This is a genomic window from Lactococcus sp. AK05, from assembly GCF_041026685.1.
GTDB classification, from domain to species: domain Bacteria; phylum Bacillota; class Bacilli; order Lactobacillales; family Streptococcaceae; genus Lactococcus; species Lactococcus lactis.
Window position 1 is genome coordinate 230,400 of record NZ_JBFTEI010000002.1, and the last position, 230,686, is coordinate 461,085.

The following is a 230,686-nucleotide window of genomic DNA, read 5'->3' on the forward strand; positions in this document are numbered from 1 at the left end:
ACTAAAAATGACATGTTGACCATTAGTAAAAAGCATTTGGAAAATAACTGTGAATAGAATTAAACCAATCATTGGCCGTAGGCCTTTTAAAAAATAGGAAACTGAAATCTTGGATAATAAAACACCCGCTAAAGTGTAAAGTACTAAAAGAAGATAACCTAACCAATCATGAGCCAAAAAGATAATGACAACAAAAGCAATCATCACCAAAAGTTTTGAACGCGGGTCCATGCGGTGAATGATACTATCACCTGGAATATAACGTCCCATCAGCATATTTTGCATCAGTTTTCACCTCCTGATTTTACTGACAGACTTGTTAGTAAATTAACAAGTTCAGCTCGTGTGATTGGCAATTTTTCAAAAGTATAGGCCCCTGTTTTTTGAAGTTGGTCAGCAAAATGAGTCGCTTTTGGCACTCCCAATTCATGTGCTTTCAAAAAATCAACTTCTTGAAAAACATCTGACGGAGTACCACAGCTAATAATACGTCCTTTTTCAAGAAGATAAACATAGTCAGCATAATCGGCCACGTCATCCATTAAATGAGTGACTAAAACAACGGTTTGACCCGTCTGATGAATACTCTCAAAAAGTTTCATCATCTCAATTCTAGCTTTTGGGTCAAGGCCTGCTGTTGGTTCATCAAGTACCAAAACTTCTGGTTCCATCGCGAGAATCCCAGCAATGGCCACACGACGCATTTGTCCTCCTGAAAGTTCAAAAGGAGATTTTTCCCAAAATTCTTTTGAAAGACCGACCATTTCCAGTTTCTCAGCAGCAATTTTCTCAGCTTCTTCTTTTGAAATTCCAAAGTTTTGTGGTCCAAAAGCGACATCTTTTAAAACCGTTTCTTCAAAAAGTTGGCTTTCAGGAAATTGAAAGACTACACCCACTTTTTTGCGGACAGGTTTAATCTCTTTTTGTTTACTTGTTGAAGTGACAACAATATCACCTACTCTAACCGTCCCTTGTGTAGGCTGCAACAATCCATTCAGATGTTGCAAAAGTGTCGATTTACCAGAACCAGTATGCCCAATCAAAGCCGTGTAACTTCCTTTTTTGACTTCTAAATCAATGTCAAAAAGGGCACGACTGGCAAAGGGACTGTTGGGCTGATAAGTATAATTTACTTTTTCAAATTTAATCATTTTTCTTTTTTCTCAAATCCAATAATATCCATTTTAATGACAGAAATTCTAGCATACTAGAATTTTATTAAGTCACCGATTCAAGGACTCTCATTAATCGCCTTGAACTGACAGAAACTTCATTTATCCGCCAATTTCACACTCACGTTAATCGCCTTGAACTGACAGAAATTCTGTCAGTAAATTTAGCGCAACTTATCAGCTAAAAGCTCTACCAATTCGTCTTCTGACAGATACTTTTCTGGTAAATCAAAGCCATTTTTTCGCAGGTCTTTCATTAAATTTGAAGAGAAGGGAACATCTAGTCCAATTTCAACCATATCCTCGCTCGTTGCAAAGAGTTCAGACGGTGCCGCTTCCTTAATTATTTCTCCTGCTTTCATCACTAAAATTCGGTCAGAGCTTGCTGCTTCATCAAGGTCATGAGTAATAGATAAAACGGTCAGTTGATATTTCTCTTTAATTTCATGAATCACGCGCATAATTTCTTGACGCCCGGTCGGGTCAAGCATTGAGGTTGATTCATCAAGAATAATGATTTCAGGTCGCAAAGCAATAATTCCAGCCACAGCTACCCTTTGCTTTTGTCCACCAGAAAGTCTCGCGGGTTCGCGGGTTTTGAAATCAAGCATATTGACAGCAAGCAAAGCTTCGTCAACCCGTTTAATCATCTCTTCCCGTGGAATTCCTTGATTTTCCATACCAAAAGCGACATCATCTTCAACCGTTGCCCCAACAAATTGGTTATCCGGATTTTGAAAAACCATCCCAATCTTTCGACGAAGATTCCAGACATTTTCAGCAGTCAAAAGTTCTCCATCAATTTTGACTTTTCCTTCAAATTCTTCAAAAAGACCATCAATCAGTCGAGCAGTCGTCGATTTACCAGAACCATTTTGGCCAATAATCGAAACCCATTCCCCTTTTGTAATCGAAAAGGAAACCCCATTAAGCTGATTTACATCGCTTTCTTTTTCATATTTAAAAACTAAATTTTCTACTTCGAGAATTTTATTCATAGCCCTTATTATACCAAATTTTAGACACTTTTAAGCATTTAGTTTTATATTTCTACTAAAAATGACATTCTTTATCGCCAAAACAAAACATTCAAAAGTCGTTGCTAAACGAGAAGGGTTTTTGTTATAATATTAAAGTAACCGGAGAAGTGTCCGAGTGGCCGAAGGAGCACGCCTGGAAAGTGTGTATACGTCACAAGCGTATCGGGGGTTCGAATCCCCTCTTCTCCTTTATAAAATTCATATTCTTAAAAATAAAAAAACATTAATTATAAAAATTAATGTTTTTTTATTTTTATCTATCCTGGAAATTTAGCAAGAGCTACATCTTTTCCTAATTCTTCTTCAATTCGCAAGAACTGATTATATTTTTCAACCCGTTCACTTCGAGCCATTGAACCTGTTTTTATTTGGCCAGCATGCATGGCTACGGCAAAATCGGCAATGTAGCTATCAACTGTTTCACCTGAACGGTGAGAAATCATTGTCTTATAGCCTGCTTTTCTCGCTAAACTAATGGCTTCAATCGCTTCAGTTACTGTTCCGATTTGATTAAGTTTAATCAAAATAGCATTTGCTACGCCTTTTTTAATTCCTTCTTTGAAAATTTCAGGATTTGTCACAAAAATATCATCACCTACTAATTGAATTTTTTGACCTTGAGCTTTCGTTTGAGCTGCAAAGCCCTCCCAGTCATGTTCAGAAAATCCATCTTCAATGGAAATAAGTGCTGGATATTTTTCAACTAAATTTTCATAGTAAGTCAATAGTTCTTTAGAAGTCAATTTTTGCCCTTCAAAACGATAAACTTTTTCTTTATCATCATAAAATTCGCTTGAAGCTGGGTCAATGGCAATCGCAATTTCTTCACCAGGAACATATCCTGCACTTTCAATTGCTTGATAAAGTGTAGCAATTGCATTTTCAGTAGAACCAAGTTTAGGGGCAAAGCCACCTTCATCACCTACGGCTGTTTCTAGCCCTTTGTCAGCTAAAATTTTCTTCAGAGTATGGTAGATATTTGCAATTTTTTCTAAACCATCGCGAAAGCTTTCCCGTTTGACTGGTGTAATCAAAAATTCTTGAACGTCAATTCCTGAATCGGCATGTACTCCACCATTAATGACATTGAAAAATGGTTGTGGAAGTTCCAAATCAACTCCACCAAGATAGCGATAGAGTGGAATTTTTTCACTATTCGCTGCCGCACGAGAAATGGCCATTGAAACCCCTAAAATTGCATTAGCCCCTAAACGAGATTTATTTTTTGTCCCGTCAAGTTCAATCATCAGATGATCTAATTTTGCTTGATTAAATGGTGATTGTCCTTTCAAGGCTTCATAAATTTCGCCATTGACATTTGCGACGGCTTTAGAAACGCCTTTCCCTTGAAGACGGTCTCCACCATCTCTTAATTCAACTGCTTCACGGTCTCCAGTTGATGCTCCTGAGGGTACTGCTGCGCGTCCTAGTGTCCCATCTGTTAATCTAACATCTACCTCAACGGTTGGATTTCCTCTAGAATCAAAAATTTCTCTTGCGTGGATGTTTTCGATTGTGACTGTCATAATAAATCTCCTTTTCTTTGCCTTTATTGCCTTGTAAGTCAAAGAAAAAATGGCAGACTACAAGGCAAAAAAAGGCTTTGCTTTGTAGGCGCCATTAGATTCAAGCTATTTCTTGAAACGGTTTCGGGTGTGCACCATACCCATCTACTATTAATTTACCACTTTATTTTTATGAGGTCAAATTTTTGAAACTTATATTTAAAAAAATACATTTATCATTAAGCAAAATTGTGTTATAATCACTATAATTCGCTCCTGTCAGTAAAGACAGAGCCATCAGTAAGGAATGACATGAAAACACTACTTGTTCTATGTGAAGTTAAATATTGGCATGATTTTAGAGAGGGCTTGGCAAAAGTTGGCGTTTCTTTTCTTGGTTTTGATAAGAAAAAACCTAATCGATTTGAGATTGACCAACTTGTTGCCAAAGCTGATTTGGTCATTATGAGAAACCGAAATGTGGCTCATCATTCAGTTCAATTTGCTAAAGAAGCTTGTAAAGCAACCGATACACCTTTTTGGATTAGTAGTAATTTTGGTTTAGAAACCATTATCAAGCAACTTTCTCAAACTTTTCCAGATGAATCTTTTGAAAGCACCGACCAAAATAAGAAAAGCAAAAGAAAAATTGAAAATAGAGTCCTGCAAAAGCAAAATCCTTTAGCCGAAAGTGCCCAAAGCAAAGAAAGTCAAAATTATTTAAAAGGAAAAAAGAAGCATCTCCCTCTCAAATCGGCGCTAAAAGATTTCAAAATTACTGACGACGAACCAGATTTTACAAAATTATTTAAAAAATAAGCGCTGACGCATTTGTCAGTGCTTATTTTTAGTGACAGAATTTCTGTCAGAAGATAGCCGTTGGCACTTTAGTGCTTACGGATATACTCAAATGTCCATCAGTAACTTTTAAATTAATTTTTCTTTATGAATTTGTTCAAAAGTTTTTTCACCATCATTGAGTTTTTCCCAAATGACAACTTGTCCTTGTTTTCGAGATTTTGGTACATCGATAATCCGCTGATTTGATGACCCACGGAATTGGAGCATTAAGTTTTTCTTTGATAATTCAAAACGACCGTCAACTAAAATATCTAACAAATCAAGCATTTCTAATTTGTCATCTGTTTCAAGTAGCATCTCTTCCCATGTATAACCTGTCCATGACCAAATATCTTTATCCGGTAACTCACGACGAATCCGTTTGAGCAAAGGAATCAAAAATGTCGTATTCAAGAAAGGTTCCCCACCAAGAAGCGTCAGACCTTGGACATAAGGCTGAGCAAGGTCAGCCATAATTTTATCTTCAAGCTCTTTAGTATAAGGCGTTCCATAACGAAATGACCAAGTGGCTTGATTATAGCAGCCCTCGCAATGAAACATACAGCCACTCACATAAAGTGAGCAGCGCACCCCTTCCCCATCAACGAAATTGAAGGGTTTATAATCTGCAATATAATTTTGTGAGAGTTCATCAGCTCTCCATTCTCCTGGTTTTGGATTGTTCATACTTATTTCTCCGCAAAATATTTTGATTTCGCTTCGTCAACTTCGACTGAATCAATCAAATTTCCATCGTTCAAAGCTCCGACAGAACCATTCATATGTTTTACACGTGATGAAATTTCTTTGTGACGACCATGAACCATTGGACGTGCTTGCGGATTTCCAAGATATCCACAAGTTCTTTTGACAACGTCACAGGTTTTAGGATCATCATTGCCACATTGTGGACATTTAAATCCACGTTCCGTTGCCGCAAAATCTCCTTCAAAGCCACAAGCATAGCAGTGGTCAATTGGTGCATTTGTTCCAAGATATCCAATACGATCGTAGGCAAAGTCCCAGACTGCTTCAAGAGCTTTCGGATTTTGTTGAAGAACAGGATATTCACAGTAATGAATGAATCCACCATTGGCATAAACAGGATAGTCTTTTTCAAACTCTAATTTTTCAAATGGAGTTGGATTTTTACGCACATCATAGTGGAAAGAATTAGTATAGTAATCTTTGTCAGTAATATCTGCAACTGAACCGAATTTTTCTTTATCCATTCGGCAGAAACGGTCAGTTAAACTTTCTGACGGTGTTGAGTAAACAGAATAATGATAACCAGAGGCTTTAGACCAATCTTCACAATCTTCATGCATTCGTTTCACAATTTCAATTGTAAAAGCTTTAGCTTCAGGATTATTTTCCCAAGTTGGGCCATAAAAAGTAGTCGCCACTTCATAAAGTCCAATGTAACCTAAACTTACAGTTGCACGTTCTTTATTGTACAATTCATCAACTGAACCTTCGGCATCAAGACGTCCCAATGCACCATTCATAAAGAGAATAGGTGCATTTTTAGGTTGTGCTTCTTTAGCACGTTCAACACGAAAGGCAAGCGCATCATGAGCAATTTCAATTCTTTCATTGAAGATTTCCCAGAATTTTTCTTTATTTCCAGCGGCTTCAAGAGCAATACGTGGAAGGTTAACTGTAACAACTCCAAGATTATTACGTCCAGCAGTCACGTCATTCCCATTTTCATCTTTCCAGCCTTGTAAAAATGAACGACAACCCATTGAAGCTTTAAATGAACCTGTTAATTCAACAATTTTATCATAGCTCAAAATATCAGGGTACATCCGTTTTGTTGAACATTCAAGCGCAAGTTCTTTGATGTCATAGTTTGGTGTCCCTACTTCGAGGTTAAGTCCACGTTTGAGTGTGAAAATTAATTTAGGGAAAATGGCAGTACGGTGTTCTGAACCTAAGCCACCAATCCGTACTTTCAAAATTGCTTTTTGAATTTCACGCGCATACCAATCGTCTCCAAGACCAAAACCAACCGTTACAAAAGGCGTTTGACCATTTGAAGTAAACAAAGTATTAATTTCATATTCTAAAGATTGCATTGCATCATAGATATCTTTGGCTGTTTTTTCACGAGCATAAGCTTCTTGTTTTTCAGCACCATCAATCCATTTTTGTGCATCTTTTAAATGTTTTTTATAATTTAATTTCGCGTAAGGCGCCAATACTTCATCGGCACGGTCAAATGAACAACCACCATATTGTGAACTAGCCACATTAGCGATGATTTGACTGGCTTGCGCAGTTGCTGTTTGAATTGATTTTGGCGAATCTACTTGTGCATTTCCAAGTTTAAAACCATTTTCAAACATATTTTTAAAGTCAATCAAACAACAGTTAGCCATTGTAGTAAATGGACTATAATCAAGGTCATGATAATGAATATCACCCTTTTGGTGAGCGTTTGCCACATGTGGCGGAAGAAGTTTCAATCCAATTGCTTTGGAAACCGCACCAGCTGTCAAATCACGTTGAGTATTGAAAACGTTAGAATCTTTATTGGCATTTTCATTAACGACAGTTTGGTCGCGATTAATTAATTTTTCAATCGTAAAATTGATATCCGTTGCTTTGGTACGGGCCAAATCACGGTTAGCACGATAAGAGATATATTCTTCAGCCAATTGAGTTTCACCAGACTCAAGGAGTTCTTGCTCAACAATTGATTGAATTTCATAAATTTTGACATTTTCAGAAAAACGAGTAAAGATTTCACTGACTACTCTGTCAGTAAGTTCTGAAAGAACCGACATATCTGTCAGTTCGACTTTTTTAGCCGCTTTAGTCAAAGCATCAAAAATTTTCTCACTGTTAAATTTCACTGAGCGTCCGTCACGCTTTATCACATTAATTTCTTCTAGTGTTACATCTTGATATTTTACTTCACTTTTCATATTAACCATCCTCTTCAATTACATCATCTATTTTATCAAATTCTCGGAAATGACACAATATATAGGTTAAATTATGTAAACACACACAATATCTTGTGTTGCTTGTTTTCATTCCCTTTTCTCAATTTCGCAAAGCAAAATATAATCTCTTTGTATTCAAAACGTAATTAATGCGTCTTAAATCAGACTTTTTCTCTAAATTCTCACATTTTCTAGCCAATATAAAACATTAAATAAAAAACGTTTACAAACCGCCACATAATTGTCATCTTTTTCTTCCATTAACCGTGGTAAAATAGGGTAGTACTTATTTTATTCTGTATTTTCAGGAAAGGAATTATTTATGCCAGTTTCTCGTATTAAAGTTAAAAATAGACATTTAAAAAAGAAAGCTAAAAAACCACTGGCTTTTTATAAACCAGCGACCAAATTTGCTGGCGCTGTTCTCATTGCGGGAACTTTGACGACCACTCATGAGCTTTTGCTCCAACAAACAAGCCCAGTGGTTCAAGCCGCAACAAATTCGACAGAAGCTTTTATTGAAAGTATTGCTGCATCAGCAAAACCAGTTGCCGATAGTAATGGTCTTTATCCTTCAGTTATGATTGCCCAAGCTATTTTGGAAAGTAACTGGGGTTCAAGCCAACTTTCTCGTGCCCCCTATTATAATTTATTCGGTATTCAAGGAACTTATCAAGGAAAAAGCGTTGTTTTTAAAACTCAAGAATATCTCAATGGTAAATGGGTCACAAAAGATATGCCATTTAGGGTTTATCCTTCCTTTAATCAAAGTTTCCAAGACAATGCTTATGTTTTAAAAACTACAAACTTTGGAAATGGTCCTTATTACGCTAAAGCTTGGCGAGCAAACGCGGCAACTTATCAAGATGCAACCGCAGCTTTAACAGGAAAATATGCAACTGACCCTAATTATGGTGCTTCCCTGAATCGAATTATCTCTCAATATAATTTGACTCGTTTTGACGGCGCTTCTTCTGCTGGTAATTCTAACACCGGTGGTTCGACAGTTACAAATACCAATAACAATTCAAATACAAGTACAAGCTCAACCACTTATACGGTTAAATCTGGCGATACACTTTGGGGAATTTCGCAAAAATATGGAATTAGTGTTGCTCAAATCCAAAGCGCAAACAATCTTAAAAGTACAGTCATCTATATTGGGCAAAAGCTTGTATTGACAACTTCAAGTTCTTCGTCTAATACAAATAGTTCAACTTCTTCAGGAAATTCTGCCGCAACTACAACGCCTACTACTTCGGTCACTCCTGCCAAACCAGCTTCACAGACGACGATTAAGGTTAAATCTGGTGATACACTTTGGGGACTCTCTGTCAAATATAAAACGACGATTGCTCAACTCAAGAGTTGGAATCATTTAAATTCTGATACAATTTATATTGGACAAAACTTGATCGTTTCACAATCTGCTGGTTCCTCAAGTTCTTCAACAGGTTCAAGCTCAGCCTCTACGAGCTCAACTTCTAACTCTTCTGCAGCTTCCTCTATCCATAAGGTTGTTAAAGGAGATACACTTTGGGGACTTTCACAAAAATCTGGTAGCCCAATTGCTTCAATTAAGGCTTGGAATCATTTATCAAGTGATACCATTTTAATTGGTCAATATCTTCGTATTAAATAAATTGTAATTTATAAAACATAAAAAGAATGAAAGTTAATTCATTCTTTTTTTAATTCTTTTAAAACAGACTGAAGATGAATCGATTGAGTCGGTTCAGACATGCCAACAGTCATTTCCCAAGGTGTTGTCTCTTTTTCAAGCGCGAGTTCAAGAAAAACGCGTTGAAATGAAGTTAATTCTTCAGAACTCATTAAATAATCAATATCTGTTTTTGAAAGTAAAATTTTGTCCCGTTGAATCACTTTATTTAAATAACGGACCCAAAGTTCTAAATTCCATTTAGACTTTTGAGCAGCATTCAGGAGATATTCAATCCACGTCATTGCAATAACCTCAGTATTTTTGGATTTTTTCGTAAATAATTTTTTAAGGCTTCTTCGCCATAAGCTAAACTAAAAGCCTCTAAAATGACCGCTGGGTCTGCTGAACCATCTGTATGTTTAAATCGTTCTAGGAGAGGATCTGGGCTTTCAATTTTTAATTTTTTCATTATTTTTGCGATGTCTGGAACATCTTTGGTTCGGCCAGCCTGTATTTTATCGATAAGAATAGATTCGAGTGATGACAGACCAACAGTCAAATGACTTTCCACAAAAATAATTGTTTCATCTGTTTTTGAATGAGACATGACTTCACCGACTGCTTGACTCAACCAAGGTTCATTAGAGGTTCCGACATGAAATTCTTCACCAATTTCTTGAATGATTTTTTCAACTTTTTCGGTACTTTCATAAAAGGCATCTATATCCTCTGTTGCCTTCATTCCATAATATTCAAGCACGAAACCACCAACACAATGTAAGTGAAGTTGCAAATTTTCTTCTGAAAGTTTTTCGTTCAAGCGGGAAAATAATTGATGATAATCCAAATTTATACCTCGCACTCACCTTCAAAATTTTTCTTATTTCTCACTCCATTATCAATTATCATAAGGATTTTGTCAAGTTGAAATTACTGACAGACCTGCCAGTAACTTTTTACCAAAATTAGGCATTCGTGATTTCTATTTGACAAGAACGCATTGTTTCAAGTGCTGCCAAATGTTTTTCAGGTGAAACTCCAGCACAGCAAGAAGCATCAACACTTATTTTTACTTCTGGCGCATAGGCTTTGATTAACAAGGCATTGGAAACAACACAAATATCCGTACAAATTCCGACAAGTTCAACTTCATCATAATTTTCATCTCGAATAAATTCTGCCAATGTTCTGGAACCAAAAGTTGTTTTTTCAAAAATTTTAGCAAAGCCAACTTGAGCTTCTTTACGAATTTCCCAACCAAAAGTACCATTTTGACAATGAATAACTGGCAGATTTTTGCCTTCTTGTGTCGTTAAATAATCTTCAAAATGGGTGTCTTGGGTTGCTAGACGATTTTCTTTAGAATATTGAGAGAGTTTTTCAATAACATTTGGGACAATGGCTTGTGCTTCTTTCGTGCCCAAACTTCCATCAATAAAATCATTTTGAAAATCAACTAAAACAAGTGCTTTTTTCATCATTTCTCCTTGATATTTGATCATTTTTTTTATTATAGCAAAAATCTAAAAAGCCTGTCAGCAAAATTTTACTGACAGACCTTTTTTAAATTACTGACCAAATTCTCTGCTGTCTTTTAAGAGATGTAAACAATCTTTCAGTAAAATATGTTCATAATTATTCTTTAGAAATCAACTTCATCAGGGTTTTTAGCCAAACCAGCTTTTCCATGAAGGCTGTCAATAAAAGCAATATCTTCAATACTTAAATCAAAATCAAAGATTTCTGCATTTTCTTTAATTCTTGCAGGGGTTACTGATTTAGGAAGTGGTAAATATCCTTTGTGAAGAGACCAACGCAATACCACTTGAGCAATACTCTTGTTGTATTTACTTGCCAAATCTGCAAGTTCTGGAACTTCAAAGATTTTACCTGTTCCAAGCGGGCTGTAAGCCTCAGTCAAGATATTGTTGTCAACATTAAAACTTACAATTTCTTCTTGTTGATCACTTGGGTTGACCATAATTTGGTTAACTGCTGGTTTAATTTCAGCAAATTTCAACAATGGTTTTAGGTGACGTGGGTGGAAGTTTGAAACACCAATCGCACGGATTTTACCAGCTTTTACGCCTGCTTCCATGGCTTTCCAAACTGCAAGATTACGTGTTTCAAAATCAGGGCGGAATGCTTTAGGATTTGGCCAATGAATGAGGTACAAATCAACATAATCAAGTCCCAATTTTTTCAAGGATTCATCCAAGGCTTTCGCAGCGTCCTCTGTTGTTCCTACACCCCAAAGTTTTGTTGTAACGAAAAGTTCCTCACGGGGAATTCCTGAATCAGCAATTGCTTGACCGACTGATTCTTCATTTTTATAAACTGCCGCTGTATCAATATGACGATATCCTGCTTCAAGTGCTGCTTTTACCGCATTATAAGCTTCTTCTCCGCTCGCAGATTGCCAAGTTCCAAAGCCAACTTTTGGAATTTTAATGCCATTGTTTAGTGTGTAAGTGTCTGTTAATGTCATGATTTTTTCTCCTTAGTAATTTTTAAAATACAACAACTCGTCATCAATGAAACTATTTGGACTTTTATATTCTTTCAATTGGAAACCATAGTTCTAACTCTTCAGGATTTTCTGCCGAAATTGATTGATGTTCTTGTACTGCTCCAACAATTTCTAAATCATTTTGAGTTAAATAATTCCACATGTTTGAATAAGTCTTGTTCATTTCATAAGTTGTTGTTTCAACAACGAAATAACGAAAACCTGGAAGTGTCCATTTAGTCCAATTTTCAGGCTTTTCCGCTGAATTTTCAACTTCAACACCTGCCAGATAGAGTCCACCATTATTCCATGGTTTAAATTGCCCTGATTCATCGGACATGGCCCCCCAAATTGTGAGTGGCTGCTTAATCAAATGAATAATTTCCTCAAAAGCGTTGGTTGCTTCTTGCCAGAGTGGTGGAATCCAAATGTCAGCTTCTTGTGCTTTACCTAAGCCTTCTTTTCCAATGACGGAGAAAGATGACTTTTCAACTTCTCTGATGTTCACTTCCCCTCCTCACTCTTTTTGACAATGATGTTTCTTGCTTTTTTAAGCAATAAGGCTTCTTTTGAAACCGTTATAAAGTCATTTTACCACTTTATAATTAAAATGAAAAAATATTTCGCTCAAAAAATGATAGAATAGAATTAGAATTTAAAATAAAGGAGGAGATACTAACAAGGCTGACTTTTATCAGCTAAGTTTTGTATCCTATATCTTATGGCTGAAGTAGAATCTTTTCAATTAGACCACACAAAAGTACTTGCCCCTTATGTCCGCTTAATCGGTAGCGAAACTGGGCCTAAAGGCGATGTTATCACTAATTTTGACGTTCGTTTTGTTCAACCTAATGCGAATGCCATTGGAATGGCCGCTTTACATACTATTGAGCATAGCATGGCTAGTTTAATTCGCGATAGAATTGATGGCATGATTGACTTTTCGCCTTTTGGATGTCAAACTGGTTTCCACATGATTATGTGGGGTGAACATCGTTCAGAAGAAATTGCTAAAGTAATTAAGTCTTCTCTAGAAGAGCTTGCAAGTGACGAATTTGGTTGGGATAATGTCCCTGGTGTTGCTGAAAAAGAATGCGGAAATTACCGTAATCACTCACTTTTCGGTGCTAAAGAATGGTCTAAGAAAATTCTTTCTGAAGGAATTTCTACTGACCCTTACGAACGTAAAGTAATTTAAAGTTTACTCTAAAAGTTCAGCATTTTTAAATTACAAGTGCAACTTCATTTCCTTTAGTAAGGAATTTAATCGGTCAAATTTTTACTGACAGCTCTGTCAGTAACTTTTTGACTTTTATCAGTCAAATCCACTTAGAAAGGAACTGAATTCAGTAGGCACTTTGCTTACTGAAACCTAATTTATCTTATGGGAAAATATCAACTTGATAATAAAGGACAGAAATCTGTCGGAAAATTTCACGAAAAAAACTCAACGGTAGGCGGAAAAGGCATCAATACAAAGAATGCCACTCAAGCTAAAATTGAAGCCCTCCGTGCCAAAATGGAGAATAAAAAGAATGACAAAAAAGCTTAATATTGCCTATGTTGGTTTTGGTAAATCAACAAATCGCTATCATATTCCTTACGTGAAAGAACGTGAGAATATTGTGATTAAACGAATTGTCAACCGGACTTTGGGAAAACGTCCTGAACAAGCAGAATTAGAAGCAAATGGAACTTTGTTCTCCACTGACATCGCTGATATTATTAACGATGATTCAATTGATTTAGTAGTCATTGTAACTCCAGCTTTTGCTCACTATGACTATGCTAAGGAACTCCTTTCAGCTGGAAAAAATGTACTCTGTGATAAACCATTAGTCGAAACTTTGGAACAAGCTAAAGAATTGGTAGCTCTTGCCAAAGAAAAAAATCTTTTCTTCATGCCTTTCCAAAATCGACGCTTTGACAGCGACTTTTTAACCGTCAAAAAAGTGATTGAGCAAGGTTATTTGGGTGATTTGGTAGATATCACTGTCAATATGGACCACTTTAGACCTAATGATGCCAGTCAAGGTGGAAATTTTGATGGCGCTTGGTATGGTCACGGTGTTCATTTAGTGGACCAAATGGTTTCACTTTTTGGCGCTCCCAAAGAAGTTCAATATGATATTCGAGCAACAAGAGATTATGACAGTGTCGATGACTATTTTTCTGTCAATCTTCTTTATCCAAACTTGCGAGCAACTGTTGCTGCTACTGAAGTCGCTGCTCTACCACATCCAAAATGGCTTGTTTATGGTACGAAAGGAACTTTCATCAAAATGGATGTTGACCAACAAGAAAATGATTTAAAAGTTGGCATGTTCCCAGGTGATGAAGGTTTTGGGCAAGACAGTCCAGCTGATTTTGGGCAACTTACCTATTTCAATCAAAATGGTGACCGCATTGTGAAGCATATTCCAACGGTTGCTGGTGATTATGGTAGAGTTTATGATTCAGCTTATGAATCAATTATTAATGGAGCTGACAAGTTGGTTTCCGATGAACAAATTTTGGCTGTCATTAAAACTTTGGAAAATGGTTTTTCTAAATAATAATAAAAAGACTTATCAACTGATAAGTCTTTTTTTACTGACAGCCTATTTTTTCTTATTGGCTTTTTGTAATTTACTGACCAAACCTTTGAATTGACCTTCAAAAGTCAGGACATTATTGAAAATATCTTCGCCATCATTAAGCATTTTGACAGTTACCCAGCCTAAGGCTTCTGTAATTGTTGTCGCCACTGTGGCATTAATTGCTCCACCTGCAATTGTTCCAACCGCAGGAACAAATTTTAAAACATTTCCTACAAGGCTTCGACCTAAACCAACAACAACTAATTCCTTAGTGATTCCTTTTGCCAATGCTTCTGACCAAGAAGCCCCAAATATCTTATAAAGTCGCATCATCATTGTCAATTGAATCGGAACAAGCAAGACGGCATCTGAAAAGGGAATTGGTGAAAAGCCAACAATTGCCGCCGTCAAGGTAGCGAAATGAATGGTTTCATGGCATTTCCTTCGCGTTTGACTGTCGACTCCAACCAAAAATTCATCAAAGAGGTGGTCAAATTTCTGAGAATTGCTAGCTAAAAACTGCTCTGCTTTCGCTTTTGAAACAGTTAAAGAAGAACTGATTATTTTTGCGGAACGAGCAGGCATTTTTTTGAGCACTTGATTAAAAAACTCCTCAAAAGCTGCATTGCTTTCTTGATCATTTTCTTTTATTTTCTTGTCTGATTTTTTAAACATTATCGCTCCTTCTCGCCTATTTTTAACTCATTATAACAAAATAGACGCTTAATAAACAAAAAAATCAATCAAAAAGAGACTGATTTTTTTGATATCTTATTTTGCAAATTGTGAATTATAAAGGCTGGCATATAATCCATTTTCTTTAAGGAGACTTTCATGGTTCCCCATTTCCACAATATTTCCATTTTCCATAACCAAAATCTGATTGGCATCACGAATAGTTGATAAACGGTGAGCAACGACAAAGCTTGTCCGTCCTTTTAATAAACGATTCATCGCTGATTGAATCAGGCGCTCCGTTCTTGTATCTACACTGGATGTGGCTTCATCCAAAATCAATATTTCTGGATTTGCTAAAAAGGCACGGGCGATGGTTAATAACTGCCTTTGACCCTGAGAAATATTGCTTGCGGCTTCATTCAAAAGTGTTTGATAACCTTGAGGTAAAGTGGTGATAAATTCATCAGCATGTGCCATTTTAGCTGCTTGAATCACTTCTTCTTGTGTTGCTTCAAGACGACCATACTGTAAATTATCCATAATTGTCCCTGAGAACAACCAGGTTTCTTGTAAAACCATTGCCATCCGTCCACGTAATTGTTCACGGTCAATTTCGCGAATGTCTTTTCCTTCAAGTAAAATTTTCCCCGAAGTGACATCGTAAAATCGTTCAAGCAAGTTAATCATTGTTGTTTTACCTGCTCCAGTTGGACCCACAATGGCAATCATTTGCCCAACTTCAACGGAAAAATTAACATCTGTCATTAAGGATTGATTTTCATTATAAGAAAATGCGACTTGGTCAAAATTGATGAAATCAGTCTTGTCAATCGCCCCTAAATTACTGACAGCATTTTTTGAACTTTCGTCAGCAACTTTTTCACTGACAGGAATTCCGTCAGTCATTTCTTTTTCATCTAATACTTCAAAAATTCGTTCGGCTGACGCAACTGTAGCCTGAATGGTATTGAGCATATTCGAGATATTTGTGATTGGCTGTGCAAATTGATTGGTATATTGCAACATGGCTTGAACATCTCCGAGATTAACCGTCCCTGAAATAACTTTAAGGCCACCAATTACGGCCATGGCTAAGTAATCTAAATTATTGATAAATCGCATGGTTGGATAAATCAAAGTCGATACAAATTGAGCTTTCCAAGCTGATTTATAAAAATTATCATTTCTTTTTGCGAATTCTTTTTCAGCTGAGGCTTCATGATTGAATGTTTTAATGACTGCATGCCCTGCATAATTTTCTTCAATTTGGTCATTCAATAATCCCAGATTTTTTTGTTGTTCAGCAAAGAATTTTTGCGATAAAGGTGCGACAATCCTTACCGTAATCATTGCCAAAGGAACTGTGATAAAGGCAACAAGTGCCAACTGCCAAGAAATGGTCAACATGAAATAAATAGTTCCAACAAATTGCAAGAGACTTGTGATAAGCTGAATCAAAGTTTGATTTAAAGTCCCTGAAATATTATCCATATCATTTATCATTCGACTCATGATATCCCCATGACTATGGCTATCATAATATGAAACTGGCAATTTTTTCATTTTGTTTTTAAATTCACGACGTAAAGTATAAACTGTTCGTTGCGAAATGCGTGTCATAATGCTTTGTTGCAAAATCCCAGAGATAAATGAAATCAGATAAATGACCATGACATAAAGCAAAATAGATTCGACCTTAGCCATGTCAATTTGAATTGCGGTATGATTTTTTAGACTTTGTGTTACGCCATCAAATATCACTGTGGTTGCATTTCCCAAAATTTTGGGTGCCTGAACCGACAAAATGACTGACAGCGAAGCAATTAAAATTGAAAAAAGAAGTCCCCATAAATCTCTGCGCATATATTTGAAAAGTCGAATAATCGTTGGAAAGAAATTTTGAGCTCGCCGACCTTTTTGAAAACGGTCAGCCCCTTTGCCACCTCGATTGAGATAATTTCCTCTCATCATTGGTCATCACCTCCTCTGGCGGTCAAATGTGCAATTGAAACACCCATCTTGACCAAATCATCATCCGAGAGTTGAGATTGCATTGTTTCTTGATATTGCGGACATGATTTTGCCAAACTTTCATGAGTACCAAGTCCTACGGCAATTCCATTTTCTAAAACTAAGATTTGGTCAGCTGACATGACAGTTGCGATTCTTTGAGCCACAATCACCTTGATTTTATTTTTATGTTTTTCCGAATGATTAATAGCTGTTCGTAATTGTCTGTCAGTAGCAAAGTCCAAGGCCGAAAATGAATCGTCAAATAGATAAATTTCTGCCTCTTTAATCAAGGTTCTAGCAATCGAAATTCTTTGTTTTTGACCACCAGAGAAATTTGCGCCATTTTGTTCGACCGCCAGCTCAAGTCCACCTTGTTCACGAACGAAATCAGCAGCTTGTGCAATTTCCAAAGCTTGCCACATTTCTTCATCTGTTGCATCACTTTTCCCAAATTGAAGATTCGAGCGGACAGTTCCCGAAAAAAGTTGAGCTTTTTGTTGCGTAAAAGAAACTTTTTCATGCAAGTCATACTGTGAAATTTGGCGAATATCAGTACCATCAATTGTGACACTTCCATTTGTCGGGTCAATTAATCTGGCAATCAAATTCAAAATCGTTGATTTACCAGAACCAGTCCCCCCAATAATTGCTAAGGTCTGACCAGCTGCTACATTTACTGACAAGTCACTTAGCGCTTGTCTTTTTGCTTCATCAAATTTGAAAGATACATGATTAAGAGCTAGAGCATTGCTGACAGAATTACTTTCAGACAACTTGTCGTTACCGTCAGAGGATAGCCGTTGGCGCTTTAGCGCCTCTACGGATATGCTCGAATTTTCATTAGTAATTTTATCTTTAGTGTCCAAAACTTCTCGAACCCGTACAGCCGAGACTTGAGCCCTTGGCAACATAACAGCAACTGCTGATAATTGCATAAATGACATCAAAATCTGTGTGGCATAGGTCAAAAAGGCAACTAATGAACCCATTTCCATCATATTTTTACTGATAAGATGAGCGCCAAACCAAACAATTCCAATTTTTGTAAAACTGAGAATAACTGTCATAATTGGCATTAACATCGCAATCGTCGTCAAAACCACTTGACTGGTATGTGTCAAATCACGGTTAGCCTCATCAAATTTATCAATTTCATATTGGTCTCGTCTAAAAGCACGAATCACCCGAACACCAGTCAAACCTTGTTGAAAAATCAGATTAATTTTATCAACTTTTGTTTGCATTGACCGAAACCGTGGCATGGAAATAGCAATATTAATAACGACAGCCAAAGTTAAAATAGGCAGGGCAATCAAAAAAACCAGCAGTAAATCATGTGATAATTTCCAAGCCATGAAAATAGAACCAATGAGCATCATTGGCGCCATGAGCATCATTCGTAACATCGTTTGAAAGACATTTTGCAATTGAGTCACATCATTTGTTGTACGTGTAATTAAAGTGGCATCACCAAATTCCTGAAAGTTGCGCTCGTCCATGAATAAAACTTTCTTAAATAAATCATGGCGTAATTTTAAGCCCAATCCTTGAGATTGTTTGGAAGCAAAATAAACATTTCCAATTGCCGAAAGCCAACTGGCCAGGGAAACGAAAAGCATGATTAGACCCATAAACCAGATATATTTCATATCAGATTGACCAATACCTTTATTGATAATATCCGCTGTAATCGTTGGAAGCCAAAGATTAGTCACAACTTGAATAACTAACAAAAAAAGTGCCCAAAATACAGGCCAAAAATTTAAATATCGCCTTCCAATCGTTAGCATAATTTCCCCTTTTCCCCAGAAACTACCCTTAGTAGTTTTTCTTTATTTTTCTTAGTTTTCATTCAAATATTATAGCACTTTTATCAGAAATTAACAGAAAAGTTACTGACAGAATGATTAATTTAGTAAATAATTTTACCAAATATTTTAATCATTCTGTCAGTAACTTTTTAATGAATTTCGACTGCTGGATAGGCCTCAACATAGCTTTCTCCTTGACTTCCTAGATAAGTGACTTTTCTTTCTGAAAAATCAGCTTCATAAGAAATCACACCAGCTTCCCAAGTGGCACTCAAGAATTCCGGAAAAGTCGTTTGTCCAGCTTGGTCAGCCCGCAAGGCCTTAATCAAAGCTTCTTGGTCAAAAACTGGCACCTCATGAAAACCACTCACCATTGGTGAATTGGTCACGCTAATTACGCCAGCGCTTGTCCAAAACGTGCTTTGTCCGGCAGGAAGGGTCCAAACATTTTTTAAAACTCCAGCTTCTCGCATACATTCAGCCAAGTATGGAAAACCACCTACTTTTGGACGAATTTTCTCTGCTTTTTTCATGGCGCCTTGCACAAGTTCAATTGCATTCATCTTTCGACCTCATCTTCATTTATTTTGATGATTAATTATAACAAAAATTCTAAGAAAAACATGCTGACGGAGGACTGAAATTTTCGTCAGTAATTTTTTTATTCCCAACTTCAATACTCCCCTTGTCGCATTGAACTGACAGAATTAATCAGCATTCATATTTTTTCATAAATAATGGAATTTCTTCAATCAATCGACTTGGCAAGACCACATATGATTTCCGAGCTAAGACACTTGCAATTAAACTATGCAAGTAAGTTGCAGCAGCAACGACTTCCTCTGCTTCTCCATGAAACTGAGCTAAAAAGCCACCAACCATCCCGGCTAAAGTGTCCCCCATTCCCCCAGTTGCCTGAGCTGGACTTCCTATTTTCAAGATAAATGATTCCCGATTTGGCGCAAAAATTCGTGTTTCTGAAGATTTAGCAACGACAATCGCTCCGAGTTGATTAACAAAATCTTGAACTTCTTCTTTGGTTTGTTGACCAATTTTCAAACCAGAAAGTCGTTCCAATTCCATTTCATGAGGTGTAAACACCGTATTTTCAGGAAATGGTAAGTCTAAATGCTCTCTGGCAAAAAGTGTCAGTGCCGAACCATCAATGACTAACTTTTGATTTTCTGTCAGTAAATTCAAAATTTCTGTCAGTAAATCTAGTCTTTCTAAGCCCAATCCTGGGCCAATAACAATAACGTCAGCAGCTTTTGCTACTTCTCTTAGCTTTATCAAATCATCAAAATCTAAAGTCATTGCTTCTGGAAGTCTTGCCTGTAAAGCACTATGATTTTCTTTAGCCAGTGCCACAGAAACTAAGCCCGCACCTGAATAAACTGCACTTGTCGTCGCCAAAATAGCCGCACCACCATATTGACGATTACCGCCAATCACTAATAAGCGACCATAAGTTCCTTTGTAAGAAGCTTTTTTACGTTTTTTAATTACTTTTGCTAGAATTTCATCAGTCAGTTCAATCATAATGCTATTTTACCGCATTTCATATCGATTTCCAATATCAAATATCAATATTTAAAATCCTTATCGCTCGCTGAATTTAAATTTACTATTTTTCAATACTCTTTCCCCTATTTCTGCTCACATCATGTTAAAATTAAAGCATGACAAAATCAGCTAAAACATTTGACGTTATCGTTGTTGGCGCAGGCCCTTCTGGAATGATGGCTGCCATCTCAGCCGCGCAAAACGGAGCAAAAGTTGCTCTTATTGATAAAAATAAAAAAGTCGGAAAAAAATTATTAATGACAGGTGGCGGACGCTGTAATGTGACAAATGCCCGCTCTGTTGACGAAATATTAACAAATGTTCCTGGAAATGGTCGTTTTCTTCATTCAGCCTTTTCTCAATTTTCTAACCTTGATATTATCGAATTTTTTGAAAGCAATGGTGTTAAATTAAAAGAAGAAGACCACGGGCGCATGTTCCCTATAACCGACAAATCAAAAACAATTGTTGATGCCCTCTTCAATAAAATTTTGAGCCTCCATGTTTCTTATTTTCCAAGCCAAGCAGTGGATAAGCTTCTCATTGAAAACGGAGCGGTAATTGGTCTTGAAACGGATAGCGAGAGCTTTTTAAGCCCTACAATTATCCTCTCAACAGGCGGACGCGCATATCCTTCCACAGGTTCAACTGGTGATGGCTATCGTTTAGCACGCTCAGCAGGGCATAGTATTTCACAACTCTATGCCACTGAATCTGCCCTGATTTCTGACGAACCATTCATTTTAGACAAAAGTCTTCAAGGCATTTCCCTACGCGAAATCAAACTCTCAGTACTCAATTCTAAGGGAAAAGCAATCATCTCTCATCAGCATGACTTATTATTTACACATTTCGGAATTTCTGGTCCAGCTGCTCTGCGTTGTTCAAGTTTCATTAACCAACTCCTTGCTAAAGGTGAAAAAATGGTCACAGTCAGCTTAGACCAATTCCCCGAAAAAAAGTTGGGCTCTTTGAAAAATGAACTGACTAGCCTTTCTAAAACAGATAAATCAATTAAAAATGCCTTCTCAGGATTGACCCAAGAACGTATGCTTCTATTTATCCTTGAAAAAGCTGGAATTGACCCTGGTCTTTCTGCCAAGACGCTATCTGAGCAGCAAATTGATAAAATCGCTAGTCTTTTCAAAAATTGGCAAATCACAGTTAGCAAAACTTTACCAATTGAGAAATCTTTTGTAACAGGTGGCGGTGTTTCTCTCAAAGAAATAAATCCTAAAAGTATGGAAAGTAAACAAACCCAAGGCTTATTCATGACCGGTGAACTTTTAGATATTAATGGATACACTGGCGGTTATAATATTACCTGCGCCTTTGTGACAGGTTTTGTTGCTGGAAAACACGCTGCCCAAATTGCTTCTTATTTCCAATAATAAGTCAGCCCTAGCTCAGGCTTGCACATTCTTTATAGAAATGGTACTATATTAAAGTACTGTTTTGCGGTGGTGGCGGAATTGGCAGACGCGCAGGATTAAGGATCCTGTCGGGAATTTTCTTGGTGCGGGTTCAAGTCCCGCCCACCGCACTAATATTAACTCGGCTAAGGCTGAGTTTTTTTATTGTCTTTTTTGGAAAACAAATAAAAAGTACCAACACTGGTACTTTTAAAATTCCTCATAATGTTCAAAAAGGACTTCTAAATCTGCTATTTCACTTAACAAAGTTTGGCCAACATTTGTATCCTTGACTCGTTTTCTTTGGTCAACTTCGGCTACCAAGCGTTTCAGGCTAATAATATCCGTCCCTTTTTCAACTGCTTCTTTAACGGTTGAAAAGGGTTGATGAGCAACCAGTTGAATGCCAAAACTATTATAAAGAAGAGTATATCCAGCAATTCCTGTTTCCTTTTGATAAGCTTTTGCAAAACCACCATCTATCACAATCAACTTTCCATCTGCTTTGATTGGATTTTCACCATTTTTTTCTTTGATAGGGGTGTGCCCATTCACCAAATGTCCCTCTTCATCTAAACCAAAGTTTTCTAAAATTTTCCTGATAATTTCAGCTTCCTCACGCAATTGATAATAAGGATTTTTCTTTTCCACATGCGTTTTCTTATCCTTGATATAATAGCGTTCAAAGGTTGTCATTGCCGTTTTACCAAATAATGAAGAGCATTCTCCCACCCAAAGATACCACATCAAATCTGTAGCTAAATCCGTCGAATTTTCTGGATGAGCGAGACATTTTCTAACCTCTTGGTCAAAGAAATCAAGCAAATCACGGCCAGCATGAGCCTCTTTGTTAACCGTAAATGATTTAAAATCACCATTTTCATGTAAGGGAAGACAGCCATGAATCAACAAGTTACCATTGTAAGAAAGATACATAGCTCCCTTTTCTTGTAAAAATTCAACATGACGTTTAAGTTTATCAGAACTTCTAAAATTATTTAATAAATGGCTGATTATTTTTTCTTCTTCAACAGTCAAACTTTCAGGCTGCTCAGGATTTACTGTAGGCGCTTGAAAATCAGTTAATTCATAAACTTCAGTTCCCAATTTTATTGTTTTTTCGGAAAAATCAATGAAATGAAGGACGTCACGATGTTCAAGTTGAAAATCAGGTCGGCGTTTTATCAACTGACTCTCTAACTTAAATTGTAAAATGGCTGTGGCTTCTTGTAATTTATTAAGGAGTGCCTTTTCATCATCTGACAAACGAACCCCTTCGACCAAACGTGGTTGAAAAGCCTCACTTGGCTCATAATAACGTTCAGCATACTCTAAAATCATCCGTAAATTAATCCCATAAGATTCTTCAAGAATATCGAGATTTCCATAGCGGGCACAGATTCTAATTACATTCATCATGGCTAAAGGTGAACCACTAAAAGCTGCCATCCATACAATATCATGATTTCCCCATTGAACATCAACTGAGGGCATTTTTATTAAGCGGTCAATGATTTTATCTGGATAAGGTCCTCGATCATAAATATCTCCCACCACATGAAGGTGGTCAACCGTCAATCTGCGAATCGTATCTGCAAGTGCAACAATTAAGCGAGTAAGTTCACCCAAATTTTGCAATTGCGAAAGGATTGAATCAAAATAATCTCTTTTATCAGTTGTCGAATCAACTTCATTGATTAACTCTTCTAAGATATATCGAAATTTTTCTGGAAAAGCTTTTCGGACTTTTGAACGAGTATATTTTTGACCGACAAATTTTACAGTCTTTAAAAGATAAACTAAATTGATTCGACAATAGTTCTCAAATTCTTCTGTCTCTTTTAGTTGACACTCAGAATCTAGTTTTTCTTGTGGATAATAAATCAAGGTTGCAAGTGATGATATTTCTGTCGCAGAAAATTCTGGAAAACAATCTCTAAGTTTTTCTTTGATACTGCCAGAACCATTTCTCAAAACATGATTAAAAGCATCATATTCACCATGCACATCACTCATAAAATGCTCTGTTGCTTTTGGTAGTTCACAAATAGCACTCAAATTAATAATTTCTGTCAGTACTGCTTCCTTTGACGAAAACTGTTTTTTTAGTAATTGATAATATTTTTTATCCATAATAAAAGTAAATGAGGTTTCGATCCCTCATTCACACTCTGCTTTCTATCTAAAAAAGTCGGGAATTATTAGACTTATTCTTGCATTTTATCATATAGAAAGCAGATAGTAAAGCGCTCACATTTGTAATTAATCATTATTTCTGTCAGTAAAATTTTTACTGACAAAAAAATCTGTCAGTAATTGACAGATTATTTTTTGATTTTAATAAATAACACTTTAAGATAATTTCCTTCTGGAAAGCTGTCAGCAATATGAAAATCAGCTGGTAATTTTTCTTCTTGGAAAACGGTAAATTTTACTCCCTTATTTTTGAGCGCTTCTTCAATCATTTGACGGAATTTTTTATCAGAAACATTTGCTGCATTTGTTGATGCAATTAATGTCCCATTATTTTCTAAAATTTCAACAGCTTCCTTAACAAGGTCGCCATAATTTTTAGCTACTGAGAATGTTTTTTTACCATTTCTGGCAAATGAAGGAGGGTCGAGGACAACCATGTCATAAGTCAATTCTTTTTTCTTAGCATAATTAAAATAACCAAAAACATCCATCACATAGATTTTTTGACTCTCTGGCTCAATTCCATTGACCAAAAATTGTTCTCTCGTTTTATCAAGCGAACGTTTTGCCAAATCAACTGACGTTGTTTGACTGCTCCCTCCAAAAGCTGCTGCAACTGAAAAAGCCCCTGTATAACTAAACATATTTAGTAAAGTTTTACCAGTTGAAAGACCGCCCGCAAGTGCCCCACGAACTTTTTTTTGGTCAAGAAAAATTCCTGTCATTAATCCTTCATTTAGATAAGTCGCATAAGTCACGCCATTTTCCATGACCAACAAAGGTTCAGCCGCTTCTTGGCCAAAAATATGTTGACTTTCTAAAGCAGCCTCAGAAAAACGAAGTTTTTCATAAGCCCCTTTAATATCTGGGAAAACGACTTGAAAAGCCTTAACAATCGCTTTTTTTTGACTATATATAAATTGATTGTACCAAGAAAAGACAGCAAAACCATTATAAAAATCAATGGTTAAGCCACCTAATCCATCTCCTTCACCATTAAAAAGACGAAAGGCGTTCGTTAATTCATCCTGATAGAAGTTCGCCCGTAAAGCGCGTGCATTGACAAATTTTTCCACATAAAAATGATGGTCAATTTTTACTGACGAAGAATCTAAAAGCCAACCCACTCCTTTATTTTGTTTTGAAAGATAACCTGTTCCAAGCGCTTGCCCTTTTTCATCAAAAAATTGTGCAAAATCATCCTCCAAGAAGGGTGAATTTAAATCTTCTGCCACCAAAAGTGGATAACCAGCCCGCAATTTCTTTGCTGCTTTTGTCCGTACTGTAATTTTTTTCATGCTTTAATTATAACAAAAAAGTACTTTCTTTTTCTTTTAAAAACCAAAATAACCACCAGATAGACTATCCAGTAGTTATGTAATCAAAAGCATATTTTTAAGTCCGACGAACATTTTTCAAAGCTAAAACATTCGCAAGATAGAGCAGCGCCGCAAAAAGGAGCATAATGAACAAATCAAACCAGATTCCAGAGAATCCTACTCCTCTTTTAACTACCTCTTGCATGGCAGAAATTCCATAATAAACCGGAATACAATGAGCGATTCCTTGAAGAATGACAGGCATCGTATCCACAGGAATCAAACCAGAAAATAAAAATTGGGGAACAATCGCTAAAGGAATCATCTGTACAAATTGAAATTCTGTTTTTGCTAATGTGGATAAGAGTAATCCAAACAATAAAGCGATGATGGCGATAAAGAAATTAATGACAAAGACCCAGCCAATATTTCCGTTATTATGAACCCCTAAAATCCAATAAGTAAAAACAACCATGAGTGCTGTTTGAATCATTGCAAGAATTCCATAACTCAAAGTATAGCCCGTCACGATTTCAGTTCGTTTCACAGGAGTGACTAACATTCTCCCCAGCGTCCCTGAGGTTCGCTCGTTCACTAATGAAATACCTGAAATTAGAAGCACCAAGAAGAAAGCAAAGGCTCCAACTAAAATCGGTGCTAAATCATCAAAAGTAGCATTTGTACTACTAGGATCTCCGTACAAATAGTGACTCGTTACTTTATACTGCTCTGTATCAACCCTGAAATTTGTTGAAAAACTTTGACCTGATGTTTGAGGTAACTTACTTATCAAATTTTGCAGAGCCTGCTTAGTCTCCTCTTTAGTTGCCTTAACTTGGCTTTCTTGAATGACTTGTGTTAAAAGTAGCTTAATCGCAGAACTTGTTCCATTTGACTGATTAGCATAACTAACATCAATATTTTTTCCCGAAATACTAACAATTGCACTCAAATCTTTCTCATTCATTGTTGAGCGATTATTTTCAGAAACACTAATCACTTTCAGATGTGCTTTATCATCTGGCATATCCTTCAAAGCTCTTGTTAATTCTGTATTATCAGACTTCAAACCCACTCTGTAAGCAGTATTTGACGGCACTTGAAAGAGAAAGTACATGAGCGTCAAAATAAATATTGGAGCTAAAAACATCATTGCTAACGTCCTAGGGTCACCACGCCGTTGAAGCATAATTCGTTTAAAGATAGCAAGTGTTCTCATTTCGCTGCCCCCTTATTTTCTAATTCTAAATTTTTTCCCGCAACAATAAAGGCTTCCTCAACCGAGGCAACTTGATACTTTTCCTTAATTTCCTTTGGCGAACCTTCTGCTATAAATTTACCATTTCTAAGCATCAGTACGACATCACAACGTTCAGCTTCATCCATAACATGCGTCGTAATTAATATTGTTTTCCCTTGATTTGCTTGATTTCGCAGCTCTTCCCAAATTTCTTGACGCAATTCTGGATCAATCCCAACAGTTGGTTCATCTAAAAGTAAAATCGGAGCATCCGTTTGCAGAGCAATAGCGAGTGATAAGCGCCTTTGCATTCCTCCTGAATAATTAGAAATTGATTGATTTAACTGCTTAGTCAGATTTACTGTAGCAGCTGCCTTATCAAGTTTTCCTTGTAAATCCTTTTTTTTGATTCCTTGCAAAGAACCAAAAAATTCTAAATTTTGTTTGCCGGTCAATTCCTTAAATAAGGCGTCTTCTTGCGCCATATAGCCTAATTTCCCAAATACTTCTCTGTCAGGAATTTTTCTTTCAAGAATCTCAACATTGCCAGAATCCAATTTTTGCATTCCAACAATGGCTTTGATAAAGGTTGACTTCCCAGCTCCAGAAGGTCCAATTAAACAAATAATTTTTCCACTTTCAAATTCATAGGATAAATGGTCTAATATTGCCTTATCGCCAAATTTCACACTAATATCATTAATAGCAATCGGTGATTTCATCTTATTCTCCTTTGATGGCATAAACTTTCTTTAGATTTAATGTTAAACTAATTGTAACACTTCATTTTTGAACCTCAAATCATTTTACCCTTTAGAAACTGCATATAAAAGTTATTTTGTAGTATAATGATAAGAACTTTAAGTTTTGAGGAACTTAGCACAAATCACTTATACCTTTATAAAGGAGTTCATATGGCCTGTACAACATTTCTCGTCGGTAAAAAAGCCTCATTAGATGGCACAACTTTAATTGCACGAAACGAAGATGGTGGAGATAAACCTAATCCCCAACGTTTTGTTGTCATCAATCCTGAAAATCAACCCAAGCACTATCGCTCTATCGCCACAGCTTGTGAATTTGACTTACCAGAAAATCCCCTATCATATACTTCTACACCTGATGCGGATTCAAGCTATGGTATTTGGGCAGCGGCTGGAATTAATAGTGAGAATGTTGCCATGACTGCGACAGAAACCTCAACAACAAATAGTCGTATTTTGGGATTGGACCCTTATGTTGAAAGTGGCCTTGGTGAAGAAGACTTCACAACAATTACCCTCCCTTATATCCAGAGTGCGCGTGAAGGTGTTGAACGGATGGGACAACTCTTAGAAAAATATGGAACCTATGAATCAAATGGGATGGCTTTTTCTGATAAAGATGAAATTTGGTGGTTAGAAACACTAGGTGGACATCAATGGGCAGCTATTCGTATCCCCGACGACGCTTATGTTATTGCTCCTAATCGTCTTAATATCGATTGGTATGATTTTGAAAGTTCTGACACGATTTATTCAACAGGTTTGAAAGAATTTATTGATAAGAACAAGCTTAATCCAGACTTTGATGGTTATAACCTTCGTCATATTTTTGGTTCAAGTACCATTAAAGACACGCGCTACAACAATCCACGCGCTTGGTATGTGCAAAACTATTTTTCTCCAGAAACCACAGGAAATGACGATCCATTTAACCAAGATTTACCTTTCATCAGCCATGCCAATCGCAAAATTTCCATTGAAGAAATTAAGTTTGTCATGTCAAGTCATTATGAAAATACAGCTTATGACCCATACAGCACAACATCAAGCGCCGCAGAACAAAAATTGATTCGACCAATTGGACTCAATCGTAATTTGGAACTCCATGTTTTACAAATTCGAGATAATGTAGACAAGAAGCTTGCTGGCATTCATTGGCTTGCTTTTGGTCCTAACAGTTTCAATAGCCTTGTTCCATTTTATGCTAGAGTAAGTGATACCCCTACTTGTTATCGCGATACAAAAGCCGACTTTGACCCAACTAAAATGTATTGGTTGACTACAATGACCGCTGTTCTAGGAGACAGTAATTTCCAAGGTTATGTCGATAAAAGAGACAATTTTGACCTAAACACAATGGCAAAATTAAGAGCCTTACAAAACGAAACCGACAAAGGAAGTGACCAATCACTTGAAGCAGTGAACGAAAAACTTGCACAGATTGCTCTGACTGCTCAAACTGAACTTCTTGGTAAAATGGTTATTTCTGGTTCCAATCACATGAAACTTCGCTTTGATTTTAATGATTAAAAAAATAGGCAGTTTAAACTGCCTATTTTTAATTATTATCATATATATCTAATATAGAACGACTTACTAGAAAAGTATTTATTTTGGGAGAGAAAACTCATAGTATTTTTATTTTTTATCCCCACTACTTAGAAATGGACTAAGTACCATAGACACTAATAATAGTATTCCTAAAATAGCAAAAGAGCTTGACAATGGAAAATATGAAGATATTCCTCCCACTACTAAAATAGATAGTGGGCTTATTGATAATGATATAAATTTAAACGTAGCGAAAACTCTTCCTAGAAATTCTTTCGGCGTGTTTAACTGAATCATTGCGGCATTTATAGTAGAAACTATCACATTTGATAGTCCCAAAAAAATTGCCGATAGGATTAATAAAAATAACTTTTTACCGAGTAAGCTATATATTCCAACAACTCCAAAGCCAAAGCCAATCATCATTAAAATACTATTTTTAAATTTTTTATTAAAGTGAGAAATAAATACTACCCCTAAAAATGAACTTAGTGTAGAGAACAGCATAAATAAAGAAAAATAATTAATATCTCCAAAATATTTCCCCAAATATGCGGTCATCATTGATTCTACCGGTGCAATCGCAAAATTTCCTATCAAAGACAGAAGGATTAATAAGATTAATATTCTTTTTTTATAAATAATATTAATTCCCTTTAGTGCTTCTCTCATAAATCTTCTATTTTTATTTTTTAAAGGGATGTTGTAACAATTTATTTTGCTTATAAATATTATCCCTATAATAAAACTTATTAAGTCAATCATTATACAAGTTTTATAACCCAAACTGGTAATAACTAATCCAGCTATGGTATAACCTATAATTTGTGATAGATTTTGCCCTCCAAATAATAAACTCCTTGCTTTTACAATTTCTACATCTTTTAATATATATCCGATTAGTCCACTTTTGGCTGGTGTAGAAAAGGCTCCGAATCCAGCATTAATAATAACTACTATAAAAATAAGCCAAACTGGAGGTATTATAAATAAATATATTATCAAGAATAGTAAAAGGGATGTGAACTCTCCTAATTCTGATAAAACAATAACTCTTTCTTTTCTCCAATAATCTGTCAAAGCTGCCGTAAATATCGAAATAAAACTAAAAAATATCCTAATCACAACTACTAATCCCGTCAAAAATGCAGATTTAGTAATTTGATAAATTAGCATTCCAAATGCAATGTCATCAATCGCATCTCCAATATAACTAGAATTTAAAGCTAGAAAGAAATTTCTAAAGTTTTTATTTTCTTTTAAAATTTCAAACATAACAAAGTTCCTTGGATTTTTTCATTATCCCATTGTAAATTGAATCGTTTAAGACTTTCTTCATTCTACAAAAGTCTTCCAACCTTTTTTCCGCTGTAACTTTATCCGAATCATGAAACCATAACCATTTAATTTTTCGACAATCATCATACCACGGACAACTCTTATCTTGACAAGGATTATTAACGTAACTTTTTCCTAGTTTTTGATATAATCTTTCCGCAATTTCATCAATATTCCCTTCACTTACATTTAAAGAATTTTCTAAATCTAATTCACTCAAAAAGTTCTTTTCTCCATTTGCAAAAAACTCTGGAGATACATAGGGAAATAAGCGTATGGGTGCCACTCCATAGTATTTATAGCAAAGCTCTTCCACATTCTTAGATAAATCTTTTAATTCCTGTTCCGTTGGGCTTTCGAAGGCCTGATAAGTCAATTCCGATATAGCCGGTAGTGTTCCTGTTTCTTCATAAATATAGTCTGCAATTTTCATTAGATGTTTAAATGAGTTATTTTTGACAATCATAATTGCTGGTGCAACTTTCACAATTTCTGAATTAAAATCTTTGATATTTTGTATGACTACTTTTGGAATAGGTGCCCCTGGGGCGGGGTCAAATGGATTTTCTATTGAAACATAAAATCCAGCCAAATGATTTTTTTCCGCATTTTCAATAACTTTTTTGTCTATACTTTTACCGTTTGATAGGGCAAATGGTTTAATCCCAGTTTCATTAAATAGATATTCTGAATATTTAAAAAGTGTATCTCTAGCCATAAGCGGCTCCCCACCAGAAAATCTTACTTGCAAGTTTTTATGATATTTTTTCTTTATTATTTTGATTAGCTGCACATACTTCTTAAAAATTTCCTCATCAAGATTGAAATTATATTCTTTTCTGTCTTTTCTAGCATAAAAATGACAATAATCACAGTATGCATTACATTTTCCTGTAATAGTAATACTTAGAGCCCAGATATCATTTTTATCAATAAATTTATTTTCCATAGTTTATTCTCTCCAATAAAAGAAAATACTTCTACAAATTCTGTAGAAGTACTTTTTAGTTTTATAAGTCAGTTGAATACATAATTACTTCAGCTTCTTTTTCTTGCTTTGCCAACAATTTTTTGAGTTGTTTTGCTTTTTGCATAATAAAGTCCTCCTATATTATTTACACTAAGCAGTTGGCCGAGCGGTTTAGTGTATCTTCAAAATTTTTTAGAAGATAGTTTTATTATATTCTTCAAAATTCGGAATGTCAACAACTTTTTCGAATTTTCATATAATTTAATCTAAAAATAAAAGTGCTCAGAAATTGTCCCAATAACAGAAATAAAAAGAGCTTGATTTAAAAAATCAAACTCTTTTTATTTATTAGCTTTTAGATTATTTTTCAGTCAAAGCTGCAAGTCCTGGAAGTACTTTACCTTCGAGGAGTTCCATTGAAGCTCCACCACCAGTTGAAATCCATGAGAATTTATCTGCATAACCAAGGTTGATTGCTGCTGCTGCTGAATCACCACCACCGATGATTGATTTAACACCTGGTTGTTTAACGATAGCTTCCATCAATCCAACAGTACCTGCTTGGAAGTCTGGGTTTTCAAATACACCAACTGGACCATTCCAAACAACTGTTTTAGCACCTTCAAGTTGTGTGTTGTAATCAGCAATTGTTTTGCTTGCTACGTCAAGTCCCATGAAGCCTGCAGGAATATTTTGGTCAGCAGTTTCTTTAACTTCTGTGTAACCAGCAAATGCATTAGCAACTTTGTGGTCAAGTGGCAAAATCAATTTTCCAGCTGCTTTTTCAAGCAATTCTTTAGCAAGATCAAGTTTGTCATCTTCAACGAGTGAAGTTCCGATTTCGTAACCTTGAGCTTTCAAGAATGTGTAAGCCATCCCACCACCGATGATAACTTTATCAGCTTTTGAAAGAAGGTTTTCGATAACACCGATTTTATCTGAAACTTTTGAACCACCAAGGATTGCTACGAATGGACGTTCTGGAGCTTCAACTGCTTCTTGGATATAAGCAATTTCGTTTTCAAGAAGGAAACCAGCAACGGCTTTATCAACGTTTGCTGAGATACCAACGTTTGATGCGTGAGCACGGTGAGCTGTACCAAATGCGTCATTAACGAAAATTCCGTCACCAAGTGAAGCCCAGTATTTACCAAGTTCTGGGTCGTTTTTAGATTCTTTTTTACCGTCGATGTCTTCAAAACGAGTGTTTTCAACGAGAAGGATTTCTCCATCTTTAAGTTCGTTGATTGCTGCTTCAAGTTCTGCTCCACGAGTAGTTCCTGGGAAAACAACATCTTGACCAAGTTTTTCAGAAAGAGCTTTAGCTACTGGTGCAAGTGATTTACCAGCTTTGTCAGCTTCTTCTTTAACACGTCCCAAGTGAGAGAAGAGGACTGCACGTCCACCTTGTTCAAGGATGTATTTAATTGTTGGAAGCGCAGCAGTGATACGGTTATCATTTGTGATTACGCCATCTTTAATTGGAACATTAAAGTCAACACGTACGAGGACTTTTTTGCCTTTAAGTTCAACGTCTTTTACAGTCAATTTTGCCATTTGGAAAAATTCTCCTTATAAGATATTTTTGTTGAGATTGAAAAAGCACCATGCTGATTCAATTCAAATCGATAGGTTAATTATATCACAAATTCGAATAATTTGGCTTTGAGAATTTTACTTTTAGCTTGTAAAGGGTTACTTTTAAAAGATTTTTACTGACAGATTTTTTTATTTTTAAAAATGAATTTAAAAAGGGCTGTCAGTAATATATTTTTGAATTCCATAAGCGACACCTTCTTCTGTATTGCTTTTCGTAATCACTTTTCCTATTTTTTTTAAGTCATCAGAAGCATTTGCCATGACAATTGGTAACCCAACAGCTTTTAACATACTTAAATCATTTTCATTATCGCCAAATGCTGCAAGTTCGCTTTGTTCTAACTGTTCTCTTTGGGCAATAAATTGAACTGCTTTAGCTTTTTGAGCTTCAAGATGTGTAATCTCAAGATACGTTTCCCAAGTTTTTTGAATGATTATATCAGGAAAATTCAGCTTTTCTAAATGTTTTTTAATTTCTTCTAACTTACTTTCATTTGGTGTAATCAAAAGAATTTTAAATATTTCTATTCTTGGTCGCTCAGTTATCAATGTTTCCAAATCTACTAACTTAGGAACCTGTGGAGTAAATTCCATTTCTTGTTTGATGTCTTTATCAATCTTTTCAACATACCAATCGCTTAAACTGTACAGGGATAGATTTATTTCAGAATAATCTTTTTTGATTGTCTTAATCAATTCTTGAGCGCTAGCATGAACCATTGGATTTGCTTTAATAACTTCATTTTTAGCAAAAATAAGCCCGCCATTAAAAGCAACTTGTGAGCTTTTTAAATTCAATTGATTAATTAGACTCTCCATCGCTTGAGGCGCTCTTGCTGAAACCAAAGAAAATGGAAGATTAGAGTTTTCAATCACTTCTTGAGTCTTTTTGGAAATTTTACCTTGGTCATCAAGTAAAGTCCCGTCTAGGTCAGAAAAAATATGTTTAATCTTAGTCATCTTATCCCCCTCTATCCTCTATTTTAACAAAATTTACTGACAGATAAAGTAACTTTTAAAAACGAAATTTATAAAGTGGGAAAAATTATTATATTTTCTTTCTTCTATTATCAAGAATATCAGGATAGAGTTTTCGCAATTTTCTTGCTGACAATAGTGCAAAAATAGCAGCTAAATCTTGTAAGATAAGCGTCACCAATCCCAATAAGACCCCCACCGCTAACTCCAAAAGATTATGCGCCTGATTTGCAAAAATAATCAAGACAGCACCAATCACGCTCAAAACATTAAGACTATATACTAAAATTGAAGCAATGCTTTTTATTCTTAATTTATGATTCTGAACATGAAGAGCGATAGCATAAATCAGGATAAGTAAACCAAATCCCCAAACTAGATATGAGTCTGTTATTATTTTTGTAACTTGTAGTAAAAAAATGGTGAATACAGCGATAATCCAGATTCCTAACAATCCATTGTATTTATAAGCTTTTTGAATCACTTCTTTTTCTTTATTTTCGTCAATCTCTTCTTTCATTTTTCAATTTCCTGTTCTTTTTTTAATTCCATGAGAGCTAAAGTTCTAAATTTTCTTGCCCTCTTGAAATAAAACAAGTAGGTATATACAAGCATATTGATAGCAATTAAAACAGTAATATAAATTAACCAAATTCCCATATCACCTGAGTCGATATAAAAACCAGCTAATGCTATCCCTACACTTTCACAAATTACAGCAAGAAAAATCAAAACGATTTCCCCCGCTTTAGTCGCCTGTATTTGATAGAGTTTTTCTATCTCTTTACTATCTTCTAATTTTTCAAAGTTTTTATAATTAGAAAAGTTTTCTGAAAGAAATAATAAAATTCTTGCTAAGACAAAAGATAAAAGTAAACAGACAACCGTTGTCAAAATCATCCATCTTACAGGAGAAATAGTGATAGAATGCTGCTCTGCAAAATTCATCGCAGATGCTGGAAATGCTACTGCTATTACCAGAACAGGGAGCATACCCATACCCGTTATTTTTTTATTGCTTTTTATAAATAGTTCTTTCGTTTTAGAATTATAGCCATATCTATCATCTGCATTTCCTCCGATATCTACTATAACTTTATCAGGGTGTATTGATTTCATCTTTTTTTCTTTCTATGGTCGTATAAGCAATCATACTACTATGCAAACTTAAGACTTTTCTTCTATTCTTAGTCGCTCTACGATTTATGTAAAGTAAAAGAAAACATATGGCTATACCAAAAATCAAAGTTTGTATTAGAGCAAAAATGAGCCCATCATTGTGAGTAAGATAGAAATTTCCCAATGGCAAAAGTATTGACATAAATAAAATAATCCCTCCCCAAATCATAGCTAATCTTAGACGATTTGAACTCTCATATTTTTCAATATCACTCCATCCTTTCTGGGATAAGACACAATTTTGTCCACTAGCTTTAAATAACTTTTCATTTTGCCGATCTGTTATTAAAATAAAAACATAAGATATTAAAAAGGCAATTAGGCAAAGCCCTAGGGAAGATAACAATAGCCACAATAAAACATTCATTTCATTTGAGAAATGATTCAAGTATAAGGAAAAATCTGTCAAAAATGGTGACAATAAGGAACCACCTCCAATTATTGACCACAGCATTTTTTGATTTCCTTCACTAGTGACTTCATTTTTTCTCACAAATACCATTTGTGTTTTATTTTCAAAACCGTAACAAGATTCTTCATTAGTATAAAAATTGATAATCATCTATCGACACCTCACTTCCGTTTTCTGCGGTGGTCATAAAGATAATCATATCCAATAGATATCCCATGCATTACAATGAAAGCAGCTACTCCGATAGCTATTGCAGGTGCAAGTGCAGTAGTACCAGCAATAGCTAGTGTAGCCATCCCACCTACAACTAAATTTATCCCCAATTCTGCAGAAGATTTAGCTGTCGCATCATCTATCCCTTTTCCTTTCGCAAGTTCAGTACCAAAAGTTATGGCAGGTCCAACAATAGGACTAACAGGACTTTCTTCTCCTATCATAAGTCCCCATTGAGCAAATTTTTCTGCTCCCAAACCAAAAACTTGGTCTCTTCCTTCATCTGCCCACCAATTTTCACCATTTCTACTACCTCCACCGTTATAATTATCTTCACTAACAAGCTGAGCTTCTTTTGTATAATAAGCAGATTGTGTCACATAATTTGGATAGTAAGCTCCACTAGAATTGCTATAACCACCTGACGAGTAAGCATAGCTACCAGAGTAAGAGTAGCCTCCACCATAACCATAACTATCATAAGTCGGTACATAATAAACCACAGGTGCAATGTAATTCGGCACATACTCATAGCCATTGGCATAATAAGTCGTCGCATAAGGATTGCTCGTGTTGTAATAAACAATCGGTGGAACATATTTGTAGTAAACGTTTAGCGTTTCATCAGTTTTCGGATAAAGTCCTGACCGTGTCGTGCTTCCTTCGATATAGTAATTGCCAAATCGATAAGGAACTTTCACCGAATAAACGTGTCCATAAAATCCCGTGGTGGATTCTTGACCGAGATAAACCCCGTCCGTACTATAATAATCATAAGTAACTGTACTTTGAATATGATAATAATCGCCGAATATTATTGTGTTTCCCGTAGTTTTTTAATTTTGCCAACTATATTGATAATGATTATTTTATTTATGAATTCTTCTTTATCTATACACTATAGTATTCAAATCTAAAAAATTCCTTCTTTCTTCATTTTTCTAAGAAGTTTGTATCTTTGTGGAATATTCAGAGCAAAAGGAACCGCCAATGAGCTGAGCATTGTTGCGAGTATCATACAGATGAAGAACAACATATTACCATTTTCTACAAAATAGAAAGAGCCTATAATCATTCCCATAGGGGCAAAAAAAGTAATCGATAATAGATAGCTCGCCTTATAACTTCTGTCTAATAGCCCCTTATCCTCTATATTTTTCTTTTTTAAAATTAACTTTTCGCCCATATTTATCTTTTTCTTCTCTCTTATCACTAAACTTGATAATAATATAGCCGAGGGTATTGCAATTCCCCACATAATAGCAAGGATTATTAGATTGTTTCTTGGATTTTCAAAAATATTATTTCCCTTAGATACAATCCCCAAAATTGTCGCAATACTTCCAGAAAATGAGGCAAGTTGTACCCCAGCGGCTGAGTTACTATTAGGTGAAGAACGGGTATATAACTGATAATTTTCTACATTGATATAGTAATTAACCATATTTTCAGTACGAAGATATATTATTTTAGTTTTTTCCATTACCATTTTCTCCGTTTAAACCAATCATAAGTTGCATCAAATATCATACTACCTAATACCCCAATGGCGATTCCTATTCCAACTCCTACAACAATACCCACAGGTCCACCTAATGTTCCAAGTTCTCCACCTATATCAGCCCCGGCTTCTGCCCCAGCTTCCATAGAAACATCACTAATTACTTTATGCGCAATCGTCTTTACACCTGCTTCTTCAATACTTTCCCCATTCATCAATTGACTTCCAAAATCAATACCTACACCTAAAGGAGTAACATCATAAACATTTTCAAGAGTTTTTCCTAGTCCATATTCCCAACCGCTTATAGCGTAATTCTCTACAAAGTCTTTACCTATATCTTCGTCACCATCCCCCATATCTGGCAATGCTCGTCCATAATTTCCTTTGTGATTTATATATGGTTGTGATGAGTTACCATTATTTGAAATTCCCCCATTTGTATTGCCTCCTCCTGATGAATAAGCATAGCCACTAGAGTAAGAGTAGCCTCCAACATAACCATAACCATCATAAGTGGGCGTATAATAAACCACAGGTGGAATATAATTTGGCACATACTCATAGCCATTGGCATAATAAGTCGTCGCATAGGGATTGCTCGTGTTGTAATAAACAATCGGTGGCACATATTTGTAGTAAACATTAAGCGTTTCATCTTGTTTTGGATAAAGTCCTGCTCTTATCTTATTTCCTTCGATATAGTAATCTCCAAAGTTATAAGGGACACTAACCGAATAAGGCTTGTTATAAAGTCCACTGGTTGATTCTTGACCGAGATAAGTGCCATCTGTGCCGTAATAAGCATAAGTGACTGTACTTTGAATATGGTAATAATCGCCGACATGAATAATATTTCTTGTAGTCTTTTGATTTTGCCAACCGTATTGATAATGAGGAAAAGTGCTTACTGGAACATTCCAAGAAACATTTGGAAACCAGATAAATTGGTGTTGAGGAACAATAAGCTGATTGTTTTCGTCCGCATCATAATAGTTAAGATAAACAATATCTCTGACTTGGGTCGTCAAATGTGCTTGAAGCGCTGAACCAAAGAGGTCATAGCGAACCCCTTGTGAATATTGATAGGAATCTCCACTACGTACTGGTGCTGGACTATAAAAATCATAGTTAAAGTTTGACAGAAAACCGACACCCAAATAACCGCCATAAGGGAGACTAGCTTGACCATTCAAGTCGGTATCAGGGCTTGTCGTATCATAAATAACACCACTTGAATCGGTCGCAAGATTAGTGGTCTTTGGAATGACCGTTAAAAGGTTGGCAAGATTGGTTTTGACTCCTTGGGCCATATCAATATCCGTTGTGATAAAAGAGGCAAGAACAGGGATTTGAAAATTCGTATTATGTACGACGATTTGATAATTGAGGTTGACATTATTTGCCCCGTAGTAGAGGGCGACAATCGAGTTTCCGTCTGAGTTAGCGATGTTTTGTTCGCCTGTAAAAGCCAATCCAATCGGACAGTCAGACGTACTTTCTGCGGGGGCTTGCCAGCTTGATTCATCTGTTGAAATGACTTTGTAGATCAAATCTAGATTCGTTCCGGCTAGGGTCCTTCCAACATTGGTAATTCGTCCAGAATCTCCTGCATTCATAGTATAAGTGATCGCAGGTATGGTCGGGCCGTCCGTTTGTCCAAAGTTTTCAGTACTGATTTGACCTGTTGTTTGACCTGTGATTGGAATAACCTCTGTATTTTCCGACCAATGAAGACCATCAGGCGTTAAAAAGTTATTGGGCACAAGGTTGTTAGCCTTGATTGTAATATTGATACCATCTAGCGTGGCTGGTCCTGTAATGTCATTGGCGACTGAACCTGTCGCAGAAATCGAGCTTATGACAGGGTCTTGACCATTGGCTTGGCTGGCAATTGAACCATTTGTGAGAGCAGGATTTATGATTGTTCCGCTCGCCGACAGGCTTGAAGCAATTGTGACGTTTGCTTTTGATGAATCAAGGGGAACACTTGGCGCTTTTGAAGTTGAGGCCTTTGAACTCAATGAAGCTGAAACCTCTGAAGAATTAGAGCCTGTTTCTTCACTTGAAGTCTGAGCCGAACTGGTTGAAGATGATGAAACTGAACTGGCATTTGGAGCGGTGCTTGCCTGTGAAGTGATTGAGCTTGCCGCTTTAGTTTGCATTTCTGCCTGTGAACCTCCTGTATTTCCTTCGGTTGTCGAATCAGACACGGCAAGAGAAGAATTTACAGTTGGATGGGTGACAGCTTCAGTTTGACTTGGTAGTGTAACAGCCAAATTTTCATCAGCCTTTACTGCTAAAGGCAGACTAGTCACTAACAAACTCAAAAGAATTCCAGTGCTAAGTAACCAAAATTTACTTGGTGACTTCATCTGAAAGTGCTTTTTCTGATTTTCCAATGTAAAACCTCCTTTTAGTGAATATTTTTTGTTTTCTGATTGTTTAATATTATACGCTTATTTAGAAACTTTGGTAAATATAAAGTAATTATTTTAACTTAATTTAAAAACAAGACTTTTAGAATACAAAAAGCCCACCAAAAGTGGCAGGCTGCTATTTTAAAACTAAAAAAATCACTGACAGAAGTCAGTGATTAAAAATTCTAATTAGTATTTTTTACGTTTACGTGCTGCTTCTGATTTACGTTTACGTTTTACAGAAGGTTTTTCGTAGTGTTCACGTTTGCGGAGCTCTTGAAGAGTTCCAGCTTTTGTTACTGAACGTTTGAAGCGACGGAGTGCGTCGTCAAGTGATTCATTTTTGCGTACAAGTGTTTTTGACATAGATTTTCACCCCATTTCCAGCTCGAGAGTTCGTGGTCTTTCACACGACTTTCCTATTATATCAAATGGAAAAGTCCTTGTCAAACTAGACTAGCTTTGTCGCCTCCTCATTTAAGCGTTCTTGATGAATATTAATTTTTTTATCCAAATAAGCCATCGATTTTTCAAGTTCGGCTAATTCTTTTTCCATTTCTTTTTTACGAGCTTTTAAAACTCCAATTATCATTTCATGCTTATCTGTATTGGCAAAAACTTCTTTAATTTGTGCTAGACTCAATCCGGCACAGCGATAATGGCGAATGGCATTAATTCTTGATTCTGTTGCTTCATCAAAATCACGAATTCCAGCTTTAGTGCGTGGAACTGAGATCAATCCTTCTTTTTCATAGAATCGTAGATTGTAGGCTGAAATTCCTGTTCTCCCTGCAACTGTAGCAATCGTGACCATTTTTTTCTCCTTTGAACTTATAAAAATCACTTTTTTATGGCAATTTTACTTTTTTATTTTATTAATTAATAAAGAGTCAATTTTTTCTCTTGACTTAGAGTAACTCTAACTTGCTATAATATAGCATGTTGATTTCAAAGTGTCAACCACCGCATTTTGAATCTTATTTTAAAATAGAAAAGAGTAAAAATTGAATAAAATACAAGAAAAACGTTCCATAAGAGCCTTTATGCTCTCCAATGTGATGGCAGGTTTAGAAGGGTCAATCGTAGCGACCGCTCTACCTGCAATGATGGCGGAATTACATGGAATTAAATTAATGAGTTGGGTTGTAACCATTTATATGCTCCTCATGGCGGTTTCTTCTCCCATTTGGACGAAATTAGCCGAACGCTTTGGATATAAACAAATGTTTGTGCTTGGCACACTCTTATTTACAATAGGTTCTCTCGGCGAAGGATTAGCCATTAATATGCTAATCGTTATTGTCGCACGCGCGCTCATGGGACTTGGTGCTGGTGTGATGATTCAACTTCCTTTTGTCATCTATGGAATGATGTATCAAGCCGATGAACGAAGACGAGTGATTGGAAATACTGTCGCTGCTTATTCATTTTCAACTATTGCAGGACCAATTGTCGGGGGGCTGATTGTCACTTTACTTGACTGGCGCTGGGTCTTTTTCATCAATATTCCAATTGGGATTTATATGGCTTTTATTGTTTGGAAAAATTTCGACTTGAAAACAGACCATACTAAAAAATCAATTGATTTTGCTGGCTCTACTTCTTTATCCATCGCTGTCATTGCAATAATGTTGCTTTTCCAAATGATGGGAAATGCAGTCATTAATCTTCCTCTCCTCCTTATCTTATTAGTTGTAAGTTTTCTCTTTTTCATCGGATTTTATTTTGCTGAAAAACGAGCAGTTGACCCAATTGTTCCACTTGAACTTTTCAAAAACCCTTCATTTATCGCTAAAAATATCATGTTTTTCATGCAATATGGCTTCTTTGGTTTTTACACAAATTATCTGCCTACTTGGGGACAAGGAGTCATGGGCGCAACGGCTTTAGTCGGCGGAATGGTTTTGATTCCATCAGCAATCATGCTGGTTATAGGCACTAGAAATGTTAATCATCTCATTCAAAAAGTGGGAGAAAAGAAAACAATCTATATTGGATTTTCCATTATGGTTTTAGGGGCATTTTTCTTATTTAGTTTGCCTGAACATGCCTCAATTGTGATGCTCTTTGTGGCAACAGCAATTCTTGGAACTGCCTTTGGAATTGTCAATATCACCTTGCAAGTTGCGGTTCAAGAAAGTGTTGCTAAGCATTTGATTGGTGCAGCCACCGCGGTTAATGCACTACTAAGAACAATGGGAACAACGCTTGTTTTATCTGGACTGTCCATTGCCATTAATCGTACATTTACTGAGGCAACAGCACATAATCCAAAACTTACAACAACACTTCTTAATCAAATTTCTGATGCAAAAGCTTTAAAAAATATTCCAGTAAATCTTATTCCCCCTTTGCGTCACACCTTATTTAACGGCATGCACTTGCTTGCTCTTATCTCAGGATTACTTCTTTTCATTGCTCTTTTTGTCAATTGGCTCGACCCTTGGAAAAAAGGACTAGAATAAAACAAAAAACTGCTGACAAGACTTCTGTCATAGGATAGTCGTTTGCGCTTTAGCGCATTTACGGATATGCTAGTATTTCCGTCAGTAATTTTTCAAATCATTATAAGAGCCAATAGCCTTTTCTAATAGTTGACGTAAACTTTCCGTCTCATTTTCTAACCATTCTTCCCATGCTACACTGTATATTGCACGAACCAAACGAACCGCAAGTCTTGCTGTTCTTTCCTCATAATCTGTCAGTAAGTATTCGACCAAGAGTCCTTCAATTTTACTTTGTTTAAGGAGTTCACGCTCTTCCAAATCAGGGTGGCTGGCAATTATTTTTTGTCTTTTGACTGTTCTTTCTCGATGTTCATCAAAGAAGTCTGCAGCATAGAAATAACCATCAAGTACGATAAATAAAGGATTTGTTTCTTTTGATTCTCGCATTTTATTCAGTAACATTTCGCTGTATTGCTCGCCTCCGGCAAAGAAAATATCCGCTTTATTTTTAAATTTGCGAAAGAAAGTTCGCTCAGTTAGGCCGGCTTTAGTTGCGATTTGTAAAACGGTGGTATTGTCATAGCCTTGTGCTGTAATCAGCTCAAGCGCTGCTTCATATAATTTTTCTTGACTTGATTTTTTCATTTTTTCTTCCTAAACATATCCAAAAACCCAAAATGTCAGTTTATGACATTTTTCTTGACAATCACTTTCCAAAGGATTATACTATTCTCAAATGTCAGTTACTGACATTATATAAAATTAAGACTGAACCTGTCAAGAGAAAGCTATAGCATACAATTTCATCAGTCAAGTCAGCCCTTAAAGAAAGTCGTCAGGTAATCAAATGAAAATCTTAATCACTGGTGCAACCGGAAAAGTTGGCAGTCGTCTGGCTCAATATTTTCTTAATCAAAAAGAAAATGTACGTCTTTTAGTACGTGATGAGAAGCGAGCCACTTCACTGAAAGAACAAGGTGCCGAAATCGTCGTTGGTGACTTAACAGATCTAAATGATTTAAAAAAAGTGGTAGCTGGCATTGATGTCATCATTCATACTGCAGCAGCTTTTCGTGGTGTTTCTGACCAAACACAAAAAGCAGTCAATCTTGATGCGACACTTAGTCTTGCCAAGGCAGCACTTGAAGCCAGTGTCCAACGTTTTATTTTTGCAAGTACAACTAATGTTTATCTCGGAAATACGCTTAATCGCCCAGCCACAGAAAACGATGAGCCAACAGGGACTGCGACTTATCCAGCAAGTAAAATTGCTGCCGAAAAAGGTCTTCACAGCTTATTTGATGGAACAGCTACCGAACTTGTCATTACTCGCTTTGGCTTAGTCTATGGGGATAAAGACCCTCATCTAAGCGAACTTGCCCCTTATCTGACAGAACGTCATCCTGATAAGCTAAATTCGCTGGTTCATCACACAGATATTGACCGCGCCCTCCTGCAAATCGTTCACACTAAAGATTTGAAGCATGACCTTTACAACATCGTTGACGATTCTGAAACTTCTATCGCTGACATTTTGTCTATTGAAAATATTGCTCAAGAACGTCCAACTGACAATGACCACAACAAATGGGAGTCGGTTTCTTCAAATCATCGTTTGAAAAAAGATTTTGGCTTCAACTTCCTTTATCCCTCTATCACTGACGCAAAAGACGCCAATACCCTTTAAAAAATAGAAAAGAGAACAAGTATGAAAATTACACTTTTAGGTTCATTAGGAAACATCAATCGACATTTTATCCCCAGATTAATCGCTGACGGACATGAAGTCACTGTCATTACTTCACGTTCCGAAGGTGCTGCGGCGATTGAAAAGCTCGGTGCAAAAGCCGCGGTCGGATTAAATACTGACCTCGACTTTCTCAGTCAAACTTTCGCTGGCTCTGATTTAGTTTATCTCATGATTACGGGTATCGCTTTTTCATCAGCAACATCAATGTCAGATTTGGCAAAAATTTATAGTCAGGCCATCAAAAAGGCTGACGTCAAAAGAGTCATTAACCTTAGCTCAGTCGGCGCCCAAAGTCCTGAAGCTGGTATTCTCTACGAATACCATACCATGGAAAATGCGCTCGATGAACTCACTGATGTTACCGTCAAACACATTCGCCCTGTTGGTTTTTATACCAATTTACTGACAGAAATTGCGCCACTTAAGGCACAAGGAAAAATTTTTGAAGCCATCAGTCCTGAAACAAAGAGAGCTTGGGTCCATCCAAGTGATATTGCTGATGCTGTTTATAATCGTATCAATGATTTACTGACGGACAAAGCTGTCAGTAAAATAAAATATGTCGTTTCTGATTGGGCGACAGGTACTGATTGGGTCAATGCCTTAGCGACTAATAAAATTACTGCCCAATATATCACTATTTCTGTGGAAGATTTGATAGAAAACCTTGTTAAAGCAGGTCTTCCCAAAGTTGTGGCAGATGGATTTGGGAAAATGAATCAATTTCAGCAAAGTCCTGACAAACTCTACCAAGAAATCAAACCCTCAAACTATCATCATGGCAAAGTCAAAATAAATGATTTTGCTAAAGAATTTGCGCAAGTTTACTATCAATAACCCATTCCAAAGGAGAAAATAAATGGTTAAAGCACTACAATACAAAACATTTGGTAAACCCGATGTTCTTCAACTCGTGGACCTTCCTCTCGTCCATCCAAAAGCTGACGAAGTTTCTATCAAAGTCAGTCATGTTGGACTCAATCCAATGGATTGGGCTATTATGGGAAATCCTGAAGTGGCTCCAAATTTTGGTGTCAAACTTCCCCAAACTTTTGCCTATGATTTTGCTGGAATAATCGATGAAATTGGTCCAGAAGTGACCGACTTTAAAGTTGGCGACCATGTTTTTGGAACAACAATGAGAGGTGCAGCAACCGAGCAACTCATTTTTTCAACGAAAGAACGCGGACTTTTTCATAAACCCAGTTTTGTAGAAGATGACGTCGCCTCTACTCTTGCCGTGGCTGGCCATACTGCGGCAGTTGCTCTGCGAAAAGCTCACGTAACAGCAGAGGATACTCTTTTAGTTGGTGGTGCAGCCGGTGGCGTAGGAATTTTTACGGTTCAACTTGCTCAAATTTTAGGCGCTAAAGTAATCGGTACTGCTTCTGACTCTACCGCTGACTTCCTACGAGATTTAGGTGCCGAACAAATAAGTTATGGCCCAGGTCTGGCTGACCGTTTGAAAAATAAAGAAATCACGGCGGCTATCGATCTATTCAGCCATGAAACGCTTAAAGCTGCTCTCGAATTAGGAGTCAAAGCTGATAAGATGTCGACTGTCATCATGTATCCAGAGCCTCCAGCTGGGATTCCAACGGCTACAGGTGGCGAAGCTCTTCCTTCTGATATGGAAATGATTTTAAATGCCATCTCTAATCATCAACTGACGGTTCCAATTGCAGCTAAGTACTCTATCGATGACTATTTAGAAGCAATCAACTTACAGATGAATCGTCACGCACATGGAAAAATCGTTCTTTATTTTTAAATAAATAAAAAAACAGTCAAATCAGACTGTTTTTATTTACTCCAATCAATCGGACTTTGACCAGATTCAACCAGAAATTCATTGGTTTTTGAGAAAGGATGCGAACCAAAAAATCCACGACTTGCTGACAAAGGTGACGGATGCGCCGCTTCTAGTATGAGATGCTTACTTCCATCAATTAGTTTGGCTTTCTTTCTAGCAAAACCACCCCAAAGAATGAAAACTTTTGGTCGCTCATCATCTGAGGCAATCTTGATAATTTCGTCTGTCAACGGTTCCCAAATTTTACCAGCATGGGCATTTGAAGCAAACTCAGGTACGGTCAGGACTGCGTTTAGAAGTAAAACGCCTTGTTCAGCCCAAGCCGTCAAATCACTGTCTTCTTTAGAAAAACCTTCCTCACGCAATTCTTTTTGGATATTAACAATCGAGTCTGGACGATTCACTTTGAAAGTAGCAGGATAAGAAAAAGCCAAGCCTTGAGCTTTCCCAGGCTGAGGGTAAGGGTCTTGCCCAACAATGATAACCTTTGTTTGCGCCAAAGGAGTCAATTCAATCGCCCGAAAAATTTGATTTTCTGGTGGATATACTTTGCCCTCTTGATAAGTCTGATTGATAAATTCAATCATTTTAGGAAAATAATCTTCTGCTAATCGGTTGCGTAAGGGGTGTGACCAATCTGTTTTCTTCATTTTTCTTGTCCTCTCTCCACAAAAATTCGGAGGGTTGTTTTCAATTTTTCTGTTGCTGTCTTTCTGAAATCACTGATATAAATTTCTCGATGATGAAATTCTTTGTGAACAGCTTTTAAATCATGTTCTTTAGCATACTCAAAGAGTTTTTCAAAGCTTTCCCCTTCGTCATCAAAAGAACCTAAATGAATGGTTTGGAGACATAATCCGTCTTGAATAGCTTCAAATTTAACTTTTGATAAATCAAATCCTTTTTTACTTTCAACTAACTTCTTAGCTTTTTCAACTATTTCAGAATCCACAAAATCGGGCATTCTAATCATCAATCGCCAAATAAAGTCATTTTTATCTAGTTTACCAGCTCTAGGTTCATTTTTACTGGTCCATAAACCTTCAAGAGGCGGAACCACAAAAGGTTGGAAATTTTCAATTGTAAAGTCTGGGTTTCGATAAGACATTGAAATCATATAGGCTGTCGCATACAAATATTGAATGGCTTCTTGAAAAGCTGGACTTGTTGGTGCTCCTTTGCCATCTATCATTAGATAATTAAGGGCAGGCAGCTCAATTAAAGAAATTCCTTTTGGTAAATAATAATTTTTATCAGATTTTTTATAATCAATTTTCGGGCTAGACATGCTTTTATTATATCAAATTTATAAATAGAAAAACCTGCCTTAATGACAGATTTTTTATTTTCAAATTAGAGATTTGCAACGTTATGATAAACTTTTTGGACGTCATCGTCATCTTCAAGAGCATCAATGAGTCCTTCAAAGATTTCTAAATCTTCAGGTGAAAGTTCAACTTCTGATTGAGGAATCATTTCTAATTCTGTTGTTGAGAACTCAGTAATTCCAGCTTCTTTAAGTGCTGCAATTCCTTTATGAAGGTCTGTTGGTTCTGTATAAACAACAATATTTCCTTCTTCTTCGGTCACATCACGAACATCAACTTCAGCATCAAGCAAAATTTCAAAGATATGGTCAGGGTCAGTTCCTTCAAAAACAATCACCCCTGTATTGTCAAACATATAGCTGACAGCACCGGCTGCTCCGATATTCCCACCATTTTTGTGGAAAGTAGTACGGACATTAGCGATTGTACGGTTAACATTTGAAGTCAAAGTTTCGGCGATAACCATTGAACCATTTGGTCCAAATCCTTCATAACGTCCTTGAACGAAAGTTTCATCACCACCACCTTTGGCTTTATCGATTGCTTTATCAATAACGTGTTTTGGAACTTGCGCTTGTTTGGCACGTTCAATAACGAATTTTAATGATGAATTTGATTCTGGATCTGGTTCACCTTGTTTAGCAGCGGCATAGATTTCAACACCGAATTTTGCATATACTTTAGAAGTTGCACCGTCTTTAGCGGTTTTTTTAGCAACAATATTGGCCCATTTACGTCCCATTGGAATAATCTCCTTGAAATTTTATTTAAATTATTGGCAGAGGATTAATCTGCATGATTTTTTCTATCATATTATATCACAATTTGTAAAGGCTCGTCTATGAGAAATCAAAAAAATCCCGATTTTACGGGATTTTACTTTAATTTCATCAGGGATTATTCTTGTGAGGAAATTTCATTAGAGTTTTCTTCACCTTCTTTTATTTTCATTCTTAATAAGAACACGGCAGCAATAATCCATAAAACAAGCGAAACAAATATAATAACCCAAGCAAAGATTCCTGCAATCAGTGTTAAAATTGCTGCTGCATTGCTCAAATTGAATCTTCTATTTTGGCGAAGTAAAATAATCGCAAGGACAAATGTTGCTATTCCTACAAACCCAATAATAATTTTGATAAACATAGCAGGGCCAGAATTTGCTGCATTAAATCCGGCTTCAAAGCTGTTTGAACCAGTTGCATTGAGTGCTTGCGATAGTGAAGCCATTGAAACGATGGTTGAAAGCACAACCAAGGCAGCACCAATGATGTTAAGAATCCCCGTCACTTTGACAAGATTCTTCATACTTTTTTCAGTCATAATAAAAATTCCTTTTCTTTTTATCATAACATATTTTTTACGTTATTTACAAACATTTATCGTAAATGTCTATCTGATTGATGAATGAATCGGTTTTCGACCAAAATTTTGTTCTTCAAATTGAACATTTCCTAATTGATAAATTTCATCAGCTTTTTGGGTCAAGTTGTCCCATGGATTTTGCCCAATTTTACTGATAATTTTTCCCCGATTTTGAGCTAAAATTTCTTGACCAGTTTTTGAAAAACCTAGCACATGAATTTGTTCTGGTAAATCAAACTGCTTTGGAATATTTAACAAAATATAAGTTAAAAGCCTACGAACACGTGCTTTCGTATAACGTTTGGTATAAACTTGTCCGACCAATTCATCAAGATTTTTAGCAGATTTGACCGCCTTTTTTAAGCGGACAGAAAGTTCTTGATTGACTTGAAAAATATTTTCCAAGTGCTCATCAACTCGAATTTTATATTGCAGAAGTGGAAAATAAGCTGCCCAATTAGTTTTTGGACTTGCATAAGCCGCTAAAATGGCTGACGGAACATGATTTTTTATTGCTGACAAGTCTGTCAGCATCGATTTATTACTGACAGATTGATTAGTTTGCTCTGTCAGTAAATTTTGCCTTTCTGTCAGTGAAAATAACTCCTGACGGAGTGCAGTTGCACTAGCAAAGCCTTCTGTCAGCTCTAGTGAATGAAATTTTCCGACGCGTTTAATCGCTTGTAAATTAATTTGTTTACCTGCCGCTGCTTTAGCATAGGCAAGAGCTAAGACGTGATTTGGTGTGTTCCCGTCAAATTCAATTCCCGTAAAATGCTGCCACATTTTTTGAGTTTTTTCAGGGTAGGAAAGCTGGTCAGCTAATGATTGAATGTAACTTTCCATTTCCTCCCCTCTTTTTTCATAAATATCAGCAATTTCATTATAATCAATTGCTGATTCTGAACCAAAAGCCAGGTCAGTAATTCCAAGATTTTTTAAAATATCCACAGCACCACTTGCAAAAAAATCGGCTGCCTGTACCGAAACAGTGACAGGTAATTCAACCACTAAATCAGCACCACAAGCTAAAGCCATTTGAGCTCTCGTCCATTTATCAAAAATAGCAGGCTCACCTCGCTGCATCCAATTCCCTGACATGGCTACTATTTTTATGCCCTCAATCTGGTTCAAAAGATATTCATGTCCCTTATGAAATGGATTAAATTCGGCAATAATTCCTGTAATCTTATTCATTTTCTACCTCTAAAAAAATCTGTCAGTAACTGACAGAAATATTTTTTCGATTATTTTTTACAGACAAAGAACCAACGCGCACTTTCTTCGCTCGGCGCCTCGTCAGTAAAATCTGCACAGACCATCGCTTCTTTAAAGCCAGCAGTTGCCAAGCGTGCGAGATAATCGTCGATTGGATAAGTCCGTTCTTCATGAACCTCGTCTTTTCGTGTAAATTTCCCATCAGAACCCTGAATGAAAAAACTTAATTCATGGACAATAGAATGTGGAACTTCTCCTCCAAATGAGTCCCATAAAAAAGCAAAATCTTCCGCATTTTCATGGTAAGAGTAATTGGGGAAAACTTCATCTACTTGATAAGTTGAATGCACATCAAAAATAAAAGTTCCACCTTCATTTAGTATTTCAAAAACTCCATCAAACGTAGCTTGTAATTCATCCAAATTTTCCAAATAGCAAAGTGAGTCAGAGTAGCAAGTTACCGCATCAAATTTTCCAAGTCCAGAAAGTTCGCGCATATCTCCAGCAGTAAAATCAAGTTGATAGCCAGCTTGTCGAGCTTTTTTACTCGCCAAAGTTAACATTTCTTCAGAAATATCAAGTCCGGTCACTTTGTAGCCTTCTTGGGCCAAACGAACTGATAAAGCACCAGAGCCACAAGCTAATTCAAAAACTGATTTTGTTTCTTTTGGTAGATGTCTTTTTGTAAAATCAAGCCATTGCTCATAAAGTTCTTGGTCCATGACCTGATCATAGACTCTTGAAAAATCTTCGTAAAATGCCATTTCAGCCCTTTCTAGAATTACTGACAGCTCTTTTAATAGGGCTGTCAGTAAATTTTAAAATAAATAAGAGCTCTGTCAGTAAAACCGACAAAGCTATTAATTATTCAGCCATAAATCCAGAAATATCTACCATTGGTGCATCAGACCAAAGTTTTTCTAAATTAAAGTGTCCACGTTCATCATGTCCAAAGACACTGACTACGATATCACCAAGGTCAATCAAAACCCAACCTGTTTTTGCATCTCCTTCAATATGACCGGCTGCTTTTGCTCCAGCAAGTTCAGCCGCTTCAGCAATATTATCAGCAATTGCATCTAACTGACGGCTATTCATTGCTTCCATAATCACAAAATAATCTGCAACAAATGTCACTTCAGACATATCTAAGGCCACAATATCAAGTGCTTTTTTATCATCGGCTGCTTTTACAACCACTTCAAGTAATTTTTTTGAATCCAATTCTTTCCTCCGAGACTTTTTGCCTCTTTTTATTCATTAAAAATCTTTTTAAGATTTATTATTCATTTTCTCTAGCTCCTTTACAATCAAATGTAAAAACTAGACCCACTTATTTTAACATAAAAAGTTACAGCAACCAAAAGTTGCCTGTTATATTCATTATTTTTAGAGAAATTTTAAAAAACGCTTCTGTGAATGATTACTGGTATAACCTTGATGTTCATAAAATTGATGCGCCTCATGCCTTTGCACTCCGGAGTTCAGTCTAATAACTTTAATCTCTCTCGCTTTAGCCTTTTCTTCTAAGGCATTAAGTAATTGAGCCCCAATTCCCTGTCCTTGATTTTTTTCATCCACAACTAAACCTAAGACATTTAGCATCACTTGTTCAGCATAAACCGGAGCATAAATTTCCGCTTCGATGAAAGCTGTCACTCTTTCTCCCAATTCAAAAATAAGAAATTCATGGTCAGCATCTTTTAAAATACGTGCAAGATTTTTCTTGACAGCCGCTTCAGAAATTGGATAACCAAGTACTCCAGAAAGACGAGCAATGTCAAGATAATCTTTCATTTCAGCTTTTCTAATCATTCATTTTCCTCTGTTCATAATAAGCAGTTTATCTCTAACGATATTTCAAGACAAATAACCAATAAAAGCATTATAGGCTTCAAAAGTTTGAGGGTAAATGGTCAAACGACGTTCTGCCAAATACTCAACCAAACGCATGGTTTCAAAAGCAACTGCTTGATTTAAATCTTGATTAGCAACGGCACGGGCTTCAATGACCCCAGGAAATGTTCGACCTTCCTCAATGTAATCTGCTACATACAACACCTTAGCCAAACCAGACATTTCTTTATCTCCGACCGTATGAATCTCAATCGCCCTTAAAATTTCTTCATCTTCAAGTCCGAAATCTTCACGCATTTTATAAATTCCAACTTTTCCATGCCAAATATTATTATCCCAATTTTTCAAATCAGAATCTAAGCCATATTTATCAATCAAAGAAAGAAAAGTTTCATCATCTACTTCTTTACAATAGTCATGTAAAAGTCCAGCTAAACTTGCTTTATGCGGGTCAACTTCATATTTTTGCGCTAACGCAATTGCTGCTTTTTCCACACCGAGCATATGTTCAAAACGTGATTTTTTGACCATGCTAGCAATTTTCGCTAACAAATCCTCTCTTGATAAATTCACTTCTGGATAAAAGTCAAACATATAAGCCTTCTTTCAAAATGTAATCTAAAACCTTCGGTGCCAAAAGAAAATGTGGTTTAATTCCACGGTGCAATTGTTCCCGAATCAAATTTCCAGAAATATCCATCATTGGAACATCCACCCACATAATCGGATAAGAAGTTCCTGCCCGATAACGAGGCCGACGAATCCCAACGAATTGAACTAATTCTAATAACTCATCAATATGTGTCCAATGAGCTAAACCAGAAATCATGTCACCACCGATAATAAAATAAAAATCACAATCTGGATTTTCTTCATGAAGCTCAAGCACCGTTTGATAAATATCAGCGCCATCTTTAGCTTTCAGGCGACAAGCGTCTACTTCTAAACCAGGACAATCTTCAATAGCTGCGGTCAGCATAGCTGCAACATGCCCGTCAGTATTATGTTCTGGTAAAAAGACAACTTTTTCCAAATTAAGTTCTTGGCGCACTTGGTCAGCAATTGTCAAATGGCCAACATGAACAGGATTAAAATTACCCCAAAAAAGTCCGATTGCCCGTCGTTTCTCGTCTTCTTTAGCTTTTAATTCTACCTTTGTAAAAGGAGTCAATAAATCTATTGCCATTTGTTCACCCATTATATCTTAGTCTTTGATTATTTTTTAGAACACTTTATTTCACAATATTTTTAACTTCAACCGAAATTTTGCGATTTTCTTTGCGGTCAGAAACTTTAAACACAATGAGATTTCGACCGATGATTTGAACAACATCAAGTCCCATTTCTTCAATTGCTTCTGCCACATCTGTTGCCACTTCATCTGAGTTTTGTAAAATATTAACTTTGATTAGTTCACGTGCATCAGCAGCATTACGAATACTTGTCAAAATTTCATTAGACAAACCACTTTTGCCAATTTGAACAATTGGTTTAATATTAACTGCCAAGCTACGCAAGTAGCGTTTTTGTTTTCCGTTCATTTCCATGATTTAATTTTTCCTATTTCTATTTTTAAAATTTCCGGCAACCTTTAGTTATTGGGTAATTTCCAACTCAATTCAGGCGCAATCAATCCTTTAATCAGATACCCTTCTTCACCCTCAACCACTGATTGCACCAAGGCACTTTTTCGTAATTCAGGTAACTGATAGGCTTTTTCGTAAGGTAACTCTAACTCAAAAGCATCAAACAGTTCATGTAATTTTTCCAAAATTGCTGTTTTCAGCCATTGCACGCCACTTTCAGATTTAATTGAGAGTTGCAAACTTGGCGATAAAGTTGGCAAGAAATCACTTGGTGCTATATCCATTTTATTATAAACATTCAGCACAGGAATATTGGTAAGCTTCAAATCTTCCATGATTTTCAAAACTGTTTGTTCATGAATTTCATGGTGAGGGTTGCTAGCATCCACAACATGAATCAGTAAATCAACATTAGCTGATTCTTCTAGTGTTGATTTGAATGCTTTAATCAGCTCTGTTGGCAGGTTTTGGATAAAACCGACAGTATCGGTCAGTGACACCGTAAAGTCTTCAACCAATTTAACTGCTTTTGTTGTGGCATCCAAAGTCGCAAAAAGTTCATTTTGCTCATATTGTTCTTTATCAAGCCCAACTAAAGCATTCATAATGCTGGATTTTCCGGCATTGGTGTAACCAATTAAACCAATCCGAAAAATTCCTGATTTCGAGCGTTTTTGGCGTATATTTTCCCTTGTTTTTTCAACTTTTTTGAGGGCTTTATCAATGTTTTCAATTCGAGTGCGAATATAACGTCGATCTGTTTCAAGCTTGGTTTCACCCGGCCCTTTAGAACCAATTCCCCCACCTTGACGGCTGAGCATAATCCCTTGTCCCACCAAACGAGGCAAAAGATAATTGAGCTGGGCTTCTTCAACTTGAAGCATTCCTTCATGCGAGCGCGCACGCATAGCAAAAATATCCAAAATCAATTGCATTCTATCGATGACTTTGACACCCAAAGCTTCTTCTAAATTGACATTTTGCCTTGGTGATAAGCGATCATTGAAAATAACCGTATCAATTTCACCCACTTCAATCGCCCAACGCATTTGTTCTAATTTTCCAGAACCAATCATTGTCCGACTATCTGGACGTTCTCTTTTTTGAGTGAATTGGTCAATAACCAAGCCGCCAGCTGTTTTTGTCAGTTCAGCAAGTTCAATCATTGATGACTCAAAAGCCTGAAAATTTTCAGCTGTTTCCACTCCAGCAAGGAGAACTCTTTCTTGTTTTTCTTCTAAATCTATCAAATTTTTAGTAAAATTTTCCTTTTTTATTTTTGTCAGCTGAGTTTAGACTAAAATTGTTATAGAGTCAAACTCTGCTCATTTATTTATTCAGTTGTCACAATTCTTTTGATTTGTGAATTTACTGACAGATTTTTCAGCTCGTCAGCAAAGAATGTCGGGAAAGCTTTGTAATTTTTATACTCAGCAATTGGAATCCATTTCAAAAATTCTTTGCTACCATCAGTCCCAAAACTCTCTGATTTTACTGACAGATTTTCTGTCAGTGGTTTCATCAGAAAATAAAAACTCAATTCATGACAATTGACCTTATTTAAAAAATCACTTTCCTGACCTGTAAAAAAATTTTCATGGATAAAAGCTAATCTTTCGATTTCAAGTTGTAAACCAGTTTCCTCATAAAGCTCACGCAGACAAGCCTCCTCGGCCGTTTCACCCAGTTGCACGGCACCACCAACCGAATAATAATAATCATTGTGGTCATTGCCAACCATTAAAACAGCATCATCTTTAATAATAATTCCAGCTGCCCGATATCGAAACCACTGATTATTACGCGTAAAACCAATATCCTGACTAGTCTCTTCCATTTTAATTCTCCAAGATTTTACTGACAGAAATTCTGTCAGTAATTTTACAAGACAAACTGTGAATATTTTTTACCCAATCAAAGCCTTACGAACAACTACATCCACACCTTCTGGCACCCAAGCTGCCACAACTGCTTTTTGTGGCACACGAACCCAGCCGAGACCAGAAAAGACAATATCCGATTTGTCAGTAATTTTAAACTCACGACGAACCAATTTAGCACCAACTAAAGCAGGAGCCAAGAGTTCTCCTTTATGCTTCTCATAAAATTCAGTTGCACCTTCAAGTTTCGTCCGATGAACATTGATTTCATTGTCAAAATAAGCCGTCATTCCTTGACGTTCGCCACTTATAAAATCAAAACGTGCCAAACCACCAAAGAACAATGTTTGTTCAGGATTGAGCTGATAAGTTTTCGGCTTAATTTCTTTACGCGGTGACACATATTTCAAATCTTCTGGTTCCAAATAATGAGCCATTTGCCCACGGTGAATAATCCCCGGTGTGTCAATCAATGCCGAATCTTCATCAAGCGGAATTTCAATCTTATCAAGAGTTGTCCCAGGGAAACGTGAAGTTGTAATCACATCCTCAGAACCTGAAGCTGATTTAATAATTGCATTAATCAAAGTTGATTTACCAACATTCGTTACCCCAACCACATAGACATCACGCCCACGGCGGTAGTATTCAATAGCTTCCATCAATTCAGCCACATCATCTTTATTTTGAGCCGAGGTCACTAAAATATCTTTAGGTTTAAGCGAACGTGAAGCCGCTTGTTCTCTTAACCAAGCAGTTAATTTCCCAACTTTTAGTGATTTTGGTAAAACATCACGTTTATTGGCAACCATGAGTAAATCATTTCCACCAGTCAATTTATGAAGGTTAGGAATCAAAGAGCCATTAAAGTCAAAAATATCAACCACATTGACAATCAAAGCATCATGTTGACCAATTTCTTTAAGTAAACGCAAAAAATCTGCATCCGTCAAACTTGTCGGTGCAATCTCATTATAATGGCGCAAGCGGAAACAACGCTGACAGTATAAATCCTCAGTTTTGATAGAAGCTTCGCTTCCCTCATCTCCAGCCTGAACAGCTTCCATTTGGTCGCGTTCAGCTATTTTTTTCTTCAAAGCACCCGCAGGCAAAAAGCCAAGTGCATTTTTATCCTCAGTTTGAATTTTTGCACCACAACCAATACAGTACAAATCTTCCATTGTATTTTCATTTTCAATCATATTGCTTATTATACCACATTTCAACAGCATTTTTAGCCTTTTTTCCTATAATAAAAGACCTATTTTTATCATCTTTTTACTGACAAATTTTTCTGTCAGTAAATTTCAAAATAAAAAAGAGAACGACAACTTGTCAATTCCCTTTTTTTACTGACAGAATTCTTGTCAGTAATTTTTATTGTACAGAATAGTTAGGTGCTTCTTTAGTAATTTGTACATCATGCGGATGTGATTCTTTCAAACCAGCACCAGACATTTCGATAAATTGTGCTGAATCATGCAAAGCAGTAATATCAGCCGCACCAGTATATCCCATTCCTGCTTTCAAACCACCAAGCATTTGGAAAACGATATCTGTCGCTGTTCCTTTATAAGCCACACGTCCTTCAATTCCCTCTGGAACAAGTTTGTTAGCTTCATTAACAGCCCCTTGGAAATAACGGTCTTTAGAACCTTTTTTCATGGCTGCTAGGCTTCCCATTCCACGGTAAGTTTTAAACTTACGACCTTGGAAGATTTCAAATTCCCCAGGAGATTCGTCAGTACCTGCAAGCATTGAACCAAGCATAACAGCGTCTCCACCAGCAGCAAGCGCCTTAACAATATCACCAGAATATTTAATCCCACCATCAGCGATGATTGTTTTACCAAATTCACGCGCCACATTTGCCGCATCATAAATGGCTGTAATTTGCGGAACACCTACACCAGCAACAACACGAGTCGTACAGATAGAACCAGGACCAATCCCAACTTTAACCACATCAACACCAGCTTCAAACAAAGCACGAGCACCCTCACCAGTAGCAATATTACCAGCAATCAAAGTACGGTCTGGGAAATGATTACGGATTTCACGGATTTTACGTAAAACACCAGCTGAATGTCCATGAGCCGTATCAATAACAATCGCATCAGCCCCTGCAGCGAACAAAGCTTCCGCACGCTCAAAAGTATCAGAAGATACACCAACTGCTCCAGCAACAAGCAAACGACCTTGCTCATCTTTAGCAGCATTTGGGAATTCAATCACACGTTCAATATCTTTAATTGTAATCAAACCAGCCAATTTACCAGCTTCATCAACCAAAGGTAATTTTTCAATTTTATGCTCTTGCAAAATACGAGCAGCTGTATCTAAAGTTGTTCCAACCGGAGCAGTAATCAGATTTTCAGAAGTCATCATATTTTTGATTTGTTGATTATAATCCGTAATAAAACGCAAATCACGGTTAGTAATAATCCCTACCAATTTACGATTTTCAAGCGTATCAACGATTGGTACACCAGAAATTCGGTAAGTTGCCATCAAGTTTTCAGCTTCTTCAATTTTATGATTTGGAGTCAAGAAAAATGGATCTGTAATAACACCAGATTCTGAACGTTTCACTTTATGAATTTCTTCAGCTTGTTCCTCAACAGACATATTTTTATGAACTACACCAAGTCCACCTTGACGCGCCATCGAAATAGCCATTTTTGAGTCAGTTACAGTATCCATGGCAGCAGAGATAATTGGAATATTCAAAGTCAAATTTTTAGCCAACTTTGTCTTCATACTCACCTCATTTGGTAAAACATGAGACTCTGCTGGAATCAGCAATACATCATCAAAAGTAAATCCCTTTTTCAAAAACTTAGTTTCCCAGTTTGACATCGAAAATATTCCTCCATTATCGTGCTATATATAAGCAATATAGCTATATTTCTATGGCATTCGCCAATTTTTTATTTTTACTATTCTACCACTATTCCCAAAGCATTTCAACAGTAGGAAACAGCAGGAATAAAAAAATGCATTATTTGAACTGATAATTACCTTATCATTTCATAAACTTACCTTAAATATGCTAACATATATACTACAGGATGAAAAAAACAATTCTAAATTACATTTTAACTTAAATAAAAACATTCTAGTTAAATTGTTAATTTATTTTTACTAAAATGCAACGTTTTTTTCTTCTTATTGTTGTAAAATAATAAGAACACTTATTTATCTGAAGCAAAAATTAAAAGAAAGCAAAAATTTTAGAAATGAAATTGAAAAAATCCCATATTATTCCCCTAATACTCTTTTCTGGGTTTCTATTGGCTAAGCCAGTACTAGCTGATGAGGTTAGTTCTGACAATACTCCAATGGGGCACTACATTGAGCAAATTCAAACTCAGGAAAATTCCAAGGACAGTAGCAGTGATACATCAGCTACAACTCCTAATATCAGAACTCGTTTGTTTGCTGCAGCTCCAGCTGCCAATGTTCCCTCTGATCTCAAGTCCGATGATAATACACTGCCAAGAAAAGATGCTGTAGATATTGCTAGCTATCAATCATGGATGACACAAGCAGACTTTAATTCTCTTAAGACATCTGGTGTCAAGTCAATCGTTGTTAAACTGACCGAAGGAACTAATTATACGAACCCATATGCTGCAAATCAAATTAAAATGGCACAGAATGCCGGCTTAAATGTTGCAGTTTATCACTACGCACGCTTAACAGGAGCCAATTCACAAAGTGCTGCAAATTCATTAGCCATACAGGAAGCCGCATACTTTGCAAAAGTAGCTAAATCTTTTGGATTGGCTAGCAACATTGTAATGATTATGGACTGCGAGCAACCTTATAGAGATGGCTCTGGAAATATTATCGGCCCCAACCCCATAACGGTTGACTGGGCAACAGCAGGTGTGCAATTTGCTAATACGCTCAAAACAAATGGTTATAGCAACACAAAGTTTTATACCTCTGCTTCGTGGATTGGAACAAATACAGCAACTTGTCAAATGAACTATAATACATTAGGTGGTCCCAAAAATCTTTGGGCTGCTCAATATCTATTTGGCAAACCATCTTCTAACGACCTCAAAAATCAACAATATGGTGCTTGGCAATATACAAGTCAGATGTATTATCAAGGAACAAAAAATCTTCAGACCTATCCTGTTGATACTTCAATTGATTATAGCGAGTTCTTTACCGATAACTCTTCTGCTCCAACATCTACACCAATATATCGCCTTTATAATTCCAACAATCTCGAACATCTATATACTTCAAACCTGAACGAAAAAAATACCCTTGTCAATATTGGTTGGGGTAAATATGAAGGAATAAGCTATTATGCACCAATATCTGGTGGAACTCCGGTTTATAGGCTTTACCACAAGGGACTAAAGATCCATATCTATACTACAGATACTAATGAGAAAAATGTTCTCTCTAAATCGGGATGGAATTATGAAGGTATAGTATTTTATGCCTCCACATCAAGTACAGGAAATATTCCTGTTTATCGACTATATAACTCTGGTATAAAACAACATTTATTTACAACTGATACCAACGAAAAAAATGTATTATCCAAATCAGGATGGAATTATGAAGGTATAGCTTGGTATGGTTTGAAATCATAATTATAACCCCAAAATAAAAAAATCAGACTTAGTTTTCTGATTTTTTTATAATATTTTTTTCTTGAACACTTTTTGATATTCATGTCAAAATTCAAGCATACACTCCAAAAAATCATATGAGGAAAATCAATCACTTTCATTTTTTTTTTGATACAATTTTCCTAATTCTTCCTTAACTTTACTTGAGGAAATCTTCCCACGCGGAAAATACATTATCTTAAGATGAGGAAATTCATCTTTCAAAAAATCGAACTTCCCGCGCCAGTCATCTCCCATAGCAAATATATCAACATCAAACATATCAATATAAAGTGCTTTATCATCCCATGATTGTTCCGGAATAACCAAATCAACATATCTTACAGATTCTAAGACATATTTTCTTGTATCATACTCTTGATATGCCTTCTTCCCTTTTGTAGCATTAAATTCATCTGTAGAAAGCATTACAATTAGTTTATCACCAAGATTACGCGCATTACGAAGCATATTGATATGACTTTCATGTAATATATCAAATGTTCCTGCTACAAGAACGATTTTCTCTTTTTCATTCTCTTTCATAAGTATCTCCTTAATAATTAGTAGTCAAAACATCAACGCCAATACTTTGCAAATATTTTAATGTATTAATATCTCCAACTGTCCATGCACCAACTTTTATACCTGATGCATGAACTGCCTCAACCACCTGTTGATTAACGTTAGTGTATCCCATATCTAGTCCGGATTTAATTCCTAGAGATACTGCAAAAGTAACATTTTCAGTAGAATATCCTTCCACAATATACATAATATTAACCGTTGGAATCAAGGACTCAATATTAGTTAGAGGCTCTTCATAACCAGAGATAATATACCCTGTTGAAGAAAAACCATATTGTTTAAATTTCGTAGCAATATCCATATATTGTTCAGGGGTAGCGGTTGCCTGTTTAATTTCTATTAATGGAATAACTCCCTTTTGCTTACAAGCTGCAAGGTATTGATCTAAAGTTGGAACTTTGTATTGTGTTATTTGACCAGAATTATTTTTTAGATATAAATTTTGAATTTGGGCAAGAGTAAGATCTGCTACAGCTCCATGTCCATTAGTTGTTCTATCAACAGTTGCATCATGCATATTAACCCATTGCCCATCAGAAGTTGTTTGAATATCCGTTTCTACCGCTGGATATTTTGCTGAAAGAACTGATTCAACAGAGTTCTCTGGAAACTCTGTGTGATTACCTCTATGGTTTACCAAAAGTATATCATCAGAGTCACTATTTGTAGCAGAAACACCGTACCAAGCAATACCTTCATATCTCCAAAAATTTCCAGCACTTAAAACTCTTTTCTCGTTCGCATCAGTAGTGAATAAATGCTGTTTAATCCTTGAACTATACAATCTATATACTGGAACGCTTCCCGCTACTGTCGCTCGAAAAACAATTCCTTCATTCTTCCAACCACTGCGGCTTAACACCCTTGCTTCATTAAGATCAGCAGTATACAGATGCTGTCTAATAGAAAAGTTATAAAGCCTATATATAGGTGTATCACCATTATTTTTTCCATAGAAAGTTACTCCCTCAAACCTTCCCCAACCAATACGTACCAACGTATTCTTTTCGTTAAGGCTAGAGGTATATAAATGTTCTAAATTTCTTGGATTATAAACCCGATAAACAGGGGTAGGAGAACTGGTATCATCAGCAAATCCTCTAAGTTCATAAGACATTCCAAATAATATCAGCGCAAACACAAAAATAATTTTTAAATCAATTTTTTTCATTTTTACCAAAGTCGTTTCTATCATAATTTATATTTTATTTTCCATATTATGTAAATCATCCAACCAAATAGCAGATTAACCCTGACCAATCTTCTTTGACCACTTTCAGTTATAATTTCCCTTACTTTCTTCTTTGCAAAAAATCCATAGGCAATATAAAGTAAGCTGTTTTGAATTCTCAATTTCATTTTGAATTCATTCGTCATTGCGAGTTTTGCATTTAACATTGCACCAAGAGGATTTTTAATCAATAAGAGTCTCCCTGAATGAGTAAGCCCATCTTCCAAATACTCTGTAATGTATACAATTTTATTTATAAATAATGAATCACCTTTGTGTGCTAACTGTTTCCAAGCGACTCCTTCACTCATAAATCTTTCTCCTGGAATTTCAGGAAAAGGAGTTTCTCTAAATATCTTAGTTGATACAACCTCAGCTTTATCACCTTTTATTCCCATATTATATCGAACTTGATTAAAATTCTTTATCATAAAATCTTCGGGATATTTTTCACCTATGACTTTATCAGGAGCATAGCCTCTTAACAAGGTCATCCCCATTAGGTTCTTTTCTTTCAAATAGTGAGAGTTTTCTAAAATTATGTCAATAGCATCGTTCGTCAAATAGTCATCGCTATCTACGATAAAAATATAATCAGAATTAATAGACTGAGCACCCGTGTTCAAGGCTCTGTGCTTACCACCATTTTTCTGCTTGATATAGACAATGTTTATCTTCCCATCGGCTATAAATTCTGATATTAATTGCTCAGTATTATCAGTGCTGCCATCATCAACAACCATCCAATCAAAGTGTTTGTTAGTTTGCTCAACTAAACTAGCATATAACTTGGGGAGAATATATGCTCTATTATATGTTGGGGTTAAAATTGTTAAAGTATTTGTCATATTATACTCCTTGCTTTCGGTATGTTAGCTCCATCATTACACTCAAAAGAAAGACAATCATTGAATAACCAAATAATTTATATAAGTGTTTTATAACTTTCAGCTTGGGGTTTAAATTATATTTCATAAGAAATGAGTATTGTTTTAAATCATTTAAGATAGTATTTTCTTTTATTGCCCCTCTGTTGATTGCCTCTTTTGTCTGTCCAATAAGAACAACGTAAGGATAAGCAAGGTAAGAATAATAAGCCTCTCGGTATCTACTATCTTTAATTAATTCGCCATTTATTACCGCTGTTTTAATAACAGAAAATGAATCATGGATGATTGATTCTGGGAGTCTTTTTGCAGTAACACTTTCATCGTGTTTTACATAAGCATAAAATTGTTTCTCATACCAATCAAAAGAATTCCCTAGTCTAACAAGCTCTGCAGTGAAACCTGTATCTTCTGTTTGTCTTACAGTAGGAAATAAAATATTATTTTTAGATATAAAACTTCTACTTATTACTTTCGTCCATGCCGAACGTGTTAATTTATCTTTTTTAATTAAATACTCTATAAACTCTATTTTCTCTAGCTTTAAAACTTCTTCTCTTAAAAGAGAAGAATGCAAATCATCAGGAGTTCCATTGCCTCTTTCAACAAAAGAGTCATGAATTAAAACGTCCGCTTTGGTTTCTTCTAATTGATTATTAATTTCTTCAAAACCGAGAGAAGAGGCATAATAGTCATCACTATCAGGAAATAGTAGATAATCACCTGTTGCTTTACGAATTCCATGATTTCTAGCGACAGCTGCACCTTGATTTTCTTGATGATAGACTTTCACTCGATTATCTTTTCTAGCGAGCCCCTCACAAATTTCTCCTGATTTATCTGTCGAACCATCATTTATAAGGATAACTTCTAAATCTGAATAAGATTGACTCAATACTGATTCAACACAATAATCAATAAACTTAGAAGCGTTGTATACTGGTATTATTACACTAAATTTCATTTTTTTCCTTCCAGTACCATTTATAATAATCGTGATTAACTCGTTCATTCTCTGGTGGGAGTTTCATGTAGTCGCCATATTGACGAGTTAAATATGCCTCATGATTTTTAAGTTTACGAGCGATTAACCCCTCAAACTTAACATCTTCGTATTCTTCCCAAATGTCTTTAGGGAAAATAGCTTTTTTATAGCCAGTGTAAAGATAACTAATTAATTGGTTATCGCTATTACTATATTTTTGCATGAATTTATCCAATTGTTCAGCCAAAATTCGATATTTTCCATAGAAACGAATGTGTTGAGGCATCCATAAAACAAGTTTACCCCAAAAATATATTTTTTTACTTGAACTTGCAAAATCTAAGCCATGAGGATTGGAAGCCGTTAGTTGAATTGCCTTTTTCAAAAACTCTTTTTTAAAGAGTTGTCTTTCTTCTTCATTGTCAGGTAAAATATCCATTGGAAAGATATCTAAAAAGACACCAGTCCCTCGATTTAAGTTGTCAATTTTACTTGTAAAACTTGTACGAGTATCATAAAGTTTAGCAAAGGGGAGATAAGTTTCCCTTACTTTATAATGTAAAAGTGCATATTTTTCATTTGGTAGTTGATTCATCAAAACACTAATTAAATGGTCATAATGTGGCCGGGTTAACTCTATATCAATATCGTCGTCCCAAGGGATATATCCCCCATGTCGAATCGCCCCAATTAGAGAACCACCTGCAAGCGTATATTCAATACCATTTTCTCGACAAATCTGATCGATATATTTTAGTTGTTCTAATTGTATTCCCCGAAGTTCTTCGTTAGTGAGTTCTTTCATTATTTTTCATCCAATTCGTTAAAAACTTTTATAAATTGTTTTGCAGATTGATCCCATGTGAAATTTTCCAACACATTTTTAGAAATTTTCTTCTGCATTAATCTCATATACTCTTTATTATCTAAAACTTTTGTTAATGTTTCAAATAATTCTGTTTCATTATTTTCAATAATATAGCCATAAGTTTCATCAGGCATGATGTCTCTAGCCCCTCCAACAGTGGGTGTTGTTATGATAATATTCTCTAACATCGCTGCTTCTAGCATCGCCGTTGCAAAACCTTCACTACGAGACATAAGCACAAACACATCTGATTTTGCATCAATTTCCAATACTTTCTCATAAGGAACATACCCCAAAAACTTGATATTGTCTTGTGAATAATTTCTTTGAACCTCTTTTAAAAGTGGACCATCCCCTGCAATAATTAATTCTAAATTTTTTCGTTCTTTTGAGAGTTTAGAAAAAGTAGATAGGAGTATTTCTACACCTTTCATTTGAGGAATCAGACGACCTGCATAGGATATAGTAATCTTATTTTCATCTTTTTCGATTTTTTGATTAAGATACTCATCAACAGCAACTGCATTAGATAAGACCCCTTTAGCTTTTATATTAAAAGTTTTTAACCACTCGGATGCTTCGTTTGAAACACCATAGAATAAACTTGTATCTTTTTTCACCCTTCCAATAAGCCATTGTTCTATTTTTCTCAACACAAAGTCTAGAACTGGGTTATTTAATGTCAAGTAAGAGGAACCATGTTCAATTACAATTGCTTCTTTTCCTTTTGCTTTTGCCATTTTAACTCCAAGCATAGCAGGAAGATGAAAACGAGTATTAGCAACATAATAATCAATTGGCTCTGTTTCAATTTTTTCTATTAATGAATGATAAATTCGATTTTTTTTCAAAAAAGGATATCTATTTTTCCAAAGATTTTTTATGGGTAAGCGATAAACTTTTATTCCTTCTTGAATTTCTTCATTGGCTAAGTTTTCATCATGTTGAGTTGTTATGATAATAACACGGTAACCCTTTTCAGTCAACTTCTTAGCGATGTTATAAGTATAACGTTCTACACCTCCAAGATGGGGAATATAATAACCATTAAAAATTGCAACTGTTTTTTCCTTCATTTTTTTACCATTTCCTTAATTTTCTTAAATTCTCCTGTAACGACTAAAAATAGTGCAACAATAATTAGCCAAATAATCCCTCTCAGTAACAGAGTGATAAACAGATTTGAAAAACTAATATATGGATTGGTTAAAATGACGATAACACTCAAAATGACTCCCAAAAATAGTGGTTTAATAATCACTTTAAAAAGTTGGAAAAAGTTACTATCTAAGGCACGTTTCATCAATAGACTTCCAGAAACAATAAAATTCAAGAAATATGCTCCTGATACGGCAATTGAAACACTAGTTAAGTTACCACCTAAAATCCCTATGAAAATACATAAGCTGATGATTCCAAGAGAAATAAAACCACTTACTGATTGAATTTTAGTAAGGTTACGAGATTGCCAAATTGCAGACATTGACTGTGACAACATTTGGGGACAAATACTTAAACTTAGTATAGAAAGTGGGAGAATTGCCATACTCCATTGCTTACCAAAAAGTAAATAAATAATAGGACCCGCATTTAATGAGAAGAAAATTGAAACTGGGATAGCAACAATTGCAAGCAGGCGACAAACTTTGAGGTAGGTATCTCTAATTAATACAACATTTTTTTCATGTTCAGCCAGAATAGGTTGCATCACTGGATTGATAACATTCAAAAAAATTGTAATCGGGAAAGATAAAAGTTGATAACTCTTTGAATAATTTCCTAGCAGTGTAGTGCCAAGAAATTTCCCAACTAATAAATTGTCCAAATTTCGATAAAAATAATTGATAACGGAGAATCCTGTCTGATGTTTAACAAAAGGTAAAATTTCTCTAACTGGTTTAAAATTTAGAGATCTAGTATAATCTATCTTAACAATTTTAAAGGTCAATAGAAAACTTGTTAAGTCAGTGACAACATAGACAAGAACCATTGCATAAACTCCAGCGTGTAGAAAAGCTGCTGTAATACCAAAAATCGCTCCCAAAATACCTGATAAAAGTAAACGAATACTTATTTCTTTGAATCGCTTTTCTTTACCAAGAATTCCATTAGGAACTTGTACCATAGAACTCATCATAATAATAGGCGTCATTGCCCAACATAGTGGGATATATATTGGATTACTATAAATAGTGCTAAGGATTATTCCTCCTCCAAAGCCAAAAGCTAGAACCAAAAATATACCAAAAATAGCAGAATAGTTAAAAATTATTCCGTAGTCTTTTTCATTCAAATTTTTGTTTTGGATGATAGCAGGTCCAATTGCTGATCCGGCTAAAAGTTGGAAGAAAAATATAATAACTTGCACGATGGTAACCGTTCCAATTTCTTCTGGGGTTAGTAATCGTGAGAGAATCATATTGATTATAAGCTGTACAACGACTGTGCTATACTGAGCAATTGCAGTAAAAAAAATGCCTGTTTTAAATTCGTTTTTCATTATTTAAATTCATAGTTGAGGTACTTTTTCATACCATTAGATAAATCAAATTTAGGTGAGTATCCTATGTCCTTAAGTTTTGAAATATCGGAAACTGAGTCTTTGATATCTCCTTGTCGCACATCATCAAATTTGATAGATAGCTCTTTATTTGTAAATTTTTGAGCAAATTTCGTTAAATCGTTTATTGAATTTTTGACCCCAGTCCCGACATTATAGACTTCTCCAAAGGATTGTTCAGAGGTCGCTATTAGTAATAAGGCTTGAATAACATCTTCTATATATACAAAATCTCGAGACTGTTCTCCATCTCCAAAAATAGTCAATTCTGTACTTTCTCGCAAACGGTCAACAAGAATGGAAATAAATCCTGAATAGGGTGAATTGGGATTTTGATTTGGTCCATAAACATTGAAAAAGCGTGTTGCACTGGTAGGAACATCATATAAATTATTATAAATCATTGCCATTTTTTCAGAAGCAAATTTATCAATTGCATAGGGAGTAAGAGGACGAATTGTACTTTCTTCAGTTTTAGGGAGCGTAGGTTCGTCACCATATACAGCAGCGCTTGAAGAGAAAACAAATCGTTTCAATGATTTTTTATTTTGACGTAAAATCTCGAGAAGTATCATCGTACTATCAAAATTAACTTGATGAGTTTCATACGGCCGTGCAACTGAATCGGCAACTGAAGCAATTGCTGCTAAATGAAAAATATAATCAAAATCATTTTCTTCCAAAACTTTTACCAGGAGATTTTTATCAGTGACATCACCTAAAATTTTTGTAAGATTACTTGATTCATGAAGATTATTAAAATCTCCCATCGAAAGATTATCAATAACAGTAATCTTATTTTGAGGTAGTAATTCGTTCGCTAAACTTGAGCCAATAAAACCTGCTCCACCTGTTATTAGTATATTACTCTTTGTTATCATTTTTTCTCTCCAGATCTTTGATTTTCTTATTTGCCAAGGAAACCTCTTGTATCAAATTTTTAATCTGTTTTTCTGCAGATATCAGGGACATCTGGTATTTCAAGGAAATTATTAGTAGGATACCTACCAGTATGAACAGAGCGAGTGAGGTTAGGGTTTGAATTCCAAAAAAGTGAGCAATTCTACTTCCCATTTCTGGAAATATTGCTCCAATCAAAATAATGAGGGCCAAAACAAGCCATTTTAACATGTGTCTTATTTCAGCCTTATCTTTTCTGACCAATCTTACCATATAAACAAAAAAGAGTACAGCAAGTATAATGGCCAATAGCCGAAGTTGTATAGGCATTATCATTTCTCCTTTCCTAATATAGAGCTTGCTAAAATTGCTAGAGAGACGCTAACCATATAGTTTACACCCTTAATTAAATTGATACTTGAAACTCCAGTTGTTCGTTCAAACATTCTTACTCCTACTTCTTTAACTCGAACATTTTTTGAAAAAAGGTGCATATAGCTCTCAGGTTCTGGATATTGTCTTGGGTATCTTTTAACAAATTGTTCAATAGCTTTACGATTTCCTGCCCGATACCCACTGGTAACATCTTTAATTTTTATTTTAGAAGACATATATATCAATGAAGACAAAATTTTTATTCCTAATTGGCGAGATTTTGACGATTTAAACTCTGAGTTACTTTCATCTAAAAACCTTGAACCAACCGTGAAATCAGCCTCATCATTTAATATAGGGTCAATTAGATTTGGTAGAGAGTGAATATCATGTTGACCATCTCCGTCAAATTGAACGGCAATATCATAGGAATTTTCCAGTGCATACATATATCCTGTTTGAACAGCACCACCTATTCCGAGATTTTGAATAAGCTCAATGTGAGTAATATTGTGTTCACGTAAAACCTCCTCCTCATTATCCGTTGAACCATCGTTGATAACTACATAATCAATTTCTAATTCAATTTTACTAATATACTGTTTTACGACTTCTACGACTTTGATGATTCCTTCAGATTCGTTATACGCTGGAATAATTAATAAAATTCGTTGTTTATTCATAAATCTCTTTTCCCTAATTAAACTTCAGATAAATTTTTTTACTCTGTTTCACAAAATACACCTCATTTTAAACTTTACTCAAACTTTTTTCAACTAACTAAAGTATACATCCCAAGTGATAAAATTAAAACGTTAATATAAATCATTGATATTTGAAGAAAATCAGTAATTCTGCTTTCGTCTTCCAATTCTTTAACCTCATTAATTGGAATAATTTTTTTCATCCAATCCCTCCATAATAATGGTAGACTTAGTAATATTGGATAAAAATATCTAAACTGAACTCCATTGATTGACAATTCTCCAATATTATAACCAACCCTATTATCGCCAGATAATGCATAAATAATAGCTAAACTAATTACTAAATATCCAATATAAATAAATATTTTAGCTGTTTTATCCAATTTAATTTTTATTCGAATTGTTACAAGTATGAATAAAAAAGTAAAGATAACTGGTAGAATTCCCGTGATAAAATTTGAAGTATGTTGAACATACTGAAGAGGGGCCGGAGGATTTGAAGTATTTGAACCAGAAAATCCGCTAAAAGAGCCTAAAACATCTCTTATAAAAGTTCTAACTATAGGTAGAGGATGTTTAATGAAATAGCTTATACCTGCTTTATTTGTTATATTAGTGCTCACTTCAGGAGAAGTTCCCTTAGAAATCATTTTCACGATCGTGGACTGCAGATACCATCCTACTGCAATTAAAACACTCCCAATTAGTGAAATTCCGTACCAAATTTTATCTTTTACATTAATATAGTAACGTTTGGAAATAAATAATGGAACAACCCCCATCAATATAAATGGGAACTTTGGAAACATCATTAATGTTGTCGTCACAAGATAAAGGATTAGATCTTTTTTTCTGATGCTCTCTTTTTCAGAGATAAACTTTGTGATAAATGCTAATATCATTAAAGATAAACTGTAAAAAAGCCAATCATACTGAAAACTTGATACAATCCATAAGGTTGTAGGAAAAGCAGCGAATAATAGCAAAACTTCTCTATATTTCTTTCCAATTTTCATTGCCAAGCATACCATAAGTGCATAAGCAATTACATTAAAGATTCTACCCAGATAATAAGCCACAGCAACCCTTGAAGTGGTGACCATACCAATTTTCCACCCCAATGCATTAGGAATTAGTGATATATTGTTAATCCCAATTTTTTTTCCAGAATAAGTTGATGCTTTATGTTCATCTGAGAAAAATTTATTAGGAAATCCATTTTTGGCATGTTCAGCCGCTGGATTTCGTAATGTATCGTATTTTTCAACTGTAGCCCAATCTGGCTGTTTTTCTTGTTCACGTGTGAATAATTGTCCATCAGCAAGTCTAATCGTCCATCTAAGATGGGTTTCCTCATCAATTCCAAATTGAACTGGTTTTATCAAAGAGATTCCTATTCCAAAAAATAAAATTATAAAAAAAGTATTCTTAGCTAATTTTTCACTATTACCAAGTTTTAAGCAAAATACAACACCCACAATAACGACTAATGAAATAAACAGTTTCGAAGTATTAGGCATTTGATTTGGAATTATGCTAACTGCCAATTGAGTTATAAATAATAAAATAACACTTATAACCAAGATAAATAATTTTTGATTCCTTTTCATACTCACTCTTTCACAAATAGCTTTGTTGTATCCAATTTAAATAATTTATAAAACCTATAAACAATTAATCTTTTTAATTTCTTTATTGAAAGAGCCAAAACATATCGTAATCTTATATCATCTGAATTTTCAGGGCTAATATAAAAACGTTGGTTTAAAGTTCGTGAGTCAATAAATGGAGTAAGATTCAATTTATTTGGGCTGATTTTGAAGTCCATTTCTTTGTCCCATGCAAGATAAATTAGCATCCGTTCAATCGCATGCAAAATTGTATTTTGGGGCAGGGGTTCATTTGGAATTTCTCGATCCATTATTTCTAAATTAAATAAAGGTTCAAGAACTTCTGTTTTAGCCCAAAAAAATGTCCCATAACTCATTGTAAATGTATTAAAATCATGAAAATTGACTTTCTTATTCATTTTCATTCTTTTCCAGATATCATTCATAATAGGAGCAATCTGTTTATTTTCATTGTCAGCATTGACAATTTTGTTAAACCTAAAGAAACTTGGAATATCAGCAATCACGATTCCTAATTTTTGTTTTTGCTCAAAATGTGCCATAATGTTATCAGCAGGTTCAATCAACATTGATATTAACTCAGTTCTCCAAGATTCCCCTGCAAAAAAGGCAGCCTCTAAGGAGCGCTTTGTATGAAAATGACCAACAATATCATATTTTTTTAATTCTTCTTTAAGTGCTAAAAACGGCACTATATCACGCCCATGATTAGGTGTCCTGACAAGCTTAGCCTTGGCATCCTTACACTTTAACATTTCTTTAATAATTTCTTCTTTTTCATCTGTATTAGTTGTTAGATACAAATCATAATCAAACGAAAAGTTTTTAAAGGCGTCTAAAAATTCTTCAAGTAATTCTGGATAATATACATGCAAATGTACTGCAACAGTTTGGTGAAGAACAGTTTTTGATAACGGTGTAATCATTTTACTTGGCAATAAAAAATTTAAATCTGGATAACCAACTGTACTGAGATGATCAACAACAAGTGATTTTGGATAGTCGGTGTTTCTATCAATATAGTCCAGCATATAATAAGCAATACCATTGCTTTGAACGCTTTGGAACGCTTTAACTTTAATAAAGGGTACTTTTTCTTTAAGGATTACATCTGGTGCATAATAAGAAAAATCTGGATGCAAAAGATTTTTTGCATCTAGAGGCCTTGTATCAAGGACAGATTCATATTTAAACCCAGCATCCATAAAAATTTTTGTAGATTGAATTTCGTAATGGTCAATAACATCTTGAACATTCGTATAATCAACAATACTTTTCCAAAAATCTTCAAAGATCTGTGAATTAATAACATTATTGTTGAATACTTTGTAATAAGACTGAATATGCTCATCGAAATAGTGACTTTTTGATTCATGATAGGCACGATGATTTGTTATCCCCCAAAAATCAATATTTTGTATTTCATACTTTTCATAAATAGGGGCCATTTCATAAAGAGGACCAAAACAAGTGTCATTCATCAGTGTAACCGAATCATACATCTTTAATTGGTCAAACCCTACTTGCTCCATCCCATCACGCCAAGCAGCGAAGTCAAAACCTTTATTTTCACGTTGAATGAACTCATCAACAAAGTCAACAAGTTGTTGTTGATATTGTTCTGATAACTCACTGTTTGAGATAAAAATTACTTTTTCAAATAAACTTCTCATATGTTTTAGTTGATAAATAACATGGTCACTTACTTTATTGTTTTTATTGAAATGGACGTATAATAAAAGGCGTTTCATTGATTCTCCCTAATTTCCTTTCAATTTTTGAAGGAATTTGTAACTTTTTGAATTTTTAATAATATCTATCTCTTGCTTTTTCTCTTCGAGTTCTGCCTTAGTTCTATCAATCTCATCTTCTTTAGCTGCTAAAAGACTTTTTAATAGATCAATTTCTCTTTGAAAGTTAGAAATATGTTTATCTTTTTCTTTAATTTTTGAAATATTTTCAGTTAATTGTTGGTCACTTTCTAAGTAACTTTTTAACCATATTTTTACATTTGCTTGACTTGCTTTTAACACTTCTTTTGGAAGTAACGTTTGATGCTTTTCCAAAAGATAAAAATATGAATCGTAATATTTATCCCAGTTTCCTCTTTCGGTACGAGAAGTATTAAGGACACGATAATTTAGTTTTATACCTTTAACAAAAATTGGCTTTGCATGATTAATTAAAATTAACGATAACCAAAAATCATAATCTTCAAGGGCTTTATGATTCAATTGTTCATCAAAACGTACGTTCAAAATTTTGGATACTCGAACAAGGGAGGACATATCAATCAAATTTCCCTCAAGTTCTTTATCAAGACTAAACTCCAAATCATCACGTAAAACTTGACGTGAATTAACAAAATCCCAGAGCTGACAATAGGCAATATCAACATTTTGTTCTTGTAATGACTGGTGTAAAATTTCAATATATTGATCGTCAAGATAGTTATCACTGTCAACAAAAAGAAGAAAGTCACCTTTTATTTTCGTCAGAGCATCATTTCGAATTGAAACAATCCCTCGATTTTCTTCAGAAAAATAGAAAGTTTCCGAAAATGGACTTTCTTTCAATATTTTTTCAATTACTTGACCCGACTGATCAGTGGAACCATCATTAAAGACCAACAATTCAATGTTGCGATAAGTTTGTGCAAAAACACTTCGTAAGCATTGTTCAATATAAGCTTCATGATTATGACAGGTTACAACAACAGAAATTTTATCTAGCATGATTTTCTCCTTCTATTATGCATTATTCGTCCAAGTTGGTGTGATTTTCAAAACATAACTCCTGTAGAAAGTAACAACCAAATATAAAACAGAAATAGTGATGATTGTCCACACTGACAGTCTTCTAACAGTCTTTTCAGACATAGTAAAGTTGAATTTTTGTCCTAAATTTTGAACAAATGGAACAAAGAAAAACAGAAACGGCGATAGGTAACGTCCTTGTAGATTAGCACTCGCAAGACTAGCAGAATCTATAAAAAAACCTGCAAAAATACCAAACCAATTGACTAAATAAGTTAAACTGAAAATAATAACCGTTCCCGTTGCCCAAGTTGCTTTAAGTTCTCCCATCATCACAATAAATAAAATTAGTATAAAAAGAATATTTACAAAAATAGGTAGTGTAGTTGGCACAACTTGCCAAAGTTGTTTTGCATTATTTCCCATTAATTCAACATTCATATAATTTTCAATAAATTTTTTTATTATTGTAAAAATAGATATTTTTTTATTAAGGAATAAGCATGCTACTGATATTATACCAAGAATAAGCATAGAAAGAAAAGTTTTTCCTAAACTACTTAATTTTCTTACTTTATTAATAACAGGACGATAAAGCATTGGAAGTCCTAATAATGCAAAAAAAGCAAAAATATAGTTTCTTTTTATAAAATAGAATGAACAAATAAGAAAAATAGTATAGATTACTTTTTTTAATCCTACATCACGTATTTTTTCAATTCGTACGAGATCCATTAAGTTCACAACAAAGGCAGAAAAAACAAGAAAGCTAACAACATCATAACTTGGACTAAATATTTTTTGTATACCACCAACCATAAAAATCAATGTCATTGACCACTTGGCATGCTCATTTTTTTTAATTAAAAAATAAAATATAAGCGAAAAACAAATTAAATTGGCAATGCGTCCACCATAGTCCATAACTCCTAAGCTAGGGTAAATTAGTCTTGCAATCAAAACACCAATTGCTCCCGGTAAATGCATGAAGTCCAAACTTCCGAAACTGTTTCCCCCTCTATTATAAATCGAAAATTTGACACCATCATCTTGCAAATTTATTTTTTTAATAATCAATTTTTTATAAAAGGTAGGGTTAACTTTGCTTTCCGTTCCAATTCCAATAGCTTTGAATTCTTTAGCTCTCACTTGGAGATTAGACATTGATTCTGGCGCTTTTGTTGAAAATAGATTATAGCTCTTGCTTAGATGATACCCTTCATCTCCCATTGTCATAGGCGGAGTAATGAAAATTGTAAAAAAACCGATAAGCAATATTAAAAATAGAAAAATATTTTCTGGCCTAGAATATTTGCTTTGCTTGTTAGCTCGATTTTGTATTTTATTCAAACTCCCATGACCCATTCCGCTGAATTAGCCCTGTAGCAGAATCCTGTGCGCTCTTATCATCATCTGAAATATCATTACGATTAATCAAAATTACTTTCTCATCTGCAAAAGCAATCATCTCGTCCCGCTTATTTCTAATTGATACTTGTAACTTGAGTTTTAAGTTGTTGACTTGATCTAATTTACAAGTGTAAATTGCTCTATTATGCCCCTTCCCTTTTGTGAGGTAATCAAGCGAATTGTCATTATAAATCCAAATATTACGGTCCACATCTGTTAATGAAAAAGCAATATATGTTTCTGTGTCCTTTTTAACATCATAACTTACTTCAAATTTAACCTCGTCATTTGGTGTAATTTTTTGCTGATTGATGAAATTAACTTCTAAATTTTCAACCCATTCCTCTTTGATATCAATCTCTAAATCTGAATTTGCTGTCACTTCTGTTTGAAGATTATCCAAACTATACTGATTAGCAACATCATTTACATCACCAGAAACTTTAATCAATCCATTTTCTATAAGAATTGCTTTATTGCAATATTTCTTTGCAGCTCCCATATCGTGCGTAACTAAAATCGTTGTTTTTCCTGATTTTTTACGCTCCAAAAAGTAATCGTTACATTTTCTTTGAAAAGATTCATCCCCAACGGCAAGCACTTCGTCAAGAACAAGTACATCTCCTCGAGCTTTAATAGCAACAGAAAAAGCTAAACGCACTTGCATTCCTGAAGAATAATTTTTTAGTTTTTGATTCATGAACTCTTCAAGTTCGGCAAAATCAACAATTTCATCATACATGTCTGAAATTTCTTCACGCGAAAATCCAAGCATTGCTCCATTCAGATAAACATTTTCTTTACCTGTTAATTCTGGGTTAAAACCAACACCAAGTTCAATAAATGAAACCAATTTACCATTAACAATCACATTGCCTTTTTCTGGTGTATAGATCTGTGAAATAATTTTCAGTAATGTTGATTTCCCTGAACCATTACGTCCTACAATGCCAAAAAAGTCACCTTTTTCAACAGTGAAATCAATGTCTTTTAATACATGCTGTTCTTTATATCCCTTAATTCCCCGAAGACGGTTAACTAAAGTTGTCCTAAGACTACTTGCCGCTTCAGTTGGAAGGTGAAAGAATTTACTTACATGGTCTATTTTTACTGCAATATTGTCATTCATTAGATAATCTCCGCAAATTTACTAGAATTTTTTGTAAAAATCCACAAGCCGATTCCAAAAATGATAAATGGAATGAGATATGGAATAATGATGAGATAAGGTTTATCTGTCATCTGCCACAAAGTCGGATTGGTATTATTACTAAATGTCAAGATATAACGCATATCTTGGACAATTTGAGCCATTGGATTCAGCATTAAAATTTTAGCGATTGTTGGGTGTGTTTGCGAAACCTGAATGATTGGATAAATAATTGGCGTTCCATATAACCCTGCTTGCATGCCTACCTCCCAAATGGGACCCAAGTCACGGAATTTCACAAAAATAGTTGCTAAAATGAAAGCAATTCCTGTTGCGAATAATACTAACTCAACCAAAAGTGGAAGGACAAAGATAACATTCCAGGACATATGAATTCCATTTAAAAATGAAAAAATTACAACAACAACCAAACTAATTAATAAATTAATTAGTGCATTTGCAACAACCGAAAATATTATGATTGGTTTTGAGAAGCTAATTTTCCTCAACAAATCACCTCTTGAGACAACTGAAAGCATCCCCATATTTGTGGTTTCAGCAAAGAAATTCCATAAGGTCAATGCTAACAAGAGCGCAACAGCAAAATGAGGAACTGCACTGCCGAAGCGCAAGAAACGAACAAAGACAAGATACATAATTACGAATAGCATGACTGGTTTTAAGATTGACCAAAGATACCCTATCAAGCTTCCCTGATACCTTAGTTTAAAATCAGTTTTAACAAGTTCTCTAAGTAGAATTTGATTTCTACGGCTGAAGAAGTTCATTTATTTTTTTCCTTTATATGCAAATTTTGTGATGATAAGTGTGCGAAAAATACTTGTATGATAATTTTTGTTTTTACGCAAATTATATCGGTCAAGAATTTGTCGACGCTCTGTTTTTGGTTGCTTTAAAATATTGACATAATCACTGACAAGTGATTTATCAGTTTCCGACATTAGTGACAAATTTTCTGTCAGTAATTTTTGAGCTTGTTTTTGACTGGCTGTAATGAGCCACCAATATTTTTCAAACCATAAGTTTGGGTGTATCCATTTTTTTATCCGTTTTGAGAGGGTTCTTGCTCCCAAAACATTAGAATCGTGCTGACGATAAAGATGAGTAGGTTGGTCAATATAAACCAACTCGCCGAGCGCAGCTGCTACAATTGCCAAATACCAATCATGCATAATAATATCATTTGTGCTTTGCCAAAGTTGTGCAAGCTCATGATTAATCATACTCGCTCCGCCTGTGACCGTATTCTCGGTCAATTCTTGAACAAGTTTTGTATTTGCATGGTCAGACTGACTGCGTATCATGGATTCCGAAGTCACATTAAGGTTTCTGTCAGTAACTTTCAAATCTGTATAATACATGACCGGTTTACTATTATCATGTTTCTTAGTTTCTTCTAGCATTACTGACAGCTTCTCTGGCAACCAATAATCATCTTGGTCAGCAAAAAAATAGAAGTCAGCATTGTTATTATCTGTTACAAGCTCATGAAAGGATTTGATCACCCCAACATTTTCAGCTCGAATTAATTTAATTCTGTTGTCTTTACTGACAAAATCATCAACAATTTCGCAGGTTCTATCACTTGAACCATCGTCACGAATGATTAAATTCCAGTCAGTATAAGTTTGTTTTTGAATACTCTCAATCTGATCAGCGACGAACTTCTCGCCGTTGTAGGTTGACATTAAAATATTAACTCTCATCTCCGCCTCTGGCTAGGTTCTCCATTTTTCTTAAAGGCTCAGACTCATCAGTAAACTTTGGAGCGAAAAGGTCCTCATATTGAGCACAAATATGCTCCCAAGTATATTTTTCTTCGATAATTGCCTGAGCTTTTTCGTGTAATCTTTGACCTTCATCTGGGGTCAAATTTTCAACTTCTGACAAAGTTGTCAGTAAATTTTCCTTGTCAAAATAAATGACGGAATCGCCTGCTGTCGTCCGGTTGAAATTGACTCCTAAAACAACATTGACCGCTGTTGACCACATGGCCTCAAGCAATCCAGGATTTGTCCCCCCAACCTCATGACCATGTAAATAGGCAAAGGCATGTTCACGAATATATCTTAATTCGTTTTGATTATAGACTGTTCCAACAAATTTAATTCGTGAATCCTTGTCGAATTGCGTTTTTTCGCGCAATTCTTTGAAGTAAGCATTGCCTTCGTGATTAGTAATAATCACAAGGTCTCGTTTTGTTGAACTTTTCATGAAGGCTCTAATTAGCGTTTCATAATTATTTTCAGGCACAAAACGTCCTACAATCAAATAATAATCATTAACTTTATATTTTACCAGAGTTTCTGATTCTGTCAAATCGGACTTGAACTTTTCTGTTCCATAAGCAATCACTTCTGATTTAACTTGTCCATATTCACTTGTTAAATATTCTTTAATTCCTGCGTTATCTGAAATAATCAAATCAGCATATCGCACCATTTTTTTCTCAGCAAATTTCAAATAAGAACGAATTGGTGCTGCCCACTTGGTTCTTTTCCATTCCAATCCATCAGGATTGACAAATAATTTTCCACCAAGTTTATGGATTTTATTAGCATAATGGCCAATAAATCCACCTGCTGTATTCCCAAGAATATAAAAAATAGGCGCTTTGATTTCTTCTTTTTTACAATATTTAAGTGCTGCATTAATGGCTAAAATATCATAAGCAATCACACGTGCTGAACCAATTTTGGGTAACTTAATTACAAAACAATCTGCTCCAAGATACTCAAAATGTTCTCCAGGTAGTGCCATGTCTGAATTCTCACTTTGACAAGCTACATGATATTTTATATTTTTATTATTTTGATGTTTGACGAGTTCTTCAACAAATGTTTCAAACCCTCCATATTTCGCTGGTAAGCCACGGCTACCAATGATAAAAACGTGTTTTTTCATGTTGTTCCTTTTACTCACTAAAATTTATTTAGTGATTATTTCAGCCTCTCAAAATGAGAATTCTGTCAGTACTGACGAGCTTTTGCAGGTCGCTGACAGAATTTTCAATTAGTTTATTTTAATGACAGAGTCATTATTTTTTGTTAATTTCGCCTTTTACGCCATCTTTATTTTCACGCAAATCGCCTTTTTCAAGCATACTTGCTAAAGCTTCTTGCCATGTTGGAATGACAAAACCTGTCGCTTTTGCTTTTTCAAGACTCATTGTTGAATTAAATGGACGTTTTGCTTTTGCTGGGAATTTGCTTGAATCCACAGGTTTAACAAGCACATCTGTGTCTTTCAAGATTTCTTTGGCAAAATCAAACCAAGTCACATCTTCACCAGGCGCAGCATCGTTTGTTAGATGATAAAAACCAAAATCAGCTTTTTCATTAACCAAATAAACCATAAATTCAGCAAGTGTACGTGTCCAAGTTGGTCTGCCGTGTTGATCATTAACAACGGTTAATTCTGGAAAACGTGTCGCCAAGTTTTGCATTGTGAAGACAAAGTTTGGGCCATAAGAACCAAAGACCCAAGCAGTACGGATGATGTAATGTTTTACACCAGAAGCCACAACTGCTTCTTCACCAAGATGTTTCGTCCGTCCATATTCAGATTCAGGAGCTTTTGGTGCATCAACCGGCCACTCTTGGCCAATTGGCAAAGTTCCGCCAAAAACATAGTCAGTTGAAATATAAACGAGTGTTGCCCCAACACGTGCTGCCGCTTCGGCTACATTTTTAGTTCCATCAACATTGATTTTTTCATCAAGTTCACGACCTTCGTCTTCAGCTTTATCAACAGCTGTATAAGCCGCACAATGATAGACAAGTTCAGGTTTATTTTCATCAAAGAATTTATCAACAGCGACGCCGTCAGTAATATCGAGTTCTTTAGCATCTGTTGCTGTATAAGCTATGCCACGTTCATCAAGTAAATGACGCAACTCTGTTCCAAGTTGTCCATTTCCACCTGTTATTAAAATCATTTGTTCTCCAATCTTTAATTTTTCTACTGACAGATTTTTTCATTATTACTGTCAGTAACTTTTAGATAATATAATTGGAATTTATTTTATTTATCCAAAACTTTTTGTGTTTCAGCATATTTTGCTTCAACAGCTTCTTTTTCAGCTTTCCACCAGTTTTCGTTTTCACGATACCAGTCGATGGTCGCTTGCAAACCAGATTCAAAGTCAGTATGTTTTGGAGCCCAACCAAGTTCTGTACGTAATTTACTATTATCAATCGCGTAACGAAGGTCATGGCCAGCACGGTCAGTTACACGGTCATAATCGTCTTTATCTTTGCCCATACGAGTCAAAATATCTTCAAGAACTTCTTTGTTATTTTTTTCACCGTCTGCACCGATAAGATAAGTTTCGCCCATACGACCTTTAGTCAAAATTGTCCAAACACCTGATGAATGGTCTTCTGTATGAATCCAGTCACGAACGTTTTTACCATCACCGTAAAGTTTTGGTTTGATTCCTGAAAGAATATTAGTAATTTGACGAGGAATAAATTTTTCGATGTGTTGGAAAGGTCCGTAGTTATTTGAACAGTTTGAAATTGTTGCTTTAAGCCCAAATGAACGGACCCAAGCACGAACAATCAAATCAGAAGCCGCTTTAGTTGAAGAGTAAGGGCTTGATGGATTGTAAGGTGTTTTGTCAGTAAATTTTTCACCTTCACCTTCGCCATGACCTGGCAAATCTTCGCGATAAGGCAAATCACCATAAACTTCATCAGTAGAAACATGGTGGAAACGTAAATCATATTTACGAGCCGCTTGAATCAAAGTATAAGTTCCGATAAAGTTTGTTTGGATAAATTCATCTTGAGATTTCAATGAATTATCATTATGGCTTTCAGCTGCATAGTGAACAATTGCGTCTGCTTTAGAAGCCACTTGATCAACAATTTCAGGGTCTGCAATGTCGCCAACAACAAGTTCGACACGTCCACTGTCAAATAACATGTTAATGTTATTAACATTTCCTGCATAAGTTAATTTATCCAAAACTGTGATATGCACGTCTGGATGATTGTTATAAACATAGTGTACAAAGTTTGAGCCGATAAATCCTGCTCCACCTGTCACAACGATATTTTTAAATTCAGTCATGTTTTTTCCTTTTTAAATTATTTATTAGTAAATCTTGAAAATTAATCCACTCGATATTCTCTGACAAATTTTGCTTTTGGCACAGCTTTTAAATATTTTCCATTGAAGACCAAATAATCGCCAATAGGAACTGTCATTTTGAGTAAACCACCGACATTTTTTACTGACAGTGATTTGTCATTCCAAGAAAAGCCCCCGTCAGTAAGTGCCTGATTGGCCCAGCTCGGTCTGTCAGTATTTTTTTCAACTTGCCAAAATTCTAAACGTTTTTTAGTTCGTAAATGTAAAGCAAACATTAGAGTTCATCAGCCTTCAAAGCTTTTACATCTTTTAATAATGGATGATTTTTATCAGCTTCAGAAACTTCAGCATTTTCAACATCTTCCCACTTAATTCCCAAAGTTGGGTCAGCATAATTCACAAAAGCGTATTTAGGTTTAAGTTCAAGTGCCCAGTAATCATTAACTAAATAGCTATAAGAAACTGTGTCAGACAAAACTTGGAATCCATTAGCCACACCACGTGGAACAAAAATTCCTTTACTTGCATCAATCACAGTTTGATAAACATGACCGAAATTTTCTCCTACACGTAAATCAACCCATGCGCCTAAAACACTTCCGCCATCAGCGACAGAAATATACTTATCCCAAGGTTCAGCGTGGAGACCACGCAAAACATTTTTACGAGAAAAACTTACATTGTTTTGTAATTTTTCTTCGGCAAAGAAGCTTTCTGGAAAGCCAAGTGGCATCATTTTTTCTTTTTGGAAATTTTCTTTAAACCATCCACGATTATCACCATGAACTGGGATATCAAATTCTAACATTCCAGGAATTTGGCTGATTTCTCGTGCAGCCAATGTTTTTTCAAAAAAATTATCAGTCATATTTTTCTTTCTAATCACTATTTTCAAAGTTTATTCAAGAACAACGCTAACTTCATTCAGTCACTTATCTTTTTTCGCTTTTGCATTGACGTGTGATTTTTGAATGTGTTCGAGCGTTAGGTTATTAGGTACATCTGGATGATGTTTTCGACAAAGAACATAAAGTCCATCAGCTGTGCGGTGAAGTCCAATTCGATGACAACCTGGTGCATGACATTTTAGTCTTCGCCAAACAACAGCAAAGACACCAAAAAGTGGCAAACAGCTGAAAAATCCGCCCCACCACGCTGACCAACCTGCGTCAGTCACACCAGTAAACCACAAAAACCATTCCCAAATATTTTTTAGCATTGATTGTCCTTCTTGTACTTTGACAACTTTACTTTAATAATGACTTTTTAGTCTTTTCCAATCAAACGAAGCAAGTATTGACCATACTCATTTTTCTTAAGTGGTTGGGCCAATTTAAGAACATCGTCAGCTGTAATATAACCCATACGGTAAGCAATTTCTTCCAAGTTTGCCACTTGCATATTTTGCATCCGTTGAACTGTTTCAATATATTGTGCAGCTTCAAGGAGAGATTCATGTGTTCCTGTATCTAACCAAGCAAAGCCACGGCCCATTAATTCAACTGACAAATCGCCACGTTCAAGATAAGCTTTATTTACGTCAGTAATTTCAAGCTCTCCACGAGGTGAAGGTTCAATGTTTTTGGCAATTTCAATAACATCATTATCGTAGAAGTATAAACCAGTTACTGCATAATTTGATTTAGGTTCTTCTGGTTTTTCTTCAATAGAAACAGCATTCATGTTTTCATCAAATTCAACGACACCAAAACGTTCTGGGTCAGGAACATGATAACCAAAAACAGTGGCTCCTTTTTCTTTTGCAGCTGCATTTTGGAGCATTTTAGACATTCCAGGTCCGTGATAAATGTTGTCACCCAAAATAAGCGCAACTGAATCATCGCCAATAAATTCTTCACCAATAATAAAGGCTTGAGCCAATCCATCTGGTGATGGTTGTACTGCATATTGCAGATTAATCCCAAACTCAGAACCGTCTTGAAGTAACTCTTTAAAACGTGGGGTATCTGTTGGTGTCGAGATAATCAAAATGTCTTTAATCCCAGCCAACATCAAAGTTGACAATGGGTAATAAATCATTGGTTTATCGTAAATAGGCATCAATTGTTTTGACGCAGCACGTGTCAGTGGGTAAAGTCGTGTTCCAGACCCTCCTGCTAAAATAATCCCTTTCATCAAAGGACCTCCATAATCATAATTAATCAATATACATTATAACACAAAATGTTTCTCAATACACAACCCTCTGTGGTCATTTTGGGGATAAAAGGTTGATAAATAGGCATTTCTGACACTATTTTAAAACACTAATGAAAAGATTCTACCTATATAAATAAAAAAATCTCTAAAATTAGAGACTTCCTTTTTTATCTTCTTGGTTGAGCAACCAAAGCAGATTGAATGTTAAATTGACGTTTCAAGAGCCAACGAACTCCAAAGGCTACAAGTCCAACAATAACTAAAGCAATTGCAGGAAGTTGCAAATTAACTGATGTTGGCAAAAGGCCAGAGAAGATAGTTACCGCAATCCAAAGGAGAACTGACAGAGTGGTTGCTGCAAAACCTTTCCAATTCCAAGTTCTACGACTGTTATCCGCTTTAGGACGATAAAAGTAACGATACATCATATACATTACCAAACCAGCAACTGCCGCTGACAAGATTGTTGTAATCAAGCCATAAACCGGAGCTTTAGAAGTGATAAGTGCGGTTACTCCATTTAAAAGAGAAATAAATCCTAAAAAAAGTAGGCTACTATCAAGCCACATCAAAACTGGATTTTCATTTTTTTCACTGACAGGTCTGTCAGCAATTTTTGGTTGATATTGAGCAACAAATTCAGTTGGCGCTCCCAATAATTTACGAGCAATAATTCCTGATTTTTGACCTTCAATAATTTGTGGAAGAATGTCATTCAAGATTTCTTTAACTTCTTCATCTGATTTCCCAACTAAAATCAGTTGTTTCGTTACCGAATGAATGTATTCTTTATTTTTTGCAGTAAGTTCTTCGATTAAATTTTCCATAATCTCATTTTATCAGAAAGCGTGAAAAAAAACAGCCAAAAATAGTCAAAAGCTTGATTTTTTTATTTGAAAAATGTTATAATCAACAAGTATGTTGTTTTTAAGCACATAAAAATCTAATGGGAGGTAAATATCATGTCTAAAGAATGTTATTTTACTGGTCGTAAGACTGTTTCAAGTAACAACCGTTCACACGCGATGAATCAAACTAAACGCGTAGTTAAACCAAATCTTCAAAAAGTTACAATTCTTGAAAACGGTGAACTCAAAACTGTATGGGCTTCAGCTAAAGCTTTGAAGAAATTGCCAGCAGGCGTAGAACGCGTATAATTTTTGTTTTTTGCAAAACACAAAAATATCCTGTCATCTGACGGGGTTTTTTTATTTACTGACAAGCTCTGTCAGTAAATAAAATTGTTACCAACAAACTCTGTCAGCGCTGACAAATGGTAAATTTCAAAAAGCAGTTCAAAAGAGCTGTTTTATTTTATAAAAGTATGATAAAATGAGTAATGATATTTAAATAATATGGAGGAAAGTGCCGTTTGTCAGTCAATTTTTCTTTATTTACAAAAATTTGTAAATTATTGACGACGGTACAGCTATGAAAATGAGTGTTACTATCAACAACCAACACGGGAATGTCGATATTGCTACCGAAGTCATTGCAACGGTTGTGGGTGCGTCTACAACTGAAATTTTCGGCGTAGTCGGCATGACCAGTAAATCCGCTGTTAAAGATAATGTTCGCAGTGTTTTGCGTCAAGAAAACTATTCTAAAGGAGTTGTCGTTACAACTGCTGACAACGAAACTTCTATCGATGTTTATGTTGTCATTTCTTATGGTGTAAAAATTAGCGAAGTTGCAAAAAATATTCAAGAACGTGTTCGTTTCAATCTCGAAAATCAACTTGGCATCACAGCCAGTAGCGTAAACGTATATGTACAAAATGTGAAGGTGGTTGAAGATTAGTGTCAAATATTAATGCAAGTAAATTTCAAGAAATGGTTCAAGCAGCGGCAAGCCGTTTGAACGAACAAGCCGAATATGTTAACTCGCTTAATGTTTTCCCTGTTCCCGATGGAGATACAGGAACAAACATGGGCATGACCATTACAAATGGGGCAAAAGATGTTGCTTCTAAACCAGCTGATACTGTTGGTCAAGTGGCTCAAATTCTTTCAAAAGGTCTTCTTATGGGAGCTCGCGGAAATTCTGGTGTTATTTTAAGCCAACTTTTCCGTGGTTTCGCTCAATATGTTAAAGATTACGAAGAAATTGATGGAATCCATCTTGCAGCTGCACTTCAAAATGGGGTTGAAGTAGCCTATAAGGCAGTTATGAAACCCGTTGAGGGAACAATTTTAACTGTTTCTCGTGGTGCTGCTGAGTTAGCAAAACGCAAAACTGACGAAACTGATGATGCTGTTAAAATTATGGAAGCAGCACTTGAAGGAGCTAAAAAAGCACTTGCCATGACTCCTGATATGCTCCCAGTTCTTAAAGAAGTTGGAGTTGTTGACTCTGGTGGTCAAGGTTTGGTTTATATCTATGAAGGCTTTTTAATGGCGCTTAATGGTGAATTCGTACCAGAAACACCTGTTGCCGAACTTGGCGCAATGGACCGTATGGTTAATGTTGAACACGAAAGTGTTGCCAATGCTTCAACAGCGGACATCAAATTTGGTTATTGTACAGAAATCATGGTTGAACTCGGTAAAGGTCCAACTTCTCGTGAAAGTTACGACCACGATAACTTCCAAGCTTATCTTGCAGGAATTGGGAATTCACTTCTTGTTGTTGATGATGAGGAAGTCGTTAAAGTCCATGTTCATACAGAAGATCCTGGTTTAGTTATGCAAGAAGGACTTAAATATGGACGTCTTGTAAAAGTTAAAGTTGACAATATGCGCCTGCAAAATGAAGGTGTCGCTGAAAAAGAAGCAAAATCAACAAATGTTTCAACTTCTACTTCTAAAAAAGACTGGGGCTTAATTGCTATTGCTGCTGGTGAAGGTTTAGCTGATATTTTCCGTGAAATGGGTGTTAATCATGTTGTTTCTGGTGGTCAAACAATGAATCCTTCGACAGAAGATATTTTGACTGCTATTGAAGCTGTTAACGCAGAAAAAGTAATTATCTTACCTAATAACAAGAATATCTTTATGGCCGCAAAATCTGCTGCTGAAGTTGCTGAAATTCCTGTTGAAGTGATTGAATCTGCCACTGTTCCTCAAGGATTTACAGCACTCTTGAGCTTTGACCCTACACGTTCAATTGAAGAAAACAAAGCCGCTATGACTGATGCACTTCTTGACGTTAAATCTGGTTCAGTAACAACAGCCATTCGTGATACAAATGTCGATGGTATCGAAATTCATAAAAAAGATACACTTGGAATGTTGAATAACAAAATTGTTGTTTCAACACGAAAAATGAATGATGCAATCTTTGCTGTCTTTGACCAAATGATTGATGAAGATAGTGAGATTGTAGCGATTTATATTGGTGAAGAAGGCAAAAAAGCCAACGCTGACAAAATTGCTAAAGAACTTGAGAAAAAATATCCTGAGATTGAAGTTGAAATCCACGAAGGAAAACAACCGGTTTATCCATATCTCTTCTCAGTTGAGTAAAATATAGAAATAAAAAATTCTGATGTTAAACATCAGAATTTTTCTTTTGTTTTATAAAAAGTTACTGACAGAAGCATTTTTCATCGATTAAAATTTCTGTCAGTAACTTTTTTATTGAGTATATAGAATTATGAAAAGTATTTGATGTACTCTCCATAACCTTCTGCTTCTAATTGGTCAAAAGGAACGAAACGCAAAGCGGCAGAATTAATACAATAACGCAAACCTCCCTTATCTAAGGGGCCGTCAGTAAAAACATGACCCAAATGACTGTCAGCATTACTAGAACGAACTTCTGTACGTTCCATAAATAGAGATTTATCTCGTTTTTCTTTGACAACCCCTTTTTCAATCGGTTGTGTAAAGGCTGGCCAACCGCAGCCTGATTGATATTTATCTAAACTTGTAAATAGCGGTTCGCCACTCACAACATCAACATACAATCCTTTTTCAAAAAAATCATCAAACTCATTAGCAAAAGGGGCCTCTGTCCCATTTTCTTGGGTAACACGATAAGCAAGTGGGCTTAATTTCTTCTTAAGTTCTTCTTTTTCCATCAACAATTTTCCTTCCCTATATGTGAGCATTGACTGTCAACCTTTTTGACACTAATGTAAACTTGGTTGACAAAGGGCTTGACACCTTTACATTAGGCTGTCAACGAACACTTTTTTTGTCAAAAACAAGTCCTCATCTGATATGATTCATCCTATCAAAAATCGCTATTGATTTCCATTGAAAGTACTTAAAGATTTTAGGAGATCCATTTCTTAAACATTAAAAGTTACTGTTATTTTTCAGAAAATTCTTGTATCGTACTTTAAATTTTGATATAATCATAAATGTAAAACTTACTTGACATTTTCTGTAATCATTTGATTCCGGGAGGTAAAATGAAAACTCTTAACAATACCCATATTGGGCAAATTTATTATATTCATAAAATTATTGGGAAAAACCAAGCTAAACTGCGTGATTTAGGCATGATTTCCGATAAAAAAATAACACTAATTTCTACTGACGGCGAGAATGCAATTGTCAAAATTGATGAAACTCGCCTTGCTTTAAGTTCTGAATTTTTGGAGCAAATTTTTGTAAAAGAAGAACGTTCTAGCGAGGATATCATTGGTTTAGCTCACTTGCAAGTTGGCCAAACTGGTGTCGTTCGCATGATTGATGCAACGTCTGATATCAGGCGCCGCTTGATGGACATGGGCATTACGCGAGGAACAAGTGTTCATCTGCAAAAATTAGCACCACTTGGCGACCCTCTTGAACTTAGGCTTCGAGGCTATTCTCTCTCTTTGAGAAAGACGGATGCTGAAAAAATTAAAGTCGTTCTTGAACGATAGTAAGCAAAATTGTTGACCTATTTTTATCGTTATTTTTGTAAAGAAATTGTCCTAGAATACTTAACAAAGTCTAACGAAATTTAAGAAGAAATTTTAATAATATGAAAATAATTGCACTACTCGGAAACCCCAATAGTGGAAAAACGAGTATTTTTAATCAACTAACCGGTTCAAATCAGCAAGTTGGTAATTGGCCAGGGGTCACTGTTGAAAAGAAATCCGGGTTTTATCGAAAAGATAAAAGTATTTGTATCCAAGATTTGCCTGGTCTTTACTCTCTTTCTCCTTATTCACTTGATGAGCAAGTTGCCAGAGATTTTTTGACAAAAACACCACCGGATGCCCTCATTAATATTGTGGATTCAACGAATTTAGAGCGTTCACTTTATTTGACTTTACAGCTGATGGAACTTGGAATCCCTATGGTTTTAGCGCTTAATATGAGCGACCTTTTGGCTGGTCAAGGAAAAAAAATCGACATTGAAAAACTTTCTTATAGCCTTGGAATTCCTGTTGTTACAACCTCGGCCATTAAAAATAAAGGTTTAGATGAGGTTGTTAAAGCAGCACTTAAAAGTCATGAAAGTCAGCCTTTAGATTATGACCATCGACTTGAAGGGGCGCTCTCGGAAATTGGTAAAGTAACTGGTTTTACCAATCGTTTTGAACAAATAAAAGTTTTCGAAGGCGACAAACTTTTATTAGCTGGAGAAACAGATAAAGCGCTAAGTCAGCAAGTTCCTACTGACAATTCTCAAGCTGGCTTATCAGCAAAACAACTGGCTGAAATTGAGGAAATTGTTTCTATCACCGAAAAATTAATGGCAGATGACCGTGAATCGATTATCGTTAATGAACGTTATGATTTAATTGGTCATATTGTTCAACTTTGCGTTACTCAGACTGAAACTGGTAAAATTAATCTGACAGATCGAATCGACCAGATTATTACCCATAAATGGTTGGGACTTCCTATTTTTGTTTTTATCATGTGGTTGGTCTATTTTATTTCTATTCAAACTGTCGGAACAGCAGCGACCGATTGGCTCAATGATGTCTTCTTTGGTCAATGGCTTCCTGATTTAATTGCCAATGGAATGAATGCTTTAGCGGTTACTCCTTGGGTTCAAGATTTAGTTTTAAATGGTGTCGTTGCCGGAATTGGGGCAATTTTAGGTTTTGTTCCCCAGATTTTTGTTCTCTTTTTACTTTTAGGAATTCTGGAGGATTCTGGATATATGGCTCGGGTAGCCTTTGTCATGGACCGAATTTTTAGACGATTTGGCCTTTCTGGTAAGTCTTTTATTCCCATGCTTATTGCTTCTGGCTGTGGCGTACCTGGAATTATGGCGACGAGAACGATTGAGCAAGAACGGGACCGAAAAATTACAATTATGGTCACAACTTTTATGCCTTGTTCTGCCAAACTTCCTATTATCGCATTAGTTTCTGGTGCCTTTTTCCCTCATGCTTCTTGGGTTGCTCCTAGTGCTTACTTTTTGGGAATGTCAATGATTATTCTCTCCGGTATTATTTTGAAAAAAACACGGATGTTTTCCGGCGATACTTCGGCTTTCATCATGGAGCTTCCTGCCTATCATTTACCATATGCGATGACTGTTTTAAAATATGCTTTCGACCGTGCGTTTTCTTTCGTCAAACGGGCTGGTACGATCATTTTCGCTATGAACGTTCTGATTTGGTTCACTTCAAATTATAATTGGACCTTGGCACATGTTGATGCGGGTCAATCCATTCTTGCTGATGTTGGTAAAGTTGTTGCTGTTATCTTTGCTCCTCTTGGTTTTGGGGAATGGCGGGCAACAGTCGCTACAATTACTGGACTAATTGCCAAAGAAACAATTGTCGGAACAATGGGTGTCCTTTTTGCTCATAATTCTTCTGACAGTCACCAACTCTGGTCCGCTGTTCAAGCCACCTATACTCCTCTTTCCGCTTATTCTCTCCTTGTTTTCAATCTGCTTTGCGCGCCATGTGTTGCTGCAATCTCAACAATTTATAAGGAAATGGGCGATGTTCGCTGGACTTTACGAGCGGTTGGTTTTCAAACTTTAGTTGCTTATAGCATGAGTTTCATTATTTATCAATTGGGTAGTTTGTTTAGCTCACAAAACTTTGATGTTTTTAGTTTATTAGCATTAATTGTATTGTCGGTTGGTTTATATTTCATTTTCAGAAAAGGGAAAGGTCTTACTTATGAACTTAGCTAGTATTGTCATTTTGGCTGTCATCCTCATTATTACTGGATTTGCCATTTTTAAAACTGTTCGTAGCAAAGGGGCTTGCGAAGACTGTAATGTTAACACTTGTCCGGTCAAGGGAGCGGCGGCTCTACACGTTTCAGCTGAATCTCATTCAACTAAAAAAACAGATGTTAAACATGATTGTTGTAATTAAAAAGTTACTGACAGACTTATTATGGTTAAATTTGCTACCATGGCAAGTCTGTCAGTATTTTTTTAATTTATTTTGAACGTTTTAAAATACCTATAATTTTGTCAGTACTTTTCACTTAATAATCTTGATTTGCCTGCTAATTACCCTTTGTTTATAATTGACAAGAAGAAAATTTATAACTATAATCAAAATATAACTGAAATATTATGCAAAATCTGTCAAAGTTTTTTCACAAAGGCTCACTGACAACTATTTTTGAACTCAAGAAAGGTCTTCTATGAAAAAATACATCAGCGTCTTTAGTGTTTTCTTGGTCTGGCTTGCCTACCTACTGGCACTCGATCCTATTCTCAAGGCTCTTGGTCTTATCAATTGGTTACGCAGCCTCGGACATTTTGCTTCGCTAACTTCTATTATTATTCAAGAAATTCCAATTATCATCATCTTACTGCTACTCAATCATTTTTTCTGGCATCAAAAATTGCTATTTAAAGGTTATAACTGGAAAAAAGCATTAGGAATGTTCATTCTTCCTTTAGTCATGTTTCTGGCAGGTTTAGTTCTTGCAATAGAAAAACATGCCCCCGCTTCATATATTTTTCTAGCTATTGGAGCCACTTTATTAATTGGTTTTGCTGAAGAACTCTCTTTTAGAGGTTTGATTTTTGGTATTTTAGTTAAAAATTCTAAAGATAAGATTATTGTTCCTTTATTTATTTCAAGTATACTATTTGGACTCATGCATTTGGTCAATATTCGTAATCAGCCTTTAGGAAATACTATCATCCAAGTTCTTGGAGTTATGGCTTTTGGACTTTTCGCAGCTGTGGTTTACATGAAAACAAGCAATTTGATTTTTGCGATTGTGGTACATGCCATGAATGATTTCATGGCAATCATGGCCAGTTCGGGTAGTTTATCTTCACAACAAACCAACCCTCTGACAATTCTCTACGAATGGTTTATTTTTGGAACACTCGCTTTCGCATTATTTTACACGGGTTGGACTCAAAGAGAAAAATTCATTGCCGCTATTCAAGAACGTAGTCCACAACTTACAGCCCGTAAGTTACCTACTCTTGCTCAAAGTTCAACTTTCCGTAGAATTTTTGCCCTAGTTTCAATGATTTATGGCATTTTGATTTTACCAACGATGCTCCTTTTTTCAAAAATATCTACTAGTGCTGGCAGTCGAGCAGAAATTGCAAATAAAGCATTACCTATTTATCTTTTATTCCTTCTAGGAATCGCCCTATATGTCTTTTTAATTGTTTTCTTTGATTTCCACTTAGGAAATCTTTGCTGGTTATTACTTCCATATATCGGTGGTCCAGTCTTTGCTTTAATCGCTCTGGTTAATGGTGCAAGACCACTAACTCAAAAAACAAATCAATCTAAAACAATCAATAATAAAACTCCAAATTAATTCATTTGGAGTTTTTCTTTTTTAAAATTTAATTAAACTAACAAAGAATAGTAGGACTTGTACAAGTTGAAAAACCATTAAGATTTTAACCGATGAAATAAATGTTTCTTTTTTTACTTGTTTTAGCAAATATGGTCGAGCAAATTTTATCATCAATGGTGCAATTAACAGAATCAAAAGCATAATTGGAGAAAGTAATCCTAAAATTACAGCAACAACAATGGTAACAAAAGCCAAAATTAAAGCTGTAGTCCACCAAATAAGTGCTGCCTTTTTTCCAATATAGTGCACGATTGTGTAGCGGTGATTGGCTTCATCTTCTTCTAAATCGCAGGTGTTATTGGCTAACATCAGATTTGCAATCAATAACGTATTAGGTAAAGCAATCAAGAAAGTGGTTGCCAGATTCGCAAATGACCAAACAAAGTTCTGAGAACTATTGATATAAAGACAAATCAGAAAAATGACATAACCCATTGTCAAACCTGATAAAAGTTCCCCAAGTGGAAGTGATGAGAGCGGTTTTGGCCCTCCAGCATAGAAAACTCCAACAGCATAACAGAGTAATCCCAACCAAAAGACTGCCCAACCAGTCATTAAAGCGACAATAATTCCTAAAATCAGACTACCAAAAAAGAAAAAGGCCAATAAACTTTTGATGAGTCCCATTGATAAGTTCTCGCGTCCGATAATATTTGTATTTTTTTGATAATCATCTGTATCTACTGCTTTATGATAATCATTATAGTTGTCCCAAATATCAACAAAACAGTTGAACATAAACATTGCCACAAAATAAATAGCGAGCGCTGACAAATTGACTGACTGATAATGATAAAGCGAGTAAGCAAGCCCTAGTAAAAATGGAAAAATTGAAGCAGTTTTAGCTTTCAATTCAATTAGTTCAGCAAATATTTTAAAATTCATTATTTCCTCTTTTTATTTATCAATTCGTCTATAAAAACTATTTCTTATTTTATCACATTTTAAATCAAAACTTTTAAAATCAAACTAGAGAAATACTAGCTTTGAAAGCTTTATCTCAAAAGTTACTGACAGAAATTTTGAGATAAAAAAGTTACTGACAGAAAAATTTCCGAATAGCTGTCAGTAAAATTTCCTATGAAAAAGCCTGTCAGTGACAGGTTTTCAATAATTTCTTTCCAATAAAATTTGTGTTGCTTCTTCTAAAATCTGCCGATTTGGCGACTCTGGTAATTTCCGAATTTCATTCAAAGCCAGTTCTGTTAATCCTCCAGCAACAAGGAGCGCTCCTGCTATCCCACCTGATTCTGTCACTAATTCTGCTAAATCTAAACATTCTTGTCTTGACAAATTTTCTGGCGCTTCTAAATAAGGAGCAATCGCTTCATCATTTACTTCACGAGCCAAGAGTAAAGGTAATGTATAAATCCCTTGACGGAAATCTGTCAAAATAGGTTTATCAGCTTCATCAAGTCCTACTGTAAAATTTAAAATGTCATCATAAACTTGAAAAGCAAGACCAATTGCTCGACCAATTTTACGGGCAGAATGTTGTAATTTTTTATCCCCGCCAGCAAAATAAACACCTTCTAAACAGCTAAGACTCAGTAATTCAGCTGTTTTTCCGCTAATTGCTTTCATATAGCGTCTCGCTGTATTATTTTTGTCAAAAGCAGATTGCATTTGAGTCAATTCACCCTGAAGAATTTTTTTCATTGATTGAGCATTTTTAGCGACAAAACTTGTCCCATTCATGGTTTCAATCAATAATTCAAAATAAACAGTATAAACAAAATCTCCAGCATAAACAGCTACATCTTTGCCAAATTGTGACTCTATTGACGGTAAACCACGTCTTAAAGGAGAGTCGTCGATAATATCATCGTGAATCAATGTTGCTGAATGAAGCATCTCTAATGATGCAGCGATTTTAATGAGCTTCTCTTCATCTTTAGAGCCATTAGGGACAATCCCAGCGAACAGCAAAAAAAGCGCAGGACGAACCATTTTCCCGCCACGTGATGCAAATTTCTCTAGTGCTGCTTCTATCTCTTGATTATTAATTTTTAAACGCTCAATCATGAGCGCTTGAACATCCTTTAATTTATTCTGAATTTCGGGATAATCCTGCCAAAATGTGAGCAATGTTTTTTCTCTTTCCTCTCGATAATTCATTCATTTCTTTTGATAATGACTTATCAAATATCTTACTCCATTTTAGCAAAATAGACCCAATGTTGCGAACATAATGGCTTTTTTTCATAAGTAAAAAGAAGTTCAGATGAACTCCTTTTTTTATCGAATTTCCATAATTTGACTTTGAGGTAGGCGGTAACTTGGTTTTCCTTTATCTTCTGAATTTCCAAGCGGAATAATTAGTTCTGGGCGATAACGTTTTTCAACTTCTAAAAGTTCATTCACTTTTTGAGTTCGATTAAAGCCCATGATGATGTTGCTTTCATAACCGTAATTTTTAATAGCCAAAACAAGATTCATTGTAACCAAACCAATATTGATAGAAAGATAATTACTTTCATGAAGTTCTTCAAATCCTTCATACATTTGTGGATAACGACTATTGAAGCGCAGAAGTTGTTCATCATCCAACTCTCCAGCCCCTAATCTAGCAATCTCACGAGAACGTTCAACTAAATCTGTATCGCTAAAGAGGACAATGACTGCACCAGCTTGTTTGATTTGTTCGTGATTGCCAGGATCAACTTCAGAAAGTAATGCTTCCCGTTTTTCTTCTGATTCTACAATGACAAAATGCCAACTTTGAATATTGTGGGCAGAAGGAGCTAAACTTGCTGCAGAAATAATTTGTTTAACATCCACTGTGGGAATTTTTTTACCGTCAAAGTTTTTTACTTTGTGTCGTGATTTATTGAGCTTTACGTAATCCATGATACTCCTCTATTCCTCTTATGAGATGTAGCTGAATAGTTTCTCTGAAATTGTTTGCATCAATTTCCAAGTCTAGTAGAGCAGACACCCGTTTTTTCTTTGTTTATATTTTAGCAAATTTTTTCCACTTTTGCATAGCATATTTATTCATTATATTTATTTTTTTATTAAATATAAGTTATTTCCGAAATATTTTACTGACAAAAGCGGAAATAAAAAAACTGCCTGGTCAGCAGTTTTTTATTAGGCTAATTTAGCCTTATTTTTCTTAATTTGTTTTGAACGTAATTGTCCACAAGCTGCATCAATATCTGTTCCATGTTCTTGACGAACGACACAGTTAATGCCATTTTTCTTCAAAACATCATAAAATTTTGCCGTATTATCTTTTGTTGAACGTTCATATTTAATATGTTCCGCAACTGGATTGTATGGAATCAAGTTAACATAAGACAATTTATTTCTAGGTTTTATCAAATCAGCCAACTGTTGAGCAATTTCTGGACTGTCATTTTCACCAGAAAGCATAATATATTCGTAAGTCACACGTCGATTGGTTGTTTCTGTATAATAGTCAATCGCATCAAAAAGTTTTTCAAGTGGTGCGTTACGAGTAATACGCATCAATGAAGTCCGCAACTCATTATTTGGAGCATGAAGTGAAATTGCTAAATTAATTTGTAGATTTTCATGCGCAAATTCTTTAATTTTTGCTGGCATAAATCCACAAGTCGAAACTGTGATGTGACGGGCCCCAATTGCCAGTCCATTATCATCATTAATAACACGCAAGAAGTTCATTAGATGTTCGTAATTATCAAAAGGTTCACCAATTCCCATAACTACCACGTGTGAAACACGTTCATCTAAACCACGTTCATCAAAGTATTTTTGAACGAGCATGATTTGGCTGACAATTTCCCCAGCAGTCACATCACGTTCTTTTTTCAAAATCCCAGAAGCACAGAAAGTACAACCCATATTACAACCTACTTGAGTTGTCACACAAACAGACAAACCATAAGATTGACGCATCAAAACTGTTTCAATCATCATCTTGTCAGGGAGCATAAATAGATATTTCACTGTTCCGTCAGCAGATTCTTGAACAACAACTTGTTCTAATGGATTCAAAATAAAATGCTCATTAAGTTTATCAATAAAAGCAGCTGATAAATTGCTCATTTCTTCAAAAGATTGAACACGTTTACGATAAAGCCAATCCCAAACCTGAGTTGCTCGGAATTTCTTTTCTCCATTTTCAATTGCCCATTCAATTAATTGGTCACGTGTCAATCCATAAATTGAAGGACGCGTTTCTGTTATTGTATTCTCTGTCATTATTTTCCTTAAGTATCTTAAATTTTAATCGTGCAATTTTTCATATCCCTTGAATACACTCATAAAATCAATTTAAATTATTATCATTTATTTATGAAAAACTAAATCACTTAGAAGTCCATAAATGTTAATTCTACGATAATTTTTAGTCTTTGACAAGTTGGCTGACCGTCAAATAACTTTTACAAAATCCTCAATCCTTTTTACGATTACGAATGACAAAGCCTTGATTCTCTTGCTTTTTAGTCTCTGTTTGCTCAACTTTTTTACGAGGATTCCGTTTTTTCATTGTAAATTTTTTATCAGAATCTTTAGCTGGATTTTGTTTTTTATTGTCTGTTTTTCTCTCTTGAGATTTTTTACTGACAGAAACTTTTTTATTTTTGTCAGTAACTTTTGGTTTTCTGTCAGTAGATTTTTCACGAATTTTAAAATCTTTACGAGCTTCTGATGAATTTTCTGAACGTTTGTCTTCTTTAGCATTAACTTTCTGCTCATCACGCGCCCGATTGCGATTACGATTTCTCTTACGACGTGGCTTATCAAATCCTTGCTTCAACTCTTTTTCGGTAAAAAGTTTCTCAGAAACAAAGGCTTCATCTTTTGTCCGAATCCGCCGTAAAACAAAATAAGCACAACCGTAATTACAATATTCATTGACATAATCTTCAAGATGATCAATCTTATTGTCTGCCAACATTTTTCTACGACTGGTTGAGAAAAAACCCTTCAAACGCAATTGCTCAAAGCCCCAATCTCCCACAATATAATCATACTTATCTAAAACATCAGAAAAGCGTTGTTCTAATTTTTCCGCATCAAAAGCCTCACGATAATTATGAACAATATGAAAAGTTCGTTGTCCAACTTGAACAACTTCCCCTACTGCCATAACATGTTCGCCAGGATATTTATTATAATTTAACTTACTTTCGTCTATTACTTTAGCCATTAATTTTTCTATTTCTATTTATTTTTAAAATGTTCTGCTACAATTTCTCGTAAGAAATAAGGGAATAAAATTTCTGATTTTCCCAATTTTTTCAATAAAGGGAAATACCAAGCAAACAAATATTGGTCAGGTAAAACAATTTGATAACTCTCTTCATCAGAAATTTTTTCAAGTGACTGATTTTCCGAATTTTTTATGTAAAAATTACCTTCGTGTGGCTCAATTCCATGAAATATAAGAGAACCAAATGTTTTTCCACGAAAACCCATTCCTTGAATTTTTTGGGTGGCAAGGAAATCCGAAACATCCATAATTTCAAGCAAAACTTGTCTAAGTTCTTCACCTGTAAATGTGAAACGAACTAAACGAATCGAATGGGGTAAAAATTCATGTAAATCATCTAAAGTTAAATGATTTGGTAATTCATCCGTCACCAACAAGCCGGAATTCATGAGACAAACTTTTGTATTTCCATAATCCGCAAAGATTTTTGCCAAATAATGACTTGCTTTGAAATCCGGTAAAACATTAGGTAAGGCTTCAGGTAAATCAGAAACGACTGTTCCTTCTAAGAGTTTATGCCCTCTCAGTTCCCAACCATTGGTTTCTACCAAATCCGATTTTCTTTGAGGAAGCGTATTGGTTGCTGTCGCTTCAATTTGTGCATCAACTAATTGATTATTTTCATTAAAAGTTAAATCAATTTGCCCCACATATTCGCCATAGCGTCCAGCAGCTGCAAGAAGGGTTTGATTAACTTGAGCACCATGTTCAAATAAATGATGTGTATGAGCTCCAATAATCAAGTCAACCTCATCATAATCCTTTGCAATTTGCTCATCAACATTCTTACCCAAATGAGAAAGTAAAATGGTAAAGTCACAATCCAGTTTTGGTAAAAGTTCATCTAAAACCACAAAAGGGTCTGACAATTCCCAGCCCGCCTGTGGATAAGCAAGAACATAAGGGGCTGTCAAACCAATTAATCCAATTCGTAAGCCAAATGAAGTCGTGACTATCAAAGGCTCAGATTGTGCAAAATTTGTCGCCAAATTTGACAAGAGAACAGGAAAATTAGCTTCATCATAGAGATGAGAAAGCATCTCATGTGTCAGTCCCAGTCCCTCATTATTACCTATTGTCGCCGCCGTCAAATCTAAACGATTCATCAATTCAACATTAAATTGTCCCTCTGTTGCCTCCGTCAAAGGATGAACCCGATCCACATTGTCACCCAAGTCGAAAGACAAACTTTCAACTTCTTCATGTGATTTTTCCGCAAAAAAACGCTCAATCACAGGGAAACGTTCCAAGTGAGAGTGTAAATCATTCAAATGGAGGATACGCAGTTTATTCATAATACTATTATAGCATAGCTACTAAGGCTAAACAATATTTCGTCTTACTAGCTTTCGCCTAATTTATAAGCAAGTGAAACTTAAGATAGCTATAGTTCTTCCTCAGAACAATAGAGCATCTCCAGATGTCCTAACATTTTGCTTGTGACAAACATAAGATTTAACACAGGTAATAAGAATAGGCTTTAAAACTTCTGTTCGCAAAAATAAAAAGCGCTATTGCGCTTCTTAAATTACTTTAATTTGGATTAGGCTCCTGTTGACCCAAAACCACCAGTCCGTTCTTCTTTTTCTTGATTTTCATCGCCATCAGCGACCAAGAAAGGCATGAAGACTCCCTGAACCACGCGCTCCCCTTTTTCAACTAGGACTTCTTCATCAGTGAAATTACGCATCTGCATAAACATATGCCCTTCATTATCAGGATTATTATAGTAATCCTTGTCAATAACACCTACTGAATTGATTAAAACCAAGCCTTTTTTACGAGGATTTGATGAACGGTCATACATATAAAGTACTTCATCTGACTGCATATAGGCCTTCAAGCCTGTTGGAATTAATTTAATTTCCCCTGGCGCAAAACTAACGGTTTCAGCTGCTTCAATGTCATAACCTGCTGAATGTTCAGTTGAACGTTTTGGTATATTAATTCCAGCATTTTTATATTTAGTTACCACTTCAAATCCACGAATTTTCATCTCTTACCTCATTTGTTTTTTTCTATTATATCATAAAAAAAGCACTCAGAGAGCGCTTTTCATTTAGACTTCTTCAGCATTTGTTTCGATGAGATGTTGATACCAGTAATAAGAATCCTTCGGTATCCGTTTCAATGAACCTTCCATTGTTTCATCTTGGTCAACATAGACAAAACCATAACGTTTTTGGTAGCCATTTAACCAAGAAAGAAGGTCAGTATAAGACCAAGTGTGATAACCAATGACTTTTGCTCCATCCGTCATCGCTTCTTTGATTGCTTTAACATGACTTTCTAGATATTTGATTCGATAATCATCATGAATTTTTCCATCTTCAACTTTATCATATTCGCCCAAGCCATTTTCTGTAATCATCACTGGAATACGATAACGAGAAGTGATACGACGAAGTGCAATTCTCAGGCCTTCAGGGTCAATTTCCCAATCCCAATTTGTTCGGTCAATAAAAGGATTTTGAATTTTTTTATGGAGGCCAGGAATTCCTGATTCTTTGGTTGTTCCTTTTTTACCACTTGTATTAAAGGAACCGACTCCAACTCCTCCGTCAACTGGATTCCATGCGTTAGTAGCTGTCTGGTAATAATTAATACCTAGAAAATCAGGTTTAGCTGATTTCAAAAGTTCAGCGTCCCCAGCTTCAAATTCAGGTGCTAGCCCATTTTCACGTAAATAAGCCATTGCCGCAATTGGGTATTCTCCGTAAAGATAAACATCCATCCAAAAGTGACTATAAAGCTCTTCTGCATTTTCAGCCGCTAAAACATTGAGTGGGTCAGAATCCTTAGCATATTGTGGCGTATAGGCAAACGAAGGGCCAATTTGTCCATCCATTTCAAGTTCATGAAATTTATTGATTACTGCAGCGTTTGCCAGATTAGCAATATGATTGACCTGATAAAAAAGTTTCATATCTCTTTTTCCAGGTGGGTGAGTCGCGAGTGACCAACCTTGACTTGTAAAAATATTTTGTTCATTAAGCGATACCCAATATTTTACTTTACCTTTGAAAGCATTAAACAAAACTTCAGCATAGTTAACAAAATCTGCGATAATTTCTCGTGATTCCCAACCACCATATAAATCTTCTAAGGCTTGGGGCAAATCCCAATGATAAATCGTGACAATTGGTTCAATCTCATTAGCAATCAACTCATCAATCAAATCTTCATAGAATTTCAAGCCTGCTTGATTGACTTCGCCACGTCCGTCAGGTAAAATCCGCGTCCAAGCAATTGAAAAACGGTAGGATTTAAGGCCCAACTCTTTCATTAAAGCCACATCTTCTTTATAGCGATGATAATGATCAACAGCGACATCCCCATTCGTTCCTTTAAAAGTCTTGCCTGGAATACGGACAAAATTATCCCAGACACTGGCTTTTTTGCCATCTTCAAAAGGTGCTCCCTCAACTTGATAGGCTGCCGAAGCTGAACCCCATAGAAAATCATTTGGAAATGCTTTTAATTTTTTGTGCTCCATTTTATTCCCCCATTACTTGTTTATAGTCTATATTATAACATTTGTAACCGTTTTATTTTGTTTTATCTTTTGGAATTTGTTTTTTTATTTTTACGTGATTGTCCTAAAAAAGTTGTCTTAAAAGACAACTTTATTTTCTTGATTTTATTTTTATATCTTTATGTGCTTGTTGATTTTCTGCTTCTATTTTGTTGGCTTTCTTTTTTTGGCTGCGTGCAATAAGAATCATTGCCAAGCCAATTAAAACGATTGCTAAACCAAGCCAGTTATGATAAGCCACAAGCAATAGACCTAAACTGATAAAAGCGATGCCCCAGGTACTCATACAACACTCACATTAAAGAAGACAGCTGCTCCAAATGAGCTTCCTTTAATTAGCTGTTTAGCCATTGCTGCGTCAGTCGTTGCATCATCTGTTGGTGTTTCAAAGAAAAGTTTTAATCCTTGTTTTTTTGTATGTTTAAAGCCATTTTCTTCTAAAAGTTGAATAATTTCTTTTTGCATCATTGCAGAATTTACGAGTATCATAGTATTTCCTCCTCTATGAGTGTTTTTTATCACATCTGATAAGGTTTATGTTATAAATCTTACCAGATTTAACAAAAAATGTGTAGAGCAAGTTTTCTTACTTGCTCTACCATTAATTTCAAATTTAGTCGAGTTCAGTTTCTTCCAACTTGTTAGCTGCGATAACGAATGGTACCCAGATAACAAAGGTAATGATCAAGTTGATAATTGTAAGGACAATTGCCCGCCAGTCAAAACCGGTTGCCATGAAGGCATTCATAATTGGTGGTGTTACCCATGGCACAGCATTGACAACTGGGTCAACCAAGTGAAGGGCTGTTGCAGTATAGGCAATGATTACAGAAATCAATGGAGCGACTGCAAATGGAATAAAGAAGATTGCATTCAAGACAACTGGCAGACCGAAGAGGACTGGTTCGTTGATGTTGAAGATACCAGGTGCAAGTCCGAGACGTCCAACAATCTTGTAGTCTTTACGTTTAGAGAAGAGGATGATTGCAATAACAAGTGTAATTGTACCACCTGATCCACCAAACCATGCAAAGGCATCCCATGAACCACGTACCCAAAGGTTAACGTAGTCACCATTAATGGCGTGTGCTTTATCAACCGCACCTTTAGCAATCAAGTCACGGATACCTTGTGAATGAACTTGGAAGTAGAGGGCTTGGTTATTAAGTCCAAGAGGTCCCCAGATACCATCGAGTACTGGTGCCAAAACGTTTGGTCCGTGAAGTCCGAAGAACCAGAAGACTGAAACAAAGAGTGTAACAATCAGTACTGAGAAGATATTTTGTGACAGAATTTGGAATGGCTCTGCGATATAGTGGGTAATCAGGTTAATGACAGAGTCATTTGTCAATTTACCAATGATGTAGTAGATTAGACCAACGATATAAAGTGCTGCAATTGTAGGAATGATTGCTAAGAAAGCTTTTGCTACTGCAGGTGGAACTGATTCTGGCATCTTAATTGTGATGTCAGCAAGCATGAGTTTTGCATAAATAATAACTGCAAGGGCACCCATAATAATAACTGTGAAGTAAGCTCCAGCATCGAGGTGAGCTGAGGCAAAGAGTGGTTTCCAAGCGGCAAGTCCTTGATCACCAAGAACGCCATTAAGCTTGTCAGTTGCTGCTACACCAGCTTTACCTGTACCGAGGGCTGCTGTAAATTTACCCATTTGGTTTGGCAAACCTGCAAATAAGGTTGCAACTGATACGATACCACCAGCGAGGTCATTGACTCCGTAAGCACGGGCCAAATTGTAACCCCAAGAAAAGGCAAAGATAAGACCAATAACTGTCAGTGTTCCTTGGTTAACAAGGGCTGAAATATTGTTCAAATCACCAATGATTGGTGTATTAGCAAGTGTCCAGACTTTCTCTGGTGCTAATTTTGAGAATGCTGTTGCTCCCAACATCATTTGTTGGATAGCTGACGGGAATGTTGTCACGATAGCTGAAATCATGGCAGCTAAGGCACCAGCAAGTGTTGCTGGCAACATACCGATAAATGAGTCACGCAGCGCAACTAGGTGTTTTTGAGACCCAATCTTTGCCGCAACAGGGACGAGATATTTCTCCATCCACGCAGTAATTCCGTTCATGGAATTCCTCCTTTATAATATAATAATAAATAACTTTCAAAAAAACTTTTTGAACATAATTAAGGTTCTGTCAGTACTGACAGGCATAGATTATCGATTATTTTTTGCTCTCGATAAGTTTAAATGAGCTCCATGGTTTTAGGAAATCGAGTAGGAATAATTCATCATCAGCGATACGTCCAACGACATTGACTCGACCATCATTTTCCATTTCACGTAAGGCGATTTGAGTTTCACCTTTATATTGACCATAGCCTTCGTTGTCAATAATGACATCGCCACGTTGAATTTTATCAGTATCGTGAGCGGGGAATTCAAGGTCTTTATAAGTGATTCTTGTCATTGTTGAACGGAGCATATAAGCTGATTTATCACCACGGTAGCTATGTGTCGCTTCAAAAAGACATTTGCGTTCATTTTCACTGATTGTTTCACGTGGAACGACTTTAATCTCAGGCATGCTTGCATTAAATGCTTGGCTCATCGCTTTAAGTTCTTCTTCGCTCGCATAAGCATTGGCAATAGTCACATCATCAATTCCACCGAGGAGTTTGTAATGTTTAACTTGTGTCGCAATTTCAAGGCTTCTATGGTCTTCAAGAGTACAAAGGCCATCTTGAGTTGGCCAAGGACCAAATGTTGCTGCTTGCGAATTGACAAAGGCCATGGTGTTTAAATTATAGCCCTTGAATTTTTCTGTACATTTAAGATAATGGTTAAATTCCAATCCTGTGTAACGATGTGGGTAGAAATTATGACTTCCCAACAGTTTTTCAGTATCAGGTGAGTAATCCATTATTGAAGCAACATAGGTTGTTCCCTGACTCATGTTGATTTCAATTTTGATTCCGTAAGGATTTCGGGTCATTCTGGCTTCTTCGGCTCCTGTGAATCCTATGTCAAGTCGAACTCCATCTGCACCCATTTCATGGAAAAAGCTGAGGTCATCATAACTAATGTTAAGTTGTGTAAAGAGACCTGGATTGATATCCACCATGACTTCCATTCCTAACTGATTGGCGTAATCAACAACTTTTTTGAAAGCTGCAAGAACCCCTTCTTTATCTCCATCAATTTCGAGTAAAGAAGTGAAGACACGCTTAAATCCATATTGATGCGCTAAATCAAGATAAGCTTTATCCGCCTCAAAGTTTGATCGTTCTGGATAGATAGATACCCCTAATTTTCCCATTTTTTTCTCCTTTTTCTTATTTGTTTATTTCCTTTTTTATTTCTGAAATAAACCTTAAGTCTATGATAAGGCTTTCATTTCGTTTTTGCAAGCGATATCATCTCAAAAAAAACATGTTTCTTAAATTGAAACATTAACGATAAATTCTCATTTTTAGATAGGTTTAACGCTTTCTTTCGTTAAAATCTTTAAAGTAAGGCGAATTGACCTATACCAATTTCGGCCAGTAACATTATCGTAACAAACAAATTCCACCTCCAACAATATTCTAATTTTTTAATTTTTATATTTCTTAAGCTTAACCAAAAAAGTTACTGACAAAACTGTCAGTAACTTTTTTAAAAATATTCACGAAGAATTGCCTGATTCTCTTTTAAAATTTTTGCCGTAAATTGGCCAATGGTCATTTTTTCTCTTTTTCCTTCTCCGAGACTAATATTGTTTTCAGGAATAGTTTCGTCAGTAATTTCAACTGAAAAATCGGGCTGACCGTGTACTTTTAAAAATTCCTGTAAATTAACAATCCGTGCCTGCATATAAGGAACAAGTTTAATTTCCGCTCGCTGTGGCTCTGTCAGTTCTTCTTCAAGGAGAATATCTGAGGGTGCTTGCCAACTAATTTCCGAAAATGAACCGGCATGGCTTGAAATAAAACGATAAAATGCTTGTTTTGCCTCGTCAGTCAAAGTTATCAGTTCTTTGATAACAAATGTCATTTCTGAAAATTCATAGAGAAGATAGCCCAAAGCCTTACCATTTTCGCGATAAATCGCACAGTGAGGTTGTGATTTAAAACTGAAAAAGTAAGACCAAAGTTCTGGAGAGCGAACAAGTGAGCCTTGATTATCAGCCTTTTGATGAACTTCTGTCAGTACTTTAAAAAGGGCTGTATTTTTACTGACAGAAAATTCACTAGCATTTTCATCATCAAACTCAAACTTTTCTCGACTAATTTCGCCCGCACTTCTCTTACCTTTAGGAAAATCTTGAGCTGCTAGTCGATAATGTTTTTGATTAAAAGCATAATGATAACCAAATTTTTCATAAAAAGCATATGAAAATGGTGCTAAATATGAAAAAATCACTCCTTTTTCATAATTATCTCGCAAACTTTTGGTCATTAATTGTCGAATGGCTCCATTGCCTCGAAACTCAGGATAACTGGCAACATAACCAATTCCAGAAGTTTTGACTTCTTGATTTTTCCAATAAACATTAAAGTGTGAGTCAATCACCATTGACGTGAGTTTTTGATTTTCGTAGTGGCCATAAGGAGTTGAAAATCCAAGTAATTTGTCAAAAGCTTTTGCCCGTTCCTTTGTTTTAGGCTTATGAAAGGCATAAGTTGCCAAATCTAAAAATTCTTTATTATTTTTTGTATTCGCATTCATAAATTCATTTTAACACAAATTTGTAGGAATAAGAAAACATTTTTGTTAACGTTTACTTTTTTGATTTTTCTAATCGTCCAATAGAAAAACAGCCAAAATTGGCTGTTTCAAATCAAAATTTTAATTTCATTTTATTCAAGACCAAATATTTAGCCCAAAATTACTGACAGCTTTCAGTATCATTTTCTTTAGAGCAATCAGTACTTTTTAATTCTTTCCAATTCAAAATCATCATTCAAGGCTGATTCTGTCAGTAAAGTCAAACATTAAAACTGAAAATTCAGTTTAGTATTATAATCTTTCCGACTAGCTTATCACTGAAAATAAAGCGCATGAAAACAACTTATTTCTTTGTAAATCTGGAAGTCTTAAAATTTTCATTGTCTGATACTTTACTTATCTTGCTCTACCACCATTGTAAGCTCGATTGACATTATCCAAAACAGCAACCATTTGGCGCTTTTTAAAACGTCCCAAGAAAAAACCAACGGCTTTGTCGTTAATCATTTGAATAAAACCATTTGATGTTTGGTTCTCTTCAATAACCACCTGAGTGCTTCGGTCATCAATTTTATGCAATTCCCAGCGAGTACTAAAAGTATTGCGATTTGTTTTAGTCGTAAAAGCGTAAATGCTTGGTTCTGTCAGTTCTGTAATTTTAATACTTCCTCTTTGGTTTTTCCCAAAACTCTTACTATATTCATAACCATTTAAGCTTCTAACTTTCGGACGTTTCCCTGTATTTTTTTCAATGTCAAATAGACACGAATCAATTATTTTTTCAAAGATAAATTCTCTCGGGGCATCCACTATTTTATCAATTCTCATCTTTTTTTCTCCCTCAGCAAGTTTTTTAACTAAGTTTATTCTAACAAGATTAAAGATTCTTTGCAAGCACTTTCATGTTTTCAAAAGCAAAATATATTTTTACTTGAAAAATGGTAAACCGATAAAGAGAACCAAGAGAATAACAAAGGCGCCTGTTGCAAAAACACGGTATTGTTTGGGAATAGATGGAATGAAAGCCTTAGGCGCAAAAATTGCTGACAAAAGCAGTCCACCAATTGCCCCGCCAATATGTGCCCAAATACTTACATTTCCTAAAGAAAAGAGATTCATAACCAAGTTAGCAACAATCAACACAGTAAACATTCGACCGATTTGTTGTAAAAATGGATGTTTTGTAAAAAATGCTAAACCAACAACTGCCGCAAAGAGGCCAAATATAGAAGTGGATGCCCCTGCCGAAACCACTCTAGGTGTCAGAAGAAAAACCATGGCATTACCAAAAATTCCTGACAAAAGATAAATCAGAGTAAAACGTAGCCAACCAAAAACATTTTCAATTTGCCGACCGATGAAAAAGAGCGTCGCCACATTTAATAAAACGTGTGCCCAACCAATATGGATAAAGAGTGCCGTAAACAAACGCCACATTTGGCTTGGGTCAAACAGCATAACTTGACCAAGTATGGCTCCACTATTGAACAAGTTAATTGCTGAAGTTGCCGATATTCCATAAGTAAAAAATTGCCATAACCAAACTAAGAGTGTGATAATTGATAAGATATAAGTTGCCTTGTAACGTGTAAAATCTCGTTTAATTTCATTAAAATTCATTATTTTTTCTCCCTATAAAAAGTTCTTGTACTGCGATGTCATGGCTTTCCGCCTCAAAATTCATTTTTTGGAAATCATAAAGCACAGAGGCCGTTGTTCCCTCAAAATTAGCCAAATACCGGTCATAATAACCACCACCAAAACCGATTCGATAACCCTCATCATTCCAAATTAAGCCTGGAACGAGGATAAAATCAGGCTCAACTGCAATTTCAGATTTTGGCTCAAGCAAGCCAAATTTTGAGCGAACAAGATTTTCTTTATCATACTTGGCAAAAATCATTTGACGCTCAGGTAAGCATTTAGGAATCAAAATTTCTTTGTCGTCAGATTGGTCGAAAAGTTCTGTCAAATTAAATTCAATTGGCATTGACATATAAAGCGCTATTTTTTTTGCAGATTTCCATTTTGAGGAAGCGGTTAACTGCTTTAAAACATCCTTATTCTGACGCCTTTTCTCGTAGTCTGAAAATTTTTTTAACATTTGTAATATTTTTTTACGATTTTCTGCTTTACTTTCCATATTAACTATGATAACATGAAAGTGTAAGTTTTTGTTTTACGATTAGTTCTGTGCTTTTGGGTTCATTCCTATTCAAGAAATTAGATTTACAAATTTATAAATAAGGAAGTACCAAAAATGGCACAAGGAACTGTTAAATGGTTTAACGCAACTAAAGGCTTCGGCTTTATCACTACTGAAGAAGGAAACGACGTTTTCGCTCACTTCTCAGCTATCCAAACTGATGGATTCAAAACACTTGACGAAGGTCAAAAAGTTACTTTTGACGTTGAAGATGGCCCTCGTGGACCTCAAGCTGTTAACATCCAAAAATAATTACAGCTTTAAATAAAAATCACTGACAGTTTTGTCAGTGATTTTTTATTGTCAATTTTACTGACAGACTATTTTTCGTAAGCCTTTACAAATAATTTATATTTTATCAAAAATACTATTGTAAAAACGACTAAAATGGGCTAAAATAAAGAAATCAACTTAGTTTGTTTAGGGAAAAAATGAAAGATTTAACTAAAGGAAATATTTTAACAGGACTTATTGCATTTACTTTGCCCTTACTTATGGGTAACTTTTTTCAGGTCCTCTATAACACGGCAGATACTCTGATTGTCGGTCAAACCTTGGGAAAAGATGCTTTGGCTTCCGTTGGAGCGACAGGCTCTATCAACTTTTTAATTGTCGGTTTTGCTCAAGGAATGACTGCTGGTTTGACAATTTTAACGGCCCAACGTTTCGGCGCAAAAGATGAGTTAGCCATAAAAAAATCCTATGTCACGGGCCTCTACTTTACAATTGCGATTTCTATTTTGCTCAGTATATTGTCCCTTATTTTTGTGGGACCTTTGCTTCAAGTTATGCAGACCCCAAGCCAAATTTTTGAAGGTGCCAAGACCTTTCTAAGCATTATGTTAGGCGGAATGATTGCCACTAATCTCTACGCTTATCTGTCTAATGCTCTAAGGGCTTTGGGCGATTCTAAAACGCCATTATATGCTTTGATTGCTGCCTCAATTTTAAATATTGCCTTTGAATATTTTGCTATTTTAGTCTTAAAATTAGGAATTGCTGGAGCAAGTGGAGCAACAATTTTAGCCCAAATGATTTCGGTATTATTTCTTTTTTGGCACATCAAACGAAAAGTTCCCGAATTTCAAATTTCAAAAAATTTATGGTGGCTAGATCGTGCCGAAATTGTCCACCATGCTAGACTTGGTATTCCAATGGGCTTTCAATCAAGTATCATAGCCATCGGCTCTATCACGCTCCAAGTCGCTTTGAATAAAATGGGAACAAATGCTGTCGCTACCCAAGCCATCGTTTCTAAAATTGACCAATTTGCGATGCTCCCGATGATTTCAATCGGCCTTGCCATGGCAACCTTTGGAGCACAAAATTATGGGGCTAAACAGTACAAACGAATTAATCAAGGTTTAACACGGGCTCTTACAATTGCTGTCGGTTGGTCAATTATCTTTGCCATTATCTTAAACCTTGCTCACTTCTATTTCACCACTGCTTTCATTTCAAGTAACCAAACAGCCGTTATTGAGATGTCGAGTCACTATTATCTTGTGAACGGAAGTTTCTACTGGTTGTTAGCTATTTTATTCGTTACCCGCTCAACAATTCAAGGCTTAGGTAATGCCAAGATTCCAACATTGTGTGGCTTTGCAGAGCTTTTCATGCGGGCAGGAGTCGCTATCATTGGTGTTCTTTTACTCAATTATACGGTAATTATCTCAAGTAATCCTGCCGCTTGGCTAGGTTCAACCTCTATTTTAATTCCAACAACCATCCGTATGATTAAACGTTTTAGACAAAATCAGGATTTAGCATAAAACCGCCACTTAGGGCGGTTTTTCTTTTAAATTTACTGACAGATTTGATTTAAAATTTCTGTCAGTAAAATATCATCAAACTCATTGATAAGCTTTGGGTAAAATAAATTGAGCCGCTTCTTCAAATTCTTTAGCAACTTTCAACAATTCAATTTCAGAATTTTTTGGTCCCCAAAGTTGAATTCCAAGTGGCAGATTCGTTTCTTCATTAACATAAACGGGCAGAGAAAGCGCAGGCTGACCCGTTAAATTACTGATGAAGTTATAAGGTGTAAAAGCTAATGAACGCTCAAATGCGGCTTCAATAATCTCTATTTGTTGTTCAAATTCATATTGGCTAATTTCTGACATTTCTTTTAATACTTCCGCTGTCATTAATTCCTGACCAATTTTAGGGGCTGTTTTAGCAGTTGTTGCCGTCAAAAATAAATCATAATCTTTATAAATTTTGTCAGTAAAATCTCTAGCCGCAATATCCCACTGAGCTAAAGCATTGATATAAGAAGACACTGGAGCTTTTCTTCCGGCTTCTAAAAGCGCATAAGTCAAAAGTTCAACATCTTGGCTTGTCAATTTTCGTCCGGCAGCCCGTTCCCAAGGTTCTAACATGGCCACTGTTTCAGCGGCATTCATGCGATAATAAGACTGAATCAAAGGACGAGCATCTATAGGAAAATCAACTTCTGTCAATTCATGACCTTGACGCTCTAAAAACTCTACTGCTTTTAGGCTTGCATTTATGGCATCTTTTGATAATTCAATTCCAGAAATCGGGCTTTGGAGTGAATAAGCAATTTTCAATTTTCTTGATAAATTATTACTGACAGCTTGGTCAGTACTTTTAGTGAGCGCTATAAGTTCTTTTTCGTCCAACAATTTTGCCTGATAAGGTGCTGCTTCTTGTAGGGTCTGCATTTCAAGCACAAAACGAGCTGTATCTCGCACAGACACAGTAAGAGCTCCAGAAATCGATGCTCCTTGCCAACCTCGGTAAGAATCAGGCCCTTGTGGCATCCGCCCTCTCGTCATTTTAAGTCCAATCAAGCCCGAAAATGAGGCTGGAATCCGAATCGACCCACCGCCATCTGAAGCACCAGCAATTGCAAACATCCCAGAAGCCACGGCAGACGCTGCTCCGCCAGAAGACCCTCCTGAATAATAAGCTTCATTCCAGACATTTCGTGTATCTCCGTAGAGTTTTGAATCAGAAATGTTTTTAAAGCCAAACTCTGGAGAATTCGTTTGTCCAAATGGCGTGAAACCAGCTTCTAAGAGTCTTTTAACATAGTTGTCATCCTCTGATGCCACATTCTCTGAAAAGAGGTGAGAGCTAGCCGTATCAGGCAATCCTTTATGAGTTTGTCCCAACATTTTCAAAGCAAAAGGAAGACCAGCAAAAAAACCTTGACTCGTTAAAGCTAAATCAGCTTTTGCCTTTTCTAAATCATAAGCAACAATCGCATTGCAGAGCGGATTGAGCTTTTGAATCTTGTCATTTGTCATTTCTAATAACGCTTTGGCAGAAAGATTTCCTGATTTTAATTGCTCCGCCCAATAAGTTGCATCTTTAATTTCAAGCATGATTCTCCTTTAAAAGCTGAGTTTTATATATTTGCTGACAAACTCATTCTGCCAACATTTTACCATACTTATCAAGCATAATAAAAAATATCCGTTCCAAATTAGGACGGATATTTTTTATTATTATAACTGGCAAAACAAAATAAAGTTTTCATATTGCTGTCTTCCACTAACTTATGACCGAACGAAATGTAGGATAGCTGTTTCATACAGCTGATCCTTAGAAATTATCCAATTCTTGATACAAAAGCTTTTGTGCAACCGTTGGGTTAGCTTGTCCTTTAGTTGCTTTCATCAATTGACCAACCAAAGCTTTCGCCGCATTTTGCTTCCCACCACGATAATCTGCTACAGATTGTTCATTCTTAGCAAATACATCATGAATGATTGGCAAAAGCACTGCAGGGTCAGAAATTTGAACCAAACCAGCTTTCTTGACAAATTCTTCGGCAGAACCACCATTTTTTGCTAATTCAATAAAGACTTTTTTAGCAATTTTTGAAGAAATTGTTCCATCTGAAATCAAACGAATCATTTCTGTCAGATTTTCTGGAGTCAAGCCAATCTCATGAAGTTCTTTTTTCTCACTATTCAAATATTGAGCCACTTCACCTTGCAACCAGTTTGACACCAATTTAGGGTCAGTATCAAATTTAATCGCTTGATCAAAGAAATCAGAAACTTCTTTAGTTGCGGTCAATTGACGAGCATCATAATCAGACAAAGCTAAATCATTAATATAATGTGCACGTCTTGCTTTAGCCGTCATTGGAAGGCTCTCACGCATTTGCTCAATCCATTCGTCAGAAATTTCAAAACGAGGGACATCTGGCTCTGGGAAGTAACGGTAATCAGAAGCGCCTTCTTTAACACGCATCAAAATTGTTTCACCCGTTTTGTCATTAAAACGACGCGTTTCTTGACGAATTTCGCCACCAGCGCGCAAAATCTTAGCTTGCCTGTCGACTTCAAAGTCCAAAGCTTTTTTGACATTGCTAAATGAGTTCATGTTTTTAACTTCTGTCTTCACACCAAAAGCTTCTTGACCATAAGGACGGAGCGAAACATTGGCATCACAACGCATTGAACCTTCTTCCATCTTCACATCAGAAATTCCTGTGTAAAGAATGGCTTCTTTAAGTGCTGTCAGATAAGCATAAGCTTCCTCAGGAGTGCGCATGTCAGCTTCTGAGACAATCTCAATCAATGGTACTCCTTGACGATTCAAATCGACATAAGAATAACCATCCGTTCCGTGCGTATTTTTCCCAGCATCTTCTTCTAAATGAGCGCGCTCAATGCGAATCGTCGCTTTATGACCATCTTCAAGTTCAATTTCAATGGAACCATTGTAACCAATTGGCTCATCAAATTGTGAAATTTGGTAAGCTTTGGGATTATCAGGATAGAAATAATTTTTGCGGTCAAAGTGCATTGATTTGTGAATATCCATATTCAAAGCAAGAGCCGCTTTAATTCCGCTATCAATTACCCCTTTATTCATTACTGGTAAAACACCAGGAAGTGACCAGTCAATCACATTTGTATTTGTATTAGGGTCTCCACCAAATTTTGTTGAGGCGGGACTGAAAATTTTTGAGTTTGTACTTAACTCAACGTGGACTTCAAGCCCAATTACTGTTTCAAAGTTCATTATTGCACCTTTCCAAAAATAATCGGTTGTTTTTTGTGGAAATCAGTAGTTGCTTCAAAAGCAGCCGCTACTTGATAAATCGTTTCCTCATCGTAACGTTTACCAATCAATTGCATTCCCACAGGTAGTCCATCGGCAAAACCAGCAGGAATTGAAATTCCTGGAAGGCCAGCTAGATTGACTGGAATTGTCAATAAATCCGCCAAATACATTGAAAGTGGATCATCAACACGTGCTCCCAAGTCCCAAGCTGGTGTCGGAGTTGTTGGGCCTAAGATTAAATCATATTTTTCAAAAACTTTTGCAAAATCATTGATGATTAAAGTACGAACTTGACCTGCTTTTTTGAAATGTTTATCATAAGAACCTGCTGAAAGACTGAAAGTTCCTAACATAATTCGACGTTGAACTTCTGGACCAAATCCTTCAGAACGTGATTTCACATACAAATCTTCAAGATTTTTGATGTCTTGTGCACGATAACCGTAACGAATACCATCAAAACGTTGAAGATTTGAGCTGGCTTCAGAAGAGGCAATAATATAATAAACTGCAACACCGTATTTACTGTGAGGAAGACTAACTTCTTCAACAATGGCACCCAATTTTTCCAAATGTTTAGCTGCTGCCAAAATTTGTTCTTTTACTTTTTCATCAATTCCTTCACCAAAATATTCTTTAGGCAAAGCAATTTTCATTCCCTTAATATCTTGACCAATTTTACTTGTAAAGTCAGGAACTGCAGCATTTGATGATGTGCTATCATTTTTATCAAAGCCAGAAATGACATTCAAAAGTTGAGCATTTTCTTCGACTGTTGGCGCCAATGGACCGATTTGGTCTAATGATGAAGCAAAAGCAATCAAACCAAAACGACTCACACGACCATAAGTTGGTTTCAAACCAACAATTCCATTGAATGCGGCAGGTTGGCGAATTGAGCCACCAGTATCTGAACCCAATGATAAACGAACTTGACCAGAAGCAACTGAAGCCGCAGAACCAGATGAAGAACCGCCAGGTACTTTTGTTTGATCCCAAGCGTTTTTGGTTGGCTTAACTGAAGAATTTTCACCAGAACCACCCATCGCAAACTCATCCATATTGAGTTTACCAATTGTAATTAACCCAGATTCGCTCAATTTATTCGCAACCGTTGCATTATAAGGCGGAATCCAACCTCCAAGAATTTTTGAGGCAGCTGTTGTTTCAATTCCTTCTGTAACAATATTATCTTTGACAGCAATTGAGATTCCGTCAGTCACAACGTCTGGATTAATTCCACGAGCATCAATTGCGGTGGCATCTTGTAAAGCTTTTTCTTCTGTAATTTTCAAAAAAGCATCAATTTGTGGTTCACGTGCAGAAATATCAGAAAGCGTTGCTTTTGTCAGTTCAAGAGCAGAAATTTCTTTATTTACAAGTAGCTCATGAAGCTCTTTGATTGATTTGTTATTGTATGACATTAAGCGTCTCCTCCATCAGAAAGCATTGCTGGAACTTTGATAAAGCCGTCTTCTTTTTCAGGAACGGCTGCCATGAGTTTTTCACGGTCAAGTCCTTTTTCTGCCACATCTTCACGCATGAAGTTGAGATTATCTGCCACATTCATAGTAAACGGGACACCTTCACCATCAACTTCATCTAACATTTCAACCATATCAATGATTTTTCCAAAAGTATCGGTAAATGATTTTACTTCATTTTCCGAGAATTCAAGCTTTGACAAAAGCGCCACGTGCTTGACTTGTTCCTCTGTAATTTGACTCATATTTTCAATCTCCATTTTTTAGAGTTTATTCTTGTTAATTATAACAAAAAATCGGCATTTTAACAGTCTATCAGTGATTTTAAACCATTTACCAGTCATTTTTTTACTGATAGAACTTTTTGTCAGTAAAAATAGAAAGCAAAATTACTGACAGAAAAATTTATCTCTGATAAAATTTTAAAAATTGCTGACAGATAATTTCGTCAGTAATTATAAATCGATAATCGATAATCTTTATAAGACACAAACAGCTCCCATCTGAGATAGGAGCTGTTTGTGAAACTAAATAGTACTCTAACCATGTATGTGGCTTCTGTCAGCAAGTTCAACCTTCTGACCTAACCTGATAGCATTTTGATTAAAAGACTTATAAGGCACCAACGCGAGTCACAAGCGAATGATAAAAGGGCGAAGCGCTAACATGAATTCGCTAGTAACTTTCACGTTCTAAACTAATAAAAATTTGTTTGAAACTCTTATAAAGCACGAAAAGCTCCCATCTGCGATAGGAGCTTTTTGTGAAGCCGAAGTCTAAGCGCTACCTACGTGCTTCGCACTACGCTGTCCTTTTTATCTATCCGCTAAAGCGAATGATAAAAGGGCAAAGCGCTAAGACCCTGGCTTTTAGAAATTACGTCCTGCAAGTTTATCAAATAAACCAGTATTAAGAACTTTAAGATAAGTTCCTTTCATACCAAGTGAACGTGATTCAATTACACCAGCAGATTCAAGTTTACGCAAAGCGTTAACGATGACTGAACGTGTAATCCCAATCTTGTCAGCAATGACAGAAGCAATAACATGTCCTTCTTCACCATCAAGCTCTTCAATGATTGCTTTAACAGCTTTCATTTCTGAATATGAAAGTGTGTTAACAGCCATAGTTGCCATGGTATCTTTACGGATATTTTCTTCCATTTGTTCAAGTTTAAGATTTGAGAGTTGAACACCAATTACTGTTGTTGCAAGTTCAACTAAGACCAAATCATCATCAGTGAATTCGCCGTCTTCACGCCACATGATAAATGTTCCCAAACGCATTCCAGAACCATAAATAGGTGCTAAAGTTGTCACACCTTTTGGAAAATCGCCAAGGCTTTCTTCTGGGAAGATTGCTAATGGACGGTCAACAGGAACGTTTGCCATTGTATCGTAGATACGTACTGCCGCACGAACATATTCATCAGGCAATTTACGATCATAGAAAAATTGGTCAACACGGTCATTGTTTGTATTATAAGGCAATGAGTAACCAAGCAACTCGCCCTTCGTATTAATCACACATGCATTGCAATCAATGACGTTTGCCAAGCGTTCAGTCATACTGTTATATGGCAACTCTTGTTGCAAATCGGTCACTCCATCTTGCAAAATCGCGGTGATTTTACGTGTTTTTTCAAGTAATGTAGCCACTTTGTTCTCCTATTTTTTTATATTCTTGTTTTTATACAAAATTTTTCATAATCAGTATAACATAAAAAAGCATGAAAAACAATAAAAATTGTCAGAAAATTACTCTCAACAAAAAAAGATATACGAATTATTCATACATCTTTTTCTATTTATTATTTACGATATTGCCAGAGGAAACGTTCCATTTTTTCTTGTATTTCCGCTAATTCGTCCACACGAGGCAGATAAACAATTCGGAAATGGTCTGGCTCTTTCCAATTAAATCCTCGACCATGAACAAGCAGGATTTTTTCCTGCTTCAAAAAGTCCAAGACAAATTGTTCATCATTATCAATTTTATACATTTCTCTGTCAATTTTAGGGAAAATATAGAAAGCTGCTTGAGGTTTGACCGCAGATAATCCTGGAATACCATTGATGGCTTTATAAATGAATTCTCTTTGTTCATAAACTCGTCCACCCGGCAACAGCAATTTATCAACCGATTGAGTGCCACCAAGTGAAGTTTGTACGACTGATTGAGCTAAAACATTGGAACAAAGTCGCATTGAAGCCAGCATATTCAAACCTTCAATATAACCCTTGACATGTGATTTTTCACCTGACAGAACCATCCACCCCACACGGAATCCCGCAATGCGGTGTGATTTTGAGAGTCCATTCATTGTGACCACAAAAAGATCTGGTGCCAAGCTAGCAATCGGAACATGAACTGCTCCATCCATAACCAATCGGTCATAAATTTCGTCAGAGAAAATAATTAAATTATTTTCTCTAGCCACTTGAACAATTTCAAGCAATAAATTTTTAGAATACAGCGCACCCGTTGGATTATTAGGATTAATCAAAACAATGGCTTTTGTATTACTTGTGATTTTTGAGCGAATATCATCAATGTCGGGGAACCAACCAGCCTGTTCATCACAGAGGTAATGAACAGCTGTTCCTCCAGCTAAGCTGACAGAAGCCGTCCAAAGTGGATAATCAGGCATAGGAATCAAAACCTCATCCCCTGTGTCCAAAAGTCCCTGCATGGCCATAACAATCAATTCAGAAACCCCATTACCTGTGAAAATATCATTGATATCAAGATTAGGAAAACCTTTGAGCTGACAGTATTGCATAATCGCTTTACGAGCCGAGAAAATTCCTTTAGAATCTGAATATCCTTCGCTATCCACAGCATGTTGAATCAAGTCACTAATGACTTCATCAGGAGCAAGAAAGCCAAATTCAGCTGGATTTCCTGTATTCAATCGAAGAATTTTTTCACCATTGGCTCGCATTCTTTGTGCTTCATCCAATACTGGACCACGAATATCATAGCTGACATTATCAAGTTTATGCGATTTTTCAAATTTTCTCATTATTGACCTCCGTAATATTATGAAGTTTTGATTTTCAAAACTTACAAACAGATTCTGGTAACACTAGTTTATTTCTTTTTATAGACTTGGAAATATTTTCCAGCATAGTTAGTCACTTTATAGTCTTTATCTAAAACTTTTTTCAAACTAGTCGGAGCTTTTTCACTGGCCTGTAAAACAACGAATTTATCTGACAATTTACCCACTTTCAAATCATAACTTTGAGTAAATTTAATTGGATAATTTGCTGGAACATTATCTAAAGTTGAAATTGTTTTGGTCAAATTGTTAATATTTTTACCATCAGCGACAACATAAACTCGGTCAGAACCTGTGGCATTTGCCTTAATATATTGTGCCACACTTTGCTCTTCTGAAGCAATTGTTCGGTTCATGAAATGATAACTAATTGGTGTAAAAATGACAAAAAGTATTGCCAAAATTGGAGCAAATAAACGATTTTGAAGATATTTCAACAAAATTTGATCACTATCTGTCAACCCAAGACCTGCAAAAACTATTGTAAATGGCAGGACAGCCAAAAGATTAGAACTATCAAAAGTCTGAGCAAAAACAATCATTGTTGTCAATCCAACAATTCCAATAAGCATCATGACGTACCAAACTCTGGCTGGTCCACCCTTTTTGAGTTGTACAATTCCTTGGACGAAACCTGCAACAATTCCAAAAATAAGAGTGAGAACTAAAGCTTTAGCAAGAGTTAATAATAAATCACCACTTGGACCAAAATGTGTAAAGGGAATTAAAATAGATTGTTCAATAGAAGTATAGATTGTTTGTTCTTCAAGAGAATAATAAGCGACTGAGTAACCTACTAATAGAACTCCCAAAATTGTTGCCAGCATTTGGTAAAAACCACGTCCAATTTTACGGTTACCCACATTATGAATAATGAGAGCGATAGCAGATAAAATAAAGAAAACTGACATGACAGGAGAAATAACTAAGGCAAAGGCAGCTGCCATTCCAAATCGAATAAATCCCCTATCCGTAGAGCTATCTTGGAAATAAGAACTCAAAAATCGTGCCGCCCATAAGGCAAAAGGAAGAGCAAAGAGCGTTGGACTATCTCCTCCTCTTGCCAAACCAGCAATAATCACTAAGGTAAAAACCGATACAGTTAGTGATGCCGTTTGATTTTTCGTTTGTTGACCCACTAAGCGATAAACTAAAATCCCACTGATTAGTAAAGCAATAATTTCAAAAAGCCATAAAAGCCAAGTCGTCCCACCAATATTCCCTAACCAATTAATGAGATAAAAAACCGTACCACCTGTCCCATAAAAATCATTAAAAGGAACTAAACCATGATGCATCGCAAATCCTGAATAAAGGTTTTGTGATTGGCTGGCTGTGGCTAATGGTTTCCACAAAGGAAATGCATAAAAAGTTAATGCTAAAAGCACTGACAGACCCGTAAGTAATCCATAGACTGCTAAAGGAATTCTGAGTGTTTTTTCATGTGTCAATTTTTGTCTTGAAGTTCGTTCGACGTTTTGACCTTCTGGTTCTTCTTCTAAATGCCTGATTGCTTGATTCGCTGCCGCTTCCACGACATCAGAATCTTTATTTGCCCAACGAGAGCTTCTCCGCTCACGACGTGACGAGCGGGATCTGTATTCATTTGACATGACGTCCTCCGATGTTTCCTTAGCGGAAATCTTTTTTATAAACAAAATGCTTGTTTCAAATACACAGTTGTAAAAAAATTATACCAAATTTTTGGAAAACACTCAATAAAGTTAAAAATGATTATAAAATTATAAGCAAAAAATTACTGACAAAAAGGTCAGTAATTTCTATAAGTTAATATTATTTATAAACTACTTAATTCCTAATTTTACCAAGAATCCAAAGGACCAAAGCGACAACAGCAATGAATAACCAAAAGTGTGGGTTAAACAAAAGTACAATCCCTGAAATAATCAAACGAATAATCAGTAAAATAAGTAAAATGGGCAAGATATAGCGTACAAATACTCTCAATGCCATCACTCCCAAAAGCACTAACAAAATTGAAAGCAAAGCCCCCATTACAATCAAACCTGATAAAAATCCTACAAACATTTTTTCTCCTTTTAGTAGTAACGACTACGACTGGCTCTCACAAGCCATACAATAATGCTAATTACGAGCAAAGTCCCCCAAAAATGCGGACTAAGTAAGAGCATTAAACCACCGAACAAAAATTTCAAAATCATTAATATAATCAAAGCAGGTAAAACAATTTTAAAGAATCCTTTTATAAAAAGTAACATAGCTAAAAATAGTATAAGTAGTAAAAACATTCTCTTTCCTCCGATAATTAACAAATTCTAATCACTCATGAATTTGTATTTATATATTAATTATAGCAAGAAAAAAAGCCCGAATTCTCAGTCTTTTGACTGATTTTTCAAGCATTTTTTTTACTGACAGAGCTTTATTTTACTGACAGAACAGTCTGTCAGTAACTATTTAGGGCTGACTGTGTTAACTGCGGTCCCGTCAGCATAATTAATTTTTGCATTTGGAGCGACATTGTCAAGAACAACGACAGTTGCTCCACCATTTCCTGACTTTTCACGACCACCACCGAGTTTGATAGACAAGGTTTGACCATTTTTATCAATTCCAACATAAGCCAAACGAATTTGTCGAGGCAAAAGTTCATTTCCTTCGTAGAGAGGGGTCACTTGGTAATCTAAATAATAATTGGGATGATTTGCAAGCCAACTGTCCAAACGATTTTCGTAATAAAGCATGCTGGCTGTATTTCCATCGTTCGTTCCAGTGAAATTTCCACCATTGAACCAAGCCGTTTCTGGCACTAAATTTCTTGCTTCATTATTTAGACCTGAAAATTGATAACCCACCAAATGGCCACGAGCCATTAGCCACATTTTACCAATCGAACCATCTGATTTTTTATAATAAAAATTATAATTATGCCAACCAACCGGATTATAAGTCAAGGGTTCACGTTTGACTTTAGGTTCTTGAGAATCTTTCAATTGAATATGTGAATCAACCGCACGACCTAAAGCATCAGTATTGGCCATGACCATTTGTCTTTGATTTTTAAAAGTTAAAGGAGCTTGTTTAACCGAACTTGCCAGTGATTTTGTGGAAACTTGGCTACTATTATCAGTAGCCGAATTATTCCCTTGTCCCAAATGCAGACGTCCCGAACCAAAATATCCTACAGCCAGTGCAATAATGACTACAATGACGCTTGTTAGTGTTTTTATTTGTTTCTTATTCATAGCCTAATTATAGCAAAAAATTTCAAGAATTTTACAATTCTGAAAAACTTTTATAATCATTTTAAAGAAGCTTTTAAACCACACCACTTCCCTTAATATTGTATAATAAAAACAAAGCAGGAGGAGGAAATCTAATGTACGAATTTGAAAATCCAGAACAAGAGGCAATGTTTGATTATCTCAAAAATGCAAAAACCATCGCTGTCGTTGGGATTAGCGATAAAACAGACCGTTCATCTTTTTTAATTGCTCAAGGATTACAACAAAATGGCTACCATGTTATTCCAGTCAATCCAAGACTTGCTGGCCGTGAATTACTAGGTGAAAAAGTCTACGCTTCTATCAAAGAAGTTCCTTTTCACATTGATATCGTTGATATCTTTCGTCGAAGTGAGTTTTTGGCGGATGTTGCTCGTGACTTCATTGAAACTGACGCCGATATTTTCTGGGCGCAATTGGGCTTACAATCTCAAGAAGCTGAACAAATTCTTCGAGAAGCAGGAAGAAATAAAATTGTGATGAATCGCTGTATTAAAATTGAATATGCCTATTCAGGCTTAGGAAAAAAATGACTACAAAAGTTATTCTATAGACTATTACGTTTCCCCGGCAACATTTTTTCGATTTTTTTTGATACAATAATAAAGTTGAATTACGCAAACACAAAACTCTCGTCTAAAAAGCGGGAGTTTTATCTGTTTTTTAGGCGGATGTTTACGCATTCATAAATTTTTCTCAAAGAAAGGAACTTTATGAAAGAAAAACTTTGGACAACAACTTTCGTTGTTAATATGTTACTTAATTTTATTTTTTATCTTGTTTTTTATCTCCCTACTGTTGTTATTGGTACAATGGCTATGGAACGTTATCACGCTTCTGCTAGTATCGCTGGTATTTTATCTGGAATTTTTATTGTCGGCGGATTTATTGCTCGACTTTGGGCTGGAAATAATATGAAACGCCTTGGTGCAAAAAAACTTTTGTACATAGGAACACTCATTTATTTCTTGCTTACCTTTGCTTATTTCTTTGTGCATAGTGTCGTTTTACTATTAATTTTACGTCTTGTACACGGACTTGGATTTGGTATTGCTGCAACAGCTTCTGGAACTTTGGCTGGTGCCATTGTTCCTTCTTCAAGACGTGGTGAAGGAATTGGTTATTATGCGCTTTCTGTCACATTATCGTCAGCAGTTGGTCCCTTTTTATCAATGTTTCTTTACCGGACATCAGGTTTTTATTCATTAATTTGGCTTTCTGCCTTACTTTTATTTATTGCCTTGGTCGGAATTTTCTTCATACATGTTGAAAAAACTACTGACAGCTCTAATTCTGTCAATAATAAAGTCCATAAAAAATTCGCTTGGTCAAATTACTTTGAAAAAGAAGCTTTACCAATTTCATTAATTGCCTTTCTCATAGGTATTTCATACTCAAGTATTCTGTCATTTATGGATGCTTACGCTCGTAATATTCATCTTTCAGAGGCTGCCTCATTTTTCTTCTTAGTTTATGCCATTACTGTCCTTCTTTCTCGTCCAATTACTGGTCGTGTCTTTGACGGCTTTGGTGATAACTTTGTAATGTATCCAACCTACCTCTTCTTTGCACTTGGTCTTTTACTGATTGGTTTTGCTCATTCTGGTTGGATGTTGCTCCTTGCTGCTATATTTATCGGTTTAGGCTACGGCTCATTTTCGCCTTTTGGACAAGCTATTGCCATCCGTAATTCAGAAGCTCATCGTTTAGGAATCACAACTTCTACTTTCTTTGGCTTTATGGATATGGGTGTCGGTTTTGGACCCTTTATTTTAGGAATGTTTATGCCTCTATTAGGCTATCGTAATCTCTATTTTGCATCAGCAATTCTTGCACTTCTAATTGCTGTCATTTACCATTTCGTTCATGGACGTCATGCTAAACGTGAAAATTAAGCTACTGATTGTTCTGTCAGTAAATAAAAAAAGCTGTCAGTAACTTTGACAGCTTTTTTATTATTTACCAATATTTTCGTAATAAGCAATTGAAGCCATGTTGAGGTAAGGAGTAGTCCAGAATCCTGCTAAACCACCTGAGATACCATAAAGAACATACCACCAGAAGAAACTCAATTTGAAAATGAAGTAATTTCCACGCAAACCTTTCATCATTGTTGCTGATTCGCTAAGAACGCCCATAACACCGCTGTAACGCCCTTCTTCTAACTGATCAAACAAAACATAAGTTGCTTGTGACCAACCAAGTCCCAAATAAATTGCAAATGCCCAACCAATCACTGGGATAAACATCAAGGCAACAAAAATCACCCCTTTGACAATACTTAAAAGAATAATTTTGCCAGCTGAACCATCATAGAAAGGTCCAAAAACATTTTTAAATTGTGGATTATTTCGTTCACCACGGAAAATTTTGATATAGTTAAAAATTGCCCCAACTGTTACTACTGAAACAAACAAGGCTACAACAATCATTAAAATAGCAATAAGCAAAGTCGCAAAGCTAATCACCATCCAAACACTACCTGGAATACTATCAAAATTAGAAGTATTGTAGTCCATGGACTGCTTTACACCATTTCCTCCACCTAAAATCCCCGCAATAATTGGAATAATAAAGAGTAACATTTTTGAACCAAAATTATCTTTTAAAGCTCCTTTGGCTTGATTTTTCAATTCCCATCTTGACATAAAATACCTCCCAATACTTTGTCTTACATTATATTTACTTAATTATACCAATAAATAGGCAAAATCTCTAAGACTTTCGCCCGATTTTCAAAAAATCATCTATAAAAAGCATTTAATTTTTGTTATACTTATAAGTGCTTGCTTTTTAAGCTACAAGAAGACTCGATTCTACGAGTAAATAAAGGAATCTTATGACAGAACACGCAATAAAATACAGATTAATAAAAAAAGAAAAACATACAGGAGCAAGATTAGGAGAAATCATCACACCACATGGTACCTTCCCAACTCCAATGTTTATGCCCGTAGGTACTCAAGCTACCGTTAAAACAATGAGCCCAGAAGAACTCAAAACATTAGGCTCAGGGATTATTCTCTCAAACACTTACCACCTCTGGTTACGCCCCGGAGATGAACTTGTTGCTGAAGCTGGCGGTCTTCACAAATTTATGAATTGGGACCAACCTATCCTGACTGATAGTGGTGGTTTCCAGGTTTACAGCCTAGTTCAAAACAAAAAAAATATCACAGAAGAAGGCGTTAAGTTCAAGAGCCATTTGGACGGACGTGAACTTTTTCTTAACCCCGAAAAAGCAATAAGCATTCAAAATAATCTTGGCTCTGATATCATGATGTCCTTTGATGAATGTCCACCCTTCTATCAACCCTATGACTATGTCAAAGCCTCTGTTGAAAGAACTTCCCGTTGGGCTGAGCGTGGACTCAATGCTCATCGTCGTCCAAATGACCAAGGACTTTTCGGGATTGTTCAAGGAGCTGGTTTTGAAGATTTACGTCGTCAATCAGCTAGAGACTTGACTTCAATGGATTTCGCTGGTTATTCTATCGGTGGCCTTGCCGTTGGTGAATCTCATAAAGAAATGAATGCTGTCCTTGACTTTACAACACCAATGCTTCCAGAAGACAAACCCCGCTATTTAATGGGTGTTGGTGCACCAGACAGCTTGATTGATGGCGTTATTCGTGGAGTTGATATGTTTGACTGCGTTCTTCCTACACGAATTGCTCGTAATGGAACTCTAATGACTCATTTCGGTCGAGTTAACATTCGTAATGCTAAATACGAACACGATTTTACTCCACTTGACCCAATGTGCAATTGCTACACATGCACTAACTATACACGCGCCTACCTTCGTCATTTAATCAAAGCCGATGAAACTTTTGGTCTTCGTCTTTGTTCATACCACAATCTTCACTTCCTCGTAAATCTAATGAAAGACGTTCGCGGGGCCATTATGGATGATAACCTTCTGGAATTCCGAGAAGATTTCTGTGAGCGTTACGGCTACAATCAACCAAATGCTAAAGACTTCTAGTTCTTGAAAATAGGCTTAAAAAGTTGTATCATAATAAAAGTGGGTAACCACTTTCATTATGTGCCGAGTTAGCTCAGTCGGTAGAGCACTTCACTCGTAACGAAGGGGTCACAGGTTCGATTCCTGCACTCGGCATGAAACCACAAATTCTGATTAATTTATAAAATAAAAAGCCACTAAAAATCTTCTTAGTGACTTTTTATTTTATAAATTTTCGTATTTATCGTCACAAATACTCCTATATATTTCTTTATTTTTTGGTTAATTTTTTTAAAAAAAATCGAACCTTGACTATTTGAAAATAATTTGACATTATAACGAACCATGATTTTCATCGTATTACAAACTAACAATATTTTTGTATTAAGTCACTACCACTTTTTCCAAATCAAAAACATGGCTAAAGCCATGTTTTTATATAATTTTACATTTTACGTCTTTTAAAAAATACATATAAAGTAGCACCCACCATTAATAGTCCAACACCAACTATAGGCAAGAAAGTATTTCGTTCTTCTCCTGTCTTAGGTAATTCTGGTTTTTTAGGTGTAATTGGAAGTTTTTTATTGACGAACTTTCCAGTATTAACAACTTGTGGTTTGTTTTCTGCGCTTGCTTTAATTTCAAAAGCTCTAGTTTCTTGACTTAATTGATAACCTTTTGGAGCCTTTGTTTCAACAAAAGTGTATTTACCTGGTTTTAGATGATTTGCCTTAATTACTCCATTTGCATCAGTTTTGACCCCCTTGATAACTACTTCATGAGTTTCACTATTAGTAATATTAAAGACTGCACCTGAAAGATATTTACCATTCTCATCTACCTTAATTAATTCAGCAGAGCCTTGATAATTGATAAAATTATCGGAAGCCATAACTATTTTTGGTTGATTCTTTTCTTTTGCTGAAATAGTAAAATCAACTTTTGAAGTATTCAAGATATAGCCACTTGGAGCTTTTGTCTCAACAAATGAATAATCTCCTGGTACAAGATTTTCAATTAAAACTTTACCAGTTTTATCGGAAGCCAAATCTTCTTTGATTATTTTTCCTTTTGAATCAATAACCTTAAAGATTGCGCCTTCTAAAGCTTGACCTTGGCTGTCATGTTTAATTAATTCAGCAGAGCCTTGATAGTTGATGAAATTATCGGAAGCCATGACTACTTTGGGTTGACCCTCTTCTTTTGTTGAAATAGTAAAATCAACTTTTGAAGTATTCAAGATATAGCCACTTGGAGCTTTTGTCTCAACAAATGAATAATCTCCTGGTGCCAAATTGTCAATTAATACTTTACCAGTTTTATCGGAAGCCAAATCTTCTTTGATTATTTTTCCTTTTGAATCAATAACTTTAAAGATTGCACCTTCTAAAGCTTGACCTTGACTATCATGTTTAATCAACTCAGCTGATCCTTGATAATTAATAAAGTTATCTGAAGCCATGACTACTTTTACTTCACCTTCTTCTTCATCTGAGATGCTAAAGTTAACTGGCAGAGTATTCAAAATATATCCTTTAGGGGCTTGAGTCTCAACAAATGAATATTCACCTGGAGCCAAACCTTCAATTAATACCTTACCAGTTTCATCAGAAGTTAAACCTTCTTTTATGGTTTTTCCATCTGCATCAATCACCTTAAAGATTGCACCTGATAAAGCTTGACCGTTGATATCATGCTTAATCAATTCAGCTGATCCTTGATAATTAATAAAGTTATCTGAAGCGACAACAAGTTGAGGCTGGCCTTCACTTTCATCTAAGATTTTAAAATCAATAGGCTTAGTATTTAAAACATAACCTGTCGGAGCCTGTGTTTCGATAAATGAATAGTCACCCGGAGCCAAGCTTGTAACATTTACTTTACCAGCTTTATCAGATGTTAAACCTTCTTTTACTAGTTTTCCAGTGTTATCGACTACTTTAAAAATTGCACCTGAAAGTGGTTGGCCTTGGCTATCTCGTTTAATTAATTGGGCTGATCCTTGGTAATTAACAAAGCTATCTGAGGCTATAATTATTTTGGGTTGACCGTCTTCTTTATCTGAAATCGTAAAGTGAACAGGATTTGTGTTTAGAATATATCCTGTTGGTGCTTGGGTTTCAATAAATGAATAGTCACCTGGAGCCAAGCCTGTAACTGTAACCTTACCATCTTTACCAGATGTTAAATTAGACTGTATAGTATTTCCTGCTTTATCAACAATTTTAAAGATTGCATCTGAAAGTGGTTGGCCTTGGCTATCTTCTTTAATTAATTCAGCTGATCCTTTATAATTGATAAAATTATCCGAGGCATTAACAACTTTTGGTTGGCCTTCTTCTTTGTCTGAAATTGTAAAGTGAACAGGACTTGTATTTAGAATATATCCTGTAGGAGCCTGTGTTTCAACAAATGAGTACTCACCGGGAGCTAAATTATTAGCGATAACTTTACCATCTTTACCAGAAGTTAAACCTGTTTGTATCGGTTTTCCATCTTTATCAACAACTTTAAAGACCGCTCCAGAAAGAGCTTGACCATTATTATCATGTTTAATCAGTTGAGCTGAACCTTGATAGTTAACTTTTTCCAAGTTGATATCTGGTATGATTCCTTCTTCATTGGCTTTAAGTTCAAATTCAATTGGCGTAGGATCTAAAATATAACCTGTCGGTGCTTTTATTTCGACAAGTGAATATTTACCAGGCAATAGTTTTTCAATCGTTACATTTCCTGAGTTATCCGAGGTAATTTTTTCATAACCTGAAACGACTTGTCCTGTACTATCCAAAACTTCAAATTCTGCACCTTGAAGAGGGTTTTTTACTTCTTCGCCATTTTTGATTGTTAACCCAAATTTTTTCAAAACAACTTTTGTAGGATCATTTAGAATATCTTGAAGTGGAAAATTAGAATTCTTTCCATCTTGTGCAATTGTTACCTTTTTACCACTCGCTAATTCTTCATCAATTGTATATCCCGTTGGAGCCTTCGTTTCTATTAAAAGATAATCTCCCACTCTAAGATTACCAAGTTTTAAATCACCACTGCCATCTGTATCACCTTCACGAATTAATTTATCTTTTTTACCATCTTTTCCAATAGACCATAGTTGTAAATGTGCTCCTGCAAGTTTTTCCTTTTGGGGTCCAACCTTTTCAAATGTAACTGAACCTTTTGATCCGTTTGCACTTCCGTTATGATTAATTACGGGCACGTCTTTTTCAACATCTTGTTCTATTGTTTTCTCGTTGTCTCCAGTAATACGGGCTTGATTACTTACAACATCATTAGATTTGTCAGAGGTAATTAATGCACGATATTCTACAACATATGCAGTGTTAATTTCTGATAAAAATTTAATTTTAACTGTTTGAGCACCTGTAGAATTATCAGTTTGGATATCAACAGAATAATCTTTGCCTTGTTCAAGTATAATATTTTTATTCTCAGTAATATTACCAGAGGCATCAATACTTGTTCCATAAATAAGAATATCTTTTGCTACAATATACTGATTTGAAGAAGGATTATCGGTAACTTCAACATTTTTTAAGGTAGATTGCGAGGCGTTTACTGTAAGTTTCCAATTTACATAATTAGAATCTGTACTCGACTGTGAGCCATCTTTCGTTACGAATTCTCCTTGATGTGCAGGAGTGACACTAGCGCTTAAATCATGTGAAATGTCCTTATTTGTAAATGTCGCTTTGTTTTTGTATTCCTTCTGATTGATGAGGTTACCTTCTAGACTTGTTTCAAATATTAGAACATAGGCTTTTGTGCTTCCATCTGGTAGTTCTACCTTAACACTTCCCTTGCTTTCTATTATTTTTATTCCCATATCTGAAGTAACTTCAGCACCTAAAGTATAAGTACCATTTTTATTAATCGTAGCTTCATAGACTTTAGCACTTCCAGAAACATAGTTTTGATCATCAGAGATTGGATCAATTATTGAGGCACTGCTTAATTCTTGTTGATTGAAATTTGCTGCAATTGTCCATGTAATTTTTTTGCTGGTTGCATTATATGAACCAGATTTTTGTCCATTATATTGGAACGGAGGTATTGGTTTAAATTCTTTATGATCATTATTAGTATGATCTCCTCCATTTTGATCCTTCCAAGTCATTGAAGCATCATTTACAAATTTGATATCTCCTTCATGACCAGACCCATTATCAATCACACTAGTATCAAATTTTGTTTTGTATTTAATTTGATATTTATGATATGTTCCCTCCTTAAGTGGGGAATTAAAGGAAACTGAAAAGCCTGTTGCTGTTTTTACCAGTGTATATTCTGTTGGGGAGAGTACTTTATTTCCAGCAGTTTTATCAATAATTTGGAAAGTATTTTCAAGGAAAGTCAAACCTTCAGACATTTTGTCTTCAAGTGACCAGTTTTCCATCCAATAGCCTGCACTATTAATATCTATTTTCCATGGAATTTCTCTATTCTCGTAATCAATAGCTCCGTCAATATTTTTAACGATTCCTTGTTGAGTCGCATTACCACCTGACTCGCTGTTATCTCCTGTATCAGTTGTTACTGAGTTATCAATAGTGACATTTCCATCTACGATATCTTTAACCTTCGTTTGATATTCAACTTTTACTGCATAATCGATATCAGTAATAAACTCAATTTTAAATTTTTGAGGATTATTAGGGTCTTGTACAAGTTTATAATCTTCCCCTTCTTTTAATTGAGCACCTTTAATTTCTTTTCCGTTACTATCAAAAGTAATTTTATAAAGTTTAACACTTCCGTTCACCAGCTCGATGGCATCACTCATGTTATCTTCAATAAATGCCCCAGCTTTATGATTTCTTTCATTATAATTGTATTCTATACTCCAATTATAAAGTTGATCACTTCCTGTGGAGGATGGTTTATTTTTTTTAATTGGTCCTTTATATTGTGCAGTAACAGAGGCACTTGCATTGGTATCTGTTTTTCCATCATTTAATGTCGCTGTATTTTTAAAACTTACAGTTCCCTCTTTTTCTGGAATGCTACTTTCATCAATAGTTGTTGTGTAGACAACATTGAATGCTTGTTCGGTGGTAGCGTACTTACCAATAAAAGTAATTTTTCCATTTGAATCAACAGTATAATCTGTACCTTTTACTAAAGGATGTTCTTTATCAATGGAAATGATTTCTCCATTTTTTCCAACTGTCTCAGGGTAAATTTCGACGGATTCATAAGTTGTTCCTTCTGGCATTGGATCGGTAAGTGTAGCATTTTCCATTGTATTTAATGGACGGTTAATATTTATTTCCCAAATAACTTTACTAGGATTTGGAGTTTTATCGAAATGTCCTGATTTATCAATTGCTTGGTCATAGTTTGGCCGAACATGGATTTCTGAAGGGGGAAAATTTTCCTCCGTTGGTGTATCAATTACAACTTCTCCTGGAACGATTGTCTTATCGAAATGTGCATCATAATGAAAGGTACCATTGATATCATGATAGTTTTCAACTTTTTCATTGAAGACGAAACGAACGGTTCCATCTGCATTAACTGTATAGGTTCCATAATCTCCCAATGATGATGTCGCTTGCTCAATTGTTACCCCATCAGGAAGTTTAAAATCAAAATAATCTCCTGATTTCAATGGTAAGATATCTTCTGGAATACTCCAGGTATAATCGATTTGAACTTCTGCATCTATCGGAACATCTGTTTGATCTGGATAAGGTTTTCCTTCTTTATCAAGATATATGACCTTAGCTGAGTCGATAATAGTCGCTGGTGAAATTCCTGATTCTTCTAGAAGTTTACGAATATCTTGATTCTCAACAGATTTTTTAGCTTGTTCTGAATGTTTAGTCGTAGTGCTTTCTTTTTCTTTGATTTCAGGCGTAACGGTATTTTGAGTCACAGTGGAGGTTGACTGACTTGGAGCTTCTGAAGTCGAACTCGTTTTTGGCAACAATACATCAACCTGACTATCATTTAATTTGGCTGTTAATCGCTCAAAGTTTTTCAAAAGTTCTTTAGAGATTGAAAAATTGATTTTCACTTCACTTGTATTTATTGAATTAAGGTCTATTGTCAATCTATTTTCGTCAGCAGTATAAGATGCTGTTGACTTTTGTCTGTTAACCTCATTTGGTTCATTAATTTTAATTGATTTATCTAATTCAATAGCAGTTGTTTTACTTTTCAATGTTGACTGATTAATCTTGAGACTTAAATCAAATGTCATTAAATCAGCATTACTTTCGGATTCATCTATTTTAAATTGACTTAATGTTATATCCGAATCATTTGTTTCTTCATTTATTGCTCCTGCAATTGCTCCAACTGGGGTAATAACATATTGTAAAAGCAACATTAAACCTAAAATTATAGAAATAACTTTTTTTCTACTTTTCATAATGTCCTCCTTTTGATTTTAAATCATTTTTGCAAGAGATGTATTTTATTGATTACATTTTCTTATAAAAATTACCGATTCTAGGATATTATAGCATAATATAATACAAATTTGTAATAAATTTCGTACATTAAATTCTATTATTTTACTTTTGTTTATATTTTTGTTAGTTCCTAATATGCCTTTTTTGCAAAAAAACGGCACCATTGAGCTATTAATCTTTTTTTGGTATTTCATAAATATTTAAATGATTAATAAAAAAAGACCGATAAAAATTAAAAATTTGATTCTAAATCGACTTTTGTAACAAAAAAAACAAGTTAAGGCTTTTTTAAAAGAGTAAAGTTTCACTTTCGTTTTATTATTTTTACATCACTCCTCTAAATTGAGTCTTGTTTTAAATAATAAATATTACCGCTTAAGCATTAAGGATAATGATGTATAATAAAGAGAAAGGAACGAGGAACAAATATGGATTATAATGATTTTATGAAAAGTAAGCACATTGCTGAACGTTGGGGAGAGTTTCAGGCTAATTATAAATATTTAAATAAAACAAGTGAATTAAAGGCTTATCATGATTTACTGACAGAGTTTTATGATTATATTCAAAGCCTAGAGGCTCATTTTTTTAATGACGAAAAAGTTGCTGACCAAAAAAATTTACTGACAGAAAAAGTAGCAACTCCTTCGCAAATTTTTAATGCTCCCAAAATTCCAGAAACACTTTCTTTTGGCCAAGAAGCACTCGGAGGTGAGGAAGACCCTTGGTTTGGTTTTAATGATGAATAAAAATATTTACTGACCTATTCTGTCAGTAAATATTTTTTATTTTATATGGGAATTTCGTTGTGAAAACCTTTGCAAAAGTGATAAAATAGAGCTAGAAATGATTTTCAGTAAAAAGGAGAATAGCTTATGCCTCTAAATATTTTGGATTACGACCCTTATTTGGAACCTTTCAAAGAAGATTTGTCTTTGCGGCTTTTTGAATTTGCTCGAACAAAAAAACGGCTTTTAGGAACTGATGGTTCGCTTGTTGATTTTGCTAATGGTTATAAGTATTTTGGCTTCCAACAAGAAAGTAAACACTGGACTTTTCGCGAATGGGCACCAAATGCTAAAAGAGCTTGGTTGGTTGGAGATTTCAATAATTGGGAAAACAATTTTGAGTTGAAACAAGCCTATGGTGGGACTTGGGAAATTTCAATTCCGGGTATGCTACCTGTGGGTTCTAAGGTGAAGGTTAAACTGCTTTTACCGTCTGGTGAAACAGTTTATCGTGTTCCCTCTTATATTATGTTTGCTGTTCCCAATGAACGCCATGAATTGGATGGAGTGATTGTTCAACCAAAATATGATTGGAAGAATAAAGCCCCTCAGTTAAAAGAAGCTCCTTTGATTTATGAAGCACATATTGGTATTTCAACTGAAGACTATAAAATTAATTCTTATAAAGAATTCACGCGCGATGTCTTACCAAGAATTAAAAAGGCTGGTTACAATACTATTCAACTGATGGCAATTATGGAACATCCGCTCTATGCTAGTTTTGGTTATCAAGTTTCCAATTTCTTTGCAATATCTAGTCGCTTTGGTCAGCCAGAAGATTTGATGGAATTGATTGATCAAGCTCATGGTATGGGTTTGCGAGTGCTTTTAGATGTGGTTCATTCACATGCTGTAAAAAATATCGAAGATGGTCTCAACTATTTTGATGGGACAGAAAATCAGTATTTTCATGAAGGTGAACGAGGAAATCATCCAGCTTGGAAGACAAAACTTTTTAATTATGGCAAAGATGAAGTGATTCATTTTCTACTTTCAAATCTTAAATTTTGGTTGGATACCTATCATTTTGACGGTTTTCGTTTTGACGGTGTGACTTCAATGCTTTATCATGATCATGGTTTAGGGACTGCATTTACTGATTACAGCAAATATTTTTCGCTCAATACAGATATCGAAGCGGTGACTTATTTGATGTTGGCAAATGAATTAACACATTTATTCAATCCATCAGCAACAACAATCGCTGAAGATATGTCAGCCATGCCGGGAATGGCCCTACCTATTTCAAGTGGTGGAATTGGTTTCGATTACCGTTTATCAATGGGAATTCCTGATTTTTGGATTAAACAATTGAAAGAAAAAACGGATAATAGTCTTGACTTATTGAGCCTTTGGTGGGAATTAACGACGCGACGTCCTGGTGAAAAAAATATTGGTTATTCTGAAAGTCATGACCAAGCTTTAGTTGGTGATAAAACGATTATGATGTGGTTAGCTGATGAAGAGATTTATTGGAAAATGGACCTTAATAGTCGCTCTCTAAAAATTGACCGTGCCATAGCGTTGCATAAATTAATTCGCCTCATTACTTTTAGTTTGGCTGGTGAGGGTTATTTAAATTTCATGGGTAATGAATTTGGCCACCCTGAATGGCTTGATTTTCCGCGTCAAGAAAATCATGATGATTTCCAACATGCCAGAAGACAATGGTCTTTAGCTGATAATAAAGATTTGCGTTTCCAATATTTATTGGCATTTGACCAGGCGATGATTAATCTAGAACGATATTACAAGTTTTTAGAAAGCCCAGAATCTGTCCAACAACTTTGGATAAAAAATTCGGATAAATTACTAGCTTACAAAAAAGGGCAACTTCTTTTCGTCTTTAATTTCCATCCTAGTTATGAACAAGAGCTTCAACTCCAATTTCCTGAAAAACCAGAACTTATCTTCGATAGTGATGACCAAAAATTTGGTGGTTTTGGTCCAAGAAGTAGTTTTGGTTGGTCAAAAGGGCATTTAAATCTAATCCTTGAACCTAGAACTGCCATGGTTTTCCAAATTAAAGAATAAAAACCTGTCAATTGACAGGTTTTTTTACTGACAGAAATCCAAAAAGTCTGTCAGTAACTTTAAAAGGCATTTAAATTCGGTTCAAGCAAAGTCCAGAGATTTTCAAATTGATTTTGAAATTGGTCATCCCACTGTGGGGCAATTTTTGGGTGATGAAAATAAACAAAAGCTTGAATATATGCAGCAGCTTCCTCTTCACTTTCAAATTTAGCAGCTGTCTTTAGACTCTCAACCATTTCTAAAATATGTTTACGCCCCAATTCTAAATTTTCTCCAATGTAGGTTGTGTATAAGGCAAACATTTCTGGAGTTTTTCGATGTGCTTCATATTTGGCAATGGCGACTGACCAGAGCCAGTCATGAACAATCTCTTTTTGATGTTCATACTTGCTTGTGTCAAAAGGAAATATTTTTACAAGTGTCTGACCATTGAGCCAACGAAGGGCAAGTATTGTTAAAAGTTCATCTTTACTTTTAAAATGCTTATAAATAGCTGGTTGACTAATATTGAGTTCCTTAGCAATTTTTGAAATGGTGAGTTTCTCTATTCCATTCTCTAAGATAAATTCTTCTGTTTTTCCTAATATCTTTTCACGTGTATTCATAAATTAATTGTAACACAAGTTATAATTCTTGACAAATATAACTTTCTGGTTTATAATTCATTTTGTTGGTTATAAAAGTTAAAAAAAATAACCTCATAAAAAGGAGAAATCATGACATTTACAGGACATACGATTTTAATCACAGGTGGTACAAGCGGAATCGGACTTGGTTTTGCTAAAAAGTTTTCCGAATTAGGAAATAAAGTCATCATTACCGCCCGAAATGAAAAACGTCTTAATCAAATTTTGAATGAAAATCCAACTTTTACAGGATTTGTCAGTGATGTTGCTGACAAAGACTCCCTCCCCCAATTAGTCAACTTCATCAAAGAAAATTTCCCTCAACTTGATGTCATTATGAACTGTGCCGGAATTATGCGTGCGATTAATTTATTTGAACAAGCTGACAATTCTCTGGAAGTACTGACAGAAGAAATTCATATTAATTTATTAGGAACAATTGCTGTGACACAAGCATTTTTGAAAATCCTTGTCGCAAATAATGGACTAGTCATTAATGTTTCATCAGGATTATCAAATCTGGCTGACGGTGCACACCCTATTTACAATTTGACCAAAGCTGGGGTTCATTTTTACTCTGATGCGCTTCGAGAACAAGCTAAATATTTTGAAAAGACTTTAAAAGTCATCGAATTAGTTCCACCATTAGTTGCTGAAACAAATCTCGAAAGCCATACAAATACTGACGCACCCAATAACATGGCACTTTCAGACTTAATTAGTGAAACTTTAGCCGGACTTGAAAATGGCTTAGACCGGATTGACGCTGGTTTTGCTAAACAACTTCACCAAATGGGCAAAGTAAATAGTGACGAAAACACCAAACTACTTTCTCAACAAATGCTCACTAATTATTTTCCCAAAATGAAAGATTAGAGAAGAAAAATGTCACTTAATCCCCTTCAAATGCATAATACCAAAAAAGAACTCCGTAAAAATTTTGAATTCACAGGACTTAGCAAATCTGAAATTGCTAATGATTTAAAAATTAGCGAAGTAAAACTTGAAAAAATATTTAATCTTAAACAAAGAACACTCGAAGACACTTGGATTTTACGAAATTATTTACTAGAAAAAGTAGAAAAAATAGGTCAACAACCTGTTCCCTTTACCGCTTTAGCTGGAGATTGGCACCGTCACTGGTTTTTAAAGGCCAATCTAATTGACCAGCAACAAATGTCTAAAGGCGACAACTAAAACTCAAAGGAGAAAAATCATGAAAACACTTATCACTGGCGCAAATAAAGGAATTGGTTTTGCACTTGCTCAAAACCTTGGTCATCGCGGCTATGAAGTCTTGGTCGGAGCCCGTAATGAAACGCGTGGACAAGAAGCCGTTGAAAAGCTGAAAGCCGAAGGAATTACTGCCAAATTTGTCAAAGTAGATTTAGATGACTTAAATCAATTGACGAGTCTGTCAGCACTGACAGATATTGATTTACTTATTAATAATGCTGGAATTTCTGGGAATATTCATTCAGATAAAGGGCACCTTGATATGGAAAAATCAGCTTTTGATTATTCAACAACTGATTTAGAAGAAACAATTATAACCAATTTTTTGGGAACACATGCTGTGATCAAAGAACTTCTTCCACATTCACTGACAGAAAACGCTAAAATTATTAACATCACCGTACCTGTTTCTCAAGAATATTGGATGCCACTTGCTTATGTCACTTCAAAAGCTGCACAAAATGCCATGACCTTTGCTTTTGGTCATCAATTCAAAAAAGATAAATCTAAAAAACAAATCTTTGCTGTTATGCCTGGTGCAGTTGCAACAGATTTGAACGGTGCAAAAGTTGGGGATAGTCCGTTTGTAAAATCTCCTGAAGAAACAGCTCAAATGATTAGTAAATTTATTTTTGATGACAAAAATCATAATGCTCAAATTATTAATTTTGACGGAACAATTTATGATAACTATGAACCAGGCTTACGTAACAAAGTCATTAAAGATGTCTCTAAAAATGGTTTAAAGCGTAAATTTAAAAAATAAATAAAAAAGTTACTGACAGATTAGTCAGCAACTTTTTTATTGTTTTTTGAAAAAAGCGTAAGCAAATCTTAACATTTATGATAAAATAATTCCATGGAAAAAGAAAGATTTTTGGCCTTTACAGATGCTATTATTGCCATCATTGCAACGATTATGGTTTTAGAATTTAAAACCCCTGATAAAAGTGGCTGGCCTGCTCTGGCAGAATTAGCCATCCCACTTCTAGCCTATGCTTTAAGCTTTTTTATGATTATGACCGTATGGTATAATCACCATCAACTTTATCGTGATATTAAAAATATTACTCCTCGAATATTCTTATTGAATACGCTCTGGCTATTCATTATGTCATTTTTCCCCTTCACCACGGGTTGGGTCGGAAAACATGCAAGTGAGTTTCTCCCTGAATTTTTCTATTTGATTGTTATTTTTCTCTGGGCGGCTGTTTTTCACCTTATGGACCATGAGCTGCTCAAAGAAAATCCTGATAAAGAATACAAAGAACTCACACACAGTCTTTCAGGTAGAAATCTTTTTCTCATCAACTTTCTTTCTATTGTTATCGTTTGGTTTTGGCCTCCTATCGGCTTAGTTTGCGTTGCTATGCTTGCTACAATATCCCTCATAAGTTTCTTAAAGAAATAAAAAAGCCGTCAGTTAATGACAGCTTTTTATTTTAATCTTCTTGTTCATCCATAAAGCTATTGAAGACTTCTTCAATCATATCCCATTCATCTTCAGCATCTTCAGGGATTGGTTGCAAATCACCTTCAGTACCGTCAGCATTCTCAGTAAATGAGTAAGCCAAAACATCGATAAGACCTTGTTCATCTTCTTCAAACTCAGTAGGTTGTAAAACAACATAGTTTTTGCCAAATTCTTCTTGTCCATCAATGGTAATCAAAATTTGGAACAAGCTTTCGTTTCCATTTTCATCAACCAAAGTAATATAGTCAGGTTCATGATTATGGTCATGTTCGTGATCATGTGTATGAGTCATTTTATTTCCTTTTCTTCATCCTTAATTAGAGGAATTTTCTGCTATTCATAATAAAATAAATAGACAACTTTTACTGACAGAAAATCCTACGAATACTTGTCAGTATTTTTATACTTACAAATAAACTAAAGCGTTCATCAGTAAACCAAAAATTATAATTTTAATGCATGAGCATCCAAATAATTTTGTAAAATCAAAACAGCAGCCAATTTATCAATTGATTTTTTGCGATCTTTACGACGCACACCACCATCAATCAATACTTTTTCAGCTTGCGCAGTTGTCAATCGTTCGTCTTGATAAGCGACTTCCAAACCGAATTCATTGGCTAATTTTGTACCATAATCCCGTGATGCTTCGGCACGAATCCCTTCATCACCGTTCATATGTTTTGGAAGACCAAGAACTACCTTTTCAGGTTTGTATTCTTTAATCAAAACGCCCAAACGTTCAAAGCCAAGCTCACCAGCTTCACTGTCAATCTTAATGGTTTCAACAGGTTGAGCGGTCATCCCAAGTAAATCACTGACAGAAACTCCCACAGTTTTTGTTCCGACATCAAGCCCTAAAATTCGTGCAAACACTATAAATTGACACCATTATCTTTCAAATAATTCTTGATTAATTCCTCAACAATATCATCTCGGTCAAAACGGCGAATTTTATTACGCGCATCATCATGACGAGGGATATAAGCAGGGTCTCCCGACAAAACATAACCCACGATTTGATTGATAGGATTGTAACCCTTAGCCTCAAGCACATTGTAAACATCAACGAGTGTTTCGCCAATTTCTTTCTTGTCCGAATCACCAAATTCAAAACGGACTGTTTCATCTGTAAAACTCATAAGACACCTCCTTTAAATTTATCTGTAAAGCCAGATTAAACTAAAAATCAATAATTTCCATCCCGTCAGCCAACTGATGTCCACATTTTTAGAAGACAATCATTTTATTTACTGACAGAAATATCCCATTAAAAATTTCTTAGATACATGTTAATTATACGTTATTTTTTGCTTGAATTCAACCGTTTTCTCCATTAAAGTAAATAAAAGCCTTCTGTAAAGACTTTTAAATTTTAAATAAAAGACGAATTTTAATTTGAAAATTACCAAAGAATAAGAAGCCTAATCACTAGTTACTCAGAATACCCAAAAGCTTAATAAATTTGGTAAATAAGTATTTATCAGATTTATTGAACTGTGAAGAGCGATACTTTCCCCAATTGCTTTACGCCGGTGATAGGCCAAAGTAACAACTAAACTCATAGGTAGATAAAAAAAGAAAGAGCAAGTAAAACCAGTATGGACCCATGCAAACACAGTGACGCTCACAAAATAAGCCAACCATTTTTTATCAAAAAGTCGATAAAGATATTCCCGAAAAATCAACTCTTCACTAATCGGTCCAATCACGAATAAATCTAATGAATGCGTCCAAAAAGGAGTTCGTGCAAGATAGTTTGCCAAATCTATTGAATGTTCTGGAAAAGCTTCTAAAGCTGGTATCATCTGAAAATATAAATGATGTGCCAAAGCAATAAAAATATTTCCACCAACAATAAAAAATAGAATAAATAACAAACTTTTTGGACGAAATATATCAAAAATCTTTTTAAAAGCATCATTTTTATAAGCAATAACTATTATTACTAAAAAAGTTAAAATATCTACAAGTCCATAATAATTAAAAGTAAAATCATAGAAAGTTGGTGGAAAAATATCTAGTCCAGGTTCCCAACCGTTGTAGAGAATCAATGTCACTAATAGCAATAAAACTACTTTTAATTTAGTCTGTAAAGATTTTTTTATACGTTCAATCATAAAGGCCCCCAAAAAAAGGATTGATAAGTCATATTAACAACCCTTTACAAAATACAGTAGGACTAGTAAAAGATACTAGTAACGAGAATAAATATCACCTTCAGAACCAATATCAAGTAGTGGCGAAATCCAATTTTGATAATTAGTATTTGTCCCTCCACTAACTTCCATCAATTCCTCATCAGTCAACACTTCAAATTCTTCAAAAATAGTTTGCAATTCCATAAAAACACACTTTCTAGCCCAATCGGACTCGTTTTGAGCATTTTTAGTCAATATACATTTCCACTAGAAAGGCTCATCAAATTTCGGGATCTCCGTAATTAATTACAAGTATATTTTAAACTTTTCTGAATATTTAGTCAATGGTGTTTTAGTATTCTTTTTGTTTACTTTTAGTTTATATTTTCACTATCTTTTAACAAATCATCTATTGAACATTTAAATACATTTGCCATCTCTTGGACAAGTTCTAAACTTGGTTCACGTCGGCCGTGCTCCCAATTACAGACAGCTTGTTTACTCGAATAAAGCAGTTTCCCAAGTTCTTTTTGTGTCAGCCCCGCTATAAGCCTTTTTTGTCGAAGATTACTAGAAAAATTTCCTCCAGAGACCTCTATCAATTCTTCATCATTCACTTTCTCAAAAATTTCTAACTTTGAAAAAATTTTTACCTTACTGTCATTCTTTTTCTTGAAATATTTAGAAAAATCCATCAGATTTCCTCCCAAAAAAGTAATCAAAAGACTAGTTTTTTTAAACTAGTCTCCTTCTTTAATTATATTTAAGGTAAAATATTTCCAGCTGCCATGTACAAGTCGTACCATTCCGCACGTTCCAAGGCAATATCTGAAGCAGCAGCAATTTCTTCAATTCGGCTCAATGTCATCGTTCCAATAATTGTTTGGATATTGGCAGGATGCCGATTAATCCAAGCGACAGCAATTCCAGTTGGAGTAGAATTGTATTTTTCTGCATAAAATTCCAATTTTTTATTCAAATCAGGGAATTTTTCATTTCCAACAAAGACGCCTTCAAAGAAACCATATTGGAAAGGTGACCAAGCCTGAATAGTCATCTTATTAATACGAGAATACTCTAAAATTCCATTATCATGAACAAAAGAACCTTCATCACTCATATTTACATGAATCCCAGCATCAATCATTCCCGTATGTTTCAAGCCAAACTGTAATTGATTAAATAACAATGGCTCTTTCACCGCTGTTTTCAACAGTTCAACTTGACCAGGATTTTGATTAGAAACCCCAAAATAACGTACTTTCCCTGCTTTTTCCAATTCATAAAAAGCCTCAGCTACTTCTTCAGGTTCGACTAAAGTATCTGGACGATGCAAGAGCAAAGTATCCAAATAATCAGTTTTTAAACGAGATAAACTCCCCTCAACCGATTCAATAATATGTTTTTTTGAAAAATCGAACATTTTTCCAGGAACAATTCCACATTTTGACTGTAAAATAATATCTTCTCGTTTTACTGACGATTTTTCTAGAGCATCTGCAAAAATCGATTCACAAGCTCCACCCCCATAGATATCAGCATGGTCAAAGAAATTTATCCCTTGCTCCACTGATTTTTCAATTACAGCAACCGGATCTTTTCCCTCTTCATTAATTCTCATACAACCTAAAATAATTTGAGAAGCTTCAAGTTCACCAATTTTGAATTTTTTCACGACAAAACTCTCCTTTAAGTGTGAGATTTCACCTTATCTTCAATCAACAAAGGAAAAAATTTCACTAATTATTTAATAAAACCATTATAACACAATTAATGAAACCGTTTAACAAAATATATTTAATCATCAACCGACTCCCGCTTTATTTAGGAATAATCAAATAAAAAAAATCAGCCATAAGCTGATTTCAATTTCATTTACAAATTAAACTGTAAGTGAAGCACGTCCTTTACGACGACGAGCTGCAAGGACACGACGTCCGTTTTTAGTTGCCATACGGCTACGGAATCCGTGAGTAGTCTTACGAGATTTTTTGTGTGGTTGGTAAGTACGTTTCATTTTATATAAGTCCCTGGGCTACTTCACTTTTGGTTGAAAGTAGCTCCACCTTTTCGGTGTTCCTTTCATCTTTTTACTGCTATTAAAAGCATACCTTACAATTCTACACTATGAAAGGTCTTTTGTCAAGGCTAAATCTCTTTAGTCACAACAATATAGCGATTATATTCCTGTCCTTCTGAATGACTTGATACACCATTTTCCTGACCAATAATAGTGTGAACAATTTTACGTTCATTAGACTGTAAATCATTAATATAGACAGTTTCACCGCCACGCGCACGTTCAGCTGCACGATGAGCAAGGCTTACGATATAAGCTTTGCGTTTTTCATGATAATCACCCACATTAACAGCAATATTCATTCGTGTATTCAAAATACTATTAGCGTAAGCTTTTGCTAAAATTTGCAAACTTTGTAAAATTTTACCATGTTTGCCAATAAGCAAAGCATCATGATTAGAAGTCAAATTGAAAACTGTTAAATTTCCGTCACGAGAAACTGAAACACGCGTTGCAATTCCCATTTCTTGTGTGATAGTTGTTAAATAGCTTGAAATTTTTGAAGCAATTTTTTCATCTTCGTTTGAAACTTCTTTCTTCGCTTCAACTTCTTCTTTAACAGCAGAAACCACATCAGAGAGGTCTGCTGTTCCTTGACGATTTTGAACAACCGTCTTTTTAGCCACTTCAATAATCGCATTACGCTCTTCTTCAGTGATTTCACCATTTTGTTCTCTCTCAGCCGCACGGACAGCTTTAACCACTTGGCTTAATTCAAGTGTTGCTTCCATAGCAGATTGTGACTTAGGCACACCAAGATTAATTGTATCATCCACACCACGTTCTGCTAAATGGTCAGCTTTACGCACTGTTTCTTCATGGATTGGCTCAATATTAACCCGAGCCCGTTTCTTTCCAAATCCTAAGAAACCCTTTTTTTCTTTTTGTTCAATATGAATATGAACATTTTCACGCTTAACATTTAAGCGATTTAAGCCACGTTCGATTGCATCTTCGACCGTTTCACCAGTAAAAATAGCCATAATAAAACTACTCCTGTCATATGATAAAGCCTATTGACAATTTCTAGCACAACTTCCAAATTAAAATAAAAACTGCCAATGGTATTTTTTATTTTTTTCTTGCTTTCTTCAATGCTTTTTCGCGAGCTTTAATTTTGTCTTTTTCGACCTGTACCTTAGCTTCACGCGCCGCAATAATTTTGTATGGATTTGCCAACAACATTGTTTGGAATACTTGGAAAGCATTAGAGATTACCCAGTAGAGTGCAATCCCAGCAGCAAAGTTAACCCCCATAATCAAGATGAAAATAGGCATGATATAAGTCATTGAAGTTGTCATTGCATTTCTTTCTGGAGCAGATTTCATCATCAAGTATGAACTCAAGAAAGTAAAGACCGCAGCCAATATAGGCAAAATAAAAGTAGGGTCTTTAGCACCAATTTCAAACCATAGGAAAGTTCCGTGTTTCAAAAAGTCCACACGAGACAAGGCTTGATAAAGTGCCCATAGCACTGGCATTTGAACAACTAGTGGTAAACAACCCATGTAAGGGTTGACTTTATTTTCTGCATAAAGTTTTTGAATTTCCTCGTTCATCAAACGACGAGATTCCATATCTTTGCTTGGGTATTTAGCCTGAATTTTTTTGATTTCTGGCTGAATTTCTTGCATACGTTGGCTAGATTTGATTTGGATATTCATCAAGGGAAGCAATGCTGCCCGAATAACAATCGTGAATAAAATAATACCAACTCCGGTCAAACCACCAAATGACAAGAAACGAATAACCTGTGCAAAGCCATATACAATTTGGTCCCAAAGGTTGGTTGAACTACTTGTCACAGCTGTTGTTCCACAAGCTGTAAGCAACAAAAGAGCTGCCCCTGCCATTGCGATCAAACTAAATTTCTTTTTCAATCGTTTTCTCCATCCACATAGATTTTTGACAACTTCAAAACGTGTTTTAGATTTTTCTTTACTTCCTCAAAGCTAAGTGTTTCAACACCCGAACGTGCAATAATTACAAAATCTTCATCTGTCAAATAAGGCTTAAATTCAGCAATGGCATGGCGTAAAAGACGTTTAATTCGATTACGTAAAACCGCATGACCAAGCTTTTTGCTTACTGATAGACCTACACGAAAATGAGGTTGATTTGTGTTTAATTTATAGACCACAAATTTTTTATTGGCAAAGCTATGTTTCGCTGAAAAAATTTGGTCAAAATCCTTTGAGCGTTTAACGCGATATGTTTTTTTTATAGCCAAGCCACTCTCTCCCATTTTAGAAATTATCGTATTAATTTTACCATAAACTTGCTAAAAAGTCACTATATCACCTGAAAACGTTCTATTTTATTGAAGGGATTAACAGTTACATTTAGCATTTAAAAATACCATGTATTTAACATGGTATTTTTAAATATTTTCTGGATTATCTAGACGACTAAGCAGATGATTGACCATGTAAGTAAAGGATTCTTCTTTAGAAATTGATCCAGACTGACGGAAATATCCTAATTGTGTTAAAGTGATAAATCCATGAAGCGTTGAGCGAAACATCCGACTGATATGAAAATTTTCTTCTTCTGACAAATGAAAATTTTCCAAGCTTCGTCGAACCAAACGAATATTTTCTTTTGCTAAATATTCAAGTTCTCCATTATTTGTTTGATGTATTACATTAATAAGTTCATAAACTGCTTCATATTTTTCAGCAAATTTTTTATAACTCTCAGCATAAGCCCTAAGTGCTGCCAAAGGAGTTAGTCCCACCATTGCATGAGTTAGTTCATAGTTTAATTCTTTTTGGAGGTAGACTGCCGTTGCCACACGTACTTCTTCCATATTTTTAAAATGATTATAAAGTGACGGAGCTTTAATTCCAAAATACTCAGCTAAGCGCGGAAAACTAACATTAGAGAGACCAATTTTACCAGCTAGTTCAATAGTAGCTTGAACAATTTTATCACGAGTCAATGCAATCCTTGCCATAATTGGATTCCTTTCAATACTTTCGATGCCGAAAGTTTACTCGAAGTTTGAACTTTTATAGTCGATTCAAACTATCTTACTATCAGTATAAAACTATTCTCAATCTTTTTCAAGCAATGGTCCATTATTGACAAACTACGAACAATAGTTTTATAATATTATTATGAATACATCAAGAAAGAAGGACATTCACTTATGAAAGAATCATGGCAACGAAATTTAATTGTCCTTTGGTTTGGGACATTTATGACGGGGATAGGTTCAAGCCTTATCGCCCCTTTTATATCACTTTACATCAGTACACTTGGCCATTACTCAAAAACGGAATTAAACATCTGGTCAGGCTTGGTCTTCTCATCCACTTTTATTGTTTTAGCAATCGTTTCTCCCCTTTGGGGAAGATTAGCTGACCAGAAAGGTCGGAAATTGATGCTCTTACGCGCTTCTCTTGGGATGGCAATTTCAATTTCATTAATGGCTTTTGTTACAGCTGCTTGGCAATTGCTTATTTTACGCATGCTACTTGGGGCCTTTTCCGGTTTTGTTTCTAATTCAATGGCCTTAATGGCCAGTTCTGCACCAAAGGAAAAATCAGGGGCCGTCTTATCGCTCCTTACAACAGGATCTGTTGCTGGAACTCTTATCGGTCCAATCATTGGCGGAATACTTGTTAATATAACTGGTTATCGTCGCGTTTTTAGCGTCACAGGAATCATTATGTTTCTCGTCTTTTTCCTTGCTTTATTTTTTGTCAAAGAAACATTTAAGCCCGTTGAGAAGAAAAACATGCTTTCCTATAAACAAGTTTGGGAAGTTGTTACTCACCCATCCATTATTTGGGGCATGTTTTTTGCAACCCTCATTACTCAAATGACCAATCAATCGATTAATCCTGTTCTTTCACTCTATGTCCAAGAACTTATGCATGGTCAAGGAAACATTACTTTCATGGCCGGAATTGTCGCTGCTGCCCCAGGAATCGTTACATTAGTGGCTGCTCCATTCTTAGGTCGTCTAGGCGATAAAGTTGGTCAAAGAAAAATCCTAGGTTTTGGACTTTTCTTTTCACTAATCGTCTTCTCAATCACAGCAATGACAACTAATGTTTGGTTTTTAATTGTTATGCGACTACTTGTCGGAGTTTCTGATGCAGCAATTCTCCCTTCAGTGCAAGCAATTTTAGCAAAAGAATCTCCTCAAGCTATTACTGGTCGAATTTTCTCTTATAATCAATCTGCTCAATCAATTGGTGCTTTTGCAGGTCCCTTACTTGGTTCAGCTATTGCTGGATTTATTGACTATCGTTATGTCTTTGTGGGTTCAGCAATTCTGGTTGTCTTTAATTTAATAAACTACTTTACACATACTAAATCACTTGCTGTAAAAAACTAATTATAAAAAAGAACTTCAAATTTGAAGTTCTTTTTTTGCTTCTTCTATTTGTTTTTTAACTGATTCAAATCCTGTACCACCTAGAGAATTTCTTCTTGAAACTGCCGTTCTTGATTTTAAAACTTCATAAACATCTTCATTGATTAATGGAGATAGCATTTGATAATCTTGTAAATTTACATCTTGGAGGTAAATTCCTTTTTTTATACAATCTAATACTAAGAGACCAACTAATTCATGAGCTTTTCTAAAAGGAAGGCCCTTTGCTGCAAGGTAATCGGCCAACTCTGTCGCATTAGAAAAATCTTGTTCAGTTGATTTTTCCATGTTTACACGGTTTACAGTTAAAGTTGACAACATCCCATTCATAACTGTTAAAGAAGTTATTATAGTATCAGCACTATCAAACATTCCTTCTTTATCTTCTTGCAAATCTTTGTTATAAGCTAAAGGTAAACCTTTCATCACAGTCAATAAAGCTGTAAGATTTCCATAAACGCGGCCTGTTTTTCCTCTGATTAATTCTGCCATATCTGGATTCTTTTTCTGTGGCATAATAGAAGAACCCGTAGAATATGCATCAGACAGACTGACAAATTTGAATTCATGACTAGACCATAGTAAAAGTTCCTCACAAAATCTTGATAAGTGCATCATTAACAAACTTGCATTTGAGAGAAATTCTAAAATAAAGTCACGGTCACTGACCGCATCCATTGAATTATCATAAGCCTTCTCAAAACCAAGTAATTTTGTCGTCAACATTCTATCAATCGGAAACGTTGTCCCAGCTAGAGCTGCCGCTCCTAAAGGATTCATATCTGTATGCTTAACATTAAATTCAAAACGTTCAAAATCACGTGTCAGCATTTGATAATAAGCCATTAGATGTTGACCAAAGGAAATCGGTTGTGCATGTTGTAAATGAGTATAACCAGGCATAATAGTGTCAATTTGGTTTACAGCGAGCTTTACAATTGTTTCTCTTAACCCTTTTAAAGCTTCTAAAACGGCCTCTAAGATACTTTTGAGGTATAGATGCATATCTGTTGCCACTTGATCATTTCTAGAGCGAGCCGTATGCAATTTACCAGCTAGTGGACCAATTTCTTGATGAAGATAAGATTCCATATTCATATGGATATCTTCATTTTCCATCTTGAATTCAATTTGGCCATTAAGAAGCTTTTCTTCTACTTTTTTCAGACCTTCGGCAATTTTTTGGGATTCCTCGGTAGTAATAATTCCTGTTTCACCCAACATCTTTACATGAGCTAATGAGCCTTTTAAATCAAAAGGAGCAAGTCGTTGCTCAAATTTAATTGATGCTCCAAATTCTTCCGTTTGTTTATCTAGTGACGCCTCAAAACGTCCTCCCCAAAGTTTTTCTACCATTCTCTTACTTTCCAAATTTTCCTATAGCTATTATTTGAGATTTACTTGAGCATTGACTTGAGTAGGTAGACCCCACAATTTAATAAATCCAACTGCCGCTGCTTGGTCAAACTCATCTGCAGCAGTATATGTTGCTAATTTTTCGCTGTAAAGCGAATTAGTTGATTTACGTCCCACTGGTGTTGCTAAACCTTTATATAATTTAATTTTTACAATCCCGTTAACTACTTTTTGAGTTTCATCAAGATAAGCGATCAAAGCCTTAGTAGCAGGATTGAACCACAAACCATTGTAAATCAAGTTTGCTAATTCATTTTCAAGAACTGGTTTAAAATGTGCAAGTTCTCGAACGAAAGTTAAATCTTCCAAATCTTTATGTGCTTTTAATAAAGTAATGGCAGCAGGACATTCATAAAATTCACGGGATTTAATCCCAACCAGGCGATTTTCAATATGGTCAATCCGACCAATTCCATGTTTTCCTGCAATAATATTCACTTCTTTAATGATTTCATGCAATTCTAAGCTTTTTCCATTTAAGGCGATTGGTAATCCTTCTTTAAACTCAACTTCGATAAATTCAGCTTCGTTTGGAGCGTCCTCTACAGAATTAGTCATAAAGAAAGCATCCTCTGGACAAGTATTCCAAGGATTTTCAAGAACACCAGCTTCAATCGCACGTCCCCATAAATTCATGTCAATTGAGTAGGGATTGTCTAAATCAGCAGGAATAGGAACACCATTTTGATTGGCATATTCGATTTCTTCTTCACGAGCCCAATGCCACTCACGAACTGGAGCAATGACTTCAAGCTCAGGCGCAAGAGAATGGATGGCTACTTCAAAACGCACTTGGTCATTTCCTTTTCCTGTACAACCATGAGCAATAGCCGTTGCCCCTTTTTCTTTGGCTACTTCTACTAATTTTTGAGCAATCAAAGGGCGACTCAAAGCGGATACTAAAGGATATTTATTTTCATACATTAAATTTCCTTTGAGTGCAGCTCCAACAAATATTTTAGCGAATTCTTCCTTGCAATCCAAAACAACAGATTCCACTGCCCCTACTTTAAGTGCCTTATCATGAATAAAATTCAAGTCTTTTCCTTCACCAACGTCCATGCAGGCAGCAATGACGTCAAATCCTTTATCAGTCAACCATTTTACAGCAACACTTGTATCCAATCCACCCGAATATGCCAAGACAATTTTTTTGTTTCCCATCATTTTTCTTCTTTCAAATTAATATAAATGCAATTGTACAGCATATTTATTCATTTGTCAACATTTTTGTATAAATATGCGTTTTATTTTCATTCTAGCAATTTCATATTATTTCAAGAAGAGAATCAACTGTGATATAATTAATTTAGATAAAGGAGTGGAGCCATGGCAGAGTGGTAATGCAGCGGACTCGAAATCCGTCGAACCGTGTAAAGCGGCGCAGGGGTTCAAATCCCCTTGACTCCTTTTATAAATGGATTTTTCTACCCTATTTGAAAAAATTATAGAAAATCCAGTGACCAATACGCTTACTCCTTTTCCTCCTGACTGTATAAGATTACATCAGGAGGTTTTTTTATTCAAAAAAATTTTTGTTTATGAAAAAAACTACCACTTTTTGCAAGGTAGTAGTTATAAATATAATAAAATTGAAAGTTTTATTTAGATTTTACTGAAATTTTTTCTGTTTAAGAATAGTGATAAAAATCCGGTTCCCAGTAGAATAATCGCAGAGATATAATATGGAAATAAATGGTTAAGGTCAAACATATAACCCGCGGCCATTGGCCCTAAAATATTTCCAAAACTCGTAAAGGCTGAGTTCAAGCCATTGATTGCCCCTTGCCGATTGCCCGCATGCTTTGAAAGATAGGTTGTTACAGCCGGTCTAAATAAATCAAAGGCCAGAAAAACAACAAATGTAGAAAGAGCAACGACTAAATTTGATTTTGTAAAGGCAATAACAGCAATGAAGATTGCACTGGCAAAGAAAGTTAATTGAATCAAGCCAAGTTCACCAATTTTATTGACGATTGCATCAAATAAGAAAAGTTGGAAAAAGAGGGCTAAAATTCCACTCACTGTAATAACCAAAGCAATTTCACTCATACTAAAACCAAAGTTAATGCTTGCCATGATACTATAAATTGACTCAAAGGCCTGTAAACCAAATGATGAAATCAAAATAATAATAAAGAGTGAACCAAATAATGGATTTTTGAGAATATCAAGAAATGAAACTTTTTCGATTTCTTGATGACTTTCAATTGTGCGCTCTGGTTCTTTTAAAATTGTGATTGTTAAAATAAAACCAAGGAAAGCTAAAATTGCTGCAACATAAAAAGGAACACGTATTCCAAAATGGGCAATAAAACCACCCACTCCAGGACCAATAATAAAGCCACCACTGATTGCTGCTGAAACAAGTCCCATCGCTTTAGGACGTTCGGCAATTGTGGTCATATCAGCCACGTAAGCAGTAACTGAAGGCATGAGCATCGCAGCTGCAACGCCCCCTAGCGCTCGCGAAATATAAAAACCTGTTTTCGCTTGTGCTAAACCAAATAAAAGTTCAGAAAAAGAAAAAATAATCATTCCAATGGCAATGAGTTTTTTGCGCCCAATTTTATCAGATAAAGCACCAGCGACTGGTGAAGCAACCAATTGAGCAATTGCAAAAATAGAAATCATCATTCCCATTGTTGTTCCTGAAAAGTGCATTTGTTCTTTAAGGGTTGGCAAAACAGGAATGACTAAACCTGCACCCAAAAATACTAAAAACAAATTAGAAATTGCTAAATTCATCATGCTTTTTTTGTTTTTCATTTTTTCCTCCTCATTAAAAATAGCAAATAGATTATTCTATTGCTATTTCTTTTATTTTTTACCAATTCTCTTATTATATCATGAAATCTATATACTAAAAAATTAAAAGACTGTATCATCTTTAGTGACCGCTTGTTACTTTTATTCCAATAATACCCACGACTAAACAGGCAATGAAAAGCCAAGTTAATGTTGGGACTTTATCTTTGAATAGAATAAGTCCGATTAAGATTGAGCCAACGGCTCCAATCCCCGTCCAAATTGGATAAGCAATCCCTAAAGGTAATTTTTTTAGAGCTAGCGCAAGAAAACCAAAGCTAGCAATCATTCCGATGATTGTCAGTAGTGTAAACTTCAAATTTGAAAAGCCGTGGCTCAACTTCATTGTTGTTGCCCAAGCCACTTCAAATGTTCCCGCTATAAGTAAATAAATCCAAGTCATTTTTGCCTCCTCAGCTAAAAAAAGAACGACCATCTACATTTCTTCTCAGACCTACTGAAATGCAAATAATCGTTCATACGATTTAACTCCCGGTGGAGTATTTATTCTATTTTCTTCATTCTATCACACTTTTATTAAAAATGCTAAATATATTTTTTAGAGTTGAATGATTAAATCTATTATTAAAATAGAGAATCTTTTAATTTTGGTTTTACATTGAATTTCATGTATAATAAAATTCATGAAAAAATTTAGAAAAAAACAAATTTGGCGTGTGATAATTGGCCTTTTTGCTCTTCTTTTAGTTATTAATTTAGGAGCAACTTTATATTTTTATCAAATTGCCTGTGTTCGAAATAATCAACAAATTGGCCAGGTCAACAGTAGCAGTCCTAATTATTCTTTGGTACAAAAATTCGATAAATTATCAAAAAGTACTGAGTCAATTAAAAATGATGGTCTGAAACTTGATGCATGGTATGTTCCAGCTGAACACAAAACTAATAATACAGTAATCGTGGTGCATGGTTTTCGTCAAGATAAATCGGCTATGCGCCAGTATGGTCAACTTTTTCATGAATTAGGTTATAATGTGCTCATGCCAGATAATCGTGGGGCCGGTCAGTCAGAAGGCAAATTCATCACTTTTGGTTATCATGACAAATTTGATGTCATTGCTTGGGCTAACTATTTAACTGACAAGAATCCTGAGAGTCAAATCAGTCTTTACGGACTTTCCATGGGAGCTTCTACAGTAATGATGGCTTCCAGCGAAAAATCTTTGCCTTCGTCAGTAAAAAATATTATTGAAGATTGTGGATATACCAACGCTTGGGATGAAATTACTTATCAAGCAAAAGAAAGTTATAATATTCCACCTTTCCCACTCGTTTATAGTGTTTCTCTTGAAAGTAAATTGCGACAAGGTTGGTTTTTCCAAGAAGCTAGTGCTACAAAAGCACTGACAAAAGATAAACTTCCTATTCTATTGATTCATGGAAGTAATGATACTTACGTCCCTACTTCGATGGTTTACGAAAATTATAAAGCCGTCAAAAAAGGAACGCCAAAAGAATTATTTGTTATCAAAGGGGCTGCTCACGCCAAATCATTTGAAACAAATCCTGAACTTTACCGCCAAACAATTTCAAAATTTATGAAAGCTTATAATCCATAATTTACTATAAATCTTGTCAGTAAATTACGAGTTAATTCTTGACAGAGAACAATGAAAATGGTATTATATTTAGGTACTGTTTTCGCGGTGGTGGCGGAATTGGCAGACGCGCAGGATTAAGGATCCTGTCGGGAATTTTCTTGGTGCGGGTTCAAGTCCCGCCCACCGCACTAATAAAACTCAGCTAAGGCTGAGTTTTTTTGTCTCATTTTTTACTGACAGAAATCTCCTCAAACCTTTCTACTTCTGTCAGTAAATAAAAAGTAACTTTACATAAGTTTCATTTGCCTCTCCTTTATTTTCCTATTTTTTTATTATCTTTTTTTATGGTAAAATAGAGAAGTGTTGAAAGGCTTTCAACAAAATTTCTAAAAGAGGTAATATTTCCATGATGAATATGCAATCAATGATGAAACAAGCACAAAAACTTCAAAAACAAATGCAAGTTTCACAAGAAGAAATTGCCAATACAACTTTTGTTGGTAAATCTGCTCAAGACCTTGTAACTGTTGAATTTTCAGGTGACCGCACTTTGAAATCTCTCGACATCAAACCTGATGTGATTGACCCTGAAGATCCTGAAACTTTACAAGATATGGTTACTGACGCTGTTAACGATGCGCTAAGCCAAATCGAAAAAGTTACTGAACAAAAACTCGGAAAATTCACTAAAGGATTACCATTTTAATCCTTTCTATAAGTTACTGACAGAATTGTCAGAGTCTCTCTATAAACTCTCAGAGTACAAAGGGATTCGACTTTTCATCAGTAATTTTTTTATTGTCCATAAGGCAATGTCAGCAACCAAAAAGTGGTCAATAAAAGAAGGATAATATTGAATATCAGAGTAGTTACGCTCAATTTTGACCAGTAGATGCCACTCTTACTGACAGAGCGTTGAATAATATTAGGAAGAGCCATAATAAGAGGAAGCGCAAAAATATTCAAGACTGAACCGCTTGTTTCTTTACTCGTCAGAATTATCCAGAAATTCAGCTTAATTTGCTGAGGTAAAATTAAGAGAAGTATTAAACAAAAGATTAATTCTCCAATTAGCCAATAATCAAAAAAATTTAGCTTTTTCATAAAACTCCTTATCCACTTATTATTATACTCTTTTCAAATTCAACTGATACAAAAAAACTTATCCACGTGGATAAGTTTTTTTGTCAGTAAATTTGTTGTTGATAAATAGATTACAAAAAATCCTGTCAGAACTGACAGGATTCATTTATTCAAATCAATTGAAAAGATTATTTAGTGTATTCTTCAACGAGGGCAATAACTTCTTCCATTGTTGCACATTCGCTCAAAGCTTTGCTAGACAATTCTTCCATTTTCTTAGAATCCAAACGTTTCATAAGTGAACGAGTTTGGAGTACTGATGTTGCTGACATAGAGAATTCGTCAAGCCCCATACCCATAAGCAATGGTACAGCAGTTTGGTCGCCGGCCATTTCACCACACATACCAGCCCATTTACCTTCAGCGTGAGCTGCTTTGATTACATTGTTAATCAAACGAAGGATTGATGGATTGTAAGGTTGGTAAAGGTAAGAAACTTGTTCATTCATACGGTCCGCAGCCATTGTATATTGGATGAGGTCGTTTGTACCAATTGAGAAGAAATCAACTTCCTTAGCAAATTGGTCTGCAAGCATTGCTGCTGCTGGAATTTCAATCATGATACCTACTTCGATACCATCTGCAACTGGAACACCTTCAGCAATCAATTTTGCTTTTTCTTCGTCATAAATCTTCTTAGCTGCACGGAACTCAGTTACGAGAGCAACCATTGGGAACATGATACGAAGTTGTCCGTGTACAGAAGCACGCAAAAGTGCACGCAATTGTGTACGGAACATTCCGTCACCAGCTGTTGAAAGGCTGATGCGAAGTGCACGCCATCCGAGGAATGGGTTCATTTCTTTAGGAAGATCAAAGTAAGGCAATGTTTTGTCACCACCGATGTCCATTGTACGGACAACAACTGGTTTACCGTTCATTCCTTCAAGTACAGCTTTATATGCTTCGTATTGGTCATTTTCTGTAGGGAAATCTTGTGCATCCATGTACAAGAATTCTGTACGATAAAGACCAATTGCTTCAGCACCGTTATCGTTAACACCTTCAACGTCTTTAGGTGTTCCGATATTAGCAGCAAGCTCATAATGACGTCCGTCAGCTGTAACAGTTTCAGCGTCTTTAAGAGCAGCCCATTCTGCTTTTTGAGCAGCATAAGCTTCACCAGCTTTGTGGAATTCGCTTTGTTGTTCAGTAGATGGATCAAGAATTACTTCACCAGTCAATCCTGAAACAGCCAAAAGTTGACCTTCAGAAACAAGTTCAGTAATATTATTTGTTCCAAGAACAGCAGGAATTTCCAAAGTACGAGCCATAATTGCAGAGTGAGAAGTACGTCCACCAATGTTAGTAACAAAGGCTTTAACGAATTTCTTGTCCAATTGAGCTGTATCAGATGGTGTCAAGTCTTCTGCTACGATGATTACTTCTTCATCGATAAGCGCTGGACTTGGCAATTTAACACCAAGAAGGTGAGCCAAAACACGTTTTGTAACGTCTTTAATGTCAGCTGCACGTTCTTGCATATAAGCATTATCAGTCATTCCTTCAAAGATACCGATAAACATATCAGTTACTTCTTTGAGGGCTGATTCAGCGTTAACTTTTTTGTCGTTGATTACTGCTTTAATTTGAGCAGTCATATCTGGGTCAGCGAGGACCATCATATGAGCGTCAAATACAGATGCTGCTTCTTCACCAAGGGTTGTTACTGCTTTGTCCTTAATAAGTTGAAGCTCGCTTTGAGATGTAGCAAGTGCTGCATCAAGGCGAGCTTCTTCATTAGCTGTGTCAGCAATTGTCTTTGTTTCGAAAGACAAATCTGGTTGGACAAGCAAGTATGCCTTAGCTACTGCTACACCTGATGATGCGGCGATACCTTTAAGCATAGTTGTCATGATTATTCTGCGAGTCCTTCTTTAGTCATTGTTTCAGCGATTGTTGAGATTGCATCGTCAGCATCTGCACCTTCAGCTGAAATAGTAACGTCAGCGCCTTGACCAACACCGAGTGACATAACACCCATGATTGATTTAAGGTTTACTGATTTACCTTTGTATTCCAAAGTGATTTCTGATGTGAATTTTGAAGCTGTTTGCACAAGCAATGTAGCTGGACGTGCATGGATACCAGTTTCTGCAACGATGTGGAATTCTTTAGATGCCATTTTTATGGTTCTCCTTAGATGTTTTTTCATTTTTATTGACGATATCTAAAATATCTATCACTCTTGAAATTGTACCACAAAACGAAAGGGTTTGCAATATCTGCTGTTAATTTTTCATTATTTTTTTCATGGCTGCTTTTGAATGGTTGCTAGACTTTGATTTCTTTTATCATCAAATAAGTATTTTTTATATTATTTCCCTGAAGAAAATGAGCTGAAAAAAAGCTGTCAGTTCTGACAGCTTTCATTTTTAGTTATTTTTGTTTTCAGCTTCGTAAATTTCTTGAACAAGTGCTTCTGTTTTATCCCAACCTAAACATGGGTCAGTAATTGATTTACCAAATACTTCTGGTTTATCTTGGCGACCATCTTCTAGGTAAGATTCAATCATGAAGCCACGAACATTTTGGCGAATTTTATCATCCCAGTCACGATTAACTAAGGTTTGACGAACAATACGGATTTGTTCCATAAATTTCTTACCAGAGTTATCATGGTTTGTATCAATGACAATAAAAGGATTTTTCAAGCCCATTTTTTCATAAATTTCAATTGTATCAAGCAAGTTATCAGTGTAGTAGTTTGGATGGTATTTTCCATTTTCATCTTGTCCACCACGCAAAATCGCATGTGCTAAAGGATTTCCTGATGTTTGAACTTCTGCACGACCAAAGAGGAAATCTTGTGATTGTTGAGCGGCGTAAATTCCATTAAACATCACTTTTAAATTTCCTGATGTTGGATTTTTCAAACCAGTTGGCACATCAATCCCAGAAGCAACAAAACGGTGTTGTTGATTTTCAACAGAACGTGCACCAATTGCATGGTAGCTGACCAAATCATCTACCATTGGAAGATTTTCTGGGTAAAGCATTTCATCAGCAGTTGTCAAACCAGTTTCAGTGATGACCTTGTAATGTAAGTCACGAACCATTTTAATTCCATTGATTAAATCGGTATGTCCATCAGCATCTGGTTCGTGAATCAATCCTTTATAGCCATCGCCATTTGTACGAGGTTTTGCAGTATAGACACGCATGACCATAAAAATTTTATCTTTAACTGCTTCTTGAAGTTTAGCTAAACGGCGAGCATATTCTAAAACTGCTTCTTCATTGTCTGACGAACATGGCCCAATAATCAAGAGTAAACGGTCATCTTCACCTTTTATAATTGCTTCAAGTTCTTTATCTCGTTGCATTTTTTTTTCTTGTTGCTCACTGTTGAGATGTCCCAACATCTTAATTGCATCAATATTTATCTTAGGACTTATTTCTTTAAAACTCATTCCAATTCCTCGTATTTCGCTTTGTTATTTTATCTATTGTATCAAAAATTTATTTAATTCTATACTTATTTGCGTCCATTAGTGATAAAAAAATTTACTGACAGAGCTGTCAGTAAATTAATTGGCCTTTTAGGCAATATGTGTACGTCCGTGACAATTTTTAAACTTCTTACCAGAACCACAAGGACAAAGGGCGTTACGTCCAACATTTTCAAATGAAATTTCTTCACTGACAGAATGTTCAGTATCAACATTTGTAATATTTTCTTGTGAAGCTGTGGTTGTCACTCTTGGCGCTTCCTGACGGATTGCCGTTTGTGGTTGAATTTGAGCTTTCATCATCAAACGAGTCACTTCAAATTCAATTGCACCAATCATATTATTGTACATTTTATATGATTCTTCTTGATATTCAACAATAGGGTTATTTTGGGCATAACCACGAAGTCCTACTGATTGACGCATTTGGTCAAGTGCATCAATGTGTTCTGACCAGTTATTATCAACAACTCGTAAGATAACTGCACGTTGGAATTCCAACTGACGTTCTGGGTCAGATAATTTTTCCATTTGTGAAGCATAACGAGCTTTGACTTTATCAAAAATCAAATCTTTCATTGCTTGTACTGACAAACCTGTCAGTTCAGATAATTCAATGCCATCTTCTGGCAACATTGTATTGTGCAATGTTTGCAAGAGATTTTTGACATTTTCTTCATCTTTAAGACTTCCTGCAAGTTCATGACCATCCACTTGACGATCAATTGTTCGCTTGAACATGCCCATCAAAACAGGAGTCATATCTTCTGTAGCCAAGATAACTTCCTGACGTTGCGCATAAATAACTTCACGTTGCTCACGGATGACATCATCATATTGCAAGACTTGTTTACGAGAATCGTAGTTATTTCCTTCGACACGTTTTTGTGAACTTTCAATCTGACGAGTAATCAAGCCAGATTTGATGACAGCATCTTCACCAGAAATACGCATTCTATCTAGGAAAGCTGAAACACGTTCCGAACCAAAACGTTTCATTAATTCATCTTCAAGAGAAAGATAGAATTGTGAAACCCCTGGGTCACCTTGACGTCCAGAACGACCACGTAATTGATTATCAATACGACGAGATTCATGACGCTCAGTACCAATAACAGCAAGACCTCGGAATTCAGGGTCTGCATGATCAATTACACCAGGCCCAAGCTTGATATCAGTCCCACGACCAGCCATGTTGGTCGCAATCGTTACTGCTCCTTGTTGACCCGCATTCATGATGATTTGTGCTTCACGGAAGTGATTTTTTGCGTTCAAAACTTCGTGAGGAATTTTTGCTTCAACCAATTTCTTAGAAATCAATTCGGAAGTTTCGACAGCAACAGTACCAATCAATATTGGTTGACCTTCAGCATGACGACGTTTAATGTCATCAATAACTGCTTTAAATTTAGCTTCCAAAGTTGGGTAAAGTAAATCTGGATGGTCTAAACGTTGAACAGGACGGTTGGTTGGAATTGGTGTGATTTGAATGTTATAAATCTCACGGAATTCTTCTTCTTCGGTTTTAGCAGTCCCTGTCATCCCTGACAGTTTTTTATACATCCGGAAGTAGTTTTGAATCGTAATTGAAGCCATTGTTTTTGATTCATCTTGAATCGGCACAGCTTCTTTAGCTTCAATTGCTTGGTGAAGACCATCAGAATAACGACGTCCAGGCATCGTACGTCCAGTAAATTGGTCAATAATCAAAACTTCTTGGTTTTCATCAACCATATAGTCGATGTCGTGAAGCATGATAAAGTTGGCACGTAAAGCATTATCTACAAAGTGAGTTAAGGCAACATTTTCCATATCATAAAGATTTTCGATTTGGAAGAATTTTTCGGCTTTATCAATTCCTTCTTCAGTTAAGGAAATTGTTTTTGATTGTAAATCAATCTTGTAATCGTCGCCTTCTTCATATTCAGAAGTAGCAACATTCAAGTTTTGACCTTTTAATGTCTTAGTGAATTGGTCAGCACGATAGTAAAGTGCTGATGAACTTTCAGCTTGTCCAGAAATAATCAAAGGTGTTCTGGCTTCATCGACCAAGATTGAGTCAACTTCATCGACAAGAGCATAGTTCAATGGCTTTTGAACCATATCTTCGGCACGTGTCACCATGTTATCACGAAGATAATCAAAACCAAGCTCAGCTGATGTTGAATAAGTGATGTCACAGTTGTAAGCTTCACGTTTTTCTTCTGGTGATTTTGAATTCAAGTTCAAACCAACAGTCAATCCAAGCCAGCTGTAAAGTTCACCCATTTCAGTCATATCACGTGTTGCCAAATATTCATTGACAGTAACAACGTGAACGCCTTTACCTGACAAAGCGTTAAGATAAACTGGCATTGTCGCAGTTAAAGTTTTACCTTCACCAGTACGCATTTCGGGAACGTCACCATTATGTAAGACAATCCCACCCATAATTTGAACGTGGAAAGGGTATAAGCCAAGCACACGGCGGGCTGCTTCACGACAGACAGCAAATGCTTCATAGAGAAGATCATCAAGACTTTCTCCTTTTGCAATACGTTCTTTTAATTCGGGAGTTTTGGCTTTCAATTGCTCATCAGTCAAATGTTCCATTTCATCAGCGAAACTTTCAACTTGAAGCGCCATTCTATTGAGTTTTTTGAGCTCTTTTTTGTCGTTTTCGACAAGTTTTCTAATAATATTCGGCATAATTTCTCTTTCACAAAAATAAGTGGATATTACCATTAATTGTAACACTTTTACATAGCTTTTACAAACTGAAATACCACAAATAATTCGAATTTAATTCGTTTTCATGTTGACAAGCAACAAAATTAAGTTTATAATGTTGCTTGTCAACAAAAAAAGAAAGAAGAATAAAAATATGACAACTTTACTTATAATTTTAGCTCACCCACATACTGACGACTTTAGCTGGTCTCTTGCTACAGTAGAAGAATTCAAAAAATCTTATCAAGAGTCTCATCCTTTAGATAAAATAATCATCCGTGATTTATTTTCAGAAAAGGTCCCAGCTCTTGATAATGAAACTTTTGCTGCTTGGAAACGTAATAAATATGCTCCTGATACACTGAGTGCTGGTGATAAAAATTTACTACATCGACACGAAGAATATTTAGAAGAATTTCTATCAGCTGACAAATATGTTTTCGTCAACCCGATGTACAACGGCTTTGTCACTGCTGAATTGAAACAATATATTGATGTTATTGCTGTGCCTAGAAAACTTTTCCGTTATACTGAAAATGGTCCGATTGGCTTACTTGAAGGAAAAAAATCGCTTCACATTCAATCAGCCGGAGGATTTTATCATAATGAACAAGCCCCAACACATATGGCTAACGATTTAGGTGCTGCTTATATTGACCAAACAATGAAAATGGTAGGAATTACTGACGAGAACCGTCAACAACTTTTCGTAGAAGGATATGCTCGCTACCCAGAACGTGCGGATGAATTAAAAGAAAAAGCATTTACCAGTGCAGAAAAATTTGGGAAAGACTTCTAATTCCCTTTTATTGTATAATGTAAGCATGGATAAGATGACCTCAGCAGACCTAAACCAACAAATTTCAAAAGAATTGCATGAGTTACGACATGCAACTGACAATCGTTCTCAGGAAAGAAGCTGGATTTTAGAGCAATTAGATAATGATAAATTAGAAAAAGAAGTTTTGACTTTGTCAGTTGTTGCCCTTCACATTTTATCAGCTTTGACCAAAGAAGATTTAACCGGTATCGAATTAGCCACAAAATTATCCGTCACTCGTGGCGGAGTGACTCGTGCTGTCCAAAATTTAATCAAATATCAGTTTTTAACTACTTATCAATCTGAAAGTGATAAAAAGAAAATTTTCTATCGCCTGACAGTCAAAGGTCGAAAAGTAGCGACCATTCACGATAAAATGCATAAAATCATGGATATTAAACTTGGACAAATTTTCGATAAATATAATGAACAAGAAAAATCAATTATTTTGAGCTTTCTGTCTGATTTCAATCTGACAGAAACAGGACTTTTTGATTCAGAATAAGTCAAAAAAAACCTAGCAAATCAATTTGCTAGAGTTTTTTTATTTTGCTTCATAATGAAAATCTGGGTTCAATTCTTTATCAAGCTCTGCAAAAGCAACTTCCATTCGACGGTTAACTTCGGCAATGCCTGCTTCATCCATTTTTTTAATATCTGAAATATCAATTGGATGTCCAATATTTATTGAAACTTTTTGACGTTTGAAAACACCTTTCATCGTCAAAGGCCCTTGATAGACGGCAGGTACAATACGGACTTTTGCCATTTTAGCAATGACCGCAACGCCACCTTTCATCTCTGCACTATGACGACTTCCTGATGGAAACATAATCATTGATTTATCTGATTCTTTAAGCATTTTAACCGCATGTTTTAAAGGCTTAGTTCCTGGATTTTTGCGGTCAACTGGAAAGGCACCACACATTTTAATCCACCAACCCCCAAAACCTTTAAACAATTCTTTTTTCGCCATGAAAATAAATTGTTTAGGACGAGTTGCAAAAGCAAACCAAACTGGCTCCCAAGCCATTCGGTGAGGGGCGACTAATATATAATTTTCATCTTTAGGAATTCGGTCAACATTGTAGTATTTACTTTTTCCATTCAAAATGAAAAGTAAAAAAGCGACAAGATTGCGTAAAAAGACATAAAAGATTCGATGTTGTTTTTCATATTCTTTCATTTTTGGGTAATTTACTCCTCATATCATAGTTGCTGATAACTTCCCTATTTTAACTTATTTTAGTAATTTTAGCAATTTTTGTCCGCTCCAAAATGATGACAAAAAAATGGTTCCAAAAGATTTTGAAACCATTTTTTATAATATCTTTTTATTTTTCTTCTGATTTTCTGCTTCGACGATTTCCATAAGCAAAATAAATCAAAATTCCAATAAGGAACCAAATTCCTGAATAAAGTTTTGCTTGCACATCCAATCCCCAAAATACAAATAATGAACCAATAAAACCAAGAGCTGGTAAAACTGGGTAGAAAGGCATTTTGTAAGTTGCTTCTGGCAAATCTTTTCCTTGACGACGACGAAGTGAATAGATTCCAAGTGTAACAAACATGAAAGCAATCAAAGTTCCTGCTGAAATAAGTTGAGCAAGGAAAGCAAAGGGGAAGAATGCCCCGATGACAATAGCAACAATGGCTAAGGTCCACACACCATTTGCTGGAAGATTTCGAGCATTCATTTTACCCAAACCTTTAGGTAAAAGTCCATCGCGTCCAAAAGCATAAAGCAAACGTGAACCTGCAAGAACCATTCCCAAAAGGGCGATAAACATTCCGGCAAGTGCAATAGCTGTTACAACTTCTGATAAAACAGAATAACCTGATTGTTGAAGAGCCCAACCAACTGGCGCTGCGTTTCCTGCGTAGGCTGAGTAAGGATGCATCCCTACAAGTACCAAGGTTACTGCTGCAAATAGAACAACAGCAATCAGAAGCGACCCAATAATTCCACGTGGCATTGTTTTTTGGGGATTTTTAGCTTCCGCTGAATTTGCTGCAATTGAATCAAAACCGATATAGGCCAAGAAAATCATTGACACCCCAGACCAGATTCCTGAGAAGCCACCAAAACCTGTTTTGGGATTGTGTGGTGGAATAAATGGATGGTAATTTGCTGGCTTAATGACCGTAATCCCAACAATAATGAAAGCAATAACAGCGGCTACTTTAAGCACAACAAGAATTTGACTGATTCGTCCAGCATCAGATGCCCCACGAAAGACAATAATTGCCGAGAGTAAAATGACTAAAAGTGAAATAATATCGACAACTCCACCGTCTGTACCAAATGGATTGGCCAATACTTTTGGGAGATGGAAACCGAGTGGCGCTAGCAATTGTTGCAGATTTGCTGAGAAGCCTGAACCAACAAAGGCAACGGCAATAAAATATTCCGCAAGCAAAGCCCAACCAGCAATCCAACCAAAACCTTCGCCAAATAAGACTGAAATCCAAGAATAGGCCGAACCCGCAAATGGCATCACTGTTGACATTTCAGCATAAGCCAAGGCAACAAAACCAGCGACTAATGCAGCAAGTAGGTAAGAAAAGACAACACCTGGGCCTGCAAATTGAGCAGCGACCTGACCTGGTAAAGTAAAAATAGAAGTCGAAATAATTGTTCCAACACCTAGTGCAAGAAAATCACGTGTGGTTAACACCTGATTATAGTGTTTATCTGCATCTCGATAAAGCTCAAAATCAGCTTTTCTCATAAATCCCATAATAAATCCTCATTTTTCTGAATTTGTAACTAAATAATTTCAATAAACTGTATTTTACCGAATTGTCTGACAATTGTCAAGAACTAACTTTATGCAGTATAAAAATATTTTTTCCAAAAAAAATTACTGACAGACTTGTCAGTAAATTATTTCTTGGAAATTGAGTTCTGTCAGTACTTTTGGTGCCTTTAGATGATAAGTTTTCAAACCTGATGCTTGTGCGCCCAAGATATTATCCGCATTGTCATCAATAAATAAAGTTTCATCAGCCTTTAAATTTGACTGACGAAGAACCTCTTGAAAACTTTCAACTGTTGGCTTTCTTAAATGCAAATCATGTGAATAATAGGTTTTTCTAAAATAAGTTGATAGAGGCTGACCCATTTCTTCAATACAACGTTGCTCAAAACACTTAGCGTGAATAGCATTCGTATTTGAAAAAAGATAGAGTGAAAAATCTGCTGACAGCTCTGTCAGTAAATCCATTCGTTCTTTTTGGAAATCTTTTAGAATTAAATTCCAATTTTCTTCAATTATTTCATCTGTCAGTTGGCTATTTGTTGCTTCTCTAAACTTGTCAAAAAAAATTTCGGGAGAAATAAGGCCTAATTCTAATTCCTCAAAAAAATCGACTTGCTTTTGCGGATTAAAATAAGCAGAAAAATCTTTTATTCCTAAGTTCTCAAAGGAGTTGACCATTCGTTCAAAACCTAAGTCTAAAATTACACCACCTAAATCAAAAATAATATTTTTTACAGTCATTATTAACCTTCTTTCAAATAAGGAACACCGATAGAACGTGTAGCAGCATAAACTTCTTCCTCCTGATTGCGGTCATTAACCATGCGGAACAAAAAGTTAAAAATAGGAACAATAACAAAGAGCCAATGTCCATAAAATGGAAAAATAATGGCAATAATCATGATGACAACATTCATTAAAATAGTTGAAAATAGTCTGATTAACCAAACACGACGCCAGAATTTAAAGGATTTAGGCATTTTATGAAAATGATCTTTAGTAATTGAATAACTTAAAAGCTCCTGCTGAAGTAAAATCACAATCAAAACCAGACCAAAATTCAGGGCACTAAATGATGTTGGAGCAACCATAATCCATTTGGTCAACAGCGGAATTAGTGAAAGCAAACCAATAAAGATAAAATCTTGAACAATGATTTTTTCCGTAATTTCCTCTGTCAGAGCAAAAATCTTGTGACGATTGAACCAAAAATTAGCTGTAACAACAAAACTAACTAAGAAGATTCCAACTGAACTGATGAACTCCCAATAACCTTGATTACCAGAAGGGACAGGAATTTCAAGGAGCATAATAGTAATGATGACCGCAATAATTCCGTCAGCAAATGCTTCAATGTGATGACGGAGCTTTTGTTTTCTAAGCTTCTCATCTTCTAAAGCATGATGAGTCATTGATTCTTGCAATTCTTCACTCGTCATCTTGGCATATTGTGGATGCGTATTGAGAAACTCTTCTTTAAGTTCTTCACGCGCTTGAATCATCTCCGGATTGCTTTGCATTTCCTCAATTTTTCGTTTCTGACGTTCAGTCAGGTTTTGACTTTGTTGTTTTCTGGCCTGCTCCTTTGAATAACCGTTATCAAGTGAGCCAATAATATTATTTTGCCAAATTTCACCAACTTGGTCAGGTTTTTCTGAGGACTGATAAGTTTTTATTTTACTGACAGAGCGAACAGGAACCCGTTTTTTTACGCTACTTTTTTGCAGTCTTTTAGCCATTTTTTCTAGCTTCTTTCGTATCTAAAATAATAGTGACAGGACCATCATTTATCAACTCAACTTGCATATCAGCCCCAAAAACGCCTGCTTTAACCGGCACAATCTGAGCTAAGCTATCATTAAATTTTTCATACATTGCTTTTGCAAAATCAGGTTTACCTGCTGCAGAAAAGCTCGGACGATTCCCTTTTTTAGTCTCCGCATACAAAGTAAACTGAGAAATTGACAAAATCTCTCCTTGAATATCTTGAACGGAGAGATTCATTTTATCAGCTTCATCTGAAAAAATTCGCATTTGCGCGATTTTACGTACTGCATGATCCAAATCAAAATTGCTGTCAGCATCTTCAACCCCAACCAACAATAAAAAGCCTTGATTAATTTTTTCCTTAATGACTCCATCAATACTGACAGAAGCTGACTTTACACGTTGAATTACTATTTTCATAATCTTTATATTTCACTCCTATGATAATCTCTTTACTGACAGTATAGCACAAAAAGTCCAATTTTAATCAGCTCTCTTTGGACATTTCTTCATTTTAATAACATCAAAAGAAAGCTTGACATCACAGGACTCTTTAGGTATTATCATAAATAGGTACTAAGATAAGATAAAAAAATAAAAAAGGAAAAAAATGGAAGAATTAGCGATTGTTGTCCCCGTTTATAACGAAGAAGAAACGATTGAGCTCTTTATTAAAGAGGTAAATGACAAAACAGAAAAACTCGAGCTAAAAAAAGTTTTTTACTTTGTAAACGACGGTTCTAGTGACCAAACGCTTCCTCTTATAAAAAAATTAGCGAGTCAAGTTGATAATATTAACTATATTAGTTTCTCAAGAAATTTTGGTAAAGAAGCAGCTTTACTTGCTGGTTTAGAAGCTACTACAGAACCTCTTGTTACAGTAATGGATGTTGATTTACAAGATCCACCTGAACTACTTGTTTCTATGTATCAGAAACTTCAAGAAGGTTATGATAGTATTGGTGCTCGCAGAATTTCACGTTCTGGTGAATCTCCACTGATTTCATTTTTCTCTCGACTTTTTTATAAGATTATTAATAAAGTTTCGACTACACCTATTGTAGACGGAGCCAGAGATTTTCGCCTTATGACTCGTCAAGTTGTGGATAGTATTTTGACACTCAGAGAAAATAATCGTTTTTCAAAAGGACTTTTTTCTTGGGTCGGTTATGATGTAACTTATTTAGAATACGAAAATCACGAACGAAGTGCTGGTCAGACTTCTTGGTCTTTTAGTCAACTTCTCCGTTATTCTATTGATGGGATTATTAATTTTTCGGAAATGCCGCTCAATATTGCGACATTTGTTGGTTTTTTTAGTTTTTTAGCCTCACTTTTACTTAGTATTTTTTATCTTCTTAAAACGCTGATTTTTGGTGACCCTGTTCAAGGTTTCCCAACTTTGATTGTTTTGATTTTACTTTTAGGCGGCTTACAACTTCTCTCTCTTGGAATTATTGGTAAATATATTGCTAAAATATTCCTGGAAACAAAAAAACGTCCCAATTATATTATTAAAGAAAGTAATTTAAAAGAGCTTGACTAAGTCAAGCTCTTTTTTAAGCATTTGTCCGTTTTACAGAATAAACATCTGGGGTCATTTTGATTTTATCAACAATCAAAGTCAAATCTGATAGATTTTTAATGCCTAAAGCGATGTGAATATTCGCCATTTTTTTATCTTTAGTGGGTTGAGCGTTAATTGAAATCAAATTTTTAGTAGAATTTGATAAAACTTGCATCACATCATTGAGTAATCCAGGACGATTAAAGCCATAGACATCAATATTAGCGACATATTCTTTCACTAAGTTTTCTGAATCATCCCATTCAACTTCAACAAGTCTTTGTTCAAAGTCTTCCATACTTCGCACATTTTGACAATCAGCTCTATGAACTGAAACACCACGCCCTTTTGTAATATACCCCACAATTGGGTCCCCTGGAACAGGATTACAACATTTGGCGATACGAACTAGTAGGCTATCAATCCCTGAAACACTGACTCCACCATCGTGACGAATCTTCATGATGTTTTTACTTGATTCGCGTTTAACTTCACCCTTCATCAGCTCTTCAGCTTCGGCTTTTTGTTTGGCTCTCTCAACTTCACGACGTTCATTTTCAGTTAAACGATTGGCAATTGTTGTTGCTGAAAGCTCACCAAATCCAATTGCTGCATACAAAGCTTCCGCATTACGGTAGCTAATCTTATTGAAGACTTCATCTAGATGTTTCTTATCTAGATACTGATTTGGTACAAATCCGCCTTCTTCCAAAGCTTCTTGTAACATTTCACGGCCTTTATTGACCGACAATTCTTTATCTTGGTTCTTAAAGAATTGTTTGATTTTGTTTCTGGCTTTATTAGTTTTAACTAGATTAATCCAGTCACGGCTTGGTCCAAAAGAGCTTGAGCTGGTAATAATTTCAACCCGATCACCTGTTTTTAGTTGAACAGATAATGGTTTCATTCGTCCATTTACTTTCGCTCCAGTCGCATGGTCACCAACTTTTGTATGGATAGCATAAGCAAAGTCAATAGGACCTGAACCTCTTGGTAATTCTTGGACTTCACCATTTGGAGTGAAGACATAAATCTTATCTGATAAAATATCTTCTTGAACGGCTTTGACAAAATCTTCTGCTGAATCACCAGCTTCTTCACGCAATTCCACAAGTTCATGAATCCAATTCAAGGTTTCAGAAATTTCATGAACATCAACTTTTGCTTTAATTCCTTGTTTGTAAGCCCAGTGAGCGGCAACCCCAAACTCAGCGATTTGGTGCATTTCTCGTGTTCTAATTTGGAATTCCATTGGGCCTTTGGGACCATAAACGGTTGTATGGACAGATTGATAACCATTGGCTTTTGGATTGGCGATGTAATCTTTAAAACGACCTGGCATTGGTTTCCAAAGGTCATGAATATAACCTAAAGTTGTGTAAACGTCACTTGTTGTTTCTGTGATACAACGAATGGCAATCAGGTCATAAATCTCATCAAAACGTTTCTTCTTATCGTGCATTTTACGATAAATAGAATAAATATGTTTTGGACGACCATAGATTTCTGCATCAACTCCAGCTTTTTCGACTCGTTCTTGTAATTTACCAATTACTTCAGCAACAAGCGCTTCACGAGCTGTTCTTTTTTCATTCATGAGACCACGAATGCGATAAAATTCTGCTTCTTCAAGATAACGGAATGATAAATCTTCTAATTCCCATTTGATACTAGCAATCCCCAAGCGATGAGCAAGAGGGGCATAAATTTCCATGGTTTCACGTGAAATCCGCTTTTGTTTATCTGGTCTGAGATGTTTAAGCGTGCGCATATTGTGCAAACGGTCAGCCAATTTGACCAAAATAACACGAATGTCTTTGGACATAGCCATAAGCATCTTACGGTGGTTTTCAGCCAATTGTTCTTCGTGTGACTTATACTCAACTTTACCTAACTTAGTAACTCCATCAACAATTTCAGCAATTTCGTCGCCAAATAATTCTTGCAAATCACCTTGGGTAAAATTGGTATCTTCAACAACATCATGCAAAAAACCACAGGAAACGGTAACGGCATCCAGTTTTAATTTGGCTAAAATTCCTGCAACTTGGGTAGGGTGGACAAAGTAAGCTTCTCCTGATGCACGATATTGGTCTGCATGGGCAAGTGAAGCACAAGCAAGTGCTTTTTCTACGAGTAAAAGGTCTGTTTCATTCATGTAGTCAGAACAGATATTGACAACTTCTGCTCCGGTTAAGTCTGGTTCTTTAGGCATAACTTTAGATACTAGACCATTTTAAAGTTGACTCTAAAATGGTGACCAGTTTTCCTCCTTATTTAGATTAATATATCATCTCATCAAATTTTGTAAGTTAAGGTTTATTTCACTTAATTTAATCTATTCTATCACATTTGTAGGTTAAGCAAAAGGATGACTATTGCAAAACTAAAGATAAAACTCCGATTATTCGGAGTTTATTTATTTTTTTCATTATAATCGGTTGAGGGTTGAATCATTTGTAGCATTTGCTCAGTAGTGGTAGAACTCATCATTCTAAAGCGTGGTAGTGTTAATAGACCATCACTTTCTTTGGCTGCTATTGCGACAGCACCATTACGGCCTGGGTCAAGCAAACCAAACTTATAACCTAACTCGTTAGCTAAATTCAAGGTATTCTGGTTATAACCCCCTGCTGGATAACAGATGATATCTGTTTTTTGCTCGAGTTTTTTATCTAAATCTGCTTTTGATTGTTCAAGTTCTGTTCGTTGAGCTTCCAAAGTGAGCTTTCCTAAATCAGGATGGCTGACCGTATGACTGCCAAAATCAACAAGTCCACTTGCTTTCATTTCCTTGATTTGTTCCCAGGTCAAAATTCCGCCTTGGCCTTTATTCACATAACCTGTGATAATAAAATTCGTAGCGTGCATATTGTATTTTTTCAACAAAGGGAAAATTTCAGTATACATTGTGACTGAACCATCATCAAAAGTAAGCCAAACCATTTTATCACTTGGTTTTTCTTTGGTCGTTAGAATTTTTTCGGCATCTGAGCCACTAACCGTTGTGTAGCCTTTTTCTTTCAGCGCTTTTAATTCATTTTCAAAGGTTACAATATTGATGTTATTACTATCTTGTGGGAGCTGATCAGCCCTTGAAGTGACATAATGAAACATCAAAATGGGCAGTTGATTTTCATTTGTTCCAGCCAGCCATTTTGTTTCTTTTGGTTGAGAAGCACTAGATGAGGCAGTGCTTTTAGCTTTTTCTTGACTTGAAGTTTGACTGCTTTTTGGGCTTGTATTTGTTTTAGGACTTAACAAATGAACCCCAGCAAAAGCAATTGCAATTATTCCAATTAAAAGAACGAAAACTGTGAGGACCGAAGCCCAGCGAATTCGTTTTTTGTTACGTTGTGCACGTTTTTTCATAATCGATTTCCTAAAAATTTTTCTTTATTTATAATAATTCAAAATAAGCTGAAATACTTGAGAGGGCATATAATGGAGCCGTTTCTGCTCTTAAAATTCGCGGCCCTAAGCCAATCATTTTTGCACCTAAATCGGAAAATTTTGTGATTTCGTCTGGACTGATTCCGCCTTCTGGTCCAAAAACGATAAGCACTTTTTGGTTGGGTAACATTTCTGTCAGTGCTTGTTTGAACATTGTTTTCTCACCCATTTTTGCTGACTCTTCATAAGCGATAAGAACTTGGTCAAAATCAGAAAATTTATTAAGTAAATCAGTAAATTGCTCAAAAAGTTGAAGTTCTGGAATCATTTGTCTGCGTGATTGTTCGGCTGCTCCTAGAGCAACTTTTTCCAATTTTTCTTGTTTTTTTGTCAGTTTTTTCTTGTCCCATTTACTGACAGAAGCTTTAAAAGGTGCTGACCAAATGGCTGTAGCTCCTAATTCTGTTGATTTTTCAACAATAAAATCGAGCTTGTCTCCTTTAGGAAATCCTACAGCTACTGTAATTTGAATAGGCAATTCTGAGGACTCTGTCAGTAATTTTATCAGCTTCACTGATTGGTCACTTGGCGAAATGACTTCTGACAGCCCAATTTCACCATCAGTAAAAACAAGACGGATTTGGTCACCACTTTTAGCCCGCATCACAGTGAAAATATGATGAGCTGCTGCTTGATTTTCAATAATAAATTCTTCGCCCAGTTCCGGTAATTTTTTAAATACAAAATATTGGTTGGCCATATTTTTTCCAATCATTTCTTAAAATAAAGTTTTGAATCTAATCTTTTCTTTATTATGCTTCTCCATTGACTGAAAGATAAACGACTTTATTTAAGCCTTTTATCCGCCAATGACGCCTTCACGATTTTCTGTTTTCTTGAAAATCAGGCAGTTCCATTCGCCTTGAATCATTCGTGTTTCAAGGAAAAATCCAGCTTTTTCTGCTGATGCAATGACCATATCCGCTTTGTCAGCAATAATTCCTGACATAATGAGATAGCCTTCTTCTTTGACCAAGCGGAATGCGTCTTCTGTCATTAAAACAAGGATATCAGCCAAAATATTAGCCACAATGACATCCGCTTTTTTGTCAATTCCTTCAAGCAGATTGTTTGCTGAAACATGAATTTTTTCATGACCAGGATTGAGTTCAATATTTTCTAAAGCCACGCGCACAGCCACTTCATCAATATCATAAGCAAATATTTCTGCTGCGCCAAGATATGAAGCTGCAACTGACAGCACACCCGAACCTGTTCCAACGTCAAGTAACGTTTCTCCACCACGAAGAACTTGTTCTAAGGCATAAAGTGACATTTTGGTCGTTGGATGTGTTCCAGTCCCAAAAGCCATACCAGGGTCAAGACGAATCAATTTTTCAGAGCCTGTCGCCACGTAATCCTCTGTCCAACTCGGCACAATGGTTAAATCATGCGTAATTCGTGCTGGTTCAAAATATTTTTTCCAAGCTTCTGCCCAATTTGTTTCTGACAGGTTATTCGTTGTTACTGACAGACCTGTCAGTGAAAAATAATCACTCAAATTTGCGATTTTATGTTCAATTTCGGCTTTGAGTTCCACAATTGGCATATTTTCTGGATAATAAGCAGTAATTTCAACAAAATCAGATTGTTCAATTTCAGGAAGAACTTCGCCAAATTGGTCTTCGTGATTGAGATAATCAGCACTGTCATTAATTTCAACGCCGGCTGACCCCGCCTCTATCAGCAAAGCTGAAATGGCCTCTTCGGCTTCCCGACTGATTTTTATTGTGATTGAATTCCAATTATTCATTTATTTCATCTTTCTTTCTATGGTTTATCTCGGCCTACAAAAGAGTTCTTTCCCAGTAAGAAACCAATCGCTCGCCTAACATTTCGCTCGATAGCTTCTTCTGTTTTCAACCTTGCAATGTAACGATTAATTTCAACTTGTTCAGAGGGGATTAATTGGTCAAATACTTTTTTTGCTTCCAGATTTTTAGCTAATGCTTCACTTAAAACTTGTGGTTGCTTGACAATTCGTGGCTCTGAATCATAGGAAATTGTAAAATCAAAGATTTCCCCGATTCTTTTAGGCGAATTTTTCAGCATCGTCGTATTGACATATAAGCGCCAATACCCTTTGAAAAACATTAGATTTTGCTGATAAGTTTTTTCATTAATCTGACCACAAATAGGAATGGGCGATTTTTCTCGTCCTGAATCCTGAAATATTTTCTGCAAAATATCTGGCGGTACAGCCACAAAGGGATTGATACCGATAATTTCCAGTTCAGCTTGAAAACTATAACTTTTCATAGTGCCCTTAAAGTCCTCTTTCCTGTCAGTAAAAAATTTACTTTTCAAGTTTTTTTAGTTCTCTTTGCATTCGCGAAACAAATTTTTTTGCTGACTTAAAATCTTCATCATCAACATATTCAACAGCATCTTCAAGCAAATCAATCCAACTCAATATCTCTGAGTTAAAATTGTTCACATCGTACTTTTTAAATTCTGTCAGTAAAATTTTAAGCGTCTTTACTAACTGTAAGCTGCGATAACGCCGCTCTGAGCGGCGTTTTGCCAAAGTTCGTGCATAATCTTGTTCGGGATTTTCCCAAGGATGAAGTTTCTGAGTCATTTTTCTCCTAATACTGTTTAATTTTTCGTGCAAGCCAGTATAACTGCAGTTCAACTACCAATTTTTAAGAAAAATTAGAGATGAACTAGCATAAGAATTAATCAGTAATTACAAAATACGAGTTGTCCATTCTTCACAGTTAATGACATCAGAAACTAGACCTTCATAAAATTCTGGTTCATGTGAAACCATCAAAACAGTTCCCGGATATTCAATAAGTGCACGCTTGAGTTCTTCTTTAGCGTCCACGTCCAAATGATTGGTTGGTTCATCCAAGATGAGAATGTTAGATTCGGTATTCATTAATTTAGCAAAACGTAATTTTGCTTGTTCTCCACCTGAAAGAACATAAACACGTGATTCAATTTGTTTGGCCGTCAAGCCCACCCGAGCAAGTGCCCCGCGGAGTTCTGCTTGATTCCAACTTGGATACTCATCCCATAAATCATCAAGTACCGTTTTTTGCGAAGGATTTTTGACTTCTTGCTCATAGTAAGCAATATCTTGGAAATTTCCTTTTTCAACTTCCCCATCAAGACTTGGAATCAAGCCCATTAAACTCTTGAGCAAAGTTGATTTCCCAATCCCGTTGGAACCAATAAAGGCAATTTTTTGTCCAGATTCTACTTTTAAATTAATTTCTGACGACAAAGGTTCATTGTAACCAATGACTAAATCTTTTGCCTCAAAAACGAGACGACTTGGTTTTCGACTAAATTTAAAATCAAAATGAGGTTTTGGCTTTTCAGAAATAGTCTCAACAATTTCCATTTTCGCCAATTTTTTCTCACGTGCCTTTGCTTGACCAGATGTTGCCACATTCGCTTTTTTACGGGCAATGAAATCTTTAAGTTTAGCTTGCTCAGCGACCTGCGCATTATGCAAAGATTCAAGCTGTGCCTTTTTCTCTTCAAAGACACGTTCAAATTCCGCATACCCCATTGAATAGCGGGTAATCCCTAGACCATGCACATGATAAATGATATTGACCACTTCATCCATAAATGGCACATCATGCGAAATCAAAATAAAGGCATTTTCATAGTTTTTAAGGTAATTTTTCAACCATAAAATATGTTCTTCATCCAAATAGTTTGTTGGTTCATCCAAAAGCAAGATATCTGGTTTTTCAAGCAAAAGTTTGCCAAGTAAAATTTTCGTTCTTTGCCCTCCAGAAAGCTCGGCCACATCTTTATCCAAAAGAGGAGTTAAACCAAGACCTCGTGCTGTTTCTTCAACTTTGGCATCAATTAGATAAAAGTCACTATTATCCAATTCTTCTTGAAGTTCTCCTACATTCTCAAGCGCAGCATTCATCTCATCTTCTGACATTTCTGCCATTTTCATGTAAGTATCATTGATTTGCGCTTCTATATCAAAAAGATATTGAAAAGCCTCAGCCAATGCTTCACGCGTCGTTTTACCTTTTCCAAGCGCAGCGTGTTGATCCATATAGCCAACCCGGTGTTTTTTCGACCAGATTACTTTTCCCTCATCAGGAACCAGAGTTCCTGTGATAATATTCATGAAAGTTGACTTACCCTCACCATTTGCCCCAACAAATCCGATGTGCTCGCCTTTTAGCAAACGGAAACTTACATCTTCAAAAATTGCGCGGTCACCAAAACCGTGGGATAGATTTTTTACATTTAAAATACTCATTTTTTATTTCTTAAATCTTTCTAAATTTCTTAATATCTTGGATACTTATAAAATTCTGTTTCAGATAAATCAGCAATGCCACTTTCAAAAGCTTCTTTATCCCAATTGACTGAAAATTCTTCGGCAGCTTCATCAGCTAGAAAGTCCATTAAATCATCCAAGCCTTGATCGGCACTTTCTTGTAAAAATTGAGCAAAATAAGCCAAAAATTCACGAGATAAGCCTTTTTCACCATAAGGAATTGTTGCCAAATAATCATTTTCATCAAAACGTGATTTAGCGGGATTATAAAATAAAACTGCATCCTCATAGACGATATTTTCTGCTGATTCTACTCCTTCTGCATCAGTCAAAAGCGCTCCAGAACTATTTTCTGCCTCTAGTAAAAAGCTGACTTCTACCGCAAAATTACGCTTATCCCAATTCATTTCAAAATCATAAGTAAATCCTTTTTCTAAAACTTCTTCCAAAACATCTAAAAATCCAAATTTAGCCATTGTTCACACCCTCTTTATATTATGTTAAAATAATTATAACAAAAATTTGCTCTAGAAAAGTCGCAAGACTTAATAAAACAGTTCATTTAATAGCTTTTTTTACGTTTAGAATGTGTAAATAGATATTTTTTTAGAATTTGGAGAAAGATTTAATGGAAATTAGAAAAATAGAACCACGTGACTTTGTCAAAGTTGCTCAATTGGAGAATGAAAATTGGACCTTAGCTTCAACTCCACATGTCATGGATTCCTCAGCAGAAAAAATTATCGGTAAAATTATGACTGGAACCACTTATTTTCTGGCAGTAGAAAATGATGAAATTCTTGGAATACTTGATTACGCCCCCCGCCACAAATCTGAATTTGGAAGACATACTGTCACCTTTGGCATTATGACAGCACAAGAAGCCAGAGGTAAGGGCGTGGCTACTACACTAATAAACTTCTTTATTGATTTTGCAAAAAAAGAAGGATTCAAAAAAATTACAATTCAAGTGATGGGTTCAAATCCAGCAGCCTTGAAACTTTATAATAAATTAGGCTTTGTTGAAGAAGGACGTTTGAAAAAAGAATTTTTCATTGATGGTGAATATATTGATGATTGCATTCTCGCCTTCTATCTAGACAAAAGCCTTATGTAAACCAGATTTACATTTGTTGTAAACCTATGGATTGGAGATGAATATGGCACAAAATCTTGCAAGACGAATGAGACCACGAAATATTGATGAAATTGTTGGACAAAAACATTTAGTTGGTAAAGGAAAAATCATTCGCCGAATGGTCGAAACTCAACTTCTTTCAAGTATGATTCTCTACGGACCTCCTGGCATTGGTAAAACTTCAATTGCTTCAGCAATTGCTGGAACAATGAATGTCGCATTTCGGACATTTAATGCAACGACAGACACTAAAAAAAGACTTCAAGAAATTGCCTCAGAAGCCGAATTTTCTGGCCAACTTGTTTTATTACTTGATGAAATTCATCGCCTAGACAAACCTAAACAAGATTTTCTTTTACCACTTTTAGAAAATGGACAAATTATTTTAATTGGAGCAACAACCGAAAACCCTTATTTTTCAGTTGTTCCAGCGATTCGTTCTCGTGTACAGATTTTTGAATTAAAACCTTTAGAACCCGAAGATTTAGAATTTGCTGTAAACCTAAGTTTACAAGATAGAGAACGTGGATTTGATTTTGATGTGACCATTGACGGTGATGCACTTTACTTTTTAATTCATTCAACTAATGGGGATTTACGTTCTACTTTTAATGCCTTAGAATTAGCCGTTCTTTCCTCAGAAGAACACCATGTCACTTTAGATGATATGGAAAATTCTTTACAAAGAAAAGCTGCAACTTTTGATAAAGATGGCGATGCTCATTATGACTTGCTTTCTGCTTTACAAAAGTCAATTCGTGGTTCTGATGTCAACGCAAGTTTACACTATGCGGCTCGTTTAATTGAGGGCGGAGATTTGCAGAGTCTAGCCCGGCGCTTAACCGTTATGGCTTATGAAGACATTGGTTTAGCAAATCCTGATGCCGCACTTCATACAGTTACAGCATTATCAGCAGCCGAAAAACTCGGTTTTCCTGAGGCACGAATCCCCCTTGCCAATATCATTATTGACTTGGCTTTATCCCCTAAATCAAATGCGGCTTATTTGGCGATGGATGAAGCCATTGCTGATTTAGGGAAATATGGAAATCTTGCTGTACCACCACACTTACAGGATGGCCATTACGCTGGGGCAAAAGATTTAGGAAGGTCTGTAGAATACCAATATGCTCATAATTTTCCTAATCACTGGGTAAACCAACAGTACTTACCTGATAAAATTAAAAATGCTGATTATTTCCGTCCTGATGATATGGGAAGATATGAAAAAGCACTCCACAGTCGTAAAGAATGGATTGATGAACAAAAAAAGAGGAGCTGACAAATCTGTCAGTAAATAGAGCACAATAAAATTTACTGACAGAAATTGAAAAATATGGTAGAACAAATCACTCAACTTAAGTTGTCAACAATTGTAAAAAACCCTTACCAGCCTCGTCTTGTTTTTGATGAGGATAAATTAAAAGAATTGGCTAATTCTATCCAAGAAAATGGCGTTTTACAACCCATAATCGTTCGTAAATCAAAACTTGTTGGCTATGAGCTTTTAGCAGGTGAACGTCGGTTTCAAGCTTCAAAATTAGCTGGTTTAGAAACTATACCAGCAATTATTAGAAGCTATTCTGATGAAGAAATGATGACTCTCTCAATTTTAGAAAATTTGCAGAGAGAAAATCTCAATCCACTAGAAGAGTCCAAAAGTTTGGCACAACTTGCTGACAAATTGGGAATGACCCACGATCAAATTGCTAAGGCCCTTGGAAAATCAAGGTCTTATGTCTCTAATCTTATTCGTTTGCTTGGTTTGCCTGACACAATTTTGAAGCATGTTGAAAATCGAGAGATTTCACCTGCTCACGCTAGAACACTTTTAGCTGAAAAAAATCCTAAAAAACAATTAGAGCTCGTTGATAAAATAATTAAAGAGCAGCTCAATGTCAGAGCACTTGAAGCTATTATTTATGGCGAAGAAAAAGTTACTGACAAATCTGTCAGTAAATTAAATATCAATCTTTTTACTGACGAAACTGAAAAAGAACTGATGAAAAAATTGGGAAATAGGGTCAAGATTCAAGCAAATAAAAAATATCAAGGGAATTTATCCATTCACTTTGATAATCTTGATGAACTGGAACATCTAATAAAATTACTAAAAAAATAAAAAAAATTTACTGACGGAATGCTTAAAAGTCCTCTGTCAGTAAATTTTTTCTTTATCCTCTTAAAGCCCGAAGCGCATAGAGAATTGAAACAACATCAATGATCTCTTGGAACAAAGCTCCAATCACAGCTGGAATCACTCCCAGAGCTGCAATAAACATCAAAATAATACAAATGATAATCCCAATCATGACCGCCTGTTTAGCAATTTTTAACGTATCACGACTGATTTCAATAGATGTCGTCACTTTCCTAAGGTCATTTTGCAATAGAACAATATCGGCCGCTTCACTTGCAACTGTACCTGAGCCCACACCAATCGAAATTCCAACATCTGCTGTGGCTAGAGCTGGAGCATCATTAACTCCATCGCCAACCATAATTACTGGGCTATTCGTCGCATTTTTAATAAATTTTAATTTTTCATCTGGCATCAAACCTGCATAAACATTGTCAATTCCAACAGTGCTCGCAATTTTATCAGCAACAAGTTGATTGTCACCCGTCAACATCGTAATCTTTTCAAGACCAATTTTTCTCATCTGAGCAATTGTTTCTTTAGCTTCTGGTCTTAAAGTATCAGAGAATGTGACCGCCCCAATATATTTACCTGCTTTACTCACATAAAATGCTGTTTCATAGTTGAGATTTTCAGGTGCAAAAGCAAACGAACTTCGGCCAATTTTAATTTCTTGACCTTCGATTTCTCCAATCACACCAAGTCCAGCAACCTCAGTTAAAGAGGTCAATTTTAATGGTTGAACCTTTTTATTTTCAGCATATTCAACAACAGCTTTTGCTAAAATATGACCACTTGATTTTTCAACTGTGTAAACCAACTGTAAAAGTTCTACTTCATCTACCGTTTCTATTGGTTTTAGGCTGTCAACCTTAATTGTCCCCTCAGTAATTGTACCTGTTTTATCTAAAAATATTTCCCGAGCTTTTGCTAATTTTTCGATGACTGTTCCATTTTTGATTAAAGCTCCATTTTGACTAGAGCGACTCATTCCCGAAACAAACGCGATAGGGGCTGCCAAAATCAATGGACAAGGGCTGGCAACCACTAGGACTTCCGCAATTCGTACTGGGTCACCAGAAATAAAGTAAGCAACTGCTGCAATAAGATAGGCAATAATTGTAAAAGGAACAGCATAACGATCAGCCAGACGTACAAATTGAGCTGGAGTTTTCTCCGTTTCTTTAACCAGTTCTACAATCTTTTGAAACTGTGATTCTGCCGCTATCACCGTAGTTTCAATCTGGATACTGGAATTCCCATTGATAGCACCCGAAAGAACAGGATCACCTTTTACTAATTCATTCGGCTTGGTTTCACCCGTCAATGACGCCGTATCAAGTACCACTGCCTCAGAAATAAGTTTCCCGTCAATTGGAATAATTTCCATCGGTCTAATCAATAAATGGCTCCCGACTTCCACATGGTCTATCGGCAAATCGACCACCTTATCCCCTTTTTGCACATGAGCAATATCAGGCGACTTATCTAATAAAGCAGCTAAAGCTCGGTGAGCTCGACCATTTGCATAGTCTTCTAAACTCTCACCTCCAACAAGCATGAGAATAATAATCAAAGAGGCCCAATATTCGCCCACTAGTAAAGTAGCAATAATGGCCGTGATGGCCAATAAGTCAACACCATAAGAGCCAGACCGTAAAGTTTTAATCATTTCAATCAGCATTGAGAAAGCCAAGACTCCCCCAGCAATTGTAACAATCAAGCGTGCTAAAAAAGGTTGATTAAAGCCAAAGTAAGCAATCAATGCCACGCCTGCAATGACAAAAACAAGAATCAGTTTTTTCCAGTTCTTCATTCATTTCTCCTTAAAAATTTAATTGTCCTAGAACATTGCCCTGCTTTGTGAGGAGTTTTTACGACCTGATTGTCTTCTCCTTACGCCGCTTTGATTCTTTCGAAGCTGAGCTTAAATTTTTAAGTTATCTGTTAAGTTACTTCTATTTTATCAAATTTGCGCTAAAGGCCCTATCATTTTAGTTGTCAAAGATATTTGTCAGTACTTTTGCTTACTCAAATTTTACTGACAGAAAGGTTTGCAAAAATTTGTCAAGTAATTTTACTTTACAAAACTTGCATTTCTGAAAATTTATGCTATACTAATAAAGTACGTTTTTGCACTCTGCAAGAACGAGATAAAATTCTACGGAGGAAAAAAACAATGGCAGTACCTGCACGTCACACTTCATCAGCAAAGAAAAACCGTCGTCGTACACATTACAAATTGACAGCTCCAACTGTTACTTTTGACGAAACTACTGGTGACTACCGTCACTCACATCGCGTTTCACTTAAAGGCTACTACAAAGGCCGCAAAGTTCGCGACACTAAATAATTCGACAAAAGTTATAGAAAGGGACTATCATGCGCGTAAATATTACACTTGAACACAAAGAATCTGGTGAACGTCTGTACCTTACTCAAAAGAACAAACGCAACACTCCAGACAAATTGGAACTTAAAAAATACTCTAAAAAATTGCGTAAACACGTAATCTTTAAAGAGGTTAAATAAGGTTTCATTACACGTCAATAGACTTGTAAAACCTTGATTTTTAGTGATTTTATAAGATTTTTACTTTCAATACATTTCACTAAAAATAAATCTTATGGCAACCTTTTTGGCAACCTTTTTTGAAAATATAAAATGGAGAAAAGAAAGAGTCCAGCGTAAATAAATGCTTATAAAAGTTGATAGAATTAACTCTATCTACTTTTATTTTGTATTTAAAATAACAGATACTATAAAAATTGATTGAATTTGAGATATCATATTTTAAATTCTAGAGCATCAGCTTTTGAGAGTGATTCTTCATTGGACATTAGAGGTCAATCGATTTATAAATCGTTGAATGAGTCACGTTGTATTTTTTAGAAAGCTGAGTGATGGATTGCCCAGAATGGTAGAAGTCGATAAAGGTTTCTTTAAATTCTTTTGCATGATTTTGTCCTTTGTCTAAATTATACAATACACCTCTAAGCTTTAAGGTAACATCACTATTCTTACATTTAAATTTGTTATTAAATATGGTATAATTTAAGGTATATTATATAATATATATATGGAGATACCATGAATCAAAAAAAGAGGCGTCATTATCGTAAGAAAAAACACACACTACTAAAAGTTATTTCAATTATTTTTGTATTAGTAATTATCGCTGTTGCTTCTATAGCCTACGCCGCTTATAGAAATGTTGAATCAACATTTTCAACATCATATGAAAATTTCCCTAAAACAACAAGTATCGACTTAAAAAAGTCTAAAACATTCACCACACTTATCATTGCAACTGGTAAAAATAATTCTAAAAATACAGCTTATGCTACTGTTTTAGCTTCAACGAATGTAAAGACAAATCAAACTACTTTCATGAACTTCCCAGTTTTTGCGACAATGCCTAATCAAAAAACAATCACTGAAGTTTACAATACGAATGGAGATGATGGAATTTTCCAGATGGTTAAAGACCTATTGAATGTGTCCATTAACAAAGTAATTCAGATCGATGTCAATAAAATGGGATCACTTGTACAGGCCACTGGTGGAATCAGCATGCAAAATCCAAAGGCATTCAATGCTGAAGGTTATGAGTTTAAACAAGGAACTGTTAATTTACAAACTGCTGATCAAGTCCAAGCCTATATGACACAAATTGACGATACTGATTTGGATGCTTCAATCACTCGGATTCAAAATGTCTCAATGGAACTCTACGGAAATATTCAAAAAATTGCTCATATGAAAAAACTTGAAAGTTTCAATTACTATCGAGAAATTCTCTATGCTTTTTCAAACACTGTTAAAACCAATATAAGTTTCAATGATGCTAAAACGATCGTTATGAGCTACAATAAGGCTCTAAAGAATACCAGCAAGCTCAATCTACATACAACAGATGAAAATGGAGCTAAGGTCGTTTCTCAAACAGAATTAGACTCAGTCAAAACCCTTTTTGATAAATCTCTAAAATAAAAGAACCAAGAGGTTCTTTTATTTTTATTTCATCACAATATAATCCGGTACGGCTCGATCATCTTGACTAGCAACAATCGTTTTACCATTGACAGATAGTTGACTTGAACCACCACTATCAAGTAATAACATATTTTGGAGCATCAAATTTGACACTGATTTCATTATATTATCATAACCTGCATTTGTATCACTCAAAATAGCATAGAGATTATTATCTTTATCATTCGCAATAAAAATATGGATCTTCCAATCTACTGAGCCATCACTTGGTTGAATTTTACCATCACGGATAATTGCAGTACCAAAATCATAGGCTTGTTGCCCTCCGTTTTTAATAATAGTTGAAGCAGGTGTACTTGAATCATAAATTTTGCACGAACCATCTTTGTTAATGACAAAAGCATATTGAGTCGTTGTACCTGGGCTCCAGTCTTGAATCAACTTTCCATTATTAATTTGAAATCCAGCTACTTGTCCTGTCTGCATATCAAAAGCGGAAGCATTCATAATCAAAGTATTAGGATACTTAGCTATAACTTCTGACATTTTCATCCGTTGATCCGTACGATCGGTAACTGTTTTTAAGACTTCCGGATTGTTAATTCGATAAATAGTGATATTATTCGTAGATAAATCAGTAAATTTATCTAAATTTACCTTTGAGGGAACTTTAACCCATTCTGGTACTCCAGCGTCATCTACAAGTGCTATACTACCCACAGCAGCTTCTTCACCTTTTTGCTCCACGTAACCGTTAGAAACCGAAGTTTTGGTCGGTTGATCCGAACTATTTGTTTTCGTATGTTCAGTAGGAATAAGTGAATATCTTAAGGCATAAGCCCCTGCTCCTATAAGGGTAATAAAAATTAAGATAGGTATAATTATCACCCCGATGCTCTTTTTACTCTTTTTACACTTTTTTTTTCGTTCCAATTTTTCCTCCAGAATTGTTGTTTAGTCACGACCAAATAAATCTCTCGTATAAGGTTTACTTTTAGTATTCTTTAGTTTTTTAAATATAAAAATTTTAATTAAAATTTTTATAATACCTTGCTCCAAATTTTTAGCAAATTTTTTTATTAAACTAGCTATAGTAAAGAACATAAATTAAAAAGTTAAATAATTAGAAATCTGAGTTAATTTTTTGCTATAAATTTTTTCCAAAAAACAACTCCTTCTACCCATAGATAAGTATTAAATAATTTATTCAATAATACATAGGATAATATCCCCATAAATACTTGTAATAGTAATAATTGAATATTCATTTCTAATAAAAAGTTTAGACTAAGAACAACAACGAACATAATACTACCAGCTACTATATACTTCCATATACCATGAAAAAGATCTGGTACTGGTATTTCCTTCCTTATACTATAAAGTTGATATGAAATTACAAATAATTCAGACAATACCAGAGCCACTGTAGCACCAATAACACCCAAAGTTGGAATGAATGCTAAGTTCATAGCCACATTACTAACTGCCCCAATTATAGCAGATATGCTGAATATATAAGTTTTATTTGTTGCTACTAAATACTGTCCTCCTACAATATTAGACCCTGTTATAAAAATAATTATAGGAGACTCAACTAACATTATTAAACCAACCATTCTAAACTGTATTCCTAAAAAGAAAGGAGCGAACTTTAATGATATTGCTGCTAGCCCAAATGCTACAGGTACTGCTATACTAATTGCTATATTAAATGTTTTTATAATATTTCTACGAACTCCTACCAGATCCCCTTTTGAAAATAATAGAGAAGTTCTTGGTAGCATTACAACATTTAAAGTACTAACAACAGCTAATGCAGTTTGGATTATTATATTTGATTGATTGAACAGTCCTAAACTATTAATAGAATCCATCACTCCAATCATATTCTTATTAACTACTGTATATACTTGGACTGCTATTGTTGGAATAAATAGAGCAAATGATCCATAAAAATGTTTTTTTATGTTTAAATTTCGTAATTCTGGCTTATATAATTCACTTTTTAAATAAAACCATAAAATCATATTACTAAATAGTGTTCCCAATGATAAAATAATAATATAAGCAACCAGGTCATTATGATTTCGTACAAAAATAAATATTAGTATTAAAGTAATTACTTTCACTAAACCATTCCAAGATATAATAATTTTAAAATTTTCAATTCCTCTAAAATACCAAGAAATATCAAAAAAAACTGATAAAATAGCAATCCCTTGCCATAAGAAAACTAATTCATATTTTTTATAATATAGAATAAAGACTAGGAAACATATTATAGAGAATAATGTCATTATAAAACTAATAAAAGTGATTCCCCAAAATGCGTTACTTCTTTCTCTCTTTTGGTTCTGATGGTAAGCTATTTCTCTTGCCCCATAAATACTCGTTCCAAGAACAGCTATTATAGTAAAATATTGCACAATTGTGGCAGTAAGTGTATTTAAGCCCACTCCGTCAACGCCCAAAACACGAGATATATAAGGGGTAGTAATCATCGGGATTATTACCAAAAGTAATTGATAACTACTATTCATCAATAAATTTTTTAATATTTTCAATTACTTGCTCCAACGTACATTATTTTTGATAATTCTTGCGGGAACTCCACCGATTATACTATTAATCTGTGAGTTGATCGACGATGTTACAATACTGCCAGTCGCTACCACATTTCCTTCCATAAGTACGACTCCTTTCAACAAATGACATTGAGAACCAATCCAACAATTATTTCCTATAATTACAGGTATTCTTTTCCTATTAATCCAATCTGTCATAATTCCATGTCCATCATCATCTCTGATTGAAGTATTATAACCAACCAATACGTTATCACCAAAAACTATACTTTTACTCACATAAATAAATACATTACGAGATGATTCGAAGTTATCACCAATGACCAACTCTCCTCCAGAGTCAACCTTAATACAGGAACCACTACTAAATTTTGCCCCCCCTTTAAATATGATTACCCCATCATCGATTTGAACACTGCTCTCACAATTTTTACTTGGCGCCTTCCATGTTTCAAATCCTAACAAAATTCTATTATTTGAGCTAATTATCACCTGACCTTTCCTTGCTTTAATGGAAAAACCAATTGCCACTATGAATGGAAGATGCATTGCTTTTTTCATTCCAAAAAGTTTCCAAGATATTAAAAACGATTTAGGGACTGCAATAAGTATACTTAACTTTCTCTTCATATTCTACCACCTCTACTAATATTTATTATAATAAGTTTACTATTCATATTTTTTACATCTAATTATAGATGAGAAAATAATATATATTAAGCGCCCAATTTTTTTGGAATCTTAAAATATTAATAATTTCAAATTTTTTTAATATATGTCACACTTTTTGAATACTAATAAAATCAATTAGATCCGTTTATGTTATTACTTTCTATTATAAAAATACGTAACTTCTCCTACTAATGCATCCAAATTTTGTTATCTTAATATTTTTTGTTTTACTTGTGATTTATCGTTTGTTTTTAAAATCTAGTTTTAAAAATATATACTTTTTATATTTTAAATGAGAAAAAACTAATTATAACCCGAATTGCTAGTTAATTGCCTCCATTGCCTTGAATCCAATAGAATATCCGAAAGTCATTGGCTTAACTGACTTATCGTGCTTCAAAAGTAATGAATAAGCCAAGATAATCAACTCTATTCTCAGTTAAAAACAATGAATTCAGCGACTTTTAGACCGCTCAATCCCAAGATTTGCTAAAAATGAAAAGATACATTTAATGACTTTTCTTCGTTTTGAAAAGTTCGGAAAAGGACTTCGCTTTTGCTTCGTGTTCTTACGTACTGGTGTAATGAGCTGAACCCCTTGAAGTGCTAATCTATCATGCAATGCTAAACCGAGGTAACCTTTATCTCCAAGCGCCGTCGTAATTGATATGCTTTCAAGCATTCACTCAGTCACCGTCTGATTTGCTTACTTCACTGATGACGTAATTCAAGAGATAACCACCTTCTGAAACTAGTGCATAACACTTACAACCTTAGAAATACTGGCCTTTTGTGGCATTATATTCAATATTAGCATAGTCAGAAAGCACATGACTTATGAGATTACGAATCGGTTGGCGTATTGAAATGGGAGTCTGTCAATGATAGACAACTTCAACCCCTTGAACTTCATGAAAGGCAAAAGCTTGTCTCATCAGTTGAACACAAGGTAAAAGTAATTACAACGGCGAACAAAACGAGAATACTCAGGGAAATCAGAAAACAGACTACACGCAAGTTGGTGCTTCGCTCTAATGGTTTCACATAAATGAAGCCCCCAGAGATAACAAGCTATCAAAACCATGTCAGCTTGAATCATCAAGGCAGTATTTATGTGGTTCCTGATAGAATTAGAGACGTGTGTCTGATAAAGTGATTCGTATGTATGTAACAAATATACAAAAACTTTGGAAGTGTGTTAAAATCAACGTTAGACAGGTTTTGTATATATTCTGGCTCTGCTCTCATTCTTTAGTAGGTTTAAGATGAGAATAGCAAAATCTGTTTTCTTTTGCTTATTTCGAGATTTTAACTAGAAATTCAGGTATAAATAATTAAAATTTGTATCCAAATTAAACTTCAAAAATACTTGATATTATAATAGTTATTTCGTAATCTTATATAAAAAATCACTTGGAATCATTTATTTTATTAGTTCTTTAATTTTTAAGAGTTTCTAACACTTTTTTAATGAATTAAAAATCATTATATCGGGCCTAAGAAACTCATGATAGTAGGATTCATTTGAACTTTTCATATCATTAAGCAGCTTTTTATTATTAATTAACTTCATAACTTGATTAATTAACCCTTCACTCGTATCAAATTCAAGGAAGTTTGTATTTGCTTTTAATTCAGCCCCCGGTGAGTAATTCATTTTTTCAGTCACTATAGGTTTACTTGCTGCTACATATTCAGCAAATTTCCACCCAATTGATCTATGAAGTCCTGTTGTTGTTATGCAAATATCAGATTCTTTGACCAATTGAAGATAATTTTTCCTTCTTGTAAGTATATTTGGAACAAGTCAATCTTCGAAATTGACTTTTGCATATGCTGTAGGTTTGAATCCTGCAATAACATGTTTACCTAATTTTTTTTAACAAGCGAATGCATGAGGCTCTAAATTCGTTAATTTCTTTAGGCAAGTTTTCCCAAGTTCTAGTTAAGAACAAGATTTTGGGATGTTCACTTGAAGCTAAAGCTCTCTCTTCAAACTTTTCAGGATAAATTTGTTTAGCATAACTGTATCTTTGAATCGATGCCAAAAAATCATGCAAGTTTTTTGATTTAAAATCAATCTTTGTTAATGGATTTCCATGGCAAGTTACAAAATAATTCAATCCTAACGGAAATATTTTATAAGGCTCATTTAGGCCCAAGTTTTCTTCTTGATTATAGCTTCTTTGAAAATAGTAATCTACACTTTCTATATATTTATTATATTTGTCTCTTTCTTCTATAATTACTAAAATAAAATCCGTCATGATTATCATAAACAATCTTTATTTTTTCATTAAGTATACATTCTATGATGTGTTCATTTGGCATTTTATCTGATAAACTATATCTCTTTATAATAGTTAATGGACTAATATCACCTCTTTGCTCTAGTAATTTAAAACCTGTAACAATTTGTGCATTGTGCTGTTCCCTTGAATAAATAATTAACTTAATTTCCATATAATTCTTCACTTTCTTAACTTTATTTCAGTATATTTTTTAAGACACATAAGAATTATGATATATATGCCTGAGTCAGGAAACTTCATGAATTTCATATATCACACTACTTAATGATCCATATCTACAAATTTTTTTCTATTTCTATATTGGAACTTTTGTTCAATTACTCTGTACTCTTTTATTCTCAATACCAACAAAAAATGTAATATTGGTAACAACGCAACAAATCTAAAAAATGGGTTTAATATGTGTTATAGCTTTCTTTTTAAATATGTAATTTTTTTATTTTTTAAGGTTTTTAATTTTAATAATTGCAACTTTTGTATTAAATTTAAGCCGCTCTTTAAACGGTCTAGCCGCTCTGATAGATTTTGTAGATTGTAATGCTTCGTCAAAACAAGTTACATTTTTATTTAGTTTTATATGATTCTTTGTTAATATCCGAGTCCAATCTCGCATAAATGAATAAATAGCTTTTTGTAAAACATTACGAATTCTAGAACTTTTTGTGATTGAAAGTTTTTTCAAAAATTCCCTAATTACAATTTCTTCAGATTCTGACATACGTTTTGCATTATTTGATGTTAAAATGCTTCCAGGGCGGATTCTATATTGATAGTCCATGTAATCTGTTGTAACAACTTTTTCAGCTTTTAAATATGCTCGGGTTGTAAAGTCACCATCTTCGAGTAAAATACCCGGAATGAATCGTAAATTATGTGTGTTTAAGAAATCGATATTATATAAGCTTGACCATACAACAAATGATGTGTTATTATCTAAAAATTCGTTTAATACATTTAATCCTAATTTTTGGTCTGTTGTAAAGTCGGAAATCCAACCATCTGGAATATTTCCATCAAAGTCTCTAAATGACCCTCGTACAATATTAGCATCAAATTTAACTGCTTGTGTATAAAGATGTTCAATAAAGTTAGGTTTTATTTTGTCGTCAGAATCAATCATAGCCACATACTTACCAGTCGCATTTTCAATCCCCGTATTTCGAGCTGCGGACAGTCCTTGATTTGGTTGTGAAATAACCCGTATTCTAGAGTCCATTTTAATAAGATCTTTTATAATTTCAATTGATTTATCTTTTGTTCCATCATTAATAACAATAATTTCAATATTAGAATAAGTTTGAGCTTGAATAGATTTGATGCACTCTCTTATATACTCCTCTACATTGTAAACAGGAACTATAACGGATACTTTGTATTCCTCAATCTCTGTTTTATTAATACTCACTATGCCACCTTTTCTATTACTTTATTAGCCTCTTTCTGATCCATTATTACTATCAATACTGGAAATAAAATTACAAACCTAAAATATGTTCAAACTTAGAAAGTTATTTTTTCATAAATTGTTGATGTTTTTTATCTAACGTTTTAACCCCAATACTTGCTGCGTAAGAGATTTTTTTTATTCCAACATACGGATTCAATAAAAAATATTCAAATTCTTTATCTGATAACCATGTAGGATTCCAAACTTGATCAGACCCCACAATGATTTCTTCTACTTCATCGGAAAAGTGTTGCTCATTCAAATAAATGTTTGAGAACTCTAGAAATTTTATTCCTCTTTTCGCCTTCGCCATTAACCTTTGCCTTTTATTAATACTGAAAAGTCGAAGTAATCCCTGTATCCCTGATAGTTTTTTTCTTCCTCTAGTTTGTTGTTCCCCAATAATTGAAATAACTTCTCTAGAATGGTGCGTTTCTATAATATATTTTAAAGCAAAATTCTGGAGTCGATTTCCGTAATTCCAATAATCTCCACAAGTAACAATTCCTATTTTCATTTTTATTCTCCAAACTACAAGATAGCAACTTACTTCATAATAGTTGCTATCTATTTGATTTTCTTACCCTTAACTTTTTCCTGAATAATTCTTAGTGTTAAAAATACCTTAGAGTAAATCTTTCTTTGAGATTTCCAGATAGTTTCAATATTATCCCATGAATTTGTTACGATTTTATCTAATGAATCTTCCAAATGTTCATTCTACACCATTTATTCTAGATAATCTTATCATTTTCAATACTGACTGAATTAAATTTGATTGTACTACATACAAAACTTCTTTATTTATTGATTTCATTTTTTCTAGATTACATTGAATTTCCTCCATAGAATTTACTAGAGAAAATTGTCTGATATTAAATTGGTGAGTAGCACTACTTTTTATTTGAACATAATGATATGTTGGAGAATTAATTATATTAGCAACTAAATCCGATTCTCTCTTTTGCAACTCCAAAAGGTATCGAATAACAAACTCCGTATCTTCCGCATAATATAAATTTTCTTTAAACTTCAATTCATTACTTTTTATTACTGAATTACTAAATATTTTATTAAACAAAAAGCCTTGATATCTATGATTATCTAAAATATTCATAAGAGTTCCATAAAAACTACAATCATAATTCTTACTTGCTTTGGGAATAACCCAAGTAGTTTCCCCGGTCTCTACAAATAGACTATTTAGAATAAAGGAATTTTTTGATTTTCCTATATATCCAAGAATATTACTTAAATGATTACTATCAATGTAGTCATCCCCATCTATAAAAATTATATACTCCCCTTCAGCTTCTTGAAGTCCCTTATTTCTTGCTGATGATACTCCTTGATTCACTTGAGAAATTACTTTTATTTTACTAGAATATTGATTTTTAAATTCTTCGATAATATTAAGTGAATTATCATCTGAACCATCATTAATAAGTATAATCTCAAAATCATTATAATCTTGATTGAGAACAGATTCTAAACAGCGATATAAATAATCTTCTAAGTTATATACTGGAATAATTATAGAAAATTTAACCATTATATTTTTTCCTTCTACTGTCTCTCATTCCTACAAATCCTCCCAAAGTAATCATTAACAACGTTATACATTGTGGGGTATATGTATTAGCTTGATATATACTAACAAAAATCAATATCATTGGAACATAAAATAAAAATCTATTTTTGAATTGTGAATTCTTCTGTACTTTTTCCAACACTTCTTTACTCATAAAGTAGAATACACATATTAAAGCAATAGCACCTTGTACACCTATTTGGTATACAAATGATAATAAGGCTGTTTCTGATCCAGTAGTAAAATCAAGTTCTCCCCCTGTAAATACTGCTGAGGCGTTTCCTCCCACACCTAATCCAAAACCAATTGGTCGATGACTTATACTATCCAATGTACCTTGGATTGCATAAAAGTGATTCCCTACAGCTCCTCCAAAAGTTTTGAAATAATAATTTCCACCAATAAACATAATAATAGTTAACAATATAAAAAGATTTCTAAAAACATTCATTTCATTACTTCTTGGAAAGAATTTTAAAAATAATTTATGTCCGATACCTGCAACCATCACCCCTATAGCTAGAAGCATAGCACCTTTCCCAAAAGTTAACATTCCACCTATCAATAAAATCAGTCTATATAAATTTATATATTTTAATTTTTGGGTATTAAAGAAAATAAAGGATATAATCAGCATAGAAAATATTAAATACCCCAAATTTATTGGTTCAAAATAAATTGATCCCATACGTGTTACGGAAATTCCAAATACATCTGATCCAAATCTGCCATCAAAATTATTAAGTAAAGTAGTTACCCCCTTAGCGTAGTAAATTTCATCTATTCCCAAAAATTTGTTTAGAGGATAGCCTCCTAAGTATAAGATAATACCAATTAAAACTACAAATATTCCTAAATAAAGAATTTTCTTTATAAACCTCGCAAATATTTCTTCAGTTTTGATAAATCTTTTACCTATACGATAAGTAAAATAAAATGTCGATAAATCTCTTAAGTTCGAAATAATTGCCTGAATTGGCCCTCGTCCAAATGCCAAAGATGACAAAGAAAATATCATAAGAACTATAAAAGAAATATCAACTTTAGATAATTTATCTACCTTTTTCAAACAGAGATTAATAGTCCAAACAAAAACCATTGGAACTTGAGTGAGATAAGTTAAACCTGACAGATTCCCTGTTAAATGAGACCCAGTACCTATCAATAAATTTTGAAAAACCAGTATTAAAATAACTGAATACGGAACAAATTCATTTTCTAGTAAATTTGAGCTTATAATACCAGCTAATACAGAAAACACTAAAGAAATCTCAAAAAAACTTGTTGCAGCTCCTACCCAAATTCCTGAAAAAAGCAAAAATATAACTGTTACTTTTCTTATTAGTATTTGGTTATTAGTTACTTTTATTCCTGTGTTACTCAATACTACTATCCCTTCAACTTCGTTTTTATCGACTCATAAAAGTTATCACCAATCCAGCGTCGAATTTTAATTTTTAGAGATAAAAATTTATCTTTTCCTTTTTTCCAACCACCATCATAGTGATGAATAGAAAATGTATTTTCTGTAATTACTAATTTCCTAGTTTCAAGACTTAATGGACATAAATAATCTGTCGGAAGGATAGTTATTCCTTGTAAATCCTGGTTAATATCTTTTTTTTGTAAACCAAATCTTTTTAACAAATTAGTTGTGTAAGTCACACAAGTAGTCGTACCATCAAACTCAAGTTCAGCATAAACCTCTAAATTTGCTTTAACTATTTGGTGGTTTTTTATAGCTCCAAATCCTTGGCCGGTATTTACACGACCAGCTGTTTCCATTCCCATATATGCTTGATTGACAAGCAAATCATCCAAAGGTTTTATCAGTTCAACATCAGTGTCAAGATAAATGCCCCCCTCACTATAAATGATATCAAGCCTTGCAACATCCGTGACAAAAGCATAACGTTTCTTTTTGTACGCTTCTTTTGTATATTGAATTTTATTTACATCATAGTTTTCCTCAGACCATTGTTTTATTTCATAATCTGGACAAAACCTTCTCCAACTTTCAATACATTTTAGCACAGATTCTGGTAAAGGTTGCCCTCCAAACCAGCAATAGTGTATTACTTTTGGTATCATATCTTCTCACTTTTTATAAATAGCTGGGAAATTTCAGCACTGAATAATTTTATAAATTCAGTATTGTGATTTACAGTTTTTTGTAAGGTATCTGAAATTTTGGAACTAATAATATTTTCGAGAATATCTTCAACATCTTCGCACAAAATCAATGAGTATCCCTTTTTCACAACCTGTTTACTTACCCAAAGTTGATGATCATTTATATGCTCATCAAATTTCATTTGCCGTGGAACAACTATCGGAATTTTACCTAGTTGTAATACTTGCATATAGGTAGATGGTCCGCCATGAGTAATAATCGTACTCGCTTCATTCATACATCTTTCCATAGTCTCATATCCAATAACCTTTTCCCATTTAGTATATTTGGGTTCATAAGTTGAGTACCCAATTTGCATGAATACATCGTCTTCGATTTCACCATCGCGTACAAGTTCATCAATTTTTTGAATGAGTCGATTAAATGGTTGTTCGTGAGTTCCAACCGTTACAAAAATCATTAGAAAATTCCTCCTAAATTAATTGCTTTAGGGTAAACTTTTTTTAACTCTTCCCATTGAACTATAAACTTATCAGTAACTGGATAAACTAATTTTCCTGTTAAGGTTGGTTTATCGATCCGGTCAAATATTTCAATATAGACTGTCTTTGCACCGAATAGTTTACCTAACCAAAAAAAAGGAACGGCTACCGCAGCACCACTCGAAATAATCAAATCTGGTTTTTCTTTTCTAAGTATTTTAAATGCAAGAATGGTATTTTTTATCGTGTTTTTTACATTTCTATTTGTGGGATAATAACAAGGATAAAATCTTTCTTCTTTCAATATAGATTTTGCATCTGTTTTATCAAATGTGACCCAAAATCTATCTTCGTTTTCCCAAAACTTTTTTAACAAATACAGGTGTGTCAAATGGCCACCGCTGGAACCTACTAATGCTATTTTCATTTTTTAATATGCCTCCGATCCGTGAATACTTTGTACAATTGTGAGTACTAGAAGCTTGATATCATTTTTGGTGCTATGGTACTGGAGATAATAGAGTTCTAAATCTGCTCGTTGAGGAAAAAGAACTTTACTTCGACCATGTGTCGTCCAATAACCAGTAATTCCAGGTTTACATATCAGTAAATAAGGAAGGCGCTCCCCATATTCTTTCGCTTCAAAAAGTAGAATTGGTCTTGGGCCAACCAATGCCATATCCCCTTTAAGAACATTGATAAATTGTGGTAACTCATCAATTGAGTGTCGTCTGATAAATGACCCAATCTTCGTTACCCGTGGATCATTTTCTAATTTGTTGCCATTGGCATGGTAGGCAGCTTTAATTTCTGGATGGACCTCTAGATAATGCTCAGCATTAAGAATCATTGTTCTAAATTTCAAAATATAAAAAATTTTACCATTTTTCCCATAGCGTTTTTGTTTATAGAACATTGGCCCTTGATCTTTTTCCGAGCTCATTTTGTAAGGGACATAAAGCAATGCAGCCGCGATAAGAAATAAACCTGAACCCGCTAATCCCCCTAAAATATCAATCCCTCTTTTTATAATTATCTCTCTGTGAGAAAATTTTTTTAATTCTACTAACTTATGCTCTTCCGGTTCAGGTGATGAGACATCCTCAAAAACTTCCATTATTTACTCCATTTAATCCCTTTAAAATAATCCTAAAAATTTTTTTGTTTTGATCTTTGTTGGTTTTTCTTGATAAAAACTTTCGTTTAAAATCACTGACTCTGCATTATCTTTAAACCTTCGTGATACATCAGAGCCATAACTTTCTTCAATCATTTCAAATGCTTCCTTCATCTTAAATGCACGTGACGTCACATTATGCGCATCTGACGCAATGAAATGCGTCAGATGGTTTTCTATCATTTTAAGTGACAGCTTTTGTATTTTTTTACCAAAATGACCAGTGATACTCGAAGCTGTTATTTGACTTAGTACTCCTTGTTCAATAAAATCAAATAATAGATCAGGGTTCTCAATGATTCCACTATTACGCTCAGGATGGACCAAAATAGGTTGAAGTCCCTCCAATTGAATATTATAAAAAAGTTCTTTAGCATAAGCTGGCACATAATTTGATGGAAATTCAATCAATATATAACTTGAAGTGCCCGCTGCTGTCAGTAACTTTCCTTCAGAAAATTCTTTTAATAAATCACCATATATTCTCACCTCTTGTCCGGGTAAAACTTCAATTGGTAATTGATGTTCGTCAATGATATTTTGAACTTCCTTAACTTTTTTCAAAATAAGCGGTGATTCATTATTAAATTGAGGATTATGATGAGGAGTCGCAGTGATAGTTGTTATCCCTTCATCAACTGCTGATTTCAGCATTGTCAGAGTATCTCCAGAAGTTTTAGCTCCATCATCTATCCCCGGTAAAATATGGCAATGAATATCAATCATTTGCTCTCCTCTTCTACAAATTTCTGTCTTTTATTTGATTAAAATTTATTCCAATTACTCTACTCCGTAGTAGTAATACGACGGTGACTCAGAAGAGTCTACCCCATGCAAAACAACTCCTAATATATTTGCATTAACTTGTTCCAGTATTTTTTTTGTTTTTACTAAACTCTCTTTTTTTGTTTCATAGGCACGTACAACAAGAACCACTCCTCCTACATAACTACTCAAAATTTGAGCATCAGTAACTGCAGAGAGCGGTGGAGTATCAATCAAAACAACATCAAAGAAATCGGACACAGAGTCAATCAAATTTTTCATTGCACTAGATGCTAATAATTCCGATGGATTAGGTGGAATTGGACCAGAGGTAATTATTGTAAGATTTTCAGAAAGTCTTGTCCCTTGTATGGCATCTTCAATCGAAGATTGATGCATTAAAATATTGGTTAATCCTACTCTATTTTGTACTTTAAAAGTAATGTTAACAGTCGGTTTACGAAGATCGCCATCAATTAAAAGTACTTTTTTACCTTGTTGTGCAAAAGCAACAGCTAGATTAGCACTCGCGGTTGATTTACCTGCAGCTACTTCTGAAGATGTTACTAGAAAACTTTTAATCCCTTGATCCGCCATTTTAAAATCAATGGTCGTACGAATCGTACGATATTGTTCGGAAATAGGTGATTGAGGATTGACACTGGTAATAATATAACGATTATTGTCTATGCTTCTTTTATTTTTAGCCATCCTGAACTCCTATCTTTTATTCCTTTTTGATGATCTATTTACTTCATGGTCGCTAGGCGGACTTGACTTAGTTCCCGATTGCGTGCCATTTTTATTCGTATTCTTATTAAAATCACTCATTTGAGCATAGGTTGTTACACCAAGAACCGTGAGTCCCAGAGCTTCAATATCTTCTTCTTTATTAATTTTGTTATCAAACAATTCCTTCAATAAAGCAATGGCTAAACCTAAAACTAGTCCGGCTATAACAGATATCGCTAAATACAATTTAGGTTTAGGACTAATTGGTGTTGTTTGAGCTTTTGCTTTGGATAGAATATTAACGTTAGTAACATTCAATAGTTTCGCTGCGTCTGAACTAAATATTTTAGCAGTCTCGTCTGCAATCTTTTGTGCAATGTAAGGATTAGAATATTTAACAGTAAGCGTAATAACTTGTGAATTTGTTTGATTTGCTGCTGTAACTTGTTTTTGGAAAGAGTCATCAGATAGATTTAAATTACTTTGAACTTTATCTAAAATGACTGGACTAACAATAACTTGGTTAATTGTGTTCGCCATTTGAATATTCCCGGTCACTTGTCCAGCGTAGGCTGCTGAATTATCCGAATTTGGTAGTTTAACGACAAGTTGAGTTGAGGCTGTGTAAACTGGGGAGGCTATAAAAAATGTGTAGATGCTCCCTAATATTGTGACTATTAAAGCACTAAATAATATTAAACCTAACCTTTTGCGAATAATTTTAAAAATCCCTCTTAAATCAATCGTTTGTTCCTGTGTTTCCTGCATTTCTTCTCCAATATTTAATAATTGTTATTTATAACTTAATTAGTTTGCTGTAAAATATTTAGTAATATAATCTAGCCAAACCTTATTCCCCGAAGCATTTAATGTTCTATATACTCCATCATCAGAAAACAGCCCCTTCATTTCATCAGAATTTTTGTCTGGGTAACTAGCCCAGTAGTCTATATAGGGATACTTTGTAGATAAAGATTGTTTAAATTGTTCTTCTTGTACGGGGTACACAACACCACCATAGATCGGTGGAGAGGGTTGAACTATTACCTCCGCTCCTGCACTAGCCAAATTTGTTATAAGTTGCTCATTACTAGTCAGTGAGGCTGTTGCTTCAATGTTTTGGTTATCATTAAAAAGTGGAGCTTCATATAAAACAACATCAGGATTAGTGGCTAATACTTGGTTTTCAACTTTTTCAGCCAATAATTGTTCACTAGTTTCGCCATTGTAAGTGATATTTTTGATGTTCCAAAACTTATTTCCATAATATTTTTGTAAGTTTTGTTGAAATTGTTCAGAAATAACTGAATCAGATTGCCAAATACAAGTTAAAGTAACTTCTTTATTTTTGGATGAAATATCATCTATTTTATTTTGAACTGATTTTGGTAAATTTTTATAATACTTTTTATAGGTAAGGTCTATCTGATTTTTTTCACTGCTATTTTTTACAACTTCTTTTCCTTTATCAGCTTTTGAAAGATTATTTATCCTAGAATTATAACTATAAAAACCTCCAATTATCAATGCTATAGATATCACTATAGTAATTACAAAAATTCCTTTTTTCATCATATTAATAAGAAAAACTCCCAAAATTTATTATTGTTATAACTCTATTTGATATTCTAAAAAAAGCCATTTTTGACAAATTATAAACATTTCTTTTTTCTCTTCTTGAGTTAGAGTTTTAAAAAGATTAATTGCAGAACTTTCATTAGGCTCATCAATTATACCCATCAGATATTTTGGAGACACATTAAAATACTCTGATAGTCCTATTAATCTTGTCCCAGAGGGTTCTCCTCCCAACTTATAATTATTCAAAGAATTTCTAGGGTAACCCAATTCCCTTTCTATTTGATTTGCAGATTTACCACTTGATTCAACTAGTTCCTTTAGACGATGGTAAAATAAATCATTCATAAACATAATCCCTCTTTGTTATTAACTTCTATAAGAAAAACTTTAGTTTTTCTGAAAAATTAAATCAAAACTTGCTTAAGTAACACCATCTTGGTGTTTTTTTAATTTTCAATACTATATTGATTATATAAAACGAAACCTATTAATGCAAGTGAAAATACGGGCTTCAAACTTTAAACTACAAGAAATTTTCGTATAAATATAGATATAAGTTTAATCATTTAGTATAATTTTTCAACTTTATTTTCAGAAAAATTAAAGTTTTCTGAAAATTATCGCCTTAACTCTATCTTAAACCTTCTATATATACAAGAATAAAAATTCTATATATTAATATTGTGGATTAAAAAATCATTAGAGCAATTTAATAAAAAAATGATAAAAAAGAAGTTCACATCAATCTGATGTGAACTTCTTTTTTGTTTTCTCTTTTTTATCCTAATTGACTGAAAGTTAGTCCATCTTAACCCTCATTTATTTTTTAACCAAGCATAACTTTTCCAATCCTTAAGTTTATCCTCAAGTTGCCGATCCTTCCCCGATAAATCTCCTTGGCATTCGAATAAGCTATCATAATGATTCATGTCACTCACTAACCCTTTTAGATCTAATTCAAAATTTTCAAAAAATAGTTTTTCTCTTATAAACAGAGGGTCAAAAATTGGTAAGAAAGATGAAATTTCTTTTGTTGAATAAGAAAATCGATTAGAAGACAAGTAAGCAAACAGTGCTTCTGAAATAATATATGCTCTTTTATCTATTACTCTACGATGAGCTTCAGTCAAACCCTCCCAGCGTCCTACTTCTTCTGGGAACTCTTGTTTTTCAATAAATTCCTGAAAGTCAGCGTTCATGGCCAAAGCTTCGCTATCATAATCTGAGCGGCTCTTAAAACGTTCAATTGTATCTTTCTTAGATTGTTCCCGCAAGTAGTCAAACAGCTCTTCGTCAATAATAGAGTCCTTAACCTCTTGACGATAGGCTCTTGCAGGATTTTTAGCTTTTTTTGTTGACTTCTTTTTACCAATTGGTTGAAAAATTTCGTTTCCGTTTTTTATTTTCTCTTCTATCACTTTACGAATTTGCTTTTGAAAGGCCTCTGTATCCTCTGTATCAATTTCAAACTTCTTATACCCAATTTCCGCTATCTCAGGAACGGTAAACATCTCACTTTCCACTTTCCACACTCTCTTTTTCTTTATATATTTCTCATATAATATATTTAAACCTTTTTATAAAAGGTTTTTTATCAGTAAATAATAAAAAAGATTCCTTTTTTATTCTTTATATAAGATGAGATAATTATACCATAGTAAAAAAACCTTGTAAATTAATTTAATTTTTGCGGAGTTAAAAAGTGACTGAGCCTTAATAAGCAATCGCTATAAAAACGAACCAAGCCACATTTTACCCTTTCTTTTATCTACATAAACTATCCGTATATTTCTTTATATAAACACTGATATCTCGGGGTTTATAAATAAATAGTTAAATTTAATTCTCTTTATATTCCTATTTTAATTTGGAATAATGAGAGTATAGATCATCATGAGAATAAAACCCTATGATGGACTTAGTAGATTAATAAAAAATTATTAAAGGAGAAACAAAAATGAGTTCAATCTCCACCTAAACACTTAAGGATTACACCATCCGATCAATGAATATATCTCCACTGAGAAGAAAGAATTTTAAAACAAATAATGCTTTTTTCTAATCAATTCAGCCACATTTTACCCCTTCTTTATATCTACATAAATTATCCATATATCTCTTTGTATAAACGCTGATATCTCGCGGCTTCTAAATAAATAGTTAAATTTAATTCCCTTTATATTCCTATTTTAATTTGAAATAATGAGAGTATAGATCATCATAAGGGTAAAACCCTATGATGGACTTAGTAGATTAATAAAAAATTATTAAAGGAGCTACAAAAATGAGTTAAATTTCCATCTAAACACTTAAGGATTACACCATCCGATTAATGAATATGTCTCCACTGAGAAGAAAGAATTTTAAAACAAATAATGCTTTTTTCTAATCAATTCAGCCACATTTTACCCCTTCTTTATATCTACATAAATTATCCATATATCTCTTTGTATAAACGCTGATATCTCTCGGTTTCTAAATAAATAGTTAAATTTAATTCCCTTTATATTCCTATTTTAATTTGAAATAATAAGAGTATGGATCATCATAAGGGTAAAACCCTATGATGGACTTAGTAGATTAATAAAAAATTATTAAAGGAGAAACAAAAATGAGTTCAATTTCCATCCAAACACTTAAGGATTACACCATCCGATTAATGAATATGTCTCCACTGATTGGAGCACTTTCCACTTATTCAAACGGATTCTCAGTTGAGATTGATCAAGAAACACAATTAATTCTAATCATCATCCAGACCCCTTCCGCAGTCCCTTTGACTGAAAGTTTATACTTTGATATTTATCAAACCTTGAATGTTGGCTTATTTCCATTAGTGAGCCTCATCAAACCTATTAATATGAAGTTAATCGCCCGGACCGGAGTCGATTTCTCAGAAGCACGTGCATTTGCTTATCCATACTTAAACGGAACTCCTCAACGCCTACATATCAATAACTTGGATCACTTCATCATTAAACAAAGCCAATACAAAGTAAAACTAATGGAAAATTACTTTGTAGACATGTCAAAAATCCCTGTCATTGCGGTGCAAGGTATGGTTGGTAGTGGTAAATCAACATTTATTAATTTCCTCATGACTGTTTTCAATTCATTCGCAGACTGCATAGCCATTGACCCAAAGATGGCAGATTTGACATTAATGGCTCAGAAATTAAAGATACGGTGTCTAACCCCTCTCAAAAAAGGGAACACAGATGATTTTCTAAATTCTGTTAACGCAGAACTAGCAACTGCTGTTGATAAAATTTATGAAAGACAAAGTCTTCTATTAGAGCAACCCAGCACGATCCTCAAGCCCTATTATATATTTATAGATGAACTTATTGCTTTAAAAGGACTAGCAACCTCAAAACCTGTCATCCAAACATTTGACCGGTTGATCAATATTATCAGTGTTTTAGGCAGAGCCACTTCCGTAAGGCTTTGCGTTTCAGGGCAGAGCTACAACGTCGCTGACTCAATTTCTAGTACAACTCGCTCACAAATTGGAATGGCGGTACTCCTTGGAAAGGTTTCTGATGCCACGGCTCAATTTCTATTTGATGGTAGTGTTTCGGGGATTGTAGTCCCACATGACGGTCGAGTAGGAACAGGAATCATTGCCGTAGCAGATGGAGGAATCAATGAAACAACAATTCTTCCCTTCTTAACACCAACATATTCCTTAAATTAGAAAGGTTTTACATATGAAATATTTTAATACAAAGACACACAACTTCGATTTGCGCTACTTTTTTTTGAAGTACTACTTCTTGATCTGGAGCTCTAGGGGAATTTTCATCCTCAATTTAACATTTTCAATTTTTATCCATTTTATAAACATTACTTGGCTCAAGCCCTTACTACCACTGTTTATCAAATTGACATTTAGCTCCTTTTTGATCTATCTCTCAAGCATTGTGATCGCCAGCCTAGCAAATCATCAGAATTACAAAAGTCTTTTTATGAGTCGAAGACAAAGCTCTAAAGTAAAGCGTCGCTTTTTTCAACTCGAAGTTCGAAAAAATTTACAAGAGGGAAACTTGACAGGAGAACGAAATCCTGAAATTAGAGTTTTAAACAAAGCAATTGCCAAAATCATCATAGATGTTCGAGGCGATAAGCTCTTTGTAATTGTTCCAATCCCTAGAGATCATCTCACAAGCGAAGCACTTGAAGCACTTCTCCCAGCCATTCATAAATTTATTTCTAATGAGAATGAAAACTATCGTTTTAGTTCCTTTGAACGTCATGCGAATCATTGCTGGCATTGTCAAGCTAATTATAAAAATTAAAGGCTGGTGCTGCTGGCAGAATCGCCAAGCAAGCAACCAGCCATCTAAAAAGACCAAACACTGATTGTCTTAAAAAGCTGATAGAAAGGTCATTAAATGACAAATAAAATTAACGTTGCAGTAGTTGCAGTATCTACTAAAAAAGAACAAGGGTGGATTAAATGTCAAACTCTTGGAGGGAAAAGCTGGAATGATCTCGGAATGCATTTTGATAAGGATAAATTTGCCAGTACTTTCGCAACACCCGGCCTATTTGAAATTGAGTACTCTTCTCTTACGAGTATTGAAACAGGCTATACCTCCTATCTTGTGGAAAATGCGACACTTATCAAAGCTTTTGCGACTATTTTGAAAGGTTAGAATAACTATGAATATTAATAATCCCCCATCACCTTGCGCACGGAGTCCCAATAAGAATGCCTATCAAAACGAAAAATAATTTTAAAACTATTATACTTATTGATAGGATATTTAAAAGACTTATACGAAGGTGGGACAAGGGCTTGTAGAAATGGACCACCACTCAATCTTAAACAGAAAATAAGCCTATAAAAAATTATGAAAGTAAACCTAAAAAAGGAAGTCTAATTCATAAGTCTAATAGAATAGAAAAGAAAAGTGATTTCACTTAAAACTAAAGAAAGGCATTAATGGTACAGCAAACTCAAATTCAAAATATTAGATTTCATATCACTCAATTTTTAAAAAAGGAATATTGGCAAAACCCAGATATTAGCGCCGTTGATTTCAAAGATAGCATAGCATTCCAAAAACAGATCTTTTTGGCCCTTATCCCCTTAGGATTAGTCAAGTTCGCCTCTATCATCCACGATAAGGACTTACAACTCGATCAAGTCACCCCAAAACCTCCTCATATCCATGCCATAGTTGAGTTTGAAAAGAAAAAGGATATTAATGTCGTGGCACTCGCCTTAGGACTAGAACCTCAGTATCTTGACACAGCTAAACGAGGCCGATATGCCGAGGAAAATTTATTAGCCTATCTTATTCATGCCAAAGATAAGACAAAATACCAATATTCCCCTAAAGAAGTCTCCACTTTTGGTACATTCAATTATATGGCCTATGAAGAAGAACATCGTAAGCGCTGGAAGAATCAAGCAATCGTCGCCAAAGGAAAGAAAAAAGATGAACAGCTTCCGATTTTATTAGAAGCCATTCGAGAAGGAGCGCTCAATCGAGAACAAGTTCTTGAAAACCCTGACTTCCTCTTTCTTTATCAACGTCATATAATGGAATTCCAAGCAGCTTTTGAGGGCTATTTACTCAAAGCTGAAGCCGAAACAAAAAAAGCAATCAAATCTGGTGAACTAAAACTAACCACTTTGTACATTTATGGCTTATCCAATGCAGGAAAATCCAGGTTCGCCGAAACATTGGGCGAAACCCTCAAGGCTAAAGTAAAAGGATGTGAAAATTGGACAAGTTATACCACAGCTTCAACGAACCCTTATGATGAATATACCGGAGAGCAGATTGTTATTTTAGATGACTTAAGAGCAAAGAGTATGACAGCAGAAAACTGGTTAAAGGTCTTAGATCCTGAGCGCATTTCAAAAAGCGCGGCCCGCTACCATAATAAAACAATTTCTTCACATCTTATCATTATTACTGCCCCAATCTCACCCCAAAGTTTTTTTCATCAAATCAGCGAATCTGAGGAACTCAATCAGTTTATGCGTCGATTAAGCCTTACGATTGAAATTTCTCAAGGAAAAAAAGAACGCTTATACACCGTCAATTCTATTGAAAGAAAAAAAAATAATGGGAGACCAACGTTCCTTGAAAAACCTTTGCACGAAAAGAAATCACTTAATAAGGCTCTTGGGAGTTGTATTGCTAAACTTTTAAACAATGATAAAACCATCAATAAAAAGCCATCTGACATTAAGGCGGCAACCTTGTCAGATGACTCTAGTCCGTTGGGATAAATGTATTTTCTACACTTATCTCCTTTATTTTAACAGAAAAGGAATAAATATGATTAATGATCTTACTTTAAAAATTGAAATTCAATTAACACTTATAATTGAAATGATAAAACAGCTCAACTCACATCAAAATTCTATGTCAATCTTGACACAAACAGAACTTCTAAAACAATTAAATATATCACCAAATACTTTGAAATCATGGGAACTTATAGGCTTGAAAAGATTAGAACCTCCAATCGAAAATACTAGAATAGCTTTTTATAAAATTGAGGATGTTATCTCATTTTTAAGCAATTAAGAAAAAAGTGCTAAAATAGATATATTCATCAAAGGAGGATTATACAACTATCTTAGCTCTTTCTTTTCAACAAGAAGGACCTACTCCATGCAAAAAGAAATAATCGTACATAACGATAAAAAGGTAACTAAAACTATTAAAAATGATGGTTCTGTCTCTTATTCACAAAAAAGTGTATATCTTGGTATTGACTCGAAGACAGGAAAACCCGTAAAAACGACAATTACAGCTAAAACCCTTAGGGCTCTTGATAGGAAAATAGTAACGGCAAAATTAGATTTTGAAAAATATGGTTCAACAAGAAAAGAGCAAGTCAAAATCACCAACTTTAAAGATTTAGCCGAAGTTTGGTTTGTTAGTTTCGAAACATGGGCTTCATCTGAGAATACTCTGAATAGAGTTCAAGGATATCTGAGTACTTACATTATTCCTCGATTCGGAGAGTATCAGCCAAATAAAATCGAGCCATCAGATATACAAATTTGGGTGAATGAGCTAGCATTAAATGCGCAAAACTCTCTAAATTCTGGAAAAAATTATTCTGAAAAGGGGAAAGCTAAGGATTTTGGAGCCATTGTTCATAAATTGTCAGATATTTTTGACTTTGGTATAACTAATTTTGGACTCAAAATTAACCCAGCTAAAACCGTAAAAATACCTCCGAAGCCGAAAGCAAACAAAAAGCGTATCATGATTTTAACTGATGATAATTTAAGTAAGTGGCTGAATTTTCTCAATGTCCTAGAAGAAAGTAGAGGAAACAGGAGATTTAAAATAATTTGTGATACCCTACTTTGTTCTGCACTCCGTATCAATGAGTTACTCGCTTTGACAATTAACGATTTAGATTTCAAAAACTCAGAAATATTGGTCAATAAAACTTTAATGTGGAAAAGAGCAAACAAAAAGCTAGGGATCAAAGGGAAGGTAATTTGTAAACCAACACCTAAAACTGACTCAAGCTGTAGGAGCGTCCCAGTTCCTCTCGACACTCTAAACCACCTTAAAGAATTTCATGAAGAGATGAATCAATATTTCAAAAAAAATAACCTTGCAACATCAGATTTAATTTTTCCAACTATCTATGGGAACTACATGTGTGACAGGAATGAAAGAGTGACACTTAAAAAGCGTTTGAGAGATCTTGATTTGCCCGATTATGGTTTCCACATTTTTCGGCATACCCATGCCTCTATAATGCTTAATGCTGGAGCAAATTGGAAAGAGCTCCAAGTAAGGATGGGGCATAAATCAATTGCAACCACAATGGATATTTATGCGGAACTTGCACCTAAAAAGAAAGCAGATGCAGTCAATATCTTTCTTAACAAAATTGAGGAGTTATCTTCCTAATTTAATTCGTGGCAACCTTTATGGCAACCTTTTATAGATTAATAAAATTAAATTTTAAAACCCTTGAATTACAGCGATTCAAACAACCTAAGATAGTAAACACGTAATCTTTAAAGAAGTTAAATAATAAAAATGACCTTCGGGTTATTTTTTTATTTTGAAAGCAAACAAAAACTTACTGACCCAATCATCAGTAAGTTTTTTTATTTATCTAGGTCGTAAAAGGCTGAATCGATTTCCTAAAGTACTGTAATCATCACCCGCTAAACGCCCAACTGGTTTGAGTTTATTTAGATTGACATGAAAGTTTTCCTCATCCAATAGTTCCTCTGCAAAAGAGAAATTGACAACTTCAAGAAGAACTAAATGCCCGCTCTCTCCTAAAGGTAAATGATGATACAATTTAGTTTCTAAACGAACATTTGACTCCTTTAAACTTGGAACCTGAACTTTCTGAGAAGGGACAAGTTCAAGTGAAAATTCTTCCGCTTCACTAATATGCTCCGCTAATGGTGCTGCCGTTTGATTCATTAGCTCCACATTATCCTCATTCACAAGGTGAACCACTGCTTCTTTCGTCGTCAATAAATTATTCAAACTATCTTTATTTCCCGTAAACGAAATGGATAAAAGTGGTGGATTTGACGAAGCAACATTGAAAAAACTAAAGGGGGCCACATTAACTAGACCTTCGAGATTTTGACTGGTCACCCAAGCAATTGGGCGTGGAACAATACTGCCTGACAGAAGTTTATAGACTGTTTTTTCGTCGAGCTCATTTGCTTGATATGATTTCATCAGTTCTCCTTTATTGCACTGTTTCAGCCGGAGTTCCAGCTTTGTGCTCCAATACTTTTTCAACAGTCCATAGTTCATCTTTTGTGCGGTCACGATGAGCATCTGAAGTGTCCAATGGACGTAAACTTGCGGCTGTTCTTGCTTTTGTAGCTTCATCTCCTGGGAATAAATGAGGAGGTAAGCTCAAAGATAAACCTGATTCTTCCTTAGTTTGGTCAATCCAGAAACCAGAAGTAATTAAAGCTTCTTCATAAGAATCAACAGCTCCTAGACCTGATTTTGCCATGTCCAACGCCCCAATCCCTGGTGTGTAAGTCGCAATTTCAAAGAGAACTCCTGGCGCTACTCTGACATATTCACTTGAGAAATAGAAACGGTCAACCAAACCAGAATGTGGCAAACGGAAAGCCTTAATGCGTTCAATCCAATAGTTTAAAGTTTCAGGATTTGCTGTTCCCAGAGCTAAATGATGAATCGTACCATAACCTTGATAAGCATAAGCTTCTTTTTCCCCAGCTTCTTGAAGAATTAAAGCTGCTCCATTTCCACCATTCGCCACTTCAAAAAGATGTAAATCAGCTTCTTGCCCAGCGTAACGGAAGCCAAAAACTGTTTCCAAAATGGTCCGAAGATTTTCGGCATTTTCAACTTTTACAAAAACAGGTCCAAGTCCAGTAATTCCATGTTCTTGCGGAACATTAGAAAGTTGCCAAGAACGTCCTTTTGAATCATCCCCACTATTATTTTGGTCAGAAATCAATTGATACAATTGACCATCAAAATCTTCAAACTCTAAGGTTTTTTGACCAAATTTACTAGAAATTTCGCCATGTTTAACGTGTGCATTGTCGAAACGACGAGTCCAATAATCTAAGGACGCATCTGTCGGTACACGAAATGAAGCACGTTCAATATTATTAACTCCATGATTTCCTTTAGGAATATCTTTGAAATCAAAGAAAGTCATATCAGCTCCATGCCCATCTTCTTCTGTGAAAAAGAGGTGATAAGTTTCATAGTCATCTTGATTGACTGTTAATTTTGCTAAACGCAGACCCAAGATATTTGTGAAAAAATCATAGATTTTTTGAGCACTTGAGGTGATTGCTGTTACGTGGTGAACACCACCAAGAGTAAGATTTTCAGGTATTTTTGTTTCAATTTTTGTTAATTCAGCCATTTGTTTTCTCCTATTTAGTTACTTTGCACTGAAATTTTTTCAATACAAAATTATTTTGTTTGTGTAAGCCATTTTTTAGCGGCTAAAACTTCCTCTTGCGTCAATTGATGACCAAGTGAACTTTCATATATTTCAAGCTGACAGCCTGAATCTTCCAAATCACCTTTTAAATCACCAAAGTTTTTCTGAGGAACAATCATATCATTTGGTGCATAGCTTAGAAAGACATGCTTATCATCAAGTTGAACGGTCTGTTCAAAGTCTTCCAATTGCATCCCATGAAAGGCAATAATTTTATCAAAATTTATTTTTCCTCTAAGAAACATATTCAAAGCTACATTTGCACCATTTGAATAACCGATAGCTATCATTTTATGGACGTCAAGGTCATATTTTTCAGCCAACAAACTGACCTCATCCGTCAACCAGTCTGTTTCTTCATCTAAAGATTCAAGATCAAAATTTTCTTTAGTAAATCCACCTAAGCCTCGGAGTTTAAAATAACGATTGACTCCTTGCTCATTAATACGTCCACGAATTGACAAAATAGGATGTGAAGGGGCAATCATTTCAGCAATTTCTACTAATTGATGCTCATCTCCACCCGTGCTATGTAATAACAAAAGAGGTGCCAAATCTTTACGACCTGCCTTAAAAACATAATCTGTCATCTTTCCTCCTCCATTCACTATTTCAGATTCTTATTTACTAAGTTTGAAATACAAATCAGCAACATTTCCACTAAATTCTTCAACTTGTCCAGAAATTACAACTTCAAGAACTTTCGCTGAATCATCAATTGCCGGAATTTCACGATTTTGTAGTGTTACGAATTCATCTACACTAGCAAATTCTTTAGTCATTGTACGTCCATCAAGGGTTTTAAAAGTAACTTTCATTGTTCAATCCAACTTTCTCATTTCTATGTTTACAATTGTAAACGAAAAGAATTTCATTGTCAAGGAATTTATTTTTAAAATACAAAAAAATCGGCAAATGCTTGCCGATTCTTGAAATCTATCTAATTTATTTGATGATTGTTACACTACAAGGTGCATGTTTAACCACGTAAACTGCTGTAGAACCAAGTAACATTCGGTCAAGAGCGCCTTTTCCTGAAGAGCCCATCACAATCATATCAATTTCATGTTCTTTAGCGAAATCGACAATTTCATTTTTGGCCGAACCATCAACTCGAATTTCTTCAAATTTCACTTCATTATTGATAATTGCCAAAGCTTTGTCTAAAACTTCTTTAGCTTCATTATCTGCACTTTCTTCAAGTACGGGAACTGCTGGAACTACTGGAATAGCTGGTGCAGGAACCACAGGAACTGGGTTACCAGCTGCATAAATACTGTTTTTATCCGTCGCATGTAAAACAAATAACTGTGAGTTATCTCTTTTTGCAAGGACAATAGCTTCTTTTAGCGCTTCTTCCGCCTGCTCAGAACCATCAACTGCGACTAGGATTTTTTTATAATTTTTACTCATTGTAACCGTCCTCCTCACTACAATTTTACGTTATTTCAGATAGCAAGTCCAATCAAACGCTGTACAATTTATTCTATAAACCATTTATAAAAAATGACATTCTTACTAAGAATGCTTCAAACTAGCATTATCACTCAATCATCAGGTCCTTATACTTAGAATTGATTTTTAGAAAAGGGATTCTAAAAATACAAAAACATTTTCTTTTTCATTTAAGTTTCATTTCAGCATTATAACGTATAATAGTTTCCATACTCCTAAATAAACTTTTTTCATAAATACTCCTAAAACTTCCGTTTACTCCGCGGAAGTTTTTTTAGCCTTTGATTTACTAAAGTGGTATAATTACTTTTAAAATCATGAAAACAAGATACAGACAAATTGAAAGGACTCTAAAGAGATGACACAAAAAATTGTTGCAATCACAGGCGCTTCAAATGGAATGGGATTTGAGGCAGCAGAACTTTTTGCTAAACGAGGTTGGAAAGTATACGCTGGGGCACGCCGCGTTGAAAAAATTCCACAATATGAAAACAACATCAAAGCACTAAAACTGGATGTTACTAGCTCTGAATCAAACCAAGCCTTTGTGAAACAAATTTTAGATGAGGCAGGTCATATTGATGTCCTCATCAATAATGCAGGTTATGGCGAATACGGACCAGCCGAAGAAATCCCAATGGATAAAATTCGCAATCAGTTTGAAACCAACTTCTTTGGTGCCGTTGAATTAACTCAACTTGTCTTACCAACAATGAGAGCTCAAAATTATGGACGAATTGTTAATATTTCATCAATTGGTGGAGATGTCTATATGCCACTTGGTGCTTATTATCATGCCACAAAAGCAGCCCTTCAACAATGGTCTGACGTTTTGGACCTCGAAGTTGCCCAATTTGGTATCCGTTCAGTTTGTGTTCAACCTGGTGGAACTCAGTCAAGCTGGGGAAATATTGCCCTAGAAAATTCTAAAAAGAATATGAGTTCAAACTCTGCTTACCAACCTTTGGTAAATTCTGTTGCTTCAGGACTTGACCGTTTTATGAAAAATAGTGCTAAAGCTTCTGATTTAGCTGAAGTTTTTTATAAAGCTGCGACAGAGATTAAACCGAGCCTTCGCTACCTCCACTCTTTCGGTGATAAATTCATGGTAAATGTTGCTCGTAAACATCCAAAAATCTTTCGTAAAGCTCTTCTTATTACAATGCGTTACTTTGAAAAGCACAATCAGTAAAAATACAACCTTGAGTTGTATTTTTTTATTTCTACTTTTAAAAGTTCTATCAGCTCCATTAAAAAATCATATCGCTAGAATTTTCTGAATTTCTTATAATTATAATAAGTTTTATAGCTAAAGGAGAAAGCTATGGTTCAAGAATTGCTGACGAATAATCAACGAATGTGATTAACGACTATTTTTTATACTAACTAAAATTTTCAAAAATAGGAGAAAAAAACTATGACTAATCACAATTATAAATTCGACACTTTGCAAGTCCATGCAGGACAAATCCCTGATCCTGTCACGGGTTCACGTGCCGTTCCGCTCTATCAAACAACTTCTTTCGTTTTTAACAATTCAGACCATGCCGAAGCTCGTTTTGCTTTACAAGATCCTGGAGCTATTTATTCACGTTTAGGAAATCCAACCAACGATGTTTTTGAAGCACGCATCACAGCTCTTGAAGGTGGAAGTGCAGCCCTTGGTGTTGGTTCTGGCTCAGCAGCTATTACTTATGCCATCTTGAATATCGCTACAGTCGGTGATAATATTGTTTCCGCAAGTACCCTTTATGGTGGAACCTACCACCTTTTTTCTGGCACTTTACCAAAATATGGAATTACAACTAAATTTGTCAATCCAGATGACCCGAATAATTTTGAAGAGGCGATTGATGAAAAAACCAAAGCTATTTATTATGAAACTTTGGGCAATCCGGGAAATAATGTGATTGATTATGATGCCATTGGTCAAATTGCTAAAAAACATGGAATTCCCGTTATTGTTGATGCAACGTTTACTACCCCTGTGACCTTTAAACCATTTGAACATGGTGCTAATGTAATTGTTCATTCAGCAACGAAATTCATTGGTGGTCACGGTACTTCTATTGGTGGAGTCATCGTTGATGGCGGAAACTTTGATTGGGCAAATGGTAAATTTCCTGATTTTACACAAGCTGATGAAAGCTACAATGGGATTAAATTTGCCGAATTGGGTGAAATTGCTTTTGTGACTCGGATTAGAGCTATTTTATTACGTGATACAGGTGCGGCTTTATCACCTTTTCATTCTTGGCTTTTCTTACAGGGGCTAGAAACACTCTCGCTCCGGGTAGAACGTCACATCTCCAATACTAAAAAGATTGTAGAATTTTTAGACAATCATCCTAAGGTGGAACTTGTTAACCATCCTCTGCTTGAAAGTAATTCCTATCATGTGCTCTATCAGAAATATTATCCAAAAGATGCTGGATCTATCTTTACCTTTGAACTCAAAGACAAAGATGAGAAAAAAGCACGTGATTTGATTGATCATCTTGAAATTTTCTCACTTCTAGCCAACGTTGGAGATACCAAATCATTGGCCATTCATCCTGCTTCGACCACTCACCAGCAGCTGAATGCCGAAGAACTTGCTAGTGCAGGAATTTCCAAAGGAACCATTCGATTATCGGTTGGTATTGAAGATGTAACTGACTTGATTGCCGATTTAGAACAAGCCTTAGAAAAAATATAAAAAAATGAGCGGTAACCAGCCGCTCATTCTTTTGTTTAGGAGTAAACTTTATGAAAAATTTTATTGGAATAAGTATATTATAACGAAGCTCCCTTAAGTCCTACTAAACTTACACTGAATTGAAACTAAATTCAAAGCACTTGACAAATGAATGTTCATTTACTTAAAATAAGACTATGAGAAAAATTGATGAAAATAAAAAGGAAGCCATCACTCAAGCTGTTTTTCAACTTACTAAAGAAGTGGGATTAGTCGGACTTTCAATTGCCAAAGTTGCTAAAATAGCGGGCGTTAGTCCTGCAACTATTTATGTCTACTATAAAGATAAGGCTGATATGTTAAGTCAAATTTTGATTGGTGTTAAAGACATTCTTGACGAAGGACAAGAGGAAATTATTCTTTCTGTTTCTGATCCACTGGAACAATTCAAAAAATTACTTAGACACTTGATTCACCAATGGACAAGCTATCCTAAGCATGCGATTTTTATGCGGGCAGCACTTGAAAATCCAAGTGAAATTGCCCCCCAAGGGCTCGCTTACTCCAATCAGCGAGCTGAGGTTACCGTTGCTCTTTATGAGCGACTGTTAGCTTCTGGAAAAATTAAGCCCCTTTCGCAAAATCTGCTTATTAGCTGGACTGCTGGTGGAATTATGAACAATCTGATGTATCATATACAAATGGGAACTGAACCAGACAATGTTGAAATTGAACAAATGATTCAACTATCAGTTGATGCTATTAAAAAATAAACTCCAAGTTTAGGAGTTTTTTTCTTTTTAAAAACTTTTCTCTTGACAAGTGAATGAACATTCAGTTATAATCTTTATATAAATTAAATGAACGTTCATTTACTAAAGAAAGAAGATTAATTATGAAAACAGTTATTATCACAGGAGCATCTAATGGAATGGGATACGAAGCAGCTAAAGTTTTTGCCAGTAAAGGTTGGAAAGTCTTTGCTGGGGCACGACGAGTTGAAAAAATTCCAACCGATCCCAATATCATTGCCATGAAGCTTGATGTCACAGATTCAAACTCTAATCATAATTTTATTGAGGAAGTTCTTAAACAAAGCCATCAAATCGACATCCTCATCAACAATGCCGGTTATGGTGAATTTGGTCCAGCGGAAGAAATCCCAATGGAGAATATTCGCAAACAATTTGAAACAAATTTCTTTGGCGCTGTAGAACTGACTCAACTGGTCCTCCCAACAATGCGAGCCCAAAAATCTGGCCGAATTATCAATATTTCCTCTATTGGTGGTGACCTCTACACTCCATTAGGGAGTTATTACCATGCGACAAAAGCTGCAATTCAACAATGGAGTGATGCTTTAGATGCTGAAATAATTGATTTTGGTGTTCGTTCGATAATTGTTCAACCCGGAGGAACGGCATCTAGTTGGGGTGAGATTGCAATGGCCAATGCTTCCAAAAATTTGAAAAAAAATAGTGCTTATCAACCCCTAGTTGACAGAGTACAAAAAGCTCTTTCTGGTGCAGGTACTGCTGTAAGTGCAACCTCTCTCGATTTGGCCAATCTTTTCTACAAAGCTGCGACTGATTCTAAACCAAAACTTCGTTACTTTAATGCTTTTGGTGATCGTGCAGCCGTTCATATTGCTCGTGCTCATCCAAGATTGTTCCGTAAACTCTCTACTTTTATGCTTAATCGTGCGGCTAAAAAGTAAATGATTAATAATTTTATAATTTACAAAACAAGGGGCTAATTAAGAAGAAATTTCTTAAATTTACGGGTTTCACATACTACTTTTTAATCTAAAAAAGCCCTCAAAGGGCTTTTTTTATTCTTGTTCTTGTTTAACTGCTCTGAACATTTCATTATAACGCTCATCATCTTCTTGGTCATCTCTGGTTACTTTCGCAATTGTAAATGCAGACGAGATGACGCCAACTGTTCCCATCAAATAATAACCTTTAACCATTAGTGGCTCTTTTAGGGTATATAGACCAATAAGAATTAAAATAACAAAAAGGGCGAATGACCCCCAAGCCAGTAATTTAAAAGTGGCAGTATTACGGTAGACTTTCTTTTTCATAAAATTTCTTCCTTAGATGCTGTGTCTTTTTTCAACCTCCTTAATTTTACTATTATTTTACAAAGCTTTCAATACGTTTATCTTCCTATACCAAATAATATCATCAAATTAATGTATAAGTTAACCTAAAAATAAAAAAATGAGCGGTAACCAGCCGCTCATTCTTTTGTTTAGGAGTAAACTTTATGAAAAATTTTATTGGAATAAGTATATTATAGTCACCCTGACTTAAGTAATGCTAAAATTACGCTAAATTGAAACTAAACTTCATCTTTTTGTAAGAACATGAATGAAAATCTTGTCAAGATTTATAAAAAAGTGGGCTTTATAAAGTCCAAGATTTATGATAAAATAAGGGCAGAATGCTTATTTTTGAGCACAAAAGTAGTCAAACTACTTTATCGAAAAATATTTGAGAATTATTCTCATCAATAAAAAAGGAAAATACATGCTTACAGTATCTGATATTTCATTACAATTCTCTGACCGCAAGCTTTTTGACGAAGTAAACATCAAGTTTACACCGGGAAACTGTTACGGTTTAATCGGTGCCAATGGTGCTGGTAAATCAACTTTCTTGAAAATCTTGGACGGTGAAATTCAACCAACAACAGGTCACATCTCAATGGGACCAAACGAACGCATGTCTGTTCTTCGTCAAAATCATTACGATTACGAAGACCAAACACCACTTGATGTCGTGATGATGGGGAATGAAAAACTTTTTGCCATTAATCAAGAAAAAAATGCCATTTACATGAATCCTGATGCGACAGATGATGACTTCATGAAAGCTGCCGAACTTGAGGCAGAATTTGGCGAAATGGGTGGTTATGAAGCCGAAGCTGACGCTGCTCGTCTTTTGCAAAACCTTGGTATTAAAGCTGAACAACATACAGATTTGATGGCCAATTTAACTTCTGGCGAACACGTTAAAGTCCTTCTTGCTAAAGCACTTTTTGGTAAACCTGATGTTCTTCTTCTTGACGAACCAACCAATGGACTTGATATTCAAGCAATAGCTTGGCTTGAAGAATTTTTGATTAATTTTGAAAATACCGTTATCGTTGTTTCCCATGACCGTCACTTCTTGAACAATGTTTGTACTTACATGGCTGACCTTGACTATGGTAAAATCAAACTTTACCCAGGGAACTATGATTTCTGGAAAGAGTCTTCTGAACTTGCTCTTCGCTTGCAAGGTGACCAAAACCGTAAAGCTGAAGAAAAAATTGCCGAGTTGAAAGAGTTTATCGCTCGTTTCTCTGCTAATGCGTCTAAATCAAAACAAGCAACATCACGTAAGAAAATGCTTGATAAAATTGAAGTTGAGGAATTCGTTCCTTCATCACGCAAATATCCATTCGTTGGTTTTGAACAAGAACGCGAAATCGGTAATGATTTACTTCGTGTAGAAAATCTTTCAGTTGCGATTGAAGGGGAAATGATTATCGAAAATATTTCATTCATCTTAAATCCTGGTGATAAGACCGTATTTATTGGTCAAAACGATATTCAACAAACAACGTTACTTCGTGCTTTAATGGATGATGTGGAAGATAATTGGACCGTAACTGGCGATATTAAATGGGGAGTTACATCTTCTCGTTCATATCTTCCAAAAGATAATACCAAAGATTTTGATACAAGTGACTCTATTCTTGACTGGTTGCGTCAATTTGTATTGACAAAAGAAGAAGATGATAATACTTATCTTCGCGGTTTCCTTGGACGTATGCTTTTCAAAGGTGAAGAATCTTTAAAAGCTGTCAATGTCCTCTCAGGGGGAGAAAAAGTTCGTGTCATGCTTTCTAAAATGATGCTTCAACGAGCTAATGTGCTTGTTCTTGATGACCCAACTAATCACTTGGATTTGGAATCTATTTCTGCACTTAATGATGGTTTGAAATCATTTAAAGGCTCAATCCTCTTTGCTTCACATGACCATGAATTCATTAATACTATTGCCAATCACATTGTTGTTCTTGGTAAATCTGGTGTCATTGACCGTATTGGTGAAACTTATGATGATTTCTTAGATAATGCGGAAGTACAAGAAAAAGTAAAAGCACTCTGGGCCGATTAAATTTATTATTTAGTTCGTTTACACTATTGTGTAAACCAAGTTTACAGTTCTGTCAGTAAAATTTACTGACAGAATTCATTTTCATCCACTGTTAGCGCTAACAGTGGACTGGGGGAGAAGTCATGAATCAAAATTTAAAACTTTTTGCGACAGATATGGACGGAACTTTTCTGCGCAATGACCATTCGTATAATCACAAAAAACTCGCTGAAGTAATTAAAAAAATTCAAGATAAAAATCTTCTTTTTGCTGCTTCTTCTGGACGTTCTTTACTTGGTTTGATTGAAGTTTTTTCAGAATATAAAGATCAAATGGCTTTTGTTGCTGAGAATGGTGGAGTTGTTGCTTATAAAGGAGAAATTCTCTTTGCAAAAGATTTGACTGTTGCTCAAACGCAAGAATTAATTGATGACTTGCAAGAGATGCCGTTTAGTCCCAAAAATGATTATTTAATTTCTGGTCTTAAAGGGGCTTATTATCCTGAAGGTATTTCTAAAGAATACCTTGCTCATGCAAAACTTTATTACCCTAACTGTCAACTTTACCATCGCTTAGATGAAATTGATGACAAATTGCTCAAGGTTACAACCAACTTCCCCGAAGACAACGTGCGTGACTGTGAACAATGGATTACAGACAGACTCTCTTTCGTAAGGGCAACAACAACTGGTTTTACTAGTATTGACATCGTGCCAAATGGTATTTCTAAAGCTTCTGGTTTGGCACATTTGTTAGCACATTTTAACTGGCTCCCTGAAAATTTAGCTGTTTTTGGTGACCAAATGAATGATTTGGAAATGTTTGAATACGCTGGTTCTTCTTTTGCTGTTAGTAACGCAGCGCCTGAAATTCTTGAACTAGCTGATAAAGTCATTCTTTCTAATGACGAAGATGCTGTACTGGTTGAGATTGAAAATATTTTAAATGAAGAATAATTTTATTCAATAGATTTCCTATTGTGAAAAAAAGTGACTATCTGGTCACTTTTTTTGTTATAATTTTAATGAGAGATTATTTGATTTGGAGAAAATAAAAATATGAAAATTGCAATTGATGCAATGGGAGGAGATTTTGCTCCCGAAAATATTGTCAAAGGTGTAAACTTGGCAAAGAAAGAACTTTCTGATGTTACCTTCCAACTCTACGGAGATGGGGCAAAAATTCGTCAATTTTTAGACGATGAAACAAATATTGAGATTGTTGAAACAACTGAAATCATTGATTTTCATGATGATCCAGTTGCTGCCATTAAATCAAAAAAAGACAGCTCACTTGTCCGAGCTGTGACTGCTGTGAAAAAAGGAGAGGCTGATGCAGTCTTGTCTGCCGGCTCAACTGGTGCACTTTTAACCGCCGGATTACTTTTGGTTAAAAGAATTAAGCAAGTGTCACGTCCAGCCTTGATGTCAACCTTACCGATAGCTGATGGTCGCGGTTTTGATATGCTTGATTTGGGAGCAAATACTGAAAATACGGCCCATCATCTCGTTGATTTTGCCATTCTTGGTTCATATTACGCTGAAAATGTTCGCGGCATCAATAAACCACGTGTTGCTTTGATTTCTAATGGTGCCGAAGAATCTAAAGGTTCGCCAACTGTCAAAGAAGCGCATGAAATTTTGTCAGCTATGTCTGAAATCAACTTCATCGGAAATATTGAATCTCGTGATTTACTTTCAGGTGGGGCTGATGTTGTAGTAACCGATGGTTTCACGGGAAACGCCATTTTAAAAGCGATTGAAGGAACAGCAACTGTTCTCATGAAAGAAATAAAATCAGCCATCATGGCTGGTAGTGTCACCACTAAAATTGGTGGGGCTCTAATTAAAAAACCTTTGTCTGGACTTAAAGATTTGATGAGTACAGATGGAGCTGGTGGGGCTGCTTTTGTTGGTCTTAAAGCACCTGTTGTTAAAGCTCACGGAAATTCAAGTGAATTGGCGATTGCCTCTGCCTTGAAACAAATTCATAAAATGTTGGAATCAGATGTTTCTGGTAAATTAGTCGAACATTTTGAAAAAATGGACAAATAAAAAACTCGGGAAACCGAGTTTTTTTACTGACAGAATCGAGCTGTCAGTATTTTTTATCTACCATTTATACTTCGTACCGAAATAGTTAAAGATAATCATATCAACAACTAAAATTATCATCATAAAATTATAAGGAAACTCTTTTTTCAAAAAAATAGAATCAATAAACAAAATTACAAAGAGCGGAATAAAAATCCAAGCCCAAAAAACTTTTTTTCTGATAAAACTTTTCGGGTAATGGTTTTCTCGATTCATTTTTGTCCTTAATGAAAAAAACTAAAACTAGACCAATTATTAAAGCAGTAAAACTAGCATTTTGTATTGAATGACTGGGGATGAATTGCAAAATTAGACCAATTATTAAAAAAATACTGCTCAACAACCAAAATGTATATTCTTTTTTTGTCATATTTTTCTCCTTATTTTACTGACAGCTTTCTTCAGTAAAATAAAATATCTAAAAATTACTTACAAACGTTTGACAGTATTGACATCTGCTCCTTTTGACTTTTCTTGGTGTTCTTTGAGCCATTTTTCACGTTCATCATCATCTAATTTAACGACAAAATAAATCATAACAAGTAATATCAAGATTCCTAAACCTAAAATTAGGACGGATAAAGTAAAGCTTGTCAGTAAAACCAATGAAAAGAGAACCGAACCAATTCCAATCAAAAGGAATTTTTTCTTAATGTTAGCAAGTCCAGTTGATAAATATTGAACAAAACTCATAAAGACAGTCAGGCCACTCAGAAAAACATAATTTCCACTCAAAAAGAGAGCTATTCCACAAACTGTCGTCAAAATAATTGCCCAAGTGGGGGTTCCAAAGCGATTATTTTTAGAAACAAACATAGGCACATCTTCATGAGCCTGAGCCAAACTGGCTAAAATTGTTGGTGTATTAAAAGTGGTCGCAACAATAACACCAAAAATTGAAAAACATATTCCGACAACAAAGAGCGGAATTCCAATGCTACCCACGATTTTACTAAAAGCTGTTGCCGCAGGCACAAGTGTTTTAGTCAGTTCTGGCCCCAATGCCCCAATGGTAATGGTTTGAATAATCAGATAAACAGCCAAACAGGTTAACATGACAAGGGACATCATTTTTGGTAAATTTTTTGCTGGATTTTTCATTTTTTCAGCATTCACCGGTAGAAATGAAAAGCCGGTGAAGAAAAAGAACACAGTACCGTAAGCTGACAGAAATCCTTTAAAGCCAGCTAAATTTGCTGACGAAGCTGTCAGTAAATTTGGACTTGAAAAATTAAGACCGCGTACCAACCATAGACAAGTAAAAATAAAAACAAGAACTAAGACAATTTTCACAAAAGAAGTCAGATTATCTAAACCAGCAATAATTGAACTCCCAAAATAGGAAATGATTCCTAAGGCTAAAATAATAATGATGCCAATTAACCGACTATTAAGATTTGGAAGAATCATTTTCATTGCTGTCAGTAAAGCCGAAACCTCTGTAGCTAGTGTCACTGTACCTAGCAACCATGTCACCATTCCCACAATAAAGCCTGGAAAACGCCCAAAAGTTTCTTTGGCATAAACAAAAGCTCCACCATTTTTTGAATAAATCTTACTCATGTTGGCATAAGCAAAAGCAATCACAAAAATCGATAAACCAGCACATAAAATAGCCAGCAAACTCCAAATTCCTGCATCTTCCTAAATTTTGCCAGAAAGTAAGAAAATTCCTGAACCAATAATGGAATTCACACCCAACAGAAAAACGGCTGCCGGTGATAATAATTTATTTTCTTTCATTGAAACCTCACTTATTTTAATTAAGTTAAGACTTTGTTAAAATTATTGTTAGTTAAATTATATCAGAAAGGCCTCATTTTTCGTCATTATTTCACCAGTTTATGCAAAAAAACTAAGCTATTCATCAATAACTTAGTTTTTCTTTTATTCTATAAAATAGACTAGCCTAAAGTCGCTTCAAGTTCAATATCAACTCCTGACAGAGCCTTAGATACTGGACAGCTTTCCTTTACTACTTTGGCAATTTCTTGAAAATCAGCTTCAGAAAGTTCTGGTACCACTGAACGATTAGTCAATTTAATTTTTGTAATCGCTGGACCATCTGCTGTTGCTTCAAAAGTAACATCTGCCGTTGTGTCAATAGAAGTTGCTACTAAGCCTTTTTGTCCTAAAACCATTGAGAAAGCCATACTAAAACAGGCTGCATGAGCAGCTCCCAAAAGTTCTTCTGGTGTGGTAATATGAGCTTGACTTTCTGAACGTGCTTTGAAATTATAGGGAGTTTCTGTAAAAATTTGAGAACTTTCAGCAGAAATTGTACCAAAACCATTTTCTAAAGTGTCCTCCCAATGTGCTGATGCAGTAGAGATATTTTTCATTTTTTCCTCCTTAATAGAACTGTGCAATTGCTTTATGAATTGAATACTTAAGTTGTATTTGTAATTCTCTCTTGTAATTTGAGTATATCTTTTTGCAATTATGAATTCAAGCAAATTGATTTTCTACTTTTTAAAGTTTGACAGTTCATTACAAAAAGTGTAAAATTTAAAACAACAAGAAAGTAACTTTGATTTTGAAATCTTTAGGAAGTTGGTGGTTGTGCAAACCAACGTTTTCAGCAAAGTGAATGGGCTTGTGATTAACTAATAAATTTGATTTAAAAAAATTAAGAATCACGGCCGCTTCCGTTACAGAGCAACTTGTTTTTTGACAAGTTCTAAGAAAATCATTTGATTTTAAATTTACGGTGGCACCGCGCTCAAAGCGCCCGTAGGACTTTTTATAGTTCTATGGGTGCTTTTTTTATTTTTTATTTAGTGTAAACCAGTTTACACTCTTCAATAATCAATCTAATCCACACACACATAAGGAGAACAAAATGACAAAACCAACTATTTTAACTGGAGACCGTCCAACAGGAAAACTTCACATCGGCCACTATGTAGGCTCTTTGCAAAATCGTGTCAAAATGCAAAATGAAGATAAATACAATATGTTTGTCTTTTTAGCTGACCAACAAGCTTTAACTGACCATGCAAAAGAACCTGAACTCATTCGTCAATCTGTCGGTGATGTTGCCCTTGACTACTTAGCAGCAGGTCTTGACCCTGAAAAATCAACCATTTTCATTCAAAGTCAAATTCCTGAACTGGCTGAACTTTCAATGTATTATATGAATTTAGTTTCACTTGCCCGCCTTGAACGCAATCCTACTGTAAAAACAGAGATTGCACAAAAAGCTTTTGGTGAATCAATCCCTGCCGGCTTTTTAGTGTATCCAGTTTCTCAAGCTGCTGATATTACTGCTTTTAAAGCCACTCATGTTCCAGTCGGAAATGATCAAAAACCAATGATTGAACAAACACGAGAAATTGTTCGCTCATTTAATAATGCTTATCACACAGATGTTTTAGTTGAACCAGAAGGAATTTACCCTGAAAATGAAGCTGCTGGTCGTTTGCCTGGACTTGACGGAAATGCCAAAATGTCTAAATCTCTTGGAAACGGAATTTTCCTTGCTGATGACATGGACACACTCAAGAAAAAAGTGATGTCAATGTATACTGACCCTGACCATATCAAAGTTGAAGATCCTGGTAAAATTGAAGGAAACATGGTTTTCCATTATCTTGACGTTTTTGGTAAAGCTGAAGATGCAGAGCAAATTGCTGAAATGAAAGCCCAATATCAAGCGGGTGGGCTTGGTGATGTGAAAACAAAACGTTTCCTTCTTGATGTTCTTGACCGCGAACTTTCACCAATCCGTGAACGTCGTATTGAGTTTGCACAAAATATGGATTACGTTTACGATATGCTTAAAGCAGGCTCACTTAAGGCCCAAGCTGTAGCCAGTCAAACTCTTGATGAAGTCAAGTCTGCTATGGGAATCAACTATTTCAAATAATTCATTTTCAAATTTTACTTCCTTAGCCTTACTAATCTTGAGGATTTACCAGTTTACACTATTTGGTTTTAGTTGACACTGGTGTAAACTCAAGTCATTTATTTTGGAGATTTAACTTGATTGATTTAAAGAAAATTAAAAGATTTGCTCAAGAAATTCATGATAATAATAATGATGGACATGGCTTTGACCATATTGAACGGGTCGTTGCTCTTGCTCAAAAAATTTTACTGACAGAGCCGTCAGCAAATCAAGAACTTGTTCTAGCAACTTGTTATTTACATGATACTTATGATGAAAAATTAACAGATGATGTTCCTAAACAAAAAGCTAAAGTTGCGCAATTTTTAAATGAGCTTAAAATTGATAAAAAGCTCATTGATGAACTTTTTATGATTATTGACAACATGAGTTTTTCAAGTAATTTAATTGAGAGAAAAACACTCTCTTTGAATGGACAAATTGTGCAAGATGCTGACCGCCTTGATGCAATGGGAGCTTGGGGGATTGTAAGGACACTTGAATATGGTTGGGCAAAAAATCGAGTCTTTTACGACCCAAATCTGCCACCTTTAGATTACAATTCTAAAGAAGACTATCATAGTCAAAAAAATAACTCCACACTCAATCATTTTTATGAAAAATTATTTTTGTTAAAAGATTTATTAAATACAACCGAAGGAAAAAGACTAGGCGAAAAGCGTGATAAAATAATGCACCTTTTTGTCAGCCAAATCGAAGAAGAATACAAGGAAACTCATCTTTAATTTTTACTGACAGACCCTATCAGTGCTTATTTTATGGCCTTGTCAGTAAAAATCATTCCCAAATCGAAAGGAAGTGACTAATGTCCGGCTTCACAAAAATAGTTTATAAACTTCATAATTTTCTTGACAGAAATAAAATCAAAAACAATTTGAAATTCAAGCCAAGCCTCACTTCTAAAACATTGGTTTTTGCTCATCGTGGGTCTAAATCCAACTGTCCAGAAAATACATTGGCCGCTTTTCATGAAGCTGTTCGTGTCCATGCTGACGGAATTGAGCTTGATGTCCACTTATCACTCGATAATGAATTAATTGTTATTCACGATGAGAAAATTGACCGGACAACAAATGGTAAAGGTCTTGTCAAAAATATGAATGCTATAGATTTAAAGAAATTTGATGCTGGTTCTTGGTTCAATCCAAAATTTACTGACGAAAAAATTCCAACTTTGTCAGAGGTTTTAAAATTACTGACAGATCTATCATTTACTGGTTATTTAAATATCGAAATTAAAACTGATAAATTTGACTATCCCGGAATTGAAAAAAAGCTCTCAGAATTAATGACAGAAACTAAATGGCCTTTTAGCTATATTTATAGTTCGTTTAATTTCGATTCATTAAAAAAAATACACACTTTTGATTCAAGGGCTGAAGTTAATTATCTGACAAAAAATCTTTTGACCCTAAAAAGTCATTATAAAGGCAGCTCAACAGATTTTATTTCAGGAATTCATCCCCGAAGAACCTACGCCTTCAAGCACCCACTTCTTCTCAAAAGTTCAAAAAGACCCCTTCGTCTTTGGACAGTTAATCAAGAAACAGAAATACGACAAGCTTTTCAACAACATGTCGCTGGAATCATCACCGATTTTCCGGAACGTGCCCTCGAAATTCGTCGAGAAATCCAAGACCAGTCAAAATAGACTGGTCTTTTTTTCATCTATCACAAATGATATCTATTTCACAATATTTTGAGGTGAAAATCACATAGCACAGTAATTGTAAGCGTAAAGCATTTCTCTTTACATTTTGTTTCACAAAGGGTATAATTAAATCGTGCGTGTTATTTTGTCAAACTTGTTTGACAAAATAAGCACAAGGATTTGGAAGGGATGCATAAACATGCAATTTATTAACTATCTAGGTCAAGACGCTTACACAAATATCGCGATGGACAGCTGGCTACTTTATCACCTAAAACCAACTGAGCCTGTTTTTGCTTTATGGCAAAATAAACGTGCAGTTATTGTGGGGCGCAACCAAAACACTTTTGCTGAAGTGAATCAAGACTACATTGACAGTCATGATGTTCAAGTTGTTCGTCGAGTATCTGGCGGTGGTGCAGTTTATCATGATGAAGGAAACATCTGTTTCACCTTTTTTGTTCCTGTCGAAAATTCTGGCTCTGTTAACTTTAAAAAATTTGTTCAACCGATGTATGAAGCACTCCATGCTGTTGGAATCAAAGCTGAAATCACTGGACGCAATGACCTTGAAGTTGAGGGTAAAAAGATTTCGGGAAATGCCCAACGCTATGCTGGAGGTTATTTGATGCATCACGGAACCCTCCTTTGGGACACTGATGTTGAAGCAATGATTCGTTCTCTCAATGTTTCTGATGAAAAATTTGTCAGTAAAGCGGCTAAATCAGTTCGCGCTCGTGTGGGAAATATCAAAGATTTTGCCCCTGAGGACTTAACCTTAGATAGTTTTATTGACGCATTAAAATACTATCTCACAGACGAAGGAAAAGATGGTGAATTAGTTTTAACTGATGACCAACTTAGCTCAATCAAAAAAATACGAGATGAGCAATTTGCGACTTGGGATTGGAATTATGGCGAATCACCAAAATTCTCCTTCCAAAATCACGCTAAATTTACCGGTGGAGCCATTGATATTCAAGTCAATGTTGAAAATGGTAAAATCACTGAAATTAATTTCCAAGGAGATTTCTTAGGCGTTCGAGATTGGCGAGATATCAAAGAGCAATTTATTGGTCTAGAATTTGAACCTTCAGCAATTCTTGAAGTCCTTGAAACAAATAAAGAAGGACAATATTTTGGAACAATTCAAAATACTGAACTTTCTGAAATGTTCAAAGCTGACTACCGAACAGATTAAGTTATTTCACAAGCATAACCTTAGGAAATTTCTCCAAAAAATGATAAATTTCTAATTATAGACACATAAAATAGAAAGGGAATCTATTATGTCAAATTCAGAACAAATCTTAGATTTCAAAGCGCAGCTAGAACTGCAAGACACTACATTTCCAATGCTTCAAATTCTTAACGAAGAAGGAAAAATTGTTGACGAAGATGGTCTTAAACGTGCAGGACTTTCTGATGAAAAACTCGTTGAACTCTTTAAAAGTATGCTTTTTGCACGTCAAGTTGACATTCGTTCAATGAAATTAGCTAAACAAGGACGTATGGGATTCTTTGGACCTCACGCTGGCCAAGAAGCTTCTCAAATGGCCTCATCATTCGCTTTCACTGACGAAGACTGGCTCTTCCCAGGTTACCGTGACTTGCCACAAATTTACGCAAAAGGTTGGCCAATTTGGAAAGGTCTTCTTTGGTCTCGTGGACATCAACTTGGTAATGAGTACACTACCGATGATGGTAAACCTGTAAACTCATGGTTCCCACAAATCATCATTGGTGCTCAATACGTTGAAGCTGCTGGTGTCGCACTCGGACTCAAAAAACGTAAAAAAGATGCTGTAGCTTTCGTTTACACTGGTGATGGTGGTTCTTCACAAGGTGATACTTATGAAGGAATTAACTTTGCTGGAGCTTATAAAGCCCCACTTGTCGCCTTTATCCAAAATAACGGCTATGCAATTTCGACGCCTCGTAGTCTCCAAAGTGCTGCTCCTCATTTAGCTGCTAAAGGTTGGGCCGCAGGTGCTCCTTCTATCGTAGTTGATGGAATGGACGCGATTGCTATGTATCTTGCCTCTAAAGAAGCTCGTGCTTGGGCAGTAGCTGGAAATGGTCCCGTTGTTATTGAAGCAATTACAAACCGTTTAGAACCACACTCAACAGCTGGTGATGACCCACTTCGCTATCGTACTAAAGAAGATATTGAAGCTTGGTGGAAAAAAGAACCTCTCGTTCGTATGCGTAATTTCCTGACTGAAAAAGGACTTTGGGATACAGAGAAAGAGGAAGCTTATATTGCTGAACTTGATGCAGGTATTGATGCCGACATTAAGAAAGCCAATAATGTTGAAAAACAAAAAATTTCTAGCTTCATTAAAAATACACTTGAAGTGCCAAGCCAAGCAATGGCAGAACAAATTGCAAAATTTGAAAGCGAGGGCAAATAAGAATGGCAGTAAAAACTTATATTGCAGCAATTACAGAAGCGCTTGATTTGGCGCTTGAAAAAGATAAAGATGCACTCATTTTTGGTGAAGACGTTGGACAAAATGGTGGGGTTTTCCGTGCTACTGATGGTCTGCAAGCAAAATATGGAGAAGAACGTGTTTTCAATACTCCACTTGCTGAATCAGGAATTGGTGGAATGGCAATTGGTCTTGCAACACAAGGTTTCCACCCAATTATGGAAATCCAATTCGGAACCTTTATCTTTGAAGTTTTCGACTCAATTGCTGGACAAATGAGCCGGACACGTTATCGTTTTAATAACACACGTTCAAATAATATTGTCGTGCGTACGCCTTATGGAATCGGAACTAAAACACCTGAAATGCACGCGGATTCAATTGAAGGGCTATTTTCACAAATCCCCGGAATTCGTGTTGTAATGCCTTCAAATCCAGCTGATGCTAAAGGATTATTGTTGGCTTCAATTGAAAATAACGACCCTGTTATTTTCCTTGAAAACCTTCACCTTTATCGCTCACTTAAAGGTGAAGTTCCTGAAGGTTACTATACTACACCACTTGATACTGCTGCAGTCGCTAAAGAAGGCTCTGATGTTTCAATCATTGCTTATGGTGGAACAGTTCCACTTGCTCTTAAAGCTGCTGAACAACTCGAAAAAGATGGAATTAAAGCTGAAGTCCTTGACCTCAGAACAGTTGCTCCTCTTGATATTGTGTCAATTGGTAAAACAGTTGAAAAAACTGGGCGTGTGGTCGTTGTTCAAGAAGCTCAACGTACAGCCGGTATCGCAGCGAATGTCATGGCCGAAATTTCAGAACGTTTTGTTTTGAACCTTAAAGCGCCAATTGGACGTGTTAGTGGTCCTGACTCAATTTTCCCATTTGCACAAGCAGAAAATGACTGGGCAGTTAAAGCTGAAGATATTGTGAATAAAGTTAAAGAGGTGGTTGACTATGACTGAGATTTTTAAAATGCCTGATATTGGCGAAGGAATGCACGAAGGAGACATTGCCAACTGGTTAGTTAAAGTTGGAGATGTTGTTAAAGAAGATGACCCAATTGCTGAAGTACAAAATGATAAACTTATGCAAGAAATTCTCTCTCCTTATTCTGGTACCGTAACAAAACTTTTCGTTGAAGCTGGAACAACTGTAGAAGTTGATTCTCCTTTGGTTGAGTTTGATGGTGACGGTTCAGGCTCTTCTGCAGATACTCCTGCTGCTCAAGAAACAGCTAGTTCTGAGACTGCTACAACTGATGCACCTTCTGGAGAAGCTCAAATCTTCACGATGCCTGATATTGGTGAAGGAATGCATGAAGGAGATATCGCCAACTGGTTAGTTAAAGTTGGAGATGAAATTAAAGAAGATGATCCTGTTGCAGAGGTTCAAAATGATAAACTCATGCAAGAAATTCTTTCTCCATATTCTGGAAAAGTCACTAAACTTTTCGTTGAAGCTGGAACAACTGTAGAAGTTGGAGCTCCTTTGATTGAGTACAATGGAAATGGGGCTGCTCCAGCAGCTGCTAGTCCTGCTCCAGTCGCAGAAGCACCTAAAGCAGCTACTCCTGCTACTAGTCCTGCAAATGCTCCATTGACTAAAACAACTTCTACTGGTCACATTCTTGCGATGCCTTCTGTTCGTCATTATGCACGCAAGGCTGGTATTGATTTAAGTCAAGTTCCTGCAACTGGTCGTCACGGCCACACAACGTTGGCCGATGTTAAAGCTTTTGAATCTGGCAATGTCGCTCCTGTCTCTCAAACAGCACCAGAAGCTGCTCCAGCACCTAAGGCTGATAAACCAGCAGCTCCTGTTGCTGAAAAAGCGCCAAGCGTTAAAGCAGGGACTGGTGATCGACGTGAAGCAATGAATCCAACTCGTAAAGTTGTTTCTAAAGTCATGACTGCTCAACATACACACATTCCACCAGTAACAAACTTTGACCAAGTTGAAGTTTCTAAACTCGTGAAACACCGTGCTGTCTTTAAAGAAATTGCTGCAAAACAAGATATTAAATTAACTTATCTTGCTTATGTTGCTAAAGCGTTGGCTACTACTGCTCATAAATTCCCAGATATCAATGCTTCTGTTGACTATGAAAAACAAGAAATTGTTTATCATGAACATGTCAACCTTGGAATCGCTGTAAATGCTCCAACTGGTTTGTACGTTCCAGTGATTCATGAAGCTGAAACTAAATCAATTCTTGAGATTGCTAAAGAAATCGCTGAATTAGCCACTGCTACACGAGAAGGAACACTTAAACCTCAACAAATGCAAGGTTCAACAATTACAATTTCAAATATTGGATCTGCTCGTGGTTCTTGGTTTACACCAATCATTAATGGTTCGGATGTCGTAATTTTAGGACTGGGTTCAATCGTTAAAGAACCAATTGTTAATGGTGAAGGCGAAATCGTTGTGGGACAAAACATGAAATTGTCTATGACTTATGACCACCGTTTGATTGATGGGATGTTGGGTCAAACATCACTTAACTACTTGAAATCTCTATTGGCTGACCCTGAGTTCATGCTTATGGAAATCTAATAGGCTGTAATAAATGGTGCTAAAGCATCTATTAATTACAGGCGAGTCTCCTAGAGAATACTCGCTAATTGTCTTATTAGTAAAGGAACGAAAAATATTGTTTTCGTTTCTTTCTGTCATAGATTTAAAAAACTAGTTTACAGTATTGTAAATTCAAGTTAACACTAATGTTTACAAGAAAGAGGATATATTATGGTTGTTGGTGCACAAGCAACAGAAGTTGATTTGGTTGTTATTGGTTCAGGCCCTGGTGGTTATGTTGCAGCCATCCGTGCGGCTGAACTTGGTAAAAAAGTTACAATTATTGAAAAAGATAATGTTGGTGGGGTTTGTTTAAATATTGGTTGTATCCCATCAAAAGCATTGATTAATATTGGTCATCATTACCAAGAATCTTTGGAGGAAGAAAAAGGAGAAAATCCTTTTGGTCTTTCTGTCGGAAATGTTAAATTAAACTGGGAATCTGCCCAAAAATGGAAACAAGATAAAGTTGTCAACCAGTTGACAGGTGGCGTTAAAATGCTACTTAAAAAACACAAAGTTGACGTGATTCAAGGAACTGCAGAATTTATTGATAACAATACAATAAATGTTGAACAAGAAGATGGGTTCCAACTTTTGCAATTTAATGATGTGATTATCTCAACTGGTTCACGTCCTATCGAAATTCCTTCTTTCCCATTTGGTGGTCGCATTATTGACTCTACTGGTGCTTTGTCACTTCCAGAAGTTCCTAAACATTTGATTATTGTTGGGGGAGGAGTTATTGGTTCTGAGCTTGGTGGAGCTTACCGTATGCTCGGTTCTAAGATTACAATTGTTGAAGGTTTGGACCACATTTTAAACGGGTTTGATAAGGAAATGTCTGATATCATTGCTAATCGCGTTAAATCTGCTGGTTCTGAAATCTTTACTTCAGCAATGGCTAAATCAGCTACTCAAACTGATAAAGATGTAACTTTAACTTTTGAGGTTGACGGAAAAGAACAAACAGTGACTGGTGATTACTTACTCGTTTCTGTTGGACGTCGTCCAAATACTGATTTAATCGGCTTGAACAACACTGATGTTAAATTGACTGACCGTGGTTTGATTGAAGTTGACGATTCTTATGCAACTAATGTTCCTCACATTTATGCAATCGGTGATGTGGTTCCTGGTCCAATGCTCGCTCACAAAGCTTCTTTCCAAGCTAAAGTTGCTGCTGCTGCGATTGCTGGAGCTGAGGACGACGTGGACTTACACGTTGCTTTGCCTGCTGTAGCTTATACAACAACTGAATTGGCAACAGTTGGAGAAACGCCTGAATCAGTTAAAGACCGTAAAGATGTTAAAATTTCTAAGTTCCCATTTGCTGCAAATGGCCGTGCCATTTCAATGAATGATACCACTGGTTTCTTACGTTTGATTACTGAAACTAAAGAAGGGGCCTTAATCGGTGCTCAAATCGTTGGCCCTGGTGCATCTGACTTGATTTCTGGTTTGTCACTGGCGATTGAAAATGGATTGACTTCTAAAGACATTTCATTGACTATCCAACCTCACCCAACACTTGGTGAAGCGATTATGGATACAGCTGAATTGGCTGATGGCTTACCAATTCACGTTTAATAAAATTAAAAATCACTGACAGATTTGTCAGTGATTTTTTCTATGGATAAATTTACTAACGGAAAATCTGTCAGTAAATTTTTGTAAGTGTGATATCAGATTTACCAAGTTCAAAACGTGAAACTTGTTGCTTTGAAGTAATAAGATTTGGTGAATTCTCATAATCTCCTGCAACTTTGGCTAATGACAAATTTTTCATTTCGCGAATTTCACGAAAAACTCTTCCCCATGATTTTGAGTCCATAAATTATCCTCATTTTTTACTGACAGAAATATTTAGAGGTTTCTGTCAGTAATTTTAAGTTTTCCACTGTGGATAAATTTACTGACAGAACTTCTAGCGACTTATCCACAGATTTATTTCATAATATCTGCCCAACCAGACATTCCGTCCAAGAATTTTTTGGATTTGAGATGAATTCCGACATATTCATCATAAAGTCCATCAATAAATTGACGAATTTTTAGTTTCATATCTGCTTTTATCGAGATTTTTTTGAGTTCATCTAAAGATATTTCTTGAAAAAGATTGACCAAATAAATCACATTTGGGTCAAGATGACTCCGTCGTAAATCTTCATCAAAATGTTGGGGACAAAGGCAGCCACTAAATTTATAAGAAAAATCAAAGGGGCCAACGGTTTTATGACAAAATGCACATTCTGAGAAGTTCAATGAAACCCCAAAACGATGAAGAACTTGTAATTCAAAAATGTTAGTCACGACTTCCATATCAAATCCTTGATCTAAAAGCTCTAAACTTCGCTTTAGAAATCCATAAAGCCCTGGGTCGTATTGATTATCAGAAATGGCCGCATCAGCCAAACTTATGATATAAGAAGCATGAGCATTGATGAAAATATCTGAACTAATATTTTTATAAACGACCACTTCACTGACATCCTCGATAAAAGAAAATCCCCCGTCATTAATCGTTGCCGTCAATTTTCCATCAGTAAAAGCTTGTAAGGAACTAGCATAAGGGGATTTTCCAAAATTTTTGACAAAAAACATCCGTTTACCAAAAGACTCTGTAAAAATCTTGACCAATTTATCTTTTTCTTTGTAATTACGACTGTAAAGCACTAGACCTTGAGTTTCGGCATCACGCATGATTTTCTCCTTTCGATATTTTATTTCATTATATCACAAGTCATTCTCTCATATTTGTTAATTAATACCCAAAACTAATGAAATGACAAGCCCTTTTTCATCTACTTATATTTCACGAACGAGTGCTAATTCATCACAAAAAATCACTAACATCTCTTCTAAGAATCATTAGTGATTTATATTTCCATTCTTTTTACTGACAAAAGCCTTTATTTAAAGATTCTTTTACGCATTTGATAAAAGATATATGAAAATACTGAAAAAAGAAGACCAATCAACATAATTGTAAAGGATTCCTTCGCATTATCGGCAGTAGTTGGTAATGCCTTTGCTGTAGAAGTGGCAGAGCTACTGACTTGTGGGACAGCTTTAGAACTGTTTGAAGTTGACGATTGACTTGTCGTTGTAACAGCACTTGAACTTGCGCTTGTTGTAGTAGAAGCCTGAGCTGAACTTGCCATTAAACTGCCACTAATCGAACTCGAAGCAGCGCTTGAACTTGATTGACTTGCTGAGCTTGATGCTTCAGAACTTTGAGAATTTGGAACGGGGTAAGGTGTTGCATTTGCTTGCATTTTTAACAAATAAACTTTCCGGGAAATTTGGCCATTGTCAAGTTTACTATTTTCCTCTGCTTTATTTGTATCGACACGATAGAAGAAGGGAAGATTTTTGTAGTCACCGGGTAAATAACCAACCTGTCCACCCACAAGATAGGTCCATGTCCCCACTTCGGCATTTGTTTCTTCATCAATATAATGAACAACGACTGTCGCATGATTTATTTCGTTTTCATACTCTGCTGTGGAAATGACGGGATATTCATAGTCCGGTGCCTGAGTTCTTGAAAGCTCTGGTCCTCCTTGAGCATCAGAACGCCAATTGGCATTCCGATAGCCCCCCGGAAGCACAACACCATTATAATCTGCCTTAAAAGCTTCTAGCCATTGCCCCATCGTTACCGTGCCCACTTCTTTACCAGAAATAGCATCAATTAAGTGAACAATTGTATTATTATCAGGCTGGGTTGGTGCAGGTGCAGGTGTAGCAGTTTCTGGATACATAGCTATGATTGAAGAGCCCGGATTTGGGTCCTCCTTTGAAACTTGATTATTTGGTGTTGTCAAATTTTCTGTATTATTCTTTTGTATGTCGCTATTTAAACGAGTCATCCAATTTTCTCCAACCTCTGCTGGAAGATCTTGAACAGCTTTTAGAGCTGCCTGAAGATTATCAGAAGTTGGTTCTTCTTCATATTTTACTACAGCATCAGCGGCTTCAAGCATATAGGGTGGAAGTTGACTATTAGCCCCAACTACCAGTGAACCTTGAAATGCTAGAGTTACTACACCCATTGCCACATATTTTTTTAATAATTTAGCCTTCATTTTCATTCTCCTTTTTGACTACATCCAATTACTGTAACTGGTTCCGTTGAACTTCCACTAGCTAATGGGTGTGGATTATTATACACTTTCAAATCACGAATCAACTTTACTTCATTAAATTCATTTGTAGGAAGCACACTATAAGAGTTCTTCGTTCCACTACTCCATACCCACATTAAATCACTATCATTATTGACCGTTGACCAAGA

232 protein-coding genes, 5 tRNA genes, 4 pseudogenes, 1 riboswitch and 1 other annotated feature (2 of these 243 only partly in view) are annotated in these 230,686 nt (G+C 35.3%); of the genes and pseudogenes, 68 read left to right on the forward strand and 173 right to left on the reverse strand.

What is annotated here, in order from left to right; translation table 11 throughout:
* The 3 genes from AB6B24_RS05650 to AB6B24_RS05660 all read right to left on the reverse strand — a co-directional run.
* Nucleotides 1–285, reverse strand: partial view of an energy-coupling factor transporter transmembrane protein EcfT gene (locus AB6B24_RS05650; RefSeq protein ID WP_004255779.1) — the 5' portion only. It extends 516 nt beyond the left edge of the window; the window shows 285 of its 801 coding nt (coding positions 1–285); it begins with the start codon at nucleotides 283–285; the stop codon falls past the left edge of the window.
* On the reverse strand, nucleotides 285–1,151 hold the full coding sequence (locus tag AB6B24_RS05655) for an energy-coupling factor ABC transporter ATP-binding protein (protein WP_311803915.1): 867 nt from the start codon (nucleotides 1,149–1,151) through the stop codon (nucleotides 285–287). Before AB6B24_RS05655 ends, AB6B24_RS05650 begins: the two co-directional genes overlap by 1 nt.
* A gap of 185 nt (nucleotides 1,152–1,336) precedes the next feature.
* The gene (locus tag AB6B24_RS05660; protein ID WP_004255784.1) at nucleotides 1,337–2,170 is read right to left on the reverse strand and encodes an energy-coupling factor ABC transporter ATP-binding protein; all 834 of its coding nucleotides are present in this window, start codon (nucleotides 2,168–2,170) and stop codon (nucleotides 1,337–1,339) included.
* Nucleotides 2,171–2,313: 143 nt separating this feature from the next.
* On the opposite strand from AB6B24_RS05660, the gene AB6B24_RS05665 reads away from it, so the two are divergent.
* A tRNA-Ser gene (locus tag AB6B24_RS05665) sits at nucleotides 2,314–2,401 on the forward strand.
* A 68-nt stretch (nucleotides 2,402–2,469) separates the two neighbouring features.
* Here AB6B24_RS05665 and eno read toward each other — a convergent pair.
* Complete coding sequence (eno, locus tag AB6B24_RS05670) at nucleotides 2,470–3,738, reverse strand: phosphopyruvate hydratase (protein WP_047205562.1); 1,269 nt, start codon at nucleotides 3,736–3,738, stop codon at nucleotides 2,470–2,472.
* Nucleotides 3,739–3,816: 78 nt separating this feature from the next.
* A riboswitch (Fluoride riboswitch) is annotated at nucleotides 3,817–3,889 on the reverse strand.
* A gap of 140 nt (nucleotides 3,890–4,029) precedes the next feature.
* Here eno and AB6B24_RS05675 point away from each other — a divergent pair.
* Nucleotides 4,030–4,536: a DUF2325 domain-containing protein gene (locus tag AB6B24_RS05675; protein ID WP_311803914.1), complete on the forward strand. Its 507-nt coding sequence runs from the start codon at nucleotides 4,030–4,032 to the stop codon at nucleotides 4,534–4,536.
* 108 nt (nucleotides 4,537–4,644) lie between these two features.
* On the opposite strand, the gene nrdG is transcribed toward AB6B24_RS05675, so the two are convergent.
* Nucleotides 4,645–5,250 (reverse strand): anaerobic ribonucleoside-triphosphate reductase activating protein, encoded by a 606-nt coding sequence (gene nrdG, locus AB6B24_RS05680; RefSeq protein ID WP_025016575.1) that lies wholly within the window; start codon nucleotides 5,248–5,250, stop codon nucleotides 4,645–4,647.
* Nucleotides 5,247–7,490 carry an anaerobic ribonucleoside-triphosphate reductase gene (gene nrdD, locus AB6B24_RS05685; protein ID WP_029344778.1) on the reverse strand — a complete coding sequence of 748 codons (2,244 nt, stop codon included), beginning with the start codon at nucleotides 7,488–7,490 and terminating at the stop codon, nucleotides 5,247–5,249. The genes nrdG and nrdD overlap by 4 nt, the downstream gene beginning before the upstream one ends.
* 343 nt (nucleotides 7,491–7,833) lie before the next feature.
* Between nrdD and AB6B24_RS05690 the strand changes: the two genes are divergently transcribed.
* Nucleotides 7,834–9,153 carry a LysM peptidoglycan-binding domain-containing protein gene (locus AB6B24_RS05690; protein WP_311803913.1) on the forward strand — a complete coding sequence of 440 codons (1,320 nt, stop codon included), beginning with the start codon at nucleotides 7,834–7,836 and terminating at the stop codon, nucleotides 9,151–9,153.
* Nucleotides 9,154–9,191: 38 nt separating this feature from the next.
* On the opposite strand, the gene AB6B24_RS05695 is transcribed toward AB6B24_RS05690, so the two are convergent.
* The 5 genes from AB6B24_RS05695 to AB6B24_RS05715 form a co-directional block, all read right to left on the reverse strand.
* Nucleotides 9,192–9,476: a hypothetical protein gene (locus AB6B24_RS05695; protein WP_003131192.1), complete on the reverse strand. Its 285-nt coding sequence runs from the start codon at nucleotides 9,474–9,476 to the stop codon at nucleotides 9,192–9,194.
* On the reverse strand, nucleotides 9,473–10,021 hold the full coding sequence (locus AB6B24_RS05700; protein WP_003131191.1) for a DUF6036 family nucleotidyltransferase: 549 nt from the start codon (nucleotides 10,019–10,021) through the stop codon (nucleotides 9,473–9,475). The genes AB6B24_RS05695 and AB6B24_RS05700 overlap by 4 nt, the downstream gene beginning before the upstream one ends.
* 118 nt (nucleotides 10,022–10,139) lie before the next feature.
* Nucleotides 10,140–10,652 carry a cysteine hydrolase family protein gene (locus AB6B24_RS05705; RefSeq protein WP_195936290.1) on the reverse strand — a complete coding sequence of 171 codons (513 nt, stop codon included), beginning with the start codon at nucleotides 10,650–10,652 and terminating at the stop codon, nucleotides 10,140–10,142.
* A 164-nt stretch (nucleotides 10,653–10,816) separates the two neighbouring features.
* Complete coding sequence (locus AB6B24_RS05710; protein WP_003131189.1) at nucleotides 10,817–11,662, reverse strand: aldo/keto reductase; 846 nt, start codon at nucleotides 11,660–11,662, stop codon at nucleotides 10,817–10,819.
* A gap of 64 nt (nucleotides 11,663–11,726) precedes the next feature.
* Nucleotides 11,727–12,191 (reverse strand): GyrI-like domain-containing protein, encoded by a 465-nt coding sequence (locus tag AB6B24_RS05715; protein WP_311803912.1) that lies wholly within the window; start codon nucleotides 12,189–12,191, stop codon nucleotides 11,727–11,729.
* 213 nt (nucleotides 12,192–12,404) lie between these two features.
* Here AB6B24_RS05715 and AB6B24_RS05720 point away from each other — a divergent pair, with 213 nt between their 5' ends.
* From AB6B24_RS05720 to AB6B24_RS05730, 3 genes are all read left to right on the forward strand, one after another.
* A complete protein-coding gene (locus AB6B24_RS05720; RefSeq protein ID WP_311803902.1) occupies nucleotides 12,405–12,881 on the forward strand; it encodes an S-ribosylhomocysteine lyase in 477 nt (158 codons plus the stop codon).
* Nucleotides 12,882–13,067: 186 nt separating this feature from the next.
* Nucleotides 13,068–13,235, forward strand: a complete 168-nt coding sequence (locus AB6B24_RS05725) for a hypothetical protein (RefSeq protein WP_003131184.1) — start codon at nucleotides 13,068–13,070, stop codon at nucleotides 13,233–13,235.
* Nucleotides 13,219–14,238: a Gfo/Idh/MocA family oxidoreductase gene (locus AB6B24_RS05730; RefSeq protein ID WP_058219115.1), complete on the forward strand. Its 1,020-nt coding sequence runs from the start codon at nucleotides 13,219–13,221 to the stop codon at nucleotides 14,236–14,238. The genes AB6B24_RS05725 and AB6B24_RS05730 overlap by 17 nt, the downstream gene beginning before the upstream one ends.
* A 45-nt stretch (nucleotides 14,239–14,283) precedes the next feature.
* On the opposite strand, the gene AB6B24_RS05735 is transcribed toward AB6B24_RS05730, so the two are convergent.
* From AB6B24_RS05735 to AB6B24_RS05755, 5 genes are all read right to left on the reverse strand, one after another.
* The gene (locus AB6B24_RS05735) at nucleotides 14,284–14,937 is read right to left on the reverse strand and encodes a YcjF family protein (RefSeq protein WP_010905251.1); all 654 of its coding nucleotides are present in this window, start codon (nucleotides 14,935–14,937) and stop codon (nucleotides 14,284–14,286) included.
* Between the two features lie 96 nt (nucleotides 14,938–15,033).
* Entirely contained in the window at nucleotides 15,034–16,911 is a 1,878-nt protein-coding gene (locus AB6B24_RS05740) for an ABC transporter ATP-binding protein (RefSeq protein WP_311803901.1), read from the reverse strand.
* A complete protein-coding gene (locus AB6B24_RS05745; protein ID WP_369164306.1) occupies nucleotides 16,908–18,743 on the reverse strand; it encodes an ABC transporter ATP-binding protein in 1,836 nt (611 codons plus the stop codon). The genes AB6B24_RS05740 and AB6B24_RS05745 overlap by 4 nt, the downstream gene beginning before the upstream one ends.
* Before the next feature lie 170 nt (nucleotides 18,744–18,913).
* A complete protein-coding gene (locus AB6B24_RS05750; protein WP_003131176.1) occupies nucleotides 18,914–19,327 on the reverse strand; it encodes a DUF1398 domain-containing protein in 414 nt (137 codons plus the stop codon).
* A gap of 148 nt (nucleotides 19,328–19,475) precedes the next feature.
* On the reverse strand, nucleotides 19,476–20,303 hold the full coding sequence (locus AB6B24_RS05755; RefSeq protein ID WP_311803899.1) for an NAD(P)H-hydrate dehydratase: 828 nt from the start codon (nucleotides 20,301–20,303) through the stop codon (nucleotides 19,476–19,478).
* 140 nt (nucleotides 20,304–20,443) lie between these two features.
* Here AB6B24_RS05755 and AB6B24_RS05760 point away from each other — a divergent pair, with 140 nt between their 5' ends.
* Nucleotides 20,444–21,718, forward strand: coding sequence for an NAD(P)/FAD-dependent oxidoreductase (locus AB6B24_RS05760; protein ID WP_311805342.1), 1,275 nt, complete (start codon nucleotides 20,444–20,446; stop codon nucleotides 21,716–21,718).
* A gap of 66 nt (nucleotides 21,719–21,784) precedes the next feature.
* Nucleotides 21,785–21,870 (forward strand) — tRNA-Leu (locus tag AB6B24_RS05765).
* Between the two features lie 79 nt (nucleotides 21,871–21,949).
* On the opposite strand, the gene AB6B24_RS05770 is transcribed toward AB6B24_RS05765, so the two are convergent.
* The 4 genes from AB6B24_RS05770 to AB6B24_RS05785 all read right to left on the reverse strand — a co-directional run bounded on the left by AB6B24_RS05770 (nucleotide 21,950) and on the right by AB6B24_RS05785 (nucleotide 27,216).
* Complete coding sequence (locus tag AB6B24_RS05770; protein ID WP_311805344.1) at nucleotides 21,950–23,872, reverse strand: fructose-bisphosphatase class III; 1,923 nt, start codon at nucleotides 23,870–23,872, stop codon at nucleotides 21,950–21,952.
* Between the two features lie 191 nt (nucleotides 23,873–24,063).
* Nucleotides 24,064–25,233: a class I SAM-dependent rRNA methyltransferase gene (locus AB6B24_RS05775; protein ID WP_311805346.1), complete on the reverse strand. Its 1,170-nt coding sequence runs from the start codon at nucleotides 25,231–25,233 to the stop codon at nucleotides 24,064–24,066.
* A gap of 97 nt (nucleotides 25,234–25,330) precedes the next feature.
* Nucleotides 25,331–26,473: an ABC transporter permease gene (locus AB6B24_RS05780; protein WP_153242084.1), complete on the reverse strand. Its 1,143-nt coding sequence runs from the start codon at nucleotides 26,471–26,473 to the stop codon at nucleotides 25,331–25,333.
* Nucleotides 26,470–27,216, reverse strand: a complete 747-nt coding sequence (locus AB6B24_RS05785; protein ID WP_153242083.1) for an ABC transporter ATP-binding protein — start codon at nucleotides 27,214–27,216, stop codon at nucleotides 26,470–26,472. The genes AB6B24_RS05780 and AB6B24_RS05785 overlap by 4 nt, the downstream gene beginning before the upstream one ends.
* A 192-nt stretch (nucleotides 27,217–27,408) precedes the next feature.
* Between AB6B24_RS05785 and AB6B24_RS05790 the strand changes: the two genes are divergently transcribed.
* The gene (locus AB6B24_RS05790) at nucleotides 27,409–28,788 is read left to right on the forward strand and encodes a C69 family dipeptidase (RefSeq protein ID WP_311805350.1); all 1,380 of its coding nucleotides are present in this window, start codon (nucleotides 27,409–27,411) and stop codon (nucleotides 28,786–28,788) included.
* A gap of 108 nt (nucleotides 28,789–28,896) precedes the next feature.
* Here AB6B24_RS05790 and AB6B24_RS05795 read toward each other — a convergent pair whose 3' ends face one another.
* The 12 genes and pseudogenes from AB6B24_RS05795 to AB6B24_RS05850 form a co-directional block, all read right to left on the reverse strand.
* Nucleotides 28,897–30,084 (reverse strand): MFS transporter, encoded by a 1,188-nt coding sequence (locus AB6B24_RS05795; protein WP_311805352.1) that lies wholly within the window; start codon nucleotides 30,082–30,084, stop codon nucleotides 28,897–28,899.
* The gene (locus AB6B24_RS05800; RefSeq protein WP_311805354.1) at nucleotides 30,077–31,096 is read right to left on the reverse strand and encodes a radical SAM protein; all 1,020 of its coding nucleotides are present in this window, start codon (nucleotides 31,094–31,096) and stop codon (nucleotides 30,077–30,079) included. Before AB6B24_RS05800 ends, AB6B24_RS05795 begins: the two co-directional genes overlap by 8 nt.
* A 381-nt stretch (nucleotides 31,097–31,477) precedes the next feature.
* Nucleotides 31,478–32,674, reverse strand: coding sequence for a phosphoglycerate kinase (gene pgk, locus AB6B24_RS05805; RefSeq protein WP_012897069.1), 1,197 nt, complete (start codon nucleotides 32,672–32,674; stop codon nucleotides 31,478–31,480).
* Between the two features lie 189 nt (nucleotides 32,675–32,863).
* Nucleotides 32,864–33,676 (reverse strand): HAD family hydrolase, encoded by an 813-nt coding sequence (locus tag AB6B24_RS05810; RefSeq protein WP_311805357.1) that lies wholly within the window; start codon nucleotides 33,674–33,676, stop codon nucleotides 32,864–32,866.
* Between the two features lie 88 nt (nucleotides 33,677–33,764).
* Nucleotides 33,765–34,214: a hypothetical protein gene (locus tag AB6B24_RS05815; protein ID WP_195936288.1), complete on the reverse strand. Its 450-nt coding sequence runs from the start codon at nucleotides 34,212–34,214 to the stop codon at nucleotides 33,765–33,767.
* Complete coding sequence (locus tag AB6B24_RS05820; RefSeq protein WP_230318022.1) at nucleotides 34,211–34,813, reverse strand: hypothetical protein; 603 nt, start codon at nucleotides 34,811–34,813, stop codon at nucleotides 34,211–34,213. The genes AB6B24_RS05815 and AB6B24_RS05820 overlap by 4 nt, the downstream gene beginning before the upstream one ends.
* Nucleotides 34,794–35,435, reverse strand: a complete 642-nt coding sequence (locus tag AB6B24_RS05825) for a hypothetical protein (RefSeq protein WP_311805361.1) — start codon at nucleotides 35,433–35,435, stop codon at nucleotides 34,794–34,796. Before AB6B24_RS05825 ends, AB6B24_RS05820 begins: the two co-directional genes overlap by 20 nt.
* An 11-nt stretch (nucleotides 35,436–35,446) precedes the next feature.
* Nucleotides 35,447–36,325: pseudogene (locus AB6B24_RS05830) on the reverse strand (cell wall anchor protein); the annotation flags it as partial.
* Nucleotides 36,326–36,411: 86 nt separating this feature from the next.
* Nucleotides 36,412–36,981 carry a hypothetical protein gene (locus AB6B24_RS05835; protein WP_153242074.1) on the reverse strand — a complete coding sequence of 190 codons (570 nt, stop codon included), beginning with the start codon at nucleotides 36,979–36,981 and terminating at the stop codon, nucleotides 36,412–36,414.
* On the reverse strand, nucleotides 36,981–39,401 hold the full coding sequence (locus tag AB6B24_RS05840; protein ID WP_311805363.1) for a cell wall anchor protein: 2,421 nt from the start codon (nucleotides 39,399–39,401) through the stop codon (nucleotides 36,981–36,983). The genes AB6B24_RS05835 and AB6B24_RS05840 overlap by 1 nt, the downstream gene beginning before the upstream one ends.
* A gap of 207 nt (nucleotides 39,402–39,608) precedes the next feature.
* Nucleotides 39,609–39,785 carry a 30S ribosomal protein S21 gene (rpsU, locus tag AB6B24_RS05845; RefSeq protein WP_003129844.1) on the reverse strand — a complete coding sequence of 59 codons (177 nt, stop codon included), beginning with the start codon at nucleotides 39,783–39,785 and terminating at the stop codon, nucleotides 39,609–39,611.
* 85 nt (nucleotides 39,786–39,870) lie between these two features.
* Nucleotides 39,871–40,233, reverse strand: a complete 363-nt coding sequence (locus AB6B24_RS05850; protein ID WP_010905229.1) for a MerR family transcriptional regulator — start codon at nucleotides 40,231–40,233, stop codon at nucleotides 39,871–39,873.
* Between the two features lie 229 nt (nucleotides 40,234–40,462).
* Here AB6B24_RS05850 and AB6B24_RS05855 point away from each other — a divergent pair, with 229 nt between their 5' ends.
* Nucleotides 40,463–41,884: an MDR family MFS transporter gene (locus AB6B24_RS05855; RefSeq protein WP_311805573.1), complete on the forward strand. Its 1,422-nt coding sequence runs from the start codon at nucleotides 40,463–40,465 to the stop codon at nucleotides 41,882–41,884.
* An 81-nt stretch (nucleotides 41,885–41,965) separates the two neighbouring features.
* On the opposite strand, the gene AB6B24_RS05860 is transcribed toward AB6B24_RS05855, so the two are convergent.
* Nucleotides 41,966–42,511: a helix-turn-helix domain-containing protein gene (locus AB6B24_RS05860; protein ID WP_311805365.1), complete on the reverse strand. Its 546-nt coding sequence runs from the start codon at nucleotides 42,509–42,511 to the stop codon at nucleotides 41,966–41,968.
* 202 nt (nucleotides 42,512–42,713) lie between these two features.
* Between AB6B24_RS05860 and AB6B24_RS05865 the strand changes: the two genes are divergently transcribed.
* The 3 genes from AB6B24_RS05865 to AB6B24_RS05875 are packed head-to-tail and all read left to right on the forward strand — an operon-like array spanning nucleotide 42,714 to nucleotide 45,387.
* Nucleotides 42,714–43,553 carry an NAD(P)-dependent oxidoreductase gene (locus AB6B24_RS05865; protein ID WP_311805367.1) on the forward strand — a complete coding sequence of 280 codons (840 nt, stop codon included), beginning with the start codon at nucleotides 42,714–42,716 and terminating at the stop codon, nucleotides 43,551–43,553.
* 21 nt (nucleotides 43,554–43,574) lie between these two features.
* Entirely contained in the window at nucleotides 43,575–44,453 is an 879-nt protein-coding gene (locus AB6B24_RS05870) for an SDR family oxidoreductase (protein ID WP_153241974.1), read from the forward strand.
* 22 nt (nucleotides 44,454–44,475) lie between these two features.
* Nucleotides 44,476–45,387: an NADP-dependent oxidoreductase gene (locus tag AB6B24_RS05875; RefSeq protein WP_311805371.1), complete on the forward strand. Its 912-nt coding sequence runs from the start codon at nucleotides 44,476–44,478 to the stop codon at nucleotides 45,385–45,387.
* Between the two features lie 32 nt (nucleotides 45,388–45,419).
* Here AB6B24_RS05875 and AB6B24_RS05880 read toward each other — a convergent pair whose 3' ends face one another.
* From AB6B24_RS05880 to guaB, 15 genes are all read right to left on the reverse strand, one after another.
* Entirely contained in the window at nucleotides 45,420–46,079 is a 660-nt protein-coding gene (locus tag AB6B24_RS05880; RefSeq protein ID WP_195935972.1) for a uracil-DNA glycosylase, read from the reverse strand.
* Nucleotides 46,076–46,717, reverse strand: a complete 642-nt coding sequence (locus tag AB6B24_RS05885; RefSeq protein ID WP_029344749.1) for a GyrI-like domain-containing protein — start codon at nucleotides 46,715–46,717, stop codon at nucleotides 46,076–46,078. The genes AB6B24_RS05880 and AB6B24_RS05885 overlap by 4 nt, the downstream gene beginning before the upstream one ends.
* Before the next feature lie 65 nt (nucleotides 46,718–46,782).
* Nucleotides 46,783–47,499, reverse strand: a complete 717-nt coding sequence (locus tag AB6B24_RS05890; RefSeq protein WP_010905223.1) for a YebC/PmpR family DNA-binding transcriptional regulator — start codon at nucleotides 47,497–47,499, stop codon at nucleotides 46,783–46,785.
* A 155-nt stretch (nucleotides 47,500–47,654) separates the two neighbouring features.
* Nucleotides 47,655–48,080 carry a hypothetical protein gene (locus AB6B24_RS05895; protein WP_153241977.1) on the reverse strand — a complete coding sequence of 142 codons (426 nt, stop codon included), beginning with the start codon at nucleotides 48,078–48,080 and terminating at the stop codon, nucleotides 47,655–47,657.
* Nucleotides 48,081–48,149: 69 nt separating this feature from the next.
* Nucleotides 48,150–49,319 carry a nucleotidyltransferase gene (locus AB6B24_RS05900; protein ID WP_311805377.1) on the reverse strand — a complete coding sequence of 390 codons (1,170 nt, stop codon included), beginning with the start codon at nucleotides 49,317–49,319 and terminating at the stop codon, nucleotides 48,150–48,152.
* A 50-nt stretch (nucleotides 49,320–49,369) separates the two neighbouring features.
* The gene (locus AB6B24_RS05905; RefSeq protein WP_012897056.1) at nucleotides 49,370–50,104 is read right to left on the reverse strand and encodes a class I SAM-dependent methyltransferase; all 735 of its coding nucleotides are present in this window, start codon (nucleotides 50,102–50,104) and stop codon (nucleotides 49,370–49,372) included.
* 100 nt (nucleotides 50,105–50,204) lie between these two features.
* Nucleotides 50,205–50,564, reverse strand: coding sequence for a ribosome silencing factor (gene rsfS, locus AB6B24_RS05910; RefSeq protein WP_003129832.1), 360 nt, complete (start codon nucleotides 50,562–50,564; stop codon nucleotides 50,205–50,207).
* Nucleotides 50,565–50,729: 165 nt separating this feature from the next.
* The gene (locus AB6B24_RS05915; RefSeq protein WP_153241979.1) at nucleotides 50,730–51,155 is read right to left on the reverse strand and encodes a GNAT family N-acetyltransferase; all 426 of its coding nucleotides are present in this window, start codon (nucleotides 51,153–51,155) and stop codon (nucleotides 50,730–50,732) included.
* Between the two features lie 45 nt (nucleotides 51,156–51,200).
* Nucleotides 51,201–51,791, reverse strand: coding sequence for a bis(5'-nucleosyl)-tetraphosphatase (symmetrical) YqeK (gene yqeK / locus AB6B24_RS05920; RefSeq protein WP_195935968.1), 591 nt, complete (start codon nucleotides 51,789–51,791; stop codon nucleotides 51,201–51,203).
* Complete coding sequence (locus AB6B24_RS05925) at nucleotides 51,784–52,383, reverse strand: nicotinate-nucleotide adenylyltransferase (protein ID WP_311805381.1); 600 nt, start codon at nucleotides 52,381–52,383, stop codon at nucleotides 51,784–51,786. The genes yqeK and AB6B24_RS05925 overlap by 8 nt, the downstream gene beginning before the upstream one ends.
* A gap of 46 nt (nucleotides 52,384–52,429) precedes the next feature.
* Complete coding sequence (gene yhbY / locus AB6B24_RS05930; protein WP_003129828.1) at nucleotides 52,430–52,744, reverse strand: ribosome assembly RNA-binding protein YhbY; 315 nt, start codon at nucleotides 52,742–52,744, stop codon at nucleotides 52,430–52,432.
* A 44-nt stretch (nucleotides 52,745–52,788) separates the two neighbouring features.
* Entirely contained in the window at nucleotides 52,789–54,033 is a 1,245-nt protein-coding gene (gene hflX / locus AB6B24_RS05935; RefSeq protein ID WP_003129826.1) for a GTPase HflX, read from the reverse strand.
* Nucleotides 54,034–54,116: 83 nt separating this feature from the next.
* A complete protein-coding gene (locus AB6B24_RS05940; protein WP_003129825.1) occupies nucleotides 54,117–54,620 on the reverse strand; it encodes an NUDIX hydrolase in 504 nt (167 codons plus the stop codon).
* 69 nt (nucleotides 54,621–54,689) lie between these two features.
* Nucleotides 54,690–55,865, reverse strand: coding sequence for a ribosome biogenesis GTPase YqeH (gene yqeH / locus AB6B24_RS05945; protein ID WP_014571938.1), 1,176 nt, complete (start codon nucleotides 55,863–55,865; stop codon nucleotides 54,690–54,692).
* A gap of 175 nt (nucleotides 55,866–56,040) precedes the next feature.
* Nucleotides 56,041–57,522, reverse strand: coding sequence for an IMP dehydrogenase (gene guaB / locus AB6B24_RS05950; RefSeq protein WP_003129822.1), 1,482 nt, complete (start codon nucleotides 57,520–57,522; stop codon nucleotides 56,041–56,043).
* A gap of 434 nt (nucleotides 57,523–57,956) precedes the next feature.
* Here guaB and AB6B24_RS05955 point away from each other — a divergent pair, with 434 nt between their 5' ends.
* Complete coding sequence (locus tag AB6B24_RS05955) at nucleotides 57,957–59,282, forward strand: GH25 family lysozyme (protein WP_311844006.1); 1,326 nt, start codon at nucleotides 57,957–57,959, stop codon at nucleotides 59,280–59,282.
* A 126-nt stretch (nucleotides 59,283–59,408) separates the two neighbouring features.
* On the opposite strand, the gene tagD is transcribed toward AB6B24_RS05955, so the two are convergent.
* The 25 genes from tagD to AB6B24_RS06080 form a co-directional block, all read right to left on the reverse strand.
* On the reverse strand, nucleotides 59,409–59,846 hold the full coding sequence (gene tagD / locus AB6B24_RS05960) for a glycerol-3-phosphate cytidylyltransferase (protein ID WP_012897049.1): 438 nt from the start codon (nucleotides 59,844–59,846) through the stop codon (nucleotides 59,409–59,411).
* Between the two features lie 10 nt (nucleotides 59,847–59,856).
* Entirely contained in the window at nucleotides 59,857–61,083 is a 1,227-nt protein-coding gene (locus tag AB6B24_RS05965) for a glycerophosphodiester phosphodiesterase family protein (RefSeq protein ID WP_311844005.1), read from the reverse strand.
* Nucleotides 61,080–61,967 (reverse strand): glycosyltransferase family 2 protein, encoded by an 888-nt coding sequence (locus tag AB6B24_RS05970; protein WP_311844004.1) that lies wholly within the window; start codon nucleotides 61,965–61,967, stop codon nucleotides 61,080–61,082. Before AB6B24_RS05970 ends, AB6B24_RS05965 begins: the two co-directional genes overlap by 4 nt.
* Before the next feature lies 1 nt (nucleotide 61,968).
* A complete protein-coding gene (locus tag AB6B24_RS05975) occupies nucleotides 61,969–62,970 on the reverse strand; it encodes a glycosyltransferase (protein ID WP_311844003.1) in 1,002 nt (333 codons plus the stop codon).
* Nucleotides 62,960–63,796, reverse strand: a complete 837-nt coding sequence (locus tag AB6B24_RS05980) for a phosphorylcholine transferase LicD (protein WP_311844002.1) — start codon at nucleotides 63,794–63,796, stop codon at nucleotides 62,960–62,962. Before AB6B24_RS05980 ends, AB6B24_RS05975 begins: the two co-directional genes overlap by 11 nt.
* Nucleotides 63,796–64,935: a glycosyltransferase family 4 protein gene (locus tag AB6B24_RS05985; protein ID WP_311844001.1), complete on the reverse strand. Its 1,140-nt coding sequence runs from the start codon at nucleotides 64,933–64,935 to the stop codon at nucleotides 63,796–63,798. Before AB6B24_RS05985 ends, AB6B24_RS05980 begins: the two co-directional genes overlap by 1 nt.
* Nucleotides 64,932–66,359 (reverse strand): lipopolysaccharide biosynthesis protein, encoded by a 1,428-nt coding sequence (locus AB6B24_RS05990; protein WP_311844000.1) that lies wholly within the window; start codon nucleotides 66,357–66,359, stop codon nucleotides 64,932–64,934. The genes AB6B24_RS05985 and AB6B24_RS05990 overlap by 4 nt, the downstream gene beginning before the upstream one ends.
* Nucleotides 66,359–67,300: an NAD-dependent epimerase/dehydratase family protein gene (locus AB6B24_RS05995; protein ID WP_311843999.1), complete on the reverse strand. Its 942-nt coding sequence runs from the start codon at nucleotides 67,298–67,300 to the stop codon at nucleotides 66,359–66,361. Before AB6B24_RS05995 ends, AB6B24_RS05990 begins: the two co-directional genes overlap by 1 nt.
* Nucleotides 67,284–67,649 carry a DUF2304 domain-containing protein gene (locus tag AB6B24_RS06000; protein ID WP_031296758.1) on the reverse strand — a complete coding sequence of 122 codons (366 nt, stop codon included), beginning with the start codon at nucleotides 67,647–67,649 and terminating at the stop codon, nucleotides 67,284–67,286. The genes AB6B24_RS05995 and AB6B24_RS06000 overlap by 17 nt, the downstream gene beginning before the upstream one ends.
* Nucleotides 67,650–67,651: 2 nt before the next feature.
* Entirely contained in the window at nucleotides 67,652–68,377 is a 726-nt protein-coding gene (locus AB6B24_RS06005) for a glycosyltransferase family 2 protein (RefSeq protein WP_058217168.1), read from the reverse strand.
* A gap of 89 nt (nucleotides 68,378–68,466) precedes the next feature.
* Entirely contained in the window at nucleotides 68,467–70,011 is a 1,545-nt protein-coding gene (locus AB6B24_RS06010; protein ID WP_311843998.1) for a DUF2142 domain-containing protein, read from the reverse strand.
* A 2-nt stretch (nucleotides 70,012–70,013) separates the two neighbouring features.
* The gene (locus AB6B24_RS06015) at nucleotides 70,014–71,783 is read right to left on the reverse strand and encodes a rhamnan synthesis F family protein (RefSeq protein ID WP_369164309.1); all 1,770 of its coding nucleotides are present in this window, start codon (nucleotides 71,781–71,783) and stop codon (nucleotides 70,014–70,016) included.
* Between the two features lie 9 nt (nucleotides 71,784–71,792).
* A complete protein-coding gene (locus AB6B24_RS06020) occupies nucleotides 71,793–72,767 on the reverse strand; it encodes a glycosyltransferase family A protein (protein WP_311843996.1) in 975 nt (324 codons plus the stop codon).
* Nucleotides 72,768–72,782: 15 nt separating this feature from the next.
* Nucleotides 72,783–74,138 carry a DUF2142 domain-containing protein gene (locus tag AB6B24_RS06025; RefSeq protein WP_311843995.1) on the reverse strand — a complete coding sequence of 452 codons (1,356 nt, stop codon included), beginning with the start codon at nucleotides 74,136–74,138 and terminating at the stop codon, nucleotides 72,783–72,785.
* Nucleotides 74,131–75,327, reverse strand: coding sequence for an ABC transporter ATP-binding protein (locus AB6B24_RS06030; RefSeq protein ID WP_369164310.1), 1,197 nt, complete (start codon nucleotides 75,325–75,327; stop codon nucleotides 74,131–74,133). Before AB6B24_RS06030 ends, AB6B24_RS06025 begins: the two co-directional genes overlap by 8 nt.
* The gene (locus AB6B24_RS06035) at nucleotides 75,327–76,136 is read right to left on the reverse strand and encodes an ABC transporter permease (protein ID WP_311843994.1); all 810 of its coding nucleotides are present in this window, start codon (nucleotides 76,134–76,136) and stop codon (nucleotides 75,327–75,329) included. The genes AB6B24_RS06030 and AB6B24_RS06035 overlap by 1 nt, the downstream gene beginning before the upstream one ends.
* A complete protein-coding gene (locus AB6B24_RS06040) occupies nucleotides 76,137–77,075 on the reverse strand; it encodes a glycosyltransferase family 2 protein (protein ID WP_311843993.1) in 939 nt (312 codons plus the stop codon). It abuts the gene before it with no gap.
* Nucleotides 77,065–78,273 carry a beta 1-4 rhamnosyltransferase Cps2T gene (gene cps2T, locus AB6B24_RS06045; protein ID WP_311843992.1) on the reverse strand — a complete coding sequence of 403 codons (1,209 nt, stop codon included), beginning with the start codon at nucleotides 78,271–78,273 and terminating at the stop codon, nucleotides 77,065–77,067. Before cps2T ends, AB6B24_RS06040 begins: the two co-directional genes overlap by 11 nt.
* Before the next feature lie 133 nt (nucleotides 78,274–78,406).
* Nucleotides 78,407–79,306, reverse strand: a complete 900-nt coding sequence (gene rfbD, locus AB6B24_RS06050) for a dTDP-4-dehydrorhamnose reductase (protein WP_025016599.1) — start codon at nucleotides 79,304–79,306, stop codon at nucleotides 78,407–78,409.
* Nucleotides 79,307–79,392: 86 nt separating this feature from the next.
* Nucleotides 79,393–80,445, reverse strand: a complete 1,053-nt coding sequence (gene rfbB, locus AB6B24_RS06055) for a dTDP-glucose 4,6-dehydratase (RefSeq protein WP_023190041.1) — start codon at nucleotides 80,443–80,445, stop codon at nucleotides 79,393–79,395.
* 41 nt (nucleotides 80,446–80,486) lie between these two features.
* Entirely contained in the window at nucleotides 80,487–80,741 is a 255-nt protein-coding gene (locus tag AB6B24_RS06060; RefSeq protein ID WP_047206739.1) for a hypothetical protein, read from the reverse strand.
* Entirely contained in the window at nucleotides 80,741–81,334 is a 594-nt protein-coding gene (locus tag AB6B24_RS06065) for a dTDP-4-dehydrorhamnose 3,5-epimerase family protein (RefSeq protein WP_311843991.1), read from the reverse strand. The genes AB6B24_RS06060 and AB6B24_RS06065 overlap by 1 nt, the downstream gene beginning before the upstream one ends.
* Nucleotides 81,335–81,394: 60 nt before the next feature.
* Nucleotides 81,395–81,685 carry a hypothetical protein gene (locus AB6B24_RS06070; RefSeq protein WP_003129779.1) on the reverse strand — a complete coding sequence of 97 codons (291 nt, stop codon included), beginning with the start codon at nucleotides 81,683–81,685 and terminating at the stop codon, nucleotides 81,395–81,397.
* Nucleotides 81,686–81,732: 47 nt separating this feature from the next.
* Entirely contained in the window at nucleotides 81,733–82,602 is an 870-nt protein-coding gene (gene rfbA, locus AB6B24_RS06075) for a glucose-1-phosphate thymidylyltransferase RfbA (protein WP_010905191.1), read from the reverse strand.
* A 191-nt stretch (nucleotides 82,603–82,793) separates the two neighbouring features.
* Nucleotides 82,794–83,453, reverse strand: coding sequence for a DUF1129 domain-containing protein (locus tag AB6B24_RS06080; protein WP_278227934.1), 660 nt, complete (start codon nucleotides 83,451–83,453; stop codon nucleotides 82,794–82,796).
* A gap of 135 nt (nucleotides 83,454–83,588) precedes the next feature.
* On the opposite strand from AB6B24_RS06080, the gene rpmB reads away from it, so the two are divergent.
* From rpmB to AB6B24_RS06095, 3 genes are all read left to right on the forward strand, one after another.
* A complete protein-coding gene (gene rpmB, locus AB6B24_RS06085) occupies nucleotides 83,589–83,783 on the forward strand; it encodes a 50S ribosomal protein L28 (protein ID WP_003129776.1) in 195 nt (64 codons plus the stop codon).
* A 280-nt stretch (nucleotides 83,784–84,063) separates the two neighbouring features.
* The gene (locus AB6B24_RS06090; RefSeq protein ID WP_025016601.1) at nucleotides 84,064–84,426 is read left to right on the forward strand and encodes an Asp23/Gls24 family envelope stress response protein; all 363 of its coding nucleotides are present in this window, start codon (nucleotides 84,064–84,066) and stop codon (nucleotides 84,424–84,426) included.
* Nucleotides 84,426–86,090 carry a DAK2 domain-containing protein gene (locus AB6B24_RS06095; RefSeq protein WP_003129765.1) on the forward strand — a complete coding sequence of 555 codons (1,665 nt, stop codon included), beginning with the start codon at nucleotides 84,426–84,428 and terminating at the stop codon, nucleotides 86,088–86,090. Before AB6B24_RS06090 ends, AB6B24_RS06095 begins: the two co-directional genes overlap by 1 nt.
* A 128-nt stretch (nucleotides 86,091–86,218) precedes the next feature.
* Here the strand turns inward: AB6B24_RS06095 and msrB are convergent, their stop codons facing one another.
* Complete coding sequence (msrB, locus tag AB6B24_RS06100; RefSeq protein ID WP_029344728.1) at nucleotides 86,219–86,647, reverse strand: peptide-methionine (R)-S-oxide reductase MsrB; 429 nt, start codon at nucleotides 86,645–86,647, stop codon at nucleotides 86,219–86,221.
* Between the two features lie 336 nt (nucleotides 86,648–86,983).
* Here msrB and AB6B24_RS06105 point away from each other — a divergent pair, with 336 nt between their 5' ends.
* From AB6B24_RS06105 to AB6B24_RS06120, 4 genes are all read left to right on the forward strand, one after another.
* Nucleotides 86,984–87,442, forward strand: coding sequence for a ferrous iron transport protein A (locus AB6B24_RS06105; RefSeq protein WP_003129762.1), 459 nt, complete (start codon nucleotides 86,984–86,986; stop codon nucleotides 87,440–87,442).
* A 101-nt stretch (nucleotides 87,443–87,543) separates the two neighbouring features.
* Nucleotides 87,544–89,673, forward strand: coding sequence for a ferrous iron transport protein B (gene feoB / locus AB6B24_RS06110; RefSeq protein ID WP_311805410.1), 2,130 nt, complete (start codon nucleotides 87,544–87,546; stop codon nucleotides 89,671–89,673).
* Entirely contained in the window at nucleotides 89,660–89,860 is a 201-nt protein-coding gene (locus AB6B24_RS06115; protein WP_195935956.1) for a hypothetical protein, read from the forward strand. The genes feoB and AB6B24_RS06115 overlap by 14 nt, the downstream gene beginning before the upstream one ends.
* Before the next feature lie 277 nt (nucleotides 89,861–90,137).
* Nucleotides 90,138–91,286 (forward strand): type II CAAX endopeptidase family protein, encoded by a 1,149-nt coding sequence (locus tag AB6B24_RS06120; protein ID WP_311843990.1) that lies wholly within the window; start codon nucleotides 90,138–90,140, stop codon nucleotides 91,284–91,286.
* A 21-nt stretch (nucleotides 91,287–91,307) separates the two neighbouring features.
* Here the strand turns inward: AB6B24_RS06120 and AB6B24_RS06125 are convergent, their stop codons facing one another.
* The 16 genes from AB6B24_RS06125 to AB6B24_RS06200 all read right to left on the reverse strand — a co-directional run bounded on the left by AB6B24_RS06125 (nucleotide 91,308) and on the right by AB6B24_RS06200 (nucleotide 106,893).
* Entirely contained in the window at nucleotides 91,308–92,213 is a 906-nt protein-coding gene (locus AB6B24_RS06125) for a prenyltransferase (protein WP_311843989.1), read from the reverse strand.
* 222 nt (nucleotides 92,214–92,435) lie between these two features.
* Complete coding sequence (locus tag AB6B24_RS06130) at nucleotides 92,436–93,416, reverse strand: polyprenyl synthetase family protein (RefSeq protein ID WP_269889295.1); 981 nt, start codon at nucleotides 93,414–93,416, stop codon at nucleotides 92,436–92,438.
* 150 nt (nucleotides 93,417–93,566) lie between these two features.
* Nucleotides 93,567–94,178, reverse strand: coding sequence for a nitroreductase family protein (locus AB6B24_RS06135; RefSeq protein WP_038598686.1), 612 nt, complete (start codon nucleotides 94,176–94,178; stop codon nucleotides 93,567–93,569).
* Between the two features lie 243 nt (nucleotides 94,179–94,421).
* Nucleotides 94,422–95,519 carry a 23S rRNA (adenine(2503)-C(2))-methyltransferase RlmN gene (gene rlmN, locus AB6B24_RS06140; protein WP_038598683.1) on the reverse strand — a complete coding sequence of 366 codons (1,098 nt, stop codon included), beginning with the start codon at nucleotides 95,517–95,519 and terminating at the stop codon, nucleotides 94,422–94,424.
* A gap of 193 nt (nucleotides 95,520–95,712) precedes the next feature.
* Nucleotides 95,713–96,471 carry a YutD family protein gene (locus AB6B24_RS06145; protein WP_015081911.1) on the reverse strand — a complete coding sequence of 253 codons (759 nt, stop codon included), beginning with the start codon at nucleotides 96,469–96,471 and terminating at the stop codon, nucleotides 95,713–95,715.
* 14 nt (nucleotides 96,472–96,485) lie between these two features.
* The gene (locus AB6B24_RS06150) at nucleotides 96,486–97,829 is read right to left on the reverse strand and encodes a bifunctional UDP-sugar hydrolase/5'-nucleotidase (protein ID WP_311805415.1); all 1,344 of its coding nucleotides are present in this window, start codon (nucleotides 97,827–97,829) and stop codon (nucleotides 96,486–96,488) included.
* Between the two features lie 248 nt (nucleotides 97,830–98,077).
* Entirely contained in the window at nucleotides 98,078–98,530 is a 453-nt protein-coding gene (locus AB6B24_RS06155) for a dUTP diphosphatase (RefSeq protein ID WP_038598673.1), read from the reverse strand.
* Between the two features lie 63 nt (nucleotides 98,531–98,593).
* Entirely contained in the window at nucleotides 98,594–100,030 is a 1,437-nt protein-coding gene (locus tag AB6B24_RS06160; RefSeq protein WP_029344720.1) for a glycoside hydrolase family 1 protein, read from the reverse strand.
* Nucleotides 100,031–100,160: 130 nt separating this feature from the next.
* Nucleotides 100,161–100,355, reverse strand: coding sequence for a hypothetical protein (locus tag AB6B24_RS06165; protein ID WP_012897017.1), 195 nt, complete (start codon nucleotides 100,353–100,355; stop codon nucleotides 100,161–100,163).
* Nucleotides 100,352–100,558 carry a hypothetical protein gene (locus AB6B24_RS06170; RefSeq protein WP_010905174.1) on the reverse strand — a complete coding sequence of 69 codons (207 nt, stop codon included), beginning with the start codon at nucleotides 100,556–100,558 and terminating at the stop codon, nucleotides 100,352–100,354. The genes AB6B24_RS06165 and AB6B24_RS06170 overlap by 4 nt, the downstream gene beginning before the upstream one ends.
* Before the next feature lie 124 nt (nucleotides 100,559–100,682).
* Nucleotides 100,683–102,167 carry a PTS sugar transporter subunit IIC gene (locus AB6B24_RS06175; protein WP_012897016.1) on the reverse strand — a complete coding sequence of 495 codons (1,485 nt, stop codon included), beginning with the start codon at nucleotides 102,165–102,167 and terminating at the stop codon, nucleotides 100,683–100,685.
* A 97-nt stretch (nucleotides 102,168–102,264) separates the two neighbouring features.
* Nucleotides 102,265–103,359, reverse strand: coding sequence for a DUF871 domain-containing protein (locus tag AB6B24_RS06180; protein ID WP_311805418.1), 1,095 nt, complete (start codon nucleotides 103,357–103,359; stop codon nucleotides 102,265–102,267).
* Nucleotides 103,360–103,697: 338 nt separating this feature from the next.
* The gene (eis, locus tag AB6B24_RS06185) at nucleotides 103,698–104,750 is read right to left on the reverse strand and encodes a GNAT family N-acetyltransferase (RefSeq protein ID WP_311805420.1); all 1,053 of its coding nucleotides are present in this window, start codon (nucleotides 104,748–104,750) and stop codon (nucleotides 103,698–103,700) included.
* 396 nt (nucleotides 104,751–105,146) lie between these two features.
* The gene (locus AB6B24_RS06190) at nucleotides 105,147–105,578 is read right to left on the reverse strand and encodes a DUF3284 domain-containing protein (protein ID WP_012897013.1); all 432 of its coding nucleotides are present in this window, start codon (nucleotides 105,576–105,578) and stop codon (nucleotides 105,147–105,149) included.
* A 99-nt stretch (nucleotides 105,579–105,677) separates the two neighbouring features.
* Nucleotides 105,678–106,370, reverse strand: a complete 693-nt coding sequence (locus AB6B24_RS06195; protein ID WP_047206720.1) for a rhomboid family intramembrane serine protease — start codon at nucleotides 106,368–106,370, stop codon at nucleotides 105,678–105,680.
* Nucleotides 106,360–106,893, reverse strand: a complete 534-nt coding sequence (locus tag AB6B24_RS06200) for a 5-formyltetrahydrofolate cyclo-ligase (protein ID WP_195935951.1) — start codon at nucleotides 106,891–106,893, stop codon at nucleotides 106,360–106,362. The genes AB6B24_RS06195 and AB6B24_RS06200 overlap by 11 nt, the downstream gene beginning before the upstream one ends.
* A 117-nt stretch (nucleotides 106,894–107,010) precedes the next feature.
* Between AB6B24_RS06200 and AB6B24_RS06205 the strand changes: the two genes are divergently transcribed.
* Nucleotides 107,011–107,208 (forward strand): cold-shock protein, encoded by a 198-nt coding sequence (locus AB6B24_RS06205; RefSeq protein ID WP_003129735.1) that lies wholly within the window; start codon nucleotides 107,011–107,013, stop codon nucleotides 107,206–107,208.
* 179 nt (nucleotides 107,209–107,387) lie between these two features.
* Entirely contained in the window at nucleotides 107,388–108,728 is a 1,341-nt protein-coding gene (locus tag AB6B24_RS06210) for an MATE family efflux transporter (RefSeq protein WP_311805426.1), read from the forward strand.
* 81 nt (nucleotides 108,729–108,809) lie between these two features.
* Here AB6B24_RS06210 and AB6B24_RS06215 read toward each other — a convergent pair whose 3' ends face one another.
* The 10 genes from AB6B24_RS06215 to AB6B24_RS06260 form a co-directional block, all read right to left on the reverse strand.
* Nucleotides 108,810–110,309: an amidase family protein gene (locus AB6B24_RS06215; RefSeq protein WP_311805428.1), complete on the reverse strand. Its 1,500-nt coding sequence runs from the start codon at nucleotides 110,307–110,309 to the stop codon at nucleotides 108,810–108,812.
* Between the two features lie 220 nt (nucleotides 110,310–110,529).
* Nucleotides 110,530–111,963 carry an Asp-tRNA(Asn)/Glu-tRNA(Gln) amidotransferase subunit GatB gene (gatB, locus tag AB6B24_RS06220; protein WP_003129725.1) on the reverse strand — a complete coding sequence of 478 codons (1,434 nt, stop codon included), beginning with the start codon at nucleotides 111,961–111,963 and terminating at the stop codon, nucleotides 110,530–110,532.
* Entirely contained in the window at nucleotides 111,963–113,429 is a 1,467-nt protein-coding gene (gene gatA / locus AB6B24_RS06225; protein ID WP_311843987.1) for an Asp-tRNA(Asn)/Glu-tRNA(Gln) amidotransferase subunit GatA, read from the reverse strand. Before gatA ends, gatB begins: the two co-directional genes overlap by 1 nt.
* Nucleotides 113,429–113,734, reverse strand: a complete 306-nt coding sequence (gene gatC / locus AB6B24_RS06230; protein WP_010905163.1) for an Asp-tRNA(Asn)/Glu-tRNA(Gln) amidotransferase subunit GatC — start codon at nucleotides 113,732–113,734, stop codon at nucleotides 113,429–113,431. The genes gatA and gatC overlap by 1 nt, the downstream gene beginning before the upstream one ends.
* Nucleotides 113,735–114,358: 624 nt before the next feature.
* A complete protein-coding gene (gene codY / locus AB6B24_RS06235) occupies nucleotides 114,359–115,147 on the reverse strand; it encodes a GTP-sensing pleiotropic transcriptional regulator CodY (RefSeq protein ID WP_003129722.1) in 789 nt (262 codons plus the stop codon).
* Nucleotides 115,148–115,299: 152 nt separating this feature from the next.
* Nucleotides 115,300–116,514, reverse strand: a complete 1,215-nt coding sequence (locus tag AB6B24_RS06240) for a pyridoxal phosphate-dependent aminotransferase (RefSeq protein WP_311805432.1) — start codon at nucleotides 116,512–116,514, stop codon at nucleotides 115,300–115,302.
* Nucleotides 116,515–116,582: 68 nt separating this feature from the next.
* Nucleotides 116,583–118,166, reverse strand: coding sequence for a glycosyltransferase (locus AB6B24_RS06245; RefSeq protein ID WP_311843986.1), 1,584 nt, complete (start codon nucleotides 118,164–118,166; stop codon nucleotides 116,583–116,585).
* Nucleotides 118,167–118,362: 196 nt separating this feature from the next.
* Nucleotides 118,363–118,602: a hypothetical protein gene (locus AB6B24_RS06250; RefSeq protein ID WP_010905161.1), complete on the reverse strand. Its 240-nt coding sequence runs from the start codon at nucleotides 118,600–118,602 to the stop codon at nucleotides 118,363–118,365.
* Nucleotides 118,603–118,613: 11 nt separating this feature from the next.
* On the reverse strand, nucleotides 118,614–118,823 hold the full coding sequence (locus AB6B24_RS06255) for a hypothetical protein (protein WP_010905160.1): 210 nt from the start codon (nucleotides 118,821–118,823) through the stop codon (nucleotides 118,614–118,616).
* Between the two features lie 165 nt (nucleotides 118,824–118,988).
* Nucleotides 118,989–119,780 carry a DNA/RNA non-specific endonuclease gene (locus AB6B24_RS06260; protein ID WP_010905159.1) on the reverse strand — a complete coding sequence of 264 codons (792 nt, stop codon included), beginning with the start codon at nucleotides 119,778–119,780 and terminating at the stop codon, nucleotides 118,989–118,991.
* 134 nt (nucleotides 119,781–119,914) lie between these two features.
* Here AB6B24_RS06260 and AB6B24_RS06265 point away from each other — a divergent pair, with 134 nt between their 5' ends.
* Entirely contained in the window at nucleotides 119,915–120,352 is a 438-nt protein-coding gene (locus tag AB6B24_RS06265; protein WP_278218407.1) for a CoA-binding protein, read from the forward strand.
* A 180-nt stretch (nucleotides 120,353–120,532) separates the two neighbouring features.
* The gene (locus tag AB6B24_RS06270; RefSeq protein WP_311805439.1) at nucleotides 120,533–121,714 is read left to right on the forward strand and encodes an MFS transporter; all 1,182 of its coding nucleotides are present in this window, start codon (nucleotides 120,533–120,535) and stop codon (nucleotides 121,712–121,714) included.
* A 60-nt stretch (nucleotides 121,715–121,774) separates the two neighbouring features.
* Here the strand turns inward: AB6B24_RS06270 and AB6B24_RS06275 are convergent, their stop codons facing one another.
* A complete protein-coding gene (locus AB6B24_RS06275; RefSeq protein ID WP_003129712.1) occupies nucleotides 121,775–122,467 on the reverse strand; it encodes a DUF975 family protein in 693 nt (230 codons plus the stop codon).
* 191 nt (nucleotides 122,468–122,658) lie between these two features.
* Between AB6B24_RS06275 and tgt the strand changes: the two genes are divergently transcribed.
* Nucleotides 122,659–123,807: a tRNA guanosine(34) transglycosylase Tgt gene (tgt, locus tag AB6B24_RS06280; protein WP_225512384.1), complete on the forward strand. Its 1,149-nt coding sequence runs from the start codon at nucleotides 122,659–122,661 to the stop codon at nucleotides 123,805–123,807.
* A gap of 62 nt (nucleotides 123,808–123,869) precedes the next feature.
* Nucleotides 123,870–123,942, forward strand: a tRNA-Thr gene (locus AB6B24_RS06285).
* Nucleotides 123,943–124,231: 289 nt separating this feature from the next.
* On the opposite strand, the gene AB6B24_RS06290 is transcribed toward AB6B24_RS06285, so the two are convergent.
* The gene (locus AB6B24_RS06290) at nucleotides 124,232–130,183 is read right to left on the reverse strand and encodes a SpaA isopeptide-forming pilin-related protein (RefSeq protein WP_311805445.1); all 5,952 of its coding nucleotides are present in this window, start codon (nucleotides 130,181–130,183) and stop codon (nucleotides 124,232–124,234) included.
* Nucleotides 130,184–130,654: 471 nt separating this feature from the next.
* Between AB6B24_RS06290 and AB6B24_RS06295 the strand changes: the two genes are divergently transcribed.
* A complete protein-coding gene (locus tag AB6B24_RS06295) occupies nucleotides 130,655–130,975 on the forward strand; it encodes a hypothetical protein (protein ID WP_369164323.1) in 321 nt (106 codons plus the stop codon).
* Between the two features lie 126 nt (nucleotides 130,976–131,101).
* Nucleotides 131,102–133,048 carry an alpha-amylase family glycosyl hydrolase gene (locus AB6B24_RS06300; RefSeq protein ID WP_311805449.1) on the forward strand — a complete coding sequence of 649 codons (1,947 nt, stop codon included), beginning with the start codon at nucleotides 131,102–131,104 and terminating at the stop codon, nucleotides 133,046–133,048.
* Nucleotides 133,049–133,107: 59 nt separating this feature from the next.
* On the opposite strand, the gene AB6B24_RS06305 is transcribed toward AB6B24_RS06300, so the two are convergent.
* Nucleotides 133,108–133,653, reverse strand: a complete 546-nt coding sequence (locus AB6B24_RS06305; RefSeq protein ID WP_010905153.1) for a TetR/AcrR family transcriptional regulator — start codon at nucleotides 133,651–133,653, stop codon at nucleotides 133,108–133,110.
* Nucleotides 133,654–133,764: 111 nt separating this feature from the next.
* Between AB6B24_RS06305 and AB6B24_RS06310 the strand changes: the two genes are divergently transcribed.
* The 4 genes from AB6B24_RS06310 (at nucleotide 133,765) to AB6B24_RS06325 (ending at nucleotide 136,321) form a co-directional block, all read left to right on the forward strand.
* Entirely contained in the window at nucleotides 133,765–134,550 is a 786-nt protein-coding gene (locus AB6B24_RS06310) for an SDR family oxidoreductase (RefSeq protein ID WP_311805453.1), read from the forward strand.
* A 9-nt stretch (nucleotides 134,551–134,559) separates the two neighbouring features.
* The gene (locus AB6B24_RS06315) at nucleotides 134,560–134,871 is read left to right on the forward strand and encodes a DUF2316 family protein (protein WP_311805455.1); all 312 of its coding nucleotides are present in this window, start codon (nucleotides 134,560–134,562) and stop codon (nucleotides 134,869–134,871) included.
* A 19-nt stretch (nucleotides 134,872–134,890) separates the two neighbouring features.
* Nucleotides 134,891–135,676 (forward strand): SDR family NAD(P)-dependent oxidoreductase, encoded by a 786-nt coding sequence (locus tag AB6B24_RS06320; RefSeq protein ID WP_311843985.1) that lies wholly within the window; start codon nucleotides 134,891–134,893, stop codon nucleotides 135,674–135,676.
* Nucleotides 135,677–135,769: 93 nt separating this feature from the next.
* Nucleotides 135,770–136,321: a TMEM175 family protein gene (locus tag AB6B24_RS06325; protein ID WP_311805459.1), complete on the forward strand. Its 552-nt coding sequence runs from the start codon at nucleotides 135,770–135,772 to the stop codon at nucleotides 136,319–136,321.
* Between the two features lie 31 nt (nucleotides 136,322–136,352).
* On the opposite strand, the gene AB6B24_RS06330 is transcribed toward AB6B24_RS06325, so the two are convergent.
* The 12 genes from AB6B24_RS06330 to AB6B24_RS06385 all read right to left on the reverse strand — a co-directional run bounded on the left by AB6B24_RS06330 (nucleotide 136,353) and on the right by AB6B24_RS06385 (nucleotide 143,562).
* A complete protein-coding gene (locus AB6B24_RS06330; protein ID WP_003131822.1) occupies nucleotides 136,353–136,676 on the reverse strand; it encodes a DUF1292 domain-containing protein in 324 nt (107 codons plus the stop codon).
* Between the two features lie 152 nt (nucleotides 136,677–136,828).
* On the reverse strand, nucleotides 136,829–137,260 hold the full coding sequence (gene ruvX, locus AB6B24_RS06335) for a Holliday junction resolvase RuvX (protein ID WP_003131821.1): 432 nt from the start codon (nucleotides 137,258–137,260) through the stop codon (nucleotides 136,829–136,831).
* Nucleotides 137,260–137,526, reverse strand: coding sequence for an IreB family regulatory phosphoprotein (locus AB6B24_RS06340; protein ID WP_003131820.1), 267 nt, complete (start codon nucleotides 137,524–137,526; stop codon nucleotides 137,260–137,262). Before AB6B24_RS06340 ends, ruvX begins: the two co-directional genes overlap by 1 nt.
* Before the next feature lie 297 nt (nucleotides 137,527–137,823).
* A complete protein-coding gene (locus AB6B24_RS06345) occupies nucleotides 137,824–138,504 on the reverse strand; it encodes a lysostaphin resistance A-like protein (RefSeq protein ID WP_311805461.1) in 681 nt (226 codons plus the stop codon).
* A gap of 75 nt (nucleotides 138,505–138,579) precedes the next feature.
* On the reverse strand, nucleotides 138,580–138,729 hold the full coding sequence (locus AB6B24_RS06350; RefSeq protein ID WP_311805463.1) for a bacteriocin class II family protein: 150 nt from the start codon (nucleotides 138,727–138,729) through the stop codon (nucleotides 138,580–138,582).
* A 170-nt stretch (nucleotides 138,730–138,899) separates the two neighbouring features.
* Nucleotides 138,900–139,220: a helix-turn-helix transcriptional regulator gene (locus AB6B24_RS06355; RefSeq protein WP_038598532.1), complete on the reverse strand. Its 321-nt coding sequence runs from the start codon at nucleotides 139,218–139,220 to the stop codon at nucleotides 138,900–138,902.
* Nucleotides 139,221–139,288: 68 nt separating this feature from the next.
* On the reverse strand, nucleotides 139,289–140,200 hold the full coding sequence (locus AB6B24_RS06360; RefSeq protein ID WP_311805466.1) for an aldo/keto reductase: 912 nt from the start codon (nucleotides 140,198–140,200) through the stop codon (nucleotides 139,289–139,291).
* 207 nt (nucleotides 140,201–140,407) lie between these two features.
* A complete protein-coding gene (rpmH, locus tag AB6B24_RS06365) occupies nucleotides 140,408–140,542 on the reverse strand; it encodes a 50S ribosomal protein L34 (protein ID WP_003131818.1) in 135 nt (44 codons plus the stop codon).
* A gap of 131 nt (nucleotides 140,543–140,673) precedes the next feature.
* Nucleotides 140,674–141,588 carry an RNA-binding cell elongation regulator Jag/EloR gene (jag, locus tag AB6B24_RS06370; RefSeq protein WP_047206431.1) on the reverse strand — a complete coding sequence of 305 codons (915 nt, stop codon included), beginning with the start codon at nucleotides 141,586–141,588 and terminating at the stop codon, nucleotides 140,674–140,676.
* An 88-nt stretch (nucleotides 141,589–141,676) separates the two neighbouring features.
* Nucleotides 141,677–142,486: a YidC/Oxa1 family membrane protein insertase gene (locus AB6B24_RS06375; RefSeq protein WP_010905140.1), complete on the reverse strand. Its 810-nt coding sequence runs from the start codon at nucleotides 142,484–142,486 to the stop codon at nucleotides 141,677–141,679.
* Nucleotides 142,483–142,851 (reverse strand): ribonuclease P protein component, encoded by a 369-nt coding sequence (gene rnpA / locus AB6B24_RS06380; RefSeq protein WP_003131815.1) that lies wholly within the window; start codon nucleotides 142,849–142,851, stop codon nucleotides 142,483–142,485. The genes AB6B24_RS06375 and rnpA overlap by 4 nt, the downstream gene beginning before the upstream one ends.
* A 135-nt stretch (nucleotides 142,852–142,986) precedes the next feature.
* Nucleotides 142,987–143,562 carry a TetR/AcrR family transcriptional regulator gene (locus AB6B24_RS06385; protein WP_047206428.1) on the reverse strand — a complete coding sequence of 192 codons (576 nt, stop codon included), beginning with the start codon at nucleotides 143,560–143,562 and terminating at the stop codon, nucleotides 142,987–142,989.
* A 195-nt stretch (nucleotides 143,563–143,757) separates the two neighbouring features.
* Between AB6B24_RS06385 and AB6B24_RS06390 the strand changes: the two genes are divergently transcribed.
* Nucleotides 143,758–144,954 (forward strand): multidrug efflux MFS transporter, encoded by a 1,197-nt coding sequence (locus AB6B24_RS06390; protein WP_311843984.1) that lies wholly within the window; start codon nucleotides 143,758–143,760, stop codon nucleotides 144,952–144,954.
* A gap of 15 nt (nucleotides 144,955–144,969) precedes the next feature.
* On the opposite strand, the gene argH is transcribed toward AB6B24_RS06390, so the two are convergent.
* Nucleotides 144,970–146,349: an argininosuccinate lyase gene (gene argH / locus AB6B24_RS06395; RefSeq protein WP_003131811.1), complete on the reverse strand. Its 1,380-nt coding sequence runs from the start codon at nucleotides 146,347–146,349 to the stop codon at nucleotides 144,970–144,972.
* 30 nt (nucleotides 146,350–146,379) lie between these two features.
* Nucleotides 146,380–147,573: an argininosuccinate synthase gene (locus AB6B24_RS06400; RefSeq protein WP_311805470.1), complete on the reverse strand. Its 1,194-nt coding sequence runs from the start codon at nucleotides 147,571–147,573 to the stop codon at nucleotides 146,380–146,382.
* Nucleotides 147,574–147,732: 159 nt separating this feature from the next.
* On the opposite strand from AB6B24_RS06400, the gene AB6B24_RS06405 reads away from it, so the two are divergent.
* Nucleotides 147,733–147,819 (forward strand) — tRNA-Ser (locus tag AB6B24_RS06405).
* Between the two features lie 195 nt (nucleotides 147,820–148,014).
* On the opposite strand, the gene AB6B24_RS06410 is transcribed toward AB6B24_RS06405, so the two are convergent.
* The gene (locus tag AB6B24_RS06410; protein ID WP_010905134.1) at nucleotides 148,015–149,178 is read right to left on the reverse strand and encodes an MFS transporter; all 1,164 of its coding nucleotides are present in this window, start codon (nucleotides 149,176–149,178) and stop codon (nucleotides 148,015–148,017) included.
* A gap of 121 nt (nucleotides 149,179–149,299) precedes the next feature.
* Nucleotides 149,300–149,620: a SugE family quaternary ammonium compound efflux SMR transporter gene (locus AB6B24_RS06415; RefSeq protein WP_026138844.1), complete on the reverse strand. Its 321-nt coding sequence runs from the start codon at nucleotides 149,618–149,620 to the stop codon at nucleotides 149,300–149,302.
* A gap of 241 nt (nucleotides 149,621–149,861) precedes the next feature.
* Here AB6B24_RS06415 and AB6B24_RS06420 point away from each other — a divergent pair, with 241 nt between their 5' ends.
* The 3 genes from AB6B24_RS06420 (at nucleotide 149,862) to AB6B24_RS06430 (ending at nucleotide 151,485) form a co-directional block, all read left to right on the forward strand.
* Nucleotides 149,862–150,797: an alpha/beta hydrolase gene (locus AB6B24_RS06420; protein WP_369164330.1), complete on the forward strand. Its 936-nt coding sequence runs from the start codon at nucleotides 149,862–149,864 to the stop codon at nucleotides 150,795–150,797.
* Between the two features lie 84 nt (nucleotides 150,798–150,881).
* A tRNA-Leu gene (locus AB6B24_RS06425) sits at nucleotides 150,882–150,967 on the forward strand.
* 218 nt (nucleotides 150,968–151,185) lie between these two features.
* The gene (locus tag AB6B24_RS06430; RefSeq protein ID WP_010905131.1) at nucleotides 151,186–151,485 is read left to right on the forward strand and encodes a YbaB/EbfC family nucleoid-associated protein; all 300 of its coding nucleotides are present in this window, start codon (nucleotides 151,186–151,188) and stop codon (nucleotides 151,483–151,485) included.
* 89 nt (nucleotides 151,486–151,574) lie between these two features.
* Here AB6B24_RS06430 and AB6B24_RS06435 read toward each other — a convergent pair whose 3' ends face one another.
* The 5 genes from AB6B24_RS06435 to secA form a co-directional block, all read right to left on the reverse strand.
* Nucleotides 151,575–151,883 carry a hypothetical protein gene (locus AB6B24_RS06435; RefSeq protein WP_311805475.1) on the reverse strand — a complete coding sequence of 103 codons (309 nt, stop codon included), beginning with the start codon at nucleotides 151,881–151,883 and terminating at the stop codon, nucleotides 151,575–151,577.
* A gap of 167 nt (nucleotides 151,884–152,050) precedes the next feature.
* Complete coding sequence (gene ptsP, locus AB6B24_RS06440) at nucleotides 152,051–153,778, reverse strand: phosphoenolpyruvate--protein phosphotransferase (protein ID WP_311805478.1); 1,728 nt, start codon at nucleotides 153,776–153,778, stop codon at nucleotides 152,051–152,053.
* A gap of 2 nt (nucleotides 153,779–153,780) precedes the next feature.
* Complete coding sequence (locus tag AB6B24_RS06445) at nucleotides 153,781–154,047, reverse strand: phosphocarrier protein HPr (RefSeq protein ID WP_003132292.1); 267 nt, start codon at nucleotides 154,045–154,047, stop codon at nucleotides 153,781–153,783.
* Nucleotides 154,048–154,297: 250 nt separating this feature from the next.
* Entirely contained in the window at nucleotides 154,298–155,335 is a 1,038-nt protein-coding gene (locus AB6B24_RS06450) for a 3-deoxy-7-phosphoheptulonate synthase (protein WP_311805480.1), read from the reverse strand.
* A 129-nt stretch (nucleotides 155,336–155,464) separates the two neighbouring features.
* Nucleotides 155,465–158,062: a preprotein translocase subunit SecA gene (secA, locus tag AB6B24_RS06455; RefSeq protein ID WP_311805482.1), complete on the reverse strand. Its 2,598-nt coding sequence runs from the start codon at nucleotides 158,060–158,062 to the stop codon at nucleotides 155,465–155,467.
* Between the two features lie 175 nt (nucleotides 158,063–158,237).
* Between secA and AB6B24_RS06460 the strand changes: the two genes are divergently transcribed.
* Together AB6B24_RS06460 and AB6B24_RS06465 are read left to right on the forward strand one after the other, a co-directional pair.
* On the forward strand, nucleotides 158,238–158,882 hold the full coding sequence (locus AB6B24_RS06460; RefSeq protein WP_311805484.1) for an FMN-dependent NADH-azoreductase: 645 nt from the start codon (nucleotides 158,238–158,240) through the stop codon (nucleotides 158,880–158,882).
* A 34-nt stretch (nucleotides 158,883–158,916) separates the two neighbouring features.
* Complete coding sequence (locus AB6B24_RS06465) at nucleotides 158,917–159,408, forward strand: MarR family transcriptional regulator (protein WP_195935975.1); 492 nt, start codon at nucleotides 158,917–158,919, stop codon at nucleotides 159,406–159,408.
* A gap of 39 nt (nucleotides 159,409–159,447) precedes the next feature.
* On the opposite strand, the gene AB6B24_RS06470 is transcribed toward AB6B24_RS06465, so the two are convergent.
* The 5 genes from AB6B24_RS06470 to dtd form a co-directional block, all read right to left on the reverse strand.
* Nucleotides 159,448–160,089, reverse strand: a complete 642-nt coding sequence (locus AB6B24_RS06470) for a 1-acyl-sn-glycerol-3-phosphate acyltransferase (protein WP_311805486.1) — start codon at nucleotides 160,087–160,089, stop codon at nucleotides 159,448–159,450.
* Nucleotides 160,090–160,237: 148 nt separating this feature from the next.
* Nucleotides 160,238–161,647 (reverse strand): APC family permease, encoded by a 1,410-nt coding sequence (locus tag AB6B24_RS06475; RefSeq protein ID WP_012896953.1) that lies wholly within the window; start codon nucleotides 161,645–161,647, stop codon nucleotides 160,238–160,240.
* Between the two features lie 138 nt (nucleotides 161,648–161,785).
* Nucleotides 161,786–162,409 carry an HAD family phosphatase gene (locus tag AB6B24_RS06480; protein ID WP_311805488.1) on the reverse strand — a complete coding sequence of 208 codons (624 nt, stop codon included), beginning with the start codon at nucleotides 162,407–162,409 and terminating at the stop codon, nucleotides 161,786–161,788.
* A gap of 2 nt (nucleotides 162,410–162,411) precedes the next feature.
* Nucleotides 162,412–163,407 carry a TMEM175 family protein gene (locus AB6B24_RS06485; RefSeq protein WP_038598458.1) on the reverse strand — a complete coding sequence of 332 codons (996 nt, stop codon included), beginning with the start codon at nucleotides 163,405–163,407 and terminating at the stop codon, nucleotides 162,412–162,414.
* Nucleotides 163,400–163,855 carry a D-aminoacyl-tRNA deacylase gene (gene dtd, locus AB6B24_RS06490; protein WP_311805490.1) on the reverse strand — a complete coding sequence of 152 codons (456 nt, stop codon included), beginning with the start codon at nucleotides 163,853–163,855 and terminating at the stop codon, nucleotides 163,400–163,402. Before dtd ends, AB6B24_RS06485 begins: the two co-directional genes overlap by 8 nt.
* Nucleotides 163,856–164,045: 190 nt before the next feature.
* On the opposite strand from dtd, the gene AB6B24_RS06495 reads away from it, so the two are divergent.
* Complete coding sequence (locus tag AB6B24_RS06495) at nucleotides 164,046–164,981, forward strand: glycosyltransferase family 2 protein (RefSeq protein ID WP_095586636.1); 936 nt, start codon at nucleotides 164,046–164,048, stop codon at nucleotides 164,979–164,981.
* 13 nt (nucleotides 164,982–164,994) lie between these two features.
* On the opposite strand, the gene AB6B24_RS06500 is transcribed toward AB6B24_RS06495, so the two are convergent.
* From AB6B24_RS06500 to AB6B24_RS06535, 8 genes are all read right to left on the reverse strand, one after another.
* Nucleotides 164,995–167,217, reverse strand: coding sequence for a bifunctional (p)ppGpp synthetase/guanosine-3',5'-bis(diphosphate) 3'-pyrophosphohydrolase (locus AB6B24_RS06500; RefSeq protein WP_003132277.1), 2,223 nt, complete (start codon nucleotides 167,215–167,217; stop codon nucleotides 164,995–164,997).
* Nucleotides 167,218–167,417: 200 nt separating this feature from the next.
* A complete protein-coding gene (locus tag AB6B24_RS06505; protein ID WP_311803887.1) occupies nucleotides 167,418–168,374 on the reverse strand; it encodes a polysaccharide deacetylase family protein in 957 nt (318 codons plus the stop codon).
* A 28-nt stretch (nucleotides 168,375–168,402) separates the two neighbouring features.
* Nucleotides 168,403–169,155, reverse strand: coding sequence for a 16S rRNA (uracil(1498)-N(3))-methyltransferase (locus AB6B24_RS06510; protein ID WP_311803886.1), 753 nt, complete (start codon nucleotides 169,153–169,155; stop codon nucleotides 168,403–168,405).
* A 99-nt stretch (nucleotides 169,156–169,254) separates the two neighbouring features.
* A complete protein-coding gene (prmA, locus tag AB6B24_RS06515) occupies nucleotides 169,255–170,208 on the reverse strand; it encodes a 50S ribosomal protein L11 methyltransferase (RefSeq protein WP_015425637.1) in 954 nt (317 codons plus the stop codon).
* 17 nt (nucleotides 170,209–170,225) lie between these two features.
* Nucleotides 170,226–170,714: a YdeI/OmpD-associated family protein gene (locus AB6B24_RS06520; protein ID WP_311805494.1), complete on the reverse strand. Its 489-nt coding sequence runs from the start codon at nucleotides 170,712–170,714 to the stop codon at nucleotides 170,226–170,228.
* 37 nt (nucleotides 170,715–170,751) lie between these two features.
* Nucleotides 170,752–171,036 carry a hypothetical protein gene (locus AB6B24_RS06525; RefSeq protein ID WP_010905114.1) on the reverse strand — a complete coding sequence of 95 codons (285 nt, stop codon included), beginning with the start codon at nucleotides 171,034–171,036 and terminating at the stop codon, nucleotides 170,752–170,754.
* Between the two features lie 108 nt (nucleotides 171,037–171,144).
* Nucleotides 171,145–172,698 (reverse strand): ABC-F family ATP-binding cassette domain-containing protein, encoded by a 1,554-nt coding sequence (locus tag AB6B24_RS06530; protein ID WP_195935920.1) that lies wholly within the window; start codon nucleotides 172,696–172,698, stop codon nucleotides 171,145–171,147.
* A gap of 29 nt (nucleotides 172,699–172,727) precedes the next feature.
* Nucleotides 172,728–173,195 (reverse strand): DUF3013 family protein, encoded by a 468-nt coding sequence (locus tag AB6B24_RS06535; protein ID WP_029344682.1) that lies wholly within the window; start codon nucleotides 173,193–173,195, stop codon nucleotides 172,728–172,730.
* A gap of 152 nt (nucleotides 173,196–173,347) precedes the next feature.
* On the opposite strand from AB6B24_RS06535, the gene AB6B24_RS06540 reads away from it, so the two are divergent.
* The 3 genes from AB6B24_RS06540 to AB6B24_RS06550 are packed head-to-tail and all read left to right on the forward strand — an operon-like array spanning nucleotide 173,348 to nucleotide 175,979.
* The gene (locus AB6B24_RS06540; protein WP_047206163.1) at nucleotides 173,348–173,836 is read left to right on the forward strand and encodes a GNAT family N-acetyltransferase; all 489 of its coding nucleotides are present in this window, start codon (nucleotides 173,348–173,350) and stop codon (nucleotides 173,834–173,836) included.
* A 43-nt stretch (nucleotides 173,837–173,879) separates the two neighbouring features.
* Nucleotides 173,880–175,139, forward strand: coding sequence for a replication-associated recombination protein A (locus tag AB6B24_RS06545; RefSeq protein ID WP_195935918.1), 1,260 nt, complete (start codon nucleotides 173,880–173,882; stop codon nucleotides 175,137–175,139).
* Nucleotides 175,140–175,193: 54 nt separating this feature from the next.
* Nucleotides 175,194–175,979 carry a ParB/RepB/Spo0J family partition protein gene (locus AB6B24_RS06550; protein ID WP_021722894.1) on the forward strand — a complete coding sequence of 262 codons (786 nt, stop codon included), beginning with the start codon at nucleotides 175,194–175,196 and terminating at the stop codon, nucleotides 175,977–175,979.
* Nucleotides 175,980–176,031: 52 nt separating this feature from the next.
* On the opposite strand, the gene AB6B24_RS06555 is transcribed toward AB6B24_RS06550, so the two are convergent.
* Nucleotides 176,032–177,813 (reverse strand): heavy metal translocating P-type ATPase, encoded by a 1,782-nt coding sequence (locus AB6B24_RS06555; protein ID WP_311805500.1) that lies wholly within the window; start codon nucleotides 177,811–177,813, stop codon nucleotides 176,032–176,034.
* A gap of 363 nt (nucleotides 177,814–178,176) precedes the next feature.
* Here AB6B24_RS06555 and rpmF point away from each other — a divergent pair, with 363 nt between their 5' ends.
* Together rpmF and rpmG are read left to right on the forward strand one after the other, a co-directional pair.
* Complete coding sequence (gene rpmF, locus AB6B24_RS06560; protein WP_010905107.1) at nucleotides 178,177–178,350, forward strand: 50S ribosomal protein L32; 174 nt, start codon at nucleotides 178,177–178,179, stop codon at nucleotides 178,348–178,350.
* Between the two features lie 29 nt (nucleotides 178,351–178,379).
* On the forward strand, nucleotides 178,380–178,529 hold the full coding sequence (gene rpmG, locus AB6B24_RS06565) for a 50S ribosomal protein L33 (RefSeq protein ID WP_003132258.1): 150 nt from the start codon (nucleotides 178,380–178,382) through the stop codon (nucleotides 178,527–178,529).
* A gap of 260 nt (nucleotides 178,530–178,789) precedes the next feature.
* On the opposite strand, the pseudogene AB6B24_RS06570 reads toward rpmG, so the two are convergent.
* Nucleotides 178,790–178,983, reverse strand: a pseudogene (locus AB6B24_RS06570) (hypothetical protein); the annotation flags it as partial.
* 104 nt (nucleotides 178,984–179,087) lie between these two features.
* Between AB6B24_RS06570 and AB6B24_RS06575 the strand changes: the two are divergent.
* Nucleotides 179,088–179,990 (forward strand): LCP family protein, encoded by a 903-nt coding sequence (locus AB6B24_RS06575; protein ID WP_369164339.1) that lies wholly within the window; start codon nucleotides 179,088–179,090, stop codon nucleotides 179,988–179,990.
* Nucleotides 179,991–180,014: 24 nt separating this feature from the next.
* Here the strand turns inward: AB6B24_RS06575 and AB6B24_RS06580 are convergent, their stop codons facing one another.
* The 21 genes and pseudogenes from AB6B24_RS06580 to AB6B24_RS06680 form a co-directional block, all read right to left on the reverse strand.
* The gene (locus tag AB6B24_RS06580; RefSeq protein WP_369164340.1) at nucleotides 180,015–180,926 is read right to left on the reverse strand and encodes a phosphodiester glycosidase family protein; all 912 of its coding nucleotides are present in this window, start codon (nucleotides 180,924–180,926) and stop codon (nucleotides 180,015–180,017) included.
* 203 nt (nucleotides 180,927–181,129) lie between these two features.
* Nucleotides 181,130–182,560, reverse strand: coding sequence for an oligosaccharide flippase family protein (locus AB6B24_RS06585; RefSeq protein ID WP_369164341.1), 1,431 nt, complete (start codon nucleotides 182,558–182,560; stop codon nucleotides 181,130–181,132).
* On the reverse strand, nucleotides 182,561–183,211 hold the full coding sequence (locus AB6B24_RS06590) for a hypothetical protein (protein WP_369164342.1): 651 nt from the start codon (nucleotides 183,209–183,211) through the stop codon (nucleotides 182,561–182,563).
* Nucleotides 183,212–183,575: 364 nt separating this feature from the next.
* Nucleotides 183,576–184,352, reverse strand: a pseudogene (locus AB6B24_RS06595) (IS982 family transposase).
* Nucleotides 184,353–184,709: 357 nt separating this feature from the next.
* Nucleotides 184,710–185,018, reverse strand: coding sequence for a hypothetical protein (locus AB6B24_RS06600; protein WP_369164343.1), 309 nt, complete (start codon nucleotides 185,016–185,018; stop codon nucleotides 184,710–184,712).
* A gap of 100 nt (nucleotides 185,019–185,118) precedes the next feature.
* A complete protein-coding gene (locus AB6B24_RS06605; RefSeq protein ID WP_369164344.1) occupies nucleotides 185,119–185,520 on the reverse strand; it encodes a hypothetical protein in 402 nt (133 codons plus the stop codon).
* The gene (locus AB6B24_RS06610) at nucleotides 185,474–185,716 is read right to left on the reverse strand and encodes a hypothetical protein (RefSeq protein WP_369164345.1); all 243 of its coding nucleotides are present in this window, start codon (nucleotides 185,714–185,716) and stop codon (nucleotides 185,474–185,476) included. Before AB6B24_RS06610 ends, AB6B24_RS06605 begins: the two co-directional genes overlap by 47 nt.
* A 285-nt stretch (nucleotides 185,717–186,001) precedes the next feature.
* On the reverse strand, nucleotides 186,002–186,970 hold the full coding sequence (locus tag AB6B24_RS06615) for a glycosyltransferase family 2 protein (protein ID WP_369164346.1): 969 nt from the start codon (nucleotides 186,968–186,970) through the stop codon (nucleotides 186,002–186,004).
* 103 nt (nucleotides 186,971–187,073) lie between these two features.
* Entirely contained in the window at nucleotides 187,074–187,529 is a 456-nt protein-coding gene (locus AB6B24_RS06620; RefSeq protein ID WP_369164347.1) for a hypothetical protein, read from the reverse strand.
* A gap of 198 nt (nucleotides 187,530–187,727) precedes the next feature.
* Nucleotides 187,728–188,564: a glycosyltransferase family 2 protein gene (locus AB6B24_RS06625; protein WP_369164348.1), complete on the reverse strand. Its 837-nt coding sequence runs from the start codon at nucleotides 188,562–188,564 to the stop codon at nucleotides 187,728–187,730.
* Nucleotides 188,557–189,987 carry a hypothetical protein gene (locus AB6B24_RS06630; protein WP_369164350.1) on the reverse strand — a complete coding sequence of 477 codons (1,431 nt, stop codon included), beginning with the start codon at nucleotides 189,985–189,987 and terminating at the stop codon, nucleotides 188,557–188,559. Before AB6B24_RS06630 ends, AB6B24_RS06625 begins: the two co-directional genes overlap by 8 nt.
* A 5-nt stretch (nucleotides 189,988–189,992) precedes the next feature.
* Nucleotides 189,993–190,694: a glycosyltransferase family 32 protein gene (locus AB6B24_RS06635; RefSeq protein ID WP_369164351.1), complete on the reverse strand. Its 702-nt coding sequence runs from the start codon at nucleotides 190,692–190,694 to the stop codon at nucleotides 189,993–189,995.
* The gene (locus AB6B24_RS06640; protein WP_057719842.1) at nucleotides 190,691–191,197 is read right to left on the reverse strand and encodes a glycosyltransferase; all 507 of its coding nucleotides are present in this window, start codon (nucleotides 191,195–191,197) and stop codon (nucleotides 190,691–190,693) included. Before AB6B24_RS06640 ends, AB6B24_RS06635 begins: the two co-directional genes overlap by 4 nt.
* The gene (locus AB6B24_RS06645; RefSeq protein ID WP_014608337.1) at nucleotides 191,197–191,646 is read right to left on the reverse strand and encodes a UDP-N-acetylglucosamine--LPS N-acetylglucosamine transferase; all 450 of its coding nucleotides are present in this window, start codon (nucleotides 191,644–191,646) and stop codon (nucleotides 191,197–191,199) included. Before AB6B24_RS06645 ends, AB6B24_RS06640 begins: the two co-directional genes overlap by 1 nt.
* 3 nt (nucleotides 191,647–191,649) lie before the next feature.
* Nucleotides 191,650–192,336: a sugar transferase gene (locus tag AB6B24_RS06650; RefSeq protein ID WP_369164352.1), complete on the reverse strand. Its 687-nt coding sequence runs from the start codon at nucleotides 192,334–192,336 to the stop codon at nucleotides 191,650–191,652.
* A gap of 21 nt (nucleotides 192,337–192,357) precedes the next feature.
* The gene (locus AB6B24_RS06655; RefSeq protein ID WP_369164353.1) at nucleotides 192,358–193,122 is read right to left on the reverse strand and encodes a tyrosine-protein phosphatase; all 765 of its coding nucleotides are present in this window, start codon (nucleotides 193,120–193,122) and stop codon (nucleotides 192,358–192,360) included.
* A 54-nt stretch (nucleotides 193,123–193,176) separates the two neighbouring features.
* Nucleotides 193,177–193,872 (reverse strand): polysaccharide biosynthesis tyrosine autokinase, encoded by a 696-nt coding sequence (locus AB6B24_RS06660; RefSeq protein WP_369164354.1) that lies wholly within the window; start codon nucleotides 193,870–193,872, stop codon nucleotides 193,177–193,179.
* Nucleotides 193,873–193,881: 9 nt separating this feature from the next.
* The gene (locus AB6B24_RS06665; protein ID WP_311804562.1) at nucleotides 193,882–194,661 is read right to left on the reverse strand and encodes a Wzz/FepE/Etk N-terminal domain-containing protein; all 780 of its coding nucleotides are present in this window, start codon (nucleotides 194,659–194,661) and stop codon (nucleotides 193,882–193,884) included.
* A gap of 39 nt (nucleotides 194,662–194,700) precedes the next feature.
* Nucleotides 194,701–195,468 (reverse strand): polysaccharide biosynthesis protein, encoded by a 768-nt coding sequence (locus AB6B24_RS06670; protein ID WP_040087880.1) that lies wholly within the window; start codon nucleotides 195,466–195,468, stop codon nucleotides 194,701–194,703.
* Between the two features lie 33 nt (nucleotides 195,469–195,501).
* Nucleotides 195,502–195,819, reverse strand: coding sequence for a helix-turn-helix domain-containing protein (locus AB6B24_RS06675; RefSeq protein ID WP_369164355.1), 318 nt, complete (start codon nucleotides 195,817–195,819; stop codon nucleotides 195,502–195,504).
* A 470-nt stretch (nucleotides 195,820–196,289) separates the two neighbouring features.
* A complete protein-coding gene (locus AB6B24_RS06680) occupies nucleotides 196,290–196,997 on the reverse strand; it encodes a hypothetical protein (protein WP_369164356.1) in 708 nt (235 codons plus the stop codon).
* A gap of 1,136 nt (nucleotides 196,998–198,133) precedes the next feature.
* On the opposite strand from AB6B24_RS06680, the gene AB6B24_RS06685 reads away from it, so the two are divergent.
* From AB6B24_RS06685 to AB6B24_RS06710, 6 genes are all read left to right on the forward strand, one after another.
* Entirely contained in the window at nucleotides 198,134–199,171 is a 1,038-nt protein-coding gene (locus AB6B24_RS06685; protein ID WP_369164357.1) for a hypothetical protein, read from the forward strand.
* Between the two features lie 349 nt (nucleotides 199,172–199,520).
* Complete coding sequence (locus tag AB6B24_RS06690; RefSeq protein WP_369164358.1) at nucleotides 199,521–199,772, forward strand: hypothetical protein; 252 nt, start codon at nucleotides 199,521–199,523, stop codon at nucleotides 199,770–199,772.
* Between the two features lie 96 nt (nucleotides 199,773–199,868).
* The gene (locus AB6B24_RS06695) at nucleotides 199,869–200,132 is read left to right on the forward strand and encodes a hypothetical protein (RefSeq protein WP_014571793.1); all 264 of its coding nucleotides are present in this window, start codon (nucleotides 199,869–199,871) and stop codon (nucleotides 200,130–200,132) included.
* Between the two features lie 290 nt (nucleotides 200,133–200,422).
* Nucleotides 200,423–201,724 (forward strand): Rep family protein, encoded by a 1,302-nt coding sequence (locus AB6B24_RS06700; protein ID WP_369164359.1) that lies wholly within the window; start codon nucleotides 200,423–200,425, stop codon nucleotides 201,722–201,724.
* Nucleotides 201,725–201,773: 49 nt separating this feature from the next.
* The gene (locus AB6B24_RS06705; protein WP_023163579.1) at nucleotides 201,774–202,025 is read left to right on the forward strand and encodes a hypothetical protein; all 252 of its coding nucleotides are present in this window, start codon (nucleotides 201,774–201,776) and stop codon (nucleotides 202,023–202,025) included.
* Between the two features lie 87 nt (nucleotides 202,026–202,112).
* A complete protein-coding gene (locus AB6B24_RS06710; protein ID WP_205288540.1) occupies nucleotides 202,113–203,378 on the forward strand; it encodes a site-specific integrase in 1,266 nt (421 codons plus the stop codon).
* A 207-nt stretch (nucleotides 203,379–203,585) separates the two neighbouring features.
* Here the strand turns inward: AB6B24_RS06710 and AB6B24_RS06715 are convergent, their stop codons facing one another.
* The 5 genes from AB6B24_RS06715 to AB6B24_RS06735 form a co-directional block, all read right to left on the reverse strand.
* Nucleotides 203,586–204,176 (reverse strand): flavin reductase family protein, encoded by a 591-nt coding sequence (locus AB6B24_RS06715; protein ID WP_003132255.1) that lies wholly within the window; start codon nucleotides 204,174–204,176, stop codon nucleotides 203,586–203,588.
* A 10-nt stretch (nucleotides 204,177–204,186) separates the two neighbouring features.
* The gene (locus AB6B24_RS06720) at nucleotides 204,187–205,356 is read right to left on the reverse strand and encodes a ring-cleaving dioxygenase (RefSeq protein WP_015425630.1); all 1,170 of its coding nucleotides are present in this window, start codon (nucleotides 205,354–205,356) and stop codon (nucleotides 204,187–204,189) included.
* Nucleotides 205,357–205,406: 50 nt separating this feature from the next.
* Nucleotides 205,407–206,027 carry an alpha/beta hydrolase gene (locus tag AB6B24_RS06725; RefSeq protein WP_311802227.1) on the reverse strand — a complete coding sequence of 207 codons (621 nt, stop codon included), beginning with the start codon at nucleotides 206,025–206,027 and terminating at the stop codon, nucleotides 205,407–205,409.
* A 30-nt stretch (nucleotides 206,028–206,057) separates the two neighbouring features.
* Nucleotides 206,058–206,255: a DUF4649 domain-containing protein gene (locus AB6B24_RS06730; RefSeq protein ID WP_012896939.1), complete on the reverse strand. Its 198-nt coding sequence runs from the start codon at nucleotides 206,253–206,255 to the stop codon at nucleotides 206,058–206,060.
* A gap of 127 nt (nucleotides 206,256–206,382) precedes the next feature.
* Nucleotides 206,383–206,850, reverse strand: a complete 468-nt coding sequence (locus AB6B24_RS06735) for a universal stress protein (RefSeq protein ID WP_029344674.1) — start codon at nucleotides 206,848–206,850, stop codon at nucleotides 206,383–206,385.
* Between the two features lie 400 nt (nucleotides 206,851–207,250).
* Between AB6B24_RS06735 and AB6B24_RS06740 the strand changes: the two genes are divergently transcribed.
* The 4 genes from AB6B24_RS06740 to AB6B24_RS06755 all read left to right on the forward strand — a co-directional run bounded on the left by AB6B24_RS06740 (nucleotide 207,251) and on the right by AB6B24_RS06755 (nucleotide 211,286).
* Nucleotides 207,251–208,084 carry an SDR family NAD(P)-dependent oxidoreductase gene (locus AB6B24_RS06740; RefSeq protein WP_057719868.1) on the forward strand — a complete coding sequence of 278 codons (834 nt, stop codon included), beginning with the start codon at nucleotides 207,251–207,253 and terminating at the stop codon, nucleotides 208,082–208,084.
* Between the two features lie 225 nt (nucleotides 208,085–208,309).
* Nucleotides 208,310–209,590 carry an O-acetylhomoserine aminocarboxypropyltransferase/cysteine synthase family protein gene (locus tag AB6B24_RS06745; RefSeq protein ID WP_195935916.1) on the forward strand — a complete coding sequence of 427 codons (1,281 nt, stop codon included), beginning with the start codon at nucleotides 208,310–208,312 and terminating at the stop codon, nucleotides 209,588–209,590.
* A 176-nt stretch (nucleotides 209,591–209,766) separates the two neighbouring features.
* On the forward strand, nucleotides 209,767–210,342 hold the full coding sequence (locus AB6B24_RS06750) for a TetR/AcrR family transcriptional regulator (RefSeq protein ID WP_259755991.1): 576 nt from the start codon (nucleotides 209,767–209,769) through the stop codon (nucleotides 210,340–210,342).
* Nucleotides 210,343–210,464: 122 nt separating this feature from the next.
* On the forward strand, nucleotides 210,465–211,286 hold the full coding sequence (locus tag AB6B24_RS06755) for an SDR family NAD(P)-dependent oxidoreductase (RefSeq protein ID WP_311804400.1): 822 nt from the start codon (nucleotides 210,465–210,467) through the stop codon (nucleotides 211,284–211,286).
* Between the two features lie 114 nt (nucleotides 211,287–211,400).
* Here the strand turns inward: AB6B24_RS06755 and AB6B24_RS06760 are convergent, their stop codons facing one another.
* Nucleotides 211,401–211,655, reverse strand: coding sequence for a YiaA/YiaB family inner membrane protein (locus AB6B24_RS06760; protein WP_311804401.1), 255 nt, complete (start codon nucleotides 211,653–211,655; stop codon nucleotides 211,401–211,403).
* Between the two features lie 448 nt (nucleotides 211,656–212,103).
* On the opposite strand from AB6B24_RS06760, the gene AB6B24_RS06765 reads away from it, so the two are divergent.
* The 3 genes from AB6B24_RS06765 to plsX all read left to right on the forward strand — a co-directional run bounded on the left by AB6B24_RS06765 (nucleotide 212,104) and on the right by plsX (nucleotide 215,774).
* Nucleotides 212,104–213,741 (forward strand): ABC-F family ATP-binding cassette domain-containing protein, encoded by a 1,638-nt coding sequence (locus AB6B24_RS06765; RefSeq protein WP_014570333.1) that lies wholly within the window; start codon nucleotides 212,104–212,106, stop codon nucleotides 213,739–213,741.
* 122 nt (nucleotides 213,742–213,863) lie between these two features.
* A complete protein-coding gene (locus AB6B24_RS06770) occupies nucleotides 213,864–214,676 on the forward strand; it encodes a Cof-type HAD-IIB family hydrolase (protein ID WP_195935913.1) in 813 nt (270 codons plus the stop codon).
* Nucleotides 214,677–214,778: 102 nt separating this feature from the next.
* Nucleotides 214,779–215,774 (forward strand): phosphate acyltransferase PlsX, encoded by a 996-nt coding sequence (gene plsX, locus AB6B24_RS06775; protein WP_311804403.1) that lies wholly within the window; start codon nucleotides 214,779–214,781, stop codon nucleotides 215,772–215,774.
* Between the two features lie 160 nt (nucleotides 215,775–215,934).
* Here the strand turns inward: plsX and AB6B24_RS06780 are convergent, their stop codons facing one another.
* From AB6B24_RS06780 to AB6B24_RS06790, 3 genes and pseudogenes are all read right to left on the reverse strand, one after another.
* On the reverse strand, nucleotides 215,935–216,183 hold the full coding sequence (locus AB6B24_RS06780) for a hypothetical protein (RefSeq protein WP_311804404.1): 249 nt from the start codon (nucleotides 216,181–216,183) through the stop codon (nucleotides 215,935–215,937).
* Between the two features lie 59 nt (nucleotides 216,184–216,242).
* Nucleotides 216,243–217,556: pseudogene (locus AB6B24_RS06785) on the reverse strand (APC family permease).
* Nucleotides 217,557–217,717: 161 nt separating this feature from the next.
* On the reverse strand, nucleotides 217,718–218,155 hold the full coding sequence (locus AB6B24_RS06790; RefSeq protein WP_003132235.1) for an OsmC family protein: 438 nt from the start codon (nucleotides 218,153–218,155) through the stop codon (nucleotides 217,718–217,720).
* Nucleotides 218,156–218,316: 161 nt separating this feature from the next.
* Nucleotides 218,317–218,551, forward strand: a binding site (T-box leader).
* A 104-nt stretch (nucleotides 218,552–218,655) separates the two neighbouring features.
* Here AB6B24_RS06790 and trpS point away from each other — a divergent pair.
* The 8 genes from trpS (at nucleotide 218,656) to lpdA (ending at nucleotide 227,976) form a co-directional block, all read left to right on the forward strand.
* Entirely contained in the window at nucleotides 218,656–219,681 is a 1,026-nt protein-coding gene (gene trpS / locus AB6B24_RS06795; protein WP_033900570.1) for a tryptophan--tRNA ligase, read from the forward strand.
* A 116-nt stretch (nucleotides 219,682–219,797) separates the two neighbouring features.
* Nucleotides 219,798–220,448 carry an HD domain-containing protein gene (locus AB6B24_RS06800; RefSeq protein ID WP_311804405.1) on the forward strand — a complete coding sequence of 217 codons (651 nt, stop codon included), beginning with the start codon at nucleotides 219,798–219,800 and terminating at the stop codon, nucleotides 220,446–220,448.
* Nucleotides 220,449–220,528: 80 nt separating this feature from the next.
* Complete coding sequence (locus AB6B24_RS06805; protein ID WP_311804406.1) at nucleotides 220,529–221,374, forward strand: glycerophosphodiester phosphodiesterase; 846 nt, start codon at nucleotides 220,529–220,531, stop codon at nucleotides 221,372–221,374.
* Nucleotides 221,375–221,573: 199 nt separating this feature from the next.
* The gene (locus AB6B24_RS06810) at nucleotides 221,574–222,575 is read left to right on the forward strand and encodes a lipoate--protein ligase (protein ID WP_010905078.1); all 1,002 of its coding nucleotides are present in this window, start codon (nucleotides 221,574–221,576) and stop codon (nucleotides 222,573–222,575) included.
* A gap of 88 nt (nucleotides 222,576–222,663) precedes the next feature.
* Entirely contained in the window at nucleotides 222,664–223,788 is a 1,125-nt protein-coding gene (locus tag AB6B24_RS06815; protein WP_010905077.1) for a thiamine pyrophosphate-dependent dehydrogenase E1 component subunit alpha, read from the forward strand.
* Nucleotides 223,789–223,790: 2 nt separating this feature from the next.
* Nucleotides 223,791–224,771, forward strand: a complete 981-nt coding sequence (locus tag AB6B24_RS06820; protein WP_311805534.1) for an alpha-ketoacid dehydrogenase subunit beta — start codon at nucleotides 223,791–223,793, stop codon at nucleotides 224,769–224,771.
* Nucleotides 224,764–226,365, forward strand: a complete 1,602-nt coding sequence (locus tag AB6B24_RS06825; RefSeq protein WP_369164363.1) for a 2-oxo acid dehydrogenase subunit E2 — start codon at nucleotides 224,764–224,766, stop codon at nucleotides 226,363–226,365. Before AB6B24_RS06820 ends, AB6B24_RS06825 begins: the two co-directional genes overlap by 8 nt.
* 192 nt (nucleotides 226,366–226,557) lie before the next feature.
* Complete coding sequence (lpdA, locus tag AB6B24_RS06830; protein ID WP_010905074.1) at nucleotides 226,558–227,976, forward strand: dihydrolipoyl dehydrogenase; 1,419 nt, start codon at nucleotides 226,558–226,560, stop codon at nucleotides 227,974–227,976.
* 70 nt (nucleotides 227,977–228,046) lie between these two features.
* Here the strand turns inward: lpdA and AB6B24_RS06835 are convergent, their stop codons facing one another.
* The 4 genes from AB6B24_RS06835 to AB6B24_RS06850 all read right to left on the reverse strand — a co-directional run.
* Nucleotides 228,047–228,220, reverse strand: a complete 174-nt coding sequence (locus tag AB6B24_RS06835) for a helix-turn-helix transcriptional regulator (RefSeq protein WP_230317985.1) — start codon at nucleotides 228,218–228,220, stop codon at nucleotides 228,047–228,049.
* Nucleotides 228,221–228,333: 113 nt separating this feature from the next.
* Nucleotides 228,334–229,089, reverse strand: coding sequence for a DNA repair protein RecO (gene recO / locus AB6B24_RS06840; RefSeq protein WP_058205599.1), 756 nt, complete (start codon nucleotides 229,087–229,089; stop codon nucleotides 228,334–228,336).
* A 209-nt stretch (nucleotides 229,090–229,298) separates the two neighbouring features.
* On the reverse strand, nucleotides 229,299–230,477 hold the full coding sequence (locus AB6B24_RS06845; RefSeq protein ID WP_311805537.1) for a hypothetical protein: 1,179 nt from the start codon (nucleotides 230,475–230,477) through the stop codon (nucleotides 229,299–229,301).
* Nucleotides 230,478–230,479: 2 nt separating this feature from the next.
* On the reverse strand, nucleotides 230,480–230,686 hold the final stretch of the coding sequence (locus AB6B24_RS06850) for a GW dipeptide domain-containing protein (protein WP_311929527.1). The gene runs 1,215 nt beyond the window's last position; the window shows 207 of its 1,422 coding nt (coding positions 1,216–1,422); its start codon lies beyond the right edge, outside the window; the stop codon is at nucleotides 230,480–230,482.

Bases quoted from the DNA above. Each gene is read 5' to 3' on its own strand.
- AB6B24_RS06180 (WP_311805418.1), bottom strand. From the start codon at position 103,359: ATGGGAAAATTAGGGGTATCTATCTATCCAGAACGATCAAACTTTGAG.
- AB6B24_RS06355 (WP_038598532.1), bottom strand. From the start codon at position 139,220: ATGGATTTTTCTAAATATTTCAAGAAAAAGAATGACAGTAAGGTAAAA.
- AB6B24_RS06590 (WP_369164342.1), bottom strand. From the start codon at position 183,211: ATGAAGAGAAAGTTAAGTATACTTATTGCAGTCCCTAAATCGTTTTTA.
- rpmF (WP_010905107.1), top strand. From the start codon at position 178,177: ATGGCAGTACCTGCACGTCACACTTCATCAGCAAAGAAAAACCGTCGT.
- AB6B24_RS06240 (WP_311805432.1), bottom strand. From the start codon at position 116,514: ATGAGAAAATTTGAAAAATCGCATAAACTTGATAATGTCAGCTATGAT.
- AB6B24_RS06385 (WP_047206428.1), bottom strand. From the start codon at position 143,562: ATGGCAAGGATTGCATTGACTCGTGATAAAATTGTTCAAGCTACTATT.
- AB6B24_RS06415 (WP_026138844.1), bottom strand. From the start codon at position 149,620: ATGACTTGGATTTATTTACTTATAGCGGGAACATTTGAAGTGGCTTGG.
- AB6B24_RS06290 (WP_311805445.1), bottom strand. From the start codon at position 130,183: ATGAAAAGTAGAAAAAAAGTTATTTCTATAATTTTAGGTTTAATGTTG.
- yqeH (WP_014571938.1), bottom strand. From the start codon at position 55,865: ATGATTGAAAATGAAAATACAATGGAAGATTTGTACTGTATTGGTTGT.
- AB6B24_RS06540 (WP_047206163.1), top strand. From the start codon at position 173,348: ATGGAAATTAGAAAAATAGAACCACGTGACTTTGTCAAAGTTGCTCAA.
- AB6B24_RS05725 (WP_003131184.1), top strand. From the start codon at position 13,068: ATGGGAAAATATCAACTTGATAATAAAGGACAGAAATCTGTCGGAAAA.
- AB6B24_RS06165 (WP_012897017.1), bottom strand. From the start codon at position 100,355: ATGAGTACCTGGGGCATCGCTTTTATCAGTTTAGGTCTATTGCTTGTG.
- AB6B24_RS06125 (WP_311843989.1), bottom strand. From the start codon at position 92,213: ATGAATTTTAAAATATTTGCTGAACTAATTGAATTGAAAGCTAAAACT.
- AB6B24_RS05870 (WP_153241974.1), top strand. From the start codon at position 43,575: ATGAAAATTACACTTTTAGGTTCATTAGGAAACATCAATCGACATTTT.
- AB6B24_RS05735 (WP_010905251.1), bottom strand. From the start codon at position 14,937: ATGTTTAAAAAATCAGACAAGAAAATAAAAGAAAATGATCAAGAAAGC.
- AB6B24_RS05740 (WP_311803901.1), bottom strand. From the start codon at position 16,911: ATGATGAGAGGAAATTATCTCAATCGAGGTGGCAAAGGGGCTGACCGT.
- AB6B24_RS06705 (WP_023163579.1), top strand. From the start codon at position 201,774: ATGATTAATGATCTTACTTTAAAAATTGAAATTCAATTAACACTTATA.
- AB6B24_RS06470 (WP_311805486.1), bottom strand. From the start codon at position 160,089: ATGAAAGAATATGAAAAACAACATCGAATCTTTTATGTCTTTTTACGC.
- AB6B24_RS05745 (WP_369164306.1), bottom strand. From the start codon at position 18,743: ATGCTAACGATTGGAAGGCGATATTTAAATTTTTGGCCTGTATTTTGG.
- AB6B24_RS06195 (WP_047206720.1), bottom strand. From the start codon at position 106,370: ATGAATTTTAATGAAATTAAACGAGATTTTACACGTTACAAGGCAACT.
- AB6B24_RS05690 (WP_311803913.1), top strand. From the start codon at position 7,834: ATGCCAGTTTCTCGTATTAAAGTTAAAAATAGACATTTAAAAAAGAAA.
- AB6B24_RS06295 (WP_369164323.1), top strand. From the start codon at position 130,655: ATGGATTATAATGATTTTATGAAAAGTAAGCACATTGCTGAACGTTGG.
- tgt (WP_225512384.1), top strand. From the start codon at position 122,659: ATGACAGAACACGCAATAAAATACAGATTAATAAAAAAAGAAAAACAT.
- AB6B24_RS05750 (WP_003131176.1), bottom strand. From the start codon at position 19,327: ATGAATGCAATTGAACTTGTGCAAGGCGCCATGAAAAAAGCAGAGAAA.
- argH (WP_003131811.1), bottom strand. From the start codon at position 146,349: ATGGTAGAAAAACTTTGGGGAGGACGTTTTGAGGCGTCACTAGATAAA.
- AB6B24_RS06665 (WP_311804562.1), bottom strand. From the start codon at position 194,661: ATGCAGGAAACACAGGAACAAACGATTGATTTAAGAGGGATTTTTAAA.
- AB6B24_RS06530 (WP_195935920.1), bottom strand. From the start codon at position 172,698: ATGAGTATTTTAAATGTAAAAAATCTATCCCACGGTTTTGGTGACCGC.
- AB6B24_RS05885 (WP_029344749.1), bottom strand. From the start codon at position 46,717: ATGTCTAGCCCGAAAATTGATTATAAAAAATCTGATAAAAATTATTAT.
- AB6B24_RS05760 (WP_311805342.1), top strand. From the start codon at position 20,444: ATGACAAAATCAGCTAAAACATTTGACGTTATCGTTGTTGGCGCAGGC.
- AB6B24_RS06820 (WP_311805534.1), top strand. From the start codon at position 223,791: ATGGCAGTAAAAACTTATATTGCAGCAATTACAGAAGCGCTTGATTTG.
- AB6B24_RS06400 (WP_311805470.1), bottom strand. From the start codon at position 147,573: ATGGGAAACAAAAAAATTGTCTTGGCATATTCGGGTGGATTGGATACA.
- AB6B24_RS05775 (WP_311805346.1), bottom strand. From the start codon at position 25,233: ATGAAAAAAATTACAGTACGGACAAAAGCAGCAAAGAAATTGCGGGCT.
- AB6B24_RS06450 (WP_311805480.1), bottom strand. From the start codon at position 155,335: ATGAGTTTTAAAGAAATAAGTCCTAAGATAAATATTGATGCAATTAAG.
- AB6B24_RS06510 (WP_311803886.1), bottom strand. From the start codon at position 169,155: ATGGCCAACCAATATTTTGTATTTAAAAAATTACCGGAACTGGGCGAA.
- AB6B24_RS06060 (WP_047206739.1), bottom strand. From the start codon at position 80,741: ATGTTTGCTTTACATTTACGAACTAAAAAACGTTTAGAATTTTGGCAA.
- rfbB (WP_023190041.1), bottom strand. From the start codon at position 80,445: ATGACTGAATTTAAAAATATCGTTGTGACAGGTGGAGCAGGATTTATC.
- AB6B24_RS06805 (WP_311804406.1), top strand. From the start codon at position 220,529: ATGTCCGGCTTCACAAAAATAGTTTATAAACTTCATAATTTTCTTGAC.
- AB6B24_RS06435 (WP_311805475.1), bottom strand. From the start codon at position 151,883: ATGAAAAAGCTAAATTTTTTTGATTATTGGCTAATTGGAGAATTAATC.
- trpS (WP_033900570.1), top strand. From the start codon at position 218,656: ATGACAAAACCAACTATTTTAACTGGAGACCGTCCAACAGGAAAACTT.
- AB6B24_RS05965 (WP_311844005.1), bottom strand. From the start codon at position 61,083: ATGATAGAAACGACTTTGGTAAAAATGAAAAAAATTGATTTAAAAATT.
- AB6B24_RS06090 (WP_025016601.1), top strand. From the start codon at position 84,064: ATGAGTGTTACTATCAACAACCAACACGGGAATGTCGATATTGCTACC.
- AB6B24_RS06740 (WP_057719868.1), top strand. From the start codon at position 207,251: ATGACACAAAAAATTGTTGCAATCACAGGCGCTTCAAATGGAATGGGA.
- AB6B24_RS06020 (WP_311843996.1), bottom strand. From the start codon at position 72,767: ATGCTAGATAAAATTTCTGTTGTTGTAACCTGTCATAATCATGAAGCT.
- AB6B24_RS06815 (WP_010905077.1), top strand. From the start codon at position 222,664: ATGTCAAATTCAGAACAAATCTTAGATTTCAAAGCGCAGCTAGAACTG.
- AB6B24_RS05895 (WP_153241977.1), bottom strand. From the start codon at position 48,080: ATGACTGAAAAAAGTATGAAGAATCTTGTCAAAGTGACGGGGATTCTT.
- AB6B24_RS06730 (WP_012896939.1), bottom strand. From the start codon at position 206,255: ATGAAAGTTACTTTTAAAACCCTTGATGGACGTACAATGACTAAAGAA.
- AB6B24_RS05815 (WP_195936288.1), bottom strand. From the start codon at position 34,214: ATGAAAGAAGAGATTGACGAAAATAAAGAAAAAGAAGTGATTCAAAAA.
- AB6B24_RS05770 (WP_311805344.1), bottom strand. From the start codon at position 23,872: ATGGATAAAAAATATTATCAATTACTAAAAAAACAGTTTTCGTCAAAG.
- AB6B24_RS06625 (WP_369164348.1), bottom strand. From the start codon at position 188,564: ATGGTTAAATTTTCTATAATTATTCCAGTATATAACTTAGAAGATTAT.
- AB6B24_RS05940 (WP_003129825.1), bottom strand. From the start codon at position 54,620: ATGGAAGAGACTAGTCAGGATATTGGTTTTACGCGTAATAATCAGTGG.
- AB6B24_RS06305 (WP_010905153.1), bottom strand. From the start codon at position 133,653: ATGAATACACGTGAAAAGATATTAGGAAAAACAGAAGAATTTATCTTA.
- AB6B24_RS06750 (WP_259755991.1), top strand. From the start codon at position 209,767: ATGAGAAAAATTGATGAAAATAAAAAGGAAGCCATCACTCAAGCTGTT.
- AB6B24_RS06485 (WP_038598458.1), bottom strand. From the start codon at position 163,407: ATGGCTAAAAGACTGCAAAAAAGTAGCGTAAAAAAACGGGTTCCTGTT.
- AB6B24_RS06645 (WP_014608337.1), bottom strand. From the start codon at position 191,646: ATGAAAATAGCATTAGTAGGTTCCAGCGGTGGCCATTTGACACACCTG.
- AB6B24_RS06135 (WP_038598686.1), bottom strand. From the start codon at position 94,178: ATGGATTACGTAAAGCTCAATAAATCACGACACAAAGTAAAAAACTTT.
- AB6B24_RS06495 (WP_095586636.1), top strand. From the start codon at position 164,046: ATGGAAGAATTAGCGATTGTTGTCCCCGTTTATAACGAAGAAGAAACG.
- AB6B24_RS05660 (WP_004255784.1), bottom strand. From the start codon at position 2,170: ATGAATAAAATTCTCGAAGTAGAAAATTTAGTTTTTAAATATGAAAAA.
- guaB (WP_003129822.1), bottom strand. From the start codon at position 57,522: ATGTCAAACTGGGAAACTAAGTTTTTGAAAAAGGGATTTACTTTTGAT.
- AB6B24_RS06500 (WP_003132277.1), bottom strand. From the start codon at position 167,217: ATGCCTAAAGAACCAGACTTAACCGGAGCAGAAGTTGTCAATATCTGT.
- AB6B24_RS06770 (WP_195935913.1), top strand. From the start codon at position 213,864: ATGAATCAAAATTTAAAACTTTTTGCGACAGATATGGACGGAACTTTT.
- AB6B24_RS06765 (WP_014570333.1), top strand. From the start codon at position 212,104: ATGCTTACAGTATCTGATATTTCATTACAATTCTCTGACCGCAAGCTT.
- AB6B24_RS06390 (WP_311843984.1), top strand. From the start codon at position 143,758: ATGAAAGAATCATGGCAACGAAATTTAATTGTCCTTTGGTTTGGGACA.
- gatC (WP_010905163.1), bottom strand. From the start codon at position 113,734: ATGAGTCAAATTACAGAGGAACAAGTCAAGCACGTGGCGCTTTTGTCA.
- AB6B24_RS06520 (WP_311805494.1), bottom strand. From the start codon at position 170,714: ATGAAAAGTTATAGTTTTCAAGCTGAACTGGAAATTATCGGTATCAAT.
- AB6B24_RS06105 (WP_003129762.1), top strand. From the start codon at position 86,984: ATGAAAACTCTTAACAATACCCATATTGGGCAAATTTATTATATTCAT.
- AB6B24_RS06655 (WP_369164353.1), bottom strand. From the start codon at position 193,122: ATGATTGATATTCATTGCCATATTTTACCGGGGATAGATGATGGAGCT.
- AB6B24_RS06270 (WP_311805439.1), top strand. From the start codon at position 120,533: ATGAAAGAAAAACTTTGGACAACAACTTTCGTTGTTAATATGTTACTT.
- AB6B24_RS06250 (WP_010905161.1), bottom strand. From the start codon at position 118,602: ATGTTTGTAGGATTTTTATCAGGTTTGATTGTAATGGGGGCTTTGCTT.
- pgk (WP_012897069.1), bottom strand. From the start codon at position 32,674: ATGGCAAAATTGACTGTAAAAGACGTTGAACTTAAAGGCAAAAAAGTC.
- AB6B24_RS06505 (WP_311803887.1), bottom strand. From the start codon at position 168,374: ATGAAAAAACGTGCACAACGTAACAAAAAACGAATTCGCTGGGCTTCG.
- AB6B24_RS06005 (WP_058217168.1), bottom strand. From the start codon at position 68,377: ATGAATAAACAACGAATTTTATTAATTATTCCAGCGTATAACGAATCT.
- AB6B24_RS05880 (WP_195935972.1), bottom strand. From the start codon at position 46,079: ATGAAGAAAACAGATTGGTCACACCCCTTACGCAACCGATTAGCAGAA.
- AB6B24_RS06760 (WP_311804401.1), bottom strand. From the start codon at position 211,655: ATGAAAAAGAAAGTCTACCGTAATACTGCCACTTTTAAATTACTGGCT.
- AB6B24_RS06635 (WP_369164351.1), bottom strand. From the start codon at position 190,694: ATGATACCAAAAGTAATACACTATTGCTGGTTTGGAGGGCAACCTTTA.
- lpdA (WP_010905074.1), top strand. From the start codon at position 226,558: ATGGTTGTTGGTGCACAAGCAACAGAAGTTGATTTGGTTGTTATTGGT.
- AB6B24_RS05710 (WP_003131189.1), bottom strand. From the start codon at position 11,662: ATGACATTAACAGACACTTACACACTAAACAATGGCATTAAAATTCCA.
- AB6B24_RS06460 (WP_311805484.1), top strand. From the start codon at position 158,238: ATGACAACTTTACTTATAATTTTAGCTCACCCACATACTGACGACTTT.
- AB6B24_RS05820 (WP_230318022.1), bottom strand. From the start codon at position 34,813: ATGAAATCAATACACCCTGATAAAGTTATAGTAGATATCGGAGGAAAT.
- AB6B24_RS06640 (WP_057719842.1), bottom strand. From the start codon at position 191,197: ATGATTTTTGTAACGGTTGGAACTCACGAACAACCATTTAATCGACTC.
- AB6B24_RS06350 (WP_311805463.1), bottom strand. From the start codon at position 138,729: ATGGAATTGCAAACTATTTTTGAAGAATTTGAAGTGTTGACTGATGAG.
- AB6B24_RS05865 (WP_311805367.1), top strand. From the start codon at position 42,714: ATGAAAATCTTAATCACTGGTGCAACCGGAAAAGTTGGCAGTCGTCTG.
- AB6B24_RS06120 (WP_311843990.1), top strand. From the start codon at position 90,138: ATGAAAAAATACATCAGCGTCTTTAGTGTTTTCTTGGTCTGGCTTGCC.
- AB6B24_RS06275 (WP_003129712.1), bottom strand. From the start codon at position 122,467: ATGTCAAGATGGGAATTGAAAAATCAAGCCAAAGGAGCTTTAAAAGAT.
- AB6B24_RS06170 (WP_010905174.1), bottom strand. From the start codon at position 100,558: ATGATACTCGTAAATTCTGCAATGATGCAAAAAGAAATTATTCAACTT.
- AB6B24_RS06675 (WP_369164355.1), bottom strand. From the start codon at position 195,819: ATGAATGATTTATTTTACCATCGTCTAAAGGAACTAGTTGAATCAAGT.
- AB6B24_RS06310 (WP_311805453.1), top strand. From the start codon at position 133,765: ATGACATTTACAGGACATACGATTTTAATCACAGGTGGTACAAGCGGA.
- AB6B24_RS06410 (WP_010905134.1), bottom strand. From the start codon at position 149,178: ATGAAAAACAAAAAAAGCATGATGAATTTAGCAATTTCTAATTTGTTT.
- AB6B24_RS06825 (WP_369164363.1), top strand. From the start codon at position 224,764: ATGACTGAGATTTTTAAAATGCCTGATATTGGCGAAGGAATGCACGAA.
- rpsU (WP_003129844.1), bottom strand. From the start codon at position 39,785: ATGTCAAAAACACTTGTACGCAAAAATGAATCACTTGACGACGCACTC.
- AB6B24_RS05855 (WP_311805573.1), top strand. From the start codon at position 40,463: ATGCTCTCCAATGTGATGGCAGGTTTAGAAGGGTCAATCGTAGCGACC.
- prmA (WP_015425637.1), bottom strand. From the start codon at position 170,208: ATGAATAATTGGAATTCAATCACAATAAAAATCAGTCGGGAAGCCGAA.
- AB6B24_RS06575 (WP_369164339.1), top strand. From the start codon at position 179,088: ATGAATCAAAAAAAGAGGCGTCATTATCGTAAGAAAAAACACACACTA.
- AB6B24_RS06010 (WP_311843998.1), bottom strand. From the start codon at position 70,011: ATGAAAAGGAATCAAAAATTATTTATCTTGGTTATAAGTGTTATTTTA.
- rpmH (WP_003131818.1), bottom strand. From the start codon at position 140,542: ATGAAACGTACTTACCAACCACACAAAAAATCTCGTAAGACTACTCAC.
- AB6B24_RS06345 (WP_311805461.1), bottom strand. From the start codon at position 138,504: ATGATTGAACGTATAAAAAAATCTTTACAGACTAAATTAAAAGTAGTT.
- AB6B24_RS06555 (WP_311805500.1), bottom strand. From the start codon at position 177,813: ATGAAGAACTGGAAAAAACTGATTCTTGTTTTTGTCATTGCAGGCGTG.
- AB6B24_RS05705 (WP_195936290.1), bottom strand. From the start codon at position 10,652: ATGAAAAAAGCACTTGTTTTAGTTGATTTTCAAAATGATTTTATTGAT.
- AB6B24_RS06200 (WP_195935951.1), bottom strand. From the start codon at position 106,893: ATGGAAAGTAAAGCAGAAAATCGTAAAAAAATATTACAAATGTTAAAA.
- AB6B24_RS06810 (WP_010905078.1), top strand. From the start codon at position 221,574: ATGCAATTTATTAACTATCTAGGTCAAGACGCTTACACAAATATCGCG.
- AB6B24_RS06300 (WP_311805449.1), top strand. From the start codon at position 131,102: ATGCCTCTAAATATTTTGGATTACGACCCTTATTTGGAACCTTTCAAA.
- AB6B24_RS05915 (WP_153241979.1), bottom strand. From the start codon at position 51,155: ATGATTAGAAAAGCTGAAATGAAAGATTATCTTGACATTGCTCGTCTT.
- AB6B24_RS06430 (WP_010905131.1), top strand. From the start codon at position 151,186: ATGATGAATATGCAATCAATGATGAAACAAGCACAAAAACTTCAAAAA.
- tagD (WP_012897049.1), bottom strand. From the start codon at position 59,846: ATGAAAGAGAATGAAAAAGAGAAAATCGTTCTTGTAGCAGGAACATTT.
- AB6B24_RS06720 (WP_015425630.1), bottom strand. From the start codon at position 205,356: ATGGCTGAATTAACAAAAATTGAAACAAAAATACCTGAAAATCTTACT.
- AB6B24_RS05720 (WP_311803902.1), top strand. From the start codon at position 12,405: ATGGCTGAAGTAGAATCTTTTCAATTAGACCACACAAAAGTACTTGCC.
- AB6B24_RS05780 (WP_153242084.1), bottom strand. From the start codon at position 26,473: ATGAGAACACTTGCTATCTTTAAACGAATTATGCTTCAACGGCGTGGT.
- AB6B24_RS06080 (WP_278227934.1), bottom strand. From the start codon at position 83,453: ATGGAAAATTTAATCGAAGAACTTACTGCAAAAAATAAAGAATACATT.
- AB6B24_RS06145 (WP_015081911.1), bottom strand. From the start codon at position 96,471: ATGGCTAAAGTAATAGACGAAAGTAAGTTAAATTATAATAAATATCCT.
- AB6B24_RS05655 (WP_311803915.1), bottom strand. From the start codon at position 1,151: ATGATTAAATTTGAAAAAGTAAATTATACTTATCAGCCCAACAGTCCC.
- msrB (WP_029344728.1), bottom strand. From the start codon at position 86,647: ATGGAAAAAGAAGAACTTAAGAAGAAATTAAGCCCACTTGCTTATCGT.
- AB6B24_RS06550 (WP_021722894.1), top strand. From the start codon at position 175,194: ATGGTAGAACAAATCACTCAACTTAAGTTGTCAACAATTGTAAAAAAC.
- AB6B24_RS06735 (WP_029344674.1), bottom strand. From the start codon at position 206,850: ATGAGTAAAAATTATAAAAAAATCCTAGTCGCAGTTGATGGTTCTGAG.
- AB6B24_RS06160 (WP_029344720.1), bottom strand. From the start codon at position 100,030: ATGGAGCACAAAAAATTAAAAGCATTTCCAAATGATTTTCTATGGGGT.
- AB6B24_RS05990 (WP_311844000.1), bottom strand. From the start codon at position 66,359: ATGAAAAACGAATTTAAAACAGGCATTTTTTTTACTGCAATTGCTCAG.
- AB6B24_RS05985 (WP_311844001.1), bottom strand. From the start codon at position 64,935: ATGAAGGAAAAAACAGTTGCAATTTTTAATGGTTATTATATTCCCCAT.
- AB6B24_RS06035 (WP_311843994.1), bottom strand. From the start codon at position 76,136: ATGAACTTCTTCAGCCGTAGAAATCAAATTCTACTTAGAGAACTTGTT.
- AB6B24_RS06030 (WP_369164310.1), bottom strand. From the start codon at position 75,327: ATGAATGACAATATTGCAGTAAAAATAGACCATGTAAGTAAATTCTTT.
- AB6B24_RS06015 (WP_369164309.1), bottom strand. From the start codon at position 71,783: ATGAAACGCCTTTTATTATACGTCCATTTCAATAAAAACAATAAAGTA.
- AB6B24_RS06480 (WP_311805488.1), bottom strand. From the start codon at position 162,409: ATGACTGTAAAAAATATTATTTTTGATTTAGGTGGTGTAATTTTAGAC.
- AB6B24_RS06040 (WP_311843993.1), bottom strand. From the start codon at position 77,075: ATGAGAGTTAATATTTTAATGTCAACCTACAACGGCGAGAAGTTCGTC.
- yqeK (WP_195935968.1), bottom strand. From the start codon at position 51,791: ATGTTTGACTTTTATCCAGAAGTGAATTTATCAAGAGAGGATTTGTTA.
- nrdD (WP_029344778.1), bottom strand. From the start codon at position 7,490: ATGAAAAGTGAAGTAAAATATCAAGATGTAACACTAGAAGAAATTAAT.
- secA (WP_311805482.1), bottom strand. From the start codon at position 158,062: ATGCCGAATATTATTAGAAAACTTGTCGAAAACGACAAAAAAGAGCTC.
- AB6B24_RS05980 (WP_311844002.1), bottom strand. From the start codon at position 63,796: ATGAAAGAACTCACTAACGAAGAACTTCGGGGAATACAATTAGAACAA.
- AB6B24_RS05825 (WP_311805361.1), bottom strand. From the start codon at position 35,435: ATGATTATCAATTTTTATACTAATGAAGAATCTTGTTACGGTTTTGAA.
- AB6B24_RS05695 (WP_003131192.1), bottom strand. From the start codon at position 9,476: ATGACGTGGATTGAATATCTCCTGAATGCTGCTCAAAAGTCTAAATGG.
- AB6B24_RS06745 (WP_195935916.1), top strand. From the start codon at position 208,310: ATGACTAATCACAATTATAAATTCGACACTTTGCAAGTCCATGCAGGA.
- AB6B24_RS06835 (WP_230317985.1), bottom strand. From the start codon at position 228,220: ATGGACTCAAAATCATGGGGAAGAGTTTTTCGTGAAATTCGCGAAATG.
- recO (WP_058205599.1), bottom strand. From the start codon at position 229,089: ATGCGTGATGCCGAAACTCAAGGTCTAGTGCTTTACAGTCGTAATTAC.
- AB6B24_RS06265 (WP_278218407.1), top strand. From the start codon at position 119,915: ATGTACGAATTTGAAAATCCAGAACAAGAGGCAATGTTTGATTATCTC.
- rpmG (WP_003132258.1), top strand. From the start codon at position 178,380: ATGCGCGTAAATATTACACTTGAACACAAAGAATCTGGTGAACGTCTG.
- AB6B24_RS06685 (WP_369164357.1), top strand. From the start codon at position 198,134: ATGAATATGTCTCCACTGATTGGAGCACTTTCCACTTATTCAAACGGA.
- AB6B24_RS06255 (WP_010905160.1), bottom strand. From the start codon at position 118,823: ATGTTTTTACTACTTATACTATTTTTAGCTATGTTACTTTTTATAAAA.
- jag (WP_047206431.1), bottom strand. From the start codon at position 141,588: ATGGCTATTTTTACTGGTGAAACGGTCGAAGATGCAATCGAACGTGGC.
- AB6B24_RS06695 (WP_014571793.1), top strand. From the start codon at position 199,869: ATGACAAATAAAATTAACGTTGCAGTAGTTGCAGTATCTACTAAAAAA.
- AB6B24_RS06790 (WP_003132235.1), bottom strand. From the start codon at position 218,155: ATGAAAAATATCTCTACTGCATCAGCACATTGGGAGGACACTTTAGAA.
- AB6B24_RS06545 (WP_195935918.1), top strand. From the start codon at position 173,880: ATGGCACAAAATCTTGCAAGACGAATGAGACCACGAAATATTGATGAA.
- AB6B24_RS05970 (WP_311844004.1), bottom strand. From the start codon at position 61,967: ATGACAAATACTTTAACAATTTTAACCCCAACATATAATAGAGCATAT.
- AB6B24_RS06715 (WP_003132255.1), bottom strand. From the start codon at position 204,176: ATGAAATCATATCAAGCAAATGAGCTCGACGAAAAAACAGTCTATAAA.
- AB6B24_RS06755 (WP_311804400.1), top strand. From the start codon at position 210,465: ATGAAAACAGTTATTATCACAGGAGCATCTAATGGAATGGGATACGAA.
- AB6B24_RS06525 (WP_010905114.1), bottom strand. From the start codon at position 171,036: ATGACTCAGAAACTTCATCCTTGGGAAAATCCCGAACAAGATTATGCA.
- AB6B24_RS05925 (WP_311805381.1), bottom strand. From the start codon at position 52,383: ATGGCAATAGATTTATTGACTCCTTTTACAAAGGTAGAATTAAAAGCT.
- dtd (WP_311805490.1), bottom strand. From the start codon at position 163,855: ATGAAAATAGTAATTCAACGTGTAAAGTCAGCTTCTGTCAGTATTGAT.
- AB6B24_RS05675 (WP_311803914.1), top strand. From the start codon at position 4,030: ATGAAAACACTACTTGTTCTATGTGAAGTTAAATATTGGCATGATTTT.
- AB6B24_RS06780 (WP_311804404.1), bottom strand. From the start codon at position 216,183: ATGACAAAAAAAGAATATACATTTTGGTTGTTGAGCAGTATTTTTTTA.
- AB6B24_RS06445 (WP_003132292.1), bottom strand. From the start codon at position 154,047: ATGGCATCTAAAGAATTCCACATCGTTGCAGAAACTGGTATCCATGCA.
- gatB (WP_003129725.1), bottom strand. From the start codon at position 111,963: ATGAACTTTGAAACAGTAATTGGGCTTGAAGTCCACGTTGAGTTAAGT.
- AB6B24_RS06210 (WP_311805426.1), top strand. From the start codon at position 107,388: ATGAAAGATTTAACTAAAGGAAATATTTTAACAGGACTTATTGCATTT.
- AB6B24_RS05835 (WP_153242074.1), bottom strand. From the start codon at position 36,981: ATGGAAAAAACTAAAATAATATATCTTCGTACTGAAAATATGGTTAAT.
- AB6B24_RS06070 (WP_003129779.1), bottom strand. From the start codon at position 81,685: ATGCTAAAAAATATTTGGGAATGGTTTTTGTGGTTTACTGGTGTGACT.
- AB6B24_RS06620 (WP_369164347.1), bottom strand. From the start codon at position 187,529: ATGAAAATAGGAATTGTTACTTGTGGAGATTATTGGAATTACGGAAAT.
- AB6B24_RS06535 (WP_029344682.1), bottom strand. From the start codon at position 173,195: ATGGCTAAATTTGGATTTTTAGATGTTTTGGAAGAAGTTTTAGAAAAA.
- AB6B24_RS06340 (WP_003131820.1), bottom strand. From the start codon at position 137,526: ATGAGTTTTACAGATGAAACAGTCCGTTTTGAATTTGGTGATTCGGAC.
- gatA (WP_311843987.1), bottom strand. From the start codon at position 113,429: ATGTCATACAATAACAAATCAATCAAAGAGCTTCATGAGCTACTTGTA.
- AB6B24_RS05905 (WP_012897056.1), bottom strand. From the start codon at position 50,104: ATGGCATTTTACGAAGATTTTTCAAGAGTCTATGATCAGGTCATGGAC.
- eno (WP_047205562.1), bottom strand. From the start codon at position 3,738: ATGACAGTCACAATCGAAAACATCCACGCAAGAGAAATTTTTGATTCT.
- rnpA (WP_003131815.1), bottom strand. From the start codon at position 142,851: ATGGGAGAGAGTGGCTTGGCTATAAAAAAAACATATCGCGTTAAACGC.
- AB6B24_RS06150 (WP_311805415.1), bottom strand. From the start codon at position 97,829: ATGAATAAACTGCGTATCCTCCATTTGAATGATTTACACTCTCACTTG.
- AB6B24_RS06670 (WP_040087880.1), bottom strand. From the start codon at position 195,468: ATGATGAAAAAAGGAATTTTTGTAATTACTATAGTGATATCTATAGCA.
- AB6B24_RS06465 (WP_195935975.1), top strand. From the start codon at position 158,917: ATGACCTCAGCAGACCTAAACCAACAAATTTCAAAAGAATTGCATGAG.
- AB6B24_RS06605 (WP_369164344.1), bottom strand. From the start codon at position 185,520: ATGACGGATTTTATTTTAGTAATTATAGAAGAAAGAGACAAATATAAT.
- AB6B24_RS05755 (WP_311803899.1), bottom strand. From the start codon at position 20,303: ATGATTGAACTGACTGATGAAATTCTAGCAAAAGTAATTAAAAAACGT.
- yhbY (WP_003129828.1), bottom strand. From the start codon at position 52,744: ATGGAAATGAACGGAAAACAAAAACGCTACTTGCGTAGCTTGGCAGTT.
- AB6B24_RS06260 (WP_010905159.1), bottom strand. From the start codon at position 119,780: ATGAATAAGAAACAAATAAAAACACTAACAAGCGTCATTGTAGTCATT.
- rfbA (WP_010905191.1), bottom strand. From the start codon at position 82,602: ATGAAAGGGATTATTTTAGCAGGAGGGTCTGGAACACGACTTTACCCA.
- AB6B24_RS05900 (WP_311805377.1), bottom strand. From the start codon at position 49,319: ATGAATAAGATTACAGGAATTATTGCCGAATTTAATCCATTTCATAAG.
- AB6B24_RS06175 (WP_012897016.1), bottom strand. From the start codon at position 102,167: ATGAACGGAATTACTGCGTGGATGGAGAAATATCTCGTCCCTGTTGCG.
- AB6B24_RS06330 (WP_003131822.1), bottom strand. From the start codon at position 136,676: ATGACTCATACACATGATCACGAACATGACCATAATCATGAACCTGAC.
- AB6B24_RS06710 (WP_205288540.1), top strand. From the start codon at position 202,113: ATGCAAAAAGAAATAATCGTACATAACGATAAAAAGGTAACTAAAACT.
- AB6B24_RS06190 (WP_012897013.1), bottom strand. From the start codon at position 105,578: ATGAGAATTGATAAAATAGTGGATGCCCCGAGAGAATTTATCTTTGAA.
- AB6B24_RS06155 (WP_038598673.1), bottom strand. From the start codon at position 98,530: ATGAAAATTCGTGGATTTGAAGTGGTAACTAAATATAAAAATGCTGGA.
- cps2T (WP_311843992.1), bottom strand. From the start codon at position 78,273: ATGAAAAAACACGTTTTTATCATTGGTAGCCGTGGCTTACCAGCGAAA.
- ptsP (WP_311805478.1), bottom strand. From the start codon at position 153,778: ATGACAACTATGCTTAAAGGTATCGCCGCATCATCAGGTGTAGCAGTA.
- AB6B24_RS05790 (WP_311805350.1), top strand. From the start codon at position 27,409: ATGGCCTGTACAACATTTCTCGTCGGTAAAAAAGCCTCATTAGATGGC.
- AB6B24_RS05995 (WP_311843999.1), bottom strand. From the start codon at position 67,300: ATGATAACAAAGAGTAATATACTAATAACAGGTGGAGCAGGTTTTATT.
- AB6B24_RS06245 (WP_311843986.1), bottom strand. From the start codon at position 118,166: ATGTCAAATGAATACAGATCCCGCTCGTCACGTCGTGAGCGGAGAAGC.
- AB6B24_RS06420 (WP_369164330.1), top strand. From the start codon at position 149,862: ATGAAAAAATTTAGAAAAAAACAAATTTGGCGTGTGATAATTGGCCTT.
- AB6B24_RS06115 (WP_195935956.1), top strand. From the start codon at position 89,660: ATGAACTTAGCTAGTATTGTCATTTTGGCTGTCATCCTCATTATTACT.
- AB6B24_RS05850 (WP_010905229.1), bottom strand. From the start codon at position 40,233: ATGGTCACGATTGCTACAGTTGCAGGGAGAACAGGAATTTCAGCCTAC.
- rlmN (WP_038598683.1), bottom strand. From the start codon at position 95,519: ATGACAGAGAATACAATAACAGAAACGCGTCCTTCAATTTATGGATTG.
- AB6B24_RS05730 (WP_058219115.1), top strand. From the start codon at position 13,219: ATGACAAAAAAGCTTAATATTGCCTATGTTGGTTTTGGTAAATCAACA.
- AB6B24_RS06320 (WP_311843985.1), top strand. From the start codon at position 134,891: ATGAAAACACTTATCACTGGCGCAAATAAAGGAATTGGTTTTGCACTT.
- rfbD (WP_025016599.1), bottom strand. From the start codon at position 79,306: ATGATTTTAATAACAGGTGGAAATGGACAACTTGGAACAGAGTTGCGT.
- AB6B24_RS06700 (WP_369164359.1), top strand. From the start codon at position 200,423: ATGGTACAGCAAACTCAAATTCAAAATATTAGATTTCATATCACTCAA.
- AB6B24_RS06650 (WP_369164352.1), bottom strand. From the start codon at position 192,336: ATGGAAGTTTTTGAGGATGTCTCATCACCTGAACCGGAAGAGCATAAG.
- AB6B24_RS06205 (WP_003129735.1), top strand. From the start codon at position 107,011: ATGGCACAAGGAACTGTTAAATGGTTTAACGCAACTAAAGGCTTCGGC.
- AB6B24_RS05860 (WP_311805365.1), bottom strand. From the start codon at position 42,511: ATGAAAAAATCAAGTCAAGAAAAATTATATGAAGCAGCGCTTGAGCTG.
- AB6B24_RS06000 (WP_031296758.1), bottom strand. From the start codon at position 67,649: ATGCCTATACAACTTCGGCTATTGGCCATTATACTTGCTGTACTCTTT.
- AB6B24_RS05875 (WP_311805371.1), top strand. From the start codon at position 44,476: ATGGTTAAAGCACTACAATACAAAACATTTGGTAAACCCGATGTTCTT.
- AB6B24_RS06475 (WP_012896953.1), bottom strand. From the start codon at position 161,647: ATGGGATTTATGAGAAAAGCTGATTTTGAGCTTTATCGAGATGCAGAT.
- eis (WP_311805420.1), bottom strand. From the start codon at position 104,750: ATGAATGCGAATACAAAAAATAATAAAGAATTTTTAGATTTGGCAACT.
- AB6B24_RS06065 (WP_311843991.1), bottom strand. From the start codon at position 81,334: ATGACTGATAATTTTTTTGAAAAAACATTGGCTGCACGAGAAATCAGC.
- AB6B24_RS05890 (WP_010905223.1), bottom strand. From the start codon at position 47,499: ATGGGACGTAAATGGGCCAATATTGTTGCTAAAAAAACCGCTAAAGAC.
- AB6B24_RS06610 (WP_369164345.1), bottom strand. From the start codon at position 185,716: ATGGAAATTAAGTTAATTATTTATTCAAGGGAACAGCACAATGCACAA.
- AB6B24_RS06660 (WP_369164354.1), bottom strand. From the start codon at position 193,872: ATGGCTAAAAATAAAAGAAGCATAGACAATAATCGTTATATTATTACC.
- AB6B24_RS05785 (WP_153242083.1), bottom strand. From the start codon at position 27,216: ATGAAATCACCGATTGCTATTAATGATATTAGTGTGAAATTTGGCGAT.
- AB6B24_RS05975 (WP_311844003.1), bottom strand. From the start codon at position 62,970: ATGAAATTTAGTGTAATAATACCAGTATACAACGCTTCTAAGTTTATT.
- AB6B24_RS05795 (WP_311805352.1), bottom strand. From the start codon at position 30,084: ATGTTTGAAATTTTAAAAGAAAATAAAAACTTTAGAAATTTCTTTCTA.
- feoB (WP_311805410.1), top strand. From the start codon at position 87,544: ATGAAAATAATTGCACTACTCGGAAACCCCAATAGTGGAAAAACGAGT.
- plsX (WP_311804403.1), top strand. From the start codon at position 214,779: ATGAAAATTGCAATTGATGCAATGGGAGGAGATTTTGCTCCCGAAAAT.
- AB6B24_RS05800 (WP_311805354.1), bottom strand. From the start codon at position 31,096: ATGGAAAATAAATTTATTGATAAAAATGATATCTGGGCTCTAAGTATT.
- AB6B24_RS06215 (WP_311805428.1), bottom strand. From the start codon at position 110,309: ATGCTTGAAATTAAAGATGCAACTTATTGGGCGGAGCAATTAAAATCA.
- AB6B24_RS05810 (WP_311805357.1), bottom strand. From the start codon at position 33,676: ATGACTAAGATTAAACATATTTTTTCTGACCTAGACGGGACTTTACTT.
- AB6B24_RS06315 (WP_311805455.1), top strand. From the start codon at position 134,560: ATGTCACTTAATCCCCTTCAAATGCATAATACCAAAAAAGAACTCCGT.
- rpmB (WP_003129776.1), top strand. From the start codon at position 83,589: ATGTCTAAAGAATGTTATTTTACTGGTCGTAAGACTGTTTCAAGTAAC.
- AB6B24_RS06325 (WP_311805459.1), top strand. From the start codon at position 135,770: ATGGAAAAAGAAAGATTTTTGGCCTTTACAGATGCTATTATTGCCATC.
- AB6B24_RS06845 (WP_311805537.1), bottom strand. From the start codon at position 230,477: ATGAAGGCTAAATTATTAAAAAAATATGTGGCAATGGGTGTAGTAACT.
- AB6B24_RS06725 (WP_311802227.1), bottom strand. From the start codon at position 206,027: ATGACAGATTATGTTTTTAAGGCAGGTCGTAAAGATTTGGCACCTCTT.